Source organism: Kitasatospora terrestris (genome assembly GCF_039542905.1).
Classification (GTDB): domain Bacteria; phylum Actinomycetota; class Actinomycetes; order Streptomycetales; family Streptomycetaceae; genus Kitasatospora; species Kitasatospora terrestris.
This window is the reverse complement of sequence record NZ_BAABIS010000001.1, coordinates 5,762,275-5,988,290: the sequence shown is the minus strand read 5'-3', so window position 1 is coordinate 5,988,290 and position 226,016 is coordinate 5,762,275. Positions and strand designations below refer to the sequence as shown.

Below are 226,016 nucleotides of genomic sequence, written 5' to 3'. Positions count from 1 at the left end.
GGCCGGGCCGGTCGTCAGCGCTTCCCGTACGCCACCAGCTCGGGCACCAGCTCGGCCGGCGAGGGCAGCGCGGCGATCTCCGCCCGGACACCCGCCGCGGCCTTGCGCAGGCCCTCGTCGGTGAGCAGCCGCTCCAGCAGCGCGCTGTCCACCTCCTCGGAGCTCGACCGCAGCCCGATGCCCTGGTCGGCGACCACACCGGCGTTGACGAACTGGTTGGCGCCCTGCGGCAGCACCAGCTGCGGCAGCCCGGCCGCCGCCGACGTCCACGTCGACCCGTCCCCGCCGTGGTGCACGATCGCGTCGACCCCGCCCACCAGCACCGACAGCGGCACCCACGGCAGCGGACGGACGTTGGCCGGCAGCTCGCCCAGCATCGCCAGGTCCGCCTCGCCGACCGCCAGCAGGAAGTCCGCGTCCACCGCGGCCGCCTGCCGCACCAACCCGGTGATCGCCCGGACGCCGTCCCACTCGGTCAGCACGGTGCCCAGCGTCACCACCACCTTCGGACGCCCGCCCGCTCCGCCGAGCTGCTCGACCGGCACCACCCCGCCGCCGTTGTACGGCACGTACCGGCTGCGCCAGCCCGTCCCGTCACCGCCCAGCGAGGCGGGCAGCACGTCCAGCACCCGGCCCACCGCCGGACCGGACACGCCGTGCTCCCGGTACTCGTCGGCGAACTGCTCGGCCAGCATCCCCACCATGGCCGCCGTCGGCATCGCACCGAAGTTGTGCACCACCGTCGGGATCCCGAGCTTCGCCGCGACCAGCGGCGCGGCCGCCTGGAACGGCGCGTGCACCAGCACGTCCGGCTGCCACGCCTCGGCCACCCGCAGCAGCGCCGGCACCGTCACCCGGGCGTGCAGGGCGAAGCCGATCGCCGCGAGCCGGAAGGTCTCCTCGTCCGACCGGCCGTTGGAAACGAACTCCACGCCCTCCTCGCGCATCCGCGCGAAGTGGTCGCCCAGCGTGCCGCCGTCACCGACGTCCACCACCGGGATGCCGGTGTTGCGCAGGAAGTCCAGCGGCGCCGAGCCCGCGAACAGGACCTCGTGCCCCGCCGCCAGCAGCGCGTGCGCCGTCGGCACCATCGGGAACAGGTGACCGGCCGCGGCCGGACCGGTGAAAAGGAAACGCATCGGTGTCAGTCCTCATTCGACGGAGGGAAACGCCAGCGCCCCCTCCAACGACACTGACGCTCCGTCAAGTTCCGTCCGAAGCACCCGGGTTCCGGAACCCGGCCGCCCACTTCAGTGGGTGTCCGTGCGCCCCCGCCAACCGGTCACCGGCAGCGCGAACTTCGCCACCAACCGGTCCGTGAACGGCGCCCGGTGCAGCCGCGCGAGCCGCACCGGCGTCTTCCCCCGGCGCACCTCCACCCGCGCCCCGGCCGGCAGCTCCACCGACCGGCGGCCGTCGCACCACAGCACCCCGTGCGGCGTCTTCGGCTGCACCTCCACCGCCAGCACCGAGTCCGGCGAGGTCACCAGCGGCCGCGCGAACAGCGCGTGCGCACTGATCGGCACCATCAGCAGCGCCTCCACCTCCGGCCACACCACCGGCCCGCCGCCCGAGAACGCGTACGCCGTCGACCCGGTCGGCGTGGACAGCACCACCCCGTCGCAGCCGAAGTTCGACACCGGACGGCCGTCCACCTCGGTGACCACCTCCAGCATCCGCTCCCGCGACGCCTTCTCGATCGACGCCTCGTTCAGCGCCCAGTCCTCGTGCACCACATCGCCGTTGGTGCGCACCAGGACGTCGACCGTCATCCGCTCCTCGACCTCGTAGTCGGCGTCCACCACCCGCTCGACCACCACCGCCAGGTCGTCCCGCTCCGCCTCCGCGAGGAACCCCACCCGGCCCAGGTTGATGCCCAGCATCGGCAGCCCCGACTCCCGGGCCAGCTCCGCACCGCGCAGCAGCGTCCCGTCCCCGCCCGCGACCAGGATCAGCTCGCAGCCGTCCGCCGCGCCGTGCCCGCCACCGACCAGCTCGACGCCCTCCGGCAGATCCAGCCCCACCGCCTCGGCGGCCAACAGCCGGATCCTGATCCCGGCCTTCAGCAGGCCGTGCACCAGGCCCTCGACGCTGCGCAGCGCCGCCTCCCGCCCCGTGTGCGCGATCAGAAAGACCGTACGAACGTCACTCATCAGCCCGCTGCCCTCTCCCTACGCCTGCCGGTCCCGCCACACGGCGACCCGGTCGAGCCGCCAGTCAGTCTGCGCGGCGGTCGGACGCCTGCCAAGTAGCCTAAGTCCTCCGCCGCGGCCGACCGCTACTGCGGGCCCTGTGCCACCGCCCGGTCCGCGTCCGCCGGATCCAGCCGCTCCGCACCCCGGCGCAGCCACAGGAAGTACTCCACGTTCCCCGACGGGCCCGGCAGCGGGCTCGCCGTCACCGCCACCACCCCCAGACCCAGCGCCCACGCCTGGTCCGCCACCTGCCGGACGGTCTCCGCCCGCAGCTCCGGGCTGCGCACCACACCGCCGCTGCCCAGACGCTCCTTGCCGATCTCGAACTGCGGCTTGACCATCATCACCAGGTCCGCGTCCGGCGCGCAGCAGCCCACCAGCGCCGGCAGCACCAGGCCCAGCGAGATGAACGACAGGTCGCCCACCACCAGGTCCACCGGCCCGCCGGTCTGCTCCGGCGTGAGCTCCCGGACGTTGGTGCGGTCCATCACGGTCACCCGCTCGTCGCTCTGCAGCGACCACGCCAGCTGCCCGTAGCCGACGTCCACCGCCAGCACGTGCGCCGCGCCCGCGCGCAGCAGCACGTCGGTGAACCCGCCGGTCGACGCACCCGCGTCCAGCGCCCGGCGCCCCTCCACCAGCAGCCCCTGCGGCACGAACGCCGCGAACGCCCCCGCCAGCTTGTGGCCGCCCCGCGACACGTACTCCGGGTCGCTGTCGTCCTTCGCCACCACCACCGCCGCCGACGTCTCCACCTGGGTCGCCGGCTTGGTCGCCGTGGTACCGCCGACCGTCACCCGGCCCGCCGCGATCAACTCGCTCGCGTGCTCGCGCGACCGGGCCAACTTGCGACGGACCAGCTCCGCGTCGAGACGGCGTCGTGCCACTGCCACTGGGGAACTCAGCTCCTACGAAGAATCACTCGCTGTCGAGGGCGGCCAGGGACTCGGACAGCCGCCGGTGAACATCTTCGTACACCTCGACCCGCGCCTGCGTGTCCACCCCGTCCAGCTCCTCCAGCCGGGCCAGCGCGTCGTCCACCCCCGGATGGCCGGTCGGCTCCAGCTCAGCCATCGGAACCGCTCCCCTTCGCACTGCTGCTGCGCCGCACCACGGTGGTCTTCTTCGCCGACGTCTTCCGCGCGGTGCCCGCCGCCGCGGTCTTCTTCACCGCGACCTTCCTGGCCGCCGCCTTCTTCGCCGTACCCGCGGACGCGGACGCCGTCTTCTTCGCCGTGGTCTTCTTCGCCGTGGTCTTCTTCGCCGCACCCGCGGACGCGGACGCGGTCTTCTTCGCCGCCGCCTTCTTCGCCGTACCCGCGGACGCCGTCTTCTTCGCCGTGCTCTTCTTCGCCGTGGCCTTCTCGGCCGCCCCGCCCGTCGCCGGAGTGCTCCCCTTCGCGGCCGCCTTCCTCGGCGCGGCCCTCTCCGGCGCCACCGGTGCCGCCGACGGCACGTCCTCCGGCTCCGGCTCGGCCCACTCCTCCGCGTCCCAGCCGTTGCCCGGCTCGGACTCGTAGGCCGGTGCCTCCGCCTCCCAGCCCGCCTGGAACAGCCCGCCCGCCCGGCTCTCCGGCTTCGCCGGCGCCGGCTCTTCCTCCTCGACCTCCCGCAGCTTCGACTCCAGGAAGCTGAGCACCACGCCCACCTTCACCACCTGGTCGCCGACCTTCTCGAAGACCCGCTCCACCTCGCTGCGCGCCACCCCGGTCACCAGGTCGATCCCGGCCCGGCCCGCGGTCACCGCCTCCCCGGCGAGCGTCCGCAGCTCCTCCGGCGACGTCGGGAACGGCCCGCCCAGCCGCCGCTCCAGCTCCGCCACGTCCACCCCGCCGCGCGCCAGCAGCCCCTCCGCCGCCCCCAGCGCCCGCCGCCCCGCCTCCTCGGCGAGCTCCGCGGCGACCACCACCACGCCCCGCACCGCATCCCGCAGCATCCCTGTGCCTCCTCGCTCGCGCCGTGCACCGGACTTCCCGACACCCGACGCTACCCCCAACCCCCGCCCGCCCGCCGCAGCTCGGCCCTCCGACTCCGCCAACCGCTGCGCTAGCGTGGACCGGACGAGTACCCGCCCGCACCAGGAGCCCCACCGCCATGGCCACCATCGAGGAGTGCCGCACGGCACTGGAGCAGCTCAGCCACAACCTCGCCGGCTCCACCGGCGACGTCCGCAAGGCGGCCGACCTCGACCGCTCGCTGACCTGTCACCTCACCGACCTCGACCTGACGTTCACCGGCCGCCTGCGCGACGGCCGGATCACCGACGTCACCGAGGCCCCCGGCAGGCCCGCCACCAAGGCCGACATCCGGCTCACCATGAGCGGCGACGACCTGGTCGCCCTGGTCGGCGGCAGGCTCAACTTCGCCTCCGCCTGGGCCGCCGGACGGGTCCGCCTCGAAGCCGGCTTCCGCGACCTGCTCCGCCTGCGGACCCTCCTCTAGCCCCGGGGCTTACGGCCCCGGCGCGTACGGCCCGGGCCTACAGCGCCAGCTCGGCCAGCGCCTTCCGCCCGTCCGGCGCCGCCCCCGTCACGTCCAGCGCCGACCAGGCGGCGCCGCACAGCGCCCGCAGACCGTCCCAGCGCTCCCCCGCGCCCTCCAGCCGCAGCGCACCGTCCACCACCGACGCCGACCAGCCGCCGCAGCCGAACGCCCCACCGCCCAGCGCCACCACCTCCGGCTGCGCCTCCAACAACCCGCGCAGGTCCTCCGCCAGGTACGTCGGCCGGTGCTCCACCGGCGCCGACAGCAGCATCGCCGGGGTCGTCACCCCCGTGAACACCAGCAGGCTGTCCACCCCGCCGTTGAACGCGCCCTCGATGTCCGTGTCCAACCGGTCACCGACCACCAGCGGCCGCCGCGCACCCGTACGGATCACCGTCTCCCGGTGCATCGGCGGCAGCGGCTTGCCCGCCACCTCCGGCTCCGCCCCGGTCGCCGCCCGCACCGCCGCCACCAGCGTCCCGTTGCCCGGCGCGATGCCCCGCGCCGTCGGAATCGACATGTCGGTGTTGGACGCCACCCACGGCAGCCCCCGGCCCACCGCGTACGAGGCCTCCGCCAGGTCCGCCCAGCCGATCGTCGGGTCGTAGCCCTGCACCACCGCCGCCGGGTCCTCGTCCAGCGAACGCACCGGCACCAGACCGCGCTCGACCAGCGCCTCCTCCAGCCCCGCGCCGCCGACCACCAGCACCTTCGACCCGGCCGGCACCCGCTCCGACACCAGCCGCGCCGCCGCCTGCGCCGAGTTGATCACGTCCTCCGGCTCGGCCGGCACACCCAGCTCCGACAGGTGCGCCGCCACCACCCGCGGCGGCCGCGAGGCGTTGTTGGTGACGTACGCCAGCCGCATCCCCGCGGCCCGCGCCACCGCCAACGACTCCACCGCGTGCTCGATCGCGGCCGGGCCGGCGTACACCACCCCGTCCAGATCCAACAGCGCGGTGTCGTACGCCCCGGTCAGCGGACGGTCGCAACCGCCCGGCGCGACCCGGGACCCTCCGGCGGCGCCCTGCGTCATCCCTCTTCCACCTCTGCCATCTCGTCGGTCGGCTACACGCCCTGCTCGGGGTCCTGCGGCGGCGCCACGTACCCGGGGGCACCCGGCAGCAGCGGCCCGTAGGCACCCGCCCGGGCCGCCAGCGTCGCCCGCGTCTGCCGCAGCGCCGCCCGGTAGTGCGCGTTCTCCGGGCTCATCGCCACCGCCAACGACAGGTGCTTCGCCGACGCCTCGAAATCACCCAGGCGCGCCGCCGCCACTCCCCAACCGAACTGAGCGTAGTCGTCCGTCGGATCCGCCTGCGCCACCGTCCGGAAGTTCTCCAGTGCCTCCGCGTACGACCCCGCGTCGTACTGCGCCCGGGCCAGCGCCTCCCGGATCGATCTCGACCCCGGCTCCGCCTCCGCCGCCCGCGCCAGCAACTGCACCGCCGCGGCCGGGTGCCGCTGCTCCAGCAGCAGCACCCCTCGCCGGAACCAGTCGTAGACGCCGCCCTCCGGCAGCCCCGCGCCGTCCTCCCCCGCCCCGCCGCCGGGAATGCCCGCCCCACCGTCCGCGCTGTTGCCGTTCAGGTACCCGTGCCCACCCACCATGCCGTACCCCGCTTCCGGTCCCACCGCCCGCGGCCGCCGCGGCCGCGCACATAGTGATCTCTCAACAAGGACTACCCGACTAACATGCCCAAGATGAGCTCACACCGTGCCGAAAGCGGCGCAGAGCCCTCGGCGGGCGGCCCCGGAGACCCCGGCCACGTCGCCACCGCAGGACTGTCCCTGTCCCCGTTCCGGGGCCTGCGCTACGTCCCCGACCGGGTCGGCACGCTGGCCGCCGTCACCTCACCCCCGTACGACGTCGTCGACCCCGACCGCCGCCTCGACCTCGAGACCGCCGACCCGCACAACATCGTGCGCCTCATCCTGCCCCGCCCCGAACCCGAGGACGCCGGCGACCGCCCCGACCGCGACACCCGCTACCGGCACGCCGCCCGCCTCCTCGCCCAGTGGCGCCAGCAGGGCGTCCTCACCGCCGACCCCGTCCCCGCGCTCTACGTCTACGAGCAGCGCCTGCACGGCGACGGCCCCGACACCCTGCAGCGCGGCCTGATCGGCGCCCTCGCCGTCAGCGGACGCGAAGCCGGCGTCGTCCTCCCCCACGAGGACGTCATGCCCCGCCCCGTCGCCGACCGCGTCGGCCTGATGCGCACCACCCGCGCCAACCTCGAACCGCTGCTGCTCACCTACCGCGGCAACGGCGGCGCCGCCGACGTCATCGAGCGCACCGTCCGGCACGAGCCCCTGCTCGCCACCACCACCAGCGACGGCACCGACCACCGGCTGTGGGCCGTCACCGACCCCGCCGACCTCGCCCGGGTCACCCGCGACCTCGCCACCTGCCGCGCCCTCATCGCCGACGGACACCACCGCTGGGAGATGTACCTGCGGCTCCAGCGCGAGCACCGCCACCTCCCCCGCAGCCCCTGGGACCGCGGCCTGGTCCTGCTCGTCGACACCGCCCGCTACCCGCTGGCCGTCCGCGCCATCCACCGCGTCCTCTACCGCCTCCCCCTCGACCGCGCGCTCGCCGCCCTCGGCGACCACTGGCAGGTCAAGGACGTCCCCGGCCCGCTCGACGCCGCCCTGCACGCCCTCGCCGACGCCAAGCGCTCGGACGCCAACGCCTTCCTGCTCACCGCGGGCGACGGCAGCTACCGGCTGCTCAGCGACCCCGACCCGGCCCTCCTCGCCGACACCGTCCGCACCGACCGCCCCGAGGAGTGGCGCCGGCTCGACGCCACCGTGCTCCACGAGACCCTGCTCGACCACACCTGGCGCGTCCCCGACGGCCCCGACGACATCGGCTACCTGCACTCCGCCGAAGCCGCCGAGGCCGAGGCCGCCCGCACCGGCGGCACCGCCGTGCTGCTCCACCCCGTCGAGGAGCGGGTGGTCCGCCGTCTGGCCGAACAGGGCGTCACCATGCCGCGCAAGTCCACCTCCTTCGGCCCCAAGCCCGCCACCGGGCTGGTCCTGCGCTCGCTCGACCTGGGCTGAGGAACGCGAAGAGCCCCGGTACGCGGATGCGTACCGGGGCTCTTCGATCAGTCGCGGATCAGTCGCGGTCGGTGCGCTTCGGCGCCTCGTCCTCGTAGTCCTCGTCGATCTCGACGTCGTCCTCGTCGTAGAACTCCTCGACGTCCTCCTCGTCCTCGAAGATCATCCGGTCGTCGCCGATCTCGTCCTTGGCGATGTGCCGGGCCGGCTTCGCCTCGGTCTCCGCCGCCTCGACGTCGTCGTCCTCGGCGTCCTCGTCGAGCGCGTCCACGAACTCGATGCCGTCGATCTCCGCCAGCCGCTCCGACGCGTTGGTCGAACCGTCGGTGTCCGCCTCCGCCGCCTTCGCGAACCAGTCGCGCGCCTCGTCACCGCGGCCCGCCGCGATCAGCGCCTCCGCGTACGCGTACCGCAGCCGCGCCGTCCACGGGTGCACCGCGCTCGACGCCAGCTCCGGGCTCTGCAGCGTCACCACGGCGGCCTCGAACTGCTCCATGTCGCCGCGGGCACCCGCCGCGACCAGACGCATCTCGACCTGGCCGGCCTTGTCCAGCTGCTTCACCTCGGGCTCACCGGCCATCGCCAGCGCCCGCTCCGGACGGCCCAGACCGCGCTCGCAGTCCGCCATCACCGGCCACAGGTCCACCCGACCCGTCATCCGACGGGCCGCGCGGAACTCCGTCAGCGCCTCCGAGTACCGCTGCGTCACGTACGACGCGAAACCCGCCGCCTCGCGGACGCTCGCGACCCGGGACGCCAGCCGCAGCGCGACGCGCGAGTAGTTGTACGCCTCCTCCGGCTCGGTGTCGAGCAGCCGGGCCACCATCACCAGGTTGCGCGCCACGTCGTCCGCGAGGGTCTTCGGCAGGCTCTTCAGGTCCTGACGGACATCGGCGTCGATCTCGAAGCCGGTCACGTCGTCCGGGATCGGCAGCCGGTGCACCGGCTCGTGACGACGCTCGTCCTGCTGGTCCCGGCGGAACCCGCCACGCTCACCACCGCGGTCGTCCCGGCGGAACCCGCCGCGGTCGCCACCACGGTCGCCACCGTACGAACGTCCACCGCGGTCGCCGCCGCGGTCGTCACGGCGGAACCCGCCACGGTCACCACCGCGGTCATCGCGGCGGAAGCCGCCGCGGTCGCCGCCACGGTCGTCACGGTCACGGCCGTAGCCACCCGACGGACGGTCGTCCCGGCGGAACCCACCGCCCTGCGGACGGTCGCCGTAGGAACGGCCCCCGCGGTCGCCGCCACGGTCATCACGGTCGTCGCGCCGGTACCCGCCCTGCGGACGGTCGTCACGGTTGAAACCGCCCGACGGACGGTCATCGCGGCGGAAGCCGCCGCGGTCGCCGCCACGGTCGTCACGGTCACGGCCGTAACCACCCGACGGACGGTCGTCCCGGCGGAAGCCACCGCCCTGCGGACGGTCGCCGTAGGAACGGCCCCCGCGGTCGCCGCCACGGTCATCACGGTCGTCGCGCCGGTACCCGCCCTGCGGACGGTCGTCACGGTTGAAACCGCCCGACGGACGGTCGTCCCGACGGAACCCACCGCCCTGCGGACGGTCGCCGTAGGAACGGCCACCGCGGTCGTCACGGTCACGGCCGTAACCACCCGACGGACGGTCGTCCCGACGGAAGCCGCCACCCTGCGGACGGTCGTCCCGACGCGGGCGGTCGTCACGGTTGAAACCGCCGCCCTGCGGGCGGTCACCGTAGGAGCGCCCGCCGCGGTCGTCACGGTCGTCGCGGCGGAAGCCGCCACCCTGCGGACGGTCACCGTAGGAACGGCCCCCACGGTCGCCGCCACGGTCGTCACGGTTGAAACCGCCCGACGGACGGTCGTCCCGACGGAAGCCGCCACCCTGCGGACGATCCCCACCGCGGTAGCCACCACCCTGCGGACGGTCGCCGTAGGAACGGCCGCCGCGGTCGTCACGGTCGTCGCGGCGGAAGCCGCCACCCTGCGGACGGTCACCGTAGGAACGGCCCCCACGGTCGCCGCCACGGTCGTCACGGTTGAAACCGCCCGACGGACGGTCGTCCCGACGGAAACCGCCACCCTGCGGACGATCCCCACCGCGGTAGCCACCACCCTGCGGACGGTCACCGTAGGAACGGCCCCCACGGTCGCCCCCGCGGTCGTCACGGTCGCGGCCGTAGCCGCCCGAGGGGCGGTCGTCCCGACGGAAGCCACCGCCCTGCGGACGGTCACCCCCACGGTCGTCGCGACGGAAGCCACCACGCTCTCCGCCGCGGTCGTCGCGACGGAAACCGCCCTCGCCCCGGTCGTCCCGGCGCGGGCCGCGATCGTTGGGCCCGCCCCCACGACGGGGCTCGTAACCGCGGCCCCCGTCCGATCGACGCTCGGGACGGTCCTGGGACGGGTTAGACATGCTGGTGACTCCTGTCTGCTGCTACAAGCTGTGGCGCCAGCGACCGTCGGTCGGTCCCAGCGCGTCCGGGCCGCCGGCCCCATGGCCGCGCGCCCACCTCATCCATTGTCCGGCATCCGCTGTGGTCCGGCCCCTGCAAGCAGAGGCCGGCACCGCCTCGGAGCGGTGGTACTACCAACAAAAAAGACCGAGGCCCCCAGCGAAATCGCTGGGGGCCTCGGTCTTTGAATGATTGTTCGGCGGCGTCCTACTCTCCCACAGGGTCCCCCCTGCAGTACCATCGGCGCTGTGAGGCTTAGCTTCCGGGTTCGGAATGTAACCGGGCGTTTCCCTCACGCTATGACCACCGAAACCCTATCGGGTATTCAGCGAACACACTTTTCAGTTGATAAGTGATGTTACTTGTTCGCCGGATATAGCTGTTCGCTACCCGGGAACCACACAGTGAACGCGAGCGTCTGAGGACAAGCCCTCGGCCTATTAGTACCGGTCAACTCCACCCCTTGCGGGGCTTCCATATCCGGCCTATCAACCCAGTCGTCTACTGGGAGCCTTACCCTCTCAAGGAGGTGGGAGTGCTCATCTCGAAGCAGGCTTCCCGCTTAGATGCTTTCAGCGGTTATCCCTCCCGAACGTAGCCAACCAGCCATGCCCTTGGCAGGACAACTGGCACACCAGAGGTTCGTCCGTCCCGGTCCTCTCGTACTAGGGACAGCCCTTCTCAACACTCCTACGCGCACAGCGGATAGGGACCGAACTGTCTCACGACGTTCTAAACCCAGCTCGCGTACCGCTTTAATGGGCGAACAGCCCAACCCTTGGGACCTACTCCAGCCCCAGGATGCGACGAGCCGACATCGAGGTGCCAAACCATCCCGTCGATATGGACTCTTGGGGAAGATCAGCCTGTTATCCCCGGGGTACCTTTTATCCGTTGAGCGACGGCGCTTCCACAAGCCACCGCCGGATCACTAGTCCCTACTTTCGTACCTGCTCGACCCGTCGGTCTCACAGTCAAGCTCCCTTGTGCACTTACACTCAACACCTGATTGCCAACCAGGCTGAGGGAACCTTTGGGCGCCTCCGTTACCCTTTAGGAGGCAACCGCCCCAGTTAAACTACCCACCAGACACTGTCCCTGATCCGGATCACGGACCCAGGTTAGACATCCAGCACGACCAGAGTGGTATTTCAACGACGACTCCACCATGACTGGCGTCACGGATTCACAGTCTCCCACCTATCCTACACAAGCCGAACCGAACACCAATATCAAGCTATAGTAAAGGTCCCGGGGTCTTTCCGTCCTGCTGCGCGAAACGAGCATCTTTACTCGTAATGCAATTTCACCGGGCCTGTGGTTGAGACAGTCGAGAAGTCGTTACGCCATTCGTGCAGGTCGGAACTTACCCGACAAGGAATTTCGCTACCTTAGGATGGTTATAGTTACCACCGCCGTTTACTGGCGCTTAAGTTCTCAGCTTCGCCCGACCGAAATCGGACTAACCGGTCCCCTTAACGTTCCAGCACCGGGCAGGCGTCAGTCCGTATACATCGCCTTACGGCTTCGCACGGACCTGTGTTTTTAGTAAACAGTCGCTTCTCGCTGGTCTCTGCGGCCACCACCAGCTCAGGGAGCACGTCCCCTCACCAGCCGTGGCCCCCCTTCTCCCGAAGTTACGGGGGCATTTTGCCGAGTTCCTTAACCACAGTTCACCCGAACGCCTCGGTATTCTCTACCTGACCACCTGAGTCGGTTTGGGGTACGGGCCGCCATGAAACTCGCTAGAGGCTTTTCTCGACAGCATAGGATCATCCACTTCACCACAATCGGCTCGGCATCAGGTCTCAGGCTCATGTTGTGCGGATTTGCCTACACAACGCCCTACACCCTTACCCCGGGACTACCACCGCCCGGGCTGGACTACCTTCCTGCGTCACCCCATCGCTCACCTACTACAGACTTGGACCGGCGGCTCCACCACGTCCCATCGTCCGAAGACTCCGGGCCGGCTTCACGGCCTTAGCATCACCTGGTTCGACGTTGGCGCTTCAAAGCGGGTACGGGAATATCAACCCGTTGTCCATCGACTACGCCTGTCGGCCTCGCCTTAGGTCCCGACTTACCCTGGGCAGATCAGCTTGACCCAGGAACCCTTGGTCAATCGGCGCAAGAGTTTCCCACTCTTGTATCGCTACTCATGCCTGCATTCTCACTCGTGAACCGTCCACAACTGGATTCCTCCGCTGCTTCACCCGGCACACGACGCTCCCCTACCCATCACAGCAGGCGTTGGCCCTCTTGCTGCAATGACACGACTTCGGTGGTGTACTTGAGCCCCGCTACATTGTCGGCGCGGAATCACTTGACCAGTGAGCTATTACGCACTCTTTCAAGGGTGGCTGCTTCTAAGCCAACCTCCTGGTTGTCTCTGCGACTCCACATCCTTTCCCACTTAGCACACGCTTAGGGACCTTAGTCGGTGTTCTGGGCTGTTTCCCTCTCGACCATGGAGCTTATCCCCCACAGTCTCACTGCCGCGCTCTCACTTACCGGCATTCGGAGTTTGGCTAAGGTCAGTAACCCGGTGAGGCCCATCGCCTATCCAGTGCTCTACCTCCGGCAAGAAACACGCGACGCTGCACCTAAATGCATTTCGGGGAGAACCAGCTATCACGGAGTTTGATTGGCCTTTCACCCCTAACCACAGGTCATCCCCCAGGTTTTCAACCCTGGTGGGTTCGGTCCTCCACGCGGTCTTACCCGCGCTTCAACCTGCCCATGGCTAGATCACTCCGCTTCGGGTCTTGGGCATGCAACTGTATCGCCCTGTTCGGACTCGCTTTCGCTACGGCTACCCCACACGGGTTAACCTCGCTACACACCGCAAACTCGCAGGCTCATTCTTCAAAAGGCACGCAGTCACAGCCCGAAGGCTGCCCCCACGGCTTGTAGGCACACGGTTTCAGGTACTATTTCACTCCGCTCCCGCGGTACTTTTCACCATTCCCTCACGGTACTATCCGCTATCGGTCACCAGGGAATATTTAGGCTTAGCGGGTGGTCCCGCCAGATTCACACGGGATTTCTCGGGCCCCGTGCTACTTGGGTGTTCTTCAAGCGAGCCGTACAGATTTCGCCTACGGGGGTCTTACCCTCTACGCCGGACCTTTCGCATGTCCTTCGACTATCCATACGGTTTCTGACTCGCCGACCGGCCGGCAGACCGATCAAGAAAAAACCCACGACCCCGTCACGGCAACCCCTGCCGGGTCTCACACCATGACGGTTTAGCCTCATCCGGTTTCGCTCGCCACTACTCCCGGAATCACGGTTGTTTTCTCTTCCTGCGGGTACTGAGATGTTTCACTTCCCCGCGTTCCCTCCACATACCCTATGTGTTCAGGTATGGGTGACAGCCCATGACGACTGCCGGGTTTCCCCATTCGGACACCCCCGGATCAAAGCTCGGTTGACAGCTCCCCGGGGCCTATCGCGGCCTCCCACGTCCTTCATCGGTTCCTGGTGCCAAGGCATCCACCGTGCGCCCTTAAAAACTTGGCCACAGATGCTCGCGTCCACTGTGCAGTTCTCAAACAACGACCAGACACCCACCCTCGAATGCCCTGAAGCACCCTCAAGTGAGACCGGCACTGAGACAACGTTTCCGTTCCCTCAGGACCCAACAACGTGCCCGACACACCAAGCGGTGATCCACGTTCCACGCCGAAGCAGTACTAGTGATCCCTACCGTGTGTGCCGAATAGTCAACGTTCCACCCATGAGCAACCGTGCGAGACATTCGCTCGCAACCGGCCATGTGCTCCTTAGAAAGGAGGTGATCCAGCCGCACCTTCCGGTACGGCTACCTTGTTACGACTTCGTCCCAATCGCTGGTCCCACCTTCGACGGCTCCCTCCCAAGGGTTAGGCCACCGGCTTCGGGTGTTACCGACTTTCGTGACGTGACGGGCGGTGTGTACAAGGCCCGGGAACGTATTCACCGCAGCATGCTGATCTGCGATTACTAGCAACTCCAACTTCATGGGGTCGAGTTGCAGACCCCAATCCGAACTGAGGCCGGCTTTTTGGGATTCGCTCCGCCTCGCGGCATCGCAGCCCTTTGTACCGACCATTGTAGCACGTGTGCAGCCCAAGACATAAGGGGCATGATGATTTGACGTCGTCCCCACCTTCCTCCGAGTTGACCCCGGCAGTCTCCTGTGAGTCCCCATCACCCCGAAAGGCATGCTGGCAACACAGAACAAGGGTTGCGCTCGTTGCGGGACTTAACCCAACATCTCACGACACGAGCTGACGACAACCATGCACCACCTGTACACCGACCACAAGGGGGCGCCCATCTCTGGACGTTTCCGGCGTATGTCAAGCCTTGGTAAGGTTCTTCGCGTTGCGTCGAATTAAGCCACATGCTCCGCTGCTTGTGCGGGCCCCCGTCAATTCCTTTGAGTTTTAGCCTTGCGGCCGTACTCCCCAGGCGGGGAACTTAATGCGTTAGCTGCGGCACCGACGACGTGGAATGTCGCCAACACCTAGTTCCCAACGTTTACGGCGTGGACTACCAGGGTATCTAATCCTGTTCGCTCCCCACGCTTTCGCTCCTCAGCGTCAGTAATGGGCCAGAGATCCGCCTTCGCCACCGGTGTTCCTCCTGATATCTGCGCATTTCACCGCTACACCAGGAATTCCGATCTCCCCTACCACACTCTAGCCTGCCCGTATCGAATGCAGACCCGGGGTTAAGCCCCGGGCTTTCACATCCGACGCGACAGGCCGCCTACGAGCTCTTTACGCCCAATAATTCCGGACAACGCTCGCACCCTACGTATTACCGCGGCTGCTGGCACGTAGTTAGCCGGTGCTTCTTCTGCAGGTACCGTCACTTGCGCTTCTTCCCTGCTGAAAGAGGTTTACAACCCGAAGGCCGTCATCCCTCACGCGGCGTCGCTGCATCAGGCTTTCGCCCATTGTGCAATATTCCCCACTGCTGCCTCCCGTAGGAGTCTGGGCCGTGTCTCAGTCCCAGTGTGGCCGGTCGCCCTCTCAGGCCGGCTACCCGTCGTCGCCTTGGTAGGCCATTACCCCACCAACAAGCTGATAGGCCGCGGGATCATCCTGCACCGCCGGAGCTTTCCACCAACCCCCATGCAGAGGAAGGTCATATCCGGTATTAGACCTCGTTTCCAAGGCTTGTCCCGGAGTGCAGGGCAGATTTCCCACGTGTTACTCACCCGTTCGCCACTGATCCACCCCGAAGGGCTTCACCGTTCGACTTGCATGTGTTAAGCACGCCGCCAGCGTTCGTCCTGAGCCAGGATCAAACTCTCCGTGAATGCTTTCACGAAAGAGCGGCACGGCAACCACCGGAATAAGGCGGCCCCGCGCACTGCGTCCTCGCTAGTGTTACTTCAAAAGGAATCTCCAACCCCAGAAGAATCCGGGGCCGGGGATGTCAACATATCTGGCGTTGACTTTTGGCACGCTGTTGAGTTCTCAAGGAACGGACACTTCCTTCGGACCGCCTTCCAGCGGGCCCTCCGGGCGCTTCGTTCTTTCGTGTTTCCAGCTTATCAGATGCTTTCCGCTCCGTTTTCCGGAGTTTCGATCCGATTTGCTTTTGCCTTTCGGCGCTCCCGAACTCTAGCAGAGTTTTCCGGTCGCATTTCCCGCTCGAATTTTCGAATGGGGGCGCGACGAATCGATCGTCAGGGTTTGGGGGGTTCCGCCTTCCGGCCTCAGCCGGTTCAGGCGACTCGGACTACGTTAGGTCACCGTCACGGTCGAGTCAAACGCGACAGGCCGGATCTGGCTGGATCCGGCCTGTCGTTCGTGGTGCGGCACGTCAACTGGGGTGTGTTTTCGGCCGACTGACATGCCGTCCGTCGTCGAAAACCGGTTGCGGCGTCAGCCTGCGGTCACCTCGACCGCGGCGAGGTTGCGCTTGCCGCGGCGCAGGACCAGCCACCGACCGTGCAGGAGGTCGTCCGCGGTGGGGGCGGCCTCCTCGTCGGTGACCTTGGTGTTGTTGAGGTAGGCGCCGCCTTCCTTGATGGTGCGGCGGGCGCCGGAGCGGCTGGGGGCGAGACCGCTCTCGACCAGGAGGTCGACGATCGGGAGCAGTTCGGCGACGGTGGCCTTGGGGACCTCGGCGAGGGCGGCGGCCAGGGTGGCCGGCTCCAGGTCGGCGAGGTCGCCCTGGCCGAAGAGTGCCTTGGAGGCGGCGACGGCGCGCTCGTACTGCTCGGCACCGTGGACGAGGGTGGTGAGCTCCTCGGCGAGGGCTCGCTGGGCGAGGCGGGCGGCGGGGCGCTCGGCGGTCTCGCGCTCCAGCTCCTCGATCTCCTCGCGGGACTTGAAGGAGAAGATCCGCAGGAAGTTGGAGACGTCGCGGTCGTCCGCGTTCAGCCAGAACTGGTAGAAGGCGTACGGGGTGGTCAGCTCGGGGTCGAGCCAGACCGTGCCGGACTCGGTCTTGCCGAACTTGGTGCCGTCCGCCTTGACGATCAGCGGGGTGGCGAGCGCGTGCACGGACTTGCCGTCGGCCTTGCGGATCAGGTCGGTGCCGGCGGTGAGGTTGCCCCACTGGTCGCTGCCGCCGGTCTGCAGGGTGCAGTTGTAGCGGCGGTTCAGCTCCAGGAAGTCCATGCCCTGGAGGATCTGGTAGCTGAACTCGGTGTAGCTGATGCCGGCGTCGGAGTTGAGCCGTCGGGCGACGGCCTCCTTGGCGATCATGTTGTTGACCCGGAAGTACTTGCCGACGTCGCGCAGCAGGCTGATCGCCGACATGCCGGACGTCCAGTCCAGGTTGTTGACCATGCGGGCCGCGTGGTCGCCCTCGAAGTCGAGGAAGCGGGAGATCTGGCCGCGCAGGCGGTCGACCCAGGCCGCGACGGTCTCGGGGTCGTTGAGGACGCGCTCGGCGGTGGGCTTGGGGTCGCCGATCAGGCCGGTGGCCCCGCCGACCAGGCCGAGCGGGAGGTTCCCGGCCTGCTGGAGACGGCGCATGGTGAGGATCTGCACCAGGTTGCCGAGGTGCAGGCTGGGGGCGGTCGGGTCGAAGCCGCAATAGAACGTGACCGGGCCGTCCGCGAACGCCTTGCGCAGTGCGTCCTCGTCGGTGGACAGGGCGATCAGCCCGCGCCACCGCAGCTCGTCGACGATGTCGGTCACGGTCCCGCGTCTCCTTCGGTCGGGGTGTCCGGTGGCGTGGTCGGCCCGGTCCTTCGGGCCCGCCGCCTGGACGAGTCCAGCGGGGTAGAGCCTACGCGCTCCGGGCCAGCGGGTTTTCGTGCAGCCCGGTGGCCGGACGGAAATTCCGTTGTTCAGCCTCGCCCGCGCGTTCACAGTGGTCCCACCGCCGTGCGGCGGGGAGGTGTGGTCTGGAGGTGGCCCGGAATGCGCAACACGCTGGTACTGAACGCGAGCTACGAACCGCTGACGACGGTGTCGCTGAAGCGTGCCGTGGTCCTGGTGCTCCAGGACAAGGCCGTGGTCGAGCACGCCCATCCGCTGAGCGTGGTGCGCGGTACGGGGGTTTCGCTTCCGGTGCCCCGGGTGATCAGGCTGAACCGGTACGTGCGGGTGCCGTTCCGACAACACGCGCCGTGGTCGCGGCGCGGGGTGCTGGTCAGGGACCAGCACCGTTGTGCGTACTGCGGGCGGCGGGCGACCACCGTCGACCACCTGCAGCCGAGGTCGCGGGGTGGTTCGGACAGCTGGCTGAACACCGTGGCCGCGTGCGCGGAGGACAACCAGCGCAAGGCGGACCGGACACCGGAGCAGGCGGGGATGAAGCTGCTCAGCCGCCCGTTCGAGCCGACTCCGGAGGCCACGCTGATGATGGCGCTGGGACTGAAGGAGAAGGACCTCGGCGAGCTGGCGGCCTGGCTGCCGGCCACCGCCTGAGGACCGTACCCAGGCCAGTGGGCCCGACCTGCACAGGGGACAGGTCGGGCCCACTTCGTGTCCGGCCGGGCTCAGCCCTTGCTGGAGAAGGCGGTGGCGGTGCCGAAGTTGGTCGAGTGCTCGGGCACCGAGACCACCTTGCCGCCGCCGCTGAGCAGCCGGCCCGCCGAGAGCTGGGAGCCGGTGCCGCGCTGGAACGCGCCGCCCTGGGTCTCCTGGCCGCCGGTGAGGGCGAAGCGGCTGATGTGCGCGGGTTGGTCGACCCGCTCGTCGACGGCGAGCAGCAGTCCGCCGCCGTCGAGGCCGACCGGGCGGGCCTTGCCCTTCTCGGCGACCGGGGTCTTCCACAGCGGCTTGCCGGTCGTCAGGTCGTACGCGGCGACGGCGCCGGTGGTGCCCTCGGGCGAGGTGATGGCGGCCAGCAGGGTGTGCTCGTGGAAGTAGACCCCGGGGATCGCGTCGAAGCTGCCGCGGGCCGCGTCGAGCCGGCCGCCGTCGACGGCGACGGGGATCTCGGCCGCGGGGTCGCCGTCGGTGCCCCAGGCGAAGATCCGGTCGTCGCCGGGCTGGGCGCCGGTGGTGAGGACGGCGGCCGGCTCGGCGGAGAGCACGGTGACGGTCTTGGGCTGGTTGTTCAGCCCGCGCCACCACCTGACCTTGCCGTCGGCCGCGTTGAGGGCGACCGCCTGGTCGACCGGCGAGGAGTCGGCGCAGCTGCTGTGCAGCAGGACGGTCTTGCCGCTCGCGTTCCCGGCGAGCGTGCAGTACTTGCCCTGGCCGGCGTACTGCCAGAGGTCCTTGCCGTCGGCTGCGGCCCAGGCGGCGGCCTTGTCGTCGCCGACGGCGAACACCGCCTCGTCGGTGACGGCGACGTGGGCGCCGTAGTTCTCCTTGATGTCGGAGAGGGTCTTGGTCCAGGTGGTCTTGCCGGCCTTGGTGTCGACGGCGGCGACGACCGTGCAGGGGCTCTTGGGGTCGGCGGCCGGACGGAAGACGGCCGCGCCGAGGCCGGCCGCGTTGACGGTCGGCGAGAGTCCGCAGGGGACGGCGCCGGCGGCGGGCGGGGCGAGCGTCCAGGTGGGCTTGCCGTCGGCGAGGCTGTAGGCGCGGACGCCGGTGGCGTCGGCGCGGACGACGGCGTCGGCCAGCAGCCAGCTGCCGGTGAGGGTGTCGTCGGTGCCGGCGGCGGGTGCCTCGGCGGGGGTGGCGGTCCAGGCCTTGTCGTGGGCGACCGCGATGTTCTGGGTGACGGGGCCGGTGTCGCCGGTGGCGGCGGGCTTCTCGTCGTCGCCGGTGGCGAGGACGCCCGCGGTGACCAGGACGGCGAGGGCGGCGACGCCGGCCCCGGCCCGGATCGCGAAGGCGCGGCGGCTGGGGGCTCCGTCGCCGGAGACCACGGCCCCGGCCGCGGCCTTGGCGCGCCCGAGCAGCGAGTCGGCCCGGCCGGCGGGGCGCTCGTCCGGTGCGTCGTCCGGTCCGTCCTCGCCGCGGGGCGTGACGGTGTAGGGGGAGAGCGTGGCCTGCTGCTCGGCGGCGAGCGGCTCGGCGGGGGCCTCCGGCTGCTGCGGGAGGTACGCGGTGTGGGCCTGCTGTTCGGTGTCGGGTGCGGTGTGGGCCTGCTGCTCGGTGTACGCGTACTGCTCGGTGCCGGGCTGGGCGTAGAGCTGCTGGTCGCTGCCGGGCTGGGCGTAGAGCTGCTGCTGGTCGTACCCGGCGGCGTAGCCCTCGGGGTAACCGGTGGCGGGGTATCCGGTGGCGGCGGGCTGCTGGTAGCCGTACGCGTCCTGCTGGTACTGCGGGTCGGGCTGTTGCTGGTAGGCGCCGTTCCAGGTCTCGGCGGGCGGCTCCGGCGGCTGCTGGGGGTACCAGGGCTGCTGGTAGTCGTACCCCTGCTGCGGGTACCCCTGGCCGGAGGTCGAGGAGGGTTCCTGAGCCATGCGTTCCGTCCGTCCGACTGCTTCTGGCAAGCTGCCAGCATCTCATGGCGTCGTGGTGGCCAGGGTCCGGTCGATGAAGCCGGCGAGCTGGAGGTCGAGCGGCGTGAGGCCGCCCGCGCTGTGGGTGGAGAGGACGAACCGCAGGGTGCGCCAGCGGATGTCGATGTCCGGGTGGTGGTCGAGCCGTTCGGCTTCGGCGGCGACGGCGTCGACCACCCGGATCGCGGTGGGGAAGCTCGCGGTCTCGGCGGTGCGGGCGATCGAGTCGCCCTCGCGCTGCCAGTCGGGCAGGTCGGCCAGCCCGGCGGTGATCTGGTCCTCGGTCAGTCGGTCGCGACTCATGCTGGTCTCCCGGTCGGGTGGCGGCGGTGCGTCCGTCCGAAGCATAGGAACGCGGCGGGGTCCGGGCGACGCGACACCTCGCGGGTGGGCTGATCCGGGGTCAGAACGGGTCAGAAGAAGAGCAGGCGGGTGACGGCGGCGAGGCCGACGACCACGATGACCGCGCGCAGCACGGTCGGCGGGAGCCGCCGGCCGAGCCGGGCGCCGATGACGCCGCCGGCGGCGGAGCCGAGGGCGATCAGGACGACCGCGGTCCAGTCGATGGTGGAGGTGAAGAGGAAGAAGATCGCGGCGACGCCGTTGGCGATCAGTGCGAGGACGTTCTTGGTGGCATTGATCCGCTGCAGGTCGTCGGCGAGCAGCATGCCCATGATGGCGAGCAGCAGGACGCCCTGGGCGGCGCCGAAGTAGCCGCCGTACACGCCGGTCAGGCCGACCGCGGCGATCAGCAGCGGGCCGCCGTCGGCAGACCCGGTGGAGCGGCCGGCGGCGCGGCGGGCGGCCATCGCGCGGGCGACGCGCGGCTGGATGACGACCAGGACCAGGGCGATCACGATCAGCACCGGGACGATGGCGGCGAAGGCCTTGCCGGGCAGGGCGATCAGCAGGACGGCGCCGATCAGCGCGCCGATCATCGAGGCGGTGCCGAGGCGGAGCAGGCGGCGGCGCTGGCCGACCAGTTCGGCGCGGTAGCCGAGGGCGCCGAAGAGCGAGCCGGGGACCAGGCCGAAGGTGTTGGAGACGTTGGCGGTGACCGGGGGAAGGCCGACGGCCAGCAGTACGGGGAAGGTGATCAGGGTGCCGGAGCCGACGATGGTGTTGATGGTGCCTGCGGCGACGCCGGCCAGCAGGACGGCGATCCCCTCCCAGAGCGTCATGCGTGAATACCTCCATCGGTCCTGTCGCGCCACGTGGATCATGCCGGAAGGCGGGCCCCGTGGGCCAGTGGCATCCAGGATCCGGAACGCCGGGCACGGCCGAGGGCCCGCCACCCCGGTCGGGGTGACGGGCCCTCGGGACGCGGAGGCCTACTCGGGGTCGATCTTCGGGTACTCGCGGGTCGGCTCGACGCGCGGGCGGGCGGCCTGCTTGTCGGTGTCGACCGGGCGCGGGCCGGCCGCCGGGTCGACCGGGACGCGGGAGGCGGCGGGAGCCGCGCCGTTGCCGCCGCCGGTCACGCCCTGGAAGGCACCGCCGAGGCCCTTGAGCGCGTCGCCGACCTCGCTGGGGATGATCCACAGCTTGTTGGCGTCGCCCTTGGCCAGCTCGGGCAGGGTCTGCAGGTACTGGTAGGCGAGCAGCTTCTGGTCGGCGTCGCCCTCGTGGATGGCCTCGAACACGGTCCGGATCGCGGCGGCCTCACCGTCGGCCTTGAGCACGGCGGCCTGCGCCTCGCCCTCGGCCTGCAGGACGGCGGCCTGCTTCTCGCCCTCGGCGCGCAGGATCTGGGCCTGCCGGGCGCCCTCGGCGGTGAGGATCGCGGCGCGCTTGTCGCGGTCGGCGCGCATCTGCTTCTCCATCGAGTCCTGGATGGAGGTCGGCGGCTCGATCGCCTTCAGCTCGACCCGGTTGACCCGGATGCCCCAGCGGCCGGTGGCCTCGTCCAGCACGCCGCGCAGACCGGCGTTGATCACCTCGCGCGAGGTGAGGGTGGACTCCAGGTCCATCGAGCCGATGATGTTGCGCAGCGTGGTGACGGTCAGCTGCTCGATCGCCTGGATGTAGCTGGCGACCTCGTAGGTGGCCGCCCGCGGGTCGGTGACCTGGTAGTAGATGACGGTGTCGATGTTGACGACGAGGTTGTCCGAAGTGATCACCGGCTGCGGCGGGAACGGGACGACCTGCTCACGGAGGTCGATCCGGTTCCGGATGGTGTCGATGAACGGCACCACGATGTTGAGGCCGGCGCTGAGCGTGCGGGTGTAGCGGCCGAAGCGCTCCACGATCGCGGCGCTGGCCTGCGGGATCACCTGGATCGTCTTGATCAGCGCGATGAAGGCCACCACGACCAGGACGACCAGCACGATGAGGACGGGTTCCAACGCTTCTCCCCTAGACGACCAGGGCGGTGGCGCCCTGGATTGCGACGACGTCGACCTGCTGCCCCGGCTCGTACTCGATGCCCGGGTTGAGCGCGCGGGCCGACCAGATCTCGCCGTTCAGCTTGATCCGCCCGCCCTCCCCGTCGACTTTCTCCTGTACCACTGCGGTGGCGCCCACGAGCGCCTCGATCCCGGTCCGGATCTCCGGTGCCTGCTTGAGCTGGCGGTAGGCGATCGGCCGGATGAACACCAACTGCGCCACCGACACCGCGACGAACACCAGGAACTGCAGCACGACCCCGCCGCCGAGCCCGGCGGTGAGGGCGGCCGCACCGGCGCCTATCGCGAACATCGCGAATTCGGGCATCGCGGTGAGCACCAGCGGGATGCCCAGGCCGACGGCGGCGAGGAGCCACCAGATCCAGCTGTCCACGGGGTCCATCCTAGGGAGGGGAACGGTCTCGCCGTGTGGCTTCCCGCAGGTGGAGCGACGGAAACCGGCCGCTTGTACGACCGGTCCCGGGTTCAGGGCAGTTCAGTTGTTCAGTGGGCCGTGGTCCGGCGTTCAGCCGAGCGGCAGACCCTGGGCGGACCAGCGGTCGCCGTGGCGCTCCAGGGTGAGCGGCAGGCCGAAGCAGAGCGAGAGGTTGCGGGCCGTCAGCTCGGTGTCGATCGGGCCGGCCGCCATCACCTTGCCCCGACGGATCATCAGCACGTGGGTGAAGCCCGGTGCGATCTCCTCGACGTGGTGGGTGACCATCACCATGGACGGCGCGTACTCGTCCTGGGCGAGGGCGCCGAGGCGGCGGACCAGGTCCTCGCGGCCGCCGAGGTCCAGGCCGGCGGCGGGCTCGTCCAGCAGCAGCAGCTCGGGGTCGGTCATCAGGGCGCGGGCGATCAGGGTGCGCTTGCGCTCGCCCTCGGAGAGGGTGCCGAACTTCCGCTCGGTGAACTTCGCCATGCCGAGCCGGTCGAGCAGCGCGAGCGCGCGGGCCTCGTCGGTCATGTCGTAGGTCTCCTGCCAGTGCACGGTCATCCCGTACGCGGCGGTGAGGACGGTCTGCAGCACGGTCTGGTCGGCGGGGAGCTTGTCGAACATCGCGGCGCTGGCCAGGCCGATCCGGGCGCGCAGCTCGAAGACGTCGACGCCGCCGAGCTTCTCGCCGAGCAGCGCGGCGCTGCCGGAGGTGGGGAAGAGGAAGCTGGAGGCGACCTGGAGCAGCGTGGTCTTGCCGGCACCGTTCGGGCCGAGGACGACCCAGCGCTCGCCCTCCTTGACGGACCAGGAGACGTGGTCGATGAGCGGGTACCCATCCCGCACAACGGATACGTCCACCAGCTCCAGCACGTCACTCATGCCCAATGCCTTCCCCAACGCAGAAATGTCGAGCCAAACCTACGCCACACGGTTGGGCGGGTTGTCCGTAGGCTGGCGGGATGCTGGGTTCTGCTGCCGACAATCCGTACCACGAGACACGTTCCGGGCGTCTGACGGCTTGGGGCAACGCGTTGCTGGGCGGGTTCGCGCCGCCCGACGACGCCGCGACCGCCGTGGCCGGGACCGACGACGCGCACCGGGTGACCGGTCTGCCCGGGGACGCGCCGGGCGAGGTGCACGGCCTCACCTGGGCGCTCGGCCGGCTGCGGGTGCAGGGGGTGAAGGGGCTGCGGCTGGCCCTGCCGGTGGCCGGCCACCCGCTGGGGCTGACCGGCCCGGCCTCGTTCAACTCGGCCGCGATGGGCGCCGGGGAGGCGGTGCTGGCGGTCGGGGTGCCGCTGGCCCTGGTGCCGGAGGTCGAGCGGTACGGGCCGGAGGGCGACCGCGGCGTGCGGGTGCTGTGGCAGTGCCACGTCGTCAACGACGCGCTGCCGGCCGACGTGCCGTCGCTGGACGAGGCCGAGCGGGAGCTGGCGGACGGCCTGCGGGAGGCCACCCGGCTGCTGGTGCGGCTCGACGTGGCGGGCGCCGGACCGGAGGCGCTGAAGGCGCTGGAGGCGTACCGGCGGCGCGGGCACAGCCAGGTGCTCGCCCCGGGGTACGGGCAGCGGGCGGTGCGCGTCCTGGAGTCGGCCCGGCAGGTCTCCGCGCTGCTGGGGATCGCCGCGGGCGGGCACGGCGCCGCGGTCAGCGCGACCGAGATGGCCGCGCGGCGGGAGGCGCTGGCCCCGCTGGAGCGCACCGCCCGGCGGGCGCAGGTCGCCGCCTACAACTCCTTCGTCGACGAGCCCCGCTGACCGTCAGGCCGGTCCGGCGGCGGACTGGTGGCGGACCGCCCACAGCGCCGCCTGGGTGCGGTCCGCCAGGTCCAGCTTCATCAGGATGTTGGAGACGTGCGTCTTCACCGTCTTCTCCGACAGGTGCAGGGCGCGGGCGATCTCCCGGTTGGAGCGGCCGTCCGCGATGTGGCCGAGGACCTCGCGCTCCCGGTCGGTGAGCGTGCCGCCGCGGCCCTGCGGGGCGCGCGGGCCGTCGTCGGAGAGCAGCGCCTCGGCGAGCTCCGGCTGGAGCAGGACGTGGCCGGCGTGCACCGAGCGGATCGCCCCCGCCAGCGCCTCCGGGTCGACGTCCTTGTACACGTACCCGGCGGCGCCGGCCCGCAGCGCGGGCACCATGGTGCGGTGCTCGGTGAAGCTGGTGACGATCAGCACCCGGGCGGCGGCCCCCTGCTCCTTGAGCAGTTTGAGCGCCTCGATGCCGTCCACGCCCGGCATCTTGAGGTCCATCAGGACCACGTCGGGCCGCAGGGCGGTGGTCCGCTCGACCGCCTCGGCGCCGTCCGCCGCCTCGCCGACCACCTCGATGTCGTCCTGCACCTCCAGGAAGGTCCGCAGGCCGCGGCGGACCACCTGGTGGTCGTCGACCAGCAGCACGCGGATCGGTGGCACGGAGTCAGGCACCGGGGACCTCCATCTCGACGACCGTCCCCGCACCGGGGGCGGAATCCAGGGTGAGCCTGCCGCCGACGCCCTCCGCGCGGTCCCGCATCGACACCAGGCCCAGGTGCCGGCCCGCCCGGCGGACCGACTCCGGGTCGAAGCCGCGGCCGTCGTCGGCGATCCGCAGCCGGGCGCCGCGCCGGTCGGTGCCGGTCAGGCGGACGGTGACGGCCCCGGCGCCGGCGTGGCGCAGCGCGTTGTGCAGCGCCTCCTGGGCGACCCGCAGCAGGGCCGACTCCTGCGCGGCGGGCAGGGCGCGGACGCCGTCCGCGGTGAAGGTGACGGTGGCGCTGTGCGCGCGGTCCAGCACCTGGACCTGGCTGGCGAGCGTCGCCACCAGGCCGTCCTCCTCCAGCGCGGCCGGGCGCAGTTCGATCACCACGGCGCGCAGTTCGTCCGCCGCCTCGGCGGCGAGCTTGGCGACCTCGGCGAGCTCGGCGCGGGCCCGCGCCGGGTCGCGGTCGACCAGGGTGGCGGCGGCCTTGGCGGTCAGCCGCAGCGAGAACAGCTTCTGCGAGACCGCGTCGTGCAGGTCGTGGGCGATCCGGGAGCGCTCGCCGGCCAGGGTGAGCTCGCGGCTGCGCTCGTACAGGCGGGCGTTGGCCAGGGCGAGGGCGGCGTGCGCGACCAGGATGCGCAGCAGCTCCTCGTCGTGGTCGGTGAAGCCGCCGTCCTTGTTGGCCAGGAAGAGGGCGCCGACGATCTCGCCGTCGTCCACGATCGGCATGCCCAGGAAGTCGGTCATCTCCGGGTGCGCCTGGGGCCAGCCCCCGAAGGCGGCCGCCGTGCGGACGTCGGTGAGGCGGGTCGGCGTCAGCTCGTGCAGCATCGTCGCCAGCACCCCGTGCTGGCGCGGCAGCGGCCCGATCGCCCGCCACTGCTCGTCGCTGACCCCGTCCACCACGAACTGGGCGAACCCGCCGTGGTCGTCCGGCACGCCCAGCGCGGCGTACTGCGCGCCCAGCAGCTCACGCGCCGACGCGGTGATCCGCCGCAGCACCTCCCGCACCTCCAGGTGCCGGCTCATCGCCAGCACCGCGGCGCTCACCGCCTCGATCCCCGCCAGCGACGGATCGCACCCGGACTCCTCCTCGCACCCCATCCCCTCACGCTACCGCCGCCCCGCTCGGTGCCGCGTCGGCCACGAGAAGGGGGCGGCCCCGGGTCCGAAGACCTAGGTCCGCCCCCTCGTCGGGTCGGGTCGCGACGTCAGCCCTTCTGCATGACCTCGGGCTCGTGGCGCTTCTGGAGGCGCTGGATGAGGAAGGCCAGGGCGGTGGAGATCAGGACCAGGACGAGGCAGTCGAGGAACCAGATGCCGGCCGAGTGGTCCCAGAGGGTGTCGATCGGGGGTTCCTTCTGCTGGACGACCGGCGCGATGTGGGCGAGGTCAAGGGTGGTGCCGATGGCGGCGACGCCCCAGCGGCCGGGCATCAGCCAGGCGAGCTGCTCCAGGCCGGGCTTGTCGAAGACCTGGAAGATCGCGCCGGTGAAGACCAGCTGGACGATGGCGAACATGACCAGCAGCGGCATGGTCTTCTCGGCGGTCTTGACCAGCGAGGAGATGACCAGGCCGACCATCATCGAGGTGAAGCTGAGCAGGACGACGCCGACGCCCATCTCGATGGCGGGGGCGTGGGTGAGGACCAGGCCCTCGGTGGGCAGCTTGCGGAACCCGAAGGCGATCCCGGCGATGATCGCGCCCTGCAGGAAGCTGATCGCGCCGAGCACGATGATCTTCGACATCACGTACGCCGACCGGGAGAGCCCGGTGGCGCGTTCGCGTTCGTAGATCGCCCGTTCCTTGATCAGCTCACGGACCGAGTTGGCCGCGCCGGACAGGCAGGCGCCGAACGCGACGACCAGCAGGATCATCGCGGCGATGGTGTTGCGGCCGAGCGGCCCGTCGCCGGCCGCCAGGCCGTGCTTGGCCGGGATCACGGTGGAGACCGCGCCGAGGACCAGCGGCAGCAGCACCGACAGGGCGATGAAGCCCTTGTCGGACGCGATCACCGACAGGTAGCGGCGGATCAGCGTCCACAGCTGGGAGCCCCAGCTCTGCGGCTTGGGCGGCAGCATCCGGGTCATCACGTTGGGCTGCGCCTGGACGGCGACCGCGTCCGCGTTGGCGGAGTACTGCTGGTAGTGGACGGAGTTGCGGTAGCGGCCGGCCCAGTCGTGGTCCGGGTAGTTCTCGAAGGCCTGGAAGACGTCGGCCCAGGTCTCGTACCCGAAGAAGTGCAGGGCCTCGGCCGGCGGGCCGAAGTACGCCACCGAGCCGCCGGGGGCCATCACCAGCAGGCGGTCGCAGAGCGCCAGCTCGGCGACCGAGTGGGTGACGACGAGGACGGTGCGGCCGTCGTCGGCGAGGCCGCGCAGGGTCTGCATGACCTCGCGGTCCATGCCCGGGTCGAGGCCGGAGGTGGGCTCGTCGAGGAAGATCAGCGACGGCTTGGTGAGCAGTTCGAGGGCGACCGAGACGCGCTTCTGCTGGCCGCCGGAGAGGGCGGTGATGCGGTTGTCGGCGCGCTTGTCGAGGCGCAGCTCGTACAGCACCTCGTCGATCCGGCGCTCGCGCTCGGCGGCCTCGGTGTCGCCGGGGAAGCGCAGCCGGGCGGCGTACTTGAGGGCGGTGCGGACGGTGAGTTCCTTGTGCAGGATCTCGGACTGCGGGACCAGGCCGATGCGCGAGCGGAGCTCGGCGAACTGCCGGTACAGGTTGCGGCCGTCGTACAGCACGTCGCCGCGGTCGGCGGGCCGGTAGCCGGTGAGGGCGCGCAGCAGGGTGGACTTGCCGGAGCCGGACGGGCCGATCACGGCGATCAGGGACTTCTCCGGGACGGAGAAGGAGACGTCGTTGAGCAGGACCTTCTTGCCGCCCTTGTGCTCGACCTCGACGGTCAGGTGCTGGGCGGAGAAGGTGACGGCGCCGGTGTCGACGAACTCCTGCAGCTGGTCGCCGACCAGCACGAAGGAGGAGTGGCCGACGGTGAGCCGGTCCTGCGGCCCCATCAGCTGCCGGGTGACCGGCTGGCCGTTGAGGAAGATCCCGTTGTGGCTGCCGAGGTCGACGATCTCCCAGCGGCCGTCCGGGAGTTGGCGCAGTTCGGCGTGGTGGCGGGAGACCTGGAGGTCGGAGACGACGATGTCGTTGTCCAGGGCACGGCCGATCCGGATGGTGCGCATGCCCGCGGTGAGGCTGCGCACCATGGTCGGGTTGCCGAGGCCGGCCACGGGCTGCGGCTGGGCCGGGACGCCCTGCTGCTGCGGGAAGCCGGGCCGCGGGGTGGGCGCGTCCCACTGCTGGCGGACCGGCGGGTGGGCCGGCGGCTGGTTCGGCGGCGGCGCCTGGACGGCGGCCTCCCAGGCCTGCGGCTGCGGCTGCGCGGGCGCGGGCGCGTTGGCCCGGCTGGTGACCGCCTCGTGGATGCCGAGCTGGTGCGCGGCGGCCGGGGCGAGGAACGCCAGCCGGGGGCCGTTCTGCCCGTTGCCGAGGTGGATCACCGTGCCGGGGTACACCGGCAGCTGCTGCGTCCGGACCCCCTCGGCGAACGTCCCGTTCGTGGAACCATGGTCCGTGTACTGCCAGTTGGCCCCGTCGAAGGTGACGCTGGCGTGCCGCCAGGAGACCCTGGCGTCGTCGAACGGGAAATCCGCGTTCGGATCCCGCCCGATGGTGTAGGCGCGGCCGGGTTCGAGCACCCGCTGCCGTCCGTCGATCTCAAGTACGAGTTGCGGCACTGTCCGCCCGCCCCGCTCTCCGGTCCCCCGGGTGTTCCTTCATCTGACGCTCGGAATCATTCCAGTCGCGACGGCGCGGGTGAAAGTCCGGCCCGCCGACTGTGACCGGGTGGCAACAGAGCACCCCACCTGGGGGGACGGGACGGGGACGGGACGGGGACGGGATGTCCCAGGGGGCGGACGGGTGGCGTGGCCCGGGCGGGCGGCCCGGTAGCGTGGGGGGCACCATGAATGCGACTGATCCGGCCGCTGAGGCCCTCCCCGCCCCGCAGCCGCCGCGGACCGACGAGCGCACCCTGCTGGTGAAGGTGTTCGGCAAGGACCGTCCGGGCATCACCGCGGGTCTGTTCGCCGCGCTCGGCGCGTTCGGTGTCGAGGTGATCGACATCGAGCAGATGGTCACCCGTGGCCGGATAACGCTGTGCGCGCTGGTCATCCCGCCGCCCGGCCCGGGTGCCGAGGGCGCCCTGCGGGTGACCGTGCACCGCTGGGCCGAGGAGTTCAAGCTCCAGGCCGAGATCATCTCCGGCCTCGGCGACAACCTGCCGCGCCGCGAGGGCCGCTCGCACGTCACGGTGCTGGGCCACCCGCTGACCGCCGCCGCGGTGGCCGCGCTGACCGGCCGGATCTCCGGGGCTGGCGGCAACATCGACCGCGTCTTCCGGCTCGCCAAGTACCCGGTGACCGCCGTGGAGCTGGCCGTCTCCGGTGTCGCCACCGAGGAGCTGCGCGCCCTGCTGGCCACCGAGGCGGCCGCCCAGCGGGTGGACATCGCGGTGGTGCAGGCCGGTCTGCACCGCCGGGCCAAGCGCCTGGTGGTGATGGACGTGGACTCCACGCTGATCCAGGACGAGGTGATCGAGCTCTTCGCCGCGCACGCCGGCTGCGAGGAGAAGGTGGCCGAGGTGACCGCCGCGGCGATGCGCGGCGAGCTGGACTTCGCCGAGTCGCTGCGCGCCCGGGTGGCGCTGCTGGCCGGCCTGGACGCCTCGGTGACCGAGAAGGTCCGCGCCGAGGTCCGGCTGACCCCGGGCGCCCGGACGCTGATCCGCACCCTGCAGCGCCTGGGCTACCAGGTGGCCATCGTCTCCGGCGGCTTCACCCAGGTCACCGACCACCTGGTGGAACTGCTCGGGCTGGACTTCGCGGCCGCCAACACCCTGGAGATCGAGGACGGGAAGTTCACCGGCCGGGTCACCGGCGAGATCGTGGACCGCGCGGGCAAGGCCCGCTGGCTGGCCAGGTTCGCCGAGCAGGCGAAGGTGCCGCTGGAGCAGACGGTGGCGATCGGCGACGGCGCCAACGACCTGGACATGCTGAACGCGGCCGGCCTGGGCGTGGCCTTCAACGCCAAGCCGGTGGTCCGGGAGGCCGCGGACACCGCGGTCAACGTACCGTTCCTGGACACCGTGCTCTACCTGCTGGGGATCACCCGCGAGGAGGTCGAGGCGGCCGACGCGCTGGACGGCACCCCGACCGAGTGACGCGGTGCCGGAGGGCCGGGGTCCGCGCGGACCCCGGCCCTCCGGCACCGCCGGGACGCCGCTACTCGGTGGGCGGCGTGTGGTACGAGTCGAGCCGGGCCACGCCGGGCTCCACCAGCTTCCACGGCCCCCGGAAGCTGAGCACCACCACCGCGGACGGCGGGAAGCCGCCGAGCCGCAGCCGGTTGAGCGCGTCCGGGTCGCCGTCGTCGCCGGCCAGGATCTGGGTCAGGCCGAGCACCCCCGGGTTGTGGCCGACCAGCAGCAGGTCGGCGTGGTCCTCCGGGGTCTCCTGCAGGACCTCGATGATCTGGCCCGGCTGGGCCTCGTACACCCGGTCCTCGTAGACCGTCTTGCGGGGGCGCTTGGGCAGCTCGTGGGCGACCAGCTTCCACGTCTCGCGGGTGCGCAGGGCGGTGGAGCAGAGCACGTAGTCGGGGTTGATGCCGGAGTCGACGAGCCAGCGGCCGGCCTCGGTGGCCTGGGTGCGGCCGCGGTCGGCCAGCGGCCGCTCGTGGTCGGCCACCTGGTTCGGCCAGTCGGCCCGGGCGTGACGGAGAACGATGATCCTACGAGGGGGCGTATCGGCGTCCATACCCCCAGAGCTTCGCAGAAAATCCGCGCCCGGGCGCGGGCTCCGGCGAGCTGCCACCCCCACGGGTGGGGGTCGGCGTTCAACCGTCGTTCAGCCCATGTTCTGCGCGACGACCGCGATGATCGAGATGACCACCGCGATGGCGGCGATCAGGCCGAGCATCTGCAGCAGCTTCTTCCGGCCGTCGGTGGGGTTCGGGTCGAGGACTGGCATGGCGCCGAGCCTAACCGACGGCCTCGTCCTCGATGAACCGGGCCCGGGCCGCCCGGGAGCCGACCAGGATCTGCGGCACCAGCAGCAGCGCCAGCAGGCCCAGCGGCAGGTACCACCGGCCGGTGTGCTGGTACAGCGCGCCGATCAGGATCGGGCCGGGGATGGAGATCAGGTACCCCAGGCTCTGCGCGAACGCCGAGAGCTGCGCCACCCCGCCCGCCGTCCGGGCCCGCAGCCCGAGCATGGTCAGCGCCAGCGGGAAGGCGCACATCGACAGGCCCACCAGCACCGCCCACAGCCAGGACGCCGTGCCCGCGGCCAGCATCAGGCCGAGGAAGCCGGTGATCCCGCACAGGCCCAGCACCAGCACGAAAAGCCGCTGGTCACCGCGCCGGGCGGCTAGGTTCGGCAGCACGAACGACGCCGGGACGCTCACCGCCATGACCACCGCCAGCAGCACCCCGGACGCCCCGGCCGAGACCCCGGCGTCCTGGTAGATCTTCGGCAGCCAGCCCATGGTGGCGTACGCGCTGGTGGACTGCAGGCCGAAGAAGAGCGCCAGCGCCCACGCGGTGCGGCTGCGGACGATCGGCAGCTTGGCGGCCTGCCGCGTCGCCGCCCGCTCGCCGCGCTCGCGGTGGACCAGTGCCACCACCAGCCAGACCGCCAGCGCCACGGCGGCCACGGCGCCCCAGACCCCGAGGCCGAGCCGCCAGTCGCCGCCGAGCGCGTCGGTCAGCGGGACGGTGGTGGCGGCGGCCAGCGAGGTGCCGACCGACAGCGCCATCGAGTACATGCCGATCATCGGGCCGACCCGGTCCGGGAAGTACCGCTTGATGATCACCGGCAGCAGCACGTTGGCGACCGCCACGCCGGCCAGCGCGACCGCGGTCAGCAGCAGGAAGAGCGCCGTGGAGCCGGTGAAGGAGCGGGCCACCACGCCCAGCGTGATCGCGCCCGTGCCGGCCGCGACCACCACGATCGGGCCGACCCGGCGGGCCAGCGCGGGCGCGGCGACGCCGAACACCGCGAAGCAGAGCGAGGGCACGGCGGCCAGCAGGCCGGCCACCGTCGCGCTCATCCCGAGGTCCGCCTGGACCTGCTTGAGCAGCGGGCCGAGGCTGGTGACCACGGGGCGCAGGTTGAGCGCGGCGAGCGCGATGGCGGCGATCAGCAGCCACGCGGCGGACTTAGGGCGGGTGGGGAGCGCCGAGCGCTCGGTGCGCGTCTGGTGGGCGGTAGCCGCTGGGGTAGGCATGCGCCCCATCATAGAATGATGGGATGAATTCAGGCACACCGGTATTCTGGTGGCCCTGACCACATCACGAGGAGAGTCCGTTGGCGCTGTCGACGACCCGCCGCACCCCGCTGTCCGACCAGGTGATCGCCCAGCTGCGGGCGCAGATCACCTCGGGCGAGTGGCCGGTCGGCTCCCGGATCCCCACCGAGGCGGAGCTGGTCGAGCAGCTGGGCGTCGCCCGCAACACCGTGCGCGAGGCGGTCCGGGCGCTGGCCCACAACGGGCTGCTGGACATCCGGCAGGGCTCGGGCACCTACGTGCTCGCCACCAGCGAGCTCGCCGGGGTGATGCACCGGCGCTTCGCCGACGCCGACCAGGCGCAGGTCGCGGAGCTGCGGGCCACCCTGGAGACCTCGGCGGCCGGGCTGGCCGCCGTCCGGCGCACCGAGCGGGACCTGGAGCTGCTGGCCGCCGCGCTGGGGCGGCGCGAGGACGCCTGGCACTCCGGCGACGCGGAGGACTTCGTCCAGGCGGACGCGGCGTTCCACCAGGCGGTGGTGGCGGCGGCGCACAACGACGTGCTGGCGGCGGTGTACGCGGATCTCGGCGAGGTCATGCGGGCGCACCTGCGGTACGACGTCGGCCCGGAGCTGGTCGCGGACCGCTACGTGTCCCACGACGGGATCCTGGACGCGGTCCGCGCGCGCGACGCGTCCCGCGCGTCGGTCGAGGCCGGCCGCGCCATCGGCGCCTGCCGGGAGTAGCGCGACGGGCCCGGTCCGCCGCGGCGGACCGGGCCCGGGCCCGTCATGGGGAGGCGATCAGGCGCCGATCGCGTGCAGGCCGCCGTCGACGTGGACGATCTCGCCCGTGGTCTTCGGGAACCAGTCGCTCAGCAGGGCGACGACGCCGCGGGCGGTCGGCTCCGGGTCGGTCAGGTCCCACTTGAGCGGGGAGCGGACGTCCCAGGTGGCGGCCAGGTCGCCGAAGCCCGGGATGGACTTGGCGGCCATCGAGCCGAGCGGGCCGGCCGAGATCAGGTTGCAGCGGATGTCCCGCTCGCCCAGGTAGCGCGCCAGGTAGCGGTTGGTGGCCTCCAGCGCGGCCTTGGCCGGGCCCATCCAGTCGTACTGCGGCCAGGCGAACTGCGCGTCGAAGGTGAGGCCGACGACCGAGCCGCCGTCCTGCATCAGCGGGAGCAGCGCCGTGGTGAGCGACTTCAGCGAGTACGCGGAGACGTGCATGGCGGTGGCCACGGACTCCCACGGCGTGTTCATGAAGTTGCCGCCGAGCGCGTCCTGCGGGGCGAAGCCGATGGAGTGGACGACGCCGTCCAGGGTCGGCAGGGTCTCGCGGACCTTGTCGGCGAGGCCCTCCAGGTGCTCCGCGTTGGAGACGTCCAGCTCCAGCACCTGCACGGGCTTGGGGAGCTTCTTGGCGACGCGCTCGGTCAGGCTGGGGCGGGGCCACGCGGTGAGGATGATCTCGGCGCCCTGCTCCTGGGCCAGCCGCGCGGTGTGGAAGGCGATGGAGGACTCCATCAGCACACCCGTGATGAGGATGCGCTTGCCCTCGAGGATTCCACTCATGTTCAGTGACCCATGCCCAATCCGCCGTCGACGGGAATGACGGCTCCGGTGATGTACGCGGCCTCGTCCGAGGACAGGAACCGCACGGCCGAGGCGATCTCGGCGGGGGCGGCGTAGCGGCCGAGCGGCACGCCCGCCACGATCTCCTTGCGGCGCTCCTCGGTGAGCACCGCGGTCATGTCGGTGTCCACGAAGCCGGGGGCGACCACGTTGACCGTGATGTTGCGCGAGCCGAGCTCACGCGCCAGCGAACGGGCGAAGCCGACCAGGCCGGCCTTCGAGGCGGCGTAGTTGGCCTGGCCCGGGGAGCCGGTGAGGCCGACGACCGAGGAGATCAGCACGATGCGGCCCTTGCGGGCGCGCAGCATCTTCGCCGACGCCCGCTTGACCACGCGGAAGGTGCCGGTCAGGTTGGTGTCGAGGACGGACGTGAAGTCCTCCTCGGACATCCGGAGCAGCAGCGTGTCCTTGGTGATGCCCGCGTTGGCCACCAGGACCTCGACCGGGCCGTGCGCGGCCTCGATCTCGGTGAAGGCCGCCTCGACCGCCGCGGCGTCGGTGATGTCCGCGCGGACGGCGATCACCTCGTACTTGGCCAGTTCGGCCGGGACCTCGCCCGAACGGCTGGTGATCGCGACCTTGTCACCGTTCTCGGCGAAGGCCTGGGCAATCGCGAGGCCGATGCCCCGGTTGCCTCCGGTGACGAGAACCGAGCGGCTCAACGGTCCACCTCTCTCCTGTTTGCACGCGTCTTCACCGCGACGCTATCGGTCGCGCCCAACGACCGGCGCAGTGGCCTCCGACAGGCCGTCCGCCCGAGATCTGTGGCATCCCGACAATGCGTGCACCCACCGCCCGGACGCCGGTCGTCGGGAACACCCGGCGCCGCACAGGCGTTGGGTCGAGGGCTCCCGGAACCAGCCGGCGGCCCCCTGGAGACGTCCAGGACGACGCGAACGTGGAGTTTCCCGGATGAGCGACCGACACCCTGGCCGACGGTCCCGACTTCTCGCCCTGACCGCGGCGGCGGCCGCCGCCGGGGCGGTGGCGTGGTCGCTGCGCGACCTGCCGGCCGCGTTCGGGCGCAGGCCCGACCCGCTGGACCCGCGGGTGCGCAACTCGCCGCAGTTCCGGGACGGGGTGTTCCACAACGCGCCGTCCGAGCTGGCCCGCAAGGGCGCCGAGCGGCCGGACTCCGACGCGGTACGCCGGATGCTGTTCGAGCGGGCCGGCCGGGTGCCGAGCGGTCCGGTGCCGATGGCCCGGCCGGAGCCGGTGGAGCAGGCGGCCGCCGGTGTCGAGGTGGTCTGGTACGGCCACGCGTCGGCGCTGGTGGAGGTGGAGGGCAGCCGGGTGCTGCTGGACCCGATCTGGTCCGACCGCTGCTCCCCCGCCGCGCAGGTCGGTCCGAAGCGGCTGCACCCGATGCCGGTGGAGCTGACGGAGCTCCCGCCGGTGGACGCGGTGCTGATCTCGCACGACCACTACGACCACCTGGACATGGCGACGGTCAAGCGGCTGGTCGACCTGCAGTCCGCGCCGTTCGCGGTGCCGCTGGGCATCGGCGGCCACCTGCGCCGCTGGGGCGTGCCGGAGCACCGGATCATCGAGCTGGACTGGGACGAGACCTGCACGCTCGGCGAGCTCACCCTGACGCTGACCTCCGCGCACCACTTCTCCGGCCGCGGCCTGACCCGGAACACCACGCTGTGGGGCTCCTGGGTGATCGCCGGGCCGTCCCGGAAGGTGTTCTACACCGGTGACTCCGGCTACTTCGAGGGCTACGCCCGGATCGGCGAGCAGCACGGCCCGTTCGACGCGGCGCTGGTGCAGGTCGGCGCGTACGACGAGGCGTGGGCGGACATCCACATGACGCCGGAGGACGCGGTGCGGGCGCACCAGGACCTGCGCGCGGAGCTGATGATCCCGGTCCACTGGTGCACCTTCAACCTGGGCATCCACCCGTGGGCGGAGCCGATCGAGCGGCTGCTCGCGGAGGCGAAGCAGCAGGCGGTGCCGCTCGCCGTCCCGCGCCCGGGCCAGCGGGTGGACGTGGACAGCCCGCCGGAGCTCGACGGCTGGTGGGAGACCGTTTCCTGACGCGGCCGCGGACGGGCGGGCGGCCCGGGGCCGCCCGCCCGTCCGGCAGCTCCTACTGGAATCCGCGCCCGCCGGTCGCCCCGTCGCCGAGCGCGCCGCCGGCCGCCCCGCCACCGGCCGCACCGCCGCTGCCGCCGCCCTGGGCGCCGACCCGGTCGACCGCGGCCGCGGCCAGGGTCTGCAGCTTCTTCGCGGCGTCGGCGTCGACGTCCGTGGCGGTGCGCAGGATGTCGGCCATCCGCCGGCTGATCTCCTCGGCCTGCTGCTGGAGCACGATCGCCTGCTGCGGGTCGTCCTGCGGCTCGTCCGGACGACGGCTCAGGCTGCCGTCCTCGCCGACCAGCCAGCCGGCGGCCTCGGCCCGGGAGACCAGGTCGTCCATCTGTTCCTTGGCGCGCTCCAGGTCGACGCCGGCGTGGTCGAGCGTCTCGGCGGTGTCCCGCAGCAGCCCCTCCCCGTTGGCGAGCCGCAGCTGGGTGTCGTAGAGCGGTGCCTCGGCCTGCTGGGCGGCGTTGCCGGTCCAGCCCTCGGCCGCCGGCCGCACCACCCGGTCCCGCCACTGCGGCTCGTACTGGACGAACCGCTCGGCCTCGCCGCGGTAGGCCTGGGCCGCGGCCCGCAGCCGGCCGGGCTGTGATGCTCGTAGCGTCGCGAAGTCCATCGTTCCCCCGTCAGCCTGCGGCACCGGCACCGTGCAGGTGGTGGATGCTCTCCTGGTCCGCCCTCCGGTAGCGGTCGGCCGTCTCGATCAGTTTGTTGCCCTGCTGGTCCATGTCCACCGACAGCCGGTCGAGTGCCACCTGCCAGCTGTCGGTGAGCACCCCGAGCGAGTCCTCGGTGGCGAAGCCGTTGATCCCGGACCCGGCCTCCTCACCGGCTCTGGCCAGGCCGCCCCGCCCCTGGGGCACCTGATGGGACAGGTCCTGGGCCGAGCGGCCCGCCCGGTCGAGCACGGGCGGGTCGACGCTGAAGCCCGCTGACGGGCTCTCTTCACCGGGTCGCATCGTCGAAATCCCCCTCCGTCGGCGCCTGAAGATCATTCAACCACTGCGTGCACCGGCGGCGGTCCCCGGCCTCCCGCTCCGGCTGACACGCCGTGGGGAAATTCCCTGGCTCGATTCCCCCTGGACGGGAATGATGCGATCGGAGATTCCTGCCCGACACCGACCCAGGGAGCCCGATGCCGCCCTCCGCCGTCGACCCACAGTTCCTCGCCTATCCGCTGCACGCGCTGGCCGACGCCGCCCTCACCCGGGCGCGCGAACTCGGCGCCGCGCACGCGGACTTCCGCCTGGAGCGGGTCCGCTCCGCGTCCTGGCGGCTGCGCGACGCCCGGCCCTCCGGCTCCTCGGACTCGGTGCAGCTCGGCTTCGCCGTCCGGGTGCTGCTGGACGGCGCCTGGGGCTTCGCCGCCGGCGTCGACCTGACCGCGGCCGCCGCGGCGAAGGTCGCCGAGCAGGCCGTGGCGGTGGCCCGGCTGTCCGGCGGGATCAGCCGCGCGGCGGGTTCGGCCGATCCGGTCGAGCTGGCGCCCGAGCCGGTGTACGCCGACGCCACCTGGGTGTCGGCGTACGAGGTCAACCCGTTCGAGGTGCCGGACGCGGAGAAGACCGGTCTGCTCGCCGAGTGGAGCGGCCGGCTGCTGGCGCACGACGCCGTCTCGCACGTCGCCGCCGCGCTGCTGACCGTGCAGGAGAACAAGTTCTACGCGGACACCGCGGGCACCGTCACCACCCAGCAGCGGATCCGGCTGCACCCGTGGCTGGAGGCGACCGCCGTCGACGAGAAGTCCGGCGCCTTCGACTCGATGCGCACCATCGCCCCGCCGGCCGGCCGCGGCTTCGAGTACCTGCGGGGCACCGGCTGGGACTGGAACGCCGAACTCGCCGAGCTGCCCGAGCTGCTGGCCGAGAAGATGAAGGCCCCCTCGGTCACCGCCGGCCCGCTGGACCTGGTGATCGACCCGTCCAACCTGTGGCTGACCATCCACGAGTCGATCGGCCACGCCACCGAGCTCGACCGGGCCCTCGGCTACGAGGCCGCCTACGCGGGCACCTCGTTCGCCACCTTCGACAGGCTCGGCTCGCTCAAGTACGGCTCCGAGCTGATGCACGTCACCGGTGACCGCACCGCCGAGCACGGCCTGGCCACCATCGGCTACGACGACGAGGGCGTGGCCACCCAGTCCTGGGACCTGGTCAAGGACGGCGTCCTGGTCGGTTACCAGCTGGACCGCCGGATGGCGCAGCTGAAGGGCCTCGGCCGCTCCAACGGCTGCGCCTTCGCCGACTCCCCCGCGCACGTCCCGGTGCAGCGGATGGCCAACGTCTCGCTCCAGCCGGTGGCCGGCGGCCCCGACACCGCCGGGCTCATCTCACAGGTGGAGGACGGCCTGTACATCGTGGGCGACCGCTCCTGGTCGATCGACATGCAGCGGTACAACTTCCAGTTCACCGGCCAGCGGGCGTACGCGATCCGCGGCGGCGAACTGGCGGGCCAGGTCAAGGACTTCGCGTACCAGGCCACCACCACCGACTTCTGGGGCTCGATGAGCGCCGTCGGCGGCCCGCAGACCTACGTCCTGGGCGGCGCCTTCAACTGCGGCAAGGCCCAGCCGGGCCAGGTCGCCGCGGTCAGCCACGGCTGCCCGTCCGCGCTGTTCCGGAACGTCAACGTGCTCAACACCCAGCAGGAGGCGGGTCACTGATGTCCACCACGCACCCCCACGAGCTGGTCGAGCGAGCGCTGGAGCTGTCCCAGGCGGACGGCTGCGTGGTGATCGCCGACGAGGAGTCCACCGCCAACCTGCGCTGGGCGGGCAACGCGCTCACCACCAACGGCGTCACCCGCAGCCGCCGGCTCACCGTGATCGCCACCGTCGACCGGGTCGAGGGCACCGCCACCGGCGTGGTCTCCCGCGAGGCGGTGACCCTGGACGAGGTGGAGTCGCTGGTCCGGGCGGCCGAGCAGGCCGCGCTCGGCGCCGAGCCCGCCGAGGACGCCCAGCCGCTGATCGAGGGCCGACCCGCCGACCCGCGGTTCACCGAGCCGCCGGCCGAGACCTCCATCGAGGTGTTCGCCGCCTTCGCGCCCGCCCTCGGCGAGGCCTTCGCCCGCGCCCGCGCCGCCGGCGAGCTGCTGTACGGCTTCGCCCGGCACGAGGTCACCTCCAGCTACCTCGGCACCTCCACCGGCCTGCGGCTGCGCCACGACCAGCCGACCGGCACGGTCGAGCTCAACGCCAAGACCGCCGACCTGACCGGCTCCGCCTGGGCCGGCGCCGCCACCCGGGACTTCACCGACGTGGACGTCGCGGACCTGCACGCCCAGCTCACCCAGCGGCTCGGCTGGGGCCAGAAGCGGATCGACCTGCCGGCCGGCCGGTACGAGGCGCTGCTGCCCCCGTCCGCCGTCGCCGACCTGCTGGTCTACCTCAGCTGGTCGTCCGGCGCCCGGGACGCCGCGGAGGGCCGGTCGGTCTTCTCCAAGGCCGGCGGAGGCACCCGGGTCGGCGAGCGGCTCAGCCCGCTGCCGCTCACGCTGCGCTCCGACCCGGCCGAGCCCGGCCTGGAGGCCGCGCCGTTCGTCATCACCCACTCCTCGGGCGAGAACGACTCGGTGTTCGACAACGGGCACCCGCTCACCCCGACCGACTGGATCCGCGAGGGCGAGCTCGCCAACCTGCTCACCACCCGGCACTCCGCGACCATCGCCGGGCTGCCGCTCACCCCGCCGGTGGACAACCTGGTGCTGGAGACCACCGCGCCCGACGCCCCGACGCTGGCGGAGATGATCGCGCGGACCGAGCGCGGGCTGCTGCTCACCTGCCTCTGGTACATCCGCGAGGTCGACCCGGCGACGCTGCTGCTCACCGGTCTCACCCGGGACGGCGTGTACCTGGTCGAGAACGGCGAGGTGGTCGGCGCGGTCAACAACTTCCGGTTCAACGAGTCGCCGGTCGACCTGCTCGGTCGGATCACCGAGGTGGGCCGCACCGAGCGCTGCCTCCCGCGCGAGTGGGGCGACTGGTTCACCCGTGCGGCGATGCCGCCGGTCCGCGTCCCGGACTTCAACATGAGCTCGGTGAGCCAGGCTTCGTAGCGCGGTAAATGGGGCGCGGGGACCTCCCCCGCGCCCCTATCGTGGCTCGGCGTGGATGAGAAACGCACCGTCCGTGCCTCCAAGAACCTCTCCCGCATCCTGCGGCACGACCCCGGTTCCGTCGGCCTGGCCCTGGACGCCGCCGGGTGGGTCGGGGTCCAGGAGCTGCTCGCGGCGCTCGCGCGACAGGGACGCCCGCTGACCCGGGCCGAGCTGGACCACGTGGTGGCCACCAACAACAAGCGCCGGTTCGCGTTCTCCGAGGACGGCCGGTCGATCCGGGCCAGCCAGGGCCACACCGTCGAGGTGGACCTCGGGCTGCCGGCCACCGCCCCGCCCGCCGTGCTGTACCACGGCACCACCACCCGCTACCTGGACGCGATCCTGCACGAGGGCCTGCGCCCGATGAGCCGGCAGGACGTGCACCTCTCCGCCGACACGGAGACCGCCGTCCGGGTGGGCTCGCGGCACGGCCGCCCGGTGGTGCTGATCGTGGACGCGGCCGCGATGGCCGCCGCCGGCCACGAGTTCCGGGTGAGCGCCAACGGCGTGTGGCTGACCGACGCCGTCCCTCCGGAGTACCTGCGCCCCACCCCTGCTTCCGGGCGGGTGTGAGGCGGCGTACCGTGAAGAGGCCGTATCCCGCGGACGGGTGCGGACACGGACGAGGGCGGTAGGACATGGGCAAGCGCACCGGCAACGCTGAGGTGCACCGGATCACGGGGGCTCGCAGCAGCCTGACCGAGGACGTCCGGGGGCGCCAGCGGCGCTACGTGATCTCGATGCTGATCCGCACCGTGTGCGTGATCCTGGCCGTGGTGCTGTGGGACGTCCAGCGCTACCTGGCGGTGGCCGCGCTGATCGGCGGCGCACTGCTGCCGTACTTCGCGGTGCTGATCGCCAACGCGGGCCGGGAGAGGGCGCCGGGCCTGCCGAGCACCTTCGCGATCTCCCCGGAGACCCCGCTGATGCTGGGTCCGGGCGGCACCGGGGGGCGCGGGGCGGCGCCCGAGAACTCGACCTCGGACTGAGCAACCCTCAAGAGCACTGCCCGGCATGTCCGGTTATGCAGGCATATGGCAAGCGGAAACCTCAAACCTAGCTCAAATTAATCATGAAAGCGGCGCCCGCTCGGCCCTCGCGGCGTGCCATACTTCCTTAGCGCTCCGCATCCCCCGTCGGAGCGACAGACCGACGCCGGGCAGCTCCCCCCGTGGCTGCCCGGCGTCGTCATGCCCGGAATATGATCACTCGCATGGACATCCCCTCGCTCCCCCTCTTCGGCCCGGCGGACGGCCCGGACGGCCCCCCGGTCTGCTCGGCGAAGGGCTGCCGGCAGCCCGCGCAGTGGGTCCTGGTCTGGAACAACCCGAAGCTGCACACCCCGGACCGGCGCAAGACCTGGCTCGCCTGCGAGGAGCACCGCGAGAGCCTCGGCCAGTTCCTCGGCGTGCGCGGCTTCCTCAAGGAGACCGTCCCGCTCGACGGCTTCGAGGGCTAGACCCCCTGGCCCTCGGCTCAGAAAGTGTTGGGTAATCGGATGATTACTCGTTCTTGAGGTCGTCGGCGAGGCGGCGGGCCGCTTCGGTCTCGATGGGACCGTGCGGTTCGATCTCCTCGCCGGCGAGGCGGGCGGCCATGAGCCGGATCATCGCGACCTTGATCATCGCTTCGGCGTGCGCGGTCTTGCGCTCGTAGTCCCGTGCCAACCGTCTGCACCGTCCCAGCCAGGAGAATGTCCGCTCGACCACCCACCTGCGGGGCAGTACCTGGAACCCTTTCACATCGGCGTTGCGCGGCACCGCAACGATCTCCAGCCCTTCGTGCTCGGCCGCCCAGCCGACCAGTCCCGCGTCGACCACGTTCACGTATCCGCCGTCCACCCAGACCAGCCCGACCTGCGGAAACGAGCTCCGGATCCCGGCGAGAACCAACTTCGCGCCCGCCCGGTCCTGCACCGAGGCCGAGTGCACCACCGCCCGCAGCACCAGTCCGCAGGTGTCCACCAGCAGGTGCCGCTTGCGGCCCCGCACCCGTTTGCCGGCGTCGTAGCCGACCGCCTGCCCGCCCTGGTGGCTGCGGGCGGACTGCGAGTCCAGCACCGCCGCCGAGGGCTGCGGATCCCGCCCGTCCGCCACCCGCACCCGCTCGCGCAGCGTGTCGTGGACCCGGTTCCAGGTGCCGTCCGCAGTCCAGGCCCGGAACCACCGGTAGGCCGCGTCCCACGGGGCCAGATCGTGCGGCACCAACCGCCAGGCGCAACCGCTGACCAGCACATACAGCACCGTGTCCACGACCAGCCGGCGCGGGAACTTCAGCGGCCGACCCGCCCTGCGCGGATCCCGCACCGGCAGCAGCGGCTCGATCACCGCCCACTGGGCATCCGTCAACGACGAGGAATAGGAAGGCTTGCACGCACAGACACACATGGCGGTGATCTTCACGGACACCGTGGCCGCAAAGATCACCGCCAGGGCATCACACCAAGCAGTTGATCAATTACCCAACACTTTCTCAGCCGCCGATCGCGGACATCGGCCGGTCCGGCTGGTGGAACTCGGGGTTGTCGATCCCGGCGCCCGCCTTCTTGCCCCACATAGCCTTGCGCCACAGCTCGCCGACCTCGGCGTCGCTCGCGCCGTCCCGCAGCGGGCCGCGCAGGTCGGTCTCGGTGGTGGCGAACAGGCAGTCGCGGACCTGGCCGTCGGCGGTGAGCCTGGTCCGGTCGCAGGCCCGGCAGAACGGCCGGGTGACCGAGGCGATCACGCCGACCCGGCCCGGGCCGCCGTCGACCAGCCAGCGCTCGGCCGGTGCCGCGCCCCGCGCCGCCGTGGCCTCGGGCGTCAGCGCGAACCGCTCGCCGAGCAGAGCGAGGATCTCCTCGGCGGTGACCATGCTGGAGCGGTCCCACCCGTGCTGGGCGTCCAGCGGCATCTGCTCGATGAAGCGCAGCTCGTACCCGTGCTCCAGGCACCACTCCAGCAGGTCGGCGGCCTCGTGCTCGTTGACCCCGCGCATCAGCACCGCGTTGAGCTTCACCGGGGTGAGCCCGGCGGCCTCGGCGGCGGCCAGGCCGGCCAGCACGTCCTCGTGGCGGCGGCGGCGGGTGAGGGTGAAGAAGGTCTCCGCGTCCAGGGTGTCCAGCGAGACGTTGACCCGGTCGAGCCCGGCGGCCCTCAGGGCGGCGGCGGTCTTCGAGAGCCCGATGCCGTTGCTGGTCAGCGAGAGCTCGGGGCGGGGCTCCAGCCGGGCGCAGGCGTCGACGATGCCGACCAGTCCGGGCCGCAGCAGCGGCTCGCCGCCGGTGAAGCGGACCTCCCGCACGCCCAGGTCGCGGACGGCGATCGAGACCAGCCGGACGATCTCCTCGTCGGTGAGCAGGTCGGGCTTGGCCAGCCACTGCAGGCCCTCCTCGGGCATGCAGTAGGTGCACCGGAGGTTGCAGCGGTCGGTGAGGGAGACCCGCAGGTCGACGGCGCGCCGGCCGAAGGTGTCCAACAGCATCCGGCGCTCCCTGCTCCCGACGACAGACTGGCCCGGCCGCGCGGATCGCGGGCCGGGCCAGCTTAGCGGGGCGGTACGACAGCCCCCGCGCTCCGTCCGTTCAGTGGGCGCCCAGCCCGGTCAGCGAGCGGACCTCCAGTTCAGCGTACTTCGCCGGGTCGGCCTTCTCCTTGGACAGCAGGGTGCCGATCCAGCCGGCCAGGAAGCCGACCGGGATGGAGACCAGGCCGGGGTTCTCCAGCGGGAACCAGTGGAAGTCGCTGTGCGGGAAGAGCGAGGTGGCCTTGCCGGACACCACCGTGGAGAAGAACACCAGGGCGACCGAGGTGATCAGGCCCGCGTAGACCGAGCTGACCGCGCCGGTGGTGTTGAAGCGCTTCCAGAACAGCGAGTACAGCAGGGTCGGCAGGTTGGCCGAGGCGGCGACCGCGAAGGCCAGCGCGACCAGGGCCGCGGCGTTCAGCTTGTCGGCGAAGAGCGACAGCACGATGGCGATCGCGCCGATCCCGACCGCGGCCAGCTTGGCGCTGGCCACCTCCTCCTTCTCGGTGGCCTTGCCGCGCCGGATCACGTTGGCGTAGAGGTCGTGGGCGAAGGAGGCGGAGGACGCCAGGGTGAGTCCGGCGACCACGGCGAGGATGGTGGCGAAGGCGACCGCGGAGATCACCGCGAGCAGCACCGCGCCGCCGGTGGAGCCCGCGCCGCCGCCGAGCTGCTCGGCGAGCAGCGGGGCCGCGGTGTTGCCGGCCGCGTTGGACGCCTTGATGGTCTTCGGGCCGACCAGGGCGGCGGCGCCGAAGCCGAGCGCCAGGGTCATCAGGTAGAAGCCGCCGATGATGCCGATCGCCCAGAGCACCGACTTCCGGGCCGCCTTGGCGGTGGGCACGGTGTAGAACCGGACCAGGATGTGCGGCAGGCCGGCGGTGCCGAGCACCAGGGCGACGGCGAGGCTGATGAAGTCCAGCTTGGTGGTGCCGGTGACGCCGTACTTGAGGCCGGGTTCCAGGAAGGCGGAGCCCTTGCCGCTGGCGTCGGCGGCGGCGCCGAGCAGGCTGGAGATGTTGAAGTCGTACTTGGCGAGCACCAGGACGGTCATCAGCGCGGTGCCGGCGATCAGCAGCACCGCCTTGACGATCTGCACCCAGGTGGTGCCCTTCATGCCGCCGACGGCCACGTAGATGACCATCAGCGCGCCGACCGCGACGATGGTCCAGCGCTTGGCGCCCTCGCCGCTGACGCCCAGCAGCAGGGCGACCAGCGAGCCGGCGCCGACCATCTGGGCCAGCAGGTAGAAGATCGACACCACGATGGTGGAGACGCCGGCGGCGGTGCGGACCGGGCGCTGGCGCATCCGGAAGGCCAGCACGTCGGCCATGGTGTAGCGGCCGGAGTTGCGCAGCGGCTCGGCGATCAGCAGCAGCGCGACCAGCCAGGCGACCAGGAAGCCGATCGAGTACAGGAAGCCGTCGTAGCCGAACAGCGCGATGGCGCCGGCGATGCCGAGGAAGGACGCGGCGGACATGTAGTCGCCGGAGATCGCCAGGCCGTTCTGGAAGCCGGTGAAGCCGCGGCCGCCGGCGTAGAAGTCGGCGGCGTCCTTGGTCTGCCGGCCGGCCCAGACCGTGATGCCGAGGGTGGCGAGCACGAACACGCCGAACAGCGTGAGGGTCAGCCCGCGGTGGTCGCTCGCCGAGGTGGCGAGCAGCGTGGTGGCGGTCATTCGGCGGCCTCCCGGGGGCTGACGACGGTCTCGCCGGAGAAGCGCTCGCGGATGTCGGCGGCCGGCGGGTCGAGCCGGCGGTCCGCGAAGCGCGCGTACCAGGCGGCGATGGCGAAGGTGGAGGCGAACTGCAGCAGGCCGAGCACCAGCGCCACGTTGATGTGGCCGAAGACCTTGGTCGCCATGAAGCCGGGCGCGTAGCTGGAGAGCAGCACGTACAGCAGGTACCAGAGCAGGAACCCTGCGGTGACCGGGAAGGCGAAGCCCCGGAAGGAGCTGCGCAGCTGCTGGAACTCGGGCGTCTCCTCGATGCGTTGGATCGGTACGGAGTCGGTCTCGGACGGGCTGTCCACGCGGTGTCTCCTGACGTCTTCGGTGCTACGGGTGGAACGAGCGGACGTGAGGGGCGTCACAGTCAGTTGCGGCTGCATGCTAGATCCACAAAGTCGCCGCGGAAAGGGTCCGCGCACGATCCGGCCGAAAATCCGTCAGAACATGCCAACGGGCGGCACCGCCGGAGCGGTGCCGCCCGTGTGACCGGTCGTCAGAAGGTGATCCGCACCTTCAGCGCGGAGCGGTTGTCCATCGCCCGGTAGCCCTCGGGCACCCCGTCGAGCGGGACCGTGCGGTCGAACACCAGGCCGGGGTCGATGGCGCCGGAGAGCACGTCGGCGAGCAGCTCCGGGATGTACGCGCGGGCCGGGGCGACGCCGCCGCGCAGCTGGACGTTGCGGCCGAACATCTGGCCGATGTCCACGCCGGCGCTGCCGCCGTGCGGGACGCCCACGTAGCCGACCGCGCCGCCGTCACGGGTGATCGAGATCGCGGTGCGCATCGACTCCTCGGTGCCGACCGCCTCCAGCACGGCGTGCGCGCCCTGACCGCCGGTCAGCTCCTTGACCTTCAGAATCGCCTCCTCGCCGCGCTCGGCGACCACGTCGGTGGCGCCGAACTTGCGGGCGATGTCGGTGCGGACCTCGTGCCGGCCGAGCGCGATGATCCGGCCGGCGCCGAGCCGGTGCGCGGCGAGCACGCCGCACAGGCCGACCGCGCCGTCGCCGACCACGGCGACGGTGGCACCGGGGGCCACGCCGGCCGAGACGGCGGCGTGGTGCCCGGTGGCCATCACGTCGGAGAGCGCCAGCAGGCCGGGCAGCAGCTTCTCGTCGCCCTGCGCGTCCTTGGGCAGCTGCACCAGCGTGCCGTCCGCGAACGGCACCCGGACCGCCTCGCCCTGGCCGCCGTCGGAGCCGACCTGGCCCCAGAAGCCGCCGTGCGGACAGGAGGTCTGCAGGCCCTCGCGGCAGAAGTCGCAGGTGCCGTCCGACCAGACGAAGGGCGCCACCACGAAGTCGCCGGCCTTGAAGCCGCGCACCTCGGAGCCGACCTGCTCGACCACCCCGAGGAACTCGTGCCCGATCCGCTGGCCGGCCTCGCGGGAGGCCACGCCCCGGTACGCCCACAGGTCGCTGCCGCAGATGCAGGCGTTGACCACCCGCACCACCGCGTCGGTCGGGTACTGGATCCGCGGGTCGGGCACCTCCTCGATCCTGATGTCCTGGGGGCCGTGGATCACGGTGGCGCGCATGGTGACGTCCTCTGTGTGGTTCGGTGCCGTCGGGGGTGGTGACGGGCGTTCGAAGGGGGCCGACTTCACGTCGCCCAGGTGTACGACCACTCCGCTGCCCACTCTATTCCGGGGTGTGGCGCACGCCACCGCGGCGGGATCCGGAGCAGCTGCTGTCGTTGATCGCCCTTAGAGTGGTTGGCCATGCACCCGTTCCAGTCCACGCCGTTCCCGGCGCAGCGCTCCGCCGACGACGGCCCGGACGGTCAGGGCTTCGCCGTGGTCGACGTCGAGACCACCGGTCTCGGCCGGTCGGACCGCGTCATCTCGGCCGGTGTCTACCAGCTGGACGCCGACGGCGAGGTCACCGACCACTGGTACACCCTGGTCAACCCGGAGCGCGACCCGGGCCCGGTCTGGATCCACGGCCTGACCAGCGAGGCCCTGGAGGGCGCGCCCACCTTCCCCGAGGTCGCCGACCAGCTGGCCGAGCGGCTGCGCGGCCGGGTGATGGTCGCCCACAACGCGCTCTTCGACTGGAACATGATCTCCCGCGAGTTCTCCCGGGCCGGCCTGCGCGCCCCGGTCGAGCAGCGGCTGTGCACCATGGTGCTGGCCCGCGACCTCGGGCTGCCGCTGCCCAACGGCAAGCTCTCCTCGCTCGCCGCGTACTTCGGCGTCCACCAGCGGCAGGCGCACAACGCGCTGGACGACGCCCGGGTGCTGGCCGAAATCTTCCGCCCGAGCCTGCACCTGGCCCGCGGCAGCGGCATCCCGCTGCCGCTGACCACCTGCGTGGCCGTCACCGACCTCGGCGAGGAGCCGTCGGCGGCCCCGGCGCGCGGCGGCTCCTGGTCGTCCTCGTACCGGCCCAGCCGCAAGCGGCCCGCCTGCCCGTTCCCGAACCCCGGACGCTGGCGGGACGGCAACCCGCTGGTGCAGGGCATGCGGGTGGCGATCACCGGCGACACCGCGACCGATCGCGAGCTGCTGGAGGACCGGGCGATCGAGGCCGGGCTGCACATCGCGAGTTCGGTCTCCCGGCTGACCAGCCTGCTGGTCACCAACGAGCCGGGCAGCTGGAGCGGCAAGGCCCGCAAGGCCCGCGAGTACGGCACGCCGGTGGTGGGCGAGGACGCCTTCCTGCAGCTGCTGCGCGAGGTCGCGCCCCACCCCGGTGCGTAGATCGTCGGTAAGGGCGGCTAGCGTGCCGGGTGTGTACCGATTTCTGCTGTCCGCGCGCTGGGCGGTCATCGCGCTCGTCGCGCTGCTGCTGATCCCGACCATGGTCCGGCTGGGCTTCTGGCAGTACCACCGGCACGAGTCCCGGGTGGCGCGCAACGAGCTGATCGGCCGGAACCTGGGCAGCGCGCCGGTCGCCTTCGACACCCTCTCCACCCCCGGCTGGTCGGTCCCCACCGGGCAGACCTGGCGGACGGTGACGGCGACCGGCACCTACGACACCGGGCACGAGTTCGTGGTCCGCGGGCGCACCGAGCCGGGCGGCAGCTCGATCGGCTACTTCGTGGTCACCCCGCTGCGGCTGGCCGACGGCAAGGGGTCGGTGCTGGTCAACCGCGGCTGGGTGGAGTCGGCGGCGGACGCCGCCAGCTACCCGGCGGTGCCCGCGCCGCCGGGCGGCGAGGTGACCGTCACCGGGCGTCTGCGGGCCGACGAGACCACCGCCAACAGCGGGATCCGCGACCGCGGCGGCCTGCCGGAGCGGCAGTTCAAGCTGATCAACACCGCGCAGCAGGCGGAGGCGAGCGGCGCGACGGTCCTCGGCGGCTACCTGGAGCTGGCCGGTTCGGGCGGCACCCCCGTGCCGCTCGGCGAGCCCAACCACTCCGACATCGGCCCGCACATGGCGTACGCGATCCAGTGGTGGCTGTTCGCCGCGCTGCTCCCGGTCGGCCTGGTGGTGATGGCCCGCCGCGAGGCCCGCGGCGACGCCCCGCAGGGGCAGGCGGCCCAGGGGCAGCAGCAGCCGGCGGTGGCCTGAGGCCGGTCCGGCCTCCGCGGCTACTGCTCGGCCCAGATGGTCTTGCCGGTGCGGGTGTAGCGGCTGCCCCAGCGGTTGGTGAGCTGGGCGACCAGGTAGAGGCCGCGGCCGCCCTCGTCGGTCAGCCGGGCCCGGCGCATCCGCGGCTGGGTGGCGCTGGGGTCGGAGACCTCGCAGGTCAGCGTCCCCGCCAGGATCAGGCGGACCTCGACCGGGCCGCCCGCGTAGCGGATGGCGTTGGTGACCAGCTCGCTCAGCACCAGCTCGGTGGTGAACACCAGCTCGTCCAGCCCCCACTCCCCCAGCGTCCGGCTGGCCGCCTCGCGGACGCCGGAGACCGCAGCCGGGTCGGCCTCGATGGTCCAGCTGGCCACCGCCTCCGGGGGCACCTCGCGGACCCGGGCGAGCAGCAGGGTGACGTCGTCCGCCAGCCGCTCGGTGGGCAGCCCGTCGACGACGGCGCGCCCGGCGGCCCGCAGGCCGCCGGTGAAGTCCGTCCCGGCCAGCCGTTCCAGCAGCCCGGCCATCCCCTCGTCCAGGTCCGCGCCGGCGCCCTCGATCAGCCCGTCGGTGTAGAGCGCCAGCACGCTCCCGGACGGGACGTCGACCTCCACCGCCTCGAACGGCAGCCCGCCGACGCCGAGCGGCGGACCGGGGCTGATCCGCAGGTACTCCGCCCGCCCGTCGGGGTGGACCAGCGCGGGCGGCGGGTGGCCGGCGCTGGCCGCCGCGCACCGCCCGGTCACCGGGTCGTACACCGCGTAGACGCAGGTCGCCCCGACCACCGGGTCGGAGCTGCGGTCGCCGTCGTCGTCGAGCTCGCCGTCGTCCACCACCAGCTGGGAGACCAGGTCGTCGAGGTGGACCAGCAGCTCGTCCGGCTCCAGGTCGAGGTCGGCGAGGGTGCGGACGGCGGTGCGCAGCCGGCCCATGGTGGCGCTGGCCTGCAGGCCGTGGCCGACCACGTCGCCGGCCACCAGGGCCACCCTGGCCGAGGAGAGCGGGATGACGTCGAACCAGTCGCCGCCGACGCCGCTGGCGGTGTCGGTGGGCAGGTAGACGCTGGCGGTGGTGGCGGCCGCGGTGTCGGTCTCGGCGGGCGGCAGCAGGCTGCGCTGCAGGCCCACCGCGGCGCGGTGCTCGCGGGTGTAGCGGCGGGCGTTGTCGAGGGCGAGCGCGGTGCGTCCGGCGATCTGCCGGAGCACGTCGAGGTCGGCCTCCTCGTACGGGCCGGCCGCGGGGTCGCGGTGCAGGGTCACCCGGCCGAGCAGGATGCCGCGGGCACGCAGCGGAGCGGTCATCGACGGCGGGTCCTCGCCGGTGCCGGCCGGCAGCTCGGCGTCGACCACCACGTCGGCGGCGGTCGGGGGCGCCTGCCCGGCGGCCGCGGTGCGCCGCAGGGTGAGCAGGCCGTCCTCGCCGGGCACCGGCTCCTCACCGGTGAAGACCGCCTCGGCGATGTCCACCGCCGCGTGGTCGCCGAGCGCGGGGACCAGGACGGCGGCCAGGTCCTGGGCGGTGCCGTCGACCGAGAGGGTGCCGCCGACGGCGGCGGTGGCGCGGTGCAGCAGGCCGAGCCGCTCGCGCGACCGGTACACCTCGGTGACGTCGCTGAACAGGGCGGTCACGCCGATCACCCGTCCGCTGACGTCGGTCAGCCGGAAGGCCTCGATGGCCATCACCACGCCGCCGCGCGGGTCGTCCAGGGTGCGCACCAGCACCTCGGCCCGGACCGCGGGCCGGCCGGTCCGGAGCACCTCGCGCAGCAGTTCCTCCAGCGCGGCGGCGTCGGGGGCCTGGATGAACTCGTCGAGTCGGTGTCCGCGCAGGTCGGGGGGCAGGCCGGTGTACGGCAGCAGGTGGGTGTTGGTGCGGACCAGGCGCAGGTGCTGGTCGAAGACGGCCAGGCCGATCCGGTCCTGGAGGAAGAGCTCGCGGGTGAAGGCGTGGTCCTGGCGCCACTGGGCGACCCGTTCGGCGGGGGCGCCGAGCACGAGGTGGCGGGGGCCGTCGGCGTCGGCCATGAGCGGCAGGACGCGGTAGGAGACGGCGAGCGGGTAGCCGCCGCCGGTACGCAGCAGGGTGTCGCCGGTCCAGCCGTCGTGGGTGCGCTGCGGCTTGTGGCCGGGCTCGGCGAGCAGGGCCCGGACGGGCTGTCCGGTGACCTGGTCGGCGGGCAGGCCGAGCAGGCGTTCGGCGGCCGGGGTCCAGCCCACCACCCGCCCGGCGCCGTCGACCAGGGCGGCGGCCATGTTGTCGATGTACGGCAACCGCCGGTTCTCCATGCTGTGCACCTCGAAGGGGGGTCCGCTCCCCCCATCTTCGGCCGCATCGGGGCCGCGCGCCTTCCGTCGGGTGCCCCACGAGCACCCGTTTCGCCCGGACCACCCTAATAGTCCCTTTTCAGATGATCTGCCCGACGGTCCAATGTCGGAGGGACCGCCCGCCACCGGGCCGGGCCCCGCCGACCGAACGGAGACCCTCATGACCGACCCCGCGGCCCCCGTCCGCGTGACCGTGCACCTGACCGGATCCGACGGACCGCAGGACGCGCCGCTCGCCCACGGCTTCCTGGTCGACGCCCGGGCCGTCCTGGTGCCGGACCCTCCCGAGACCGCCGCCGACCCCTTCCAGCGCTACACCGTCCGGATCGTCCGGGACGGCGAGGAGGGGGCCGAGCGCCTGCCGGTGGCGGGCCTGCGACTGGCCGCGCTCAGCCGAGACGCCATCCGCACCTCCGCCGCGGTCCTGACCCTCGCCGAGGACAGCCGGTACGGCGGCTCCGTCGCGAGGAGCACCCCCGCCGCGCTCACCGAGAGCCTGCTGCACCACCACGGCGACCTGTGGGCCGCGTACGCCGCCCTCGGCTACCCGGTCGCCCACCCGCCCGGCCACGCCACCATGGTGGGCGCGGCCGAGGAGCACTGGTGGCTGGAGTCCGCCGTGGAGGAGGCGGGGCGGTTCGCCGAGCTGATCTGCTGCCCGGCGACCTCCTGCTGCCACGACGGGCCCCCGCCGTCCGGTGGGGCGTAGGCACCGCCGCGGCACCGCCACCGAGGGCGCGTCGCCGTCGGCGCCGCGGCCTCAGTGGCGGGTGTTGTGGAAGCCGATCAGGACCGAGCCCCACCAGCCGAGCTGGGAGAGGGCGGCCGACCCCGCCGCACGGGCCATCAGGTGCGCCGGGGGCCGGAGCGTGCCGTACGACTCCAGGCGCGGGTGCAGGGCGGTGGCGTGCACCCCGTTCAGCGCGATCAGCAGGACCAGCACCAGCTTGAGCCGGGTCAGGCCGGAGTCCAGGTCCGGCTCCAGCAGGATGCCGCTGAAGGTCAGGCCGGCCAGGCCCGCCCAGACCGGCACGTGCAGCGGGGCGGTCAGGTCGAGGACGCCGCGCAGGGTGCGCCTGCCGAGCAGCCAGAGCAGCCCGACGTAGTCGATCGCCAGCACCGCGCCGAACCCCACCACCAGCGCGGCCAGGTGCACGAAGAGCGCCACCGTGTGCAGCGCCGGATCGGCGTGCAGGTGCCCGGCCGCCCAGGCGCAGCCCGCCCACAGCCCGCTCAGCCCGAGCGAGACCGCGACGCACCGGGCGGCGGTGCCCGCCAGCGGGGCGGCGAGGGGTTCGGAAAGGGCCATGGTGGTGCTCCGGAAGATGAGGGGACGCCTGAAAGCAAGGTTAGGTTTCCCTAAGTCTTCGACGGCGTCAACTGCGGGCCCCGACCGTGCCGCGCAGTGAGACGCGCTCCACTCCACGCCTCCGACCAGGCAGGATGTCCCCATGGACCTCGGACTTCAGCAGAAGGTGTACGTACTGACCGGCGCCACCAGGGGCCTCGGCTTCGCCACCGCCCGGCAGCTGGTCGCCGACGGCGCCCGGGTGGTGCTCGGCGGCCGCTCCCGGGAGAACCTGGACGCCGCCGTCGAGCAGCTCGGCGGCACCGGCCACGCCCGCGGCGTGGTCGCCGACAACAGCGACCCGGACGCCGCCGACCGGCTGCTCGCCGCCGCGAAGGAGCACTTCGGCCGCCTCGACGGCGTGCTGATCAGCGTCGGCGGCCCGCCCGCCGGCCCCGTCCTGCGCACCGAGGACGACACCTGGCGCGGCGCCTTCGAGAGCGTCTTCCTCGGCGCCCTGCGGATCGCCCGCACCGCCGCCGCCGAGCTCGGCGAGGGCGGCGTGATCGGCTTCGTGCTCTCCGGCTCCGTCCGCGAACCGATCTCCGGCCTCGGCGTCTCCAACGGCCTGCGGCCCGGCCTCGCGATGGCCGCCAAGTCGCTCGCCGACGAGCTCGGCCCGCGCGGCATCCGCGTCGTCGGCCTGCTGCCCGCCCGGATCGACACCGACCGGGTCCGCGAGCTCGACGCGCTCAGCGGCGACGCCGCGGCCGCCCGGGCCCGCGCCAGCGCCGCCATCCCGCTCGGCCGCTACGGCACCCCCGAGGAGTTCGGCAAGGTCGGCGCCTTCCTGCTCTCCCCGGCCGCCTCCTACCTCACCGGCGTGATGGTCCCGGTCGACGGCGGCGCGCTGCGCGGGCTCTGACCCCGCGTCACGTGACGCCCGGTCCGCCGGCGCCGGGTCAGTGGACCCGGACGTGGTGGCCCCGGCCGGCGGACGTCCGCCGGCCGGTCACCCGCAGCCGGAACTCCGACGGCAGCGCGGCCAGCCCCAGACTGGTCCGGGCCCCCTCCAGCGGACCGGTGTAGTAGCGCGACAGCAGATCCGCCGCACCGCCACCCGACTCCATCCGGACCTCCGCCCGCAGGTACGGCCGGTGCGGCCGGCCCGCCACCCGGACCCGCACCCGCGCCACGTCCGGCAGCTCCACGGTCGCCCGCTCCACCGCGTCCTCGATCGCCCGGCTGCGCACGTGCAGCGCGAAATGCCCGCGCGGACCCGCCGGCGACGGCAGGTCGATCCCCGCCGGGCCGCTGCGCCGCGCCTGCGCGAACAGCCACCACAGGCAGCCCGCCACCACCACCGCCGGCACCGCGATCGCCACCGGCCACCACCACGCCTCGTCCGTCCACCGGGTGCGCGACGCCCCGCTCAGCACCGGCTGGTCCGGCGACGTCCACGGCCACCGGTCGGGCATGGTCACCCCCAGCCGCCCGTACACGTCCAGCCCGCCCAGCAGCACCAGGACGCCCGCGGCCAGCAGGACCAGGCCCGCGACGGCGAGGACGGTGCGATTGACCGCGGTACGGCTCACGGGGTGGGCTCCTGTTCCAGGCCACGCCGGTGGCCGTGGTGCGGATGGAACGGCCGGGTCCGGACGTCCAGGCGGTGCGGGGCCGCGAGCGGGATCCGGGACAGCTCCACCCGGAGCTCCCGCTCCACCGCCGCCGGGTCGTGGGCGCCCGTCACCGTCACCTTCGTGCCGCGCCGCGACACCTTCACCCGCGCGTCGTGGACGTCCTGCAGCTCCGCGGCGCGCTCGGCGACCAGCGCCGCGACACCCGCCCGGTGGATCGCCGACCCCGGCCGCGACAACGCCAACCAGCGCCGCAGCCCCGGCGCGAACGCCAGCCAGAGCAGCACCGCCCCCACCGCCACCGCGACGCCGGCCGCGCCCAGCACCCACGGGTCGTCCAGGTGGCGGGTGGCCAGCTCCCGCGAGAGGTCCTCCCGCCACGGCCGCGCCCGGTGCCCGGTCCGCACCGCGACGACGTCGTACAACAGCGTCCCCGCCATCACCAGCACCCCGGTCACCACCACCCCCGCCGCGGCTCCCCGCCCCGCCCGCAACCGCACCCGCCGCCCCCCGGAGCCGGACTGCTTCGTGGCATCACCGGCCCCGCCGGAGGCGGCCGGGGTCGGGTGGGCGGGGTCTTCGGGGGTGTCGGTCATCGGCGGGGTCCGGCGGGGTGGAGGCGGTCGACGGTGACGTTGAGGTCGGAGACCGGGGTGCCGGTGAGGGCGGTGACTTCGGTGGTGACGGCGTTGCGGGCGGTGGTGGCGAGGGCGGCGACGTCGGCGGGGAAGGGCAGTTCCAGGCGGAGGGTGAGGCGGACCGCGTTGCGGGTGGCGAGCACGGTGACCTTCGGGAGGGGTCCGCGTCGGCCGTGCGGTGCCCACGCCGGGGCAAGTGCCTCCTGCGCGGCCCGCGCCGCGATCGCCGCGTACACCCGGTCCGCGATCCGCACCCGTCCGCGGCTGCCGGCGGCCACCACCGCTCCGCTCATCAGCGCCGCCGGTCCCGGCCGCGGAGCAGGTCGCCGATGTCGCCGAGTTCGATGTCGCCCTCGAGCACGCGGCCGGCCACGAAGCCGACCACGCCGAGCACCGCGACCAGCAGGAACGCCGCGAAGCCGCCGAAGTAGCCGGCGAAGCCGAGGGCCATGCCGGCGATCAGGCCGACCAGGGCCAGGTTCATGGGGCCTTCCTCACTGGACGCGGGTCCGCCGTCCGGAGGAGGGTTCCTGCTCCTCTTCCTCCTCCGGTTCGTTGGGCAGGTGGACGTCGTTGACGGAGATGTTGACCTCGACGACTTCGAGTCCGGTCATCCGCTCGACGGCTTCGACGATGTTCTCCCGCACCTCGGTGGCGAGCCGCGGGATGACCACCCCGTACTCGACGACCAGGGCGATGTCGATGGCGGTCTGCTTCTCGCCGACCTCGGCCTTGATGCCGCGGCCGACGCTGGACTTGCCTCCGGGGACGCGGTCGCGCATGGCGCCGAAGGTCCGGGAGAAGCCGGAGCCGAGGGCGTGGATGCCGGAGACCTCGCGGGCGGCCATGCCGGCGATCTTCTCGACCACGCCGACGGCGAGCGCGGTGCGTCCGCGGTCGGCCGGATCGGTGACGGGGTCGGCGCCGGTGTCCGGGGCGTGGGTCAGGGTCTTCTGGAGGTCGGCGGGGGTCGGGGTCTGCGTCATCGCGGGGCTCCCTGGAGGTGTGCTGTCCAGCTATATCGCAAATCAGCCCAACTCTGGCATTCCGCCACGGCCCCCGCGAGGGGAGTTACTGCGGACGCCCGGGGACGCCGAAGGGCGCGCGGGATCGGATCCCGCGCGCCCTCGGGCCCGGACGGCGGCTACTCGCCGATGCCGGCGAGCTCGCGCAGCCGGCGGGCCTGCGCGGCGCGCTCGGCGGCGCGCTGGGTGTCGTAGTCGCGGCCGCCGGCGCCCTGGAGCAGGGCCTTGGTCTCGATGACCGCGCCGCGCGGGGCGGCGAGCAGGGCGGCGGCGAGGTCGCGGGCGGCGCCGTCCAGCTCGGCGGCGGGGACGGCGGTGTTGGCCAGGCCGATCGCCACGGCCTCCTCGGCGCCGACCCGGCGGCCGGTCGCGCAGATCTCCAGGGCGCGGGCGTAGCCGACGAGTTCGGTGAGCGGCTTGGTGCCGGCCAGGTCGGGGACGAGGCCGAGCGAGGTCTCCTTCATGGCGAACTGGACGTCGTCGGCGACCACCCGCAGGTCGCAGCCGAGGGCGAGCTGGAAGCCGGCGCCGACGGCGTGGCCCTGGACGGCGGCGATGGTGACCACGTCGGCGCGACGCCACCAGGTGAAGGCCTCCTGGTAGCCGGCGATGGCATCGTCGAGCTCCCGGTCGGGCGAGGCGGCGAGTTCGAGGAAGGTGCGCTCGCCGGCGATGCCCTCGGGGGTGAACATGGCCCGGTCGAGGCCGGCGGAGAAGGAGAGGCCCTCGGCTCGCAGCAGCGCCACCCGGACGGTGCCCGGCAGGCTGCGGCCCACGGCGGCGAGCGCGCGCCACATCGCGGGGGTCTGCGCGTTGCGCCGTTCGGGGTGACAGAGCGTGACCGTGGCGAGCTCGCCGTCCAGCTCGAGGCGGACGCCGGCCTCTTCCCACTGCTTCTGCTCGGCGTCGGTGACGGGCGCGGTCATGGGTGGTACCTCCAGCGGGGAGCAACAGGGCTACTGGAGAGTAACAAAACCTTCCACCCGGGCACAGCCCCCGGAAAACGACGATCGGCGGCCCGGGTGACCCGGCCGCCGACTCGTCTGGAGCTTCGGAACGACTGCGAGGAGCTGAGCTGACGGACCGTCAGGATCCGGCGGCAGCAGTGGCCTTGCCCTTGCCGCGGGTGGCACCGCCGCGACCGCGGAGATTCACCCCGGACTCGCTGAGCATGCGGTGCACGAAACCGTAGGATCGGCCCGTCTCCTCCGCCAGCGCGCGGATGCTCGCCCCGGAGTCGTACTTCTTCTTGAGGTCAGCCGCGAGCTTCTCACGCGCGGCACCTGTCACCCGGCTGCCCTTTTTCAGAGTCTCAGCCACCCGTGCCTCCTCGTAGAGGTGATCGGTCAGAATCCCATGATCACCCATTGCCAGGCTCATGGCCACCCATTCGACAAGGTCTGTCCCGGGAAAGCGCAGTCCGCCGGTGGTGCTCGCTCCGCACAAGGGCGCTCACCCTGGGTGCACGCGCCCCCTCGCGCTTCCGGACTCCGAGGCGAATTCGCTGATCAGCCGGGGCCTTGGACGCCGAACGAGCGAAGGGCCCCGGACAAACGGAATCCGGGACCCTTGCATTCCCGACATCGCCGGGGTAGGAGATTTTCTGCGCCGAAAAGCTGATTCGGCGTCTACTCGGGCTTCACGCCAGGGAGACCAGGTCGTGGTAGGCGGGGCTCCACAGGTCCTCGACGCCGTCGGGCAGCAGGATGATCCGCTCCGGCTGGAGCGCGTCGACCGCGCCCTCGTCGTGGGTCACCAGCACCACCGCACCGGTGAAGGAGCGCAGCGCACCGAGGATCTCCTCGCGGCTGGCCGGGTCCAGGTTGTTGGTCGGCTCGTCGAGCAGCAGCACGTTGGCGCTGGAGACCACCAGGGTGGCCAGGGCCAGACGGGTCTTCTCGCCGCCGGAGAGCACGCCGGCCGGCTTGTCCACGTCGTCGCCGGAGAAGAGGAAGGAGCCGAGGATCTTCCGGATCTGCACCAGGTCGGTGTCGGGCGCGGCGGAGCGCATGTTCTCCAGCACCGTGCGGTCCGGGTCGAGGGTCTCGTGCTCCTGCGCGTAGTAGCCGATCTTCAGGCCGTGGCCGGGGATCACCTCGCCGGTGTCCGGCTTCTCGACCCCGGCGAGCATCCGCAGCAGGGTGGTCTTGCCCGCGCCGTTCAGGCCGAGCACGACCACCTTGGAGCCGCGGTCGATCGCCAGGTCGACGTCGGTGAAGATCTCCAGCGAGCCGTAGGACTTCGACAGGCCGGCGGCGGTCATCGGGGTCTTGCCGCAGGGCGCCGGGTCCGGGAAGCGCAGCTTGGCGACCTTGTCGGAGACGCGCGCCTGCTCCAGCCCGGACAGCAGCTTCTCGGCGCGGCGGGCCATGTTCTGCGCGGCGACCGTCTTGGTGGCCTTGGCGCGCATCTTGTCGGCCTGCGCGTTGAGGGTGGCGGCCTTCTTCTCGGCGTTGGCGCGCTCGCGCTTGCGGCGCTTCTCGTCGTCCTCGCGCTGCTGCTGGTACTGCTTCCAGCCCATGTTGTAGATGTCGATCTGGGCGCGGTTGGCGTCCAGGTAGAACACCTTGTTGACGACGGTCTCGACCAGGTCGACGTCGTGCGAGATGACGATGAAGCCGCCCTTGTAGGTCTTCAGGAACTCCCGGAGCCAGACGATGGAGTCGGCGTCCAGGTGGTTGGTCGGCTCGTCGAGCAGCAGGATGTCGGCGTCCGAGAAGAGGATCCGGGCGAGCTCGACGCGGCGGCGCTGACCACCGGAGAGGGTGTGCAGCGGCTGGTTGAGGATCCGGTCCGGCAGGCCCAGGGCGGCGGCGATGGTGGCCGCCTCGGCCTCGGCCGCGTAGCCGCCCTTGGTGAGGAACTCGGTCTCCAGGTTGGCGTACTTCTTCATCGCCCGCTCGCGGGTCGCGCCCTGGCCGTTGGCCATCCGGTCCTCGTTCTCGCGCATCTTGCGCAGCACGGTGTCGAGGCCGCGGGCGGAGAGGATGCGGTCCTTGGCGAGGACGTCGAGGTCACCGGTGCGGGGGTCCTGCGGCAGGTAGCCGACCTCGCCGGAGGTGGTCACGGTGCCGCCGGCCGGGAGGCCCTCGCCGGCCAGCACCTTGGTGAGCGTCGTCTTGCCGGCGCCGTTGCGGCCGACCAGCCCGATCCGGTCGCCGGGGGCGATCCGGAAGGAGGCGGACTCGATCAGGACGCGGGCACCGGCGCGCAGCTCCAGGGCGTTCGCGGAAATCATGGCTGAGGTCACTCCTAGCGATGGACATGGCACACAGCCATCCGGACCAGTCTACGTGACCGCGGCAAAACGATTTTCGGAGCGCCGGCGGGCGCCCGCGAGGCCGCCCGCGCCCGCCGTTACTTCGTGGCGCAGGCCGCCGAGAGCGCGGCGAAGGGCTGCGGGGCGGCGCCGCAGGTGGTCTCCGGGACGCCCTGGTCGGTGTCGAAGACGTGGCTGCCGAGGATCGGGCCGTCGTCGACGGCCACCCGGTGGGCGTCGATCCGGCGCAGCTGCACGTCCGGGCCGGCGCTGAGCTGCCAGCCGTGGCCGCTGAGCCGGAAGACGCTGATCCCGCCCGGCAGCTGGTGGACGCCGTTGACGGTGGTGGCGCAGGTGCGGGGCACCAGCATCGCGTTGTCGGTGTGCACCGCGCGCAGCGGGTCGTACACGCAGCCGGCGGCCGGGCGGGAGTTGAACCGCAGGTCGCCGTCGCGCTCGCGGAAGCCCATGGTGAGGGTCGGGGTGACCACCGCCACCCAGGGCTCCTCCTCGGTGGCGGGCTGCAGGGCGGCGGCGGCCCGCTTGCCCGCGGTGTCCCGCTTCTCCGCCTCGGTGCGGTCGGCGGCGCCGGGCTCGCCCTCGGCGTGCAACCAGTCGGCCAGGCCGGGGACGGAGCGGTGCCAGCGCACCGAGTGGTCGGCCGGGTGGACCGAGGTGACCATGCCGTCGTCCCAGACCACCACGGCGTTCTCGCCGACCATGGCGAGGTGCAGCGCGGTGGCGCCCTCGCGGCGGTAGGACCACAGGTGCTGGCCGCCGTCCCGGGCGTAGGCCTCCAGGCCGGGGCCGACCTTCAGGTCGAGGCCGCCGGTGCCCGAGGACTGCGCGCCCACCGGGCTGGCGTCCGCGCCGTCCGCACCGACCACCTTGTCGCCGAACGGCTCGGGCCGGTTGGCGTGCGCGGCGGCACCCGCCCCGAGGACGAGCAGCACGGCCAGCGCGGGGAGTGCGGATCGAGGGGAGAGGCTTCGCAGCGGGTTGGAGGGCACGGGCGTACGGTACCGCCCGATCGGGTAGCAGGGCAGCTTGACGCGACACCCCCGCCACCGGCCCGGGCGCTTATCCGGAGCTGACGGCGCCCGCGTTCACCTGCGGTGGTCGGCGGGCGGGGGGCCGCTGCCGCGGCTAGGGTGCGACTGCCGCGGCTGGACGGACTGTTACAGAGGTGATACAGGATGCAATTCGACGACGACGCGCGGCTGGACACCTCTCAGGTGGAGGACCGGCGCGGTCTTCCGGGCGGCCGGGCGGCGGTGGGCGGCGGGCTGGTCGGCATCCTCGCGGTGCTGGTGGCGGTGGTCTTCGGAGTGGACCCGGCGCTGTTCGGGGTGTCCGACGACCCGGTGGCGCCGCCGGTCGGACAGGCCACCAGCTCGGCCCAGCTGCAGTCCGCGTGCCGGACCGGGGCGGACGCCGGCCGGCGGCAGGACTGCCGGATCCTGGCCACCGTCAACAGCGTGCAGGACTACTGGAAGAGCGAGTTCGCCCGCCGTCAGGGCCAGTACGCGCCCGCCGCCACCGTGCTGTTCACCGACCGGGTGGCGACCGCCTGCGGGACGGCCAGTTCGGCGGTCGGCCCCTTCTACTGCCCGTCCGACCGCAAGGCCTACCTCGACCTCGGCTTCTTCGACCAGATGACGACCCGGCTGGGCGCCCGGGGCGGGCCGTTCGCCGAGGCGTACGTGGTGGCCCACGAGTACGGGCACCACGTGCAGAACCTGACCGGCACCACGGCGAAGGTCGGCGGCGACCGGCAGGGCGCGGACAGCGCCTCGGTCAAGCTGGAGCTGCAGGCGGACTGCTACGCGGGCGTCTGGGCGCACCACGCCACCACCACCCCGCAGGCCTCCACCGGACGACCGCTGATCACGGACCTGACGGACCAGGACATCGCGCAGGCGCTGGACGCGGCGCAGGCGGTCGGCGACGACCGGATCCAGCAGCGCGCCACCGGGCGGACCAACCCGGAGAGCTGGACGCACGGCTCCTCGGCGCAGCGGAAGCAGTGGTTCACCACCGGCTACCGGACCGGTGACATGGCGCAGTGCAACACCTTCGACTGAGCCGCGCGCGGCGGACTGTCCGTTCGACAGTACGACCTGCCACTTTTGGGTGACATGTGGCATTTGTGACGGCTTGTGGGCTTACTGTCGGCACAGCTCGACCCCGAACCCGTCCTCCTGATCCCCCATCGGAGAGCCCATGCGTTTCGGCCGCCTGACCCTGGCCGCCGCCGCACTGCTGCTGATCACCACGGCGAGCGTCCCCTCCGGCACCCCGTTGAGCCAGACCGAGCGCCACGACGCGGTGCTCTCCTCGGACGCCATCCAGCCGCGCGGCGCGGCGCCCCGGCCGGTGGTGCAGCGGGCCAAGCACGAGGTGCCGTTCGGCGCCTTCGTCGGCTCCTGGGACAACTACATCCCCAACATCGCCCGGATGGCCACGTGGCTGGGCAACGCCAACATGCAGGTCGGCCACACCTACCTGGCCGGCAACGGATGGCAGGACATCGAGGGCGAGAACGTGGTGCTGGGCCTGTGGTCGCAGTGGCGGCAGGGCGACCCCTCGCGCAAGCTCGTGCTCGGCGTGCCGATGCTGGTGCCCAACGAGGGCAACGTGCCGGACGCCGAGGTCGCCCGGCTGCTGGCCCGCGGCAACAAGGGCGAGTTCGACCAGCACTTCCTGAAGCTGGCCCGCAAGCTGGTCGCGCTCGGCGGCGGGGACACCGTGGTCACCCTCGGGTGGGAGATGAACGGCGTCACCTACACCTCCCGCTGCAAGCCCGACCCGACCGCGTGGAAGGCGTACTGGCGGCGGATCGTCGGCGTGATGCGCTCGGTGCCCGGCCAGCACTTCCAGTTCGACTTCGCCCCCAACCGGGGCCTGGACGCCGTCCCGTGGACACGCTGCTACCCGGGCGACGACGTGGTCGACATCATCGGCATGGACAGCTACGACCAGCCGGCCGGCGGCACCTTCGACGAGTACGTCTCCGAGCCCTACGGGCTGCAGGACCAGGTGGAGTTCGCCGCCAAGCGCGGCAAGCCGGTGTCGTACCCGGAGTGGGGGCTGTTCCGCAACGGCGACAACCCGGAGTTCGTCCGGCGGATGGTGGAGTGGATGCGCACCCACGACACCGCCTACCAGACGCTCACCGACTACTGTCCGCACGGCTTCTGGCAGTGCGACCGCAACCCCCGCTCCAGCTCGGTCTTCAAGCAGCTGATGGCCGGCTCGCCCGGCGCCGCGGCCGGCACCGGCTCAGCCCAGGCGGCGGGCCGCTAGCGCCTCCTTCACCCGGGGCAGCCGGGTGCGCAGCAGGTGCACCGCCGCACCGCGCAGCCGCACCAGGGCCGCCCGGGCCGCGGCGAACGGCGCCAGCCGGCCGGGACCGAGCACCAGCCGCTGGTTGGACAGCTGGTCCGGGCGCCAGCGCTGCTTGTAGGGCTCCTGGCCGCGCAGCAGCGACAGCACCGGGACGCCGGCCTCCCGGACCTCGTCCAGCGCGACGCCGAACAGCAGGCCCGCGATGTCCAGCCGCTCGCGCAGCCGCGGGTGCGCGCCGTACATGTACAGGCCGCCGAAGGACGGGCAGAGCACCAGCAGGTTGACCGCGACCAACTCGCCGTCCAGCCAGTAGCGGTGCATCGCCGCCCGGCGGGTGGCCACCAGCGCGGTGGTCGACTCGGTGAGGTGCGCGGCGAAGCGCGGCGTGCGGTGCTCGGGGGTGACGCCGCGGTCCTGCCACTGCTCGAAGTGCAGCCGCAGCAGCCCGCGGACCGCCTCCGCGACCTCCTCCGGCGCGGTCGCCCGGACCTCCACCCCGGACTCCGCGATCTTGCGCTGCTTGACCCGGCTGCGCTGCGCGGTCTTGCCCGGCAGCCGCTTCAGCAGCTCCTCCATCGGGACGGCCGGCAGGTACTGGCAGAGCGAGTCGGCGAACCGGTGCCGACGGCCCGGCCACGCCGCGAACACCTTCTGCACCGCCGCCTCCGGGTGGACCTCGCGCAGCTCCAGGCTGTGCCAGGGGCGGCGCAGCGGCAGCGCGGCGGCCAGCTCGGCGGCCGCCCGGTCGGCACAGTCCCCGTCCAGCAGCACGTCGGTGAAGTCGACCAGGCCGGCCCCCAGATTGGTCAGGCCGCCGAACGGGCCGCGGCGGCGCAGCGCGGCCGCGCCGACCAGCAGCCCGTCCCGGCGGACCAGCACCACGACCAGCGCCCCGGGGGTGCCGTAGTGCCGCCACCAGGAGCACAGCCAGCCGGCGGCCTGGAAGGGCGTGGCCGTCCGGCAGCGGCCGAACAGGTCGTCCCACTCCTCGGCGACCCGGTCCAGGGCGTCGTCGGCGCGCAGCACCTCGGAGGTCCAGGAGCCGCCCTGCGGGGCGGGCACCCGGGCCGCGGCCCGCTCGCCCGCGCGGATGCCGGCCTTCACCGGGCGCTCCGGGCGGGCTGTTCCTCCGGCTGCTTCGCGGCGGTGTCCGCGCGCGGGCGGGGCGGGGCGGCCGGCTCGACGGCGTCGGCGACCTCGGCGGCGGGCTCGTCGCGGCGGCGGCGGGTGAGCATCACCAGGGTGCCGAGCAGCACCCCGGCGGCGCCGCCGACCGCGACGTCCAACCGGGCGGACGGCGTGGCCGGCCGGTCCGGCTCGGCGGCCTGGGCGAGCGAGACCAGTCGGACACCGGTCTCCTTGCTGCTCGCGTTGCCGAAGGCGATCAGCGACTTGGCGACCGCGTCGGCCGTCTTCACCGCCTCCGCCGGGCGGGCACCGGTGCCGGTGATCTCGATCATCGGGGCGTCCGGCGAGGTGGCGCCCCGGACCAGGCCGGACAGCGTGGCCACGCTGTGCCCGGACTCGGCGGCGGCCGCCGCCAGCACCTGCGGCTGGCCGGCCAGCCGACCGTACGCCTGCGCGAAGTTGGTCGCGGTGGCGGCCTCGCCCTGGTTCTGCGGCACCACGATCACGTAGGCGTGGGCGGCGTACGAGGGGTGCGAGACCAGCGCGTAGCCGGCCCCGGCCGCCGCGCCGAGCGGGACGGCGGCGGCCAGCGGCCACCAGCGGCGGGCGAGCGCGCGGACGTTCCGGCGCGGCTTGGACATGGAGGACTCCGAAAGGTCGGGGACGGATGGTGGTTCGCAAGGGCCCGGAGCGGGGCGGACGCGTCGGCGGCGCCCCGCGGCCCCGGGCCTCAGGGCCCGCCGGGCGGGCCGGACCGGGCCGGCGACGGCTGCGGGACGGTCGCGGGCGAGCGCCGGGCGGGCGGGACGGGCCGGCCCGTGCGGTCGAAGCGGTCGTACAGGGCGGCGAGTTCGGCCGCGATGCGGGTGATGTCGTAGTGGGCGACGGCCGGGGGCCGGGGCAGGGGGGTGGGGCGGCGGCCCATCAGGTCGGCGAGCGCGGCGGTGTACGCGGCGGCGGCGGAGGGCAGCGCGCGGGCCTGCGGGGCGGCGTCGGCGGGGAGGTCGTCCAGCGCCGGGCAGGCGGAGTGCAGGACCGGCAGGCCCGCGGCCAGGCCCTCCAGGGCGGCCAGGCCGAAGGTCTCCTCGGCCGACGGGGAGGCCAGCACGTCCATCGTGGTGAGCAGCTCCGGGACGTCGTCCCGCTCGCCGGGCAGCACCAGGCGGTCCCGGACGCCGAGCCGCTCGGCCTGCCGCTCCAGCGCGGCGAGCTCGGGCCCGGCGCCGACCAGCAGCAGCCAGGGCTCGCCCGGAGCCGGGTGCGGGGCGGCCGCCGCGCGCAGCCCGGCGAGCGCCTCCAGCAGCACCCCGAAGCGCTTGCCGGGGACCAGCCGGCCGACCGCGCCGACCACGAACGCCTCCTGCGGCAGCCCGAGTCCGGTCCGCAGGCTCTGCCGGACGGCGGCCCTGGAGTCGGCCGGCAGGGCGTACCGCGCCGCCTCGATGCCGTTCGGCAGCAGCACCACCCGGCGGGCCGGCACGCCCCAGTCGCCGAGCACCCCGGCGACCTGCCCGGAGACGGCGACGGTGACCGAGCCGAGCCGTTCGGCGGCCAGGTACAGGGCGCGCACGCCCCGGGTCGTGGGGCGGCCCTCGATCACCCCGGCCTGCAGCGAGTGCTCGGTGGCGACCACCGCGCGCACCCCCGCGAGGCGGGCGGCCAGCCGGCCGTACAGTCCGGCGCGGTAGAGGTGGGTGTGCACCAGGTCGTAGCCGCCGGCCCGGACCAGCCGGGTCAGCCGGGGCAGCACGCCGAGGTCGCGGTTGCCGCGCATCGCCAGGTCGTGGACGGTGAAGCCCTCGGCGCGCAGCGCCGTGGCGACCGTGCCGGGGTTGGTCAGGGTGGCGACCTCGCACCGGTGCCGCTCGGGCAGGTGGCGCAGCACCAGCAGGAGCTGGCGCTCGGCGCCGCCGGCGGCGAGTCCGGTGACGATGTGCAGGACCTTCACCGCAGGCCTCCGCGCCGGCCGATCACTCCGCTGTGGCGCAGCCCGGTGAGCGCGTCCCGCCAGCGGTGCCGGCCGTGCTTGGCGCGCAGCCGCCAGGCGCCGTCCCGGTCGCCGACGTAGCAGCGCGGCAGGGCGAACCGGCCGGTCAGCTCGGAGTGCTGGATCGCGCAGGCGTACTCGTACCCGGCGTCGCGCACCGCCAGGGTGGCGGGCAGGTCGATCGCGCCGTACGGGTAGCAGAAGCCGGTCACCGGACCGCCGACCAGCTCCTCCAGGGCGCGGCGGCTCTCCCGGGTCTGCCGGGCCAGCACCTCGGCGGGCAGCCCGGGCAGCGCCTGGTGGCCGAGCCCGTGCGAGCCGATCTCCCAGCCGGAGGAGGCGAGTTGGGTGACCTGGTCGACGGTGAGCAGCTGCTTGCGCGGGCCCTCGACGTCCCAGCCGTTCTCGGTGCCGAGCAGGTCGGGCACCACGTACGCGGTGGCGGTGAAGCCGTACTCGCGCAGCACCGGGACGGCGTGCCGGGCGAAGTCGGCGTAGCCGTCGTCGAAGGTCAGGCCGACCAGCCGGGCGTCCTCGCCGGCCGCCCGGGCCGCGAGCAGCTCCCGGACGCTCACCCCGCGCCGGCCGGTGCGGTGCAGCCAGGCCATCTGCGCGGCGAAGCGTTCGGGGCTGACGGTGAGGAGGTACGGGTCCTCCTCCTCGTCGGCGACCGAGTGGTACATCAGGATCCAGGGCGCCGCCCTGGGCCCTGCGGCCTGGGCCGGCAGGCTGGCGAGGTCAGCGTCCATGTGACGAGATCCCTTCGGCGGCTCGGGTGGCGCGCGGGCTGAGCGCCCGGGCCAGGGCGAGGACGGGGCCGCGTACCTCGGCGGCGCCGAACGCGGCGCCGAGGGCGGCGAAGGCGAGCACCACGGTGACGCCGCCGCTCAGGGTGGAGAGCAGCGGGTTCGCGGTGAGCGCGGCGGCGACCGCGCCGAGCGCGGCCGCGCCGAGGGCGGCGGCCAGCAGCCGGGCCTGGCCGCCGAGCACCGCGGGCAGCCGCAGCGCGATGCCGCGCAGCAGCAGTCCGCGCAGCAGCAGCGCGGCGGCGGCGGTGATGCCGGCGGCGTTGCCGGCGGCCAGCGCGAGCGCGCCGAAGCGCGGGGCGGCGGCCAGGCCGACCGCGACGGTGACCAGCAGGCCGAGGGCCATCGCGGCGACCGGGTACCAGTCGAGGAGGCGGCGGCCGCCGTCCTCGGTGTCCGGGTCGTCGGCGCGGCGGACGACCGGGCGGACCGAGAAGTAGGGGCGGACCATCACGCCGATCAGCGCCTGCGCGGGCAGTCCGAAGCTGTACACCCGGATCACCGCGGCGGTGGCGGCGGTGTCGTGCGCGCCGAAGGCCCCGCGCTGGAAGAGCAGCGCCACCACCGAGGGCGCGCAGGCCATCAGGAAGGCGGTGCCCATCAGCACCAGCGCGGAGGCCTGGCCGAGGTCCTTCTCCACCCGGTCCCGGGCGGCCGTCGGGTCGCCCGCGGCGAGTGCCCGGGCCACCACCGGGAAGGTCACGGTGACGACCAGGATGGCCGAGGTCATGGCGAGCTGGGAGACCTTGGTGGCGTAGTTGAGGTGCGAGATGGTGCCCGGCGGCAGCCCGGAGCCCAGGTAGCGCTCGATGAACACCTGGGCCTGCCGGGTCAGGGTGAAAGCGGCCACCGGCAGCATCGCCAGCGGCATCAGCACCAGCCGGCGGTCGACCGGGCCGCGCCGGTGCGCCTTGCGCCGCTTGCCCGAGTGCAGCCGGCCCAGGAACGGGACGATCAGCACCCCGGCCATCAGCAGGCTGCCGAGGGCCACCCCGAGCGCCGCCGACTTGACGCCCCACAGCTGGTGGCAGGTCAGCAGCAGCGCCAGGATGCCCAGGTTGTAGGCGACGTAGATGGTGGCCGGCGCGGTGAAGCCGTGGTGGGCGCGCAGCGCGGAGGCCAGGTACCCGGCCACGCCGAACGGCAGCACCGTGAAGGCGGTGATCCGGGTGCAGGTGACGGCCAGCTCCGGGTCGGCCAGCCCCGGGGCGAGGAGCTCGACCAGCTGCGGGGCGCCGAGCGCGGCCCCGGCCGACAGGGTGCTCAGCGCGAGCAGCATCCAGGGCAGCGTGGCCTTCACCAACTGCCGGACCGGGTCCGGTCCTTCGGGCTGCTCCTCGCGCAGCACCAGGGCCAGGCTGAAGGCCGGGACCATCAGGAACGCCATCGCGTCCTCGATCAGCAGCGGCGCCGCGGTCTCCGGGACGGTCCAGGCGACCAGGAAGGCGTCGGTGCCCTGGTTGGCGCCGAAGTAGCGGGCCAGCAGCAGGTCGCGGAGCAGGCCGAGGGCCGATCCGGCCGCGCTGAGCAGCGCGGTGACGCCGAAGGCCTTGGCCAGGAACCCGCGGCGGGCGGCCGGCGGCCCACCACCGTCGCCGGTCGGCTGCTGCGGCAGGTGCGGGGTCAACGGTGGTGCGGCGAGCGGCTGTTCGGTGGTCATGCGGCTCGTCCTTCGTCGGAGCCGGGCAGCGCCGTGCGGGCGGCCAGGCCGAGCACCAGGGAGGTCAGTACCGTGGTGGTGCCGCCGATGTCGGCGTACAGGAAGTCGACCAGCACCCAGCCGAGCAGGGCGAGGGCCGCCAGTCCGGCGCCGGCCGCGCGGCGCAGGCAGCCGATCAGCAGCGCGAGGAAGAGCGCCAGGTAGGCGACCACCCCGACCAGGCCCTGCTCGCTCAGCACCAGGAAGTACATGTTGTGCGGGGAGAGCAGCGGCTCCCGGGTGAAGCCGATGGTGGAGTCCGCGGCGTCGCTGCCGGAGGAGAGCCGCAGCGGCGCGTGGCTGTCGCGCAGCTGCTGGAAGGCCTTGGGGCCGGCGCCGGTGACCGGGTGGTCCTGCCAGATCCGGCCGGCGGTGGCCCACAGGTCGTAGCGGTCGGAGACCGACTGGTCGGGCGCGGCGGAGACCGAGCCGATCGAGCTGAGCCGGGCGGTGACGCCGTCCCCGCCGAGGCCGAGGCCGCCGACCAGGACCACCGCGGCGGCGGCCGCGATCACCGCGGAGCGGACCGCCAGCCGGGCGTCGGCGCGCAGCAGCAGCAGGGTCGCGGCGGCCGCGCAGGCGATCCAGCTGCCGCGGCTGAAGGAGACCGCGAGCGGGAAGGTCAGGAAGGCGGCCGCCGCGAACATCCCGCGCCGCAGCCAGGCGCTGCCGCCGGGCCCGCGCTCGGCCAGGGCCAGGGCGAGGGCGGCGAGCAGCCCGTACGAGACGACGGTGGACATCGCCATGACGTCCAGGGCGCCGAAGGTGCCGACCGCGCGGATCGGTTGGCCGGTGTACGAGGCGCCGGTGCGGGTCAGGTACTGGTCGGCGCCGACCACGCCCTGGACCAGCGCGGCGGCGACGAAGGAGCCGAGCACGATCCGCTGGTCGAGCCGGTCCCGCAGCGAGCACAGCACGGCCGCCGGGACCAGCACGAACACCTGGGTCAGCCGGACGAAGCCGGTGGCGCTGGCGGTCGGGTCGATCGAGCCGAGGGTGGCCGCGGCGGCGGCCAGCACGATGCCGCCGAACAGCAGGCAGACGGCGGCGGGCAGCCGCGGGGTGCGGCCGCGCAGCAGGTCCAGGGCGGTCAGCCCGACCAGGGCGAGCGAGGCGATGTCCGCCGCGGTGACGTGGACCGCGGCCGTGACGTCCTTCTCGCCGGTGGGCACGCAGACCAGGAGCACCGTGGCGGCCGCCAGCAGGCTCGGCCGGGCCGCGACTATGGCGGCGGCGCGGCGCGGGACGCTCGGCGCGTACGGCCGGGTGAGGGTCAGGGCCACCGGTTCAGCTCCCGTCCGGGTGGAGCATCAGGGCTGCGGTGCGCAGCAGGATCTTGGCGTCCTGCCACAGGCTCCAGCTCTCGATGTAGCGGTTGTCGAAGCGGGCCCGGTCCTCGATCGAGGTGTCCCCGCGCAGGCCGTTCACCTGGGCCAGGCCGGTCAGCCCGACCGGGACGCGGTGCCGGTCGGCGTACTCGGGGTACGCCTGGCCGAACCGCATCACGAAGTACGGGCGCTCCGGCCGGGGGCCGACCAGGCTCATGTCGCCGCGCAGCACGTTCCACAGCTGCGGCAGCTCGTCCAGCGAGGTCTTGCGCAGGAAGTGGCCGACCGCGCCCATCCGGTGGTCGTGCGAGATGTTCCAGCGGGTCGCCGACTCGTGCTCGTCGCTCGGGCGCAGGGTGCGGAACTTGAGGACGGTGAAGACCTTGCCGTCCAGGCCGGTGCGCTGCTGGCGGAAGAGCACCCCGGGGCCGGTGTCGAAGCGGACCGCCAGCGCGCACGCGGCCAGCACCGGGGAGATCAGCAGCAGGCCGAGCCCGGCGGCGGTGACGTCCAGCGCCCGCTTGACCAGCCAGGTCGGGCGGCGCAGCGCCGGCCGGTCCAGCCGCAGGCAGGGGAAGCCGTAGAGGTGGTCGACCGGGAAGCGGCTGACCGAGCCGTACTCGCGCAGCGCCGGGACCAGCCACACCTGGCAGCCGAGCCTGGCGGCCAGCCGCAGCGAGGCGGCGGTCTCCGCCTCGTCGGTGGCGCCCTCGGTGGCCACCACGTGGTGGATCCGGTGCCGGCGGACCACCTTGTGCAGCGCCTCCCGGCCGCCCAGCACCGGCAGTTGACTGCCCGGCGGGAGCAGCACCGGATCCGGGTCGAGGAAGCCGACCGGGCGCATGCCGTACTCGGCGCGCTCGCTGAGCACCGCGGCGATCCGCTGGCCGAGCTGCCCCGCGCCGAGCACCAGCACCGGGCTCGGGCGGCGGCGCCGGGCCCGGCGGGCGAGGCGGTAGGTGAACCCGCGGCCGAGCAGGGCGAACAGCAGCACGCCGGCCAGCAGCGCGGCCAGGCGCAGCGCGCCGCGCGGACCGCTCGGGTCGAGCGCGGGCCAGCCGCCGTCCAGACAGGCGCCGACGGTGACCACGACCGCGGTCGCCACCACCGCGCGGGCGGCGAGGGCCGGGAACTCGTCCAGCGCGGAGAGGGTGAGTCGGCTGCGGTACAGGCCGCCGGCCAGGTTGAGCGGCACCAGGACGGGCAGCAGGAGGGCGGCGGCGGCCAGCGGGTGGGCGGCGGCGGGCGCGGTCAGCGCGGCCGCGCCGGCGGCGGCCGCCACGTCCGCGACGACCAGGCCGCCGGGCAGCGCGACCCGGGAGTGCAGCCGCCTGCGGTGGCGGCCGGGGGCGGCGGCGGGCCGGGCGGGCGCGGACCCCGTCGGCCGGTCCAGTGTCGCCGTCCGGGGCGGGCTCGACAGGGGTCTGCCCGGCCTCGGCACACTCTCGTGGTCAATGGTCATCAGCGCACGAACTCCCCTGCTGTGTACCCGCCGGGGCGGGACAGCCGGAGCCGGACAGGTGGTACCGGCGCGGCGACCCCGGCCCGGTGGACGCGGTCCAGGTAAGCACCTGCTGCCGTGGTGGCGATCCGCCATTTGTCTTTCAAAATGGGAATGGAGCAGGCAAAATCAGACAGTACCGAACACTGCCGCCATTGCCGGAAGTCGACTTGCCATTTCATTCCACCCGCCCATTAATCAGACTTTCGGAAACATGGCCGCACCGTCACGGGGCGAGCATCCTCTGCCTGACAAACGATCAGAACCGCTGCGGGACACGGCTCCCGCGGCTCGCCGGGACCTCCACCCGGCGCGCGAGGGCCCGGTAGAGCCCGTCCACCTGGGTGATCACGCCGCGAATATCATGATGTTCCGACACGTGTTCCCGTGCCGCCGCGCCGAGTCGTTCGCACTCGATCCGGTCGCCCAGGATCCCGGACATCCGTTCGGCCAGCGCCACCGGGTCACCGGGCGCGACCAGGGCCACCGGGCGGTGTGCCGGCGGCAGGCACTCACGGGCCCCCGGCACGTCGGTGAGGAGCACCGGGCGGGCCGCCGCCATCGCCTCCAGCGGGGCCAGCGCCATCCCCTCCCAGCGGGACGGCAGCACCACCAGGTCCGCCGCCGCCAGCCACGGCCGGGGATCCGGCACGTCCCCGGCCAGCCGCACCCGGGACGGCTCCGGCAGCGCCCGGACCCGCTCCGCCACCGCCGCCGCGTCCGGCCCGCCGCCGACCAGCGCCAGCCGGGCACCCGGGATCCGCCCGACCACCCGCGGCCACGCGTCCAGCAGGACGTCCTGGCCCTTCTGCCGGCACAGCCGGCCCACGCAGACCGCGAGCGGCGCGGCCTGGTCCAGGCCCAGCACCATCCGCGCGTGGCGGCGCGCGGCGGAGTCCGCGGGCGCGAAGTGGCGGAGGTCCACCCCGTTCGGCACCACCTGCCAGCGGGCCTCCAGGCCCGCCGCCACGCCGTCCGCGCGCTCCTGCTCGCTCACGCACAGCACGCGGTCCGCCCAGCGGGTCGCGAACCGCTCCCAGCGCAGCGAGGCCTCGGCGAGCCGGCCCTCCACGGCGGCGAAGGACCAGGCGTGCGGCTGGAAGACGGTCGGGACCGAACCGCGGGCCGCCAGCCGGCCCGCCAGGCCCGCCTTCGCACTGTGCAGGTGCAGCACGTCGGGCGCGGCGCCGCGGACGATCCGGCGCAGCCGCAGCGACTCGGCGGCGGTGGACGGCCCCGGCGAGCGCTCCGCCGGCCACTCCAGCACCCGGGCGCCGGCCGCCAGCGCCTCCGCCGTCAGCCGTCCGCCCGGCGGGCACGCCACCAGCACCCGGCACCCCGCCTCGCGCTGGCCCTTGACCAGGTCCACCACCACGCGGGCGACACCGCCGTCGACGGGCTGGGAGACGTGAAGGATCGTCATCTGCACCCGGCGGAGCCTAGATCCGCGTCAGTGCCGCAGGTCCCCGCGTTCACCCGTCCCGGGGAACGGGTGCACTCGCACGAGCGACAGCGGGGGCGTGGGACGCCCCCGCGCCGCCGATCCGGGCTAGAAGTCTGATGAAGATGTTGGGTTCTGGCCTCGTCGCGTGTGCGGTGGGGCCAGACTCGTTTCGTGGCGATGGGGGAATGGGCTGGGGAGTTGGTCGGGCCGGATGTGTGGGAGACCTGCCGGGAGTTGATCCCGGCCGGGAGTGTGTTCGCGTTCCTGGCCGAGCACCGGGAGGCCCTGTTCCCGGGCTCGATGTTCGCGGACATGTATCCGTCGAGGAACGGGCGGCCGAGTATGCCGCCGCAGGTCCTGGCGGCGGCCGTGGTCCTGCAGAGCCTGCACGGCCTGTCGGACGTCGACACGGTCCAGCAGTTGCGGTGCGACCTGCGGTGGAAGGCCGCGTGCGGGCTCGGCCTGCACGACACCGCGTTCGACCCGTCGCTGCTGGCCTACTTCCGGCGCCGGCTGCAGCGCTCACCGGATCCGAACCGGTTGTTCGCCCGGGTCAAGGAGGTGGTGGCGGCCACCGGCGTGCTCAGGGGCAGGCAGCGGCGGGCGCTGGACTCCACCGTGCTGGACGACGCGGTGGCCACCCAGGACACCGTCACCCAGCTGATCGCCGCGATCCGCCGGGTGATCCGGGACGTCCCCGACGCGGAGCGGACCGCCGCCGCGTGGTGCACCGCCCACGACTACACCGACCCGGGCAAGCCCCGCATCGCCTGGAGTGACGAGGCCGCCCGCACCGCACTGGTGGACGCCCTGGTCACCGACGCGCTGAACCTGCTGGGCCGCCTGCCCGAACGGCCACTGGACGAGAAGGCCGCGGACGCCGTCGGACTGCTGGCCCTGGTCGCCGGTCAGGACGTCGAGGTCGCCGACGGCTCCGACGGACGCGACGGCCGATGGCGGATCGCCCGCGGCACCGCCCGCGACCGCATCGTGTCCACGGTGGACCCCGAGGCCCGGCACATCCACAAGAACCGCACCCGCCACCAGGAGGGCTTCCGCGCCCACGCCGCGTTCGAGCCCGAGACCGGTCTGCTGACCGAGGTCGCCCTCACCGCCGGCACCGGAGCGGACAACCACGAGGCCGCCGTCGCCCAGGACCTGCTCGCCGACGAGACCGGGACCCTGACCGTCCTCGGCGACACCGCCTACGGCACCGGCGACCTGCGCGAAGCCCTCGAGGACGACGGCCACACCCTGATCATCAAGCCCCCGCCACTGCGGCAGGCCGTCCCCGGCGGCTTCACCGGCGACGACTTCCACGTCGACACCCACGCCGGCACCGTCACCTGCCCCGCCGGCCACACCAAACCCCTCGGCCGCCCGGATGCCAAGGGCGCCCGGGCAGCCCAGTTCAAGAAGCTCTGCACCGACTGTCCCCTGCGCGATCGGTGCACCCGCTCCAAGACCGGCCGAGCATTCCAGGTCCACGCCCACTACGACCGCCTGAAAGCCGCCCGCGACCAGGCAGCCGACCCCGACTGGCAGGCCGAATACCGCCGCTGGCGGCCACCGGTCGAACGCGCCATTGCCTGGCTCACCGCACAGGCCAACCGCCGCGTCCCCTACCGAGGCGTCCTGAGGAACGACACCTGGCTCCACAACCGCGCCGCCGCACTCAACCTCCGCCGACTGATCAACCTCGGACTCACCCGCACCCGCCACACCTGGACCATCACCCCCACCACCACATAGCGCAGAAGGGCCGCCCCAACCGGGACAGCCCTCCCAATGCCAAGATCTTCATCAGACTTCTAGAGCTGGTCGGCCAGGTTGGCGAGCACCTGGTCGTGGATGCGGTTGAGGCCCTTCGGCGCGAAGGTGCGCTCGAAGAAGCCGCCGATGCCGCCCGCGCCGGTCCAGCTCGCCTCGACGGTGACCCTGGCCTGCGCCTCACCGACCGCCGACACCGTCCAGGTGATCACCATCGAGGAGTTGGCGTCGGTCTCCACCAGCTTCTCCGGGCTGGGCGCGGAGACGGTGAACAGGCAGTCCCGCACCCGCTTCTCGGTCGCCTGGAGCTTCCAGTGCACCTGCGTCCCCGCGCCGGTGCCGCCGGCCCGCACCTCGTACTCGCTGTACTGCGCGGGCAGGATCTTCGGCCGGGTCCCCGTGTAGTCGGCCAGCGCCTCGTACACCCGCGTCGGCGCGGCCTGGTAGACCCGCTCGGTGGTCGCGTACACCTTGCCCATCAGTGGACTCTCCTCGCTCGTTCCTTCGGTGCCCCGTCTCGGGTCCAAGCCAACCACCGCGCCCGGACGCCGCCAAACCGGGGGCCCGGGTCGCCCGGGCCGCTCGGGCTAGAGTGGCCGGATGCTCGAAAAGGTGACCGCCGTCCGGTACGTCGACCCGCTGCGGGCGGGCGGATCGGTGCCCGGCGTGGTGGAGACCGACGACCTGGGCACCTACGTGGTGAAGTTCACCGGCGCCGCGCAGGGCCTGAAGGCGCTGATCGCCGAGGTGATCGTCGGTGAACTGGCCCGCCGGCTCGGGCTGCGGGTGCCGCCGCTGGTGCTGGTCGACTTCGACCCGGCGGTGGCCGCCGCCGAGCCGGACCAGGAGATCCAGGACCTGCTGCGGGCCAGCCGCGGCGTCAACCTGGGCATGGACCTGCTGCCCGGCGCCCGCGACTTCCGCCCCGGCATGATCGAGGTCGCGCCGTCGGAGGCCGGCCGGATCGTCTGGCTGGACGCCCTCACCGGCAACGTCGACCGCACCGTCCACAACCCCAACCTGATGGTCTGGCACGGCCGGCTCTGGCTGATCGACAACGGCGCCGGGCTGATCTTCCACCACCGCTGGTCCGGCGCCCGCGCCTCGCTGCTCAAGGCGTACGACCTCAGCGGGCACGCGCTCGGCGCGCACGGGCCGGACGTGGCCGCCGCCGACCGCGAGCTCGCACCCCGGGTGACGGCCGAACTGCTGCGCGAGGTGGTCGCGCTGGTCCCGGACGCGTGGCTGGCCGACGAACCGGGTTTCGGCTCCCCGGACGAGGTCCGGGAGGCGTACGTGGGCCACCTCGCGGCCCGCGCCGCCGGGTCCGCGCACTGGCTGCCGACCTGCTTCGCCACCCCCGAGGAGTTGCGGGCCGCCGAGGAGCGGAAGGCCGCCGCCACCCTGGCCGGCCGGCCGGCGTGGCTGAAGCAGGTGCCCAACCGGGCCGGCCTCGCCTCCGTCGAGCAGGACTGGAGCCGACACGTCGGGGATTGACCCCGGGGCGGGTCCGCCCCCGATACTCGTTCAGGTTTTCGGACGATCCGAGGGGAACGAATGCGCGGGGGCAGGGTGGCCGTGGTCGGCGGCAGCATCGCGGGGTGTGCGGCGGCACTCGCCGCCTGGCGGGCGGGCGCCACCGAGGTGGTGGTGTTCGAGCGGAGCGCCGAGCGGCTCCAGGACCGGGGCGTCGGCCTGGTCCTGCACAACGACCGGTACGCGGAGCTGGAGGCGGCCGGGCACCTGGACGCCGGCATGCCGTGGCTGCCGATGGAACGCCGCCCGTGGATCGTCCGGGACGGCGAGGACCGGGCCGGACGCACGGTCGGCGCCCTGGAGTTCCCGTTCCGCGCGTACGGCTGGAGCTCGCTCTGGAGCGGCCTGCGCGACCGGCTGCCGGACGCCGTGGACCACCGGACCGGCACCGCCGTCACGGAGGTGCTGCCCGAGCCGGACGGCGCGCGGGTGCGGCTGGCCGACGGCACCGAGGAGCGCTTCGACCTGGTGGTCGGCGCGGACGGCTACCGCTCGACGGTCCGCAGCGCCATGTACCCCGGGCTGGAGGCCGAGTACGGCGGCTACGTCGCCTGGCGCGGCACCCTGCCCGCCGCCGACCTGCCCGGGCCGGCCGGGGCCTTCCCCGAACGGGACGCGCCGACCATCGTGTACCCCGGCGGGCACATGATCATCTACCGGATCCCCGGAGCGACCGGGGTGGACGTCAACTGGGTCCTCTACGCCACGCCGCCGGGCGCGGCCGACACCCCGCCCGGACGCGAGCTCACCGACGAACTGCGGGAATTCCAGCAGGATCTGATGGACCGGCACTTCCCGCCGTTCTGGCGCGAGACGGTGCGGCGGACGCCCGCCGAGGCCGCGTTCGTCCAGCCGATCTACGACCTCGCGGTCGAGCACGTCGCGCGGGGCCGGCTGGTGCTGCTGGGGGACGCCGCGGCGATAGCCCGGCCGCACACCGGCAGCGGCGCGATCAAGGCGCTGCAGGACGCCGCCGTGCTGGAGGAGGCGCTGCGCCCGGACGGCGGCCTGGACGCGGCGCTGGCGGCGTACGACGCGAAGCGGGCGCCGGTCGGGAAGGCGATCCTCGGCCTCGGCCGGAGCCTCGGGCGCGCGCTGGTCCAGCAGACCCCGGACTGGGCCGCCCTGGACCAGGCGGCGCTGGACGCGTGGTGGAGCACCACGGGCGGGCAGACGGGCGGGGTGGCGCTGCTCTCGCCGGGCCGGCGCTAGACGCGACGAAGGGCGCGGGGACCGCGGCTCGCAGCCGGGCCCACGGGAGTGGGCGGCTGGTCGCGCGGGTCCCCGCGCCCCCGGTGACCAGGGTCAGCGGACGGCCTTGGCGGCGTTGATGATGCCCGCGCCGTAGAAACCGTTGTAGGCGGTGACGCCCTCGCAGGTGGCCTTGTAGGCGCCGTCGCCGGTCGGGTCGAAGCTCGCCGGGCAGGCGTGGGCGTCAGCCTGGGCCATCAGCAGCGCGCGCAGCGCGTCCGGGCCGGCCCACGGGTGGGTGGAGGCGAGCAGCGCGGCGACGCCCGCGGCGTGCGGGGAGGCCATCGAGGTGCCCTGCATGTAGGCGTAGCCGCCGCGCACGGTGGAGAGGATCCGGCCGTTCTGGTCCGGGGTGTCCGGGATCTGGAAGCGGCGGTCGCCGCCGGGGGCGGCCACGGTCGCCTTGCCCAGCCCGTAGCTGGAGTAGTAGGACTTGTCGCCCTTCACGCCCACCGAGGTGGTGACCACGACGCCCGGCAGCTCGGTCGGCAGCGACAGGCAGTCGTTGTCGATCTGCCGCTCGACCGGGGTGGTGTCGTCGGGGCTGGAGGTGTCGGTGGTCTTGTGGGCGAGGTCGTAGTTCTCGTTGCCCGCCGCGGCGACGTTGAGCACGCCGCCCTGCCGGGAGAACTCCACCGCGCGCCGGACGCCGGTCATCACGGCGGCCTGGTCGGGGTCGCCGGCGCAGTTGAACAGCCACGGGTCGATGTAGTAGCTGTTGTTGGTCACGTTGAAGTGGTGCTGACCGGCCCAGACGAAGCCGCATATCGCGTACTCGGGGTAGATGAAGCCGCCGTCGTCGACGACCTTCACCGCGGCGATCCGCACGTTCGGCGCGATGCCCTCGATGCCCTTGCCGTTCTTGGCGGCGGCGATCGTCCCGGCGACGTGCGTGCCGTGGTCGCTGGTGGTGGGCTGCCAGGCGGCCCAGGTCTGGTCCGCCTTGCCGCTGAGGCAGGAGGCGGAGAGCGAGGGGTCCACGTTGGCCGCGAGCTCCTCGTGGGTGGCGTCGACGCCCGAGTCGAGCACGCCGACCACGACGTTGCGGCTGCCGAGGGAGGTCTGGTGGGCGCGGTCGACGCCGATCTGGCGCATGTCCCACTGGTTGGCCCAGAGCGGTTCGCTGCCGTCGGACGGCGCGGCGGCGGGAGTGGCGACCCGTTCGACCGCGGAGTCCATCTCGGTGGCGAGGATGCCCTTGGTCCGGCTGGCGCCGACCGACTGCACCGCGTTGGACTTGCGCAGGGCCGCGGCGAAGCCGGGGTCGTCCGAGCGGGCGATCACGACGCCGATCTGCTCGTACGAGGCGACGACGGTGCCGCCCGCGGCGGCGATCTCGCGCTCGGTCTTCTGGACCTGACCGTGGTTGGCCTTGGTGTTGACCACGTAGCTGAGCAGTGGCCCGGCCGCCTGGGCGCCCTGGGGGGCCGCCGCGGCGGTGCCGGCCGGCAGGGCGATGGCGCCGGCGGTGGCGAGCGCGAGGCAGGCCGCCGCGATCCGGGTCCGGCGTATCCGAGGAACACTCATAGGGGTTGACCCTCCCGAGTCTCGTCGTGCGTCCCGGTGTGGTGACAGGGACACGTGAGTTGATCGGACGCTAGTGAACGCTCGTTATCCGCCGCAAGGGTCGTGCACACGTTTTCGACACATGGACGGGTGCCCGGTCCGCTGTCAGGCCGGACCGGGCACCCGGGTCTATCTGGTGGGGCGTCAGCCCCCGAAGAGCTCACCGTAGGTCGCCATCGCGGTGGCGATGTCGGCCTGCGCCCAGAAGCGGTGGTAGGTGAAGACCGGCGCCGCGCCGCCGTCCAGGTAGGCCTGGACCTTGGCGAAGGCGGGGTCGTTCTTGTACCAGGAGCGGATGGACAGGAAGGTGGACGCGGAGCTGATCGGGTCGCCGTTCGGCATGGTCCCGGTCCAGCCGGACGGCACGGACAACGAGTCCTTGAACCGGCTGTAGTCCGTGCGGGTCTCCGGGACGGAGATGCCCAGCGCGTCCTGGTTGTTGCCCCACATGCCGTCGAGCAGCTTCTGCGCGGCGGTCTTCGCCGCGGTGTTGCCGGACTTTGCGGCGTAGTAGGACAGCAGCTTGGCGTAGGAGCCGGCCACGCCGACGTCCTGGGTGTAGTCGACCACCGACACGTGCAGGCCGGTGTTGGCGCCCGGCGCGGTGGCGTTCCAGGTGTCCGGCTTGCCGCTCCAGGCGAGCGTGGACGGGATCCGGTAGCTGCCGTCGGCGTTGAAGGTGGTGTTGGCCAGCGCCCAGGTCACCCACTTGTCCAGGACGGCCTTGGCCCGGGTGTCGCCGCTGGCGTAGTAGTACTCGGCGACCCGCTCCAGGCCCCAGGCCTGGAAGCCGAACCACTGGTTGGACGGCGGGTCGTGGTAGACCGGCGCCTCGTCGTAGTACATGCCGTAGAAGGTCGGGGTGCCGGCCGGCGGGGTGGCGTAGCTGCCGTCCCAGCTGTTGGTGGCACCGCCCGCGATCGCGCCCTCGCTGGACTGCAGCCACTGCACGAACTCGACCTGGCGGCCCAGGCTGGTGGTCCAGTCGGCCTTGCCGGTGGCCGACTTGGGCGCCATCGCGGCGTCGTTGACCAGGGCGTAGGCGGCCATCGGGTTCTGGTAGCCGCCGTGCGCGGCCCCGTCGCCGATCCGCCAGGCCCAGCCGGCGTTGGTGTCGGTGGCACCGCCCCAGGCGTAGTACCAGGACAGCAGGTAGTGCGAGGAGTCCTTGCCGGTGCCGGCGGCGCAGGTGGAGGGGCCGACGCAGTTGCCGATCTTCTTGAAGTACTTGTCGAAGAACGAGTACCGCAGGTAGTCGCCCATCTTGCCCGCCTTGGCGACGGTGGTGGCGACCTGCGAGCCGTTGCCCTGGGCCTTGGCCCAGGTGTCGGCCCAGTACGCGGCCTGGATGGCGCGCGCGTCGGCGTCCGGCGCGTCGGTGAACTTCCACTGCTTGGCGTAGGAGCTGTCCTTGACGAACAGGTCCAGGTAGCCGTTCTTGCCGCCGTAGACCATCTTGTCGCAGGTGGGCTGCGGGATGGTCTCCCACACCGACTCCTGCGCGCCGCGCTGGTAGGTGTTGATGTAGGACGGGCCGGTGTCGGCCGGTCCGGCCTCGCACTTGCCGGGCGAGTTGCCGTAGCCGTAGACGTTGTCGACGTCCTGCAGCCAGTGCATGCCGTAGATGTCGTCGGTGCCGTACGCGCTCTTCAGCTCGCCGGCGATCGGGTCCTGGCCGGCGGTGACCGAGGTGTCCAGGGCGGCCGGGTAGTCGCTGGGCAGCGGCCGCTCGGGCGCGTAGGTGGCCGGCTTGGAGGCGTTGTAGAAGGAGTTGGTCGGCTGGTCGGCGTGGGTGGGGATCATGTACGTCTCCATGAGCGTCCACGCCGCGTTGAACTTCGACCAGTCCTTGGTCACGCGTCCGTACTGCGCCTCCAGCCACAGCAGGTAGCTGTACGCCTCGGAGGTGGTCTCGTGGCCCTGGTCGGGGGCCTCGACCAGCAGGGTCTCCACCGAGTGGTAGGGGATGCCCTCCGGCGAGAAGTAGCCGTTCGCCGGGTCCTTGATCTTGTTGTAGAGCTGCAGGAAGCGGTCGTTGTACACGCCGGTGCCCGCGGCCAGCTCGGTCACCGACACGCTGGAGGCGGTGTAGCCGGTGGCGGAGGAGGTGAAGGTCGCCGAGCCGGTCGAACTCGCGTCCGCGGTGAGCGTGACGGTCTGCGGGGTCGACCAGTTCGCCGGGGTGAAGGTCAGCGTCGCGCCGCCGGTGACGCTCAGGCCGGTGTTGCCGGCCGAACGGGCGGTGGTGACGGTCACGTTGGCGGCGGGCTGGGACGACAGCTTCAGGGTGAAGGTGCCGGTCTTGCCCTGGGTGACCGACAGGCTCACCGGGGTCGCGGTGATCTGCGGCCCGGCGGCGACCGTGATGCCCGCGGGGGTGGACTCGCTGGAGGCGCCGAGGCTGTCGTACGCCTTGGCGTAGATCGAGTGGCTGCCGGAGGCGGCACCGGTCCAACTGAAGCTGTACGGCGCGCTGGTGGCGGTGCCGATCAGGGTGGTGTTGTCGTAGAACTCGACCTTGGAGACGGTCGCGCCGTCGCTGGTGGTCGCCGTGGCGGTCAGCGGGATGGCCGCCCCGGCCGCGTAACTCGCCCCGGCGGAGGGGCTGGTGAGCACGGTGACCGGCGCCGCGTGGGCACCGGTGCAGGCGGTGCCGTTGACCGAGAACGCGGTCGGCTTGGCATTGGTGCCGCTGTACGCGAAGTTGGCCCCGGCGGAGACCGAGCCGCCGGCCGCGATCGTCCCGTTGTACGCGGCGTTGGTGACCGAGACGTTCTTGCCGGACTGCGACCAGGTGCCGTTCCAGCCGGTACCGGACAGCGTCTGGTTGCCGGTGTAGGCGTACGCGAGCGTCCAACCGTTGATCGCGGCGGTGCCCTTGTTGTTGATCGCGACGTTGGCGGTGAAGCCGCTGCCCCAGTCGTTGACCGAGTAGTCGACGGTGCACTGCAGGGCGGCGGCGGAGGCCGGAACGGCGATCGCGGTGGTGAGTCCGCCGGCCAGGAGGGCCAGCGCGGCGGTCAGCGCGGAGACGCGCGGTGGGGACATGACGGCTCCAGTCGGGTGGGGTGTGGGGGAACCAGAACTGTGGGAGCGCTCCCAAATATCGGGAGGCGGTCAGCGGCTGTCAAGAGATTGCGCAGGACTTGGTGTTGGCAACTCCCTTGACCGTGGCTATGGTTCGGGGCGGGCCTGTGGGAGCGCGCCCATTTTTGCCACTTCGAGGAGTGGGACATGTCCCTCCGCACCACCGCCCTGGCGACCGGAGCGGCACTCGCCGTCGCCGCCGCGGCCACCCTGTCGTTCTCCGGGGCCGGCGCCGCCTCGGCCGCCACCACCGCCTGTACCGTCGACTACGCGGTCAACGACTGGGGCAGCGGCTTCACCGCCAACGTCAAGATCAACAACCTCGGCACCGCCGCGATCAACGGCTGGACGCTGACCTACGGCTACACCGGCAACCAGACCCTCTCCGGCACCGGCTGGAACGGCACCTGGTCGCAGTCCGGCAAGAACGTCACCGTGGTCAACGCCGCCTACAACGGGACGATCGCGGCCGGCGGCTCGGTCTCCGCCGGCGCCAACTTCGCCTACAGCGGCAGCAACGCGGCCCCGACCGCCTTCGCGGTCAACGGCGCCGCCTGCACCGGCGCGCCGGTCTCGCCGACGCCCTCCCCCTCCGGGTCCGTGTCGACCTCGCCGTCCCCCAGCGCGTCGGCCTCGCCGTCCCCGTCGCCCTCGGGCTCGGCCACCACCCCGCCGCCGAGCGGCGCCGCGCCCGCACTGCACGTGGCGGGCAACTCCCTGGTGAACGACGCCGGTTCGCAGGTGGTGCTGCACGGCATCAACCGCTCGGGCACCGAGTTCATGTGCGTCCAGGGCTACGGCTTCTTCGACGGCCCGACCGACGCGGCGGCGATCGCCGCGATCAAGAGCTGGAAGGGCGTCAACGCCGTCCGCATCCCGCTCAACGAGGACTGCTGGATCGGCACCTCCAACGTCAAGCCCGAGTACGCGGGCGCCAACTACCGTGCGGCGATCAAGACCTGGGTGGACGCGGTGCGCACCGCCGGGCTCACACCGATCGTCGAGATGCACTGGAGCCGCGGACAGTACACCGGCAACTCCTCGGGCTGCGCGGACACCAACGCGACCTGCCAGAAGCCGATGCCGGGCGCCGACGCGGTGCCGTTCTGGAGCTCCGTCGCGGACACCTTCAAGGGCGACGACGCGGTGGTGTTCGACCTGTTCAACGAGCCCTACCCGGACCGTGCCGAGTCCTCGCTCACCCAGGCCTGGCTGTGCTGGCGCGACGGCAGCTGCCCGGGCATCCCGTACCAGGTCAGCGGCATGCAGAAGCTGGTCGACACGGTGCGGGCCACCGGCGCGAAGAACGTGATCCTGCTCGGCGGCCTGGCGTACTCCAACGACCTCGGCCAGTGGGCGGCCCACAAGCCGACCGACCCGACCGGCAACCTGGGTGCGGCCTTCCACGTGTACAACTTCAACACCTGCTCCAGCGTGTCCTGCTTCGACTCCACGCTCTCCCCGGTGGCCGCGCAGGTGCCGCTGGTGCTCGGCGAGATCGGCGAGAACGACTGCGCCCACGGCTTCATCGACCAGGTGATGGCCTGGGCCGACGCGAAGAAGCTCTCCTACCTGGGCTGGACGTGGAACACCTGGAACTGCGGCTCCGGCCCGTCGCTGATCAGCTCGTACGACGGCACGCCGACCTCGTTCGGCGCCGGCCTGAAGGACCACCTGGCGGCGATCGGCTGACCCGGCCGGCCGAAGTGGCCGAAGTGGCCGGTTGTGGTCACAACCGGTAGAGGCGGCGGGCGTTGGCCCCGGACGTCCGGCGGGTGATCCGGCCGGCGTCCGCCGCCGTGCACGCGCCGTCCCGCTGCCACCCGGCCAGCAGGACGGCCAGCGCGTGCCGGAACTGCGCCGCGCCGGCCAGGTACAGCTCGGGCAGGCCGTACGCGTCGGTGGAGAACAGCACCTGGTCGAACGGGGCCACCTCCAGCACCTCGCCGAGCACGGCGGCCGCCCGGGCGCCGGTGTGCGACAGGGTCAGCCCGACGTCCACGGACACGTGCGGGAAGCAGTGCGCCAGCCACGCCGCCGTGCGGTGGTACGGGTAGCAGTGCAGCAGCACCACCGGCACGCCGCGCGGCCCGGCGGTGCGCAGGAAGTCGGCCAGCAGCGCCGGGTCGCCGTCGGCCGGGCGCAGGTCCGGATCGCCGAGGCCGGTGTGGAACTGGATCGGCAGCCCGCAGTCCAGCGCCGTCCACAGCAGGTGCCGGCCGAGCACCGGGTCGGCGAGGCGGGTGCGCGGGCCGCGCAGCCACTGCCCCGCCGCGCGCAGCACCTCGGCGGCGGAGGGCGGCTCGGGCGGGACGGCGAGGCCCGAGCGGTACGCCAGCACCGACTTGAACGCGACCGCGCCGCCCGCGGCCGCGCCGTGCAGCGCCTCGGCGGTGGCCGCCAGCCAGCCGGCGGGGCCGGCGGCGTCCCGCGCGGTGCGTTCGGCCACCGACTCCAGGCGGACCACCTCCCGGACCCGCGCGCCCGCCGCGGCGCCGAGTTCGGCGAGGGGGAGCAGCGGCCGCCCGGCCGCCGCGGTCAGTCCGGTGTCGACCAGCAGTGCGTCCAGCCCCGCGGCGCGCAGCAAGGTGCCCGCCGGGTCCGGGAGTTCGCGGCGGCGGGCCAGGTAGTCGGCCGGCTCGGCGAGCGCGGGCAGCCCGAGCGCCGGTGCGCACCAGCGGCGGACGGCCAGGCCGATCGAGCTCTCCCAGCGGGAGGTCCCGGGCGCGGGCGGGAGGTCCGACTCGGTGAGCAGGGCGGCGAACGCCGCGTCGTCGAGGTCGCCGGCGAGCACGCTGTGGCAGTGCTGGTCGATCATCGCCGGGCCGCGCCGGTCAGTAGCGCCAGCGGGTGGCGTCGATGATCTCCTCGGGGGTGCGGCCCTCGAAGAGCTCGCTCTCCGCCTCCCGGACGGCGAGCACCGCCGCGTGGAGCTGGGGGCCCATGGCCTCCCGCAGCACCTCGGAGTCGCGCAGCGCGGCAGTCGCCTCGGCGAGCGAGGCGGGCAGCCGCTCGACCCCGTCGGCTGCCGCGGGGTCGCCGGGCACCTCGGGCGGCAGCCGCAGCGCCCGGTCCAGCCCGGACAGCCCGGCGGCCAGCACCCCGCCGACCGCCAGGTACGGGTTGGCGGCCGCGTCGAAGCACTTGACCTCGGCGTTCGCCTGCTCGCCCGTCGAGCCGGTGATCAGCCGCAGCGCCGCCTCCCGGTTCTCCAGCCCCCAGCACCGGTACGGCCCGGACCAGCGGGCGGGGACCAGCCGCAGGTAGCTGGCCGCGGACGGCGCGCCGAGCGCCAGCAGCGCGGGCAGCTCGGCGAGGACGCCCGCCAGGAACGCCTCCGCCTCCCGGGTCAGCCCGTACGGGCCGAGGCCGCCGTGGCCGAGGTTGCGGCCGTCGCGCCACAGGCTGAGGTGCAGGTGCCCGCCGTTGCCGACGCCGGACGGGGTGACCGCCGGGGCGAAGGCCGCCCGCAGGCCGTGGCGTGCGGAGACGGCGAGGACGGTGTGCCGGACCAGCAGCGCCAGATCGGCGGCCTCCACCGGGCCGGCGGCGGCGACCGACACCTCGAACTGGCCGGTGGCGTACTCGGGGTGGATCTGCAGCACGCGCGTGTGCTGCTCCTGCAGGGCGCGCACCACGTCGCGCAGGTAGTCGGAGGCGCCGATCAGCCGCCGCATCCCGTACGCGGGCCCGGCGCCCGCCCCGGTGCCGTCCTCGACGCACACCACCCACTCCACCTCGAAGCCGGCCCGCACGGCGAGCCCCCGGCCCTCCAGCCCCTCCGCCGTGCGGGCGGCGAACAGCCGCTGGCAGCCGGGGTGGGGAGTGCCGTCCTGCGCGTACCGGTCCACCGGCACCCAGGCCCAGCCGGGCTGCGCGGCCAGCCGGGTCAGCCGGTCGAGGTCCGGCACCAGCCGCAGGTCGCCGACCGGGCCGCCGCCGGGCGCCATCGCGTCGTCGACCAGGAAGTGGTCGAAGCACGGTGACGCGCCGACCCCCCACTGGGCCGCGTGCTCCAACTGCCGGACCGGCACCGCCTTCACCCGCCCCACGCCGGCGTTGTCCACCCACCCGAGCGCGACCGCGTCGACGCCCTCCGCCTCGATCCGGGTCGCCGCCACGCGCGCCCGCGAGGCCCGCTCCGCGCGGTCCCGACTGCTCGTCATGCCGCCCATCCTCCCGCCGCCGCGGGCCGTCGTCCGTACCCGGTCGACCAGGTTCACCCGATCAGGGGCGGCCCGCCCACCGCCGGCTACCGCCGCTCCACCGGGATCCACAGCTCGGCCGTCATCTCGCCCTCCACCGGCGCGGGCCGGACGGTGAGCAGCTCCGGGCCGGGGCGGCTCGCGTACGGGTTGGACGGGAACCACTGGGTGAAGACGTCCCGCCACAGGTACTGCAGGGCCTGCGGGTACGGCCCGGTGTTCTCGAACACCGCCCAGGTGCCCGCGCCGACGGCCAGCGCGTCCAGGCCCTCGGGGGCCGGGGCGGAGGTCACCGCGGCGTGGTAGTAGTCGAGTTCGACCCCCTCCTCCCGGCTGTCGGCGAGGTGCACGACCGCCGAGAGGACGCCGGCGGGCTGCTGGTCGCTGAGCCCGGCGATCCGCCGCAGGGTCTCGGGGTCGATGCTGCGGATCAGCGCGGCGATGTGCGGGTTCTCCCCCAGGTGGACCAGCGGGACGCGGGCCCGCCGTCCGACCACCCGGAACTCCTGCTTCTCCACGATCCGGTACCGCATGGTGGTGCTCCCTTCGACGGTGAGGCGGAAGGAGAGCCGGGGCTGCGCGGTGAGCGCGGCGCCGGTCCGGCGGGCCTCCCCCGGCCCGACGCCGTGCACGCTGCGGAACGCCCGCCCGAACGCCTCGGCCGAGCCGTAGCCGTACCGCACCGCGATGTCGAGCAGGGTCCGCTCCCCCGCGAGCACCTCCGCCCCGGCGACGGTCATCCGGCGCCGGCGCAGGTACTCCGACAGCGGCATCCCGGCCAGCGCCGAGAACAGCCGTCGCAGGTGGTACTCGGAGGTCAGCGCGATCCGCGCGAGCTCGGCCGGGTCGACGTGCCCGTCCAGGCGCGAGTCGATGTGCTCCATCACCTGGTTCAGCCGGTCGAGCACCCCGGGCTCCTTCCTTCGTTCTGTGGTCACCACCGTAGGAACGGGCGACGCCCGCCGACCCGATCTTCCCTGCCCGCTGCGATCGGGTGTCCACCAGTGCGCCGACCGACTTGGCGGAGTGTGGCGCAGGTCACGTCCGCCGGAGAAATTCCGGGGACAGACTCCCCGTTTACCCGTATGTTCTTAGAAGCGGGGAGACATTCCCCGGAAGCCTGGAAGGGAGGCCCGCCGTGAGCGTCACTGCCAGCACCACGCCGGCGCCCAAGCAGCGTGCGGACGCCACCCGCAACCGGGCCCGGATCATCACCGCGGCGCGCGAGGCGTTCGTCGAGTACGGCGCGCTGGCGCCGCTGGACGAGATCGCCCGCCGCGCCGGAGTCGGCAACGCGACGCTCTACCGGAACTTCGCGGACCGGACCACGCTGATCCACCAGGTCGCCCTCTCGGTCATCGCCCGGGTCGTCGACCACGCCGAAGCGGCGGTCGCCGAGGAGCCGGACTCCTTCGCCGCGCTCAGCCGCTTCGTGCACGCCGCCGCCGACGAGCGGATCGGCGCGCTGTGCCCCCTGCTCTCCGGTGCCGTCCACCACGACGACCCCGAACTGGAGGCCTCCCGGGTCCGCCTGGAGCGCACCACCAACGACCTGATCGCCCACGCCCACGCCGACGGCCTGCTCCGCGGCGACGTCGGCGCCGGGGACGTGGTCATCGCGATCACCCAGCTCACCCGTCCGCTTCCCGGCACCGACTGCCACGGCCTGGACCAGTTCGTCCACCGCCACCTGCAGCTGTTCCTGGACGGGCTGCGGAACCCCGCGCCGTCCGTGCTGCCCGGCCGTGCCGCCACCCTGGAGGACCTCAAGCAGCGCGCCTGACCGGCTCCTCCGCCCCACACTTCCCGATCTTCGTACGCTCTCGCACAGACAACGGGGTACCCCCATGCCTGAAACCGCCCTCCAGCCCGATCCGAACCGCTGGAAAGCGCTGATCTTCATCGGCCTCGCCCAGCTGATGGTCGTCCTCGACGCGACCGTCGTGAACATCGCCCTCCCCCGGGCCCAGGCCGACCTCGGCATCTCCGACGGCAACCGCCAGTGGGTGATCACCGCGTACGCCCTGGCCTTCGGCGGTCTGCTGCTGTTCGGTGGCCGGATCGCGGACCTGTGGGGCCGCCGCCGGACCTTCCTGGTCGGCCTCGGCGGCTTCGCCCTGGCCTCCGCGCTCGGCGGCGCCGCCGCCAACACCTCGATGCTGCTCGGCGCCCGCGCCCTGCAGGGCGTCTTCGGCGCGCTGCTCGCCCCGGCCGCCCTCTCGCTGCTCGCGGTGATGTTCACCGACGGCAAGGAGCGCGCCAAGGCGTTCGGCATCTACGGTGCCATCGCCGGCGGTGGCGGCGCGATCGGCCTGATCCTCGGCGGCCTGCTCACCGAGTACCTGAACTGGCGCTGGACCTTCTACGTCAACATCCCGTTCGCCGTCGTCGCCATCGCCGGCGCGATCCTGGTGATCCGCGAGCCCGCCGTCGGCCGCAACCGCAGCAAGCTCGACATCCCCGGCGTGCTGCTGGTCACCTCCGGCCTGGTCTCGCTGGTGTACGCCTTCACCCGCGCCGAGTCGCACGGCTGGACCTCCGGCGGCACCCTCGGCCTGTTCGTCGCCGCCGCCGTGCTGCTCGTCGCGTTCGTCTTCGTCGAGAGCCGGGTCAAGGCGCCGCTGCTGCCGCTGCGCGTCGTCCTCAACCGCAACCGCGGCGGCGTCTACCTGTCGCTCGGCCTCGCCGTGATCGGCATGTTCGGCCTCTTCCTCTTCCTGACCTACTACCTGCAGGTCGTCCTCCAGTACTCGCCGGTCACCACCGGCCTGGCCTTCCTGCCGATGGTCGCCGGCATGATCACCGGCTCCACCCAGATCGGCGCCCGGCTGATGACCCGGATGCCCGCGCGCTACCTGATGGCGCCCGGCTTCCTGGTCGCCTCGCTCGGCATGCTGGTCCTCACCCAGATCGACATCGACACCTCGTACTGGGCGATCCTCCCGGGCCTGGTCCTGATGGGCCTCGGCATGGGCACCGCGTTCATGCCCGCCATGAGCCTGGCCACCTACGGCGTCGAGCCGAAGGACGCCGGCGTCGCCTCCGCGATGGTCAACACCTCGCAGCAGGTCGGCGGCGCGATCGGCACCGCCCTGCTCAACACCATCGCCACCAGCGCCATGGCCGCCTATCTCAAGGACCACCACGACGGCCCCAAGCAGCTGGTCCAGGCGCAGGCCATGGTGCACAGCTACTCCACCGCGATCTGGTGGTCCTTCGGGATCCTGATCCTGGCGGGCCTGGTCGCCTTCACCTTCGTCAACGCCGGCCGCCCCCAGCCGCACACCGTCGCCGAGGGCAACGTCGAGGACGCCGTCCCCGTCATGGCCCACTGACACCGTCCGGCACACGACGGCCCCCGCCCGCACCCCGCGGCCGGGGGCCGTCGCCGTCCCCGAGCACCGGCAGCTCCTCGCCGGCCGGCGGCTCCCGGCCCTCGACCAGCCAGAACAGGTAGCCGCGCAGGTAGGCCGCCAGCCCGTCCTCCAGGTGCGCGGCGTACTCGTCCGCCTCGCCGTCCTGCCCGGCGATCCACTCCCGGACCCGCCGGTCAGCGTCTGAGCGCAGTACACCGGCCCCGGCACGTTCAACCAGTGCCGCCCGCTCCAGTCCCCGGCACCGCGTCCGCCGGAATCGTCCGGCGGGCCGCGTCCCGGCGGTTCAACGGGCGTACCGCTTGAGCGCCTCGGTGTCGAGCGTGACGTTCACCGGCTGCGGCAGGACGACCTCGTGCCCGTACGAGAGCGTCACAACGGACTGGTAGCGCCCGTCCTCGGGTTCGCTGTGCACCGTCACCGCGCCGGCGTCACGGTCGATCAGCAGGTAGACCGGGATACCCGCCTCGGCGTACGCGACCGGCTTCTCCACCCGGTCGCGCTGGTGGGTGTCGGCATCGTACGAGGTGACCTCGACGGCCATCAGCACGGCATCGGGATCCGCCCACTCGCCCTGCCCGGCAAATGCCTCGTCCGCTGCCAGCGCACCGTCGACGCGCGCGTGCCCGCCTCGGTACCGCTCGACCCGCAGGCCCTGTTCGGCGTACAGCCAGAGGTCGGGCCGGTGCTGCATGCAGCGCTTCGAAACCCAGCGGATGATTTCGCCGTGGTCGCCGTCGGGCACCGGCTTGACTCCGATCCTGCCGTTGATGAACTCGAGCGTGACGTCTTCTCGCTCAGCGGTTGTGGCAATGGCTTCGAAGGCTTCGAGCGTCATCTGGGGCCGGTCGGTGGTCATGACTGCCATGGTGTCCTCCTTGCGGTGCTGAAGCCACCGTACGAGCTAGGCCCGGCGCTCGTGGCGGGATCGGGCGCGTTCGTGGGCGGCGCGCAGGAGCTCGCGGACGGCGTCCGAGGTGCGCGGGCCCGGGTTGGTGACGGCGAGCCAGCCGCCGTAGACGGGGTGGGCGAGGACGGTGTCGTCCGGTCCCTCGGTCGGGTGGCGGCGGACGGCGTCCTTGCCGGCGGCGGCGTTGACGCGGAAGGCGCCTTCGCGGTCGAGGCGGGAGCCGGTGTCGTCGGGGTAGTCCTTGGTGACGACGGTGGCGAAGGGCTGGCCGCCCGGGAGGACGCCGTCGGGGGCGTAGTAGAAGAAGACGTCGCCCCAGGCGATCTCGGGCGAGCCGTCGCCGGGGGCGGGGCGGAGGGTGAGCACGCCGTCGAGTCCGGCGGTGAAGGCGATGATGTCGTCCAGGGTCATGTGTTCCAGCGTTCCATTGAAGTGCTCGTGGGGACTTTCGCGCGGCGGACCGGGGAGAACAGGGTGTCGGGTCTCAAGACGGTGGATGTGGCGCGGCGCGCGGGCTGCTCGGTGCAGCAGGTGCGCAACCTGGAGCGGGACGGGGTGCTGCCGCCGGTCGCGCGGACGGCGAGCGGGTACCGGGTGTACGCCGAGGTGCACGTGGCGGCGGCGCTGGCGTACCGGCTGCTGGCGGCGGGCTCCGGGCCGGCGGAGGGGCGGGCGATCGTCCGGGCGGCGCACGGCGACGTCCACCGGGCCCCGGCCCTGCTGGACGCGGCGCACGCCCGGTTGCACGCCGAGCGCACCGGCCTGGCGCGGGCGGTGGAGGCGGCGCGGGCGATCTCGGGCGAGCCGATCGCGGAGGTCCGGGCCTCGGACGCGCTGACGGTGTCGGAGCTGGCGGCGGCCCTGGGCGTGCGGGCGTCGACGCTGCGGCACTGGGAGGGCGAGGGGCTGGTCACCGCGGACCGTGCCGGGCCGCGCCGGGCCCGCCGCTACTCCCCGGCCCAGGTGCGGGACGCCCGGGTGGTCCACCAGCTGCGGCTGGCCGGGTACCGGATCGGGCCGCTGCGCGCGCTGGTGCCGGAGCTGCGCCGCTCGCCCGGGGAGCTGGCCGCGGTGCTGGCGGCCCGGGAGGCGGTGCTCGCCGCGCGGTCCCGTGCGCTGCTGGACGGCGCGGCCGCGCTCTCGGCCGTGCTGGCGGCGGGCGGGGACGGGACGGCGGGGCGGGCGACCGGGCGTGACGAGGCGTAAGGAAGAAGGTGTCGGGTCTGACACCGCGCACCCTTCCTACCCGCCGGTAACTCGGCTACAGTGACCGCACGCACCACCGCCGGGCCTCGGGAGCCGCACCGGCGGGTTGCGCGGCCGCGCCATCCGTCGGCCGCCCCGGTGCTTCTCTCCCTTCACGCGCAACGTCAGCGTCAGCGCTTCCTCGTTCCTGAGTGTCCGAGCGCCTGAGCACCACGGCACACCCGCAGCACGGCCGGAGCGGACCGGCTCCTGCGGGCTTGCCGCGCACCGTCACCACTTCATGTCCGCGCCGTCGGACCCTCCCTCCGTACCCGCATGCCCGGTACGGGGGCGCGCGCGGGCCCATGACCTCAAGGAGTCTGGACAATGGAGCGTCCCTTCCCCACCGTCGCCGTCGTCGGCCTCGGCACCATGGGTGCCGGGATCGCGGTCGCCGTGGCCCGCAGCGGCCGCCGGGTGATCGGCATCGAGGCCGGCCCGGACCAGGCGGCCCGCGCGCTGGCCCGGATCGAGGAGGCGACCGCCCGCGCCGTGGAGCGCGAGCGGCTGACCGCGGAGATGCGCACCGCGCTGCTGGCGCTGATCCAGGTCGGGCACGACCTGGGCCGGGCGGCCGAGGCCGACCTGGTGATCGAGGAGGTCCCGGAGCAGCTGGAGCTGAAGCGGGAGGTCTTCGCCGAGCTGGACCGGATCTGCCCGCCGGAGACGGTGCTGGCGACCGGTACCACCGCGCTCAGCGTGACCCGGATCGCCGCCGCGACGGCCCGCCCGGAGCGGGTGCTGGGCGTGCACTTCTTCAACCCGGTGCACAGCATGAAGCTGGTCGAGGTGGTCCGGACCGTCCTGACGTCGCCGCAGGCGGCCGAGGACGTCGCGGAGTTCGCGCGCAGCCTGGGCAAGGAGCCGGTGGCCGCGGGCGACCGGCCGGGCTTCATCGTCAACGGCCTGCTGTTCGCGTACCTGAACCAGGCGGCGGCGATGTTCGAGTCGCGGTACGCGACCCGGGAGGACATCGACGCGGCGATGCGGCTGGGCTGCGGCCTGCCGATGGGCCCGCTGGCGCTGCTGGACCTGATCGGCATCGACACCGCGCGCACCGTGCTGGAGGCGATGTACGAGCAGTCGAAGGACCGCCTGCACGCCCCGGCGCCGATCCTGGGCCAGCTGGTGGCGGCGGGCCTGCTGGGCCGCAAGTCCGGCCGGGGCTTCTACACGTACGAGGCGCCGGGCTCCTCCAAGGTGGTCGCCGAGGCGGCGGACGGCGGGCGGCAGCGGCCGGCCGGGCGCGAGGTGCGCACGGTGGGCGTCTGCGGCAGCGGCACGATGGCGACCGGCATCGTCGAGGTCTTCGCGAAGGCCGGGTACACGGTGTTCCTGGCGGCCCGCAGCCAGGAGAAGGCGGACGCCGCCAAGGCGCAGCTGGCGAAGTCGCTGGAGCGCTCGGTGGCCAAGGGCCGCCTGAGCGCCGAGGCCCGGGACGCGGCGCTGGCGCTGGTCACCCCGACCGGCAGCTACACCGACCTGGCCGAGGTCGACCTGGTGGTCGAGGCGGTGGCGGAGGACCTGGGCGTCAAGCGCGAGCTGTTCGCCGCCCTCGACAAGATCGTCCGTCCGGGCGCGGTGCTGGCCACCACGACGTCCAGCCTGCCGGTGATCAGCTGCGCGACCGCGACCTCGCGGCCGCAGGACGTGATCGGCATGCACTTCTTCAACCCGGCCCCGGCGATGAAGCTGGTGGAAGTGGTCTCCACGGTGCTGACCGCCGAGGACGTCACCTCGACCGTGCTGGAGCTGTGCGCCAAGGTGAGGAAGCACCCGGTGGAGTGCGGCGACCGGGCCGGCTTCATCGTCAACTCGCTGCTCTTCCCTTACCTGAACGACGCGGTGCGGATGCTGCAGGAGCACTACGCGACGGTGGACGACATCGACACCGCGATGAAGCTCGGCTGCGGCTACCCGATGGGCCCGTTCGAGCTGCTGGACGTGGTCGGCCTGGACGTGTCGCTGACCATCGAGCAGGTGCTGCACCAGGAGTTCCGCGAGCCGGGCCTGGCCGCCGCCCCGCTGCTGGAGCACCTGGTGGCGGCCGGCTGCCTGGGCCGCAAGAGCGGTCGCGGTTTCCGCGACCACGCACGGCGATGACCGGGCGCCCCGTGAACTCCCCGTCGGGCCCCACCCCGACGGGGGCCGCAGCCGCGGCCGGCGCGGCCAGGGGGCCGTGGGGCAGCGGCCCGGTGTCGGCCCGCTGGCCGCGTCCGGCGGCGGTGCCGCCGTCCGCTCCCGTCCGCAGGGCGGCCAGGCCTGCGGCGACCGCGCCGGGTGCGTGTAGCGTTCCGAACATGGATCGCCAGACGTCACCCTCCGCGCAGCAGCCGGCCACCTCCCGCCCGGACCAGGGCCGGACGGCGGAGGCCGGAGCCGGCAGCCGGCGGGCCGCGGCGCAGCGGCAGCAGATGCGCCAGGACCTCGCGGCGGCGGCGATGGAGCTGTTCGCCACCCAGGGGTACGAGGAGACGACGGTCGATCAGATCGCGGCCGCCGCCGGGGTGGCCCGGCGGACCTTCTTCCGGTACTTCCGCTCGAAGGAGGAGGCGATCTTCCCGGACCACGACGACACCCTGGTCCGGGTGGCCGACCTGCTGGCCAGCGCCGAGCCGGAGGAGCACCCGCTGGACGTGGTGTGCCGGGGCATCAAGGAGGTGCTGCGGATGTACGCCGAGACGCCGGGCGTCTCGGTGGCCCGCTACCAGCTGATCCGCCAGGTGCCGGCGCTGCGCGAGCGGGAGATCGCGGTGGTGGCCCGCTACGAGCGGCTGTTCACCCGGTACCTGCTGGGCCGGTTCGACGCGGCGGAGGAGACCCCGCCGGGCTGGCAGCGCGGCGGGGACGACGACTCGATGCTGGCCGAGGTGTCGGCGGCGGCGGTGGTCGCGGCCCACAACCACGTGCTGCGGCGCTGGCTGCGGGCGGGCGGGCACGGGGACGTGGAGGCGCAGCTGGACCACTCCTTCGACGTGATCCGCGGGACCTTCTGGCCGACCCCGCCGAGCGGTGCGCGACGCCGCGGCACTCCTGTGGCACCCGGTGCCATTGGTGACGCTGTGTCGTCGGAGGAGGTCGCGGCGGTGAGCGCACTGAGTGCCAGCCCGAGTGGTGAGGTACTCATCACAGTCGCCCGGACGGACGCACCGCTGGAGCTGGTCGTGGACTCGATCAAGGCGGCGCTGAGCGGCTCACAGGCCTAGCGACGAAGGGTATTTCCGCACTTCACAGCGGATTCGAAGGCCCGTCCCCGGGTTTCGGGGACGGGCCTTCGGCATGTCCGGACCACTGTGGTCCACGGCACTCGAATCGCTGACACCCGGTGTCTTTACGAGTGGCACAGGGTGCCACTACCTTGTTGCTCACCGGTCGCGGCGCCGCGGCTCCCCACCTCGGCGCGCCGTGTCCGGCGTCCCCACACCTCGGGGGCGATCGAGCTTTTCAGCAGTCGGCGACACACCAGCAGTCGCCACCGCACACCCCACCCAGACCCTCAGCGAAGCCGGTGTCCGCTCCCGGCTCCCCCAGACGCCCTGTGACCCTCGCACAGGTACGCCTTCGGAGGCAGCCATGCAGGAAATTCTCGACGCGATCATCAGCAACGACGCCACGTCGGCTGACTTCGCCAACATCGCGCTGCCCGAGTCCTACCGGGCCGTGACGCTCCACAAGGACGAGGAGCAGATGTTCGCCGGCCTCGACAGCCGCGACAAGGACCCCCGCAAGTCGCTCCACCTGGACGAGGTGGCGCTGCCGGAGCTCGGCCCGGGCGAGGCCCTGGTCGCCGTGATGGCGAGCTCGGTCAACTACAACACCGTGTGGAGCTCGATCTTCGAGCCGGTCTCCACCTTCGGCTTCCTGGAGCGCTACGGCCGCCTGTCGCCGCTGACCAAGCGTCACGACCTGCCGTACCACGTCCTCGGCTCGGACCTCGCGGGCGTCGTCCTGCGCACCGGCGCCGGCGTCAACGCCTGGAAGCCGGGCGACGAGGTCGTCGCGCACTGCCTCTCGGTCGAGCTGGAGTCCCCGGACGGCCACAACGACACGATGATGGACCCGGAGCAGCGCATCTGGGGCTTCGAGACCAACTTCGGCGGCCTGGCCCAGATCGCCCTGGTGAAGACCAACCAGCTGCTGCCCAAGCCCAAGCACCTCACCTGGGAGGAGGCCGCCTCCCCGGGCCTGGTCAACTCCACCGCGTACCGCCAGCTGGTGTCGCAGAACGGCGCCGGCATGAAGCAGGGCGACAACGTGCTGATCTGGGGCGCCAGCGGCGGCCTCGGCTCGTACGCCACCCAGTACGCGCTGGCCGGCGGCGCCACCCCGATCTGCGTGGTCTCCAGCGAGTCCAAGGCCGAGATCTGCCGCGCCATGGGCGCCGAGGCGATCATCGACCGCTCCGCCGAGGGCTACAAGTTCTGGAAGGACGAGAACAACCAGGACCCGCGCGAGTGGAAGCGCCTGGGCTCCAAGATCCGCGAGTTCACCGGCGGCGAGGACGTGGACATCGTCTTCGAGCACCCGGGCCGCGAGACCTTCGGCGCCTCGGTGTACGTCACCCGCAAGGGCGGCACCATCGTCACCTGCGCCTCCACCTCCGGCTACATGCACCAGTACGACAACCGCTACCTGTGGATGTCGCTGAAGCGCATCGTCGGCTCGCACTTCGCCAACTACCGCGAGGCGTTCGAGGCCAACCGCCTGGTCGCCAAGGGCAAGATCCACCCGACCCTGTCCAAGGTCTACTCCCTGGAGGAGACCGGCCAGGCCGCCCTCGACGTGCACCACAACAAGCACCAGGGCAAGGTCGGCGTGCTCTGCCTGGCGCCCGAGGAGGGCATGGGCGTGCGCGACCACGAGCTGCGCGCCAAGCACCTGCCGGCGATCAACCTCTTCCGCGAGGTCAGCGAGCGGAGCGACAAGCAGGGTCGGGACATCTGATGGCCGACCGGGACCGCCCCTGGCTGATGCGCACGTACGCCGGGCACTCCACCGCGAGCGACTCCAACGCGCTCTACCGGCGGAACCTGGCGAAGGGTCAGACCGGCCTGTCGGTCGCCTTCGACCTGCCCACCCAGACCGGCTACGACTCGGACCACGTGCTGGCCCGGGGCGAGGTCGGCCGGGTCGGCGTCCCGGTCGGGCACGTCGGCGACATGCGCACCCTGTTCGACGGCATCCCGCTCGAACAGACCAACACCTCCATGACGATCAACGCCACCGCGATGTGGCTGCTGGCGCTCTACCAGGTGGTCGCCGAGGAGCAGGGCGCGGACATCGCCAAGCTCACCGGCACCACCCAGAACGACATCGTCAAGGAGTACCTCTCCCGCGGCACGCACGTCTTCCCGCCGGGGCCGTCCGTCCGGCTGATCACCGACATGATCGCCTACACGGTCGGCAACATCCCGAAGTGGAACCCGATCAACATCTGCAGCTACCACCTGCAGGAGGCCGGGGCCACCCCGGTCCAGGAGATCGCGTACTCGATGTGCACCGCGATCGCCGTCCTCGACGCCGTCCGCGACTCCGGCCAGGTGCCGGCCGAGCGGATGGGCGAGGTGGTCGCCCGCATCTCCTTCTTCGTGAACGCGGGCGTCCGCTTCGTCGAGGAGATGTGCAAGATGCGCGCCTTCAACCTGCTCTGGGAGAAGGTCACCCGCGAGCGGTACGGCATCGAGGACGCCAAGCAGCGGCGCTTCCGCTACGGCGTGCAGGTCAACTCGCTCGGCCTGACCGAGGCGCAGCCGGAGAACAACGTCCAGCGGATCGTGCTGGAGATGCTCGCCGTCACGCTGTCCAAGGACGCCCGCGCCCGCGCCGTCCAGCTGCCCGCGTGGAACGAGGCCCTCGGCCTGCCGCGCCCGTGGGACCAGCAGTGGTCGCTGCGCATCCAGCAGGTGCTGGCCTACGAGTCGGACCTGCTGGAGTACGGCGACATCTTCAACGGCTCGCACGTGGTCGAGGCCAAGACCCGGGAGCTGCTGGAGGGCGCCGAGGCGGAGATCGCCAAGGTGCTGGAGATGGGCGGGGTCATCCCGGCCGTCGAGTCCGGCTACCTCAAGTCCAACCTGGTCGCCTCGCACGCCGAGCGCCGGGCCCGGATCGAGGCCGGCCAGGACAAGATCGTCGGCGTCAACTGCTTCGACACCACCGAGGAGAGCCCGCTCACGGCCAACCTCGACGACGCGATCATGGTCGTCGACCCGGCCTCCGAGCGCTCGGTGCTCGCCTCGCTGGAGAAGTGGCGCGGCGAGCGCGACGAGGCCGCCGCCCAGCAGGCGCTGGAGGACCTCAAGCGGGTCGCCGCGACCGACGAGAACCTGATGGCCGCCACCCTGGCCTGTGCCCGGGCCGGCGTGACCACCGGCGAGTGGTCCTTCGCGCTGCGCGCGGTGTTCGGCGAGTACCGCGCCCCCACCGGGGTCGGCGGCGCGCCGGTCGCGGTGGCGTCCGAGCCGGGCGGCGAGCTGGCCCAGGTCCGCGAGGCGGTCGCCGCGACCGCCGCCGAGCTCGGGTGCGGCAAGCTGCGCCTGCTGGTCGGCAAGCCGGGCCTGGACGGCCACTCCAACGGCGCCGAGCAGATCGCCGTACGGGCCCGCGACGCCGGGTTCGAGGTGGTCTACCAGGGCATCAGGCTGACCCCCGAGCAGATCGTGTCCGCCGCCGTCGCGGAGGACGTGCACTGCGTGGGCCTGTCGATCCTCTCCGGCGCCCATCCGGAGCTTGTGCCGGACGTCATACAGCGCCTGCGCCGTGCCGGGGTGGAGGATGTGCCAGTGATCGTCGGAGGCATCATCCCCGCCGCGGACGCCGAGGCCCTCAAGGCCGGCGGGGTCGCCGCGGTCTTCACCCCGAAGGACTTCGGCATCACCACCATCATCGGCCGGATCGTGGACGAGATCCGGCTCGCCAACAGGCTCCAGCCTTGGGCCGCGACCACGACCAGCGCGACCAGCTGACCCGGAAGGAACCCCACCGCACATGACCGTCAACCGCCTGCGGCCCCGCCGTTCCTGCCTCGCCGTACCGGGCAGCAACCCCCGCTTCCTGGAGAAGGCCCAGGGCCTGCCCGCCGACCAGGTCTTCCTCGACCTGGAGGACGCCTGCGCCCCGCTGGTCAAGGAGAGCGCCCGCCACAACATCGTGGACGCGCTGAACAACGGCGACTGGGGCGGCAAGACCCGCGTCGTCCGGGTCAACGACTGGACCACCCACTGGACCTACCGCGACGTGATCACCGTCGTCGAGGGCGCCGGCCCGAACCTCGACTGCATCATGCTGCCGAAGGTCCAGGACGCCCAGCAGGTCAAGGCGCTGGACCTGCTGCTCACCCAGATCGAGAAGACCATGGGCTTCGAGGTCGGCAAGATCGGCATCGAGGCGCAGATCGAGAACGCCAAGGGCCTGATCAACGTCGACGCGATCGCCGAGGCCTCGCCCCGGCTGGAGACCATCATCTTCGGCCCGGCCGACTTCATGGCCTCGATCAACATGAAGTCCCTGGTGGTCGGCGAGCAGCCGCCCGGCTACGACGCCGACGCCTACCACTACATCCTGATGCGCATCCTGATGGCCGCCCGCGCCAACGACCTGCAGGCGATCGACGGCCCGTACCTGCAGATCCGCAACGCCGAGGGCTACAAGGCGGTCGCCCGCCGCGCCGCCGCGCTCGGCTTCGACGGCAAGTGGGTGCTGCACCCGGACCAGGTCGCCGCCGCGAACGAGATCTTCTCGCCCTCGCAGGAGGACTACGACCACGCCGAGCTGATCCTCGACGCGTACGACTACTGCACCTCCGAGGCGGGCGGCGCCAAGGGCTCCGCGATGCTCGGCGACGAGATGATCGACGAGGCCAGCCGCAAGATGGCCCTGGTCGTCGCCGGCAAGGGCCGGGCCGCCGGCATGGAGCGCACCAGCAAGTTCGAGATCCCGGAGGCGTGACCATGCAGTTCGGACGCACCTACGAGGAGTTCGAGGTCGGGGCCGTCTACAAGCACTGGCCCGGGAAGACGGTCACCGAGTACGACGACCACCTCTTCTGCCTGCTCACCATGAACCACCACCCGCTGCACATGGACGCCAACTACGCGACCACCACCGTGCAGGGCCGGAACGTCGTGGTCGGCAACTACATCTACTCGCTGCTGCTCGGCATGTCCGTCGAGGACGTGTCCGGCAAGGCGCTCGCCAACCTGGAGATCGAGTCGCTGCGCCACATCGCGCCGACCTTCCACGGCGACACCCTCTACGGCGAGACCACGGTCCTCGACAAGAACATGACCTCGAAGCCGGACCGCGGCATCGTCTACGTCGAGACCAAGGGCTACAAGCAGGACGGCACGGTCGTCTGCATCTTCCGCCGCAAGGTGATGGTGCCGACCGAGCAGTACCTCGAGGAGCGCGGCGGCGACCAGCCCGGTCGCCCCGAGCCCCTCGCGTAACACCCCTCAAGACCCCGGACGGGCAGGCCGCCGTCATCGGCCGACCCCGAACCCGGCCCACGGGGGCTCCACGGAAGTCACGCTCCGTGGAGCCCCCGCCACTCCTCCACCCTCACGCCTTTAGACAAGGGAGCCGCGCGATGGGACGCCTCGCACAGACCGACGGCCTGACCGAGATCCAGCGGGACATCCTCGCCACCGTGCGGGACTTCGTCGACAAGGAGATCATCCCGGTCGCGACCGAGCTGGAGCACAAGGACGAGTACCCGACCGCCATCGTCGAGGGCATGAAGCAGCTCGGCCTGTTCGGTCTGACCATTCCCGAGGAGTTCGGCGGCCTGGGCGAGTCCCTGCTGACCTACGCCCTGGTGGTCGAGGAGATCGCCCGCGGCTGGATGTCGGTCTCCGGCATCGTCAACACCCACTTCATCGTGGCGCACATGATCAACGCGCACGGCACCCAGGAGCAGAAGGACTACTTCCTGCCGAAGATGGCCGCCGGCGAGCTGCGCGGCGCCTTCTCGATGTCCGAGCCGGCCCTCGGCTCCGACGTCTCGGCGATCTCCACCAAGGGCGTCAAGGACGGCGACTTCTACGTCCTCAACGGCCAGAAGATGTGGCTGACCAACGGCGGCACCTCCAGCGTGGTCGCGGTGCTCTGCAAGACCGACGAGGGCGGCAACTCCCCGTACAAGAACATGACCACCTTCCTGATCGAGAAGACCCCGGGCTTCGGGCCGAACGAGACCGTTCCCGGCCTGACCGTGCCCGGCAAGATCGAGAAGATGGGCTACAAGGGCGTCGACACCACCGAGCTGGTGCTGCAGGACGTCCGCGTCCCGGCCGACCGCATCCTCGGCGGCGTCCCGGGCAAGGGCTTCTACCAGATGATGGACGGCGTCGAGGTCGGCCGCGTCAACGTCGCGGCCCGAGGCTGCGGCGTCGCCCGCCGCGCCTTCGAGCTGGGCATCGCCTACGCCCAGCAGCGCACCACCTTCGGCAAGAAGATCGCCGAGCACCAGGCGATCCAGTTCAAGCTCGCCGAGATGGCCACCAAGGTCGAGGCCGCCCACCAGATGATGGTGATGGCCGCCCGCAAGAAGGACGGCGGCGAGCGCAACGACCTCGAGGCCGGCATGGCCAAGTACCTCGCCTCCGAGTACTGCAAGGAGGTCGTCGAGGACTCCTTCCGGATCCACGGCGGCTACGGCTTCTCCAAGGAGTACGAGATCGAGCGCCTCTACCGCGAGGCCCCGATGCTGCTGATCGGTGAAGGTACGGCGGAGATCCAGAAGATGATCGTCGGACGCCGCCTGCTCGAGGAGTACAGGCTCGCCGAGTAAGTGACTCTCCGTAACGACTCGGTGGGGCGTGCGGGCCGCGCCGGGTCGCCGCCGGAGCCGCAGCGGCCTGGTCAGCCGCGGGGGGTCGATTCCGGTGGTGAGGAAGCGGCCGCAGGGCGCATTTGAGCAGGTGAGCGCCCTGCGGCCGCTTCCGCGCGCCCTCGCGCGACCCCCGTGCGCCTGAGACGTGGGTCACCCGGGCCCTTCGACCTCTTGGGGAACCGCACCGACCCCGGTTACGGTCGTACACATAGCAGAGGCACACCGGCACAGCCAGGCACAGTTCCACAAGCAGGCGGCTTGCCCACCTACCGCCTGGTCCCGATAGCATCCACCGGGACAGCACAGCCGTCCCCATATCACTCGATCCCCGCGGTGGCCTCCGTCCAGTGGCCGATGAACACCCGCGACTAAAGGTCCTCGATGCCCCTCAGCCCGTCCCCTCACACCTCCGCCCAGGGTCTCGGCCCCGACGGTCGGCGACCCCGCGTCACCATCGCGCGCGGCGCCACCCCGTGGTTCGTGCCCACGCTGGCCACCGCCGCCGTGACGACCGCCCTCACCCGGCGTTCCGGCAAGTGGGCGCTGGCGGCCGTTCCCGCCTGCGCGCTGAGCGCGGGCATGCTGTGGTTCTTCCGCGACCCGGAGCGTGAGATCGGCACCGGCACGGTGATCTCGCCGGCCGACGGTGTGGTCCAGTCCATCGACGAGTGGCCGGACGGCCGCACCCGCGTCGCCATCTTCATGAGCCCGCTCAACGTCCACGTCAACCGCGCGCCGCTGGCCGGCACCGTGACGTCCGTCGAGCACGTCGCCGGCGGCTTCGTCCCGGCGTTCAACAAGGACAGCGACCAGAACGAGCGGGTCGTCTGGCACTTCGACACCGAGCTCGGCGACATCGAGATGGTGCAGATCGCGGGGGCCGTGGCCCGTCGCATCGTGCCGTACGTGGACGCCGGTACCAAGGTCGAGCAGGGCGAGCGGGTCGGCCTGATCCGCTTCGGCTCGCGCGTCGACATCTACCTGCCGGCCGGCGTCGAGGTTGCCGTCCAGGTCGGCCAGAAGACCACAGCCGGGGTGACGCGCCTTGACCGTGACTGATCCTGAGACCCTCGTCGGCCTGGGGGACGAGGAGGAGACCGACCTCCGCCGCCGCCGCTGGGCGCGCGACCGCGAGCTCCGTGCTCCCCGCTCGCCGCAGCACCTGTCCACCGCCGACTTCCTGACCCTGGGCAACGCCGTCTGCGGCTTCCTGGCGATCTACTCGATCACCACCGGGATCCTGATGCCGCACCTCACCGGCGAGTCCGCCGCCCCGGTCAAGCACAGCGCCGCCACCGCGGTGACGCTGCTGCTGATCGGCGCGATGTGCGACCTCTTCGACGGGCTGGTGGCGCGCAAGCTGCGCTCCTCCGCGCTCGGCGCCGAACTGGACAACCTCGCCGACCTGATCAGCTTCGGCATCGCGCCGGCGTACTTCGTCGCGGTCTGGGGCATCGTCTCCCCCGGCTCCGACCAGCGCCTGTCCGCGCTGATCGCGCTGACCGTGCTGCTCGCGGTGGTGCTGCGACTGGCCCGCTTCTCGGCGGTCAAGATGCGGCCGGGGATCTTCCAGGGCATGCCCTGCCCGATGGGCGCGATGACCGTGATCGCGATCGTGCTGCTCGACCCGCCGTTCGTGCCGGGTCTGCTGATGATCTTCGGCGTAGCGTACCTGATGGTCAGCCGCATCGAGTACCCGAAGCCGCAGGGCCTGCTGGCCACCGCCACGCTGGCCTGGATCGTCGTCTCGATCGGCTGCCTCGCCTCCTGGGCGGCGGGCCTGCCGGGCGGCGACACGCTGATGCACATCGGCGCCGTCGCGCAGATCACCCTGGCGGCCATGGCGCCGCTGCTGGTGATCCGCCGCAAGGTCGGCCAGAAGGTCGGCGACGTGCGGGCGAAGCGCGCCGCTTCGAAGTAAGCCGGAAGACGCCGAGGGGCGCGAGGCATGGCCTCGCGCCCCTCGGCGTTTTCGGTGGCTACTTGACGACGCTGAACGCGGAGCGACGGGCCGCGCGGGCCACCGCCGGGTCGGGGTGGACACCGGCGACGGCGGTCAGGACGGACGCGGCGCGGGGGTGGCCGGACTGGCGGGCCCGGTTGAAGAGCCGGACCGGCTCGCCCGCCGAGGCGCCCTCGACGTGGCCGACCAGCAGCGCGGTGTCCCCGTGGTCCAGGACGGCGGCGGCGGTGTCCACCCAGAGCCAGGCGGCGTCCTCCGCGCCCAGCACGTCGGCGGGGGACACTCCCCCCTCGTCCAGCTGTTCGGCGAGCCACAGCAGGGCGTAGGGCCGCAGCACGGCCTCCTCCACGGCGCCGCGGACGGCCTGCTCGGCCGTCCCGCCGGCGACCCGCAGCGCCTCGAAGGCCAGGCCGCGCACCAGCGCGTCCTCGCCGCGGGCCGCGTCCAGCAGCTCGGCGACCGCCCGGTCGACCGGCCGGGCCGCCACCCAGGCGCGGAACTCGGCGCGGGCCGGGCCCGGCGAGTACGCGGCGCAGGCCTCCAGCAGCTCGGGCGCGCTCTGCTCGATGTGCCCGGCCGCGGTCTGCGCGACGGTGCAGATCTCCTCCAGCTTGGCGCGCACCGCCCAGTGGCCGAGCGGGGAGAGCTCGGCGGCCTCGTCGGCCCGGCCGAGGGCGCCGACGGCGGCGAGGCCGTCCAGCATCCAGTCCAGCACCGCGGCGACGTCGGAGGGGACGTACGGGACGTCGATCTGCGGCTCGCGGCAGGTGCCGCGGACCGCGGAGACCGCCGAGGCGGCGTGCGGGACGGGCGACAGCAGGGAGGCCCCGGAGCCGTGCCGGCGCTCGTCCAGGCCGCGGCGCAGCATCTCCAGCAGCTCGCTGTCGGCGACCGGGCCGTCGACCAGGTGCAGGAAGGAGAGCAGCTGCGGGGCGAGGTCCACGGCCTGCCCGGCGAGCTGGGCGAAGACGCCGCGCAGCGCGGCGGGCGGGACGGGCGCGAGCAGGGTCCAGGCGTCGAACAGCGCCGACCAGCCGCGGATCACCGCCTCGTCGTCGTGCTCCCAGGCGTGCAGGCGCCAGCCGGGGCCGGCGCCGCCGTCGCGGAGCTCGACCAGGCCGACCAGCAGGGCCTGTCCCCAGGCCTTGGCGGCGGCGCCGACCGTCATCGCGAGGGCGCGGCCGGCCGCGCGGGCGTCGTCGGGGAGGAGCTCGCCGCGCTTGTCGACGTGCTCCAGCTCACCGGCCCAGCGGGCGACGCGCACGGCGTCGACCAGCATCCGGCGGGCGAGCGGGGCGAGTTCGGCGGGGGCGGGGAAGCCGTCCGGCACCGGCACCCGGCCGCGGCCGGGCTTGGCGGGGACGCGGCGGCGGACGGCACCGGCACCCGGGGCGCCCGGGGCGGCGCCGTCGGCCCGGTTGGCCGTGCCAGGCAGACGGGTCACCGTCGCACCGCTGCTGAGCGGCTGGTGCGAGGCATCACGGTCGCGCGGGTTCCGAGACGTCACGCCGTGCAGTCTTCCCCGTGTACCGGCCTTCTGTCACATCGGATGCCGCACCGTCTCGGGCCGCCGGGCGACGGGCGGCCCGCAGACCGGGCAGAGCAGGGCGAACCGGGCCGGTGCGCACACTGACCTGGCATGTCCGGATCAGCTCAGAGCAGCGGGGTGAGGAAGCGCCGGAGCGCCTCGGTGTACCGCTCCGGGTCGGCGTTCCACAGCGCCGAGTGCTCCCCGTCCGGGACGGGCTGCAGGCTCACCAGGTCCTCGCGCCGCGCGGCCAGCCGCCGGGCGGCGGCGAACGGCGCGATCGAGTCGGAGGGGCTGTGCAGCAGCAGGGTCGGCGCGTGCAGGTCGCCGCCGGCGGCGAGCCGGGCGAAGCCCGCCAGGTCCACGCCGGTGCGGCCCCGGGCGGCCAGCGCGCCGAGCTCGGCCAGCGCGGCCGGGATGCCCGCCCGGACGGCCTCCCGGCGGACCGAGGCGTCCCAGTCGAGCACCGGGGAGTCCAGCACCAGCCCGCCGATCCGGTCCGCCCAGGCCGAGCGGGCCGCCGTCTGCAGCGCCATGGTCGCGCCCAGCGACCAGCCGTACAGCACCACCCGCCCGGCGCCCCGGTCCAGTGCGTACCGCACCGCCGACTCCACGTCGCGCCACTCGCTCTCGCCGAAGTGGCTCATGCCGTCGGGCGAGGGCGGCGCGCCCGCGTCGCCGCGGTGGGTCACGGTGAGGGTCGGCAGGCGCAGGCCGTGCAGCAGCGGGAGCACCGGCAGCGCCTGGCTCCGGTCGGCGCCCGGGCCGTGCACCAGGACCACCCAGGTGCCGCGGATGCCCGCGGTGTGCCAGGCCGGCATCGGGCCGAGCTCGCCGGTCACGGCGGTGTCGGTGAAGTCCAGGCCGAGCGCGGTGCGCGGGTCGCCGAGGTGGACCCGGGGGGTGAGGTGGACCTCGGTGCCGACCGCGAGGGTGCCGCGGTCCGCGCGCTCCAGGCGGCGGGAGACGCTCTGCGCGTCGGTGGAGAGGATCTCGCCGACCACCGCGTGGCCGCCGTCGGCCCACTCCAGGGCGTAGTGGCCGGGGCGGACCGACTCCGGGCTGCGGGTGATGGTGACCCGGCCCGCGCCGAGGTCGTGGACGCGCAGCACCGCGGGCCCGGTCGGTCCGGCGGGGGCGGGCCTGACGACCCGGTCGGAGACCTTGCGTCCGAGCAGCAGGACCGCCGCTCCCGTTCCGACGGCAGCGGCGGCCACGACGGCGGCGGTACCCCAACGCATAGCGCTCCCCGGTGGGACGGAGGTGGACTGAGTACGGTCACCAGTCCACCCCGTTCGGCGGTGCGCTGCCAGCGGAAGCGGCCGTTGGGGCGTCAGCGGCCCTCCAGCAGCTCCCAGAAACGGGTCGCCGGCGGCACCTTCGGCGAGGGCGGCGCGGTGGCGCCCCAGTGGGTGGGGACGAGGTACTCGCTCTGCAGGGCCGCCAGCGCGGCCTCCAGCCGGCCGGGCCCGGCCGGGACGATCCGGGCGATCGCGGACAGCTGGGCCTGCCAGCGGCCGTCCACCGCCTTCTTGAGGAGCTGCTCCAGCTCGGCGGTCCGGCCGGTGACCCGGACCAGCTCGCGCAGGGTCAGCCGCAGGGCCTGGGCCAGCGCCCAGGTCTGGTCCTCGTCGCCGTTCCAGACCCCGGTGGCCTCGGCCTTCCGGTAGGCGGCCAGGGAGATGCCGATCCGCCGGGCGGTCTGCTCCTGCCCGAGCTCCCGGGCCACCCGGTGGTCCCGCAGCGTGGCGGGCGGCATGCCCATCAGACTGGCGGGCGGGCACCACAGGGCCCGCGCGAGGGCGACGAACTCCTCCTCGGTGGGCCGGATCTGTCCGCTCTCCCAGCCGAGCACGTGGCCGGGCAGCAGGCGGACGCCGTGGGCCGCCATGCCCTCGGCGACCTGGTCCGGGGTCAGGCCGAGGCCGGCGCGGTGCGCACGGGCGGCGGCCGGGGAGAACGGCACCGGGGCGGGGGCGGGCGGCTGTCGACGTCGCATGGCCCGAACGTACGGGCGCCACCGTCGGACCACCCAGCCGCTGAAGACACGAAGCGCAGGTCACCACCCCTGCCGGGAACTGGACGATCGTACGGACGCGGGGGGTGCGAACCGGCCGCCTACTCGGAGGTAGTGACGGCGGGTCGGTGTGACCGACCCCTCCGCGGGCTTGGTTGACTGCCGGTCCGACAGCGTGATGGGATCCTTGGGCCATTACGGAGGCATGCAGAGGAAGCCGGTGCGAGTCCGGCGCGGTCCCGCCACTGTCACCGGGGCGCGATGCGCGACCCCGGGAGCCACGACACTCTCGCCTCCGCTCTCGTCGATCCAGGGCGCGGACCCTGAGTGAGGACACGCACGCATGCGGGCTGCCCCGTACGTGCTGGGCGCCGTCGCGGGCTATCTCGCGGACGCGCGGCTCGGCGATCCCCGGCGCGGCCATCCGGTCGCCCTGTTCGGCAGTGCCGCGTCCCGCCTGGAGCGGGCGCTGTGGCGTGACCACCGGGGAGCCGGCGCGCTCTACACCGCCGCCTGCGTGGGGACGGTCGCGGCCGGCGCGCTGGCCGCCGAGCGGGCCCTGCGGCACCGGCCGGTCGGCCGGGCGGCCCTGGCGGCGGGGGCGGCGTTCACGGTGCTCGGCGGGACCTCGCTGACCCGGGAGGCGCGGACCGTCGGCCGGGCCCTGGAGTCGGGTGACCTCGCGGCGGCCCGGGAGCGGCTGCCGCACCTGTGCGGACGGGACCCGAGCGCGCTGGACGGGCAGCAGATCGCCCGCGCGGTGGTCGAGTCGGTGGCCGAGAACACCGCGGACGCGGTGGTCAACGCCCTGGTGTGGGGCGCGGTCGCGGGCGCGCCGGGCCTGCTGGCGTTCCGGGCGGTCAACACGCTGGACGCGATGGTCGGTCACAAGTCGCCGCGGCACCGCCGGTTCGGCTGGGCCTCCGCCCGCCTGGACGACGTCGCGGGCTGGCCGGGCGCCCGGCTGACCGCGCTGCTGACGGTCGCGGCCGCGCCGTCCCCGGCCGGCGCGTGGCGGGTCTGGCGGCGCGACGGCTCCTCGCACCCGAGCCCGAACGCGGGCCAGGCGGAGTCGGCGTTCGCGGGCGGGCTGGGCGTGCGGCTCGGCGGCACCCTCGCGTACGGCACCCGGGTCGAGCACCGGCCGGTGCTCGGCGGGGAGTTGCGGCCGGTGGCGGTCGCGGACATCGAACGGGCCTGCCGGCTGTCCCGGCGGGTCGGCGCCCTGGCGCTGGCGGTCACGGTCGGCGCACGGGCGCTGCTGAAGGGAGGCGGGCGTGGGTAACGCCCTGCTGGTCGCGGGAACGACCTCGGACGCGGGCAAGAGCGTGGTCACGGCGGGCATCTGCCGCTGGCTGGCCCGGCAGGGCGTGCGGGTGGCGCCGTTCAAGGCGCAGAACATGTCGCTGAACTCCTTCGTCACCGCCGACGGCGCGGAGATCGGCCGGGCGCAGGCCATGCAGGCGCAGGCCGCCCGGGTCGAGCCGGAGGCGGCGATGAACCCGGTGCTGCTCAAGCCCGGCGCGGACGCCCGCAGCCAGGTGGTGCTGCTCGGCAAGCCGGTCGCCGAGGTCGGCGCGCTGGACTACCGGGAGCGCAAGCCGTACCTGCTGGAGCGCTCGCTGGAGTGCCTGGCCGACCTGCGCGGCCGGTACGAGGTGGTGATCTGCGAGGGCGCCGGTTCGCCCGCCGAGATCAACCTGCGGGACCGGGACATCGCCAACATGGGCCTGGCCACGGCGGCGAAGCTGCCGGTGGTGGTGGTCGGCGACATCGACCGCGGCGGCGTCTTCGCCGCGATGTACGGGACGCTGGCGCTGCTGTCCGCACAGGACCAGGCGCTGGTGGCGGGCTGGTTCGTCAACAAGTTCCGCGGCGACGCGCGGCTGCTGGCGCCCGGCCTGGAGATGCTGCGCGAGCTGACCGGCCGTCCGGTGCTGGGCACGCTGCCGATGCTGAGCGGCCTGTGGCTGGACGCCGAGGACTCGCTGGACCTCACCACCGTGGTGGAGTCCGGCGCGAGCGCCGGACCGGTCGGCGCGGACGTGCTGCGGGTGGCCGTGGTGCGCTTCCCGCGGCTGTCGAACTTCACCGACCTGGACGCGCTGGCGCAGGAGCCGGGCGTGCTGGTCCGCTGGGCGACCCGCCCGGAGGAGCTGGCCGACGCCGACCTGGTGGTGCTGCCCGGCACCCGGGCCACCGTCGCGGACCTGGCGTGGCTGCGCGAGCGCGGCATGGAGGCGCCGCTCAAGGCACGGGCGGCGGCCGGACGGCCGGTGCTCGGCGTGTGCGGCGGCTACCAGATGCTCGGCCGGGAGATCGTCGACGAGGTGGAGTCCAGGACCGGCGGCGCCGAGGGACTCGGCCTGCTGCCGACCCGGGTGGTGTTCGGCCGGGAGAAGGTGCTGGCCCGCCCGGTCGGCGAGGCGTACGGGGAGCGGGTCGAGGGGTACGAGATCCACCACGGCGTGGTGACGGTCGACGACTCGGCGGAGGAGGCGTTCCTGGACGGGTGCCGGGTGGGCGCGGTGTGGGGCACGACCTGGCACGGCGCGCTGGAGAACGACGGCTTCCGCCGGGCGTTCCTGCGCGAGGTGGCGGCCGTCTCCGGCCGGGCGTTCGTGCCCGCGCCGGACGTCTCCTTCGCCGCCGCCCGCGAGGAGCGCCTCGACCGCCTCGGCGACCTGATCGAGGAGCACGCGGACACCGACGCGCTGTGGAAGCTGATCGAGGGCGGAGCGCCGGCCGGAATGCCGTTCGTGCCGCCAGGAGCCATTGGGGAGTCCGGCAAGTGACCGACGTCCGTTACCCGTTCACCGCGATCGTCGGAATGTCCGACCTGCGGCTGGGCCTGCTGCTCAACGCCGTCTCCCCCGCCGTCGGCGGCGTGCTGGTGCGCGGCGAGAAGGGCACCGCGAAGTCCACCATGGTGCGCGCGCTGGCCGGCCTGCTGCCGGAGATCGCCACCGTGCCCGGCTGCCGCTTCGCCTGCGACCCCGCCGCGCCCGACCCGCAGTGCCCCGACGGCCCGCACGACGCGGCCGCCGCCGACCTGCGGCCCGCCCAGCTGGTCGAACTGCCGGTCGGCGTCTCCGAGGACCGCGTGGTCGGCTCCCTCGACCTGGAGCGCGCGCTCGCCGAGGGCGTCAAGGCGTACGAGCCCGGCCTGCTGGCCAAGGCGCACCGCGGCGTGCTGTACATCGACGAGGTCAACCTGCTCCAGGACCACCTGGTCGACCTGCTGCTGGACGCGGCCGCGATGGGCCGCTCGTACGTCGAGCGCGAGGGCGTCTCGGTGCGGCACGCGGCCCGCTTCCTGCTGGTCGGCACGATGAACCCGGAGGAGGGCGAGCTGCGGCCGCAGCTGCTCGACCGCTTCGGCCTCACCGTGGAGATCGCCGCCACCCGGGACGCCGCCGAGCGCGCCGAGGTGGTCCGCCGCCGGCTCGCCTACGACGCCGACCCGGCCGGCTTCGCCGCGCGGTTCGCGGTGGAGGAGCGGGAGCTGGCGGAGCGGATCACCGCGGCCCGCGCGCTGCTGCCCTCGGTCGAGCTGACCGACGGCGCGCTGCGGCAGATCACCGCGGTGTGCGCCGCGTTCGAGGTGGACGGGCTGCGTGCGGACATCGTGATGGCCCGCACCGCCGTCGCGCTGGCCGCCTGGGCGGGCCGCACCGAGGTGCTGGAGGAGGACGTCCGCAAGGCCGCGCAGCTGGCGCTGCCGCACCGGCGGCGGCGCAACCCCTTCGACGCGCCCGGCCTGGACGAGGAGCAGCTCGACCGGACGCTCGCCGAGCACGCCCCCGAGCCGGAGGCCCCGGACAAGGACCCCGACGAGGGCCCCGAGGACGACGGGCCCGGCGACGGCGGCCCCGGCCCGGACGGCGGCGGCCCGGACGGCGGCGCGCCCGAGCCCGCGGACGCCCCGGACGGCTCCGCCGCGCCCGACCCGACCGCACCCGCCGACCCGACCGCGCCCGCCGAGCCCACCGCGCCCGGGGACGCCGTGCCGCCGCAGGGCCCCGGCCCCGGGCCGAAGGAGACCGCCCCGGTCGGCGCCGGCGACCCGTACCGGACCCGGCTGTTCAAGGTCGACGGCACCGGACGCGGCGCGCAGGGCCGCCGCTCCCCCGCCGAGACGGACGCCGGGCACACCATCCGCGCCCGCCGCCCGCAGGGCCGGCTCGCCCGGCTGCACCTGGCCGCCACCCTGCAGGCCGCCGCCCCGCACCAGGTGGCGCGCGGACGCGACGCCCGGGCCCTGGTGCTGCACAAGGACGACTTCCGCGAGCAGGTGCGGCGGGGCCGGGAGTCCAACCTGGTGCTGTTCGTGGTGGACGCCTCCGGCTCGATGGCGGCCCGGCAGCGGATGACCGCCGTCAAGGGCGCCGTGCTCTCCCTGCTGATGGACGCCTACCAGCGCCGCGACAAGATCGGCATGGTGACCTTCCGCGGCACCGGCGCCGACCTGGCGCTCCCGCCCACCTCCTCGGTGGAGGTCGGCGCCGCCCGCCTGGAACAGCTGCCCACCGGCGGGCGCACCCCGCTCGCCGCCGGGCTGCTGCGCGCCCACGAGGTGCTGCGGATCGAGCGGATGCGCGACCCGAACCGCCGCCCGCTGCTGGTCGTCGTCACCGACGGCCGGGCCACCGGCGGCCGCGACGCCCTCGCGCAGTCCCAGCGGGCGGCCGGGCTGCTCGCCGCCCAGGGCATCGCCTCCGTGGTGCTGGACTGCGAGTCCGGCCCGGTCCGGCTCGGCCTCGCCCGCACCCTGGCCGGCCACCTCGGCGCCACCGCCGTCACCCTGGACGAGCTGCGCGCCGAGGGCGTCGCCTCGCTCGTCCGCGACTCCCGCTCCGCCTCCTCCCACTCCTCCGCTCCGCGAAAGGCGGCCTGATCCGCTATGCCCAAGGGTGTTGCCGAGAACGTCCCCGACGACGGCCTGACGACCCGCCAGCGCCGCACGCTGCCGATCACCGCCGTGCACACCGGCCCCGGCAAGGGCAAGTCCACCGCCGCCTTCGGGATGGCGCTGCGGGCCTGGAACCAGGGCTGGCCGGTCGGGGTGTTCCAGTTCGTCAAGTCCGCCAAGTGGAAGGTCGGCGAGGAGAACGCGCTGCGCGTGCTCGGCGCCTCCGGCGAGGGCGGCACCGTCGACTGGCACAAGATGGGCTCCGGCTGGTCCTGGATCCAGCGCACCAGCGAGGCCGAGATGTCCAGCGAGGAAGCCGCCAAGGAGGGCTGGGAGCAGGTCAAGCGCGACCTCGCCGCCGAGACCTACCGCTTCTACGTGCTCGACGAGTTCACCTACCCGATGCACTGGGGGTGGATCGACGCCGACGAGGTGGTCGCCGTCCTCAAGGACCGCCCCGGCAGCCAGCACGTGGTGATCACCGGCCGGTACGCGCCCGAGGCGCTCACCGACTACGCCGACCTGGTCACCGAGATGACCAAGGTCAAGCACCCCATGGACGCCGGCCGCAAGGGCCAGCGCGGTATCGAGTGGTAGTTCGTTGAACCCGTTGAGCAGCATCCCCCGCCTCGTGATCGCCGCGCCCTCCTCCGGCGCGGGCAAGACCACCGTCGCCACCGGCCTGATGGCGGCCCTCCGTTCGCGCGGACTGGAGGTCTCGCCGCACAAGGTCGGCCCGGACTACATCGACCCCGGCTACCACGCGCTGGCCGCCGGCCGGCCCGGCCGCAACCTCGACGCCTACATGTGCGGGACCGAGCGGATCGCCCCGCTCTTCCTGCACGGCGCCGCGGGCGCCGACGTCGCCGTGGTCGAAGGGGTCATGGGCCTGTACGACGGAGCCGCCGGACAGGGCGAGTTGGCGTCCACCGCACAGGTCGCCAAGCTGCTCAGGGCCCCCGTGGTGCTGGTCGTCGACGCCTCCTCGCAGTCCCGCTCGGTCGCCGCCCTCGTCCACGGCTTCGCCTCCTGGGACCCGGAGGTGCGGATCGCCGGCGTCATCCTCAACCGGGTCGCCTCCGACCGGCACGAACACCTGCTGCGCGAAGCCCTGGAAGAAGGCTCCGGAGTCCCCGTGCTCGGCGCCGTCCGCCGCGCCGAACAGGTCGCCACCCCCTCCCGCCACCTCGGCCTGATCCCCGCCGTCGAACGCTCCGCCGAAGCCCTCCGCGCCGTTTCCGACATGGGCGAACTCATCGCCGCCTCCGTCGACCTGGACGCCGTCCTCGCCCTCGCCCGCACCGCGCCACCACTGGCCGCCCAGCCATGGGACCCGGCCGCCGAGGTCGAACCGCCCACCGGCCCCCGGCCCCGGATCGCCCTCGCCGGCGGCGCGGCGTTCTCCTTCTCCTACGCCGAGAACGCCGAACTGCTCACCGCCGCCGGCGCCGACGTCGTCACCTTCGACCCGCTGCGCGACACCGAACTGCCCGCCGAAACCGCGGCGTTGGTGATCGGCGGCGGCTTCCCCGAGCTCTACGTCGGTGAACTCAGCGAGAACGCGCCCCTGCGCGCCGCCATCGCCGAACTCGCCCGCTCCGGCGCGCCGGTGGTCGCCGAATGCGCCGGACTCCTCTACCTGGGACAGGAGTTGGACGGAAAGCCGATGTGCGGCGTGCTCGACACCACGGCCCGGATGAGCGGCCGGCTCACCCTCGGCTACCGCGAGGCCGTCGCCCTCGCCGACAGCCCGCTCGCCGCCACCGGCACCCGGGTGCGCGGCCACGAGTTCCACCGCACCGTCACCGACCCCGGCGCCGGCGACCACCCCGCCTGGGGCTGGCGCACCCCCACCGGCCCCGTCACCGAGGGCTTCACCCAGGGCGCCGTCCACGCCTCCTACCTCCACCTCCACTGGGCCGGCACCCCCCACACCGCCACCCGCCTCGTCCGAGCAGCGGCGGGAGGCTATGAGGGCTCGCCGTAGAGGACTGGCTTGATCGGACACTTCAGGCCGCCCGGCGTGTTGATGCCCGCGTACCCGGCGCCGGTGACCGTGCGCCAGCCCTGGGAGTCGCAGTTGACGGGCGACAGGTGGACGTACTGGTACCCGGACACGTCCGGCAGCCGGGCGGTCAGTTCGAACGGCTTGCCGCCCGGTCGGCTGATCACCGTCTCCGCTGTGCCGCCGTTGACCTGGTAGTGGACGCGGTAGCGCCACTGGCAGTACGAACGGCTCGCGGTGGCCGTGATCAGGAACGCCACGCTCTCGTTGCGGTCGAGCGTGATGACCTTGGCCTCGGCACCCGTGAAGAACGGCTGCGCCGGCTTCCCGTCGGCGCCCGGAGCGCTCACGGTCAGCTTGGGTGCCGGGGAATCGATCACCGTGTCCAGCGTGATCACATCCTCGCCACCCTGCGGGTGCGCAACGATCAGGCTGCCGGGCAGCGGCGCCGTACAGCCCTCGGCCTCGAACTCAGGAACGATGTCCGTGATCCGCACCTGCTGGCTGGCCCGGCCCCTGAGCGTGATCATCCATTCCGAGCGCCCCACGTCGACCACATCGGCCGAGCGCTGCACGGCGCCGGTTCTGAATGACGCCGCCAGTTGCCCGTCCGGGTCGTGGCGAGACAGGAACTCACCGAGGTCTCGGACGTTCCTGACCTCGACGACCTGGATCGCGTTCTGCGGCGAGATCCGGTCGGGCAGGCTGTCGAGCGACAGGACGGTCTTCGCGGTGTCGACCAGCGTGTCCTGGAAGGTCACCGCCGCCGCGGCGAGGACGACGCCGGCGACCCAGCTCACCGGGCTCCTGGCGGCCCGCATCCAACGGCCCGCCCCGGCGTGCTCGGAGGGCTCGGCCGCCTCCGTCTCGGCGGGGGCCCCGACGGCCGCCGCGCTCTCCTCCGGAGCGGGTGCCGAGGCGCTCCCGCTCTCCTCCACCGGCTCGCCGCCAGACGTGCTCCGCCGCCTCGACGCGCGCTCCCCGAGCCTGCGCAACCGTTCCGCCCCCATGTCCCCGTCCTCCGTGTCGTCCTCCGGCTACGTACCGTACCGGCGGCGCCGGAGCACCGCCGTCATGCCCGCGAGGGCCAGGCCGGGAGCCCATCCCCAGACCGTGCCGAACCGCAGCGCCCGGCTGCCCGCCACCTCGAAGGCTGAGAGCTCGTGCGACCAGACGATCGGAGTGAGCGGACCGAACACCCAGACTTCCGCGGCCGCGGCGGCGAGGGACGCCAGGACGGTCACGCCCCAGCACTCCAGGATCAGCCGCGCGAGTGTCAGCCCGTCCACCCGGGCGGCGATCAGGCCCAATCCGACGGCGAGCAGCAGGAGCAGGACCGCGAAGACGCCGAGGGTGGCGAGCCACCCGGCGGTGGTCTCGGTGCGCAGCGGCCGCAGGCGCAGCGCCGGGTAGAGGACCCCGGCCAGCCGCCCGATCCACGGCGGAGGGAGGTACGGTCTCCACAGGTCGGGGTCGAAGGTGACCGACGTGTGGTCCATCCGCCGTACCTCGCCGTGCTGCAGGAGGCGGCCGCCCAGCAGGCCCAGCAGCAGGACGGGCAGCAGCGCGGCACTGACCGCGTCGCGGCGGTCGCGCCAGGACGCAGCGGGCACCCGTGGCGCGTCGTCCACCCGCTGCCCCAGGGACGCCAGCACCTCACGGACCGTCCGGTGACGGCTCATCAGCCACACCAGGAGGTACGAAGGCACCGCGAGCCAGCAGGTGACCAGCGCGAAGGCCAGCGGCGCCGCCGGTACCCGGCCCAGGTCGAGGCCCATCCTCTCGAACCGCTCCGCCGGCGACGACGTCACGCTCGGTTCCAGCGCGACCCGCAGCAGGTCGGCCGCCCCGGCGGCGAGCAGGACCGCCGCCGTCAGTGCGAGGACCGTGCGCAGTCGTGGCCGCAGGTCCGGTGCGGCGCGCAGGGCCGCGTAGCCGAGCACGGCGGACAGCGCGAGGAACAGCGCCTGCGGCAGCCACCCGGCCGGGCGGCCGGTGTCCAAGCTGTCGAAGCCACCCAGCTTCATTCCGAGGAGCGCGGCCTGCCCACCCGGATCGGTGAGCGGCCGCCCGGTCTTGAACTCGACCAGCGGGCGCAGCGCCAGCAGGCCCACCGCCTGGGCGAGGACGGTTCCACCGATGATCACGGCGGCCGGTAGTCGGTTCACGTCACCACTCCCCCGTGTGACAGTCCGTCGGTCCGGTCAGGCGGGCTTGGGGGCCTCGCCGGTGGTGGGGTGGGCGGTCTCCGAGTCGTAGAGGTCGGTGGTGGCGAGGCCGAGGGCGGCGCGGGCGGCCTTGGCCTTGGCGCCGCCGACGTGGCGGGCGGCCTCGACCAGTTCGTCCTCGATGGTGGCGGCGTCCTTGGCCGTGCGGGCGGCCTCCAGGTGCTTCTTCATCTCGCGGCACTCGGCGACCAGGTCGGCCACCGGCTGCTTCGCGGAGGCGCTCCAGCTGACCCCCTCGAGCTTGGCGATCTCGATGGTGACCGCGTCGGAGACATTGTCGGCCCAGCGGCGGTAGCCGTCGGGGTCGTCGGCGACCTCCTCCTCGTCGGGGCCGTTGGCCCAGACCCGGTTGAACGGGTTGACCGCCGAGAGGTAGCCGACCTGCTCGGAGTTGAGGTTCAGCCGGTCGTTGCGCAGCGAGCCGGTGGTCGGGCCCTTGTCGTCGACGAAGAAGCAGACCGCACGGTTGCCGCTGGTGCGCTTCCAACTGCGCTTGTCGGGGTAGAAGTAGTGGACGGCGACGGTGGAGGGGACGGCCCAGCTGTCCATGGCGTAGTCGTCCTGCTTGCGGTCGCACTCCAGGTCGGCGTCGGAGGTCACCCAGCTGTCACCCGGGTAGTCGGCCGGGCCGTTGAGGGTGTAGGTCCAGTACACCTCGCCGTAGTGCCGCTGGCTGCACGGGACGACGTCCACCGAGACGCCGTTGGTGCCGGTGCGGTCGAAGCACTCGCCGGTGTCCAGGTCGAAGGCGCTCTGCGGGCCCGCCGACCGGGCCGAGGACCCGAATGGGTCCGGGTCGCGGCCGTCCTCGATGATCGCGATGCCGAGGCCGACGGCGATCAGGAGCGCCCAGATCGAGGACAGCACGAGGCCCGCGACCGCCAGGCCCTTGCCGCGCTGGCCGGTGCGCTTGATCGCGCCGAGCGCGGCGATGCCGAAGCCGATGCCGCCGAGGAAGAGCAGGCAGGCGAAGCCGAAGACGCCCATCACGAAGGAGGTGATCGCGAAGCCGCTCCAGCCCGGGTCGAGGGGCTGCTGCCAACCGCCCGGGTAGCCGGGGTAGCCCGGGTACGGCTGCGGCTGGCCGCCCGCCCACGGGTTCAGCGGCGGGGGCGGGGTGCCGGGGCCGCCAACCTGGTAGGGCGGGTACGCCTGGGCGCCGCCGGGGTGGGCCGGGGCGGGCGCCTGCGGGTAGGCGTCGTACGGGGAGGCGTCGTACGGGGAGGGCGGGGTCGTGCCGAACGGCGACGGGGCCGGCTCGGGGAACGACGGCGCCGGCGCGGCCCAGTCGGCCGCGGGGGGCGTCGGGTCGGCCGGAGGGGCCGGGTCCGGGGTCGGGTCCGCCGACGGGACCGGGGTCGGGTCCGGGGTCGGGTCCGCAGGTGGGGCGGGGGACGGCTCCGCGGGCGGGGTCGGCTCCGGGTCGGGCAGCATGGCGGTTCCCCCTGGTACGGAACGGTTCGTCGGCTGCGCGAATATAGCCGGTCCTCCTCCGGGTCAACCAATGGATAGTGGAGTGTTTATTGCATGCAATGCATGCGGTGCATACGATGGCGCCCATGCGGACCGAGACGGCGCACGCCCGCCTGCGCGAGCTGATCCTGGACGGCGGGTACCCGCCGGGTGCCCGGCTGACCGAGCTGGAGGTCGCGGCCGCGCTGGAGATGAGCCGCACCCCGGTCCGGGAGGCGTTCCGGGCGCTCGCCGCCGACGGGCTGGTGGAGGCCGCCGGGCGGGGTGTCCGGGTGGTCGCCCTGGACGCGGAGGCACTGGGGCACGGCTACCGGGTCCGGGCCGCGCTGGAGGGGCTGGCCGCCGAGCTCGCGGCCGAGCGGCAGCGCGCCGGCCGGCTCGCCCCCGCCGACCTGGACGACCTGGACGCGCTCGCCGACCGCACCCACCGGGCCACCGCCGAGGGCCGGCTCACCGAGGCGGTCCGGCTCAACCGCCGCTTCCACCGGCGGATCGCCGAGCTGGCCGCCAACCCGATCGCCCTGCACACCCTGGACCGGCTGTGGGACCGGCTGCAGGTCTCCACCCGCACCTCGCTGACCCCGCCGGGCCGCACCGGACTGGTCGACGACCAGCACCGCGAGCTGCTCGCCGCGATCCGGGCCGGCGATCCGGCCGGCGCCCACGCGGCGGCCCGCCGGCACGTCCTGGACACCGGCACCGCCCACCGCGCCACAGCTGCCCCCACCGCCGCCGCCGACGACGACGACACGGAGTGACCGCCATGCCCAAGCCGCACCACTACGACGTCCGCGTCACCTGGACCGGCAACACCGGTACCGGGACCGACAGTTACCGCAGTTACGAGCGGGCGCACGACATCACCGCGGCGGGCGTCCCGCCGATCCTCGGCAGCGCCGACCCGACCTTCCGCGGCGACCCCGCCCGGTGGAACCCGGAGCAGTTGCTGCTCGCGGCGCTCTCCCAGTGCCACATGATGTCGTACCTGCACCAGTGCGCCGTCAACGGCGTGGTGGTCACCTCGTACGTGGACGACGCCGCCGCGACGATGGTGGTCGCGGGCGGCGGCGGGCACTTCACCGAGGCGGTGCTGCGGCCGCGCATCGAGATCGCCGAGGAGTCGATGCGCGAGCGCGCGCTCGCCCTGCACGGCCCGGCCCGGGACGCCTGCTTCATCGCCGCCTCGGTCAACTTCCCGGTGCACCACGAGCCTTCGATCACCGTGGCGGGCACCGCCTGACCCTGGCCGGGCCCGGTGGCGACCGGGCCCGGCCGGGTCAGCCCAGGTCGCGGCGGGCCAGTCCGGCCAGGCCGGCGGCGGCCAGGGCGGCGGCGAGCGCGGTCAGCCAGAGCAGCGGCGTCGCGCTCAGCGCGCCGCCGGGCAGGTGCGGGGTGTGGGTGAACGGCGAGAGGTCGAGCACCCGGGCGTCCAGGCGCAGGACGGGGCCGAGCCAGGCGATCAGGACGAAGCCGCCCAGCACGCCCCAGCCCGCCGCGGTCCACTGCGGCAGCAGGCCGTACAGGGCCAGCGCCGCGGCCGCGGTCAGCCACACCGCCGGGAGTTGGGCCAGCGCCGCGCCCAGCAGCCGCAGCGGCTCACCGCCGTCCACGGAGCCGCCGACGGCGGCCCGGACGGCCAGCCCGGCGGACAGCCCGGCGACCGCCAGCAGCACGGCCGTGCCGAGCAGCGGGAAGAGCAGGTGACCGGCGGCCCAGCGCAGCCGGGAGACCGCACCGGCCAGCACCGGTTCGGCCCGGCCCCCGACCTCCTCGGCGCGCAGCCGCAGCACCGCCTGGACGGCGTAACCCGCCGCGACCAGGCCGAACAGGTTGACGATCGAGGCGAGGTAGGCGTCCAGCACCTCCTGGCGTCCACCCAGCCTGGCCATCAGGTCGGCGAGTCGGTCGTTCCCGGCGACCAGGTCGACCACGCCCTTCGCCACCCCGCCGAACACCGCGCCGGCCAGTGCGAAGCCCGCGCACCAGCCCAGCAGCGCCCCGCGCTGCAGCCTGCGGGCCAGCGCGGCCTGGCCGTCCAGGCCCGGCGCCGCGGCCGCCGGTCCGGGGCGCTGCGGGAGCAGCCCGGCGCCGAGGTCGCGGCGGCCGGCGAGGGCGTACGCGGCGGCGGTCAGCGCCGCGGTCAGCGCGAGCGGGAGGGCCAGCACCCACCAGCGGTCGCCGCCGTACGGGCGCAGCTGCTCGGCCCAGCCGATCGGTGACAGCCAACTCGCCCAGGAGGTGGCGGAGTCGGCGTCCCCGATCGCGCGCAGGGCGAAGGCGGCGCCGAGTGCGGCGCCGGTGAGGCCGTTGGCGGCCCGCCCGGTCGCGGTGAGCTGGGCGGCGAGCGCGGCGACGGCCCCGAAGACCAGTCCGGTCGCGGCCAGTGCGAGGCCGAACGCGACGGCGCCGGTAAGGCGTTGGCCGGCCGCGAGCAGTCCGAGGGCGACCAGGGCGGCCACCGCGAGGTCGGCGATCAGCGCCGCCAGCAGGGCGGCGGTCAGCGGGGCCCGGCGGCCGACCGCGCCGGCGCCGATCAGCTCCAGCCGGCCGTCCTCCTCCTCGGCCCGGGTGTGCCGGACCACCAGCAGCGCCGACATCAGACCGGCGAGCACCGCACCGAAGACGCCCATCCGCCAGGCGGTCAGCCCGCCGACGCTGCCCGCGTCGAACACCGGCCCGTACAGGGCGCGCAGCGAGCCGTTGGCGGTGATGCCCGCGGCGAAGGTGCGGCGGGCCTGCTCGGTGCCGTACAGCGAGCGGAAGGAGAAGGCGGTGGAGACCGCCATCGCGGCGAGGGCGTAGACCCAGAGCGGCAGCGCGATCCGGTCCCGGCGCAGCGCGAGGCGGAGCAGGACGCCGGTGCCCGCCGTGGCGTTCACCGGGCCACCGCCGCGGGGGCGGCGGGCTCGTAGTGGCGCAGGAACAGCTCCTCCAGGGTGGGCGGGCGGCTGGTCAGGCTGCGCACCCCGGCGGCGGTCAGCGCCCGCAGCAGCTCGTCGAGCCGGTCGGCGTCGACCTGGCAGCTGAGCCGGGCCCCGTCGGCCAGGGCCTCGGTGCGGACGTCGTGGGCGTACGGCAACGGCGGCGGGGCGGTGGCGAGTTCGGCGACGACGGCGGTCCGGGTGAGGTGCCGCAGCTCGGCCAGGGTGCCGGTCTCGACGGTGCGACCCGCCCGGACGATGGACACCCGGTCGCACAGTGCCTCGACCTCGGTCAGCAGGTGGCTGGAGAGCAGGACGGTGGCGCCGCGCTCCCGGGCCTCGCGGACGCAGTCGCGGAACACCTCCTCCATCAGCGGGTCCAGGCCGGAGGTCGGCTCGTCCAGGACCAGCAGCTCCGCTTCGCCCGCGAACGCCGCGACCAGCGCGACCTTCTGCCGGTTGCCCTTGGAGTAGGCGCGGCCCTTCTTGGTGGGGTCGAGCTCGAAGCGGTCGAGCAGTTCGGCGCGGCGGGCCGGGGACGGCTCCCGCACCCCGCGCAGGCGCAGCAGCAGGTCGACCGCCTCGCCGCCGGTCAGGTTGCGCCACAGGGTGACGTCGCCCGGCACGTACGCCAGGCGCCGGTGCAGGGCGACCGCGTCGCGCCAGGGGTCGCCGCCGAGCAGGGAGGCGCGGCCGGCATCGACGCGCAGCAGGCCGAGCAGGGCGCGGATGGTGGTGGACTTGCCCGCGCCGTTCGGCCCGAGGAAGCCGTGGACCTCGCCCCGGGCGACGGTCAGGTCGAGCCCGTCGAGCGCACGCGTCCGGCCGAAGGTCTTCACCAGGCCGGTCACCGAGATGGCGGTCGTCATGGAACGACCGTACTCTCGATTCACAGATCCGTGAAGATACTGAAATCCGCGGATCTTCCGGAGCTGTCGATAGGGTGCCGGGGACGGCGGGAGCAGGAGGAACTGCAGTGGGAGAGGCGGCCATGGGCGGCGCGGCGCGGCGGGACGAGGCGGCGGTGGACGGGTTCATCGAGCGCTTCGCGGGCGTCCTCGCCGACGCCGGCTTCCCCCGGATGCCCGCCCGGATCTTCACCGCCCTGCTCGCCAGCGACACCGGGCGTCTCACCGCCGCCGAACTCGCCGACCGCCTCCGGGTCAGCCCCGCCGCCGTCTCCGGTGCGGTCCGCTACCTCACCCAGGTCAACCTGGTCAGCCGCGAACGCGAAGCCGGCTCCCGGCGGGACCGCTACCGGGTGCACGAGAACGCCTGGTACGAGGCGGCCGTCAGCCGCGACCAGGCGCTCACCCGGTGGGAGGGCAGCCTGCGCGAGGGCATCGAGGCGCTCGGCCCCGGGACGCCCGCCGGCGCCCGGCTCGCCGAGTCGCTGGCCTTCTTCGCCTTCCTGCGCGAGGAGTTGCCGCAGCTGCTGGAGCGCTGGCGCGAGCGCCGCGAGGAGCTGCTCGGCGGCGCCTGAGACCCGCCGGGGCCTGCCGGTTCCGGCTGCCGGGCGGCCCGGGGACCGGCGTGCGGCCGGCGGGGCGGGGCGGGCGGCGGGACGGTGCGGTCCACGCGCCGGGCGGCCGCGAGGAGGTCGGCCACCCACCGGGTCGACCACCCACCGGGGGCGGTCACGCGCCGGGCGGTCGCGCGGTCAGGCGAGGAGGGCGTCCAGGTAGCGGGCGGCGTCGGCGCGGAGGGCGGCCGGGGCGGGGGGATCCGCGTGGCCGGCGCCGGCGGCGGTGTGGAAGACCACGCCCTCGCACCAGCGGAGCAGCCGGCGGGCGTCGCCGGCCGGATCGGCCGAGCCGAGGCCGGCCAGGAGCCCGGCGGCGGTGGCGGCGAAGCCCGCGCCGAGGCGGTCGTAGACGGCGCGCAGCTCCGGGCGGCGGGTGGCTTCGAGCGCGAGCTCGTACCGGGCCAGGGTGAGCGGGAGTCCGGTGGTGAGCGCCAGGTGGATGCCGCCCGCGAGGGCGTCGAGGAGCTGGTCGCGGGGGGCGCCCGGGGGCGGGGTGTAATCGGCCGCTTCGAGGTCGGCGATCCGGGTGAGGGCGGCTTCGAGGAGCGCGGCGCGGGTGCGGGCCAGGTTGGAGGTGGAGCCGGCGGGCAGGCCCGCGGCCTCGTCGACGGCGCGGTGGGTGAGCCCGCGCAGGCCGCGCTCGGCGATCAGGGCGATGGCGGTGTCGGCGACCAGGACCGCGCGCGGGGTGCTCATGGGCACCATCCTGCCCTGTCTAGCCGGCAACTACAGATGTAGTATCGAACCCGTAACTACAGGCGTAGTGGAGGTGTGCGGTGGAACGACGGGCCGTCGTCATCGGAGCGGGCGTGGGCGGACTGGCCTCGGCCCTGGCGCTGCACCGGCGGGGCTGGGAGGTCACCGTGCACGAGCGGGCCGCCTCGCTCGACCCGGTCGGCTCCGGCATCGGCATCGCGCCCAACGCGCTGCGGGCGCTCGACGTCCTGGGCGTCGGCGACGCCGTCCGGCGGCGGGCCGCGATCCAGGGCCTCGCCGGGCTGTACCGGCCGGACGGCCGGCGGCTCGCGGTCACCGACACCGAGCGGATCCACCGCGCGTACGGCGACCCGCTGGTGGTCCTGCACCGGGCCGAACTGGTCGGGATCCTGGCCGGCGCCCTGCCGGACGGCACGGTCCGGACCGGCACCGAGGTCCGCGTGGTCGACCCCGGCGGCGACGGCCCGGACGGCGCCCCGGCCCGGCTGTTCGGGCCGGACGGGGAGTCCGCGGCCGCGCTGGTCGTCGCCGCGGACGGGATCCGCTCGGGCGCACGGGAGTTGCTGTTCCCCGACCACCCGGGCCCGGTGTACTCGGGGTTCACCAGCTGGCGCACGGTGGTCGCGGCGCCGGGCGAGCCGCGCCGGGTCGGCGAGACCTGGGGGCGCGGGGCGCTCACCGGTGTCATCCCGCTGGCCGACGGGCGGGTGTACCTGTACGCGGCGGCCCTCGCCGCGCCCGGCGGACGGGCCGCCGACGGTGACGAACGGGCCGAGCTGGCACGCCGGTTCGGCAGCTGGTGCGAGCCGGTGCCGGAGCTGATCGGGGCGGCGGAGGCCGGGCGGGTGCTGCGGCACGACGTCTGGGACCTGGTCCGCCCGCTGCCCGCGTTCCACGGCGGGCGGGTGGCGCTGGTCGGCGACGCCGCGCACGCGATGACGCCCTTCCAGGGGCAGGGGGCGTGCCAGGCGATCGAGGACGCGGTGGTGCTGGCCTGGGAGTCGGAGCGCGGCGACGGGCTCGCCGGGTACTCGGCCGCCCGGGTCCGGCGCACGACGGAGGTCGCGCGGCGGTCCCGCCGGGTGGGGCGGGCGGTGGCGATGCGGCGGTCCGGCCTCCGGGACGCGCTGCTGCGGGCGGCCGGACGGTTGCCGGAGGCGGCGCTGGTCCGGGGCGCGGCACCGATGGTGGACTGGCGGCCCCCGGCGGGTTGACGGCCGGGCCCGCGGTTCCCCGGGCCCTGACGGCGGCCGCCCGCCGTCAGCGCAGGTAGGCGGGGGCCACGGCGGAGACCGTGAGGGTGGCGGGGGCTCCGGTGCCGTCGGCCGGAACGGTCCAGAGGTCGGAGCCGTACTCGCCGGGCAGGGAGTAGACCAGCGTCGCACCGTCGGCCCACAGGGCCTGGTCGTCGATGTTGCGCTGCTCGGCGGTGGCGGTCTCGGTCATGGTGGCGAGGTCGAGGACGTACAGCCGCCAGGGCGCGTCCGGGGAGGCGCCGGCGATGCGCTTCTTGTAGGCGATGCGGGTGCCGTCCGGCGAGAGCGAGGGGCACTCCACGTTCTGGTGCAGCGTGGTGAGGGTGCGCGCGGCGAGGTCGCCCCGGACGAGGTGGGTCTGCCCGCCGGTGGCGACGGTGGCGTAGAACCGGTTGTCGTCGGCGAAGGTGACGCCCCAGACGTTGATGTCGGAGGCCCGGTACGGGTGGCCGTCCTTGACCACGGCGAAGGTCTCCAGGTTGTCCTCGAGGTGCCAGTCCCGGGTGTCGACGATCGCGGTGCGGGTGGAGAAGTCGGTGCCCGCGTAGGAGTCGCCGCTGACGAAGACGGTCCAGGCGGCGAGGTGGCCGGAGGGCGAGACCCGGGCGCGGGTCGGGATGCCGGCGGCGGGGAAGGCGTGCCTCTCCCGCAGGTGGTCGTCGACGACGACGGCGCGGTAGGTGTCCTCCAGGGCGCCGTGCTCGGCCTGCAGGCAGATGCCGGTGCCCGCGGCGGCGTGGAAGCGCAGGCACGTGAGGCCGGAGGCGGTGCGCGGCGCGTCCGGGCGGTCGGCGGGGACGGTGGTGATCTCGTCGCGGTGCGGGCCCCAGGCCAGGTTGCGGAAGACCAGCTGCCCGTGGCCCGGGGCGAGGTCGACGGCACCGGGGTGGACCGGCGGCCCGCCGGCCTGCTCCTGGTCCTTCTTGCCGCTGCGCTCCGCGGCGTGCAGGACGGCTCCGGTAGCGACGCCGCCGAGCAGGACGACGGCGAGCAGCAGGGTGAGCAGGCGGGCGGTGCGCGTCATGCGGTGGACACCTCGTCGTCGGTGCGGAGGAAACGGGTGGCGACCAGGGCGCTGACGGTCAGGGCGCCGGCGGCGGTCGCGAGGGCGGTGCTGCCGCCCAGGGAGGCCCACAGGGCGCCGAAGGCGAGCGAGCAGGCGAACCGGGCGAGCGCCTGGCCGGTGCCGACCAGGGCCTGTCCGGCGCCCTGGTGCTCGGCGGGGACGGTGCCGGCGGTGGCGGCGGCGAGGACGCCGTCGGTGGCCGCGTAGAAGGCGCCGTGCAGCAGCAGGATCACCGGGATCAGCCCGGTCCCGGGCGCGGCGAGCACCAGCGCGTAGCCGCCCAGCAGGGCGCCGTGGCCGGCCAGGAAGAGCACCCGGCGGCCGATCCGGTCGGCGAGCAGGCCCATCGGCACGGCGAGCAGCAGGAAGACCGCGGCGGTGCCCAGCGGCAGCAGCGGGAACAGGTGCGAGGACAGCCCGAGCCGGCGCTGGACCAGCAGGTAGAGGAAGGCGTCGCTGACGGTGGTCAGACCGAGCAGTACGGCGCACAGGGTGAGCCGGCGCAGCGCGGGCAGCCGCAGCAGGACCAGCGAGTCGCGCAGGCCCGGCCGGACGACGGGTGCGTCCTCGCGGGCCCGGCCGGGCACGAAGAGGACCAGCAGCAGCACGCCGAGCAGCGCGATGCAGCCGCTGACGGCGAAGACGGCGTCGTAGCCGTCCACGGTGGCGCGCAGGATCGCGAAGGCGACCAGCGGGCCGATCAGGGCGCCGGTGGTGTCCATGGCGCGGTGCACGCCGAAGGCGCGGCCGCGGTGCTCGGGGGCGGTGGCGAGGGAGATCAGCGCGTCGCGGGGTGCGGTGCGCAGGCCCTTGCCGGTGCGGTCGACGGCCAGCACGGCGCCGATCAGCGGGAGGGTGTGGGCCAGCAGGAGGAGCGGCTTGCAGACGGCGGACAGGCCGTAGCCGAAGCCGGCGACCAGCTTGTGGCCGCGCCCGCCGCGGTCGGCGAGGTGCCCGCCGAGCAGCCGGACCAGGGCGGCGGCGCCGTTGTTGATGCCGTCCAGCAGACCGAAGCCGAGCGGGGAGAGGCCGAGACCGGCGACCACGTACAGCGGCAGCACCGCGCTGACCATCTCCGAGGAGACGTCGGTGACCAGGCTGACCGCGCCGAGGGCGACGACGGTGCCGGGGACCGCGGCGGCGCGCCGCCCCGGACGGGTGTCTGGGGCGGCGGCCGTGGTGCTGCGGCGCTTGGAATCACGAGCGTCCGCGAGGTACATCCGGCGTCAGTTCCAGATGCCGGTGATGTCGGAGGCGGTGGCGGCGTTGCCCGCGTGGGCGGACAGGCCCGCCAGGTCCTCCAGGGTGCGCAGCACGTTGTAGTGGTTGTAGGTGGTGGCGGTGGAGCTGCCGGGGGTCACGTGCTGACCGTAGAAGATCGTCGGGATGCGGTTGCCGGACAGCTTGTTGTCCTCGTCGAAGGTGACGACCAGCATCGAGTTGTGGGTCTGCGCCCAGGTGGCGTACGCGCCCAGCTTGTTCTGGATCCAGGTGTCGCCGGTGCCGACCGAGCAGTCGTGCATGTCGTTGCACAGGTCGGGCACCACGAAGGAGACCTTCGGCAAGGTGGTGAAGTCGGTCGGGAACTGCGTCATGGTCTTGGCGGTGCTGGTCGGCACGTTGCTGAAGCCGAACCACGGGTTGTGCTTCTGCGCGTACTTGCCGCTGGAGCAGGTGGTCGAGCCCTGCGACGGCAGGCCCTCGTTGTAGCTGCCCCAGGTCTTGCCGGCGGCGATCAGCTCGGAGCCGAGGTTCGGCGCGGAGATCGAGCCGACGGAGACGCAGCTGTCGTCGGTGCGGCCCTGGTTGGAGCCGGAGAACAGCATGTAGTAGTTCGGCTCCGACGGGTGGGTCAGGCCGTACGACTGGGTGAGGTTGGCGCCACCCGCCTTGAGGGTGTTGTTGATGTAGGGGGCGCTGGAGCTGCCGATCACCTGGGTGTAGGCGTGGTTCTCCATCACCACGACCACGATGTGGTCGGGGGTCGGCAGGGTCGCGGCGTGGGCGGCGGTGCCGGTGGCGGCCCAGATGCCGAGCGAGCCGGCGGCGAGCGCGACCGAGCTCGCGATCGCGGTGAGGGTGCGCTTGGCGCGCTTGGGGGCCTGAACGGCGGTCATTGCTGTCCTCCTGGCGAGGGAAGGTGACAGTGCGTGGTGGAGCGCCGTAACCCTAGGGGCGGGCCGGTGGACGCGTCCCGACCGGAAGGGTGAAGAGCGGGCGAACGGTCGTGGCACTCCGGTTACGGGCGGGTGACCGGCGGTAACACAGGTCACAGGCGCCCCGATTGACCTGCTCAGTACGCCCGTGGTGGGATCGACGGGCCCTCGGGGCGCGGTGCGGAAGGAAGATCGGGTGGAGCTGCGGGTGGCCGTCGGCGTCGGCGCGCGCCGGGGCACGGACGGCGCGGAGGTGCTCCGGCTGATCGACACCGTGCTCAGCTCGGCGGGCCTCCGACGCGACGCGGTCGCACTGCTCGCCACCCTGGACGCCAAGACCGCCGAACCCGGACTGCTCGCCGCCGCCCGCGCGTTGGGCGTCCCGCTGACCGGCTTCCCGGCCGAGCGGCTGGCCGCCGTCCCCGTCCCCGGACGCTCCCCCGCCGCGCTCGCCGCCGTCGGCACCCCGAGCGTCGCCGAGGCCGCCGCGCTCGCCGCCGCGCCCGGCGGCCGCCTGCTGGCCGGAAAGCGCACCTCGGCGAACGCCACCGCCGCCCTCGCCGGCCCCCTCGTGACAGGAGAGCCCACGTGACCGCCGAACCCGACCTGCGCCACCACGGCGACGCCGAGGTCCGCACCCCCGGCCTGGTCGACCTCGCGGTGAACGTCCGCACCGGCACCCCGCCCGAGTGGCTGCGCGACCGGCTCGCCGCCACCCTCGGCGACCTCGCCGCCTACCCCGACCCGTCCGCCGCCCGCGCCGCCGTCGCCGCCCGGCACCGCCGGCCCGTCGACGAGGTGCTGCTCACCTCCGGTGCGGCCGAGGCGTTCGTCCTGCTCGCCCGGGTGCTGCGACCGCGCCGCGCGACCGTGGTGCACCCGCAGTTCACCGAACCGGAAGCGGCCCTGCGGGACGCCGGGCACACCGTCCACCGGGCCGTCCTCGACGCCGCCGACGGCTTCCGGCTCACCCCCGGCGCGGTGCCCGACGAAGCCGACCTGGTGGTGATCGGCAACCCCACCAACCCCACCTCGGTGCTCCACCCCGCCGAGGCCGTCGCCGCGCTGGCCCGGACCGGCCGGACCCTGGTCGTCGACGAGGCGTTCATGGACGCCGTCCCCGGCGAACCCGCCTCCCTCGCCGGGACCCGCGACCTGCCCGGGCAGGTCGTCGTGCTGCGCAGCCTCACCAAGACCTGGGGCCTCGCCGGACTCCGGATCGGCTACGTCCTCGGCCCGGCCGCGCTGATCGCCGAACTCGCCGCCGCCCAACCGCTCTGGCCCGTCTCCACCCCCGCGCTGGCCGCCGCCGAGGCCTGCAGCACCCCCGCGGCGCTCGCCGAGGCCGAGGACGCCGCCCGGCTCACCGCCGCCCACCGCGAACACCTGCTCAAGGGCCTCACCGACGTCCCCGGCGCCCGGGTGCACGGCGAACCGGCCGCCTCCTTCGTCCTGCTCCGGCTCCCCGGCGCCGCCGAGGTCCGCCTCCGGCTGCGCGAGGCCGGCTACGCCGTCCGCCGCGGCGACACCTTCCCCGGCCTCGGCCCCGACTGGCTCCGGATCGCCGTCCGCGACGAACGGACCACCGACCGCTTCCTGACCGCCCTCGCCGCGGCCGTCAGCCCGGCGTGACCGGCTCTCCCGGGCCCGGGGCGGCGTCCCCCGCGAGTTCGGCGGCCCAGGTGGTGAGGGTGGCGAAGTCGGCGGGGCGCAGGCCGTGGCGGTGGTCGACGACCAGGACCCGGGCGGGGGCCGGGTGGTGGGCGGCCAGCCAGGCGGCGTCGTGCGGCTCGGCCTCGTCGTCGACCCAGACCAGCGGGCGCGCCCGCCCACGCGGACAGCTGGCGGGTCTTCCAGTGCAGGCCGTCCGGGTCGCCGTGGAACATCGACTCCCATTCGATCGCCGGGAGTTCGGGCAGGCCGATGAACGGGCCGACGCCGGTGTTCGCCTCGCCGCGCCACGCGGTGCACCAGACCAGGTCGTAGGGGAGGGCGAGCAGGGCCGGCCCGTGCGAGGGGTTCAGCCACATCTGCTCCGGCTCCGACGGGTCACCGCGCATCCACGAGGCCCGCGGCACCTGGTGCGAGCGGTAACCCCGCGGCCGGAACAACGGCCGTGACGTGAACGGCCGCAGCGGCCCGTCCACGTCGAGCAGCAGCAGCGGTCGCCCGTCCGGCATCTCCGACTCCCCCTCTACCGGCCCTGCTCGGCGGCCCAGTCGGCCAGCAGGGCGAAGTCCCGGTCCCGCAGCCCGGTGCCCGGGTCGATCGTCAGCAGCAGCGCCGGTCCCTCGTGGTGCCGCTCCACCCAGGCGCCGTCGGCCGCGGTGATCTGGTCGTCGACCCAGGCGAACGGGCGGCCCGCCGCCCACTCGGTGATCGCCGGGGTCTTCCAGAAGACGCCGCCGTCCGGCTCGGGCCGCGGCTCCGGCCAGCCGATCACCGGCAGCTCGGGCAGACCCAGCACCGGGCCGATGAACTCGTTCGCCTCGTGCTGCCAGGTGGTCGCCCAGACCAGGTCGAAGGGCAGCGCCCGCAGCGCCCGGCCGTGGTCCGCGTTGAGCCACACCCGCAGCGGCTTGACCCGCTTGTGGGGCATCCCGTTGGCGCTCATCCAGTACCGCATCTCGGCGGCCCAGGTCGGCGGCGACATCCGGTACGTGGTGTACCCGTCCGGGCGCCTGGTGCGCTTCGCCCCGTACGGGTTGAGCGGCCCGTCCACGTCGAGCAGCAGCAGCGGTCGCACGGCACGGCCTCCCCCCGGTCGGTGTCCTCCGCACGGTACCGGGCGGGTGGCGGGCGGGGGTGGGAATTACCCGTGGGCGGGCCGCCAGGCGCGGGCGGCGGCGATGCGCTGGACGGCGCTCGGGTGGGTGGCGAAGAGCAGCTGGAGCGGGCGCGGCGGGTCGACGTCGGAGACGTTGGCGACCGCGAGGCGGCGTTGCATGGCGATGAACTGCCCCGGGTCACCGGTGAGTTCCAGGGCGTGGCGGTCGGCGCGGGCCTCGATCCGACGGCTCACCGCGGCCTGCGCCGGGCCGGAGGCGGCGCCGATCAGGGCCGCGCAGGCGGCCAGCAGGGGCAGCGAGCGCGGGTCGGCCGCGTCGGTGGCACCGGCGGCGTCCAGCAGCGGCTGCCAGGCCGTGAGCAGGCCGAGCACGACGACCGCGACGGCCGCGCCCAGCGCGCCGAGGACGGTGCCGGTGAGCACGTCCCGGTGCTTCACGTGGCCGAGTTCGTGCGCGACGACCAGCTCCACCTCGCGCGGCTCGGCGGTGGACAGCAGGGTGTCGTAGGCGACGATCCGCCGGGTCGCGCCGAAGCCGGAGACGTACGCGTTGAGCGCGGTGGTGCGGCGGGAGGCGTCGGCGACCAGCACGGTGCGCACCCGGATCGCGTCGCGGTCCGCCAACTCCAGCAGGGCGGTCCGCAGGTCGCCGTCCGGCATCGGGGTGAAGCGGTTGAAGACCGGTTCGATGAGCAGCGGGTGGAGGAAGGACAGCGCCACCGCCAGCAGCGCCGCCAGCCCGGCGGCCGGCCACCACCAGCCGTCCGGGGACCGGTCGGTGAGCGCGTACAGGCCGAACACCACCGGCAGCGCCAGCAGCAGGGTCAGCAGCAGCCCGCGCAGCGCGTCCACCGCCCAGCCCGACCAGCCCTGGGTGACCAGCCCGAACTCCCGCCGGACCACCCGCACCCGGGCGTTGAACGGCAGCACCAGCAGCTGCCCGAGCAGCACCAGCGCCGCCGTGCCGGCCAGCACCTGCGCGGTCCGCGAGCCACCGAACAGCCCGCCCGCCCAGGTGACCAGCCCCGCCCCGGCGGGCGTCAGGCCCAGCACCAGCGTCAGCCCCAGGCCCGCCACCCGCCCGGCCAGCGCCCACGGCACCTGCCGGCGCCGCAGCGCACGCCCCCGGGCGATCTCCTCCGACGTGAAGTCCTCGCGCACGCCCCAACCCTACGCGCGGCACCCCCGCGGGCGAACGGTGGCGGCACCGCGAAATCCGGAGGCGGACCACGGCGGCCGGTTCGTACGATGGCGGGATGTCCGATGCGCAGCAGCTCGCCGAGGCCGTCAGCACCTTCCGCCGTGACTTCGCCCGTCGGCAGGCCGCCCGGGTGGTCGAGGCGGACGGCGCTTTCGCCGTCCTGGACGAGGAGTTCAGCGGCTCGTACGAGCACAACCAGCTGTACGTCGAGCGGGCGGACGACCCCGTGGCCCTCGCCGGGCTCGCCGACGAGCTGCTCGGCGGCCTGCGGCACCGCCGGATCGCCGTCCGCGACGGCGCGCTGGCCGAGGCCGCCGCGCCCGCGCTGCTCGCCGCGGGTTACACGCACGACGTCGAGCTGCTGATGGTGCACCGCGGGCCGCTGCCCGCCGGGGACGGAGCCGGCCGGGTGGCCGAGGTCGGCATCGCCGAACTGCGGCCCGCCGAGCTGGAGCAGTGGCGGCGCTGGCTGCCCGACAGCACGGACGCCGTCCTGGAGCAGCTGGTCGGCCGGCGGAAGCGGCGCCTCGACGGGGCGGACTCGGTGCGGACCCTCGCGGCGCGGGACGAGGACGGCGAGATCGGCGCCTGGGCCGACCTGTACGTCGACCGCGCGAGCGGCCTGGCGCAGATCGAGGACCTCGCCACCGCGGAGCCCCGGCGCGGCCGGGGCCTCGGCGACGCGGTCCTCGCCGCCGCGCTGCACCGGGCGGCGGCAGCGCCGGGCCATCGGCTGACCTTCCTGGTCGCGGACGCCGCGGACTGGCCCCAGCACTGGTACGCCCGCCGCGGCTTCACCCCGATCGGCCGCACCCACGCCTTCACCCGCAGCTGACCCCGGCCGGGCGCCGCTCGGAGCCGCCGCTCGGGGCCCGGCGGGGCGCCTTGCGTGCGGGCGGAGTGGAGGGCGGCCGGGAACGCGGAGACGTCCGCCGCCTCCGGGGAGGCGACGGACGTCTCGCGATTGCTCGGGGTCGAGCCGGATCAGACCTGGCCGGCCTTCTCCAGGGCCTCGCAGCAGGTGTTGACGAGGAGGCGGGTCACGACGTACGGGTCGACGTTCGCGTTCGGGCGACGGTCCTCGATGTAGCCCTTCTGCTCCACCTCGACCTGCCACGGGATGCGGACCGAGGCGCCGCGGTTGGACACGCCGTAGGAGTAGACGTTCCACGGGGCGGTCTCGTGCTTGCCGGTCAGGCGGGACTGGATGTCGTCACCGTACTGGTTGACGTGCTCCAGGACCTTCTCCTGGGAGGCGCCGAGCGACTCGCAGGCGGTGATGATGGCGTCGTAGCCCTCGCGCATCGCCTTGGTGGAGAAGTTGGTGTGGGCACCCGCACCGTTCCAGTCGCCACGGGCCGGCTTGGCGTCCAGGGTGGCGTCGATGCCGAACTCCTCGGCGGTGCGGTAGAGCAGGTAGCGGGCGATCCACAGGTCGTCCGAGACGGTCAGCGCGTCGACCGGGCCGATCTGGAACTCCCACTGGCCGGGCATGACCTCGGCGTTGATGCCGCAGATCGCGAGGCCCGCGTCGATGCAGCGGTCGAGGTGCAGCTCGACGATCTCGCGGCCGAAGACCTCCTCGGCGCCGACGCCGCAGTAGTAGCCGCCCTGCGGGGCCGGGTAGCCGCCCTCGGGGAAGCCGAGCGGGCGGGAGCCCTTGAAGAAGGTGTACTCCTGCTCGATGCCGAAGATGGCCTCGTGGGCGGCGTACTTCTCCGCGACCTCGCGCAGCGCGGCGCGGGTGTTGGTCTCGTGCGGGACACCGTTCGTCTCCAGGACCTCGCAGAGGACCAGGATGTTGTCACCACCGCGGATCGGGTCCTTGACGACCTTCACCGGCTCGAGCACACGGTCCGAGGCGTGACCCTCGGCCTGGTTGGTCGAAGAACCGTCGAAGCCCCAGGTGGGGATCTTGTCCGCGTTCGGCAGCACCCGAGTCTTGGAACGGAGCTTGGCGGTCGGCTTGGTGCCGTCGATCCAGATGTACTCGGCCTTGATTGCCATTGCGGTGAACCTCACTGCTTGGGTGGTGGGTGCCCGCGTAGCGTTGCAAGCCGCCGTTTCCCGGTTGTTCCTCCTATGTAACGCCCATGTGAACCGACTCTCCGCAGCGGCACGTTCACCGTCGGAGAGTGCCAGTCCCGCCATGCGGACACGTCCGTGAGACGGGCCCGCCGGGCGGGTGGCCGGTCCGGGCGCGGATCAGCGCCGTCGGGCGTGCGCGGCCCGGCGGCGGCGCGTCATCCACAGCGCCGCGCCCCCGGTCACCAGGAGCGTCGCGCCACCGGCGAGCAGCGGGACGGTGCCGCTCGCCCCGGTGGACGCCAGCTCCCCTCCCCCGCCCTGCGCGGGGACCGCCCGGGCCGCCGCCGTGCCGTCGGAGGCCGGGCTGGGCGCGGCGGAGGACGGGGCGCTCGCCGGGACCGGCTTCTCGCAGCTCACCGAGGCGACGGTGATCCGGCCGTCCACCTTGGCGACGTTCAGGTTGAGCGGGTTCAGCCTCACCTGGACCTCCAGCGCGGAGGCGGCGGCCGTGCTGGTGGTGGTCGACTTCTTGGAGAACTCCACCTCCACCGAGCCGATGGCGGGCAGGTCCACCCGGGTCGGCGAGTTCAGCCCGACCGCGACCGGCCGGCCCAGCACCGTCACCTCGGCCGGGGCGACCACCTTGGCGGTCGGCGGGCCGTCCACCGGGCAGGACGCCTCCGCGCTGAGCGCCTCCAGGCCGAGCAGCGTGGTCAGCGGCATGCCCGGGGCGTGCAGGTCGGCGCCGACCAGCTTCACCGAGGCGGTGGCGCCCTTGTCGTCCGCCCTGGTCACGGACTGGCCGACCTGCGCCTTCACCAGGGTCACCGGGCGGTTCTGGTCCACCCCCTCGACCTTGGCGGTGAGCATCGCGTCGTCGCGCCGCGCGGGCGTCTGCACCTTGTTGAGCGCGACGTTCACCGGGACGTCGACGGTGTTGAGCAGCGTGACGTCCAGGTCCAGCTCCGCGGTGACGGCGGACGCCCTGCCGGGCTTGCCGGGCGCGCCGGACCCGCCGGTCGCGTACGCGGCGGGCAGCGGCAGGGCGACGGTCAGCACGGCGGCGGCCAGCGACGCGGCCGCGACGGTCCGGGCGGCGGAAGAAGACATGGCGGTACCCCCCACAGGTGGCGATTGGCAGAACGCGCCTCGTCCTCACCCGGCGTGCTCACGACACGGGGAGGGGGCTTGCGCTCTCGACTGCCGACAGTCTTCTCGAACAATCCGTCACACAGGCAACACAGAGCGTCAGTTCACCCTTACGGGTGAGTAGCTCCGCGCCCCGCCGCTACGGCAGCCGCCAGTCGACGGGCTCGGCGCCCTGCCGGGCCAGCAGGTCGTTCGCCCTGCTGAACGGCCGTGACCCGAAGAAGCCGCGGTCCGCCGACATCGGGCTCGGGTGCGCCGACTCGATGGCCGGCACCTGCCCCAGCAAGGGGCGCAGGTTGCGGGCGTCACGCCCCCAGAGGATCGCCACCAGCGGGCCGCCGCGCTCCACCAGTGCCCGGATCGCCTGCTCGGTGACCTCCTCCCAGCCCTTGCCCCGGTGCGCGGCCGGCTTCCCCGGCGCGGTGGTCAGCGCCCGGTTGAGCAGCAGCACGCCCTGCCGCGTCCACGGCGTGAGGTCGCCGTTGGACGGCGGCGGGAAGCCGAGGTCCCGGCCGTACTCCTGGAAGATGTTGATCAGGCTGCCCGGCAGCGGCCGCACCTGGGGCGCCACCGAGAAGCTCAGGCCCACCGCGTGACCCGGCGTCGGGTACGGGTCCTGACCGACGATCAGCACCCGCACCTGGTCGAACGGCTGCTGGAACGCCCGCAGCACCTGCGGGCCCGGCGGCACGTACGTCCGCCCCGCCGCGAGCTCCGCCCTCAGGAAGTCGCCCATGGCGGCGACCCGTCCGGCCACCGGCTCGAGGGCCTTCGCCCAGCCGGGCTCTACGATCTCGTGAAGGGGACGCGCTGCCATGGGCCTCACCCTATCGGCCGGCGGCGTCAGGGCGTGACCGGTCGGCCGCGCAGCACCACGGCCCGCGGGGCGGCCAGCACCCGGACGTCCGCGCGCGGGTCCGCCTCGTACACCACCAGGTCCGCCGGGGCCCCCTCGGTCAGGCCCTCGCGACCCAGCCAGGCGCGGGCCGACCAGCTGGCCGCGCCGACCGCCTCGACCGGGGTCAGGCCCGCCCTCACCAGTTCGGCGACCTCGTCGGCGACCAGGCCGTGGGCGAGCGAGCCGCCCGCGTCGGTGCCCACGTACACCGGGATGCCGGCGTCGTGGGCGGCGCCGACCGTGTCGTAGCGGCGCTCGTGCAGCCGCCGCATGTGCGCCGACCAGGCGGGGAACTTCTCCTCGCCGCCCGCCGCCAGCTTCGGGAAGGTCGCGATGTTCACCAGGGTCGGGACGATCGCCACCCCGCGCTCGGCGAACTGCGGGATCAACTCCTCGGTCAGACCGGTCGCGTGCTCCACGCAGTCGATGCCGGCGGCCAGCAGGTCAGGCAGCGACTCGGCGGCGAAGCAGTGCGCGGTGACCCGCGCGCCCTCGGCGTGCGCGGCGGCGATCGCCTCGCGCAGCGCGTCGCCCGGCCAGCAGGCCGCGAGGTCGCCGCGCTCGCGGTCGATCCAGTCGCCGACCAGCTTCACCCAGCCGTCGCCGCGCCGGGCCTCGGCGGTGACGTACGCGGCCAGGTCGCCGGGCTCGATCTCGTGCGCGTAGTTGCGGATGTAGCGGCGGGTGCGGGCGATGTGCCGGCCGGCCCGGATGATCCGGGGCAGGTCCTCGCGGTCGTCGATCCAGCGGGTGTCGGCGGCGGACCCGGCGTCGCGGATCAGCAGCGTCCCGGCGTCGCGGTCGGTCAGCGCCTGCTTCTCGCTGGTCGCCTCGTCCACCGCGCCGTGGGCGTCCAGCCCGACGTGGCAGTGCGCGTCCACCAGCCCGGGCAGCACCCACCCGTCGACCGTCCGCACGTCACCCGCCCCGGCCGGCCGGTCGTACGTCACCCGCCCGCCGACCACCCACAGCTCGTCCCGGACCTCCTCCGGCCCGACCAGCACCCGACCCCTGACATGCAGCACCGCACCGTCTGTCATGCCCGCACTCTACCCACGGCCCGGCGGGCGGTGAGCGGGAGGATCGCGGCGGTGGCGAGGGCGTAGCAGGTGAGGACGGCGGTGAAGGGGAGCAGCGGGTCGCGGGTGTGGAGGAGGGCGGCGAGCCAGCCGCAGGGGACGGCGGCGAGGGCGGCGGCGCTCTGGACGGCGGAGGAGAGGGTGGCCCGGTCGGCGGGCGGGACGGCGGTGACCACCAGGGCGTCGCGGTAGGACTCCAGCAGGAACGGGCCGGCCGCGGTGAGGACGGTGGCGAGCAGCAGGGCCGGGGTCCCCGCGCCGGGAACGGCGAGGAAGGCGGCCCAGCCGGCGACGCCCAGCAGCAGGCCGTGCAGGACGTTGCCGCTCATCGGGCGGTGCCGGCGGCGCGGCATCACCCACCGGTAGCAGGCGAACGCCGCGAACGCCCCGAGCGGGGGCTGGAGGGCGATCAGCCCGGTGGCGGGGTGGAGCTCGTCGGCGAGGTAGACCACCTGGAAGAGGGTGAACTGCACGGCCAGGTCGGTGAGCAGGACGACGGCGACGACCGGCCACAACTCCCGGGCGGAGAAGAGGAGTCGCAGGCCCCGACCGAGTCCGGCGGGGGCCTCGGCGGCCTGTCGTCCGGCTGCGGTCTCGGTGGTGAGGCGGTGGCGGACCAGGAACAGCGCGGTCATCGAGATCCCGCCGAACAGGTAGACGGCGCGCAGCGCGGGCAGGGTGCCCCAGTGCGCCATGGCGGCACCGGCCAGCGGGGTGAGCAGGCCGGCGGCCATCACCACGAGTTTGATCGCGGCGAAGATCCGGGGCCGCTGGTGCTCGTCGGCGTCCTCGGTGACCAGCAGGAAGAAGGAGAGGTTGACCACCCGGCCGAGGGCGGAGCACAGGCCGGCCGACAGGAAGGTCCAGAACCCGTCCGCGAAGGCCCAGAGGAACATCGGCAGCGACCAGGAGAGCAGGTCGAAGAGCAGGGTGGTGCGCCGCCGGCCGAGCCGGTCGGTGACGGCGCCGGCGGCGAGCTGGGCGAGGAAGCCGAGCCAGAGCGAGGCGGAGGCGATGGCTCCGATCTGCCAGGTGGTGAGGCCGGCCTCCTTCTGGAAGAGCGTGGCGTAGTAGAGCGTGACGGTGCCGGGGACGGCCCAGAGCGGTTCCAGCAGGACCGAGTTGCGGGCGTTGCGCGGCAGGTCGGCGAGGAGTCGGGGGGCGCACGCTTCCTCCGGTGGGGGGGGGGTGACGGCGGGGGCGCGCCCGCCCGCGTCGCAGGGGCGGGCGGACGCGCCGGTCGGGGTCAGCGGTGGTTCAGCCAGGCCATCGCGCCGGTCGGCTTGTTGGTGTAGTCGAAGAGCGCCTGGTTCTCCCAGGCGTCGGCCGAGGTGGCGTCGGTGGGGTCCCAGCCGTTGCCGGCCACGGCGGTCCAGGTCGGTTCCCAGTAGAAGACGCCCAGGCCCTTGCCGTTCGGGACGGCCTCGACCACGTTCATCACGTCGCGCAGGTTGGCGGCCTGCCCGGCCTGGGTGGCCGGGTACCCGGCGACCAGCTGGCTGCTGTACGCGACGTTGTTCTCCAGGGAGTCGTTGTTGGCCAGGGTGAACGCGTACGCGGTCTCGGCGACGAACACCTGCTTGCCGTACCGGGACGCCATGTCGTCCAGGGTGGTCTGCAGGTCGCTGAGCGCGCCGTGCCAGTAGCCGTAGTAGGAGAGGCCGATCAGGTCGAACGGGACCCCGCGCGCGACGGCGTTGTCGTAGAAGGTGCGGGCGCCGGCGTCGTCGCCGCCGTTGGCCAGGTGCAGGGCGACCTTGGTGGAGCCGCTGACCGCCTTGGCGGCGTTGGCGCCCTGGGTGAGCAGCGCGGCGAGGTTGCCCCAGTTGGAGGTGGAGCCCTCGGACCACAGGATGCCGGCGTTGATCTCGTTGCCGATCTGCACCATGTCGGCGGTGGTGCCCTGGGCCTTCAGGGCGTTGAGCACGTCGTAGGTGTGGTTGTAGACCGCCGACTTGAGCTGGTCGAGGGTGTAGCCGGACCAGGCGGCGGGCTTGTTCTGCTTGCCCGGGTCGGCCCAGCTGTCGGAGTAGTGGAAGTCGATCAGCAGGCCCATGCCGAGGGCCTTGGCGCGCTGCGCCATGGTCAGCACCCGGGCCTTGTCGTTGTAGCCGTCGGCGGGGTTCACCCACACCTTGAGGCGGACGTAGTTGGCGCCGTTCGCCTTGAGGATGCTCAGGGCGTCGCCGGTGGTGCCGTTGGCGTACTTGTAGGTGCCGCCGCGGTCCTCGCTCTTCTTCAGCGTGGAGACGTCCACGCCGCGGGCGGTGACGCCGGTGGTGCCGGAGGTGAAGGTGAGGTCGTCGACGTTGAGCCAGTTCCCGGCGTTGGCGTCGGAGTTGATGCTGACGGTGCACTGGGCTCCGGTGACCTTGACGGAGGTGACCAGGTGGATCCAGGCGCCGTTGGGGGTGGGGGGCAGGTCGGTGCGCTGCTCGGTGGAGCCGCAGTTGCGCAGCGCCAGGTAGGCGGAGTTCTGGCCGCCGCTGGAGCGGACCCAGGCGCTGAGGGTGTACGTGCCGTTGGTCAGGCCGGAGAGGTACTGGTAGGTCTCCACCTTGTAGGCGGTGGACGCCCAGTGGGTGAGCCGGTAGGAGCCGCTGCGGCCGCCGGCCTCGGTGTAGGAGGCGCTGTTCTGGCCGGCGGCGGAGTAGGTGGACCAGCCGGTGGGGGTGGCGGTCGCGGCGCCGCCGGTCTCGAAGCCGGCGTTGGTGAGCGTGCTCGCCGCGTTCGCCGTGGTGGGCAGGGCGGCGGCGGTGGTGGTGAGCAGGAGCGTGGCGGCGGCGCCGACGAGGGCGCGCTTGATTCCCTGGTGCATCGTCGTCCTTGGCGATGGGTCCGGGCACGTCGGGTTGCTGCTGGGGGGGGCGTGCCCGAACGGTGGGGGTGGTGGGGTGGGGCCACGAGGGTGGGGGGCGGTGGGGGTGCCTCGGGGGCAGGTTGGGGCACCCCCACCGGGACCGGCGGGCGGGTCGGCCCGCCGGTCGGTGCCTGTCGGGAGCCGACCCTCAACGACTCCTGACAGGGGTTCGGAGGTGGACGACCCGGGTGCTGTTGCCGGGGACGTCCAGGTGGCCGCTCACCGGGGTGCCGGTGAGGAGTTCGGTGCCGCTGCCGGGCAGCGGGACGCGGGCGGAGGCGGCGGTGTGGTTGATCGCGAAGAGGTACCGGCCGTGCTCGCCGATCCGCTCCACCACCTCGACGTCGCGCGGCAGTTCGGGGGTGGTCAGGCCGGCGTCGGCGATCGCCCGGCCGAGCACGGCGTCGAGGTGGGCGCCGTGCAGGCGGCTGGAGACGTACCAGGCGTGGCCGCCGCCGAGGGCGTGCCGGGTGACGGCGGGGTGTCCGGCGGCGGGGCCGTCGGCGTACGTCCACACCGGGTCGGCGCCGCGCGGCACCACGAACTCGGACCAGCCGTCCGCGGTCAACTCCCCTTCCGAGCCCGCCAGTCGGACCTGCTGGTCGGCGCGCAGCGGGGCGAACTCCTCGACCGTGAGGCCGAGGACGTCGCGCAGCGCGCCGGGGTGCGGTCCGGCGTGCACGGCATCGTGCTCGTCGACGATGCCGGAGAAGTAGGAGACCGCGAGGGTGCCGCCCTCGCGGACGTACTCGGTGAGGTTGATCCCGGCGGCCTCGGTGGTGAGGTAGAGGGCGGGGACCAGGACCAGCGGGTAGCGGCTGAGGTCGGACTCGGGGTGGGCGAAGTCCACGGTGAGGTGGCGGTCGTACGCGGCGGCGTACCAGGCGTCGGCGCGTTCGCGGGCGTCCAGCTCGACGCTGGGGCGCCACTCCAGCTTCTGCGCCCACCAGGACTGCCAGTCCCACAGGATCGCCGCGCCGGCCTCGACCCGGCTGCCGCGGACCGCGCCGAGGGAGCCCAACGAGGCTCCCAGGGCGACGACTTCGCGCCAGATCCGGCTGTCGGTGCCGGCGTGCGGCAGCATCGCGGAGTGGAACTTCTCCGCGCCGTACCGGGAGGCCCGCCACTGGAAGAACATCGCGCCGTCGGAGCCGCGCGCCACGTGGGCGAGGCTGTTGCGGGCCATCTCGCCGGGCTGCTTGACCAGGTTGCGCGGCTGCCAGTTCACCGCGCCGGTGGAGTGCTCCAGCAGCAGCCAGGGCCTGCCGCCGGCCACCGAGCGGGTGAGGTCGGCGGACATCGCGAGGTTGACGTGGTTGCGCTCCGCCTCGGCGACCAGGTAGTGGTCGTTGGTGACCAGGTCGACCTCGCGGCCCCAGGCCCAGTAGTCCAGGGACTCGCACTGGGAGAGCGCGGTCATGAAGTTGGTGGTGACCGGGATGCCGGGGGCGAGGCGGTGCAGGACGTCCCGCTCGCGCTTGAAGTTCTCCAGGATGGTGTCGCTGGTGAACCGGGCGAAGTCCAGCTGCTGGGCCGGGTTGCAGGCGGTGGGGGTGAGCCGGGGCGGCCGGATGTCGTCCCAGCGGTTGTAGTGCTGGCCCCAGAAGGCCGTCCCCCAGGCCTCGTTGAGCTCCTCGAGGGTGGTGTACCGGGCGGCCAGCCACTGCCGGAAGTCCTCCGCGGAGGCCTCGCAGTAGCAGGCGCTGACCGGCACGCCGTACTCGTTGTGGACGTGCCAGAGCGCGAGCGCCGGGTGGCTGCCGTAGCGCCGCCCGAGCTGTTCGGTGATCGAGGCCGCCGCCTGCCGGTACGCCGGTGAGCTGTGGCAGATCGCGCCGCGGCCGCCGAACTCGTAGCGGACGCCCTCGCGGTCGACCGGGAGCGCCTCGGGGTGCTCGCGGTAGAACCAGGCGGGCGGGACGACGGTGGGGGTGCCGAGGTCGACCCGGATGCCGTTCTCGTGCAGCAGGTCGAGCAGGCGGTCGAGCCAGCCGAAGTCGTACACGCCGCGTTCGGTCTCCAGCAGCGCCCAGGAGAAGATCCCGACGCTGACCATGGTGACGCCGGCCTCGCGCATCAGGCGGACGTCCTCCTGCCAGACGTGCTCCGGCCACTGCTCGGGGTTGTAGTCCCCGCCGTAGGCGAGCTGGTCCAGCCCGACCGGCCAGTGGTGTGCCATGGATGCTCCAGGATCAAAGCGACAATCAACCGCTTGGTGTGAACGTGCACAGCAGCTGACCGCTGTGTTGCGCCTAGATAACCGTAAGGCTGCGGGGATTGACAAGTGTCATCCGGATTTCCGTACTGTGAACGTGCACAGCCGCTGGTCCAGGGGGCGACCAGCGGCTCACCCTCACCCCCACCTGCCTCTGCCGTGATCCTCGGGAGGATCCATGCACCGCCGCATCGTCGTCGCCGCCGCTGCCGCACTCACCGGAGTGCTCGCCCTTTCCGCCTGCTCCGGCAGCGACTCCGGCTCGGACGCCAAGGCCGCCTCCGGCCCGGTGACCCTGAACTTCTGGTCCTGGGCGCCGAACATGGACAAGGTCGCCGCGGCCTGGAACGCGTCGCACCCGGACATCCAGGTCAACGTCCTCAAGCAGGCCGGCGGCGACGACCTGGTCACCAAGGTGATCACCGCCGCGAAGGCCGGCAACGCACCCGACCTGATCCAGACCGAGTACCAGGCGCTGCCCACCCTGGTCTCCAACGACGTGCTGGCCGACGTGGCGAAGCAGGCCGGATCCGTCAAGGACAGGTTCGCCGACGGCGTCTGGAAGCAGGTCACCCTCGGCACCGACGCGGTCTACGCGATCCCGCAGGACTCCGCGCCGCTCGCCTTCTACTACCGCCAGGACCTCTTCCAGCAGTACGGCCTGAAGGTGCCCACCACCTGGGCCGAGTTCGCCGACGCCGCGCACCAGCTGAAGGCCAAGGACCCGGCCAAGTCGCTGACCACCTTCTCCTCCAACGACTCCGGCCTGTTCGCGGGCCTGGCCCAGCAGGCCGGCGCGAAGTGGTGGACCAGCTCCGGCGACACCTGGAAGGTGGCCATCGACGACACCGCCACCAAGAAGGTCGCCGACTTCTGGGGCGGCCTGGTCAAGGACGGCTCGGTCGACAACCAGCCGATGTACACCCCGGCCTGGAGCAAGGCGCTGAACGAGGGCACCCAGATCGCCTGGGTCTCCGCCGTCTGGGCGCCCGGCGTGCTGGAGAGCTCCGCCCCCGACACCAAGGGCAAGTGGGCGATGGCCCCGCTGCCGCAGTGGAACGCCGGCGAGAACGCGACCGGCAGCTGGGGCGGTTCGAGCACCGGCATCACCACCGGCGCGGTCAAGGCCGGCCACGCCGACGCCGCCGCGAAGTTCGCCACCTGGCTGAACACCGACCCGCAGGCCGTCGCCGCCCTGGTCAAGGAGGTCAACATCTACCCGGCGGCCACCGCCGCGCAGGCCACCCTGACCACCGGCCCGGCCTTCTTCCCGAACCAGCCGGACTTCTACGCCAAGGCCGCCGAGATCGCCAAGGGCACCGCACCGGCCGCCTGGGGCCCCAACGTGAACGTCGCCTACTCCGCCTTCAAGGACGCCTTCGGCCAGGCCTCCCAGGCCAAGGGCGACTTCGCCCCGGCCCTGACCGCCATGCAGACCGCCACCGTCGACGACATGAAGAAGAACGGCTTCAAGCTCGCCGGCTGACGCCGACCCCCACCCGGGGCCGCCGCCGCGGCCCCGGGCCCTTCCCCGTCCCGACCATCAAGGACTGCCATGGCCTCCCCCTCCACCAGGCCTCCGCGGCGGCTCGCGCCCTACGGCTTCCTCGCCCCGGCCACCCTGCTCTTCGCCCTGTTCTTCGCCCTGCCCATCGGCTACGCCGTCTACCTCTCCTTCCGCGCCGTCCGGGTCAAGGGCCTCGGCCTCGGCTCGCACGCCCGCCAGGAGGTGTGGGCCGGCCTCTCCAACTACAGCTCCGCGCTCGCCGACTCCGAGCTGCTGGCAGGCTCCGGCCGGGTCCTGCTGTACGGCGCGCTGTTGGTGCCCACCATGCTGGGCCTCGCCCTGTTCTTCGCCCTGCTGCTGGACGTCCCCCGGGTGCGCTTCTCCGCCTTCTCCCGGCTGGTGATCTTCCTGCCGTACGCGGTTCCCGGCATCGTCGCCTCGCTGCTCTGGGGCTTCCTCTACCTGCCGACCGTCAGCCCCGGCTACTTCCTGCTCACCCAGGCCGGGATGAGCGGCCCCGACCTGCTGCACGGCAACGGCCTCTACCTGGCGATGGCCAACATCGCGGTCTGGGGCGGCACCGGCTTCAACATGATCGTCATCTACACCTCGCTGCGCGCCCTGCCCGCCGAGGTCTACGAGGCCGCCCGGCTGGACGGCTGCTCCGAGCTGCAGATCGCCCTGCGGATCAAGATCCCGATGGTGGCGCCCTCGCTGGTGCTCACCTTCTTCTTCTCGATGATCGCCACGCTCCAGGTCTTCGCCGAGCCGATGACCCTCAAGCCGCTGACCAACTCGATGACCTCCACCTGGTCGCCGCTGATGAAGGTGTACCGCGACGCCTTCGTCAACGGGAACGTCTTCTCCGCCGCGGCCACCTCCGTGGTGATCGCCCTGGCCACCCTGGTCCTGTCCTTCGGCTTCCTCAAGCTGGTCAACAAGCGCGCCGACGGAGGCAGCTGAGATGAGCACCACCACCCTCGGCACCCGCCGAACCGCACCCGCCCCCGGCACCACCCCCGGCAACCCGACCGCGCCGCCGCGCCGCCGCGCCGCCTGGGTGCCCACCCTGCTCCTGCTGCTCGGCGCGCTCTACTGCCTGGTCCCGATCGTCTGGGTGGTCACCGCCGCGACCAAGAGCCGCGCCGAGCTGTTCACCACCTTCACCTACGCCCCCGGCACCGGCTTCCTCGACAACCTCGCCGAGCTGTCGGGCTACCGCGGCGGCGTCTACTGGCAGTGGATGGCCAACTCCGCGCTCTACGCGGGCGTCGGCGCCCTGCTCTCCGCCGCCGTCTCCGGCCTCACCGGCTACGCGCTCGCCAAGTACCGCTTCCGCGGCCGCGACACCGTCTTCAACGTGCTGCTGGCGGGCGTGCTGATGCCGCCGATCACGCTGGCCGTGCCGCAGTACCTGCTGATGGCCAAGGCCGGCCTCGCCGACACCCACTGGTCGGTGCTGCTGCCCAGCATCCTCAGCCCGTACGGCATCTACCTGGCCCGGATCTACGCCGAGGCCGCCGTCCCCGACGAGGTGGTCGAGGCCGCCCGGGTCGACGGCGCCAAGGACCTCCGGCTGTTCCGCTCGGTCGCGCTGCCGATGATGGTGCCCGGCCTGGTCACCGTCTTCCTCTTCCAGTTCGTCGCGATCTGGAACAACTTCCTGCTGCCGTACATCATGCTCGGCGACGACCACAAGTTCCCGGTCACCGTCGGCCTGTACTCGCTGCTCGCCCAGGGCGCCAACGAGCCCGCCCTCTACACCCTGGTCATCACCGGCGCGCTGCTCTCGGTGGTACCGCTGATCGCGCTGTTCCTGGGACTCCAGCGGTACTGGCGTGTCGATCTGCTCTCCGGGGCCGTAAAGTCCTGACTGTCCACCAGCACAATCTGTTGAGGATCCACCCATGACGGAACCCGCTCCCCGGCGCACCAACCGGACCAAGCGGCCGCCGACGATCCACGACGTCGCCGCCGAGGCGGGCGTCTCCCGAGGCACCGTCTCCCGCGTCCTCCAGGGCGGCCACAACGTCTCGCCCGCCGCCCTGGAGTCCGTGAACGCCGCCATCCGCAAGCTCGGCTACGTGGTCAACCGGGCCGCCCGCAGCCTGGTCACCCAGCGCTCCGGCTCGGTCGCCTTCCTGCTCACCGAGCCGCAGGAGCGCTTCTTCGAGGACCCCAACTTCACCACCCTGCTGCGGGGCTGCACCACCGCGCTCGCCGAGCACGACATCCCGCTGATCCTGATGACCGCCGGCAACGAGCCGGAGCGCCGCCGGGTCACCCGCTACCTGGCCGCCGGCCACGTGGACGGCGTCCTGCTGGTCTCCTCGCACAGCGGCAACCCCATGCTGGAACACCTGCGCGAGGCCGAACTCCCGGTCGTCTTCTGCGGCAAGCCGCTCGGCCAGCGCGGCCGGATCCCGTACGTCGCGGCCGACGACCGCGAGGGCGCCAAGGACATGGTCCGCCACCTGCTGGACACCGGCCGCCGCCGGGTCGCCACCATCGCCGGCCCGCAGGACACCCCCGGCGGCGTCGAACGCCTCTACGGCTACCGCGAGGTCCTGCAGGAGTACGGCATCCCCGTCGACGAAGGCCTGATCGCCGTCGGGGACTACAGCCGGGCCGGCGGCGAGGCCGCGATGGTCGAACTCCTGCAGCGCGTCCCCGACCTGGACGCCGTCTTCGTCGCCTCCGACCTGATGGCCACCGGCGCCCTCGCCGCCCTCGACCGGGCCGGGCGCAGCGTCCCCGGCGACGTCGCCGTCGGCGGCTTCGACGACTCCCCCGCCGCCCTCGCCGCCCGCCCGCCGCTGACGACCATACGGCAGCCCTGGGACCGGATCAGCGAGCAGATGGTCCGCCTGCTGCTGGCCCGGATCGCCGGCGAGGAACCGGCGACCGTCATCCTCCCCACCGAGCTGATCGTCCGCGACTCCGCCTGACGGAGGACCCGCGGGGCGTGCCCGCCCCGGCCGCTTCCTTCGTGCACGGCGCCGCGGTCCGCGGGGACCCCCGAATTCGACGGCGGCCGACCGGGCTGCTGCGGCACGCCGTTGCGGTGTTCGGCACCCGCCGACCTGATCGTCGCCCGCGCACCGACCGGTGTTCACCTGGGTGCCGCCCGCCGGACGGGCGGCGCGGCTTGGCTGGCCCCTTCGGGAGAAGTTGGCTGGACAACTCAGGGAGTGATGCGTCGATGGGGCCGTCTCCGTACTGGCTGCGCGACAACTGTCCGTGCGCCGAGTGCCGCGACCCGCACAGCGGGCAGAAGCTGTTCCGGGTCGGCGACCTGCCGGACGGGTTGGCCGTCGTGGAGTCGACCGAGGACGCGGACGGGCTGCGGGTGGTCTGGTCGGACGGGCACCGCTCGGTGTACCCGGCGGACTTCCTCGGCGCCGAGGGCGTCGAGGACGGGCGGACCGAGCAGGGCAAGCGGCTGTGGGTCGCCGCCGACTTCGCCCGCGGACTGCCGGAGGCCGAGTGGTCCGCCTACCTGGCCTCCGCCGAGGAGCGGATCGCGGTGCTGGCCGCGATCCGGCGGTCCGGGTTCGCGCTGCTGCGCGGCGTACCCGCGGTCGAGGGCCGGGTGCTCGACGTCGCCCGCAGCTTCGGGTACGTCCGGGAGACCAACTACGGCGAGCTCTTCGACGTCCGGGTCGAACCCGACCCCACCAACCTCGCCTTCACCTCGACCGCGATCGCCCCGCACACCGACAACCCGTACCGCGACCCGGTGCCGACCGTGCAACTGCTGCACTGCCTGCGCAGCGAGGCCGTCGGCGGCGACTCCGGGCTGGTGGACGGCTTCCGGGCGGCGGCGCTGCTCCGCGAGGAGTCGCCGGAGGACTTCGCCGTGCTGACCCGCACCCCCGTGCCGTTCGTCTACCGCGACCGACGGACCGAACTGCGCGCCGAGCGGCCGCTGATCGACGTGGACGGGCGCGGCCGGATCCGCGAGGTGCGGTTCAACGACCGCTCGATCGCCACCCTGCGCGGGCTCACCGACGGCGAGCTGGACGCCTTCTACGCCGCGTACCGGCGGTTCGCCGCGATCACCCTGCGCCCCGAGCTGCAGCTCACCTTCCGGCTCGCCCCCGGCGACTGCCTGGTCCTCGACAACACCCGGCTGCTGCACGCCCGCACCGCCTTCGAGCAGGAGGGCCGCCGGCACCTCCAGGGCTGCTACGCCGACCTGGACTCGCTCGCCTCGCAGCTCGCCGTGCTGGAGCGGCGGACCGCCGCGCTGGACGCCCTTGAGCGGCTGTTCGAGGGCGAGGGCGCCGGCGAGTACCTCGGCGAGGCCGTCACCCTGGCGCAGCACATGCTCCAGGCGGGCGCCCTGGCCCGGGCCGCGGGCGCGCCCGACCACCTGGTCGCCGCCGCGCTGCTGCACGACGTCGGGCACTTCCACGGGTCCGGCCTGAAGCTGATGCGGGGCGAGGACAACCGGCACGGCCGCACCGGCGCCGACTGGCTCGCCCGGTGGTTCGGCCCCGACGTCACCGAGCCGGTCCGGCTGCACGTCGCCGCCAAGCGCTACCTCTGCGCGACGGAGCCCGGCTACCGCGAACGCCTCTCCGAGGCCTCCGAGTTCACCCTCCAGGTGCAGGGCGGCCCGATGACCGGCGCCGAGGCGGAGCGGTTCGCCGCCCTCCCCGGCGTGCAGGACGCCGTCGCCGTCCGCCGCTGGGACGAACAGGCGAAGGACCCCGCGCTGCCCACGCCGTCCTTCGCCGGCTTCCGCCCGCTCCTGGCCCGGCTGATGGGGTGAACAGACAGGGGCGCTCCGGTCAGTCGTTGTCCCTCGCGTGGCGCGAGAGCGCCGAGGACGCCAGCGAGTTGTGGATGGAGAACGCCACCGTGCCGGGCAGGTAGCGGTCCTGCGACCATTCCACCGGGGTGCCGGTCGGGTCCGTCGTGCGACGCTTCTCACGGAGCAGCGGGCTCCCCCGCCGGCACCCGAGCAGGCGGGCGTCGTCCGCGTTGGCGGCGACCACGTCGATGGTGTGGTCGGCGTCGGTGAACAGGATCCCGTGCTCGCGCAGCGGCTCGGTGTGCGAGACGACGTCCGGCGGCAGTTCGGCGACGACCTCGCCGACCCGCGGCGGGTAGACGGTCCGCTCGACCATCACGGGCGTGCCGGAGAGGGTGCGCAGGCGCAGCGTCACGTACACCTCGGTGCCGGGCTCCAGCCGGAGCTGCTCGCGCTCCGCCGCGTCGGCGGGGCGCTTGATCAGTGATTCGAGCCGGCCGCCGGGCTCCTCGCCCATCGAGCGGGCCCAGTGGGTGAAGCTGAGCAGTTCGGAGAAGCTCTGGACGCGGGCGGTGCCGAGCACGACGCGCCGGGTGCCGCGCCGGGAGGTGACCAGGCCGTCGGCGCGCAGCATCGCGAGGGCCTGCCGGACGGTGCCCCGGGAGACGCCGTACTGCTCGGCCAGGGCGCCCTCGGCGGGCAGCCGTCCGGCGTCGCCGAACGTGCCGGAGGTGATCGCTTCGCGCAGGTCGGCGGCCACCTTGCGGTAGAGCGAGCCGGCGGCGCGGTCCTGGTCGAGTGCCACGTGCGTCAAGTTCCCTCTCCTGGGGCGGAGTCCGTGCGGGGCGATCGCGCGGACACGACCGACTCTAGTCCCTGCGGCCGAAGCGGAACGGTACCGGATGCCACCGTTCCCGCAGCCGCCCCCTGTCCTGGGCCATCCGTTCACCTTCCCGTCACCGGGCTCGGGCGTACTTACCCCCGGCAGCCAAGTTGGCTGGCCAACTTGGCTCAGCCGAGCAGCTGACCCGCACCTTCGCGAACCCCTTCTGCTCCACTTCTTCCAGGAGACCCTCCCGTGACCGTGCACCACCCCCGCGCCGCGGCCATCGCGGCCGTGCTGACCGTCGCCGCGCTGTCCCTCTCCGCCTGTGGCTCCGCCGGCTCGACCAAGTCCGGCGACGCCGCCCAGGGCGGTGCCAAGGACGCGAGGACCGCCACCTCGGCTGCCGACTTCGGTGGTATGGACAAGCTGGTCGAGGCCGCCAAGAAGGAGGGGAAGCTGCACGTCATCACGCTCCCCCGGGACTGGGCCAACTACGGCAGGATCATGGACTCGTTCAAGGCCAAGTACGGCATCGAGATCGAGGACGAGAACCCGGACGGCTCCTCGCAGGACGAGATCAACGCGATCAAGTCCCGCCAGGGCCAGGACCGCGCGCCGGACGTCGTCGACCTGGGCTCCGCCTTCGCCCTGTCGGCCGCCAAGGAGGGCCTGCTGGCCCCCTACAAGGTCGCCACCTTCGCCGGCATCGCCGACACCATGAAGGACCCGAACGGCCTGCGCGTGAACGACTACGGCGGCTACATCTCGATCGGCTGCGACGCCAGGAAGGTCGCCAACTGCCCGAAGACCTTCGCCGACCTGCTGAAGCCGGAGTACAAGGGCCAGGTCGCGCTGAACGGCAACCCGACCAAGTCGGGCTCGGCCTTCGGCGGCGTCTACGCGGCGGCGCTGGCCAACGGCGGCAGCCTGGACGACGTCCAGCCCGGCATCGACTTCTTCGCCAAGCTCAAGCAGTCCGGCAACTTCAACCCGGTCGAGTCGACCCCGGCCACCGTCGAGAAGGGCGAGACCCCGATCTCGATCGACTGGTCGTACCTGAACGCCGGCTACACCGACGAGTTCAAGGCCAAGGGCATCGACTGGAAGGTCTCCGTCCCCTCGGACGGCTCCTACGCCCAGTTCTACAACCAGGGCATCAACAAGGACGCCCCGCACCCGGCGGCCGCCCGCCTGTGGCAGGAGTACCTGTTCAGCGCCGAGGGCCAGAACCTGTTCCTGGGCGGCTACGCCACCCCGGCGCTGTTCGACGCCATGAAGAAGGACGGCACCCTGGACGCGGCCGCCGCGGCCAAGCTGCCGGTCGTGGAGAAGCCCTTCACCACCTTCCCCACCTCGGAGCAGATCGACGCGGCGAAGAAGGTCGTCACCTCGAACTGGCCCAAGGCGATCGCGGGCTGATCACAGACATGACCACGGCTCCCACCCCGGTGCCGACCCCGGCCGCCACTGACCCCGGTGGCGGCCCGGGGGCCTCCCGCACCGCTTCCTCCCCCACCCCGGCCGGGCGCGTCCCGGCCGCCCGCCGCGGCCTGCGCGGCGGGACCTGGCTGGCCACCGTGCCGCTGCTGGCGTTCTTCGCGATCGGCTTCGGCCTCCCGGCGGTCGCCATCCTGACCGGCGCGTTCACCGTCTCCAGCGACGCGGAGACCGGCGGCGGCGACTTCACCACCGCGAACCTCACCGAGTCGGTGCAGGGCGCGTACTGGACGGCGCTGCTGTCCAGCCTGAAGCTCTCCGCGCTGACCGCGCTGATCGGCACCGCCGTCGGCGTCCCGATCGCCCAGGCGGTGGTGACCTCCCGCTTCCGGATGCTGCGCGAGGCGGTGCTGACCGCCTCCGGCGTGCTCGCCAACTTCGGCGGCCTGCCGCTCGCCTTCGCGTTCGTCGCCACCCTCGGCAACGCCGGCGAGCTGACCGAGCTGTTCCACCTCACCGACCACGGCTGGTCGCTGTACAGCTTCACCGGCCTGACCGTCGCGTACCTGTACTTCCTGGTGCCGCTGATGGTGCTCACCATCACCCCGGCCCTGGACGGCCTGCGGGTGCAGTGGCGCGAGGCGGCGCAGAACAACCGGGCCACCACCCTGCAGTACTGGCGGCACGTCGCGCTGCCGATCCTCTTCCCCTCGCTGCTCGGCGGGTACGTGCTGCTGTTCGGCAGCGCCTTCGCCGCGTACGCCACCGCCGCGGCGATGGTCGGCGCCACCGTGCCGCTGATCAGCCGGCAGATCGCCGACGCGCTCTCCGGCAACGTGCTGGTCGGTCAGGGCAACCTGGCGCTGGCGCTCAGCCTCGACATGATCATCGTGGCGATCCTGGTGATGGCCGTGTACCTGCCCCTCCAGCGCCGGAGTGCCCGATGGCTCAGCTGATCTCACGTCTGCGCGTGTGGCGCGGCGCCGTCCTGCTGCTGGCCGGGGTCTACTTCCTGGTCCCGATGGCGGCCTCGGTCTGGTTCTCGGTCAACGACGTCAACGGCATCGACTTCGACGCCTACACCGGCCTGCTGAGCGCTCCCGGCTTCACCGAGAGCCTGGTGCTGACCCTGGAGCTGGCCGCCGTCACCGTGGTGGTGCTGCTCCTGCTGCTGGTCCCCGCGATGATCGCGGTCCGGCTCGGCTCGCCGAGGCTGCGCCCGGTCCTCGAAGTAGTGTGCGCCCTGCCGCTAGTCGTCCCGCCGGTCGCGCTGACCGCCGGTCTGATCGGCGTGCTGCGCTGGGGCCCTGACCACCTGATGGACACGCCGTTCTTCCAGACGATGGTCTTCGTCCAGCAGCCGGAGTTCCCGCTGGTGCTGGTGATCGCGTACGTGCTGATGTCGCTGCCGCTCGCCCACCGCGCGCTGGACGCAGGTCTGCGCGCGGTGGACGTCCGCACCCTGGTCGAGGCGGCCCGCAACTGCGGTGCGAGCTGGCCGCGCGCGGTGTTCTCGGTGATCCTGCCGAACCTGCGCGGCGCCCTGCTGAACGCCTCCTTCCTCACCCTGGCCCTGGTGCTCGGCGAGTTCACCGCCGCCTCCATCCTCGGCTACCAGCCCTTCTCGGTCTGGATCTACTCGGTCGGCAACAGCCAGGGCCAGATGTCCGTCGCGGTGTCCGTGCTCAGCCTGCTGATCACCTGGGTGCTGCTGCTCCTGCTGGCCGCCGCCGGGCGCGAGCGCCGCACCACCGCCGCTTCCTGAGACCACGACCGGAGACACCGACCCCCATGAGCACCGCCACCCTCGCGAAGACCGCGACCAGCGCCACCGTCGAGTTCCGCGCCCTGCGCCGCGCCTTCGGCGCCACCACCGCGCTGGACGGCCTGGACCTGACCGTCAACCCGGGCGAACTGCTCGCCCTGCTCGGCCCGTCCGGCTGCGGCAAGACCACCGCGCTGCGGATCCTGGCCGGCTTCGAGTCGCACGACTCCGGCCAGGTCCTGGTCGACGGCGAGGACGTCACGAAGACCCCCGCGCACAAGCGCGACGCCGGCATGGTCTTCCAGTCCTACAGCCTCTTCCCGCACCTCACCGCGATCGACAACGTCGCGTTCGGCCTGCGGATGCGCGGCACCGGCAAGGCCGAGCGCCGCCGGCGCGCCCAGGAGCTGCTGGAGCTGGTCGGCCTGCCGCAGCGCGCCGAGCACTACCCGCACCAGATGTCCGGCGGCCAGCAGCAGCGCATCGCGCTCGCCCGGGCGCTCGCCCTGCAGCCGCGGGTGCTGCTGCTGGACGAGCCGCTGTCCGCGCTGGACGCCAAGGTCCGGCTCAACCTGCGCGAGGAGATCCGGCGGCTCCAGCAGGAGTTGGGGATCACCACCCTGTTCGTGACGCACGACCAGGAGGAGGCGCTGTCGATGGCCGACCGGGTCGCCGTGCTCCGCGCCGGCCGACTGGAGCAGTGCGCCTCGCCGAACGAGCTGTACGCCCGGCCCGCCACCGCGTTCGTGGCCGAGTTCGTCGGCACCATGAGCCGGATCCCGTGCGAGCGCGCCGACGGCCACGCGGTCACCGTCCTCGGCCGCCGCCACCCGGTCGAGGGCGCGCTGCCCGCCGACGGCGAGCTGCACGTCCTGGTCCGCCCCGAGAACGTGCTCCTCACGCCCTCGGCGCACGGCCCGGCGCAGGTGGTCGCCGCGTCCTTCCTCGGCGCGGTCACCCGGCTCACCGTCCGGCTCGCCGACGGCACCGGGATCAAGGCCGACCTGCCCACCGAGGCCGCCGGCGCCCTCCCGCTCGGCTCCACCGCCGAGCTCGTCCTGCCCGACCGGCCGGTCCTGGTCGACCGGCGCTAGCCGCCCGGGGGCCCGGAGCTCCGTCACCAGCAGCTCCGGGCCCCTCTCCGTTCACCTTCTCTTCGCTCGTAAGGTACCGCCATGCCTGAAACCACCCCCGCCGCCGTCCTGTTCGACATGGACGGCACCCTCGTCGACACCGAGCACCTCTGGTGGCAGGCGGCCGCCGAGCTCGCCGCCGAGCTCGACCTCACCCTGACCGACGCCGACCTCCCCGAGGTCCTGGGCCGGGCCGTCGAGCACACCGCCGCCCACCTGCACCGCACCAGCAACACCAGCCGCCCCGAGGCCGAACTGGTCGACCGCCTGAACGACTCCTTCACCGCCAAGGTCGCCGCCGACGTCGTCCCGCGCCCCGGCGCCCTCGCCCTGCTCACCGAGCTGCACGACGCCGCCGTGCCCACCGCCCTGGTCTCCGCGTCCCCGCGCCGGGTGGTCGACCTGGTCCTGGACACCCTCGGCACCCACTGGTTCACCACCACACTCGCCGCCGAGGACACCCCGGCCACCAAGCCCGACCCGGCCCCGTACCTCGCCGCCGCCGCCCGCCTCGGCCTCGACCCCGCCGCCTGCGTCGCCGTCGAGGACACCCCGACCGGCGTCGCCTCCGCGCACGCCGCCGGCTGCGCCGTGCTCGCCGTCCCGTCGACCGTGCCCATCCCGGCGACCGACCGCGTCACCCTGCTCGACAGCCTCGAACACGCCGACCTGCCGCTGCTCGCCCGGCTCGTCGCCTGATGCCCTACGTCCTGCTCGCCCTCGCCATCGCCGCCGAGGTCTGCGCCACCAGCATGCTCAAGCTCACCGACGGCTTCTCCCGCCTGTGGCCCAGCCTCGGCGTGGCCCTCGGCTACATGCTCTCCTTCCTGCTGCTCGGCCGCGCCCTCAAGCACATCCCCGTGTCGGTCGCGTACGCCGTCTGGTCGGGGGTCGGCACCGCCGCCGTCGCCGCGATCGGCGCCACCCTCTTCGGCGAGACGCTCGGCCGCCTCCAGTGGCTCGGCATCGCCGTCGTCATCGTCGGCGTCGTGCTGATCAACCTGCGCTCCACCCACTGAGGCACCGGCCGGCGCGGCCGGTCAGCCCAGCCCGGCCCGCAGCGCGTCGACCCGGCCCACCGCCGCCTCGAACTGCGCCCGTTCCAGGGTGCCGTCGCGCAGGCCGGCGGCCAGCGCGGCGGCGGCCTCGTCGCCCTGCTGCACGCTCCTCGCCGAGCAGAGCAGCAGGTCCACGCCCGCCCCCGCCGCACCGGCCGCCCGGGCGCCGGTGGTGCCGTACGCGTTCAGCGCCTGCGCCTCCAGCGCGTCGCTGACGGTCACCCCGGCGTACCCGACCCGCCCGCGCAGCTCGCCCTGGACGACCGTCGGCGACATCCCGGCCGGCCGGCTGCCGTCCAGCGCGGGGTAGACGGCCCAGGAGAGCATCACCAGCTTCACCCCGGCCGCGATCGCCGCCCGGTACGGCACCTCGTCGACGCCGCGCAGCCGGGCCGTCCCGGCGGTCAGCACCACCGGCCCCTCGTCGGTGTTCGCCCCGGCGGGCGCCGTCCCGAGCCCGGGGAAGTGCTTGGCGGTCGCGGCCACGCCCACCCCCTGCTGGGCCTTGATGAACGCCGACCCCAGCCGCCCGACCACCGTGGGGTTGCTGCTGTAGGAGCGTCCGAGCGCGTCGGAGAAGTCTCCGGCCTGCGTGTAGACATCGAGCACGGGCGCCAGGTTGACGTTCAGCCCGTACGAGGCGAGGTTCCGGCCGGCCGCCTCGCCGGTCGCCGCCGCCTCCGCGGTCGGGTGCGCCGAACCCGCCACCTGCTTGGCCGACTCCTCGGGCGCGCCGGGCAGCCTCCGGACCTTCCCGCCCTCCTGATCGGTCATCAGCAGCAGCGGCCGCTGCACCGGGCTCTCCCGCTGCGCCTGCCGCAGCCGCTCCACCGCCGCCCGGAAGGCGTCCGGGTCGCCGACGTTCTCGGTGAAGAAGATGACGCCGGCGACCCGGCCCTGCCGGATCCGAGCGAGCAGCGCGTCCGGCGGCACCGTCCCGGGGTACGAGTACACCACCCGCCGCCCGGCAAGCTCCTCGGCCGCGACCGTCGGGCTCGGGGTGGGCGAGGGCGTCGGTGAGGGCTCCTGCGTCGGAGTCGGGATCGGTGTCGGTGTCGGTGTCGGGGAGGGCGTCGGCGACGCCGCCCCGGGGGTCGACGGCGTGCCCGACCCTCCGGGGCCCGACGAGCAGCCCACCAGCAGCAACGGGACCAGACAGGCCACCACCCACCGCGAGGACACCGATTCCCCTTCCGCCGTGCCGACCCCGACCCCAGCGTAGGTCGCACACCTGCCTCCGGGAACGGCACGACCCGCCCGCGCGCCCGAGTGGGCGCGGGCGGGTCGGCCCGTCGGACGCGGCGTCAGCCGAGCAGCAGCCCGGGCAGCTCGGCGATCGAGCCGAGCACGTGGGTGGCGCCGTCGGCCCGCAGCCGCTCCTCGCGGTGCGCGCCGGTGAGCACGCCGGCCACCACCGCGGCGCCCGCCCGGGTGCCGGTGAGCATGTCGTAGCCGGTGTCGCCGACGACGGCCATCTCGTGGACGGAGTCGGTGCCGGTGCGCAGCAGCGCGGTGAGGGCCAGGTCGGGGTAGGGGCGGCCGCGGCCGGCCTCGGCGGGGCAGAGGGTGAGGTCGGCGATGCCGTGCCAGCCGAGGGCGGTGAGGATGCGGTCCTGGGTGGAGCGGGAGAACCCGGTGGTCAGGACGGTCCTGCGGCCGGCGGTGCGCAGCCGCTCGATGGCCTCGGCGGCGCCCGGCAGGGCGACGCACAGGCCGCCGTCGACCAGCTCGTGGTAGGCGGCCTCGAAGGCGAGGTTGGCCCGCTGGGCCTTCTCCTCCTCGCCGAAGAGGTGCCGGAAGACGGAGATCTTGGACTCGCCCATGGTGGCGCGGACGTGCTCGGCCATGCGGGCGTGCTCGGGGGTGCCGGGCTCGACGCCGAGGGCGCCGGCGGCCGCGTCGAAGGCGCGCTCGACCAGTCCGTCGTCGGCGACCGTTGTCCCGGCCATGTCCAGGACGACCAGCTTCACATCAACAGGGTTCATGCGGACAGCCTCCGGCCGCCAGGTGTCCGCAGGTCGTCCAACCAGCGGCCGCGACATGAATCACCCGCAAAGTTGTACAGCCAACATGGCCACCCTGGCGGTCATCTCAGCACCCGGGCCCGCAGGTAGTTGCGCCGCCCGAACTGCGGCTCGTCCACCGCCGTGAGCTCCTCCACCTGGAAGCGGTACAGCGCGGCCGCGCCGCCTCCGGCCAGGAACTGCCCGCGGACCTCCGGGTCCTGCGCGAAGCCCGGGTACCGGCTCCGGTAGGCCTCCAGCGCCGCCTCCGCCTGCCGTCCCCACGCCTCGCCCGCGCCGCCGGTCAGCTGGATGCCGCGCAGCTGCTCGCCGAAGACCGGCGGCGGCAGGAAGACGGTCGCGGCGGCCCGCGCCTCCTCGGCCAGGTTGAGGCTGTGCCGGGTGGAGCGCTCGCTGACGAAGTAGAGCACCAGGTCGGTGTCGTACGCGAAGAAGGCCAGGTTGGCGTGCGGGCCGCGCTCGGGTCCTGCGGTGGCGAGGGTCAGCACCATGCTCTCCGACAGGATGCCCTCGACCCCCTTCGCGAGCTCCTCCGCGGGCCAGTCGCCCTGGGTGACGTCGAGGCGGTACGGCATGGGGCTTCCTTCCGCAGGGCACGTGCGTGGCGGCCAGGCTCACATGCTCTCCCCCGCCGCCGACGCGCACAAGAGGCCCCGGGGCGCACGCCGCACCAGGTCACCGGGCGAACGCGGTTGACCAGCGCAAAACCGTCCAGTGTGCCTCGGATCCGCACCCCGGTTCGACTTCTTTCCGTCCCGCACCGCGCCCGCGGCAACTGGCCGTACCCTGTCAGCCAGCGGCGGCGGAACGCTCGGACGGAGGGGTGGAATTGCAGCGGGGCTCACGGCCGGCGCCGAGGCGGCTGCGCCCGCTCTCCGGCAACGCCCTGGCCAGGGTGCACGAACGCGCGATGGGCGGCGACACCGCCCCGGACGACCTGCGTCCCGAGATCGGCGACTCCTGGGAACGGCTGCGCCGGATCGGCCTCGACCCCGAACTCGGCCGCAACGTCCGCCGGGTGGGGCCCGCCGAACTGGAGCACATGCGCCGCGAGAACGGCCTGGACGAGGTCCTGCCGATGCTCCGCTCCACCCTGCTGGCCGGCGACGGCACCCCGCTGGTGCTGGCCATCGCCGGTCCGCGCGGCCACGTGCTATGGCTGGACGGCGACCGGCCGCTGCTGCGCGACGCCGACCAGATCGGGTTCGAGGAGGGCGCCCGCTGGGTCGAGGACGAGGTCGGCACCAACGGCATCGGGATGGCGGTGCGCACCGCCCGCCCGGCCCGGGTCCACTCGGCCGAGCACTACCTGCGCAGCCACCACTCCTGGACGTGCATCGCCGCCCCGATCCGCGACCCGCGCACCGGCCGGCTGGCCGGCGTGGTCAACCTCAGCGGCCCCGCCCACAACGGCGCCCCGTACCTGCGCCAGCTGACCCTGGCCGCCGGCCGGCTGGCCGAGGCCGAACTGCGCGCCCGGCACCTGGAGTCGCTGCACCGGCTGCGGACCGTCGCCGGTCCGCTGCTGGCCCGCTTCGACGGGCCCGCGCTGGTGGTCGACGGCGCGGGCTGGACCGCCGCGGCGGTCGGCCTGCCCACCGTCCCCCGGCTCGCCCTGCCGACCGGGCCGCCGGCGATCGGCCCCGGCGGCACCCGGTGGCTGCCCGAGATCGGCGAGTGCGTGATCGAACCGCTCGCCGACGGCTGGCTGATCCGGCCAACCGGCGGCCCCGCCGCGGAGGTCGCCGAGCAGACCGAGGGCGCCCGGATCCGACTCGACCTCAGCCGCCCGGACCGGTCGGAGCTGCACGTCACCGGCGCCGCCGGCGACTGGTCGTACCTGCCGAGCCCGCGCCACGCGGAGCTGCTGCTGCTGCTCGCCGTGCACCGCGACGGCCTCTCCGCCGCCCGGCTCGCCGAGGCGCTGTTCGCCGACCCGGCGCGCACCGTCACCGTGCGCGCCGAGCTCTCCCGGCTGCGCCGCCGGCTGGGCGGGCTGCTCGACCACCGGCCCTACCGGTTCGCGGCCGCCGCCGAGGTCACCGTGGCCGGGCCCGCCGAACCCTTCGACCTGCTGCCCGGCTCCACCGCGCCCGCGATCCGCGACCTGCGCACCGCCCTGGCAGCCGGCACCCACCGCCTGCCCGGCGACCGGTAGCCACCGCCTGCCCGGCGACCGGGAGTCGCCCCCTGCCCCGCGGCCGGGAGCCGAGGGCTCAGGCGCCGTCGAGCAGCGCCGCGAGCTCGGCGTCGGTCGGCAGCAGGGCGGACTCCTCGTCCTCCGAGACGCACGCGTAGGTCTGCTCCAGCCACGCCCGCACCTGCGGCTTCGACACCTCCAGCAGCGCGCTGCCGTGCGGCGACTCCAGCGCGATGTGCAGCGTGGAACCGTGGCAGGGGCAGTACGCGGGCCACAGCTTGATGTCGCCCTGGCCGCTCAGCGAGTCCAGCCCGTCCCGCAGCAGTTCACGCGAGAAGACCCAGTCCGCCTCGTCGGGACGGCCCAGGTGGAAGGTAAGTCGCACCTCGTACGGACGGCAGGCGTCGTACCGGAAGCGGGTGCGCACCTCTCCCACCAGGTCCTGCTCCAGTGCGATCCGCAGCGTCAGGACCTCCTCGACCACCGCCGGGGGTGCGGTGCGCCGGCCCTGTTCGCCGCCCGTGGGGGTGGCGGCGAGAGGCTGGTCTGGCGAGGCGGACAACGGGTCGCACGGCATGACGATCTCTCCGAAGCGGCTGGGTACCGGATCAGCGTGCGCCACCGTTCGGAAAGCGGCAAGGGTTGCAGGGGGTTGCAACCCCCCGGACGGCCGGACATCTCCTCAACTTCCGTACCGCTCACCGCACTCGAATTCACACACCCGTTTCGTCCCGGGTCTGGCGGTCCGTCCGCACGCCGCTGGTAGTCTCCTTCGAACACTGTCAGGAAGGGGAGCCGGGTGGCGCTCCGCGAGCACTCCGCGGCGGTCCACGGCGCCGCACGGAACGGACGGAACGGACGGCACGGCCGCCCCAAGCCGTTCGGCGGCCGGTTGCGGCTGCCGACCCTGCGCTTCTCCGGCGCGGCCATGGCGATGTCCACCGTGGTCGGGATCAGCCTGGTGACCACCTGGCTGCTCAACGAGCAGCAGCAGGTCGGCCGGCGGCCCGGCGTCTCGGTCGGCGCCAGCCCGCCGGTGCCCAGCGCGGACGCCGAGACCACCGCCGCCCCGGCCGCCCCCGCCGAGCCGGACCGCTCCGCCGTCTCCGGCGGCGGCAGCGCCGCGCCCTCGCTCCGGCCGACCGCCACGCCCACGCCCACGCCGTCCCACCCGGCCGTCCACCCGGTGCGGGCCTCCGGCACGCCGCTCGCGGCCGGCGGCGGCGTTCCGCCGACCCTGGCCGCGCCGTCCACCAGCCCGACCGGCGCGCCGCCGTCGGCGTCCGTGCCGCCGTCGCCGCCGGCCGTCCCGCGGCCGATCGCCTCCGGGTCCGCAGCCCCGGCCATGTCCGGCTGCGCCGGCCTGGAGTTCCTGGGCCGCTCCGGCACCCGGCACACCCTGCGGCTGACCGTCAACGAGCCGCTGGCCGCCCTGCAGGTCGAGTTCCGGCTCCGCCGCCCGGACGCCCTGCCCGGCACCACCCCGGCCACCGACCTGCCCGGCGCGGTGGTCACGGTCGCCCTCGACCGCGACACCCTGGTCTACCGCTTCACCGTCCCCCCGGACACCGCGCTGCCGGCCGGCACCCACACCTTCTCGATCACCGGCGCCGTCCCGGCCCCGGACCCGACCGCCCCGGCCGAGAACTGGACGGCCTCCGCCTTCGCCCTCACCACCCCGCACGCGGTCACCGCGCGGGGGGCGTTCCTCTAGGCTCCCTGGCCGGCCGGGGGGGGCGACCCCCGGCCGGCCCGGAGGCCCCGGTCAGGCCTCCCTGATCCGCTGCGCGCGCCGCAGGTCGTCCAGTTCGTCGCCGACCACCCGGCGCAGCGCCGGCGTCAGCCCGTCGGCCCGCAGGCACTCCTCGGCCAGCCGCACCGTCTCCGCGGTCGCGTACCCGCGGGGGAACAGGAAGTGCCCGAGCATCCGCACCACCGCGTCGCCGCGCCGGGCCGCACCGAGCAGCTCGGCGAAGTACCGCCGGACGTACTCCTGCTGCTGCTCCTCCGCGCCCGAGCGCCAGAAGCCCTCGGCGGTCGCCCGGAGCAGGTGGTTGGACAGCTCCCCGTCGGTGAACATCGCCTGCCAGGCCCGTGCCTTCGCGTCCGGCTCCGGCCGGGCGGCCCGGGCCCTCGCCGCCCCGACCTCCGCCTCCGTGCCGGGGTCGCGGGCCAGCTCCGCGCTGAACTCCGGCTCGCCGGCCCGGCCCCGCGCGGCCAGCCGGGCCAGCGCCACCCAGCGCAGCTCGGGGCTCAGCGAGACCCCTCCCGGCAGCCCGTCCCCGGCCAACCAGGCCTGCAGTTCGTCGAGTTGTGCCTCGCCGACCGAGCTCTCCAGGGCCCCGCGCAGCGCGGCCTGGCGCAGGTTGGGCGCGACGTCCGAGCCGAACAGCAGCGACCGGGCCGCCCCCGCCACCACCGCCAGCCCGGCGGCCCGCCGCTCCGGCGCCAGGTAGCGGCCCGCCACGTCGTTCACCGCGAAGGCGAGCACCGCCTCCACGGTCGACACGACGGTCTCCCCGCCCAGGTGGCGCTCCACCAGGCGCAGGTACTCGGCGGGGGCGAGCTCGCCGTCCCGGACCAGGTCCCGCGCGTGGTCCCAGAGCAGGGCGCGGGTCAGCCCGTCCTCCACCTGGGCCAGCGACTCGGTGACGACCTGCCACGAGGCCTCGTCCAGCCGGATCTTCGCCCAGGTCAGGTCGCCGTGGTTGGGGACGACCAGCTCCGGCTGGTCCTCGACCAGCTCGGGGACGAGCACCCGTCCGCCGGCGGGCACCTCCACGGCCGGTGCGCCGGGCCAGGCCCGCAGGTACGGCTCGACCATGGCGTACCCGCCGACCCCGACCAGGTGCGGCCGGCTGCCCTCGTTCACCACCGCGACCGACCGGACCTTCCCGCCGTCCCGCTCGACCTCGACCCGCAGGGTGTCGACGCCGCTGGTGCGCAGCCACTGCTCCGCCCACCCGTGGACGTCCTTGCCGCTGGCCTCGCCGAGCGCCGCGAGGAAGTCGGCCAGCTCGGCGTTCCCGTACCGGTGCCAGGCGAAGTACGCGTTGATGCCGGCGAAGAACGCCTCGTCTCCCAGCCAGGCCACCAGCTGCCGCAGCACCGAGGCGCCCTTGGCGTACGAGATCCCGTCGAAGTTGACGACCGCCTCGGCGACGCTGCGGGTGCCGTTGCCGGCCACCGGGTGGGTGGAGCCGCGCTGGTCGGCGTCGTACCCCCAGGCCTTGCGGCGGGCCGCGAAGCCGATCCACGCGAGGGTGAACCGGGTCGACTCGGCGGCCACCCGGTAGCCGAGCATCTCGGCGAACGACTCGTTCAGCCACAGGTCGTCCCACCACTTCATGGTGACCAGGTCGCCGAACCACATGTGCGCCATCTCGTGGCAGACCACCATCGCGCGCGACTCGCGGTCGGCGTCCGTCGGCGTCGACCGGAAGAGCATCTCGTCGCGGAAGACCACGCAGCCGGGGTTCTCCATCGCGCCCCAGTTGAACTCGGGCATGAAGGCCTGGTGGTACTCGCCGAACGGGTAGCGCTGCTCGAACAGCTCGTGCAGCCGGTCGAAGGACGCCCGGGTCACCTCGAAGAGCTCGTCGGCCTCCCGCTCCAGCTCGGCCGCGAGCGAACGCCGCGCGTGCAGGCCCAGCGGAATGCCGTCGTGCTCGCCGGCCACCGAGTGCAGCGGGCCCGCGACGACGGTGAAGAGGTACGTGGAGATCGGCTTCGTCTCGGCGAACTCCCGCCGGCCCTCCTCCCCGGGCCCGGCCGGGGCGCCGTTGGCGAACGCCTTCCAGCCCGGCGGGAGCGTCACGCCCAGTCGGATCGGCGCCTTCAGGTCCGGCTGGTCGAAGCAGGCGAACACCTTGGGCGCCAGGTCCGGCGCGCAGCTCGCGTAGAGGTAGACCTCGCCGTCCGCCGGGTCGGTGTAGCGGTGCAGGCCCTCGGCGGTGCGCGAGTAGCGCATGTCCGCCTCGACCAGCAGCTCGTTCTCCGCCGCCAGGCCGGGCAGGGCGAGCCGGTTGCCGTCCAGGTCGGCGGGGTCCAGCGGCCGGCCGTTGAGCACGGCCCGGCGCAGCTCGACCGGCTCCAGGTCGACGAAGCTGTCGCTGCCCGGCTCGGCGCAGCCGAACCGGATCACGGTGGTGGAGCCGAACACGTCGGGACCCCGGGTGACGTCCAGGTCGATCGTGTAGGAGCGGACGTCGAGCAGGCTGGCACGAAGGATCGCTTCGGTACGTTGCAGAGCTGGCATGCCTGCATGCTCACCCGGCCCCCCGGCAGTGGCAAGGTCTTTCCGCTCGCGGCGTACCGTCAGGTCACATGCCGTCAGGGCACCCGGCGGGCTAGTGTGCAACCAGGGGCGCGCCGGGCGCGTCCGACAGCGTGTACCGGTGGAGGAGGAGCACGTGACGACGGTCCTGACCCAGGGCGGCAACGCGCCGCTTTCGGCGTCCCGGGTGACGGTCGAGGTGACCGCGCCCAAGCAGCTGGACGTCTCCGGGCTGCTGCTGACGGAGGCGGGCAAGGTCCGTTCGGACGCCGACTTCGTCTTCTTCAACGAGCCCACCGGCCCGGGCGTCACCCACCGTCCCGGCGGCGGCGCGACGCCCGACGCGATCACCGTGGACACCACCGCGGTGCCCGCCGAGATCAGCAAGATCGTGGTGACGGCGAGCCTGGACGACGCCGGCGCGACCTTCGCCGGCACCGAGCCCACCGCCACCGTCCGCGACGCGGACAGCGGCCAGGTGCTGATCACCTTCACCCCGCCGCGGCTCTCCCGGGAGACCGCCCTGGTGGTCGTCGAGGTGTACCGGCGCGGCAGCGAGTGGAAGGTCCGCGCGGTGGGCCAGGGCTACGCCGACGGCCTGGCCGGCATCGCCACCGACTTCGGCGTCAACGTCGAGGACTCACCGGCGCCCGCCGCCCCGGCCGCCCCCGTCGCGGCCCCGGTCACCGGCGCCCCGACCCCGCCGCCGCCCACCACCCCGCCGCCGATGCCGTCCGCGGCGCCGTCCAGCGGCAAGATCACCCTGGACAAGGGCCGGGTCAGCCTGGTCAAGGGCGGCTCGGTCTCGCTGGAGAAGGCCGGCAAGCCGTTCCTCGCCGCGGTCCGGATGGGCCTCGGCTGGGAGCCGGCCGCGCGCGGCCGCAACGTCGACCTGGACGCCTCGGTGATCGCCTTCGACGCCCAGCGCAAGAAGGTCGACACCGCCTGGTTCATGAAGCTGTCCATCTTCAACGGCGCGATCGCCCACTCCGGCGACAACCTGACCGGCGCCGGAGTGGGCGACGACGAGTCGATCACCGTCCACCTGGACGGCATCCCGCCCGAGGTCTGCGGCCTGGTCTTCGTCGTCAACTCCTTCTCCGGGCAGAAGTTCACCGACGTCGCCAACGCCTACTGCCGCCTGCTCGACGCCTCCACCGGCGACGAGCTGGTCCGCTTCGACCTCACCCACGCCGAGCCGCGCACCGGTGTCGCGATGTGCAAGCTGGTCCGCCAGTTCTCCGGCGAGTGGGTGATGACCGCCCTCGGCGAGTACGTCGACGCCAAGACCGCCCGCGCCATGGTCAAGCCCGCCGCCGCCATGCTCTGACGATGGTCGGAAAGTCTTCCTAAGACCTCGCACCCCCCGAAGTCGCGCCGGACTACCGTGCCGTCCGCGACACGTCATTCGGGGGAAGGCGAGGTGCGCCACGGCGATCGAGCTGCCTGGCGAGGTAGTGGAGTTCATGTCGATCATCGGCATCAACTGGCCGACGGTGAACGAGGACAAGGTCCGTGAGTTCGCCTCCCACGTGCGGGAGTTCGGGCAGGCCGTGGAGGCGGCGCACCAGAAGTCGACGTCCATGGTCGAACAGCTCGGCCAGGCGTACGAGGGCGCCTCCTACGAGGCGCTGCTCGCCAAGTGGGCGTCCGTCTCCGACCAGCACTTCAACCAGCTGGTCCAGGCCTGCCACGTGGTGGCCGACGCACTCGACATCGCCGCCGACGTGATCGTCGCGATGAAGGTCGAGACGATCGCCGAACTCGTCGCGCTGGCCGCCGCGTTCATCGCCGACCAGGCCGCCGAGGCCGCACTCGGCGTCGACGGCGGCGCCCCCGCCGGCACCGGCTTCCGGATCGATCCGGACGGGCTGGAGCGGCACGCCCAGCTGATGCACGACCAAGCGGAGACCGTCGCCGGTCACGCGCAGGTGTTCCAGTCCAAGATCGCGGGGGTGAGCTTCGAATGAGCAACCAGATCGTCAAGGCGCTGGAGGACGCGGCGCAGAAGCTCGGCAGGACCCTCGCCGAGGACGCCGGCAAGGCGCTGTAGTCCTTCTACCGCAAGGCCGGCGACAACATGAAGAAGGTCGCCCACAACACCCGCGAGATCGAGGCCGAGCACGCCGGGGACCTGGAGAAGATCCTCAAGGGACACGACACCAAGGTCCCCCACCCGCGCGGTGGCCACGGCCCGGGCGGCAGCCGCGGCGGGTCGCACCCCAAGCGGCGCGGCCGCAACCAGGTCAAGAGCCCCCGCACCGAAGGTCGCCCGCTCGACACGCGCGAGTGCCCCGGCGAACCGGTCGACATCGCCACCGGCCGGATGTTCATCGACCAGACCGACGCGTGGCTGCCCGGTTCGCTTCCGCTCGCGTTCACCCGCAACTTCGAATCGGGACTGGTGACCGGCCGCTGGATGGGCCCGAAGTGGATCTGCACCTTCGACGAACGCCTGGAGATCGACGAGGACGGCGTCGTCCACATCCGCCCCGACCGAATCACCCAGGCCTACCCCCACCCCGAGCCCGGCGACCCCGTCCACGCCTCTGCCGGTTCCCGCCACGAACTCGACCACGTCGAAGGGCTCTACACCGTCACCGACCCCGCCACCGGCCTGGTCAAGGAGTTCACTCCCACTCCCGACGGCGACGAGGCCCTGCTCACCGTCGTCCGCGACCGCCTCGGCCGCCACTACACCCTCGCCTACGACCAGGACGGAGTCCCGCTCTCCATCACCCACTCCGGCGGCTACCAGCTCCTGGTCACCGTGGACGCCGACCGCATCACCGCCCTGCGCCTGGCGAAGGCGGGCGACACCGGTGGCGACGCCCTGCTGACGCGCTACAGCTACACGGACGGCCACCTCACCGCCGTCTACAACTCCTCCGGCAGGCCCATGCGCTTCACCAACGACGCGCACGGCCGCCTCACCTCCTGGACCGACCGCAACAACTCCCAGTACCGGTACACCTACGACCATCTGGGCCGGGTCACCGATGAGGGCGGCACCGACGGCTTCCTCCGCTTCACCTTCAGCTACGGCGACCGCGACCCGGACACCGGCCTGCGCACCCACACCGAGACCAACGCCCTCGGCCACACCACCACCTACATGATCAACGACCACGCCCAGGTCATCGCCGTCACCGACCCCCTCGGCCGCACGACTCGATACGAGTACGACGGTGCCGGCGACCTCATCGCCATCACCCGACCCGACGGAGCTCGCTCCACGTCCACCTACACCGACCGCCTCGGCCTCCCGGCGATCGTGACCGGTGCGGGCGGCGCGACCTGGCAGCACACCTACGACTCCGCCGGCCTTCAGCTGACACTCACCGACCCGATCGGTGCGGTCACCCGGTTCTCGTACGATGAGCGCGGCCACAGGGCCTCGGTCACCGATGCGTCGGGCAGTACGACCCGCTTCACCTGCAATGCCGCGGGGATGCCGATCGAGGTCACCCACCCCGGCGGTACGGCGCCGACGCCTCGCACATCCCTGGCCGGTGCCCTGGTCCTACCCGCCGGGCTACGGCAACCTCCCACCGGGCTACACGCCCTGACCCTCCACCCGGCCCAACCACGAAAGAGGCGAATCAGCGATGTCGGTCAGCGACCAGCAGCTCATCGGTCTGGTGCAACGGCTCACCGCAGCAGACGTCCGGATCCGAAGCGGCGCCTGTGACACCATCACCGACTGGATCAGCGCCTTCGACCGCTTCCAAGCCCGCATGTTGGCGATGACCCTGGCCACCGCGGCGGCTGTCGAGACCGACCGGGACTGCCGGGAGAACACCCTGCACGCACTCGGCGAACTGGCCGACACCGGCCTCTTCGGGACCGAGTTCTTCGAGCCCATCAGGCATCTCGACCCGAACACCCTGGACGTGAACGAGCGGGAGTACGTCGACGCCCTGCTGGAGCTCGACCGCTGAGCCGACGCGCGAAGGCCGCCGGCGGTCTTGTGGACCGCCAGCGGCCTCGGTGCACCCCTGCCAGGGTGGGCTCCAGGGCGGACTCAGCCGCGGGTGGCCATCGCGCGCAGGAAGAAGGCGAGGTTCGCGGGGCGCTCGGCGAGGCGGCGCATGAAGTAGCCGTACCACTCCTGCCCGTACGGCAGGTAGACCCGCATGGTGTTGCCGGCCTCCGCCAGGCGCAGCTGCTCCTCGGGCCGGATGCCGTAGAGCATCTGGTACTCGAAGGAGTCGGTGTCGCGCTTGTTCCACTCGGCCAGCTGGCCGGCGATCTTGATCATGTTGGGGTCGTGCGAGGCGACCATCGGGTAGCCCTGGCCGGCCATCAGCACCTTGAGGGCCCGCACGTACGCCAGGTCGACGTCCTTCTTGCCCTGGAAGGCGACCGACTCGGGCTCCTTGTAGGCGCCCTTGCAGATCCGCACCCGCGAGCCCTCGTACGCGAAGTCCTTGCAGTCGGCCTCGGTGCGGCGCAGGTAGGCCTGCAGCACGATGCCGAGCCACGGGTAGTCGGCGCGCAGCTCGCGGGCGATCGACAGGGTGGAGTCGGTGGTGGTGTGGTCCTCCATGTCGAGGGTGACCGTGGTGCCGGCGTCCGCGGCGGCGGCGCAGATCCGGCGGGCGTTCTCCAGGGCGATCTTCTCGCCGTCCACCGGCAGGAACTGGCCGACGGCCGAGAGCTTGACCGAGACCTCGGCGCCGGCGGCGAGGCCGGTGTCCTTGAGGGCGGCGAGCAGGTGCTCGTAGGCCAGGGCGGTGCCGGCGGCCTGGTCGGCGTCCTTGGTGTCCTCGCCGAGGTGGTCCAGGGTGACCTTGCGGCCGGTGGCGACGAGCTCGTCGGTGGCGGCGACGGCCTGCTCGAGGCGCTCGCCGGCGACGAACCGGTCGACTATGGCGTGGGTCGGCGGGAACTTCTCGATCACGGTGCGCGCCTTGGGGGAGCGCGACGCGGCGAGGAGGGCGGAACGGAGCATCTTGACTCCTGGAGATGGTTCAGCAGGGGGAGAAGACGGGCGGCGGCGCGGGGGTGGCGCGCCGCCGCCCGGTGAGGAGGCGTCAGCCCATGTGCGGGTAGCGGTAGTCCGTCGGCGGGACGAACGTCTCCTTGATGGAGCGGGTGGAGGTCCAGCGCATCAGGTTCTGCTTGGCGCCGGCCTTGTCGTTGGTGCCGGAGGCACGGCCGCCGCCGAAGGGCTGCTGGCCGACGACGGCGCCGGTCGGCTTGTCGTTGATGTAGAAGTTGCCGGCGGCGTTGCGCAGCACGTGCATGGCGTGCTGCACGGCCTCGCGGTCCTGGGCGATGATCGAGCCGGTCAGGCCGTAGGAGGAGACCGACTCCATCTGCGCCAGCATCTCGTCGTACTTGTCGTCCTGGTAGACGTGCACGGCGAGGATCGGGCCGAAGTACTCGTCGCGGAAGTACTCGCTCGCCGGGTCCTCGCAGACCAGCACGGTCGGGCGGACGAACCAGCCGACCGAGTCGTCGTAGCTGCCGCCGGCCAGGATCTCGACCTTCGGGTCGGCCTTGGCGCGGTCGATCGCGGCCTTGTTCTTGGCGAAGGACCGCTCGTCGATGACGGCGCCCATGAAGTTGGCCAGGTCGCTGACGTCGCCCATGGTGAGCCACTCGACCTCGTCGCGGAAGTCGTCCTTGAGCTCGGCCCAGAGCGAGGCCGGGACGTAGGCGCGGGAGAGCGCCGAGCACTTCTGGCCCTGGAACTCGAAGGCGCCGCGGGTCATCGCGGTCTTCAGCACGGCCTTGTCGGCGGACGGGTGGGCGACCAGGAAGTCCTTGCCGCCGGTCTCGCCGACGATCCGCGGGTAGGTGCGGTAGCCGGCGATGTTCTCGCCGACGGTGCGCCACAGGTGCTGGAAGGTGGCGGTGGAGCCGGTGAAGTGGATGCCGGCCAGCGCGGGGTGCTTGAGGGCGACCTCGGAGACGGCCAGGCCGTCGCCGGTCACCATGTTGATGACGCCCTTGGGCAGGCCGGCGGCCTCCAGCAGCTGCATCAGCAGGTGCGCGGAGTACTGCTGGGTGGGGGACGGCTTCCAGATCACCACGTTGCCCATCAGCGCGGGCGCGGTGGGCAGGTTGCCCGCGATGGCGGTGAAGTTGAACGGGGTGATCGCGTAGACGAAGCCCTCCAGCGGGCGGTGGTCGCTGCGGTTCCACACGCCGTCGGAGGAGATCGGCTGCTCGGCGATGATCTGCCGGGCGAAGTGCACGTTGAAGCGCAGGAAGTCGACCAGCTCGCAGGGGGTGTCGATCTCGGCCTGCTGGGCGGTCTTGGACTGGCCGAGCATGGTGGCGGCGGCCAGGGTCTCGCGCCAGGGGCCGGCCAGCAGGTCGGCGGCGCGCAGGAAGATCGCGGCGCGGGAGTCGAAGGAGAGCGCCTGCCAGGCCGGGGCGGCGGCCAGGGCAGCGTCGATGGCGTCGCGCGCGTCGTCCTGGGTGGCGTTGCGCAGCGTGCCGAGCCGAGCCGCGTGGTTGTGCGGCTGGACGACGTGGATCTCGGAGCCGCCGCCCATCCGGCGCTCTCCGTTGATCGTCATGGTCAGCTGGATCGGCTCCTGGCCGCCCAGCTCCTTCAGCTTCGCCTCCAGCCGGGCCCGTTCCGGGCTGCCGGGGGCGTAGCTGTGGACCGGCTCGTTCACCGGCGCGGGGACCTGGGTCACAGCATCCATGGCGCACGCTCTCCTTCTCGTCATGGGGGTCGGCGAGGGTCGCACGCCGGCCATGGAGAAACGCTATTCCCCAAGGCCCGGCCGCCTTGTTGGCCGCGCCGCCAAAGTCCCCCGAATACCGTTGTCGGTCCGGACGAAGGGATCACGGGTCGGTCACGGCGGCGGGTGCTGTCCGCACGGCTAAACTCGGCCCCACGGGCTTGTCCGCCCGGATGAAGCCGCCCGGACGGAGGTGACCCGGCCGATGCGCGCCGCCCCGACCGCCACCGGCATCCCGCTGCGCCAGCTGCTGATGTCGCTCGGCGAGCCCCTGGTGGAGCTGCAGGCGGCCCCCGCCGGGCTGGACGTGCCGGTCCGGGACGTGGCGATCCTCGACCCGGAGGACCCGCCGGCCGCCGCCCCCGGCGAGCTGGTCCTCGCGATCGGCGCCCGCGGCCGCGCCGCGCTCCCCGCCCTGCGGGCCGCCGGCCGGGCCCGCGCCGCCGCCGTCGCCGTGAAGCTCGACTCCCCCGGCCAGGCGGACGCGCTGCGCGAGGCCGCCACCGAGGCGGGGGTGGCGCTGCTCTCGGTCCGCCGGGAGACCCGCTGGGAGCACCTCGACCTGCTGGCCCGCACCATCATCGCCGGGCCGGACACCCCGGACGCCCCGGACTTCAACGCGGGCGACCTCTTCTCGCTGACCCAGACCGTCGCCGTGCTCACCGGCGGCATCGTCTCCATCGAGGACGCCTCCAGCCGGGTCCTCGCCTACTCCCGCTCCTCCGGCTCCGACGAGGTGGACGAGCTGCGCCGGCAGTCCATCCTCGGCTGGCAGGGCCCGGAGCCGTACCTGGCCAAGCTCCGCGAGTGGGGCGTCTTCCAGCACCTGCGCAGCTCGGACGGCGTGATCGAGATCGACGCCCACCCCGAGCTGGGGATCCGCCGCCGGCTGGCGATCGGCATCCGGGCCGGCGCCCAGCCGCTCGGTGCGATCTGGGTGCAGGAGGGCTCGCAGCCGTTCGCCCCGCTCGCCGAGCAGGCCCTGGTCGGCGCCGCCCGGGTGGCCGCGGCGCAGCTGATCCGCCGCCGCCGCGAGCTGTCCGCGGACGTCCGGCTGACCCGGACGCTGCTCACCGGCCTGCTGGAGGGCTCCACCGGCCCGCAGTCGCTGGCCACCCACCTCGGCCTGGACCTGCGCCGGCCCGCCACCGTCCTGGCGTACACCACCGGCGCCGGCGAGGCGGGCTCCGACCTCGAACTGACCCGCGCCGAGGTGACCGGCCTGATCTCGGTGCACACCGCCGCCCGGCACCGCGGCGCGCTGCTCGCCCCGATCGAGAACCGGGTGTACGTGCTGCTGCCCGAGCTGCCGCCCGGCCTGCCGGTCGCCACCCTGCGCAGCTGGGCGCAGGAGGTGGTGGAGGCGGCCCGCGAGCACCTGGGCGTGCCGCTGCGGGCGGCGATCGGCTCGACCGTCGAGGGCCTGGCCGAGGTCCGGTCCTCCCGGGCGCAGGCCGACCGGATCCTCGACGCGATGGGCCGCGGCGGGGTGGTGCCGGACGTCGCCGCGCTGATCGACGTGCAGGCCGAGGTCCTGGTCAGCGAGGTGCTGGCGCTGCTCCAGGAGCGGTCGGAGCTGCGCGACCCGCGGCTGTCGGCGCTCGCCGAGTACGACCGGCGGCACGGCACCCGGCTCGCCGAGTCGGTGCTGGCCTGGCTCGACGCGCTCGGCGAGGTCCGGGTGGCCGCGGACGCCCTCCACATCCACCCGAACACCCTGCGCTACCGGGTCCGCCGCGCCGAGCAGCTCACCGGCATCGACCTGGCGCAGCCGCAGCAACGGCTCCTGGCCATGCTGCAGCTGCGCCTGGCCGAGTAGCGGGCCGTCAGCGGCCGCAGCGGTGCCAGGGGCCGGTGATCGCCAGCATGATGCCCGGGTCCTGGATGTTGGCGAACAGGGTGTGCCCGTCGTGCGAGAAGGTCACGCCGGTGAACTCGCTGAACTCCGGCGTGTCCGCGGTGCCCAGGTTGAGCTCGTTGCGGGCCAGCGCGTAGGTCCGGCCGTCCTCGGTGGTGCCGAACAGGTGCTGCTGGCCCTCGCCGTCCTCGGCGATGATCAGGCCGCCGTGCGGGGAGACGGTGATGTTGTCCGGGCCGTCGAAGTTGCCGCGGTCGGCCCACACGTCGGGGTTGACGCCGAGGATCACCTTGAGCGTCAGGGTGCGCCGCGCCGGGCTGTAGAACCACACCTGCCCGTCGTGCTGCAGCGGCGACTCCTCGCGGGCGTAGGAGGAGACGAAGTACACGCCCTCGTCGCCCCACCACATGCCCTCCAGCTTGCGGGCCCGGGTGATCTCGCCGTCCTTGAACTGCTTGCGGACCGGGGTGGTGCGGGCGTCGCGGTCGGGCACCTTGACCCAGTCCACGCCGTAGACGGTGCCCGGCCGGGTGGCCCGGGAGAGGTCGTCGACGAGCTTGCCCTGCTTGTCGAAGACCTTGAAGGCCTCCAGCACGCCGGCGTCGTCGGCGAGGGTGCGCAGCTTGCCCTTGCCGTGCTCGAAGCCGGCCGGCGGGGTCCAGCGGAACAGCAGGCCGTTGGGCTTGGACGCGTCCTCGGTGAGGTAGACGTGGCCGCGGCGCTCGTCGACCACGACGGCCTCGTGGGCGTACCGGCCGAAGGCCTTGATCGGCTTCGGGTCGCGGTTGGCCTCCCGGTCGTACGGGTCGACCTCGAAGACGTAGCCGTGGTCCTTGGTCATGCCGTTCTGGCCGGCCTTGTCCTCGGTCTCCTCGCCGGACAGCCAGGTGCCCCACGGGGTGGCGCCGCCGGCGCAGTTGGTGGAGGTGCCGGCGATGCCGACCCACTCGGTGACCTGCTTGCCGCCCTTGCGGACCTCGACGACGGTGCAGCCGCCGGCCGCGGCCGGGTCGTAGACGTGGCCCTCCAGCAGCGGCACCGGGTACTTCCAGTTGGCCCGCGGGCCCTTGAGCTCGTGGTTGTTGACCAGCACGGTGCCGCCGTGGCGGCCCTTGAACGCGGCGGTGCCGTCGTGGTTGCTGGGGGTGGACTCGCCGGTGTCCAGGGTGGTGCGGCCGGAGTAGGTGACGATCTCGTACCGGAAGCCCTCGGGCAGCGCCAGGATGCCGTCCGGGTCGGGGACCAGCGGGCCGTAGCCGAGCGCGGTGGGCGCGCCCTGGGCCGCCGCGGCCTCGCCGCCCGCCGGGGCGGCGATCGCGCCCGGCGCGGTGGCCAGCACCTCGGCGCTGCCGGCGATCAGCACGCCGGCGCCGAGCAGGGTCGAGCGGTTGACGAAGTCCCGGCGGGACAGCTCCATGACGGGTCGCTCCTGGGAAGAGGGGATGCAGGTGGCGGCCAGACTCCGCGTGCCGGGTGAACCGCGCGTGAAGCCGACACGTCGTCAGCGTGCCGATTGCCCGACCGTATTGCCCCGGCCGTTCCCGCCCGTGGCGAGCCCTTCGCCTGCCCGCTCAGTGCTGGGTGCGCTCGATCCGCCACTGCTCCCAGGCCGTCAGCCAGGCGTCCTCGCCGCCGCCGGACAGCTGGTCGCCGCCGGACCACATCCGCTCCCAGGCGCGCTGCGCCGGCAGGCTCGGCACCTCGCTGGCGAACACGGTGTAGCGCACGACCTCCTCCACGGCCGCCAGCCCCTCGGGCGTGCCGATCAGCCACTCGGTGTGCTGGGCCAGCCGGGTCAGGTGGTTGACCATGGCGGCGACCGCCTCGGTCGCCTCGTCGCGGTCCTCCGAGGCCAGCCGCATCTGCTGGCGCACCGCCGCCTCCCAGCGCAGCGCCTTCGCCTCCCCGCGCAGCCGCCGCGGCAGCCGCTGCGCCCGGCCGACCCGCAGCTGGGTCTCCATCGCCACCGCCTCGGCCACGCTGTGCTCGACCACCTCGCGGTGCGCCTCCAGGCCGGTGACCGGCGGCAGCACCCGCTCCTCGATCGGGACGTTCCGGGAGCGCTGGCGCAGCGAGAGCTGGCGCAGCAGCGCGGTGCGGCCGGTGATGTAGCGCTCGAAGTCGTCGACCCGGCGCAGCTCGACCCCGCCGGGGTCGACGCCCCGGCCGGTCACCGTCACCGTGATGCCGTCCACCCGCAGCCGCCCGGCCCACACCGCGCCGGCCGGGCCGTCCGCCCGCCGGTCCTCGTGGATCTGCACCGCCCGCGGCTCGCCGTCCACCGTGATCCACTCGCGCAGCGCGCGCACCCGGCCGGGGCCGTCGCCCTCGTCGATGTCGAGCTGCTCGTAGACCCGGTCGCGCTCGTCCTCGACCACTTCCTCCAGCTCGGGCAGCGGGCCGCCGCGCTCGGCGCCGGGCCGGTAGGTGCGCACCGTCACGTACGGGCCGTCGACCGAGCTCCAGTCGCCCGAGCGGACCTCCACCCAGCCGAGCTCGCCGTTGAACACCTCGTACTCGGCGAGCGCGTCCACCGGCTCCACACCGATCGGTGCGCTCCAGCCGTCGTGCGCCCCCACCGCGTGGCCCACGCCCCCGGGGGCGCCCGGCACGCCGGCGTCGACCGCGAACACCGGGAAGCCCGCGTCCGCCAACACCTCGCGGTGGTGCGCCTCGTGGTCGGCGTAGTAGTCCTCGGGGTCCTGGGGCCTGCTCGTGCGCTGCCTCGTCATTCCTCGCCGCACCCCCGGGTACTCGCCTCGCTGTGGTCCTCCCGGCCCGGCTGGCCGGCCCCTCCGCCACCACCACCCGCACCGCGTCCGCCCCACGATACGGCCCCGGCACCTGCTGGGCCATCAGCTTCCCCCGTACGGTTGCCGGATCCCGCCCGCCGCCGTGCCACCGCGCGGCTGTCACCGCCCTTGCCTACGCTGGCCGGCATGACCGAGACCGCGGGCTTCCCCGCACGCATCAGCATCGTCACCCTCGGGGTGGCCGACCTCGCGCGCAGCTCCGCCTTCTACGAGGCGCTCGGCTGGCAGCGCTCCTCCGCCTCCAGCCCGGAGATCGTCTGGTTCCGCACCGCGGACTCCGTGCTCGGCCTCTTCCCCACCGAGGAGCTGGCGGCCGACGCCGGTGTCCCCGCCGACGAGGGCGAGCCGACCTTCCGGGGCGTCACCCTCGCCGTCAACCTGGAGTCCCCGGCGGCCGTCGACACCGCCCTCGGCGTCGCCGTCGACGCCGGCGCCACCGTGGTCAAGCCGCCCAAGCCCACCAGCTGGGGCGGCTACTCCGGCTACTTCGAGGACCCGGACGGCCACCTGTGGGAGCTGGCCCACAACCCGTTCTTCCCTTTCACCGCCTCGGGCCAGCTCGACCTGCCCTGACGGGCGCCCGCGGGGGGCGCTCCGCTCCTACTGGTCCGTCCCCTGCCGGCTCCTGGCCTTGAAGGCGGCCTTCCGGGCCTCCTTCGCCACCGTCCGGTCGATGTGCAGCTCGCCGACCGTCTCCAGCACGTCCGCCGTGTACGGGTGCGGCACCCGCCACAGCTCGCCGAAGTAGCTGGCCGGGTTGTCCGTCACCGGCAGCTCCGCCACCAGCCGGCGCAGGCGCGCCGCGTCGCCGCCGCCGCCGCCGGCCAGCATCACCGCCGCGAACGAGTCGACCATCCGCCACAGCGCCACCGGCCGCTCCGGCGCGTCGACCTCGACGCCGTGCTCGCGCAGCCACTCCCGGGCCAGGCCGCCGAGCTCCGGGTCGTCCACCACCTCGCGGGCGGCGTCCACCGCCGGGTCGCCGATGTCCGTCAGCACGCTCGCCACCAGGTAGCGCCGGACCGGGCCGCCCGCGTCCCGCCCCCGGGCGGCGGCCAGCAGCTCGCGCACGCCGGCGGTCGGCTCCCGCCGGGCCAGCCAGAGCTGCACCTCCCGCTCCGGCATCGTGTTCGGGCTGTCCAGCAGGCCCTGCAGCAGCGCCGCGCCGTCGCCCTCGGCCAGGTCGCCGATCAGCGGCGCGTCGTAGCCCTCCTCCAGCAGCCACTGACGGATCGCGTACTGCCCGAGCGGGGTCAGCCGCGCCGTGCCGAACCGGGCGGCGTCCTCGTCGGTCAGCGGCTCGTCCCGCTCCTCCTCCTCGGCGGGCGCGCCCCCGTCCTGCGCGTCCTCCTCCTCGAACAGGTCCGGGTCGATCGGCCGGTGCTCCAGCAGCCCCAGCTCGGCCAGGTCGCCGAGCATCGGGTCGAGCGCCACCATCACGTCCGTGATGTCGCCGAGCATCCCCTCGTCCGGCTCCTCGCCGTCGGGGACGACCAGCAGCGCCGCCAGCACCCCGAGCGGCACCGTCTCGGCGCCCGGCTCGGCGAACGCCGTGGTCTCGTACAGCACCTGCAGGGCCTCGTCGAGCAGCTCCGCCGCGGAGTCCCGGGCGTCCTCGACGTCGGCGAGGCCGTCCTCGTCGGCGTCCTCCCGGCCGGCGTCGCCGTCCGGGTCGACCGAGTCGGCCTCCGCGGCCAGCTCGCGGACCAGGCTCGCGGCCTCCAGCCACAGCTCCAGCACCGTCTCCGGGTCGCGCTGCTCGACCGCTTCCAGGTCGGGGCCGGGGATGGCGACGTGCGTGCCCTCCGCCGTCGTCCCGGTCTCCACCAGGTCCAGGTCGCAGGCGAGCGCCCACGCCCGCAGCGCCTCCACCACCGCGTCCCCGTCGACCGGCCCCTCCTCGGGCGCCAGGCCGAGCAGCCGGGCCGCCGCCTCCCGGTCGTCGCCGGTCAGGTCGCCGTGCTCGTCCACCGAGCGGTGCGGGGCCGTCCAGCGGGCCAGCCGGACGACCCGGTCGATCAGCGGCACGGCCAGCGCGGCGGCGACCAGCTCCTCCTCCGGCGGCAGGGAGATCGGCGGGACCAGGACCGCGACGTCGTCCAGCTCCTCGTCGCCGCCGTTCTGCGCGCCGTACAGGTCGGCCAGGTCGAAGTCGGCGGGCAGCAGGCCCTCGCGCGGCTCGCCGCCGTCCTCGGAGGACGGGTGGTCAGGAGTGAAACGGCTGCGTCCGGGCATCGTTGCGAGCTCTCCCGTGGTCGCTGTGGGCACCTGGTGGGCGCCGCGTGGGTCCGGCCGGCGGACCGGGTGGGCGACCGGTCCGGGACCGAGGCGTAATCGGTCCATCGACCCAGCGTATCGGCCGCGGGCCGCCCACGCCCGACCTGAGGGGTGCGCGTCACACCCCGCGCGCGCCGGTCCGGCCCCGCGGACCACGTATCCTTCGGTAGGCACCTGCGCACACCCCGCGCCCGCCACCCCCGGGGCAACGAGGCCCCGGACCCCTTCCGTACGCACATCCCCGCCCCACCCGGGCGCTGTCGCCGTGCCGCCACCCCAGGCCCCGGCCTGCCCCGGTGGTGCCCGGCCACAGGAGACCCCTGCCATGGCGGACCTCTCCCCCGCCGGCTCCGGACTGACCACGGTTCAGTACGCCGGACGCCGACTGTCGGAGGCCCTGCTCCCGCTGGAACTGGCACCGCGCCAGCAGCTCCAGCTCTCCGCGATCAGCCGCTGGAACGCGCTGCGCGGCATCCGCGTCGGCCTGGTCGCCGGCGCCCTCCTGCTCCTGCTGATCGGCGCCAACCTGGCCACCCCGATCTACCCGGTCCTCCAGCAGCGGCTCGGCCTGACCGCGCTGGACACCACCGTCCTGTTCACGGTGTACGTGTTCGCGCTGGTGCCGGTGCTCGCCGCGGTCGGGCACTGGTCCGACCACCTCGGCCGCCGCGCGATGATCCTGCCCGCCGTGGCGCTGGCCGCCGCCGGCGACGCGGTCTTCGCCACCGCCGGCAGCTTCTGGCAGCTCGCCGCCGGACGCGCCGTCCAGGGCGTCGCGGTCGGCCTCTCCACCGGCGCCGCCGGCGCCGCCCTCGGCGACCTGCTGCCCGACCGCCCCACCCTGGCCGCCAAGCTCACCCTGGCCTGCTCGGCCGGCGGCGTGGCCCTCGGCCCGATCGCCGGCGCCGCCCTCTCCGGCGGCGAACACCCGCTGCTCACCCCGTTCCTGGCGCACGCGGTCGCCCTGCTGGTGCTCTGCGTGCCGCTGGCGCTCGTCCACCCCCGGATGCCCGGCTCGCTCCGCCCGCCGGCCTCCCCGCCGCGCATCACCACCCCCGCGCACCTGCGCCCGCAGCGGCTGCGGCTGCCCCGCACCGGCCGCCGCGAGTTCCTGCTCGCCGCCGGCGCCGGCTTCGTCTCGTACGGCGTCTTCGGCGTCTACCTGGCGCTCGCCCCGGCGTTCTCCTCCTCGCTGCTGCACACCACCTCGCACCTGACCGGCGCCGTGGTCGCGGCCCTGCTGCTGGGCTCCTCGGCCGCCGCCCAGCTGGTCGTCCCGCCGACCGCCGACCGCCTGGTCGTCGCCCTCGGCATGACCGGCCTCGCGGCCGGCCTCGGCCTGGTGGTCGCCGCCCAGTACACCGGGACGCCCGCGCTGCTCTTCATCGGCAGCGTCCTCGGCGGCGTCTGCCAGGGCGTCGCCTTCCGCTCGCTGTTCACCACCGCCGTCGCCGCGCTGGACCCGGCTCGCCGCGGCAGCGAGCTCTCCACCCTCTGGGTGGTCGTCTACCTCGGCTCCTCCGCCCCCATCATCGCCGTCGGCGCGCTCACCCAGCGCTACGGCCTGCTCCCCGCCGTCGGCGGCTTCGCCTCCGTCGCCGCCCTCGCCTGCCTCGCCCTGGCCGCCGCCGTCCTCACCACCCGCCGACGCGGCCCGCAGCCGGCCTGACGGCCCGTCCGACGGCTCCTGCCGGATCGACGCGCTCCTGCCGGAGCCGTCGGACGGGCCTCAGAACTTCCAGGCCATCGTCGGGTTGGCGGAGCAGGTCCACTGCTGGACGGTGGCGCCGTCGGTCTTCTGGGAGTTCTCGACCTCCAGGCACTTGCCGCTGTTGCGGTTGACCAGCTGGCGGTTGCCGGTGCCGCGGACCTCCCAGTGCTGGGCGGCGGAGCCGTCGCAGGTCCACTGCTGGGCGTGCACGCCGTCGGCGGTGCCCCCGCCGGTCGGCTGGAGGCACTTGCCGCTGTTGACGTTGCGGATCTCCCAGCTGTCGCCGACCCAGTGCAGGACCCACTGCATGGTGGGGTTGGCGGAGTAGGTCCACTGCTGGGCCCGGCCGCCGTCGGCGGTGACGGAGTTCTCGATCTCCAGCGCCTTGCCGCTGTTGGCGTTGAGGATGCCGCCGCGGATGTCGGCGGGCGGCGGGGCGGTGGTGGTCACCGGGGCGGTCGGTCGCGCGCCGGTGGCGGAGGGCTTCGCCCCGGCGGTGGCGGACGCGCTGCGCGAGGCGCTCGCGGAGGCGGACGCCGAGGCGGTGGCGGAGGCCGCGACGGAGTCCGGGGCGGAGCCCGTCCCGGACGGGGAGGGCTGGTCCGGGGCCGGCCGGGCGGGTCCGGCGGTGCCGGACGGGCCCGCCCCCGCGGCGGTGCCGGACGCCGGGCCGCCACCGGAGAGGCCCACCGCGACGGCCGAGACCGCACCGACGGCGAGCACCGCGCCGCCCACCGCGGCCCCGACCCGCAGGCGCCTGCGCCGTACCGTCTCGCGTTCGTGCTGCTCGGCCAGCGCCGCCCAGTCCGGCTCGCCGTTCCCCGCCCCGTAGATCATGGACCGGGATTGTAGTACCGGGCCGGAAAGCGCCGAGGGGCGCGGGACGACCCGCGCCCCTCGGCGATGAACGGCAGCTGCCTCAGACGTTGAAGCCCAGCGCGCGCAGCTGGTCGCGGCCCTCGTCGGTGATCTTGTCGGGGCCCCACGGCGGCATCCAGACCCAGTTCAGCCGCAGGTCCTTGACCAGGCCGTCGGTGGCGGTGCGGGCCTGGTCCTCGATGACGTCGGTGAGCGGGCAGGCCGCCGAGGTGAGCGTCATGTCGACGGTGGCGACGTCGCCCTCGTCGATGTGGATGCCGTAGATCAGGCCGAGGTTGACCACGTCGATGCCCAGCTCGGGGTCGACGACGTCCATCAGGGCCTCGCGGAGGTCCTCGACGGACACGGTGCCCACGCTGGTGAAGCCGACCGCGGACTCCTCCGCCGCTTCGGCCCCGGTCTCCGGGGTGTCACTCATCAGTTCAGTCCGTTTCAGTCGTTGATGGCGGGCTGCTGGCCGAGCGCCTTGGCGGTGGCGTCCTTCCAGGCCATCCAGCTCAGCAGGGCGCACTTGACCCGGGCCGGGTACTTGGAGACGCCGGCGAACGCGACGGCGTCCTCCAGCACCTCCTCGTCGCCCTCCAGCTGGCCCTTGCTCTGCATGAGCTCCAGGAAGGCCTCCTGGACGGCCTGCGCGTCCCCGACGGTCTTGCCGACCACGAGGTCGTTCAGCACCGAGGCGCTGGCCTGGCTGATCGAGCAGCCCTGCGACTCGTAGGAGACGTCGGCGACCACCGCGCCGTCGAGCCGGACCCGCAGGGTGATCTCGTCGCCGCAGGTCGGGTTGACGTGGTGGACCTCGGCGTCGCCGTCCCGCAGCCCCTTGCCGTGGGGGTTGCGGTAGTGGTCCAGGATGATCTCCTGGTACATCGAGTCGAGCTTCATGCCGTCACCTCAGCCGAAGAAGTTGCGGACGTGGTGCAGGCCGTCGATGAGCGCGTCCACCTCGGCCGGCGTCGAGTACAGGTAGAACGACGCCCGGGTGGTCGCCGGAATTCCGTACCGCAGGCAGACCGGCCGCGCGCAGTGGTGGCCGACGCGCACGGCGATGCCCTGCTCGTCGAGGACCTGGCCCACGTCGTGCGGGTGGATGTCGCCGAGCGTGAAGGAGATCGCCGCACCGCGGTCGACCGCGCTGCGCGGGCCGATGATCCGCAGGTCCGGGACCTCGGCCAGGCGCTCGATCGCGTACTCGGTGATCGCGTGCTCGTGGGCCGCGATGCGGTCCATGCCGATCGCCGACAGGTAGTCGACGGCCGCGCCGATGCCGACCGCCTGGGCGATCGGCGGGGTGCCGGCCTCGAACTTGTGCGGCGCCGGGGCGTAGGTGGACGAGCCCATGGTGACGGTCTCGATCATCTCGCCGCCGCCGAGGAACGGCGGGAGGTCCTCCAGCAGCTCCTGGCGGCCCCAGAGCACGCCGATGCCGGTCGGGGCCAGCATCTTGTGCCCGGTGAAGGCGACGAAGTCGGCCTCCAGCGCCTGGACGTCCAGCACCATGTGCGGGGCGGCCTGCGAGGCGTCGATGCAGACCAGCGCGCCGACCGCCTGGGCCCGGCGGACGATGGCCTCCACCGGGTTGACGGTGCCGAGCAGGTTGGAGACCAGGGTGAAGGAGACCACCTTGGTCTTCTCGGTGATCAGCTCGTCGATGTTGGACAGGTCGAGCCGGCCCTCGTCGGTGAGCCCGAACCACTTCAGCTTGGCGCCGGTGCGCTGCGCGAGCAGCTGCCACGGCACGATGTTGGAGTGGTGCTCCATCTCGGTGATGACGATCTCCGCGTCCGCGTCCACGCGGTACGGCTCGTCGGCCCAGCCGAGCATGTTGGCGACCAGGTTGAGCGACTCCGAGGCGTTCTTGGTGAAGATCACCTCGTCCCGGCTGGGCGCGTTGACGAACGCCGCGACCTTGTCCCGGGCGCCCTCGTACAGCGCGGTGGCCTCCTCGGCGAGCACGTGCACGCCGCGGTGGACGTTGGCGTTGTGCCGCTCGTAGTAGGCGTTGAGGGCTTCGAGCACCTGGCGGGGCTTCTGCGAGGTGGCCGCGTTGTCCAGGTAGACCAGCGGCTTGTCGTCGTGCAGCAGCCGCTGGAGGACCGGGAAGTCCTTGCGGATCGCGTCGGTGTCGAGCAGGCCGGGGAGGCCGGCCGTCAGGTTCGTCACTCGGAAGCGCCGCCCTTCACGTAGCTCTCGTAGCCCTCTTCCTCCAGCTTGTCGGCGAGCTCGGCACCGCCGGACTCGACGATCTTGCCGCCCGCGAAGACGTGCACGTGGTCGGGCTTGATGTAGCGCAGGATGCGGGTGTAGTGGGTGACCAGCAGGGTGCCGACCTCGCCGCTCTCGCGGACCCGGTTGATGCCCTCGGAGACGATCCGCAGCGCGTCGACGTCGAGGCCGGAGTCGGTCTCGTCGAGGATCGCGATCTTCGGCTTGAGGAGCTCCAGCTGGAGGATCTCGTGGCGCTTCTTCTCACCGCCGGAGAAGCCCTCGTTGACGTTGCGCTCGGCGAACGCCGGGTCCATGTGCAGGGCGGCCATCGCCTCCTTGACCTCCTTGACCCACAGCCGCAGCTTGGGGGCCTCGCCGCGGACGGCGGTGGCGGCGGTGCGCAGGAAGTTGGAGACCGAGACGCCCGGAACCTCGACCGGGTACTGCATGGCCAGGAAGACGCCGGCGCGGGCGCGCTCGTCGACCGACATCTCCAGCACGTCCTCGCCGTCGAGCAGGACCGAGCCGCCGGTGACGGTGTACTTCGGGTGACCGGCCAGCGAGTAGGCGAGGGTCGACTTGCCGGAGCCGTTGGGGCCCATGATGGCGTGGGTCTCGCCCTGCTTCACGGTCAGGTCGACGCCCTTCAGGATCTCCCGGGGGCCGTTCTCGGCCTCGACGGAGACGTGCAGGTCGCGGATTTCAAGGGTGGCCATGTGTACTCAGGACTCCTGGTTGACGGAGACGAGCACATCGTCCCCTTCGATCTTTACGGGGTAGACAGCGACCGGCTTGGTGGCGGGCAGCCCGGACGGCTTGCCGGTGCGGAGGTCGAAGCTGGAGCCGTGCAGCCAGCACTCGATCATGCAGTCCTCGACCTCGCCCTCGGAGAGGGAGACGTTGGCGTGCGAGCAGATGTCGTTGACGGCGAAGACGCCCTCGTCGGTCCGCACGATCGCCACCGGGACGCCGTTGAGCTCGACGCGCTTCGGGACGTCCTCCTGGAGCACGCTCAGCGAGCAGGCGCGGAGGTACGTCATGCGACGGTCTCCTCCAGCTCGGCCTCGATCTTCTCCATCAGGCGGTCCTGGATCTCGGCGACGCCGATCTGCTGGACCAGCTCGGCGAAGAAGCCGCGCACCACCAGGCGGCGGGCCTCGTCGGCCGGGATGCCGCGGGCCTGCAGGTAGAACAGCTGCTCGTCGTCGAAGCGGCCGGTCGCCGAGGCGTGGCCGGCGCCGACGATCTCGCCGGTCTCGATCTCCAGGTTGGGGATCGAGTCGACCCGGGCGCCGTCGGTGAGCACCAGGTTCCGGTTGAGCTCGTAGGTGTCGGTGCCGAGCGCGGCGGCGCGGATCAGCACGTCGCCGACCCAGACGGCGTGCGCGTCCTGGCCCTGCAGGGCGCCCTTGTACGCGACGTTCGAGCGGCAGTGCGGGGTGTCGTGGTCGATCACCAGGCGGTGCTCGAGGTGCTGGCCGGCGTCGGCGAAGTACAGGCCGAACAGCTCGGCCTCGCCACCGGGGGCCGCGTAGTTGACCCGCGGGTGCAGACGCACCAGGTCGCCGCCGAAGGTCACCACGACCGACTTGAAGGAGGCGTCCCGGCCGACCAGCGCGTTGTGCTGGGCGACGTGGACGGCCTCGCGCTCCCAGTCCTGCACCGACACGAAGGTCAGCTTCGCGCCGTCGCCGACCAGCAGCTCGACGTTGGCGGCGCGGGTGCCGGCGCCGGTGTGGTTCAGCACCACGACCGCCTCGGCGAACGGCTTGACGTCGACCACCAGGTGGGCGAAGTTGACGCCGCCCTCGCCGTGCACGTCGATCCGGACCGGATCGGTCAGCACCGCGTCCTTGGGGACGGTGACCACCAGCGCCTGCTCGAAGGCGGAGAACGCCTGCGCGGCGACCCGGTCCACCGGGGTGCCGGCCTTGCCCAGGCGGGCGTCGTCGCGGCCGACGGTCTCGGCGGTGACGCCCTCCGGCAGCCCCAGCTCGATCTTGTCCTCACCGCGGGCGGACTCCGCCGCGGAGCCGTCGTGCAGCCCGCCGAGGCGGTGCAGCGGGGTGAACCGCCAGTCCTCCTCGCGGCCGGTCGGCACCGGGAAGTCGGTCACGTCGTACGACGGCTTGACCGCGACGCGGGCGTCGATCGGCTGCTGCACGGTGGCCCGACCGGTGCCCGGACCGGCCAGCTGCGCGCCGGCACCGGCCGTGCCGACCTCGATCGAACCGGCAGTGGTGGCGCCGGTGGTGTTCTGAACCTCAGCCATGGCTGTTCGTGTTGCTCTCTTCCTCGGAAATCAGTGGACGGCGGGTGGCGGGCGGGGCGTCAGCCGACCGCACCCTCCATCTGCAGCTCGATCAGCCGGTTGAGCTCCAGCGCGTACTCCATCGGCAGCTCGCGCGCGATCGGCTCGACGAAGCCGCGCACGATCATCGCCATCGCCTCGGTCTCGGTCAGGCCGCGGCTCATCAGGTAGAAGAGCTGGTCCTCGGAGACCTTGGAGACGGTCGCCTCGTGGCCCATGGACACGTCGTCCTCACGGACGTCCACGTACGGGTAGGTGTCCGAGCGGGAGACGGTGTCGACCAGCAGCGCGTCGCACAGCACGTTGGACTTGGCGCCGTGCGAGCCCTCGCCGATCTCGATCAGACCGCGGTACGAGGTGCGGCCGCCGCCGCGCGCCACCGACTTGGAGACGATGTGCGAGGAGGTGTTCGGCGCCATGTGGACCATCTTGGCGCCGGCGTCCTGGTGCTGGCCCTCGCCCGCGAAGGCGATCGACAGGGTCTCGCCCTTGGCGTGCTCGCCCATCAGGTAGACGGCCGGGTACTTCATGGTGACCTTGGAACCGATGTTGCCGTCGATCCACTCCATGGTCGCGCCCTCGTACGCCACGGCGCGCTTGGTGACCAGGTTGTAGACGTTGTTCGACCAGTTCTGGATGGTCGTGTAGCGGCAGCGGCCGCCCTTCTTGACGATGATCTCCACGACCGCGGAGTGCAGCGAGTCCGAGGAGTAGATCGGCGCGGTGCAGCCCTCGACGTAGTGGACGTAGGCGTCCTCGTCGACGATGATCAGCGTCCGCTCGAACTGGCCCATGTTCTCGGTGTTGATCCGGAAGTAAGCCTGCAGCGGGATGTCCACGTGCACGCCCTTCGGCACGTAGATGAACGAGCCGCCGGACCACACCGCGGTGTTCAGCGCGGCGAACTTGTTGTCGCCGGCCGGGATGACGGTGCCGAAGTACTCCTTGAAGAGCTCCGGGTGCTCCTTGAGCGCGGTGTCGGTGTCCAGGAAGATGACGCCCTGCTCCTCCAGGTCCTCGCGGATCTGGTGGTAGACGACCTCGGACTCGTACTGCGCGGCGACACCGGCGACCAGGCGCTGCTTTTCCGCCTCCGGGATGCCGAGCTTGTCGTAGGTCGCCTTGATGTCGGCGGGCAGGTCCTCCCAGGACTCGGCCTGCTTCTCGGTCGAGCGCACGAAGTACTTGATGTTGTCGAAGTCGATGCCCGACAGGTCGGAGCCCCAGGTCGGCATGGGCTTCTTGCCGAAGAGCTTCAGGCCCTTGAGCCGCAGGTTGAGCATCCACTCGGACTCGGACTTCTTCGCCGAGATGTCGCGGACCACGTCCTCGCTCAGGCCGCGCTTGGCGGCGGAGCCCGCCACGTCCGAGTCGGCCCAGCCGTACTCGTAGTTGCCCAGGCCTTCGAGCTCGGGGTGTGCGATGTCAGTCATGCGAGGTTCCTCCGCGCGGACGAGCCGTTTTCATTGGGGGACGTACCGGCAGTCGGCACTGCACCGGGCCCCTTGGCGGGGGACGGTGCGGCACCGGATGCCGGCACATACGTGGTGCAGACCCCGTCGCCGTGGGCGATGGTGGCCAGCCGTTGCACATGGGTGCCCAGGAGCTGGGAGAAGACCTCGGTCTCCGCCTCGCAGAGCTGCGGGAACTGCTCGGCGATGTGCGCGACCGGGCAGTGGTGCTGGCAGAGCTGGGCGCCCGCCAGGGCCGTCGTGGCGGCCGCGGACGGTACCCGCCGCACCGTGGCAGCGTACCCGTCGGCGCTCAGCGCCTCGGCGAGCGCCTCGGCGCGCCGGTCCGCACCGGCCTGCTCGACGGTGGTCAGGTACTTCTGGCCCTGCTTCGCGAAGCGGGCCCGGGCGAAGGCGGCGACCGCCTCCTCGCCCGCCGTGCCGCCGCCCACCGACTCCGAGATCCAGCGCAGCGCGTCGGCCGCGAGCTGGTCGTAAGCCTGGTAGAAGGCGTCCCGGCCGGACTCGGTCAGGGCGAACACCTTGGCCGGACGGCCGCGGCCCCGGCTGCCGTAGACCCGCTGCTCGCGGGACTCGACCAGGCCTGCGGCGGCCAGCGAGTCCAGGTGGCGGCGGACCGCGGCGGCGGTCAGGCCCAGGCGGCTGGCCAGGTCGGCGGCCGAGGACGGCCCGTGGTCCAGGATCGAGCGGGCGACCCGGTCACGCGTCGCCCGGTGACCCTCCAGCAGGACCTCCGCCGCCGTCGCGGGCACGGCACAGCCGGGGCCCGACTCGGGCGCCCCGTTCCGTGCGGTGTGCTCGCGCATGTTTTTCACAACACGATTGTTGCGTAATTGCTTCCGCGGAGACAAGCCGTGACCCATGCCTCACCGGTGGCCTCCATCACGCAGGCAAGCCTTACCTGGGGGGCGCCGTGAGCTGCTCCTACACTCGCCGGTATGCATGCAGACCCCGCCGTCGAGGTGACCGGACTGGTCAAGCGGTACGGCTCCAAGGCGGCCGTGGACGGCCTCGACCTCACCATCGCGCGGGGCAGCGTCACCGCCGTCCTCGGGCCCAACGGCGCAGGCAAGACCACCACGATCGAGACCTGCGAGGGCTACCGCCGCCCCGACGCGGGCACCGTCCGCGTGCTCGGCCTCGACCCGGTCGCGGACGCCGCGGCGCTCAAGCCCCGGATCGGCGTGATGCTCCAGTCCGGAGGCGTGTACGCGGGAGCGCGCGCCGTCGAGATGCTCCGCCACACCGCCAGGCTCTACGCCGACCCGCTGGACGTCCCTTCGCTGGTCGAACGCCTGGGCCTGGGATCCTGCGGCCGCACCACCTACCGCCGGCTCTCCGGCGGCCAGCAGCAGCGCCTCGCACTCGCCATGGCCGTGGTCGGCCGCCCCGAACTCGTCTTCCTCGACGAACCCACCGCCGGCCTCGACCCGCAGGCCCGCCGCGCCACCTGGGACCTGATCGCCGACCTTCGCCGCGACGGCGTCACCGTGGTCCTCACCACGCACCACATGGACGAGGCCGAACACCTCGCCGACGACGTCGCCGTCGTCGACCGCGGCCGGGTCATCGCCCACGGCAGCGTCGACGCCCTCCGCGGCACCGACTCCGCCCTGCGCTTCGACGGCCCCGCCGGCCTCGACCTCGACACCCTCCGGGGGCTCCTCCCCGACGGCGCCACCGCCCGGGAGACCGCCCCCGGCTCCTACCGCGTGGACACCGCGATGGACCCCCGGCTGCTCGCCACCGTCACCACCTGGTGCGCCGACGCCGGCGTGATGCCCGACCGGCTCACCGTCCAGCGCCGCAGCCTCGAAGACGTCTTCCTCGACCTGACCGGACGGGAACTCCGATGACCGACTTCGCCCCGCGGCCCGGCGCCGCCCCCGTCCCCCGGATGCTGCTCGCGCAGACCGCCCTGGAGACCAGGATGCTGCTGCGCAACGGCGAGCAGCTGCTGCTCACCGTGGTCATCCCCACCGTGCTGCTGGTGCTCTTCTCCACCGTCGACGTGGTCGCCGTGGACGGCCCCGGCAAGCGCGTCGACTTCCTCGCACCCGGGCTGCTCGCCCTCGCCGTGATGTCCACCGCCTTCACCGGCCAGGCCATCGCCACCGGCTTCGAACGCCGCTACGGCGTGCTCAAGCGGCTCGGCGCCACACCGCTCCCCCGCTGGGCGCTGCTCACCGCCAAGACCGGCTGCGTGCTGGTGACCGAGGCGCTGCAGGTCGCCCTGCTCACCGCCATCGCCCTCGCGCTCGGCTGGGCCCCGCACGGCAACCCCTTCGCGGTGATCGCCCTGCTGGTCCTCGGCACCGCCGCCTTCTCCGGCCTCGGCCTGCTGATGGCCGGCACCCTCCGCGCCGAGGCCACCCTCGCGGCGGCCAACCTGGTCTTCGTCCTCCTGCTGCTGGCCGGCGGCGTGGTGATCCCGCTCGGCAAGTTCCCCTCGGCGGTGCAGCCGGTGCTCGAACTCCTCCCGATCGCCGCCCTCTCCGACGGCCTCCGCTCGGTCCTCCAGCTCGGCACCGGCATCCCCTGGTCCGACCTGGGCGTCCTGGCGGTCTGGTCCGTCCTGGGCCTGGCAGCCGCCGCCAGGTTCTTCCGCTGGGAGTAGGAGCAGACCCAGGGGCTCGTGGGGGCACCTCCCGGCCGAAGGCTGGGGGAGGACCCCGAGCCCCTGATCACTTCACGCGCGCTTGCGTCGCGCCGCGAAGACGATCCCGTTCGCGCCGGTGAACGCCGGGCCCCCGCCCGTCGTCGTGGTCGTGGTCGTGGTGCCCGGCGGGGGCGAGCACGCTGAGTTGCGCAGCGGGCAGGACGAAGCTGTCCAGCGCGGCGTCGGTGCCGGTGAGGGTCAGCCGGGTGCCGGTGACCTTGAGCTGGACGCCGGCGGTCTGGGCCCTGGCCAGTTCGGCGGAGGCAGCCCGCAGCTCGGTGAACTCGGCGGCGAAGTCGATCGGTCGCCCTCGACGAGCGCGCCGAGGGCCGGCGAACCGCCGAGCGCCAGGGCGGCGGCGGATACGGATATGCGCATGTGCAGGGACTCCGCCGTGGGTGCTTCGTCCCGCGCGGTGGCGGGGCGGCAGCACCGGGCCCGCCCCAAGATCGGCTGTAAGCCCACCTACGATGGTGCGGTGCGTACCCCGTTCTCCCTCCTCGCCGACCGCTGGCACCCGAGCGCCACCCACCTCCGGCGGGCCGCGTTCGCCGCGCTGGTGATGGCCGTGGTGATCGTGCTGACCGGCGGCGCCGTCCGGCTGACCGCCTCCGGCCTCGGCTGCACCACCTGGCCCCGCTGCACCGGCGAGAGCCTGACGCCGACGCCCGAGATGGGCATCCACGGCGTCATCGAGTTCACCAACCGGATGCTGACGTACGTGCTGTGCGCGGCGATCGGCTGGGCGATCCTGGCCGCCCGCGCGCGCAAGCCGTGGCGGCGGTCGCTGACCCGGCTCGGCTGGGCGCAGTTCTGGCTGGTGATGAGCAACGCCGTGATCGGCGGCATCACCGTGCTGACCGGCCTCAACCCGTACGTCGTGGCACTGCACATGGTGGCGGCGATGGCGCTGGTGTGGGTCGCGGTGCTGATGTGGGAGCGGGCGAAGGAGGACGACTCGCCGCCGCGGCTGCTGGTCGACGCGCCGATCGACCGGCTGGCCCGCGTGCTGGTCGCCACCATCGGCCTGCTGGTCGTCGCGGGCACGCTGGTGACCGGCGCGGGGCACCACCCGGGCGCGCCGGGCAAGGACGGCAAGCCGGTGTGGCGCATCCCGCTGGACTACGACCGGCTGGCGCAGGCCCACGCGGACCTGGTGTTCCTCTCGGTCGGCCTGACCCTGGCCGCGCTGCTGGTCTTCGCGGCGGTCAAGGCGCCGGCCCCGGCGCGGGCCCGGGTGCGCGAGCTGTTCGTGCTGCTGCTCGCCCAGGGCGTGCTCGGCTTCGTCCAGTACTTCACCGACGCGCCGGAGCTGATGGTCGGTCTGCACATGCTGGGCGCGGCACTGATCTGGGCGGCGGCGCTGCGCGTCCCGCTGGCGCTGCGCGAGCGCCGGGCCGAGGTCGCCGCCGTGCCGGCCCCGGCGGAGCCGGTCACCCACTGATCGCCGCGACGGCAGGGCCCCCGTCACCGTCGGTGGCGGGGGCCCTGTCGTCGTGCGGGTCAGATCTGGATGCCGGCCATGCGCTTCCACTCGTACGGGCCGGTCTTCACCTTGAGGCCGAGCTCGCCCTCGAAGGAGTCGTGGACGGTGAGGCCGGCGAGCTGGGCGGCGCGCTGCCCGATCTCGTAGGTCGGGGCGACCTGGTCGCCCCAGGCGCCGTCGGCGCCGACCAGGACGATCCGGGTGGCGGTGCGGCCGACGTACTCGACGACGCCCTCGGCGCTGCCGCCGTGCTGGGCGGCGAAGCTGGTGATGTTCTTGGCGATGCGCTTGGCCCGGCGCTCGACGCGGGCGTTGGGCGCGGCGGTGGTGGTCTCTGCGCTGGTCATGTCCCGCATGCTACCGATCAGTAGAGCGGCTGGCGACGGCAGCGCCGTGTGCCCGCCGCCACACCGGGCTCAGCTCTCCGCCAGCACCAGCCGCACGCCCGGCGCGGACACCAGCTGGACGCCCTCCCGGCCGGGCACCCGGACGTTCAGGTAGCCGCCCTCGACGGCGAACTCCACGTCCTCCAGCCGCCGGACGGGCACCCCGGCGCCGTCCAGCAGGACGTACCCGTCGACCAGCTCGACCGATCCCTTGCGCCATTCGCGGTTCATGCCGTGACCTCCGGGAAGTCCAGCTCGGGCTGGGCCAGGTGGTTGAAGTAGTTGGAGAGGGTGTTGAGCGCGACGTGCGCCACGACCTCGGCCAGCTCGGCGTCGCTGACGCCGGCCGCCCGGGCCCGGGCGAGCTCCGCGTCGCCGACCCGGCCGCGCCGGCGGACCACCTCGCGGGCGATCAGCAGCACCGCCTCGGCGTGCGGGTCGGCGTCGGCGGCGTCCCGGGTGAGCAGCAGCTCCTTCTCGCCGAGACCCATCTTCGAGCCGCGCAGGGTGTGGGCGCTGACGCAGTAGGTGCAGTCGTTCTCCTGGGCGATCAGCAGGGCCAGCTGTTCGCGCAGCCGGGGGCCGAGCACGCCCTCGGCCAGCCGGTCGCGCATCGCGAGGTAGCCGCCGAGCGCGGCCGGGCCGTTGGCCAGCGCGGCGTACAGGTTGGGCACCCGGCCGAGCCGGCGGCGGGTCTCGTCGAGCAGTCCGGAGTCGTCCTCGGTGAGTTGCGGCAGTCGCGGCACGGCAGGTACCCCCTCCTCGCGAGAAACGGTACCGATCGGTACCGTTCTGACAGGACAAGACGGTACCGATCGGTTCCGTTGCGGTCAAGGGCTGCCGTACGATGCGGACATGCCGACCCACGCCCGCGAGCGGCTGCTCGCCACCGCCGAGGAGCTCTTCTACGCCGAGGGCATCCGCGCCGTCGGCCTGGACCGGATCCTCACCGAGTCCGGCGTCGGCCGGGCCTCCTTCTACCGGCACTTCCCGAGCAAGGACGACCTGGTGGTGGCCGTCCTGACCGACCGGGACGTGCGCTGGCGCGGCTGGCTGGCCGAGCGGGTGACCGCCCTGGGCGGCGGGCCGCTGAACGTCTTCGACGCCCTCGCCGAGCGCTTCGAGCGGGCCGACTTCCGGGGCTGCGCCTTCATCAACACCATCGTGGAGACCGCCGACCCGGGCTCCCCGGCCCACCACGTCGCGGCCGCGCACAAGCGGGCCGTCACCGCGTACGTCGCCGGGCTGCTGGCCGAGGACGGCTGCCCCGACCCCGCGGGCACCGCCCGCTCGCTGGTGCTGCTGATGGACGGCGCGATCGTCACCGCGCTGCGCGAGGGGTCCGCCGAACCCGCCGCACTGGCCCGCGCCGCCGCCGGGGCCCTGCTGCCGGGGGGCGGGCGCGTAGGCTGAGGCCGTGACCTTCCAAGGCTGGCCGGTCGAGGCGCTCGAGTTCTACGAGCACCTGGAGGCCGACAACTCGAAGACCTTCTGGGCCGAGCACAAGGCGGTCTACGAGGACGTGGTGCGCGCCCCGATGGAGGCGCTGCTGGAGGAGCTGGAGCCGGAGTTCGGCCCGGCCAAGATCTTCCGCCCCAACCGGGACGTGCGGTTCAGCGCCGACAAGTCGCCGTACAAGACGCACCTCGGCGGGTTCTTCGAGGCGGGCGGCTACGTCCAGCTCTCGGCGGACGGCCTGGCCTGCGGCAGCGGGATGTACCGCCTGGCCAGTGACCAGCTGGCCCGGTACCGGGCCGCGGTGGCCGAGGAGGTGACCGGCGCCGAGCTGGAGCGGGTGATCGCGGAGGTGCGGAAGGCCGGCCCCGAGGTGGTCGGCCGGGACGCCCTGAAGAGCGCCCCGCGCGGCTACGCCAAGGACCACCCGCGGATCGGACTGCTCCGCTACAAGGGCCTGATCGCCTGGCAGGAGTGGGAGCCCGCCGCCTGGCTGGGCACCCGCGGGGCGAAGAGCAGGATCACCCGGTTCCTGACCGCGTCCCGGCCCCTGAAGGACTGGCTGGACGGGCACGTCGGCCCGTCCGAGCTCCCCGAGCGGCGTTAGGTCCCGCGGGTCAGACGAACGGGTCGACCGCGATGACCACGAACAGCAGGGTCAGGTAGGTGATCGACCAGTGGAACAGCCGCATCTCCCTGAGCTTGGCGCCCACCAGCCCGGCCTTGGCGCGGGCCTGCAGGCCGTGCGCCTCCTTCAGCCAGAACGCGCCGAGCAGCACCGCGGAGACCGGGTACAGCCAGCTGGTGTTCCCCAGCGGCCAGAGCAGCAGCGAGACGCCGACCATCACCCAGGAGTAGACGACGATCTGCTTGGCCACCGCGACGTTGCCCTTGAGCACCGGCAGCATCGGCACGCCGGCCTTGGCGTAGTCGTCGCGGACCTTCATGGACAGCGGCCAGTAGTGCGGCGGCGTCCAGAAGAAGATCACCAGGAACAGCACCAGGGCCGACCAGGAGAGCTCGTTCGTCACCGCGGCCCAGCCGACGAAGACCGGCATGCAGCCGGCGATGCCGCCCCAGACGATGTTCTGCGCGGTGCGGCGCTTGAGGCCCAGCGTGTAGACGAAGACGTAGAACAGCAGCGCGGCCAGCGCCAGCGCCGCGGAGAGCGGGTTGACCAGGGCCCACAGCCAGACCGTGGAGCCGATCGCCAGCGCGATGCCGAAGACCAGGGCCTCGCGCGGCGACACCATGCCGGTGACGATCGGGCGGCGCTCGGTGCGGGACATCACGGCGTCGATGTCGCGGTCGATGTACATGTTGAGCGCGTTGGCGCCACCGGCCGACAGGTAGCCGCCGACGACGACCTCCAGCACCAGCAGCAGGTTCGGCACGCCGCGCTGGGCCAGGAACATCACCGGCACCGTGGTGATCAGCAGCAGCTCGATGATCCGCGGCTTGGTCAGTGCGACGAAGGCCCCGACGCGGGCCCCGATCGGCCGGTGCGCCGGAGTCGCCCCGGCCGCCCCGGCGGGGCGGGATTCGACGGCGGTCACGGACACCCCAACATTCGACGGACTTCCACAGGCGACCCCCGGACCGCAAGGGTGCCCGTGTCCGCTCTGCGCGTACCACGCCACCTTAGACGCTCCATATTCCCCGACCGGCCCCGGGGTGCCCCGGCGAGCCGAGAACTCGCCCGTCTTGCCCCTCGGACGGGCAAACCCTCCCCTGGCGGGTGAAGGTAGGACAGGAAAGTTGACACAGTGCGCCGGGAATGCCGCCCAGGTGTCCCCGGTTGTCCCGCCACGCAGGGTGAGGTGCCCCGTGGGCGGTAGGCTCGCACAGAGAAGCGGGATCAACCCTCCGTGACCGGAACCGTCTCCAAGTCGAGCCACAGCGGCGTGGCACGGCTCGGTCCCCTTCACGGGGTCACTCTTCACAAATTCGGAAGGAGCCCTGAGTCAGGGTGAGCACGACGCCGAACGTATTCGAGTGGAGCGAGCTGGACCAGAGGGCCGTCGACACGGCCCGAGTCCTGGCCATGGACGCCGTGCAGAAGGTGGGCAACGGTCACCCGGGCACCGCGATGTCCCTGGCCCCCGCCGCCTACCTGATCTTCCAGCGCTTCCTGCGCCACGACCCCACGGACCCGACCTGGGTGGGTCGAGACCGCTTCGTGCTCTCGCCGGGGCACACCTCGCTGACGCTCTACACCCAGCTGTTCCTGTCCGGTTACGGCCTGTCGCTGGACGACCTCAAGGCCTTCCGGGTCGCCGGCAGCCGGACCCCGGGCCACCCGGAGCACGGCCACACCGCGGGCGTGGAGACCACCACCGGCCCGCTCGGCCAGGGCATCGCCAACGCCGTGGGCATGGCGATGGCCGCCCGCTACGAGCGCGGCCTCTTCGACCCGGAGGCCCCGGCCGGCGAGTCGCCGTTCGACCACACCATCTGGGCGATCGTCTCCGACGGCGACCTGGAGGAGGGCGTTTCCGCCGAGGCCTCCTCGCTGGCCGGCCACCAGAAGCTGGGCAACCTGGTCGCGCTGTACGACGACAACCACATCTCGATCGAGGGCGACACCGAGACCGCCTTCTCCGAGGACGTGCTGGCCCGCTACGAGGCGTACGGCTGGCACGTGCAGCGGGTCACCCCGAAGGCCGACGGCGACATCGACGTGCACGCCCTGGCCACCGCGCTGGCCGAGGCCAAGGCGGAGACCTCCCGCCCGTCGATCATCGCGATGCGCACCATCATCGCCTGGCCGGCGCCGAACGCCCAGGACACCGCCAAGGCGCACGGCTCGGCCCTCGGCGACGCCGAGATCGCCGCCACCAAGAAGGTGCTGGGCTTCGACCCGACCAAGACCTTCGAGGTCACCGACACGGTGATCGAGCACGCCCGCGAGGTCGTGGCCCGCAACAAGGCCGTCCGCGAGAGCTGGGAGAAGTCCTTCCACGCGTGGCGCGGTGCCAACGCGGCGCGCGCGGCGGAGTTCGACCGGATCCAGATCGGCGAGCTGCCCGACGGCTGGGAGAAGGCCATCCCGGTCTTCCCCGCCGGCAAGGACGTCGCGACCCGCAAGGCCTCCGGCGACACCCTGAAGGCGATCGGCGCGCTCATCCCCGAGCTGTGGGGCGGTTCGGCCGACCTGGCCGAGTCCAACCTGACCACCATCGACGAGGAGTCCTCCTTCCTTCCGGAGGGCAACACGCTGAAGTCGGCCTCGCCGTACGGCCGCACCATCCACTACGGCATCCGCGAGCACGCCATGGGCTCCGTGATGAACGGCATCGCGCTGCACGGCCGCACCCGCATCTACGGCGGCACCTTCCTGGTGTTCTCCGACTACATGCGCCCGGCGGTCCGCCTGGCCGCGCTGATGAAGCTGCCGGTCACCTACGTCTGGACGCACGACTCGATCGGCCTCGGCGAGGACGGCCCGACCCACCAGCCGGTGGAGCACCTGGCCGCGCTGCGCGCCATCCCCGGCCTCGCGGTGGTCCGCCCCGGCGACGCCAACGAGACCGCCGTGGTCTGGCGGACCGTCATCGAGCGGCAGACCAGCCACCCCGGCCCGGTCGGCCTGGCGCTGACCCGCCAGGGCGTGCCCACCTGGGACCGCGAGGTGTTCGCCTCCGCCGAGGGCGCGGCCAAGGGCGGCTACGTGCTGGCCGAGGCCGAGGGCGCCTCGCCCAAGGTGATCCTGATCGGCACCGGCTCCGAGGTGCAGCTGGCCGTCCAGGCCCGCGAGGCGCTGGAGGCCGAGGGCATCCCGACCCGGGTGGTCTCGATGCCGTCGATCGAGTGGTTCAACGAGCAGGACCAGGCGTACCGCGACAGCGTGCTGCCGCCGAACGTCCGGGCCCGGGTCTCGGTCGAGGCGGGCATCGCCCAGGGCTGGCGCGAGCTGGTCGGCGACGCCGGTCGGATCATCAGCCTGGAGCACTTCGGCGCCTCCGCCGACTACAAGGTGCTGTACACGGAGTTCGGCATCACCGCCGAGGCCGTCGCCAACGCCGCCCGCGCCTCGCTCCGCACGGTCGAGGCCGTCTCCCGCTAAGCGCGTCACGGGCCGGGCAGCCGACCGCACATCGGCAGCCCGGCCCGTTCCACGGACCCCACCCGGACTTCTGAATACACGAGGGATGAAGCACCATGACTGACGCTCTGAAGCGCCTCAGCGACGAGGGCGTGGCGATCTGGCTGGACGACCTGAGCCGCGAGCGACTGAACTCCGGCAACCTGGCCGAGCTGGTGCAGGAGAAGCACGTGGTCGGCGTGACCACCAACCCGACCATCTTCCAGAAGGCGATCGGCGGCAACGGCGCCTACGCCGGCCAGCTGGAGGACCTCGCGGTCCGCAAGCTGACCACCGACGAGGCCGTCCGCATGATCACCACCTCGGACGTGCGCGACGCCGCCGACGTGCTGCGCCCGGTCTACGACGCCTCCAACGGCCGCGACGGCCGGGTCTCCATCGAGGTCGACCCGCGCCTGGCCCACAGCACCGCGGCGACGGTGGCCGAGGCCAAGCAGCTGTGGTGGCTGGTCGACCGCCCGAACGTGTTCATCAAGATCCCGGCCACCAAGGCCGGCCTGCCCGCCATCACCGCCGTGCTGGCCAAGGGCATCAGCGTCAACGTCACGCTGATCTTCTCGCTGGAGCGCTACCGCGAGGTGATGGACGCCTACCTGACCGGCCTGGAGCAGGCCAAGGCCACCGGCCTCGACCTCTCCTCGATCGAGTCGGTCGCGTCCTTCTTCGTCTCCCGCGTGGACACCGAGATCGACAAGCGCCTCGACAAGGTCGGCGGCGCCGCCAAGGAGCTCAAGGGCAAGGCCGCCCTGGCCAACGCCCGCCTCGCCTACCAGGCCTACGAAGAGGTGTTCTCCTCCGACCGCTGGAAGGCGCTGGAGGCCGCCGGCGCCAAGCCGCAGCGTCCGCTGTGGGCCTCCACCGGCGTCAAGGACCCGAACCTCCCGGACACCCTGTACGTGACCGAGCTGGTCGCCCCCGGCACCGTCAACACCATGCCCGAGGCCACCCTGGACGCCACCGACGACCACGGCGTGGTCACCGGTGACACCATCCGCCCGAACTACGCGGACGCCAAGGCCGTCCTGGAGGCCGTCGCGGCCGCCGGCGTCGACTACGACGACGTCGTCCAGGTGCTCGAGGACGAGGGCGTGGAGAAGTTCGAGACCTCCTGGAACGAGCTGCTCGCCACCGTCACCGCCACCCTCGCCGCCCACGGCGACCAGGCCTGATCCCTGCTCACGACTCGACGCAACGGAATTCGGAGCACACCACCAGTGAGCGACTCCTATCCCGAGGTGGAGCAGGGCGACCCCCCGGCTCCGCCCGCCAACCCGCTGCGCGATCCGGCCGACCGCCGACTGCCGAGGATCGCCGGGCCGTCCGGCCTGGTGATCTTCGGCGTCACCGGCGACCTGTCGCGCAAGAAGCTGATGCCCGCCATCTACGACCTGGCCAACCGCGGCCTGCTGCCGCCGGGCTTCTCGCTCGTCGGCTTCGCGCGCCGCGAGTGGGAGGACGAGGACTTCGCCAAGGAGGTCCACGACGCGGTCAAGCTGCACGCCCGGACGCCCTTCCGCGAGGAGGTCTGGCAGCAGCTCGCCAAGGGCATGCGCTTCATCCAGGGCACCTTCGACGACGACGACGCCTTCGACAAGCTCCGCTCCACCATCGAGGAGCTCGACAAGGCCCAGGGCACCGGCGGCAACTTCGCCTTCTACCTCTCGGTGCCGCCGAAGTTCTTCCCCACCGTGGTCCAGCAGCTGAAGAAGCACGGTCTGACCGACCCGCCGAAGGGCTCCTGGCGCCGCGCGGTGATCGAGAAGCCGTTCGGCCACGACCTGGAGTCCGCCCAGGAGCTGAACCGGATCGTCCACGAGGTCTTCCCCCGCGACGAGGTCTTCCGGATCGACCACTACCTGGGCAAGGAGACGGTCCAGAACATCCTGGCGCTGCGCTTCGCCAACCAGATGTTCGAGCCGATCTGGAACCGGTCGTACGTCGACCACGTGCAGATCACCATGGCCGAGGACATCGGCATCGGCGGCCGCGCCGGCTACTACGACGGCATCGGCTCGGCCCGTGACGTCATCCAGAACCACCTGCTCCAGCTGATGGCGCTCACCGCCATCGAGGAGCCGGCCTCGTTCCACCCCAAGGCCCTGGTCGCCGAGAAGCTCAAGGTGCTCAGCGCCGTCAAGCTCCCCGCCGACCTCGGCAAGCACACCGTGCGCGGCCAGTACGCGGCCGGCTGGCAGGGCGGCGAGGAGGTGGTCGGCTACCTGGACGAGGACGGCATCAACCCCGAGTCCAAGACCGACACCTACGCCGCCATCAAGCTGGAGATCAACAACCGCCGCTGGGCGGGCGTCCCGTTCTACCTGCGCACCGGCAAGCGGCTCGGCCGCCGGGTCACCGAGATCGCGGTGGTCTTCCAGCGCGCCCCGTACCTGCCGTTCGACTCCTACGCCACCGAGGAGCTGGGGCAGAACGCCCTGGTCATCCGGGTGCAGCCGGACGAGGGCGTCACCGTGCGGTTCGGCTCCAAGGTGCCGGGCACCGCGCTGGAGGTCCGGGACGTCACGATGGACTTCGCCTACGGCGAGTCCTTCACCGAGTCCAGCCCCGAGGCGTACGAGCGGCTCATCCTGGACGTGCTGCTGGGCGACGCCAACCTCTTCCCGCGCCACCAGGAGGTCGAGCTCTCCTGGCAGATCCTCGACCCGATCGAGAAGTACTGGGACACCCACGGCAAGCCCGCCCAGTACGCGGCCGGCACCTGGGGCCCGGTCGAGGCGGACGAGATGCTCGCACGAGACGGCAGGAGCTGGCGCCGGCCATGAAGATCGACCTGACGGACACCACCTCCAGCAAGATCAACAACGCGCTGATGGACGCGCGCCGGGCCAGCGGCTCCACCGCCGCCGGCATGGTGCTCACCCTGGTGATCGTGACCGACGAGGGCATGGCGTACGACGCCCTCAAGGCCGCCAACGACGCCTCCCGCGAGCACCCCTCGCGCACCCTCGCGGTGATCCGCCGCGAAGGCCGCTCGCCGCGCGCCCGGGCCGAGACCCGCCTCGACGCCGAGATCCTGGTCGGCTCCGACGCCGGCTCCGGCGAAACGGTCATCCTGCGGATGCACGGCGAACTCGCCTCGCACGCCCAGTCGGTCGTCCTGCCGCTGCTGCTGCCGGACGCCCCGGTCGTGGTCTGGTGGCCCGACAACGCGCCGCTGCACCCCGCGCACGACCCGCTGGGCGCCATCGCCCAGCGCCGGATCACCGACGCGGTCACCGCCGAGTCCCCGGTCGGCCAGCTCGCCCAGCGGGCCGCCAGCTACACCCCCGGCGACACCGACCTGGCCTGGACCCGGATCACCGGCTGGCGCTCCATGCTGGCCGCCGCGCTCGACCAGAAGCCCGTCAAGGTCACCGGCGCGGTGGTCGAGGGCGAGTCGTACAACCCCAGCGTCGAGCTGCTCGGCCTGTGGCTGCACAACCGCCTGCGGGTGCCGGTCGAGCGGCTGGTCACCAACGGCCCCGGCATCACCGCCGTCCGCCTCAGGACCAAGGACGGCGAGATCGTCCTGGACCGTCCCGACGGCCTGCTGGGCACCCTCTCGATGCCCGGCGCGCCGGACCGGATGGTCGCCCTCAAGCGGCGCGACACCGCTGAGCTGATCTCCGAGGAGATGCGCCGGCTCGACCCGGACGACATCTACGCCACCGCCGTCCGCACCCCGGTCGACCGGCTCAAGGAACCCGCCGGCACGGCCGCTCCGGCCCCCGCCGCCGTCTCCGAGGCCGCGGTCGCCGCCCCGCCGGTCCGGGTCACCGCCAAGGTGCCCGCCGCGGAGCAGGACCCGGCACCGGCGAAGAAGGCCGCCGCCCGCAAGGCGCCGGCCAAGAAGACTGCGGTCGGCACCAAGAAGGCCGCCGCGCCGCGCAAGCGGAGCGGCGCATGAGCGGGCCGAGCGAGCAGTCGGGCACGACCGCCGCGCCGTGGACGCGGACCACCGGGCGAAGCGGGGCGGGAGCATGACCGCGGCCACCCCGCAGCTGGTCGTCCACCGCGACAAGGAGCTGATGGCCCAGGCCGCCGCCGCGCGCCTCATCACCCGGATCGTGGACGCCCAGGCCGCCCGCGGCACCGCCTCCGTGGTGCTCACCGGCGGACGCAACGGAAACGCCCTGCTGGCCGCGATCGCCGCCTCCCCGGCGCGCGACGCGGTCGACTGGGCCCGCCTCGACCTGTGGTGGGGCGACGAGCGGTACGTGCCCTCCGCCGACCCGGAGCGCAACGCCGTCCAGGCCCGGGACGAGCTGCTCGCCCGGGTGCCGCTCGACCCGGCCCGGGTGCACGAGATGCCCGCCTCCGACGGCCCCGACGGCTCCGACGTGGAGGCCGCCGCGGCCCGCTACGCCGAGGAGCTCGCCAAGGCCGCCGAGCCGGGCTCCCGGCTCGGGGTGCCCGCCTTCGACGTGCTGCTGCTCGGCGTCGGCCCGGACACCCACGTCGCCTCGCTCTTCCCCGGCCACCCCGGTGTCCGGGAGGGCGAGCGGACCGTCGTCGGCGTGCGCGGGGCCCCCAAGCCCCCGCCCACCCGGGTCTCGCTGACCCTCCCGGCGATCCGGGCGGCCCGCGAGGTCTGGCTGCTCGCCGCCGGCGAGGACAAGGCAGACGCGGTCGCCCTGGCCCTCACCGGCCCCGGCGAGATCCAGGCGCCCGCCTCCGGCGCGTACGGCACGGCCCGCACCCTGTGGCTCCTCGACCGCACCGCCGCGGCGAAGATCCCGCCCCAGCTCTACCCGCCGGCCTCGGCCTGACGGCCCTTCGGTACGGCACGGTCCGGTCCCGGCTCCTCGGGACCGGGCCGTCGTGCGTCCGGCGCCGGACGCGCCGAAGGGCGCCGCCGACCGGTGGTCGGGGCGCCCTTCGGAGGGGTGCTCAGATCTCGCCGCGGAGCTTGGCGAGGGCCTCGGCGAGGATGGCCTCGCCGTCGGCGTCGGTGCGGCGCTCGCGGACGTACGCGAGGTGCGTCTTGTAGGGCTCGTTGCGGGCCGGGGCCGGGGGGTTGTCCTGGTCCTGGCCGGCCGGGAAGCCGCAGCGCGGGCAGTCCCAGGTGTCCGGGATGGCCGCTTCGGCGGCGAAGCTGGGGCGCGTCTCGTGCTTGTTCGCGCACCAGAAGGAGATCCGATTGCGGGGGGCGGACTCGCCGCGCTCCGCCTCGCCCATCGGGCCTGCGCCGACTCTGCTGCCTCGGATGGCGTTGCCACTTGCCACGGTCTGACTCCCTGCGTGCTGGTGCCGTCCGGCCGCGGCGTGCTCCGGGCGGCGGCGAAGTCCACCTAGTGTAAGCGGGAGTTAAGAATCTGCCACCACCGCCTCCACGGGCGGCCGGCTCCCCCGCCGGTCGGGCCGAACGTCAGCCCTGGCCCTTGTACTTGAGCAGCAGGCCGAGCACCACGATGCAGGCGAACCAGGCCAGGCCCACCACGACGGTGATGCGGTCGAGGTTGCGCTCGGCCACCGCCGAGCCGCCGCCGGTCGACATCGCACCGCCACCGAACATGTCGGACAGGCCGCCGCCCTTCCCCTTGTGCAGCAGCACCAGGAGGATCATCAGCATGCTCAGGATGATCAGGGCAATCGAGAATCCCATAACCACGGCGGGACCAACTCTCTCGTTCATTCGGCGAAGGGGCCGGCACCGCTGTGTCGCGGTCCGGCCCCAAAGCCTACGTTGCTGCGGCGGCGTTAGCCTACTGCCTGCTCACGGTAGCGCACGATCTTGACGAACTCGTCGGCGTCCAGGGAGGCACCGCCGATCAGTGCGCCGTCCACGTCGGGCTTGGCCATCAGGCCGGCCGCGCTGGAGGACTTCACCGAACCGCCGTAGAGGACGCGGACCTTCTCGGCCAGCTCGGCGTCGTACAGCTCGGCCAGGCGGCCGCGGATGGCACCGCAGACCTCCTGGGCGTCCTCGGGGGTCGCCACCTCGCCGGTGCCGATCGCCCAGACCGGCTCGTACGCGACGACGATCGACTCGGCGTCGGAGGCCGGGACGTCGGCGAGCGCGCCGTCGAGCTGGGCCAGGGTGTACGCGACGTGGGTGCCGGCCTTGCGGATCTCCAGCGGCTCGCCGATGCACAGGATCGGGGTGATCCCGTTCCGGTAGGCGGCCTTGACCTTGGCGTTGACGATCTCCTCGTTCTCGCCGTGGTACTGGCGGCGCTCGGAGTGGCCGATCACCGCGTAGGCGCACTTGAGCTTGGAGAGCATCGGGCCGGAGATCTCGCCGGTGTAGGCACCGGAGTCGTGCTGCGAGACGTCCTGCGAGCCGTACTTGATCTTCAGCTTGTCGCCGTCGACCAGGGTCTGCACCGAGCGCAGGTCGGTGAAGGGGACCATCACCGCGACCTCGACGGCCTCGTAGTCCTTGTCGGCCAGCGCGAAGGCCAGCTTCTGGGTGTGCTGGATGGCCTCGAGGTGGTTGAGGTTCATCTTCCAGTTGCCCGCCATCAGCGGGAGACGCTCAGTCATCGTGCCCTCAGTCTTCCAGGGCGGTGAGACCGGGGAGCTGCTTGCCCTCCAGGTACTCCAGGCTCGCGCCACCGCCGGTCGAGATGTGTCCGAACTTCGCCTCGTCGAAGCCCAGGATGCGGACGGCCGCGGCGGAGTCGCCGCCACCGACCACGGTGAACGCGTCGCCGTCCACCAGCGCCTGGGCGACCGCCCGGGTGCCGTCGGCGAACGCCGGGTGCTCGAAGACGCCCATCGGGCCGTTCCAGAACACGGTGGCCGCGTCGGCGATCTTCTCGGCGAACAGCGCCGCGGTGCGCGGGCCGATGTCCAGGCCGAGCGCGCCGTCCGGGATGGCCTCCACGTCGACCACCGCGAAGTCCTCGACCGGGGCGCCGCCCTTGACGTCGGGGAAGCTGCCGGAGACCGCGGTGTCGACCGGGATCACGAACTCGACGCCCTGCTCGGCGCCGCGCTTCAGGTAGTCCTGGACGACCGGGATCTGGTCCTCCTGCAGCAGCGAGGCGCCGACGCCGTGGCCCTGGGCCGCGATGAAGGTGTACATCATGCCGCCGCCGATGAGGATCCGGTCGGCCTTGCCGAGCAGGTTCTCGATCACGCCGACCTTGTCGGAGACCTTGGAGCCGCCGAGCACCACCACGTACGGGCGGGCCACCTCGTCGGTCAGGCGCTTGAGCACGCCGACCTCGGTGGCGATCAGGTCGCCGACGGCGTGCGGCAGGCGGGCCGGCAGGTCGAACACCGAGGCGTGCTTGCGGTGCACCGCGCCGAAGCCGTCGCCGACGTAGAGGTCGGCGAGGGCGGCCAGCTCGTCCGCGAAGGCGCCGCGCTCGGCGTCGTCCTTGCTGGTCTCGCCGGCGTTGAAGCGCAGGTTCTCGAGCAGCGTGACCTCGCCGTCGCCGAGGGCGGCGACGGTGGCCTTCGCGCTGTCGCCCACGGTGTCGGTCGCGAACGTGACCGGCTTGCCGAGGATCTCCCCGAGCCGGACGGCGACCGGGGCGAGCGAGAACTGCGGGTCGGGCTCGCCCTTGGGGCGGCCGAGGTGCGAGGCGACGACCACGCGGGCGCCGCGCTCCAGCAGCTTGGCGATGGTCGGCGCGACGGCGCGGATCCGGCCGTCGTCGGTGATCGTGCCGCCGGACAGCGGCACATTGAGGTCGGCGCGGACGAACACCCGCCGGCCTGCAACGTCGAGGTCTTCGATCGTCTTCACGGTCTGGTTGTCTCCTGGGGAGAAAGTGGCTGACGGCTCGGCGACGAGCCGTCGGAGAGAGTGAGGGTACGTGTGCAGAGGAAGGGCCCGGGAGGCCGTCGTGCGCCTTCCGGGCCCTGCCCCTTACATCACGTCAGCTCCCGCTGCGGTCAGAGCTGGCCACCGACGAGGGTGGTCAGGTTCACCAGGCGGTTAGAGTAGCCCCACTCGTTGTCGTACCAGCCGAGCACCTTGACCTGGTTGCCCTGGACCATGGTCAGCTGGGCGTCGAAGATGCAGGAGTGCGGGTCGTTGACGATGTCCGAGGAGACGATCGGGTCCTCGGTGTAGGCCAGGATGCCCTTGAGCGCACCCTCCTGGGCGGCCTTCTGGAACGCGGCGTTGACCTCGTCCTTGGTGACCTCGCGCTCCAGGGTGACGACCAGGTCCGTGATCGAGCCGGTCGGGACCGGGACGCGCAGCGAGGTGCCGTCCAGCTTGCCCTTCAGCTCCGGCAGGACCAGGGCGGTCGCCTTGGCGGCACCGGTCGAGGTCGGGATGATGTTCTGCGAGGCCGCGCGGGCGCGACGCAGGTCCTTGTGCGGGAAGTCCAGCGTGACCTGGTCGTTGGTGAACGCGTGCACCGTGGTCATCAGGCCCTTGACGATGCCGAAGTTCTCGTTCAGCACCTTCGCCATCGGCGCCACGCAGTTGGTGGTGCAGGAGGCGTTGGAGATGATCTCGTGCGCCGCCGCGTCGTACTTGTCGTCGTTGACACCGAGGACGATGGTGATGTCCTCATCGGTGGCGGGCGCGGAGATCAGGACCTTCTTCGCACCGGCGGTGATGTGCTTCTTCGCAGCATCGGCCTTGGTGAAGATGCCGGTGGACTCGACGACGATGTCGGCGCCCAGGGCGGCCCAGGGGAGGTTGGCGGGGTCGCGCTCGGCGGTCACCTTGAAGGTGTGGCCGTCGACGGTGATGCTGTCCTCGGTGTGCGAGACCTCGCCGGGGAAGGTACCAAGGGTGGTGTCGTACTTGAGCAGGTGAGCCAGGGTCTTGGTGTCGGTCAGGTCATTGACACCGACGATCTCGATGTCAGCGCCCTGGGACTTGACCGCGCGGAAGAAGTTGCGGCCGATACGGCCGAAGCCGTTGATTCCTACCCGGATCGTCACGAACCGATCTCCTCATTGGTACGCCGGCCGAAGCCGACGAGATGGAAATTGGGTTGTCCCCGACCACCACTGACCCTACCTCCCCGGGCCGCGCCGAGGCACATCGCCTCTCCGGAAACAACAGCCGAGGGACGCGAGCAACATCACTTCTGGATGTCGCCCGCGTCCCTCGTCCAACTCGTCGGCAGCGCCCGGACCGTCCGGCCACGTCAGCTCAGTGCCATCTCCTCGGTCAGGTTCGCCTCGGTGTTCGGCAGGCCGAGCTCGGCGGCCCGCTTGTCGGCCATCGCCAGCAGGCGGCGGATCCGGCCGGCCACCGCGTCCTTGGTCAGCGGGGGGTCGGCGAGCGCGCCCAGCTCCTCCAGCGAGGCCTGCTTGTGCTGCATCCGCAGCTGGCCGGCGGCCGCCAGGTGCTCCGGCACCTCCTCGCCGAGGATCTCCAGCGCCCGCTGCACCCGCGCGCCGGCCGCGACCGCGGCCCGGGCCGAGCGGCGCAGGTTGGCGTCGTCGAAGTTGGCCAGCCGGTTGGCGGTGGCCCGCACCTCGCGGCGCATCCGCCGCTCCTCCCAGGCCAGCACCGACTCGTGCGCGCCCAGCCGGGTCAGCAGCGCGCCGATCGCGTCGCCGTCCCGGATCACCACCCGGTCCACCCCGCGGACCTCGCGGGCCTTCGCCGGGATCCCGAGCCGCCGGGCCGCGCCGACCAGGGCCAGTGCCGCCTCCGAGCCGGGGCAGGTGATCTCCAGGGAGGAGGACCTGCCGGGCTCGGTCAGCGAGCCGTGCGCCAGGAACGCGCCGCGCCACGCCGCCTCGGCGTCGCAGGTCGCGCCCGAGACCACCGCCGGGGGGAGCCCCCGGATCGGCCGTCCCCGCCCGTCCACCAGCCCGGTCTGCCGGGCCAGCAGCTCGCCGTCCTTCACCACCCGCACCACGTACCGGCTGCCGCGACGCAGGCCGCCGGGGGCCATCACCACCAGATCCGAGGAGTGTCCGAAGATCTCCAGGAGGTCCTTGCGCAGCCGCCGTGCCGCAATGCCGGTGTCCAGCTCCGCCTCGATCACGATGCGGCCGCTCACAATGTGCAGTCCGCCCGCGAAACGCAGGATCGCCGAGACCTCCGCCTTGCGGCAGCAGGCACGGGTGACGGGAAGCCGGGAGATCTCATCCTTCACCGCTGCCGTCATCGCCATGGGCCGATCCTTCCATGAGTCCGGAAAATCCGGTCGTACGCGGCTGCCAAGAGCTCCGGGTCGTGTCGCGGCGTGCCGTCCGCGCGGGCCACCCGGCCGAGCACCAGGGAGGCTCCCATCCGCTCGGCGGCCTTCTCCAGCCCCGCGAGGTCCGACACGCCGAAGGCGCCGCCGGTGACGGCCCGCTCGTCCACCAGGATCGCATCCACCGCGAGGTCCGGGGCGTGGTCGAAGATCACGTCCAGGTGGCGCTGCGGGGTGAAGCCCTCGGTCTCGCCCGGCTGCGGGGCCAGGTTGAGGGTGAGCAGCCGGCGGGCGCGGGTCTCGGTGAGCGCCCGGGCCAGTTCGGGGACCAGCAGGTGGGGCAGCACGCTGGTGAACCAGGAGCCCGGGCCGAGCACCACCCAGTCCGCCTCCAGGACCGCCTGGACGGCCTCCGGGACGGCCGGCGGCTCGTCCGGCAGCAGCCGGACCGACTCCACCGTGCCCGGCGTGACCGCCACGCTGGCCTGGCCGCGGACCGCGGTCACCTCGGTCGGCCGGGCCGGGTCGTGGCCGCGCACCTGCGCCTCGATGTCCAGCGGGACGGCCGACATCGGCAGCACCCGGCCCTGGACGTTGAGCAGCCGGCCCACCCAGTTCAGCGCCTCCACCGGGTCGCCGAGCTTCTCCCACAGCGCGACGATCAGCAGGTTGCCGACGGCGTGGCCGCCCAGCTCCCCGGTGCCGGTGAAGCGCTGCTGGATCACCTCGGACCAGGTGCGGCCCCAGTCGTCGTCCCCGCACAGCGCGGCCAGCGCCTTGCGCAGGTCACCCGGCGGCAGCACGCCCAGCTCGGCGCGCAGCCGGCCGCTGGAGCCGCCGTCGTCGGCGACGGTGACCACGGCGGTCAGCTCGGTGGTCAGCCGGCGCAGCGCCGACAGCGAGGCGGACAGCCCCTGGCCGCCGCCCAGCGCGGCGATCCGGGGCGCGCCGGGGCGGTGCTGCTGCTTCTGCGCGGGCCGGCCCTGCTGCTGGGCGGCGCGGCTGGAGTGTTGGGACGCTCGCTCGGCGGGCCGGTACTGCTGCTGCCGTGCTGGCGAGTATCCCGTCACGCCGACCCCACGTTCCTGTCTCATGCTCCTTCGAGCGACCGGCGGGGCGCCGCCGTCACTCCCGGGGCGTCACTCCCTGCCCATGTCGCGGTGGACCAGCACCGTCTCCACGCCGTCCGCGATCAGACGCTTCGTCAACCGCTCGGACATCGCGACGCTGCGGTGCTTGCCACCGGTGCAGCCTACGGCAAGAGTCATGTAGCGCTTGCCCTCGCGCCGGTAACCCTCCGTGACGATGCGCAGCAACTCGGTGTACCCGTCCAGGAACTCCTGGGCGCCGGGCTGCTGGAACACGTACTCTGCCACGTCCGCGTCGGTTCCGGTACGGGCGCGCAGCTCGGGCACCCAGTGCGGGTTCGGCAGGAAGCGGCAGTCCACCACCAGGTCGGCGTCGACCGGCAGGCCGTACTTGAAGCCGAAGGACATCACGGTGGCCCGCAGCTCCGGCTCGTCGTTGCCGCTGAACTGGGCGTCGAACTTGGCGCGCAGCTGGTGCACGTTGAGGTTGGAGGTGTCGATCACCAGGTCGGCCTCGCCGCGCAGCTCGCGCAGCAGGTCGCGCTCGCGCTCGATGCCGTCGACGATCCGGCCGTCGCCCTGCAGCGGGTGCGGGCGGCGGACGTTCTCGAAGCGGCGCACCAGCGCCTCGTCGGAGGACTCCAGGAAGACCACCCGCAGCCGGACGCCGCGCTTCTCCAGCTCGTCGAGCGAGGTCAGCAGCTCGTCGAAGAAGCTGCGGCTGCGCACGTCGACCACCACGCCGATGCGCGGCACCGCGCCCTGCGAGCGGGCCCCCAGGTCGACCATGGTCGGGATCAGGGCCGGCGGCAGGTTGTCGACCACGAACCAGCCGAGGTCCTCCAGGCACTTCGCGGCGGTGGACCGGCCGGCCCCGGACATGCCGGAGATGATCACCAGCTCGGGGACGCTCTCTCCCCCGTTGGACACTGTCACGTCGGTTCCCCGCTCTCGGTGGTACTGCTCAGGTCGCGACCGGCCGGCCCGGCGGCCCCGTCGCCGCCGTGGTCACGGTCGTCGCTGTCGTCAATGATCTCGCCCGTGGCGGTGTTCACCGCGAATGCGGCGGGTGTACGGGAGGCCAAGGCTGCGGCAACAGTCTCCGCAGTCCGGCGACCGACCCCCGGCACCTCGCACAGCTCGTCCACGGTGGCCGCGCGCAGCTTCTTCAGCGAACCGAAGTGCTTCAGCAGGGCCTGGCGGCGAGTCTCTCCGAGGCCGGGGACGGAGTCCAGTTCCCCCGCCGTGAGCCGCTTGGAGCGCTTGGCGCGCTGGTAGCCGATGGCGAACCGGTGCGCCTCGTCGCGCACCCGCTGCAGCAGGTACAGGCCCTCGCTGCTGCGCGGCAGCACCACCGGGTCGTCCTGGCCGGGCAGCCAGACCTCCTCCAGCCGCTTGGCCAGGCCGCACAGCGCCACGTCGTCGATGCCGAGCTCGTCCAGCGCCCGCTGGGCCGCCGCCACCTGCGGCTGCCCGCCGTCCACCACCAGCAGCTGCGGCGGGTAGGCGAAGCGGCGGGGGCGGCCGTCCTCGGTGCGGGTCGGGTCCTCCGCGGTGCCCGTCACGTCCGCGGTGTCCGCGGCCTCGGCGGTGTCGGCGGTGTCCACGGTGTCCTCGCCCGCCTCGGGGACCGCCCACTCGCCGGTCTGCTCGCGCTCCTGCAGGTAGCGGCGGAAGCGGCGGCCGATCACCTCGTGCATCGAGCGGACGTCGTCCTGCCCGGCGAAGCCCTTGATCTGGAAGCGCCGGTACTCGCTCTTGCGGGCCAGGCCGTCCTCGAAGACCACCATCGAGGCGACCACGTCCTCGCCCTGCAGGTGCGAGATGTCGAAGCACTCGATCCGCAGCGGGACGGAGTCGAGCTCCAGCGCGTCGGCGATCTCCTGCAGCGCCCGGCTGCGGGTGGTCAGGTCGGAGGCGCGCTTGGTCTTGTGCAGCGCCAGCGCCTGCTGGGCGTTGCGCCGGACCGTCTCCATCAGGTCCTTCTTGTCACCGCGGTGCGGCACCCGCAGGTCGACCTGGGCGCCGCGCAGGCCGGACAGCCACTCGCGCACCGCGTCGTCCGGCACCGCCGGCACCAGCACCTCGCGCGGCACCGGCTCGGTGCCCGCGCCGTACAGCTGCTGCAGCGCGTGCTCCACCAGCGCGACCGTGTCCACGTCCTCGACCTTGTCGGTCACCCAGCCGCGCTGGCCGCGCACCCGGCCGCCGCGCACGTGGAAGATCTGCACCGCCGCCTCCAGCTCGTCCTCCGCGAGGGCCAGCAGGTCGGCGTCGGTGCCGTCCGCGAGGACGACCGCGTTCTTCTCCATCGCCCGCTTCAGCGCGCCGAGGTCGTCACGCAGCCGGGCGGCCTTCTCGTACTCCATCTCGGCGGCCGCGTCCTGCATCTGCTGCTCCAGGCGGCGCAGGTAGTTGCCGGTGCGGCCGGCCATGAAGTCGCAGAACTCCTCGGCCAGGCCGCGGTGCTCGGCCGCCGACACCTTGCCCACGCACGGCGCCGCGCACTTGCCGATGTACCCCAGCAGGCACGGCCGCCCGACCTGCTGCGCCCGCTTGAAGACGCCGTTGGAGCACGTCCGCACCGGGAAGACCCGCAGCAGCAGGTCCACCGTCTCGCGGATCGCCCACGCGTGCCCGTACGGTCCGAAGTAGCGCACGCCCTTCTTGTGCGCGCCGCGCATCACCTGGACCCGGGGGAACTCCTCGTTCAGCGTGACGGCCAGCTCCGGGTAGCTCTTGTCGTCCCGGTACTTCACGTTGAACCGCGGGTCGAACTCCTTGATCCAGGAGTACTCCAGCTGGAGCGCCTCGACCTCGGTGCCGACCACCGTCCACTCCACCGACGCGGCGGTGGTGACCATCGTCGCCGTGCGCGGGTGGAGGTTGGACAGGTCCTGGAAGTACGAGGAGAGCCGCGGCCGCAGGCTCTTCGCCTTGCCGACGTAGATGACCCGCCCGTGGGCGTCGCGGAACTTGTACACCCCGGGCGAGACCGGAATCGCCCCCGGGGCCGGACGGTAGGTGGACGGGTCAGCCATAACCCCTACCGTACCGATTGCCGGTGACACCACGTGGCCGCATCCGCAGGCCGGACGGCGCCGCCGCCGCCGTCCTTGAGTCTCCCGCGGGGGAGACGGGAGAGCGGCGGGCGTGGACGGCGACGCGCTCCTCACCACCGGCGGCCTGGCCCGGCGGACCGGGCCCACGGTCAAGACCATCCGGTTCCACGCGGACAGCGGGATCGTGCCGCCGACGGACCGCAGCCCGGCCGGACGAGCGGGGACCGGGCCGTGCCGCTCCGGGGCTGCGCGGCGAGCACGGCCCCGCCCGTGGACCTGGACCGCCACCGGCTGACGGATGGTCAGCCCACCGCGTGGGCGCGGGAGAGGAGGTCGGCGCCGAGCGGGGTGATGGTGTGGAGGACGGCCCCGCCGCGGCGGCGGGTGGTGATGAGGTTGGCGTTGCGCAGGACGGTGGCGTGCTGGCTGGCGGCGGCCGCGGAGACGTTGAGGCGGCGGGCGAGCTCGGTGGTGGAGCAGCTCTCGGTGACGATGTCGAGGGCGGCGGCACGGGTGCGGCCGAGCAGGGCCGCGAGCGAGGCGTCGCCGGCCTCCCGGTCGGCGTCCCAGAGCGCGGCCGCGGCGAGCGGGTCGCGGAGCGTGGGCACGGTGAGGATCGGTGCGGCGCCCTCGTCGCCGACGTCGAAGAACAGTTGGGGGTGCCCGGTCATGAAGACCATCGGGGCGACGACCAGGCCCCGGCCCTCCAGGTGGACGTCGACCTCGGGGCCGCGGCCGATCTCCAGCACGGGGGCGCTCCAGCGGGTGTGCGGCGGGCAGAGGGACTCCAGCAGCCGCTCGATGCCGCCGTCCATCACGGTGCGGGCGCAGTCGGCGCGGTAGGAGTCGAGGTGGCCGCGCATCCGGGACCAGTGCGGGAGGACCAGGGCGCGGTGGGTGGCGTCGAGGGAGTCGGCGAGCACCCGGCGGGCCGGGAGGTCGCCGCTGATCAGGGCGGCGAGCCAGCCGCGGTCCGCACCGGGCAGCCGGGCGATCTCCAGCTCGACGCGCATGGTGTGGTCGGCGACGCCGAGCAGGGTGTCCAGGCCGGCCTCGACGGACGGGTCCATGCCGGCCAGGGCGATCAGGTCGAGCCCCGAACCCGGGGCGGGCAGCAGGGAGCGGAGCGGCCGGCTGCCCTCGCCGAGCGGGCCGGCGAGGCTCCGGCGCCAGGCCCGAAAGGGCAGGCTGTTGCGGCAGCGGGAGAGGATCTGGAGGCTCTGGAAGGTCTCGGCGAGCGGGCCCGCCGTCGGGGCGACCCTGGCCCTGGCCAGGTCGGTGGCGGTGAAGTGGATCCGCAGCACTGCCCGTCCTCCCCCGAGGCCCGTCCGGTCACCGGCTTCCGGCGCGACCATTTTAGGCACGGCTTAAAGCCGTGGTGCTCCGGGACGGAGGCGTCCGACCATGGGGAACACGCACGGACGCCTCCCGCCCGTCACGGGGGTGCGGGCAGGAGGCGTCCGGGAGTTGACGAGGGGTCAGGCCTTGGTGACCTGGATCTTGCCGTCCTGGACGGCGACCTTGTACTCGGGCAGCGAGGAGGGCGCCGGGCCGGCCGACACCGAGCCGTCGGCAACGGCGAACTTGCTGCCGTGGCACGGGCAGGAGATCTGGCCGGAGGTCACCTGGTCGACCACGCAGCCCGCGTGGGTGCACTTGGCGCTGAACGCCTTGTACTGCCCGGCGGTGGGCTGGGTGACGACGATCTTCTGGTCGCGGTACACCTTGCCGCCGCCGACCGGCACCTCGCTCGCCGCGCCCAGGTCGACCGCGCCGGCGGCGCCGCCCCCGGAGGAGGAGGCGGCGCCGCCCGTGCCGGACGAGGAGGAGTCGGAGTCCGAGGAGCAGCCGGTGACCGCGACGGCGCTGCCGCCCGCGAGCACCGCGGCGGCGCAGCAGAGCAGGGTACGGCGGGAGGTGGCGGGGCTCTCGACGGCCTCGGTCATGGCGGTCTCCTCAGGGACGGAAGCGAAGTCGACGGGGAAGTCTATGCGCTGGGGATGAGAGCGGAAGGGGGCGCGAGGCTCGGCCTCGCGCCCCCTCGGGGTCGTCACCCGGCACGGACCGCCGGGTCAGCCCTTCTTCCGGGCCCGGACCGGCGTCGCGTCGGAGACGCCGGGCAGGATGTCGCGGAGGAACTTGCCGGTGTGGCTGGCCGTGGAGGCGGCCACCTCCTCCGGGGTGCCCTCGACGGTGACGGTGCCGCCGCCGCTGCCGCCCTCGGGGCCCATGTCGACGATCCAGTCGGCGGTCTTGATCACATCGAGGTTGTGCTCGATGACGATCACCGTGTTGCCCTTGTCGACCAGGCCCTCCAGGACCTTGATCAGCTTGCTGATGTCCTCGAAGTGCAGGCCGGTGGTGGGCTCGTCGAGCACGTACACCGTCCGCCCGGTGGAGCGCTTCTGCAGCTCGGAGGAGAGCTTGACGCGCTGCGCCTCGCCGCCGGAGAGCGTGGTGGCGGGCTGGCCGAGCCGGACGTACCCGAGGCCGACCTCCTTGAGGGTGCGCAGGTGGCGGGCGATCGCGGGGACGGCCTCGAAGAAGTCGAGCGCCTCCTCGATCGGCATGTCCAGCACCTCGGCGATGGACTTGCCCTTGTAGTGCACCTCCAGCGTCTCCCGGTTGTACCGGGCGCCGTGGCAGACCTCGCACGGCACGTAGACGTCCGGCAGGAAGTTCATCTCGATCTTGATGGTGCCGTCGCCGGAGCAGTTCTCGCAGCGGCCGCCCTTGACGTTGAAGGAGAACCGGCCGGGCAGGTAGCCCCGGACCTTGGCCTCCTGGGTCTCCGCGAAGAGCTTGCGGACGTGGTCGAAGACGCCGGTGTACGTCGCCGGGTTGGAGCGCGGGGTGCGGCCGATCGGCGACTGGTCGACGTGCACCACCTTGTCGACCAGGTCGGTGCCGGTGATCCGGGTGTGCCGGCCGGGGACGGAGCGCGCGCCGTTCAGCTCGCGGGCGAGGTGGGTGTAGAGGATGTCGTTGACCAGGGTCGACTTGCCGGAGCCGGAGACGCCGGTGACCGCGGTGAAGGTGCCGAGCGGGAAGCCGACGGTGACGTCCCTCAGGTTGTGCTCGCGCGCGCCGTGCACGGTGATCTGGCGCTTCTTGTCGCGCGGGCGGCGGGCCGCCGGGACCGGGATGCTCTTCTTGCCCGAGAGGTACTGGCCGGTCAGCGACTCGGGGTTCTTCAGCAGCTCCTTCAGCGAGCCGGAGTGCACCACCTTGCCGCCGTGCTCGCCGGCGCCGGGGCCGATGTCGACCACCCAGTCGGCGGTCTTGATGGTGTCCTCGTCGTGCTCGACGACGATCAGGGTGTTGCCGATGTCGCGCAGCCGGACCAGGGTCTCGATCAACCGGTGGTTGTCGCGCTGGTGCAGGCCGATGGACGGCTCGTCCAGCACGTAGAGCACGCCGACCAGGCCGGAGCCGATCTGGGTGGCGAGCCGGATGCGCTGGGCCTCGCCGCCGGAGAGGGTGCCGGCCGCGCGGTTGAGCGAGAGGTAGTCCAGGCCGACGTCGACCAGGAAGCGCAGCCGCTCGTTGACCTCCTTCAGCACCCGCTCGGCGATCTTCTTGTCGCGCGCGGTGAGCTTCATCGCGCCGAGGAAGTCGGCGCAGTCGCTGATCGACATCGCGGAGACGTCGGCGATCGACCTGCCCTGGACGGTGACCGCCAGGACCACCGGCTTCAGCCGGGTGCCCCGGCAGGTCGGGCAGGGCACCTCGCGCATGTACCCCTCGAAGCGCTCCCGGCTGGCGTCGCTCTCGGACTCCGAGTGCCGCCGGGTGACGAACGGGACGGCGCCCTCGAAGGCCGTGGTGTACGAGCGGTCGCGGCCGTAGCGGTTGCGGTACCTCACCTCGACCTGGGTCTTGTGCCCGTACAGCAGCGCCTTCTTGGCGCGCGCGGGCAGACCGGCCCAGGGGATGTCGGTGCGGAAGCCCAGCTCGCCGGAGAGCGCGTCGACCAGGCGCTGGAAGTACTCCTTGGTGTGGCCCTGCGACCACGGGTGGATGGCGCCCTCGTCGAGCGACTTCTCCTCGTCGGGGACGATCAGCTCCGGGTCGACCTCCATCCGGTTGCCCAGGCCCGAGCACTCGGGGCAGGCGCCGAACGGGGAGTTGAAGGAGAAGGACCGCGGCTCCAGCTCCTCGAACGACACGTCGTCGTACGGGCAGTAGAGGTGCTCGGAGTACATCCGCTCGCGCTCGGGGTCGTCCTCCGCGAGGTCGACGAAGTCGAGCACGACCATGCCGCCGGAGAGCTTGAGGGCGGTCTCCACCGAGTCGGTGAGCCGGCGCTTGGCGCTGCTCTTGACGGTGAGGCGGTCGATCACCACCTCGATGGTGTGCTTCTCCTGCTTCTTGAGCGTCGGCGGCTCGGTCAGCTGGACGGTGGCGCCGTCGACCCGGGCCCGGGCGTAGCCCTTGGACTGCAGGTCGGCGAAGAGGTCGACGAACTCGCCCTTGCGCTCGCGCACCACCGGGCTGAGCACCTGGAAGCGGGTGCCCTCAGCCAGCTCCAGCACGCGGTCGACGATCGCCTGCGGCGACTGCCGGGCGATCGGGCGGGAGCAGTGCGGGCAGTGCGGCTTGCCGATCCGGGCGAACAGCAGGCGCAGGTAGTCGTACACCTCGGTGATGGTGCCGACGGTGGAGCGCGGGTTGCGGCTGGTGGACTTCTGGTCGATCGAGACGGCCGGGGAGAGGCCCTCGATGAAGTCGACGTCGGGCTTGTCCATCTGCCCCAGGAACTGGCGGGCGTAGGAGGACAGCGACTCGACGTAGCGGCGCTGCCCCTCGGCGAAGATCGTGTCGAAGGCCAGCGAGGACTTGCCGGACCCGGAGAGGCCCGTGAAGACGATGAGGGAGTCGCGGGGCAGGTCGAGCGAGACGTTCTTGAGGTTGTGCTCGCGAGCACCACGGACGACGAGGCGGTCGGCCACTGCTTCTGGCGCCTTTCTCCGGGGCGAGATGAGTGTGTACTTCTTCCAGGATGCGGCAGCCAGCCTATAGCTCAGGCGTTCGAATATCGAGCTTGTCCAGCCGAGTCCACCCGAATGAGTGAACAGGTCCGCCGGGCGCGATAGCGTCAACGACGCAGGACCCGCCCGGGCAACGCCCGGAAGCGTGATCACCCGGAGGCCACCGCATGACCGACGCCCGGACCGACGCCGCCAGAGCGGCCGAAGCGCTGCGCGCGACCGTCGAATCCACCGAGCTGCTGCTGCACACCGTCGCCGGGCTGAAGCCGGCCGCGGTCGCCGGGCCCTCCGCCCTGCCGGGCTGGACCCGCGGCCACGTGCTGACCCACCTGGCCCGCAACGCCGACTCCCTGGTCAACCTCCTGGACAGCGCCCGCACCGGCCGCGACATTCCCCAGTACGCCAGCGCCGAGGCCCGGGACCGGGACATCGAGGCCGGCGCCGGCCGGCCGCTCGACGAGCACCTCGCCGACCTGCGCGACAGCCACCGGCGCTTCCTGGACGCCGCCGCCCTGCTGCCCGACGCGGCGTGGAGCGCCCCGGTCCGGCACCGCGCCGGGTACACCTTCCCGGTCCACGAGCTGCCCGGGAAGCGGCTGGCCGAGGTCGAGTACCACCACGTCGACCTGGACGCCGGGCACACTCCCGCGCACTGGCCGGAGGCCTTCGCCCGCCGCGAGTTCGCCCGGCTCGGCGCGCAGTTCGCCGGGGTCGACGGGCTGGACGCGGTGCTGCTGATCGCCGAGGACACCGGGCAGCGGGTGCAGCTCGGCACCGCCGCCGGCGCCGGCGCGCCCGAACTGACCGCCGAGGGCCCGGTCCGGGCGCTCACCGCCTGGCTGTCCGGCCGGGCCGACGGCGACGGCCTCCAGGTGCACCGGGGCGGCGAGCAGCTGGCCGACGCCCGCACCGCCCTGCCGAAGCTGCCCCCGATGGGCTGAGCGCGGGATGATGATCGAGACACCCCGGAACGAGACACCCCGGAACGGGACCACCCCGAAGCGGCGGCAGCGAGGAGCGGCACGATGACGTACCACGGCTCGGTCAAGGTCGGCGGCCCGCCGGACGTACGGGAGCTCGCCCACCTGATCATCACCAAGATCGCGGTCGGCCCGTACGAGAACAACGCCTACCTGCTCCGCTGCCGGGCCACCGACGAGCAGCTGCTGATCGACGCGGCCGCCGAGGCGCCGGTGCTGCTGGAGACCGTCGGCGACCGGCTGGCCACCGTGGTCACCACCCACCGGCACCACGACCACTGGAGCGCGCTGGCCGAGGTGGCCGCCGCCACCGGCGCCCGCACCGCCGCCGGCCGGATCGACGCCGAGGGCATCGACGTCCGCACCGACCTGCTGCTGGACGACGGCGACGTGCTGCGGGTCGGCCAGGTCGGGCTGACCGTGCGGCACCTGGTCGGGCACACCCCCGGCGCGATCGTGCTGGTCTACGACGACCCGCAGGGCCACCCGCACGTGTTCACCGGCGACTGCCTCTTCCCCGGCGGCGTCGGCAACACCTGGAAGGATCCGCAGGCCTTCGCCAGCCTGTTCCGGGACGTCAACGAGAAGATCTTCGACGTGCTCCCGGACGAGGCCTGGGTCTACCCCGGCCACGGCAACGACACCACGCTCGGCGCCGAGCGCCCGCACCTCGACGAGTGGCGCGAGCGCGGCTGGTGAGCGCGGACGGAGGGGGCCGCCCGGCAGCTGCCGGGTGGCCCCCTCCGTCGTCGCGGGTGTCGGGCGCGGGGGTCAGGCGTCGATCTTCTCCGCCTCGCGCTCCCGCCGCTCCGCCCGGCGGGAGGAGACCAGGCTGGCGACCGTGGTGACGCCCAGCACCACCACGATGAAGCCCAGCGAGAGCGGGATGCCGATCTCCGGCACGTGCACGCCGCTCTCGTGCAGCGCGTGCAGCACCAGCTTCACGCCGATGAAGCCGAGGATCACCGACAGGCCGTACGACAGGTAGACCAGCTTCTTCAGCAGGCCGCCGATCAGGAAGTACAGCTGGCGCAGGCCCATCAGGGCGAAGGCGTTGGCGGTGAAGACGATGTACGGGTCCTGGGTCAGGCCGAAGATCGCGGGGATCGAGTCCAGTGCGAACAGGACGTCGGTGGTGCCGATCGCCAGCATGACGATCAGCATCGGCGTCATCAGCCGGCGGCCGTTCTCCACCACGAAGAGCTTGGTGCCGTGGTACTTGTCGGTGGAGGGGAAGCGCCGCTCGATGGCCTTGAGGAGGCGGTTCTCCTCGAACTCCTCTTCCTCCTCGCCGGCCCGGGCTTCCTTGATCAGCTTCCACGCCGTCCAGATCAGGAAGGCGCCGAAGATGTAGAAGACCCAGGAGAAGGTGCTCACCATCGCCGCGCCGCCGGCGATGAAGACCGCCCGGAGCACCAGCGCGATGATCACGCCGAACATCAGCACCCGCTGCTGGTACATCCGCGGAACGGCGAACTTGCCCATGATCAGAATGAACACGAACAGGTTGTCGACGCTCAACGACTTCTCGGTGATGTAGCCCGCGAAGAACTCACCGGCCGGCTGCGAACCGCCGTACCACCAGAGGAATCCGCCGAACAGCACGGCGAGCACCACCCAGACGACCGTCCAGGTGCCGGCCTCCTTGATGGAGACCTCGTGCGGCTTTCGGCCGCCGATGAAGAAATCGGCCACGATCAGGGCGACCAGGACGCCGATCGTCCCGACCCACAGGCCAACGGAAACGTCCACGACTGCTTGCTCCTCCGGCAATAGGCGAAATGGACATCGTCACTGCCGGAGGTCTCTTCCACCGGTCGGCGCGCCGACCCGGCCGGTGCCCCGGGGCGCCCGTGGAACGGGCGCCCGTGATGACGGGAACACCGCGGGGGAATACTCCCCTCCGCTCCCGTCGAGGCTAACAGATCCACCAAGAGAAGGTAAAGAAGGTAAAGAGCAATGCCCTTTCGGGGCTCCTCGGGGGTCAGCGGCCGCGGGCGATCCGGTCGAGCAGGGCGGGCAGCGCGGGGTCGCCGGGCGCGGGCACGGCCGGGGTGAAGGTCCACAGGTGCTCCACCCACGGGTCCGCCAGGTAGTCCTGGGCGACCGGGGCGAGCCGGGTCATCGAGCGGAAGAACGAGTCCAGCAGCGGGCCGTACTCCCGGCCGTCCGCCCGGTCCGCCACCACCAGCAGGTGGACGCCGACCGACGGCCCCTCCTCCGCGAGGTAGCGCAGCTTGGCCAGCGTCCGGTCGTCGAACCCGTACGGGAAGTCGTGCACCAGCAGCAGCCGGTCCGCCGGGTCGATGTGCGGCGGCAGCGCCACCGGGGCGCCGGCCCGGCGCGCCATCTGCACCAGGTCGACCCGCTCCACCAGGATCTCCAGGAGCGCCGTGACCAGGGACGCGTCGGTCGCGGGCGGCCCGGACAGCAGCCCGGCCCGGGCGAACGGCGCGACCGCGCCGGCCGCGTCGCCACCGGGCGTGACCGCGTGCAGCAACAGGCCGCCCGGTCGGTAGCAGGCCAGCATCCGGGCCGCGGCGGCGTTGGCCACCCCGGCGGCGAACGCCTTCCGGTCGGCGGAGCCCAGCGGCACGCTGCCCGGGCCGTCCGACTCCGCGCCGCTGCCGGTGTCCACCCACAGGCCCCGGGTCGAGGGGAAGCGGACCAGCATCGGCACCCGGAGGTCCGGGTTCTCGGGCAGGTGGAGGTCGCCCAGGCGCAGGGCGAACGGCGGCTCCTCGGGAGGCTGCCAGGCCGACCAGGCCGGGCTGTCCCAGCGGGCCATCGGGGCGGGCATCGCCGCCTCGACCACCCGCAGCTCCTCCAGCAGCTGGGCGGAGTCGCGGTCCCGCACCTCGCGGGCCCGGCCCTCCAGCTCGTCGCGGCGGGCCCGGGCCCGGGCCCGGCCGGACTCCGCCTCCGTGCCGAAGCGCGCCCGGGGGTCGGAGAGCAGCGCCTCGACCTCCTGGGCCTCGCGCTGGTCGGCGAAGTCCACCGCCGAGCGGTAGGCCGCGGCGGAGCGGGCGGCGTCCTCGAAGACGCCCCAGACCTGGTTGTAGAGCCGCTCGTCCATGGTGAACCCGGCGGCGTCACCGGCGACCGGCGGCGGGGTGCCGGGCGGCACGGCGGCGGCCGGCGAGGGCATGCCGACGGTCGGCGGGCCGCTCGGCATCGGCGGCGCCGTCGGCCGGCCGGGGTGGCTGGTGTCGATCCCCGGCGGGAACGGGACGGCGTCCGTCGGGGTCGCGTCGGACGGCGACGGGGTCTCCGGGCGGCGGCGCGGGTGGACGGTGTCGATCCCGGGCGGGAACGGGACGGCGTCGGCCGGGACGGCGTCCGTCGGGGCCGTACCGGTCGGCACGGCGTCCGTCGGGGCCGTACCGGTCGGCACGGCGTCCGTCGGACGGCGGCGGGGGTGCACGGTGTCGATCCCCGCCGGGCCCGGGACGGCGTCCGTGACCACGTCCCCCGGGGACGTGGCCGCGCGCCCGGGGTGGGCGGTGTCGATGCCGGTCGGCACGGTGCCCGCGGGACGCCCGGCCCCGGCCGCGGCCGGGGCGGGCGTCAGGTCCGGGGCGAGGGCGGCCGGTCCGTGGTGGTCGGCCAGCAGGGCGGCGGCGCCGCCCTGGTAGCCCTGGCCCACGGCGCGGACCTTCCAGGCCGGCCCGCGCGCGTACAGCTCGACGGCGACGACCGCCGTCTCGCCGCCGAGCCCGGCGAGGGTGAACGCGGCGACGGCGTGCCCGCCGTCCGCGACGACCTCGGCGCGCGGCTCGCCCTGTGCCCCGAACCCGGTGGAGCCGGCGGGCAGGACCAGCGCCAGCAGCACCCGGCGGACCCCGTCCGGCAGCGCGTCGAGGTCGGCCTCGACGGTGCCGTCGGCGGTCAGCCGGACGCCGGGCAGTTCTCGGGCCCGCTCGTGCAGCAGGTACCCGGGGTCGCCGAGCAGGCGACCGTTGTCGTCGGTGAGCAGAACGGCGGCGGCCGCCGTCCCGGCCGCCGAGACCCGGACGGAGATCCGGGTACCCGGCAGCGGGTGGTTCTGCCCGCGCACCAGTTCGGCGGCGGCCATGCGGTGACGTTCCTCCCCTGTGGCGTTCTCTTCCCGGTGACCGGGGGTCAGAGGAACGGCTCGATGTCCGGCAGCATGTCCTGGAAGGTGCGGGCGCGGGCGGGGGTGCCGATCGCGGTCATCTTCCAGCCGCTGCCGTCGCGGGAGACCTTGGCCATGATCTGGCCGGTGTGCGCGCCGCCGCCGGTGAGCTCGTAGCGGGCCAGCTCCTGGCCGGTGAGCTCGTCGATCAGCCGGCAGTGCGCGTTCTCGACCTCCTGGAAGGTCTGGCCGGTGTACGAGCTGACGGTGAAGATGATCTGGGTGATGTGCACCGGCACCCGGGCCAGGTCGACCAGGATCGACTCGTCGTCGCCGCCCGAACCGACGCCGCCGACCAGGTTGTCGCCGGTGTGCCGGACCGAGCCGTCGTTGCTGACCAGGTGCTGGAAGAAGACCACGTCGGTGGGGGTCTTCTCGGCGTAGAGCAGGGCGGAGGCGTCGAGGTCGATCTCGCGGGTGCGCCGGCCGAAGAGGCCGCGCCGGGCGGCGGCCTTCCAGCCGAGGCCCATCCGCACGACGCTCAGCGACTCGCCGGTGGACTTCTGCAGGTTGACGCTCTGGCCCTTCGCCAGGTTCACCGACACGGTGCTGTCCTCTCTTCCCGGAGCATGTCCGGTGCGTTCCGGAGGTGTCTCAGGACGTCCCCGGGCGTCCCCCGGTTCCACCCGAACGGCGGCACGGCGGCCCCCCGCCCCATACCCTAGGGCCTACCCCCGGGGGTCACGCCATCCCCGCCTCCCGCATCTGCCGGAGCTCCTTCTTCAGCTCCTTCACCTCGTCCCGCAGGCGGGCGGCGACCTCGAACTGCAGCTCCGCGGCGGCGGCGTGCATCCGGTCCGTCATGTCCTGGATGAGCTGGGCCAGTTCGGCGGCCGGCAGGCTCTTGGCGGGCTTGCGGTCGGCACCCAGCGCGGGCACCGGGGCCTTGCCCTTGCCCTGGCCGCGGTACCCGGTGGAGAGCAGCTGCTCGGTGTCCACGTCCTCCCGGCTCAGGGTGTCCAGGATGTCGCCGATCTTCTTCCGGAGCGGCTGCGGGTCGATCCCGTGCTCCTCGTTGTACGCCTGCTGGACGGCCCGGCGGCGGTTGGTCTCCTCGATGGCCAGCTCCATCGCCGGGGTGATCCGGTCGGCGTACATGTGCACCTGGCCCGAGACGTTGCGGGCGGCGCGGCCGATGGTCTGGATCAGCGAGGTGCCGGAGCGCAGGAAGCCCTCCTTGTCCGCGTCGAGGATCGCGACCAGCGAGACCTCGGGCAGGTCGAGGCCCTCGCGCAGCAGGTTGATGCCGACCAGCACGTCGTACTCGCCCGCGCGCAGCTCGCGCAGCAGCTCGACCCGGCGCAGCGTGTCGATGTCGCTGTGCAGGTACCGGACCCGGATGTCGAGGCCGATCAGGTAGTCGGTGAGGTCCTCCGACATCTTCTTGGTCAGCGTGGTGACCAGGACGCGCTCGTCCTTCTCGACCCGCTGCCGGATCTCGTGCACCAGGTCGTCGATCTGGCCCTCGGTCGGCTTGACGATCACCTCGGGGTCGATCAGGCCGGTCGGGCGGATGATCTGCTCCACCGGCTCCTCGCAGCGGGAGAGCTCGTACTTGCCCGGGGTCGCCGAGAGGTAGACGGTCTGGCCGATCCGCTCCAGGAACTCCTCCCACTTCAGCGGGCGGTTGTCCATCGCGGAGGGGAGGCGGAAGCCGTGCTCGACCAGGGTGCGCTTGCGGGACGCGTCGCCCTCGTACATCGCGCCGATCTGCGGGACCGTCACGTGCGACTCGTCGATGACCAGGAGGAAGTCCTCCGGGAAGTAGTCGAGCAGCGTGTTCGGCGGGGAGCCGGGCTCGCGGCCGTCGAAGTGCATCGAGTAGTTCTCCACGCCGGAGCAGGTGCCGATCTGGCGGAGCATCTCGATGTCGTACGTGGTGCGCATCCGCAGGCGCTGGGCCTCCAGGAGCTTGCCCTGCTTCTCCATCCGGGCGAGGGACCCCTCCAGCTCCTTCTCGATGTCGTTGACCGCGCGCTCCATGCGCTCGGGGCCGGCGACGTAGTGCGAGGCGGGGAAGACGTAGACCGAGTCGTCCTGGCTGATCACCTCGCCGGTGAGCGGGTGCAGGGTGTAGAGCGCCTCGATCTCGTCGCCGAAGAACTCGATCCGGACGGCCAGCTCCTCGTACACCGGGAAGATCTCGACGGTGTCGCCGCGGACCCGGAAGGTGCCGCGGCTGAAGGCCAGGTCGTTGCGGGTGTACTGGATGTCGACGAAGCGGCGGAGCAGGGCGTCCCGGTCGATCTCCTCGCCGACCTTGAGCGGGACCATCCGGTCCACGTACTCCTGCGGGGTGCCGAGGCCGTAGATGCAGGAGACGGAGGCGACCACCACCACGTCGCGGCGGGTGAGCAGCGAGTTGGTGGCGGAGTGGCGCAGCCGCTCGACCTCCTCGTTGATCGAGGAGTCCTTCTCGATGTAGGTGTCCGTCTGCGGGACGTACGCCTCGGGCTGGTAGTAGTCGTAGTACGAGACGAAGTACTCGACCGCGTTGTTCGGCAGCAGCTCGCGGAACTCGTTGGCCAGCTGGGCGGCCAGCGTCTTGTTCGGCGCCATCACCAGGGTGGGGCGCTGGAGCTTCTCGATCATCCAGGCCGTGGTCGCCGACTTGCCGGTACCGGTGGCACCGAGCAGGACGACGTCCTTCTCGCCGGCACGGATGCGGCGGTCCAGCTCGGCGATGGCCGCCGGCTGGTCGCCGTTGGGCTGGTAGGGGCTGACGACCTCGAAGGGCGCCACGGACCGCTCAATGCTCGTGATGGGACGCACGACTCCACCGTACGTCCCGTCACTGACAACGATCAGGGCTTCGCGCTGTCCCGGGCCAGGGCGACCAGCCGGGAGACCGCCCGCAGGTACTTCTTGCGGTAGCCGCCGCGCAGCATCTCCTCGGTGAAGACCTGGTCGAACGGGACGCCGGAGGCGGTGATCGGCAGCTCGCGGTCGTACATGCGGTCGGCGAGGACCACCAGGCGCAGCGCGGTGGACTGGTCGTCGACCTGGCGGACGCCGCGCAGGAAGACCGCCTGGACGTCGTCGAGCAGCGCGCCGTAGCGGCTCGGGTGGACGGACTTCAGGTGCTCCAGCAGGCCGTCGAAGTCGTCCAGCGAGGCGCCGGCGGTCCGGCCCGCGCGGGCGTCGACGTCGGCGTCGGCGTACGGCGGCGGGGCGGCGGGCAGGCCGCGGTGCCGGTAGTCCTGGCCGTCGATCCGGACCGGCCGGAAGTGCCCGGACAGGCCCTGGATCTCGCGGAGGAAGTCGGCGGCGGCGAACCGGCCCTCGCCGAGCTTCTCGGGCAGCGTGTTGGAGGTGGCGCAGAGCTTGACGCCGTTCTCGACCAGCCGGCCGAGCAGGGTGGAGACCAGGACGGTGTCGCCCGGGTCGTCGAGCTCGAACTCGTCGATGCACAGCAGGCGGTGCGAGGAGAGGGTGTCGACCGCGCCCTTGAAGGTGAGGGCGCCGACCAGGTTGGTCAGCTCGACGAAGGTGCCGAAGGCCTTGGGGCCGGGGGTGGCGTGCCAGAGCGAGGCGAGCAGGTGGGTCTTGCCGACGCCGTAGCCGCCGTCCAGGTAGATCCCGGCCGGGCCGGTCGGGGCGGGGGCGGAGCGGCGGAACCAGCCGCGCTTGGCGGTGCCGGCGGAGCTCCCGTTGAGGCCGGCCGCGAACTCCTCCAGGATCCGGACCGCGTCGGCCTGGCTCGGCTGGGTGGGGTCCGGGAGGTAGCTGCCGAAGCTGACGCCCGCGAAGCGGGGCGGCGGCACCATCTCGGCCACCAGCCGGTCCGCGGTCACCGAGGGGTGGCGCTGGGTCAGGGCTATCGCGGTCATGGCGTCGGAGGAGGAGGCAGCAGGCACGCAGTAGAGGGTACGCCGCCGGGCGGGGCCCCCGGGCCGCCGTGAGACCAGGAGCACACCGCGCGCGCGTGGAAGACTCGGTTCCATGCAGCTCTTGATCAACCCCTTGGACGTGCCGGTGAACGACCCGTGGGCGCTGGAGTCGCTGGCGCGGCTGTACGCGTACCCGGACGAGGTCCGGGAGGGCCGGTCCTGGCTGCGGGCCAACATGGTGTCCGGTCTGGACGGCGCGGCCAACCTGGCGGGCCTGTCCGAGGGCCTGTCCGGCGCGGCGGACAAGCGGATCTTCGGTGTGCTGCGGGCGCTGGCGGACGTGGTGCTGGTGGGCGCGGAGACGGTCCGGGCCGAGGGGTACCGGCCGGGCCGGGCGCGGGCCGAGTTCGCCGAGGCCCGCCGGGCGGCGGGGCAGCCCCCGGCGCCCGTGATCGCGGTGGTCACCCGCAGCCTCGCGCTGGACCTGGACTCCGCGCTGTTCACCGAGCCGCTGGTGCGGACGGTGGTGATCACCACCGAGGACGCCCCGGCGGAGCGGCTGGCGGCGGTCGCCCGGACGGCGGACGTGATCACCGCGGGTGAGGGGTCGGTCGACCTGCCGCGGGCGGTGGCGGAGCTGGCCGGCCGGGGCTGGAACCGGCAGCTGACCGAGGGCGGCCCGCGGCTGCTCGGGCAGGTCGCGGCGGACGGGCTGCTGGACGAGCTGTGCCTGTCGCTGGCCCCGCTGGTCACCGGCGGTGATTCACCACGGATCGTGAAAGGTCCGCAAATGCCGGACACGCACCGTATGCGGCTGGTCTCATTGATCGAGCAGAAAGGTTTCCTCTTCACCCGCTACCTGCGCCCGGCCCACCCGGCGCCCGTCTCCGAGTGACCCTGCCCCCGCGTGGCCCGTGTGGCGCGTGTGCAGCGTGAGGAAAGCTTCCTCCGGGCACTATGAGTACGGGAAGGGACACCGGACCCGGGGGCCTGCACCAGCGAAGGGACTCACGTGTTCAAGACCGTACTGATGATCGAAAAGGCGCTCTCCGACGCCGACGTGGAGCTGGTCACCACGCTCCACGGCGAGGAGAAGGTCTCCTTCGTCGTCCTGATGCAACCGCGCGGGAAGCAGGACGAGCTGCTGCGCGCCCTCGACGACGTGGCCCTCGGCCATCTGGACAAGGCGGTGCACGAGCACGAGGACCAGGGCGATCCGGCCGCCGTCGCGACCGAGTCCCTGGAACACAGCCTGCGCCACCTGCGGCAGGCCGGCGCCGAGGCGACCGGCGAGGTCGTCCAGGACGGCCCGCTGGACCGCCTCAAGGAGATCGTGGAGACCAGCCGGGCCGACGAGGTGCTGGTGCTCACCTCCCCGCACTTCGTCGAGGAGTTCTTCCACCGGGACTGGGCCTCCAAGGCCCGGCACAAGGTCGGCGTCCCGGTGCTGAAGCTGTTCGCCAGCGACTCGTAGCCCGGCCCGGCGGGGCCGGTAGGGCAGAATTCGTAGTGCCGTGCCACACGGATCCTGCCCTGCCCGCCCCCGCACCGACGGAGCCCCGCCTTGAACGACGCCGCGCACGACCTGCACGCCCCGCACTTCATCGGCATCGGTGGCGCCGGCATGTCCGGCCTGGCGAAGATCCTCGCGGTGCGCGGCGCCAAGGTGTCCGGCAGCGACGCCAAGGAGTCGGAGACCGTCCTCGCGCTGCGCGCCCTCGGCGCCGAGGTGCACGTCGGCCACGCGGCCGAGAACGTCCCCGCCGGCACCAGCAGCGTGGTCGTCTCCAGCGCGATCCGCGCCGACAACCCCGAGCTGACCGCCGCCCGCGAGCGCGGCATCCCGGTGGTCCACCGCTCCGACGCGCTCGCCGCCCTGATGGGCGGCCGCCGGGCCCTGGCCGTCGCCGGCACCCACGGCAAGACCACCACCACCTCGATGCTGGCCGTCTCGCTCGGCGAGCTCGGCCTGGAGCCCTCGTACGCGATCGGCGGCGACCTCGACGCCCCCGGCTCCAACGCCCACCACGGCACCGGCGAGATCTTCGTCGCCGAGGCCGACGAGAGCGACCGCAGCTTCCACAAGTACGCGCCCGAGGTGGCGATCGTGCTCAACGTGGAGCTCGACCACCACGCCAACTACGCGTCGATGGACGAGATCTACGAGTCCTTCGAGACCTTCGTCGGGCGGATCGTCCCCGGCGGCACCCTGGTCGTCTCCGCCGACCACGAGGGCGCCCGCGAGCTGACCCGGCGGGTGGCCGGCCGCGAGGGGCTGGACATCGTCACCGTCGGCGCCGCCGACGACGCCGACGTGCGGGTGCTCTCCGTGGTGCCGCGCGGCATGACCAGCGAGGTCACGGTCGCGATCGGCGGCTCGGAGCTCACCTTCACCGTCTCGGTGCCCGGCCGGCACTACGCCCACAACGCGGTCGCCGCGCTGGCCGCCGGCGTCGCGCTCGGCGTGCCCGCCGACGGCCTGGCCAAGGCGCTCGGCTCCTACACCGGCGTCCGGCGGCGGCTGCAGCTCAAGGGCGAGGCGGCCGGCGTCCAGGTGATCGACTCCTACGCCCACCACCCGACCGAGATGGCCGCCGACCTGGAGGCGATCCGCGAGGCGGTCGGCGACGACGGCCGGGTCCTGGTGGTCTTCCAGCCCCACCTGTTCAGCCGCACCCAGCAGCTCGCCGAGGAGATGGGCCGGGCCCTCGCGATGGCCGACGCCTCCGTCGTGCTCGACATCTACCCGGCCCGCGAGGACCCGATCCCCGGCGTCACCAGCGAGCTGATCATCGACGCCGCCCGCCGGGCCGGCGCCGACGTCCGGGCCGAGCACTCCTTCGCCGCCGCCCCCGCGGTGCTCGCGGGAATGGCCAAGCCCGGCGATCTGCTGCTCACCATGGGCGCCGGCGACGTCACCAACCTGGGGCCGGCCATCCTGGACGAACTGAGCTGACGGGAGCGGTGTCGTGACCTACGAGATCGAGAAGACGGACGCCGAGTGGCGGTCCGAGCTGTCGCCGGAGGAGTACCACGTCCTGCGCGAGGCGGGGACGGAGCGGCCCTTCGTCGGCGAGTACACCGACACCAAGACGGTCGGGGTGTACAGCTGCCGGGCGTGCGGGGCCGAGCTGTTCAGCAGCGAGACCAAGTTCGACAGCCACTGCGGGTGGCCGTCGTACTACGCCCCGCTGGCGGAGGACCGGGTGGAGTACATCCAGGACACCTCGCTGGGCA

202 protein-coding genes, 3 rRNA genes, 3 pseudogenes and 1 riboswitch (1 of these 209 running past the window's edge) are annotated in these 226,016 nt (G+C 73.1%); of the genes and pseudogenes, 83 read left to right on the top strand and 125 right to left on the bottom strand.

Annotation, left to right across the window (positions count from 1 at the left end):
• Positions 1-14: 14 nt before the first annotated feature.
• The 5 genes from ABEB06_RS27490 to ABEB06_RS27470 all read right to left on the bottom strand — a co-directional run bounded on the left by ABEB06_RS27490 (position 15) and on the right by ABEB06_RS27470 (position 4,131).
• A complete protein-coding gene (locus ABEB06_RS27490; RefSeq protein WP_345699574.1) occupies positions 15-1,139 on the bottom strand; it encodes a glycosyltransferase in 1,125 nt (374 codons plus the stop codon).
• Between the two features lie 111 nt (positions 1,140-1,250).
• A complete protein-coding gene (locus tag ABEB06_RS27485) occupies positions 1,251-2,153 on the bottom strand; it encodes an NAD kinase (RefSeq protein ID WP_345699573.1) in 903 nt (300 codons plus the stop codon).
• Positions 2,154-2,278: 125 nt separating this feature from the next.
• Positions 2,279-3,082 (bottom strand): TlyA family RNA methyltransferase, encoded by an 804-nt coding sequence (locus ABEB06_RS27480; protein ID WP_345699572.1) that lies wholly within the window; start codon positions 3,080-3,082, stop codon positions 2,279-2,281.
• Positions 3,083-3,113: 31 nt separating this feature from the next.
• The gene (locus tag ABEB06_RS27475) at positions 3,114-3,269 is read right to left on the bottom strand and encodes a hypothetical protein (protein WP_345699571.1); all 156 of its coding nucleotides are present in this window, start codon (positions 3,267-3,269) and stop codon (positions 3,114-3,116) included.
• Positions 3,262-4,131, bottom strand: coding sequence for a hypothetical protein (locus tag ABEB06_RS27470; RefSeq protein WP_345699570.1), 870 nt, complete (start codon positions 4,129-4,131; stop codon positions 3,262-3,264). Before ABEB06_RS27470 ends, ABEB06_RS27475 begins: the two co-directional genes overlap by 8 nt.
• A 158-nt stretch (positions 4,132-4,289) precedes the next feature.
• On the opposite strand from ABEB06_RS27470, the gene ABEB06_RS27465 reads away from it, so the two are divergent.
• Positions 4,290-4,637, top strand: a complete 348-nt coding sequence (locus ABEB06_RS27465) for an alkyl sulfatase C-terminal domain-containing protein (RefSeq protein ID WP_345699569.1) — start codon at positions 4,290-4,292, stop codon at positions 4,635-4,637.
• Positions 4,638-4,674: 37 nt separating this feature from the next.
• Here ABEB06_RS27465 and ABEB06_RS27460 read toward each other — a convergent pair whose 3' ends face one another.
• Both ABEB06_RS27460 and ABEB06_RS27455 read right to left on the bottom strand, forming a co-directional pair.
• Positions 4,675-5,715, bottom strand: a complete 1,041-nt coding sequence (locus ABEB06_RS27460) for an HAD-IIA family hydrolase (RefSeq protein ID WP_345699568.1) — start codon at positions 5,713-5,715, stop codon at positions 4,675-4,677.
• Between the two features lie 32 nt (positions 5,716-5,747).
• Complete coding sequence (locus tag ABEB06_RS27455; RefSeq protein ID WP_345699567.1) at positions 5,748-6,287, bottom strand: tetratricopeptide repeat protein; 540 nt, start codon at positions 6,285-6,287, stop codon at positions 5,748-5,750.
• Between the two features lie 93 nt (positions 6,288-6,380).
• Between ABEB06_RS27455 and ABEB06_RS27450 the strand changes: the two genes are divergently transcribed.
• Positions 6,381-7,745, top strand: a complete 1,365-nt coding sequence (locus tag ABEB06_RS27450) for a DUF1015 family protein (protein ID WP_345699566.1) — start codon at positions 6,381-6,383, stop codon at positions 7,743-7,745.
• A gap of 58 nt (positions 7,746-7,803) precedes the next feature.
• Here ABEB06_RS27450 and ABEB06_RS27445 read toward each other — a convergent pair whose 3' ends face one another.
• From ABEB06_RS27445 to tyrS, 6 genes and pseudogenes are all read right to left on the bottom strand, one after another.
• Positions 7,804-8,688, bottom strand: coding sequence for a tetratricopeptide repeat protein (locus ABEB06_RS27445; RefSeq protein WP_345702005.1), 885 nt, complete (start codon positions 8,686-8,688; stop codon positions 7,804-7,806).
• A gap of 15 nt (positions 8,689-8,703) precedes the next feature.
• Positions 8,704-9,609 (bottom strand): annotated as a pseudogene (locus tag ABEB06_RS39415) (hypothetical protein); the annotation flags it as partial.
• 768 nt (positions 9,610-10,377) lie between these two features.
• Positions 10,378-10,494, bottom strand: a 5S ribosomal RNA gene (gene rrf / locus ABEB06_RS27435).
• 109 nt (positions 10,495-10,603) lie between these two features.
• Positions 10,604-13,708 (bottom strand): 23S ribosomal RNA (locus ABEB06_RS27430).
• Positions 13,709-13,975: 267 nt separating this feature from the next.
• Positions 13,976-15,497, bottom strand: a 16S ribosomal RNA gene (locus tag ABEB06_RS27425).
• The 16S, 23S and 5S rRNA genes sit together here, the layout of an rRNA operon.
• A 571-nt stretch (positions 15,498-16,068) precedes the next feature.
• Positions 16,069-17,334, bottom strand: a complete 1,266-nt coding sequence (gene tyrS, locus ABEB06_RS27420; RefSeq protein WP_345699565.1) for a tyrosine--tRNA ligase — start codon at positions 17,332-17,334, stop codon at positions 16,069-16,071.
• Between the two features lie 225 nt (positions 17,335-17,559).
• Between tyrS and ABEB06_RS27415 the strand changes: the two genes are divergently transcribed.
• Positions 17,560-18,069 carry an HNH endonuclease gene (locus ABEB06_RS27415; protein WP_345699564.1) on the top strand — a complete coding sequence of 170 codons (510 nt, stop codon included), beginning with the start codon at positions 17,560-17,562 and terminating at the stop codon, positions 18,067-18,069.
• A gap of 71 nt (positions 18,070-18,140) precedes the next feature.
• Here ABEB06_RS27415 and ABEB06_RS27410 read toward each other — a convergent pair whose 3' ends face one another.
• The 6 genes from ABEB06_RS27410 to ABEB06_RS27385 form a co-directional block, all read right to left on the bottom strand.
• Positions 18,141-20,006 (bottom strand): outer membrane protein assembly factor BamB family protein, encoded by a 1,866-nt coding sequence (locus tag ABEB06_RS27410; RefSeq protein WP_345699563.1) that lies wholly within the window; start codon positions 20,004-20,006, stop codon positions 18,141-18,143.
• Between the two features lie 42 nt (positions 20,007-20,048).
• The gene (locus ABEB06_RS27405; protein ID WP_345699562.1) at positions 20,049-20,348 is read right to left on the bottom strand and encodes a 4a-hydroxytetrahydrobiopterin dehydratase; all 300 of its coding nucleotides are present in this window, start codon (positions 20,346-20,348) and stop codon (positions 20,049-20,051) included.
• A gap of 110 nt (positions 20,349-20,458) precedes the next feature.
• Positions 20,459-21,226, bottom strand: coding sequence for a sulfite exporter TauE/SafE family protein (locus tag ABEB06_RS27400; RefSeq protein WP_345699561.1), 768 nt, complete (start codon positions 21,224-21,226; stop codon positions 20,459-20,461).
• Positions 21,227-21,376: 150 nt separating this feature from the next.
• Positions 21,377-22,390, bottom strand: coding sequence for an SPFH domain-containing protein (locus ABEB06_RS27395; RefSeq protein ID WP_345699560.1), 1,014 nt, complete (start codon positions 22,388-22,390; stop codon positions 21,377-21,379).
• 10 nt (positions 22,391-22,400) lie between these two features.
• A complete protein-coding gene (locus ABEB06_RS27390; RefSeq protein WP_345699559.1) occupies positions 22,401-22,832 on the bottom strand; it encodes an NfeD family protein in 432 nt (143 codons plus the stop codon).
• Between the two features lie 123 nt (positions 22,833-22,955).
• Entirely contained in the window at positions 22,956-23,747 is a 792-nt protein-coding gene (locus ABEB06_RS27385) for an ABC transporter ATP-binding protein (protein ID WP_345699558.1), read from the bottom strand.
• 80 nt (positions 23,748-23,827) lie between these two features.
• Here ABEB06_RS27385 and ABEB06_RS27380 point away from each other — a divergent pair, with 80 nt between their 5' ends.
• Entirely contained in the window at positions 23,828-24,625 is a 798-nt protein-coding gene (locus ABEB06_RS27380; protein ID WP_345699557.1) for a hypothetical protein, read from the top strand.
• A 3-nt stretch (positions 24,626-24,628) separates the two neighbouring features.
• Here the strand turns inward: ABEB06_RS27380 and ABEB06_RS27375 are convergent, their stop codons facing one another.
• The 3 genes from ABEB06_RS27375 to ABEB06_RS27365 all read right to left on the bottom strand — a co-directional run bounded on the left by ABEB06_RS27375 (position 24,629) and on the right by ABEB06_RS27365 (position 29,068).
• Complete coding sequence (locus ABEB06_RS27375) at positions 24,629-25,288, bottom strand: response regulator (RefSeq protein WP_345699556.1); 660 nt, start codon at positions 25,286-25,288, stop codon at positions 24,629-24,631.
• Positions 25,281-26,429 carry a GAF domain-containing sensor histidine kinase gene (locus ABEB06_RS27370; RefSeq protein ID WP_345699555.1) on the bottom strand — a complete coding sequence of 383 codons (1,149 nt, stop codon included), beginning with the start codon at positions 26,427-26,429 and terminating at the stop codon, positions 25,281-25,283. The genes ABEB06_RS27375 and ABEB06_RS27370 overlap by 8 nt, the downstream gene beginning before the upstream one ends.
• Positions 26,430-26,536: 107 nt before the next feature.
• Positions 26,537-29,068: an FHA domain-containing protein gene (locus ABEB06_RS27365; RefSeq protein WP_345699554.1), complete on the bottom strand. Its 2,532-nt coding sequence runs from the start codon at positions 29,066-29,068 to the stop codon at positions 26,537-26,539.
• Between the two features lie 227 nt (positions 29,069-29,295).
• On the opposite strand from ABEB06_RS27365, the gene serB reads away from it, so the two are divergent.
• Entirely contained in the window at positions 29,296-30,552 is a 1,257-nt protein-coding gene (gene serB, locus ABEB06_RS27360) for a phosphoserine phosphatase SerB (protein ID WP_345699553.1), read from the top strand.
• 61 nt (positions 30,553-30,613) lie between these two features.
• Here serB and ABEB06_RS27355 read toward each other — a convergent pair whose 3' ends face one another.
• The 3 genes from ABEB06_RS27355 to ABEB06_RS27345 all read right to left on the bottom strand — a co-directional run bounded on the left by ABEB06_RS27355 (position 30,614) and on the right by ABEB06_RS27345 (position 32,627).
• The gene (locus ABEB06_RS27355) at positions 30,614-31,147 is read right to left on the bottom strand and encodes a SixA phosphatase family protein (protein WP_345699552.1); all 534 of its coding nucleotides are present in this window, start codon (positions 31,145-31,147) and stop codon (positions 30,614-30,616) included.
• Between the two features lie 90 nt (positions 31,148-31,237).
• On the bottom strand, positions 31,238-31,360 hold the full coding sequence (locus ABEB06_RS27350; protein ID WP_345699551.1) for an SGM_5486 family transporter-associated protein: 123 nt from the start codon (positions 31,358-31,360) through the stop codon (positions 31,238-31,240).
• Positions 31,361-31,370: 10 nt separating this feature from the next.
• Positions 31,371-32,627 (bottom strand): MFS transporter, encoded by a 1,257-nt coding sequence (locus ABEB06_RS27345; protein ID WP_425559705.1) that lies wholly within the window; start codon positions 32,625-32,627, stop codon positions 31,371-31,373.
• A 71-nt stretch (positions 32,628-32,698) separates the two neighbouring features.
• Between ABEB06_RS27345 and ABEB06_RS27340 the strand changes: the two genes are divergently transcribed.
• Positions 32,699-33,364: a FadR/GntR family transcriptional regulator gene (locus ABEB06_RS27340; protein WP_345699549.1), complete on the top strand. Its 666-nt coding sequence runs from the start codon at positions 32,699-32,701 to the stop codon at positions 33,362-33,364.
• Positions 33,365-33,421: 57 nt separating this feature from the next.
• Here ABEB06_RS27340 and fabI read toward each other — a convergent pair whose 3' ends face one another.
• Positions 33,422-34,189, bottom strand: coding sequence for an enoyl-ACP reductase FabI (fabI, locus tag ABEB06_RS27335; RefSeq protein WP_345699548.1), 768 nt, complete (start codon positions 34,187-34,189; stop codon positions 33,422-33,424).
• Between the two features lie 2 nt (positions 34,190-34,191).
• Entirely contained in the window at positions 34,192-34,911 is a 720-nt protein-coding gene (gene fabG / locus ABEB06_RS27330; RefSeq protein WP_345699547.1) for a 3-oxoacyl-[acyl-carrier-protein] reductase, read from the bottom strand.
• A 250-nt stretch (positions 34,912-35,161) separates the two neighbouring features.
• On the opposite strand from fabG, the gene ABEB06_RS27325 reads away from it, so the two are divergent.
• The gene (locus ABEB06_RS27325) at positions 35,162-36,289 is read left to right on the top strand and encodes an MBL fold metallo-hydrolase (RefSeq protein WP_345699546.1); all 1,128 of its coding nucleotides are present in this window, start codon (positions 35,162-35,164) and stop codon (positions 36,287-36,289) included.
• A 52-nt stretch (positions 36,290-36,341) separates the two neighbouring features.
• On the opposite strand, the gene ABEB06_RS27320 is transcribed toward ABEB06_RS27325, so the two are convergent.
• Positions 36,342-36,950, bottom strand: a complete 609-nt coding sequence (locus tag ABEB06_RS27320; RefSeq protein ID WP_345699545.1) for a hypothetical protein — start codon at positions 36,948-36,950, stop codon at positions 36,342-36,344.
• 10 nt (positions 36,951-36,960) lie between these two features.
• Positions 36,961-37,293 (bottom strand): hypothetical protein, encoded by a 333-nt coding sequence (locus ABEB06_RS27315; RefSeq protein WP_345699544.1) that lies wholly within the window; start codon positions 37,291-37,293, stop codon positions 36,961-36,963.
• Between the two features lie 176 nt (positions 37,294-37,469).
• Between ABEB06_RS27315 and ABEB06_RS27310 the strand changes: the two genes are divergently transcribed.
• The 5 genes from ABEB06_RS27310 (at position 37,470) to ABEB06_RS27290 (ending at position 41,891) form a co-directional block, all read left to right on the top strand.
• Positions 37,470-38,996: a TldD/PmbA family protein gene (locus ABEB06_RS27310; protein ID WP_345699543.1), complete on the top strand. Its 1,527-nt coding sequence runs from the start codon at positions 37,470-37,472 to the stop codon at positions 38,994-38,996.
• On the top strand, positions 38,996-40,390 hold the full coding sequence (locus tag ABEB06_RS27305; protein ID WP_345699542.1) for a metallopeptidase TldD-related protein: 1,395 nt from the start codon (positions 38,996-38,998) through the stop codon (positions 40,388-40,390). The genes ABEB06_RS27310 and ABEB06_RS27305 overlap by 1 nt, the downstream gene beginning before the upstream one ends.
• 51 nt (positions 40,391-40,441) lie before the next feature.
• Positions 40,442-41,005, top strand: a complete 564-nt coding sequence (locus tag ABEB06_RS27300) for an RNA 2'-phosphotransferase (protein ID WP_345699541.1) — start codon at positions 40,442-40,444, stop codon at positions 41,003-41,005.
• 65 nt (positions 41,006-41,070) lie between these two features.
• On the top strand, positions 41,071-41,421 hold the full coding sequence (locus ABEB06_RS27295) for a DUF3099 domain-containing protein (RefSeq protein ID WP_345699540.1): 351 nt from the start codon (positions 41,071-41,073) through the stop codon (positions 41,419-41,421).
• A 224-nt stretch (positions 41,422-41,645) separates the two neighbouring features.
• Complete coding sequence (locus tag ABEB06_RS27290) at positions 41,646-41,891, top strand: hypothetical protein (RefSeq protein WP_345699539.1); 246 nt, start codon at positions 41,646-41,648, stop codon at positions 41,889-41,891.
• A 43-nt stretch (positions 41,892-41,934) separates the two neighbouring features.
• On the opposite strand, the gene ABEB06_RS27285 is transcribed toward ABEB06_RS27290, so the two are convergent.
• The 5 genes from ABEB06_RS27285 to ABEB06_RS27265 form a co-directional block, all read right to left on the bottom strand.
• Positions 41,935-42,819, bottom strand: coding sequence for an IS5 family transposase (locus tag ABEB06_RS27285; protein ID WP_345696298.1), 885 nt, complete (start codon positions 42,817-42,819; stop codon positions 41,935-41,937).
• Positions 42,820-42,904: 85 nt separating this feature from the next.
• On the bottom strand, positions 42,905-43,894 hold the full coding sequence (gene moaA, locus ABEB06_RS27280; protein ID WP_345699538.1) for a GTP 3',8-cyclase MoaA: 990 nt from the start codon (positions 43,892-43,894) through the stop codon (positions 42,905-42,907).
• Positions 43,895-43,994: 100 nt separating this feature from the next.
• Positions 43,995-45,614 carry a solute symporter family protein gene (locus ABEB06_RS27275; protein WP_345699537.1) on the bottom strand — a complete coding sequence of 540 codons (1,620 nt, stop codon included), beginning with the start codon at positions 45,612-45,614 and terminating at the stop codon, positions 43,995-43,997.
• A complete protein-coding gene (locus ABEB06_RS27270) occupies positions 45,611-45,967 on the bottom strand; it encodes a DUF485 domain-containing protein (protein WP_345699536.1) in 357 nt (118 codons plus the stop codon). The genes ABEB06_RS27275 and ABEB06_RS27270 overlap by 4 nt, the downstream gene beginning before the upstream one ends.
• Before the next feature lie 191 nt (positions 45,968-46,158).
• Positions 46,159-47,202 (bottom strand): zinc-dependent alcohol dehydrogenase family protein, encoded by a 1,044-nt coding sequence (locus tag ABEB06_RS27265; RefSeq protein ID WP_345699535.1) that lies wholly within the window; start codon positions 47,200-47,202, stop codon positions 46,159-46,161.
• A 183-nt stretch (positions 47,203-47,385) separates the two neighbouring features.
• On the opposite strand from ABEB06_RS27265, the gene ABEB06_RS27260 reads away from it, so the two are divergent.
• Both ABEB06_RS27260 and ABEB06_RS27255 read left to right on the top strand, forming a co-directional pair.
• Positions 47,386-48,366: a DEDDh family exonuclease gene (locus ABEB06_RS27260; protein WP_345699534.1), complete on the top strand. Its 981-nt coding sequence runs from the start codon at positions 47,386-47,388 to the stop codon at positions 48,364-48,366.
• A gap of 31 nt (positions 48,367-48,397) precedes the next feature.
• On the top strand, positions 48,398-49,183 hold the full coding sequence (locus ABEB06_RS27255) for an SURF1 family cytochrome oxidase biogenesis protein (RefSeq protein WP_345699533.1): 786 nt from the start codon (positions 48,398-48,400) through the stop codon (positions 49,181-49,183).
• A gap of 20 nt (positions 49,184-49,203) precedes the next feature.
• On the opposite strand, the gene ABEB06_RS27250 is transcribed toward ABEB06_RS27255, so the two are convergent.
• On the bottom strand, positions 49,204-51,468 hold the full coding sequence (locus ABEB06_RS27250) for a SpoIIE family protein phosphatase (RefSeq protein WP_345699532.1): 2,265 nt from the start codon (positions 51,466-51,468) through the stop codon (positions 49,204-49,206).
• Between the two features lie 199 nt (positions 51,469-51,667).
• On the opposite strand from ABEB06_RS27250, the gene ABEB06_RS27245 reads away from it, so the two are divergent.
• Entirely contained in the window at positions 51,668-52,216 is a 549-nt protein-coding gene (locus ABEB06_RS27245; RefSeq protein ID WP_345699531.1) for a hypothetical protein, read from the top strand.
• A gap of 51 nt (positions 52,217-52,267) precedes the next feature.
• On the opposite strand, the gene ABEB06_RS27240 is transcribed toward ABEB06_RS27245, so the two are convergent.
• On the bottom strand, positions 52,268-52,816 hold the full coding sequence (locus tag ABEB06_RS27240) for a hypothetical protein (protein WP_345699530.1): 549 nt from the start codon (positions 52,814-52,816) through the stop codon (positions 52,268-52,270).
• A 142-nt stretch (positions 52,817-52,958) separates the two neighbouring features.
• On the opposite strand from ABEB06_RS27240, the gene ABEB06_RS27235 reads away from it, so the two are divergent.
• A complete protein-coding gene (locus tag ABEB06_RS27235; protein WP_345699529.1) occupies positions 52,959-53,720 on the top strand; it encodes an SDR family oxidoreductase in 762 nt (253 codons plus the stop codon).
• 37 nt (positions 53,721-53,757) lie between these two features.
• Here ABEB06_RS27235 and ABEB06_RS27230 read toward each other — a convergent pair whose 3' ends face one another.
• From ABEB06_RS27230 to ABEB06_RS27190, 9 genes are all read right to left on the bottom strand, one after another.
• The gene (locus ABEB06_RS27230) at positions 53,758-54,390 is read right to left on the bottom strand and encodes an alkaline shock response membrane anchor protein AmaP (protein WP_345699528.1); all 633 of its coding nucleotides are present in this window, start codon (positions 54,388-54,390) and stop codon (positions 53,758-53,760) included.
• The gene (locus ABEB06_RS27225) at positions 54,387-55,028 is read right to left on the bottom strand and encodes a DUF6286 domain-containing protein (protein ID WP_345699527.1); all 642 of its coding nucleotides are present in this window, start codon (positions 55,026-55,028) and stop codon (positions 54,387-54,389) included. Before ABEB06_RS27225 ends, ABEB06_RS27230 begins: the two co-directional genes overlap by 4 nt.
• Entirely contained in the window at positions 55,025-55,363 is a 339-nt protein-coding gene (locus ABEB06_RS27220) for an Asp23/Gls24 family envelope stress response protein (protein WP_345699526.1), read from the bottom strand. The genes ABEB06_RS27225 and ABEB06_RS27220 overlap by 4 nt, the downstream gene beginning before the upstream one ends.
• Complete coding sequence (locus tag ABEB06_RS27215; RefSeq protein ID WP_345699525.1) at positions 55,363-55,554, bottom strand: hypothetical protein; 192 nt, start codon at positions 55,552-55,554, stop codon at positions 55,363-55,365. The genes ABEB06_RS27220 and ABEB06_RS27215 overlap by 1 nt, the downstream gene beginning before the upstream one ends.
• A 10-nt stretch (positions 55,555-55,564) precedes the next feature.
• Positions 55,565-56,056, bottom strand: coding sequence for an Asp23/Gls24 family envelope stress response protein (locus ABEB06_RS27210; RefSeq protein ID WP_345699524.1), 492 nt, complete (start codon positions 56,054-56,056; stop codon positions 55,565-55,567).
• Between the two features lie 158 nt (positions 56,057-56,214).
• Complete coding sequence (locus ABEB06_RS27205; RefSeq protein WP_345699523.1) at positions 56,215-57,021, bottom strand: enoyl-CoA hydratase/isomerase family protein; 807 nt, start codon at positions 57,019-57,021, stop codon at positions 56,215-56,217.
• Positions 57,022-57,181: 160 nt separating this feature from the next.
• On the bottom strand, positions 57,182-57,415 hold the full coding sequence (locus tag ABEB06_RS27200) for a helix-turn-helix domain-containing protein (RefSeq protein WP_030461122.1): 234 nt from the start codon (positions 57,413-57,415) through the stop codon (positions 57,182-57,184).
• Positions 57,416-57,734: 319 nt separating this feature from the next.
• The gene (gene abc-f / locus ABEB06_RS27195) at positions 57,735-59,333 is read right to left on the bottom strand and encodes a ribosomal protection-like ABC-F family protein (RefSeq protein ID WP_345699522.1); all 1,599 of its coding nucleotides are present in this window, start codon (positions 59,331-59,333) and stop codon (positions 57,735-57,737) included.
• Between the two features lie 119 nt (positions 59,334-59,452).
• Positions 59,453-60,364, bottom strand: a complete 912-nt coding sequence (locus ABEB06_RS27190) for a hypothetical protein (RefSeq protein ID WP_345699521.1) — start codon at positions 60,362-60,364, stop codon at positions 59,453-59,455.
• 186 nt (positions 60,365-60,550) lie between these two features.
• Between ABEB06_RS27190 and ypfJ the strand changes: the two genes are divergently transcribed.
• Both ypfJ and ABEB06_RS27180 read left to right on the top strand, forming a co-directional pair.
• Entirely contained in the window at positions 60,551-61,438 is an 888-nt protein-coding gene (gene ypfJ / locus ABEB06_RS27185; protein WP_345699520.1) for a KPN_02809 family neutral zinc metallopeptidase, read from the top strand.
• Between the two features lie 139 nt (positions 61,439-61,577).
• The gene (locus ABEB06_RS27180) at positions 61,578-62,660 is read left to right on the top strand and encodes a glycoside hydrolase family 26 protein (RefSeq protein ID WP_345699519.1); all 1,083 of its coding nucleotides are present in this window, start codon (positions 61,578-61,580) and stop codon (positions 62,658-62,660) included.
• Here the strand turns inward: ABEB06_RS27180 and ABEB06_RS27175 are convergent.
• The 8 genes from ABEB06_RS27175 to ABEB06_RS27140 all read right to left on the bottom strand — a co-directional run bounded on the left by ABEB06_RS27175 (position 62,637) and on the right by ABEB06_RS27140 (position 72,574).
• Positions 62,637-63,806, bottom strand: coding sequence for a GNAT family N-acetyltransferase (locus tag ABEB06_RS27175; RefSeq protein ID WP_345699518.1), 1,170 nt, complete (start codon positions 63,804-63,806; stop codon positions 62,637-62,639). The genes ABEB06_RS27180 and ABEB06_RS27175 overlap by 24 nt on opposite strands.
• Positions 63,803-64,471, bottom strand: coding sequence for a Wzz/FepE/Etk N-terminal domain-containing protein (locus ABEB06_RS27170; RefSeq protein ID WP_345699517.1), 669 nt, complete (start codon positions 64,469-64,471; stop codon positions 63,803-63,805). Before ABEB06_RS27170 ends, ABEB06_RS27175 begins: the two co-directional genes overlap by 4 nt.
• A gap of 89 nt (positions 64,472-64,560) precedes the next feature.
• A complete protein-coding gene (locus ABEB06_RS27165) occupies positions 64,561-65,778 on the bottom strand; it encodes a glycosyltransferase (RefSeq protein ID WP_345699516.1) in 1,218 nt (405 codons plus the stop codon).
• Positions 65,775-66,566, bottom strand: a complete 792-nt coding sequence (locus ABEB06_RS27160; protein ID WP_345699515.1) for a polysaccharide deacetylase family protein — start codon at positions 66,564-66,566, stop codon at positions 65,775-65,777. The genes ABEB06_RS27165 and ABEB06_RS27160 overlap by 4 nt, the downstream gene beginning before the upstream one ends.
• The gene (locus tag ABEB06_RS27155; RefSeq protein ID WP_345699514.1) at positions 66,556-68,283 is read right to left on the bottom strand and encodes a lipid II flippase MurJ; all 1,728 of its coding nucleotides are present in this window, start codon (positions 68,281-68,283) and stop codon (positions 66,556-66,558) included. Before ABEB06_RS27155 ends, ABEB06_RS27160 begins: the two co-directional genes overlap by 11 nt.
• The gene (locus ABEB06_RS27150) at positions 68,280-69,605 is read right to left on the bottom strand and encodes an O-antigen ligase family protein (RefSeq protein WP_345699513.1); all 1,326 of its coding nucleotides are present in this window, start codon (positions 69,603-69,605) and stop codon (positions 68,280-68,282) included. The genes ABEB06_RS27155 and ABEB06_RS27150 overlap by 4 nt, the downstream gene beginning before the upstream one ends.
• A gap of 4 nt (positions 69,606-69,609) precedes the next feature.
• Positions 69,610-71,112 carry a sugar transferase gene (locus ABEB06_RS27145; protein WP_345699512.1) on the bottom strand — a complete coding sequence of 501 codons (1,503 nt, stop codon included), beginning with the start codon at positions 71,110-71,112 and terminating at the stop codon, positions 69,610-69,612.
• Positions 71,113-71,410: 298 nt separating this feature from the next.
• Complete coding sequence (locus ABEB06_RS27140; protein WP_345699511.1) at positions 71,411-72,574, bottom strand: glycosyltransferase; 1,164 nt, start codon at positions 72,572-72,574, stop codon at positions 71,411-71,413.
• A 198-nt stretch (positions 72,575-72,772) separates the two neighbouring features.
• On the opposite strand from ABEB06_RS27140, the gene ABEB06_RS27135 reads away from it, so the two are divergent.
• On the top strand, positions 72,773-74,347 hold the full coding sequence (locus ABEB06_RS27135) for an IS1182 family transposase (RefSeq protein WP_345701881.1): 1,575 nt from the start codon (positions 72,773-72,775) through the stop codon (positions 74,345-74,347).
• A 59-nt stretch (positions 74,348-74,406) separates the two neighbouring features.
• On the opposite strand, the gene ABEB06_RS27130 is transcribed toward ABEB06_RS27135, so the two are convergent.
• Positions 74,407-74,844, bottom strand: a complete 438-nt coding sequence (locus tag ABEB06_RS27130; RefSeq protein WP_345699510.1) for an SRPBCC family protein — start codon at positions 74,842-74,844, stop codon at positions 74,407-74,409.
• 121 nt (positions 74,845-74,965) lie between these two features.
• On the opposite strand from ABEB06_RS27130, the gene ABEB06_RS27125 reads away from it, so the two are divergent.
• Positions 74,966-75,862, top strand: a complete 897-nt coding sequence (locus tag ABEB06_RS27125) for a HipA family kinase (protein WP_345699509.1) — start codon at positions 74,966-74,968, stop codon at positions 75,860-75,862.
• A 60-nt stretch (positions 75,863-75,922) separates the two neighbouring features.
• Complete coding sequence (locus tag ABEB06_RS27120) at positions 75,923-77,113, top strand: FAD-dependent monooxygenase (RefSeq protein ID WP_345699508.1); 1,191 nt, start codon at positions 75,923-75,925, stop codon at positions 77,111-77,113.
• 93 nt (positions 77,114-77,206) lie between these two features.
• On the opposite strand, the gene ABEB06_RS27115 is transcribed toward ABEB06_RS27120, so the two are convergent.
• Positions 77,207-78,679: a S8 family peptidase gene (locus ABEB06_RS27115; RefSeq protein WP_345699507.1), complete on the bottom strand. Its 1,473-nt coding sequence runs from the start codon at positions 78,677-78,679 to the stop codon at positions 77,207-77,209.
• A gap of 183 nt (positions 78,680-78,862) precedes the next feature.
• On the bottom strand, positions 78,863-81,766 hold the full coding sequence (locus ABEB06_RS27110) for a glycoside hydrolase family 48 protein (protein WP_345699506.1): 2,904 nt from the start codon (positions 81,764-81,766) through the stop codon (positions 78,863-78,865).
• Between the two features lie 186 nt (positions 81,767-81,952).
• On the opposite strand from ABEB06_RS27110, the gene ABEB06_RS27105 reads away from it, so the two are divergent.
• Positions 81,953-83,497, top strand: a complete 1,545-nt coding sequence (locus tag ABEB06_RS27105) for a cellulase family glycosylhydrolase (protein ID WP_345699505.1) — start codon at positions 81,953-81,955, stop codon at positions 83,495-83,497.
• Between the two features lie 37 nt (positions 83,498-83,534).
• Here ABEB06_RS27105 and ABEB06_RS27100 read toward each other — a convergent pair whose 3' ends face one another.
• The 3 genes from ABEB06_RS27100 to ABEB06_RS27090 all read right to left on the bottom strand — a co-directional run bounded on the left by ABEB06_RS27100 (position 83,535) and on the right by ABEB06_RS27090 (position 86,918).
• Entirely contained in the window at positions 83,535-84,623 is a 1,089-nt protein-coding gene (locus ABEB06_RS27100; RefSeq protein WP_345699504.1) for an amidohydrolase family protein, read from the bottom strand.
• 16 nt (positions 84,624-84,639) lie between these two features.
• Positions 84,640-85,971, bottom strand: a complete 1,332-nt coding sequence (locus ABEB06_RS27095) for a type I glutamate--ammonia ligase (RefSeq protein ID WP_345699503.1) — start codon at positions 85,969-85,971, stop codon at positions 84,640-84,642.
• Between the two features lie 86 nt (positions 85,972-86,057).
• Positions 86,058-86,918: an AraC family transcriptional regulator gene (locus tag ABEB06_RS27090; RefSeq protein WP_345699502.1), complete on the bottom strand. Its 861-nt coding sequence runs from the start codon at positions 86,916-86,918 to the stop codon at positions 86,058-86,060.
• 230 nt (positions 86,919-87,148) lie between these two features.
• Between ABEB06_RS27090 and ABEB06_RS27085 the strand changes: the two genes are divergently transcribed.
• The gene (locus ABEB06_RS27085) at positions 87,149-87,793 is read left to right on the top strand and encodes a TetR/AcrR family transcriptional regulator (protein ID WP_345699501.1); all 645 of its coding nucleotides are present in this window, start codon (positions 87,149-87,151) and stop codon (positions 87,791-87,793) included.
• A gap of 64 nt (positions 87,794-87,857) precedes the next feature.
• Positions 87,858-89,345 carry an MFS transporter gene (locus ABEB06_RS27080; protein ID WP_345699500.1) on the top strand — a complete coding sequence of 496 codons (1,488 nt, stop codon included), beginning with the start codon at positions 87,858-87,860 and terminating at the stop codon, positions 89,343-89,345.
• A gap of 325 nt (positions 89,346-89,670) precedes the next feature.
• On the opposite strand, the gene ABEB06_RS27075 is transcribed toward ABEB06_RS27080, so the two are convergent.
• Both ABEB06_RS27075 and ABEB06_RS27070 read right to left on the bottom strand, forming a co-directional pair.
• A complete protein-coding gene (locus ABEB06_RS27075) occupies positions 89,671-90,252 on the bottom strand; it encodes a Uma2 family endonuclease (protein ID WP_345699499.1) in 582 nt (193 codons plus the stop codon).
• A gap of 36 nt (positions 90,253-90,288) precedes the next feature.
• Positions 90,289-90,705, bottom strand: a complete 417-nt coding sequence (locus ABEB06_RS27070) for a DUF6194 family protein (protein WP_345699498.1) — start codon at positions 90,703-90,705, stop codon at positions 90,289-90,291.
• Between the two features lie 63 nt (positions 90,706-90,768).
• Here ABEB06_RS27070 and ABEB06_RS27065 point away from each other — a divergent pair, with 63 nt between their 5' ends.
• The 10 genes from ABEB06_RS27065 to ABEB06_RS27020 all read left to right on the top strand — a co-directional run bounded on the left by ABEB06_RS27065 (position 90,769) and on the right by ABEB06_RS27020 (position 103,292).
• Positions 90,769-91,500: a MerR family transcriptional regulator gene (locus ABEB06_RS27065; RefSeq protein ID WP_345699497.1), complete on the top strand. Its 732-nt coding sequence runs from the start codon at positions 90,769-90,771 to the stop codon at positions 91,498-91,500.
• A 366-nt stretch (positions 91,501-91,866) separates the two neighbouring features.
• Positions 91,867-93,642 carry a 3-hydroxyacyl-CoA dehydrogenase family protein gene (locus ABEB06_RS27060; protein ID WP_345699496.1) on the top strand — a complete coding sequence of 592 codons (1,776 nt, stop codon included), beginning with the start codon at positions 91,867-91,869 and terminating at the stop codon, positions 93,640-93,642.
• A 197-nt stretch (positions 93,643-93,839) separates the two neighbouring features.
• Positions 93,840-94,745, top strand: a complete 906-nt coding sequence (locus ABEB06_RS27055) for a TetR family transcriptional regulator (RefSeq protein ID WP_345699495.1) — start codon at positions 93,840-93,842, stop codon at positions 94,743-94,745.
• A 367-nt stretch (positions 94,746-95,112) separates the two neighbouring features.
• A complete protein-coding gene (gene ccrA, locus ABEB06_RS27050) occupies positions 95,113-96,483 on the top strand; it encodes a crotonyl-CoA carboxylase/reductase (protein ID WP_345699494.1) in 1,371 nt (456 codons plus the stop codon).
• Positions 96,483-98,504 carry a protein meaA gene (locus ABEB06_RS27045; RefSeq protein WP_345699493.1) on the top strand — a complete coding sequence of 674 codons (2,022 nt, stop codon included), beginning with the start codon at positions 96,483-96,485 and terminating at the stop codon, positions 98,502-98,504. Before ccrA ends, ABEB06_RS27045 begins: the two co-directional genes overlap by 1 nt.
• Before the next feature lie 22 nt (positions 98,505-98,526).
• Positions 98,527-99,486 (top strand): HpcH/HpaI aldolase/citrate lyase family protein, encoded by a 960-nt coding sequence (locus ABEB06_RS27040; RefSeq protein ID WP_345699492.1) that lies wholly within the window; start codon positions 98,527-98,529, stop codon positions 99,484-99,486.
• 2 nt (positions 99,487-99,488) lie between these two features.
• Positions 99,489-99,986 (top strand): MaoC family dehydratase, encoded by a 498-nt coding sequence (locus ABEB06_RS27035; RefSeq protein WP_345699491.1) that lies wholly within the window; start codon positions 99,489-99,491, stop codon positions 99,984-99,986.
• Positions 99,987-100,126: 140 nt separating this feature from the next.
• A complete protein-coding gene (locus tag ABEB06_RS27030) occupies positions 100,127-101,329 on the top strand; it encodes an acyl-CoA dehydrogenase family protein (RefSeq protein WP_345699490.1) in 1,203 nt (400 codons plus the stop codon).
• Positions 101,330-101,752: 423 nt separating this feature from the next.
• A complete protein-coding gene (locus tag ABEB06_RS27025; protein ID WP_345699489.1) occupies positions 101,753-102,430 on the top strand; it encodes a phosphatidylserine decarboxylase in 678 nt (225 codons plus the stop codon).
• Complete coding sequence (locus tag ABEB06_RS27020; RefSeq protein ID WP_345699488.1) at positions 102,417-103,292, top strand: CDP-alcohol phosphatidyltransferase family protein; 876 nt, start codon at positions 102,417-102,419, stop codon at positions 103,290-103,292. Before ABEB06_RS27025 ends, ABEB06_RS27020 begins: the two co-directional genes overlap by 14 nt.
• A gap of 58 nt (positions 103,293-103,350) precedes the next feature.
• Here ABEB06_RS27020 and ABEB06_RS27015 read toward each other — a convergent pair whose 3' ends face one another.
• The 3 genes from ABEB06_RS27015 to ABEB06_RS27005 all read right to left on the bottom strand — a co-directional run bounded on the left by ABEB06_RS27015 (position 103,351) and on the right by ABEB06_RS27005 (position 106,861).
• Entirely contained in the window at positions 103,351-104,778 is a 1,428-nt protein-coding gene (locus tag ABEB06_RS27015) for a hypothetical protein (protein ID WP_345699487.1), read from the bottom strand.
• A gap of 209 nt (positions 104,779-104,987) precedes the next feature.
• Positions 104,988-106,103 (bottom strand): alpha/beta hydrolase, encoded by a 1,116-nt coding sequence (locus ABEB06_RS27010; protein ID WP_345699486.1) that lies wholly within the window; start codon positions 106,101-106,103, stop codon positions 104,988-104,990.
• Between the two features lie 92 nt (positions 106,104-106,195).
• Positions 106,196-106,861: a helix-turn-helix domain-containing protein gene (locus tag ABEB06_RS27005; protein WP_345699485.1), complete on the bottom strand. Its 666-nt coding sequence runs from the start codon at positions 106,859-106,861 to the stop codon at positions 106,196-106,198.
• Between the two features lie 202 nt (positions 106,862-107,063).
• Positions 107,064-107,190: riboswitch (cobalamin riboswitch) on the top strand.
• Positions 107,191-107,222: 32 nt separating this feature from the next.
• On the opposite strand from ABEB06_RS27005, the gene ABEB06_RS27000 reads away from it, so the two are divergent.
• From ABEB06_RS27000 to ABEB06_RS26980, 5 genes are read left to right on the top strand one after another with little or no spacing between them, the layout of a single operon-like run.
• Positions 107,223-108,164, top strand: a complete 942-nt coding sequence (locus ABEB06_RS27000; RefSeq protein ID WP_345699484.1) for a cobalamin biosynthesis protein — start codon at positions 107,223-107,225, stop codon at positions 108,162-108,164.
• Entirely contained in the window at positions 108,157-109,674 is a 1,518-nt protein-coding gene (locus ABEB06_RS26995; RefSeq protein ID WP_345699483.1) for a cobyric acid synthase, read from the top strand. Before ABEB06_RS27000 ends, ABEB06_RS26995 begins: the two co-directional genes overlap by 8 nt.
• A gap of 35 nt (positions 109,675-109,709) precedes the next feature.
• Positions 109,710-111,776: a putative cobaltochelatase gene (locus ABEB06_RS26990; RefSeq protein WP_345702004.1), complete on the top strand. Its 2,067-nt coding sequence runs from the start codon at positions 109,710-109,712 to the stop codon at positions 111,774-111,776.
• 6 nt (positions 111,777-111,782) lie between these two features.
• Positions 111,783-112,388: a cob(I)yrinic acid a,c-diamide adenosyltransferase gene (cobO, locus tag ABEB06_RS26985; protein WP_345699482.1), complete on the top strand. Its 606-nt coding sequence runs from the start codon at positions 111,783-111,785 to the stop codon at positions 112,386-112,388.
• A 13-nt stretch (positions 112,389-112,401) separates the two neighbouring features.
• On the top strand, positions 112,402-113,778 hold the full coding sequence (locus ABEB06_RS26980; protein WP_345699481.1) for a cobyrinic acid a,c-diamide synthase CobB: 1,377 nt from the start codon (positions 112,402-112,404) through the stop codon (positions 113,776-113,778).
• On the opposite strand, the gene ABEB06_RS26975 is transcribed toward ABEB06_RS26980, so the two are convergent.
• The 3 genes from ABEB06_RS26975 to ABEB06_RS26965 all read right to left on the bottom strand — a co-directional run bounded on the left by ABEB06_RS26975 (position 113,760) and on the right by ABEB06_RS26965 (position 117,458).
• Complete coding sequence (locus ABEB06_RS26975; RefSeq protein WP_345699480.1) at positions 113,760-114,596, bottom strand: hypothetical protein; 837 nt, start codon at positions 114,594-114,596, stop codon at positions 113,760-113,762. The genes ABEB06_RS26980 and ABEB06_RS26975 overlap by 19 nt on opposite strands.
• 237 nt (positions 114,597-114,833) lie before the next feature.
• Complete coding sequence (locus ABEB06_RS26970) at positions 114,834-115,964, bottom strand: hypothetical protein (protein WP_345699479.1); 1,131 nt, start codon at positions 115,962-115,964, stop codon at positions 114,834-114,836.
• A 36-nt stretch (positions 115,965-116,000) separates the two neighbouring features.
• Positions 116,001-117,458 (bottom strand): DUF4190 domain-containing protein, encoded by a 1,458-nt coding sequence (locus tag ABEB06_RS26965; RefSeq protein ID WP_345699478.1) that lies wholly within the window; start codon positions 117,456-117,458, stop codon positions 116,001-116,003.
• Positions 117,459-117,583: 125 nt separating this feature from the next.
• Between ABEB06_RS26965 and ABEB06_RS26960 the strand changes: the two genes are divergently transcribed.
• Together ABEB06_RS26960 and ABEB06_RS26955 are read left to right on the top strand one after the other, a co-directional pair.
• Positions 117,584-118,255 carry a GntR family transcriptional regulator gene (locus ABEB06_RS26960; protein WP_345699477.1) on the top strand — a complete coding sequence of 224 codons (672 nt, stop codon included), beginning with the start codon at positions 117,584-117,586 and terminating at the stop codon, positions 118,253-118,255.
• 5 nt (positions 118,256-118,260) lie between these two features.
• On the top strand, positions 118,261-118,737 hold the full coding sequence (locus ABEB06_RS26955) for an OsmC family protein (RefSeq protein ID WP_345699476.1): 477 nt from the start codon (positions 118,261-118,263) through the stop codon (positions 118,735-118,737).
• 37 nt (positions 118,738-118,774) lie between these two features.
• Here ABEB06_RS26955 and ABEB06_RS26950 read toward each other — a convergent pair whose 3' ends face one another.
• Positions 118,775-120,376 (bottom strand): ABC transporter permease, encoded by a 1,602-nt coding sequence (locus tag ABEB06_RS26950; protein WP_345699475.1) that lies wholly within the window; start codon positions 120,374-120,376, stop codon positions 118,775-118,777.
• Entirely contained in the window at positions 120,373-121,287 is a 915-nt protein-coding gene (locus ABEB06_RS26945) for an ABC transporter ATP-binding protein (protein WP_345699474.1), read from the bottom strand. Before ABEB06_RS26945 ends, ABEB06_RS26950 begins: the two co-directional genes overlap by 4 nt.
• 122 nt (positions 121,288-121,409) lie before the next feature.
• Between ABEB06_RS26945 and ABEB06_RS26940 the strand changes: the two genes are divergently transcribed.
• On the top strand, positions 121,410-121,901 hold the full coding sequence (locus ABEB06_RS26940) for a GbsR/MarR family transcriptional regulator (RefSeq protein WP_345702003.1): 492 nt from the start codon (positions 121,410-121,412) through the stop codon (positions 121,899-121,901).
• Between the two features lie 177 nt (positions 121,902-122,078).
• Here the strand turns inward: ABEB06_RS26940 and ABEB06_RS26935 are convergent, their stop codons facing one another.
• Positions 122,079-122,639 (bottom strand): TetR/AcrR family transcriptional regulator, encoded by a 561-nt coding sequence (locus tag ABEB06_RS26935; protein ID WP_345699473.1) that lies wholly within the window; start codon positions 122,637-122,639, stop codon positions 122,079-122,081.
• Between the two features lie 80 nt (positions 122,640-122,719).
• Between ABEB06_RS26935 and ABEB06_RS26930 the strand changes: the two genes are divergently transcribed.
• A complete protein-coding gene (locus ABEB06_RS26930) occupies positions 122,720-123,874 on the top strand; it encodes an FAD-dependent monooxygenase (protein ID WP_345699472.1) in 1,155 nt (384 codons plus the stop codon).
• A gap of 46 nt (positions 123,875-123,920) precedes the next feature.
• Here the strand turns inward: ABEB06_RS26930 and ABEB06_RS26925 are convergent, their stop codons facing one another.
• Genes ABEB06_RS26925 through ABEB06_RS26915 form a run of 3 tightly spaced genes read right to left on the bottom strand, consistent with a single transcriptional unit; the run spans position 123,921 to position 127,099 of the window.
• Complete coding sequence (locus ABEB06_RS26925) at positions 123,921-124,940, bottom strand: TolB family protein (RefSeq protein WP_345699471.1); 1,020 nt, start codon at positions 124,938-124,940, stop codon at positions 123,921-123,923.
• Positions 124,937-126,202 (bottom strand): MFS transporter, encoded by a 1,266-nt coding sequence (locus ABEB06_RS26920; protein WP_345699470.1) that lies wholly within the window; start codon positions 126,200-126,202, stop codon positions 124,937-124,939. Before ABEB06_RS26920 ends, ABEB06_RS26925 begins: the two co-directional genes overlap by 4 nt.
• A 6-nt stretch (positions 126,203-126,208) precedes the next feature.
• Positions 126,209-127,099: an alkaline phosphatase family protein gene (locus tag ABEB06_RS26915; protein WP_345699469.1), complete on the bottom strand. Its 891-nt coding sequence runs from the start codon at positions 127,097-127,099 to the stop codon at positions 126,209-126,211.
• Positions 127,100-127,334: 235 nt separating this feature from the next.
• Between ABEB06_RS26915 and ABEB06_RS26910 the strand changes: the two genes are divergently transcribed.
• Entirely contained in the window at positions 127,335-127,730 is a 396-nt protein-coding gene (locus ABEB06_RS26910) for a cobalamin biosynthesis protein (RefSeq protein WP_345699468.1), read from the top strand.
• Complete coding sequence (gene cobC, locus ABEB06_RS26905) at positions 127,727-128,770, top strand: Rv2231c family histidinol phosphate aminotransferase CobC (protein WP_345699467.1); 1,044 nt, start codon at positions 127,727-127,729, stop codon at positions 128,768-128,770. The genes ABEB06_RS26910 and cobC overlap by 4 nt, the downstream gene beginning before the upstream one ends.
• Here cobC and ABEB06_RS26900 read toward each other — a convergent pair.
• From ABEB06_RS26900 to ABEB06_RS26890, 3 genes and pseudogenes are all read right to left on the bottom strand, one after another.
• Positions 128,757-129,318 (bottom strand): annotated as a pseudogene (locus ABEB06_RS26900) (hypothetical protein). The gene cobC and the pseudogene ABEB06_RS26900 overlap by 14 nt on opposite strands.
• Positions 129,319-129,332: 14 nt before the next feature.
• A complete protein-coding gene (locus tag ABEB06_RS26895; protein ID WP_345699466.1) occupies positions 129,333-129,884 on the bottom strand; it encodes an HAD domain-containing protein in 552 nt (183 codons plus the stop codon).
• A gap of 66 nt (positions 129,885-129,950) precedes the next feature.
• Entirely contained in the window at positions 129,951-131,087 is a 1,137-nt protein-coding gene (locus ABEB06_RS26890) for a M48 family metalloprotease (RefSeq protein WP_345699465.1), read from the bottom strand.
• Between the two features lie 95 nt (positions 131,088-131,182).
• On the opposite strand from ABEB06_RS26890, the gene ABEB06_RS26885 reads away from it, so the two are divergent.
• Positions 131,183-131,962 carry a GNAT family N-acetyltransferase gene (locus ABEB06_RS26885; protein ID WP_345699464.1) on the top strand — a complete coding sequence of 260 codons (780 nt, stop codon included), beginning with the start codon at positions 131,183-131,185 and terminating at the stop codon, positions 131,960-131,962.
• Positions 131,963-132,111: 149 nt separating this feature from the next.
• On the opposite strand, the gene glnII is transcribed toward ABEB06_RS26885, so the two are convergent.
• The 7 genes from glnII to ABEB06_RS26850 form a co-directional block, all read right to left on the bottom strand.
• Positions 132,112-133,134, bottom strand: a complete 1,023-nt coding sequence (gene glnII / locus ABEB06_RS26880; RefSeq protein WP_345699463.1) for a glutamine synthetase GlnII — start codon at positions 133,132-133,134, stop codon at positions 132,112-132,114.
• Between the two features lie 198 nt (positions 133,135-133,332).
• Entirely contained in the window at positions 133,333-134,265 is a 933-nt protein-coding gene (locus ABEB06_RS26875; protein ID WP_345699462.1) for an SCO1860 family LAETG-anchored protein, read from the bottom strand.
• Between the two features lie 178 nt (positions 134,266-134,443).
• The gene (locus ABEB06_RS26870; protein WP_345699461.1) at positions 134,444-135,121 is read right to left on the bottom strand and encodes a uracil-DNA glycosylase; all 678 of its coding nucleotides are present in this window, start codon (positions 135,119-135,121) and stop codon (positions 134,444-134,446) included.
• A 26-nt stretch (positions 135,122-135,147) separates the two neighbouring features.
• A complete protein-coding gene (locus ABEB06_RS26865) occupies positions 135,148-136,242 on the bottom strand; it encodes an amidohydrolase family protein (RefSeq protein ID WP_345699460.1) in 1,095 nt (364 codons plus the stop codon).
• Complete coding sequence (locus tag ABEB06_RS26860) at positions 136,239-137,393, bottom strand: MFS transporter (protein WP_345702002.1); 1,155 nt, start codon at positions 137,391-137,393, stop codon at positions 136,239-136,241. Before ABEB06_RS26860 ends, ABEB06_RS26865 begins: the two co-directional genes overlap by 4 nt.
• A gap of 134 nt (positions 137,394-137,527) precedes the next feature.
• Positions 137,528-139,099 carry a glycoside hydrolase family 53 protein gene (locus ABEB06_RS26855; RefSeq protein WP_345699459.1) on the bottom strand — a complete coding sequence of 524 codons (1,572 nt, stop codon included), beginning with the start codon at positions 139,097-139,099 and terminating at the stop codon, positions 137,528-137,530.
• A 190-nt stretch (positions 139,100-139,289) separates the two neighbouring features.
• Complete coding sequence (locus tag ABEB06_RS26850; RefSeq protein WP_345699458.1) at positions 139,290-141,320, bottom strand: beta-galactosidase; 2,031 nt, start codon at positions 141,318-141,320, stop codon at positions 139,290-139,292.
• A gap of 214 nt (positions 141,321-141,534) precedes the next feature.
• Between ABEB06_RS26850 and ABEB06_RS26845 the strand changes: the two genes are divergently transcribed.
• The 5 genes from ABEB06_RS26845 to tmpA all read left to right on the top strand — a co-directional run bounded on the left by ABEB06_RS26845 (position 141,535) and on the right by tmpA (position 147,640).
• Positions 141,535-142,842, top strand: coding sequence for an ABC transporter substrate-binding protein (locus ABEB06_RS26845; RefSeq protein ID WP_345699457.1), 1,308 nt, complete (start codon positions 141,535-141,537; stop codon positions 142,840-142,842).
• Positions 142,843-142,911: 69 nt separating this feature from the next.
• Positions 142,912-143,826, top strand: a complete 915-nt coding sequence (locus ABEB06_RS26840) for a carbohydrate ABC transporter permease (RefSeq protein WP_345699456.1) — start codon at positions 142,912-142,914, stop codon at positions 143,824-143,826.
• Between the two features lies 1 nt (position 143,827).
• A complete protein-coding gene (locus tag ABEB06_RS26835; RefSeq protein WP_345699455.1) occupies positions 143,828-144,736 on the top strand; it encodes a carbohydrate ABC transporter permease in 909 nt (302 codons plus the stop codon).
• A gap of 34 nt (positions 144,737-144,770) precedes the next feature.
• Complete coding sequence (locus ABEB06_RS26830) at positions 144,771-145,811, top strand: LacI family DNA-binding transcriptional regulator (RefSeq protein WP_345699454.1); 1,041 nt, start codon at positions 144,771-144,773, stop codon at positions 145,809-145,811.
• A 254-nt stretch (positions 145,812-146,065) separates the two neighbouring features.
• A complete protein-coding gene (gene tmpA, locus ABEB06_RS26825; RefSeq protein WP_345699453.1) occupies positions 146,066-147,640 on the top strand; it encodes a 2-trimethylaminoethylphosphonate dioxygenase in 1,575 nt (524 codons plus the stop codon).
• A 19-nt stretch (positions 147,641-147,659) separates the two neighbouring features.
• On the opposite strand, the gene ABEB06_RS26820 is transcribed toward tmpA, so the two are convergent.
• On the bottom strand, positions 147,660-148,427 hold the full coding sequence (locus ABEB06_RS26820) for a GntR family transcriptional regulator (RefSeq protein WP_345702001.1): 768 nt from the start codon (positions 148,425-148,427) through the stop codon (positions 147,660-147,662).
• 273 nt (positions 148,428-148,700) lie between these two features.
• On the opposite strand from ABEB06_RS26820, the gene ABEB06_RS26815 reads away from it, so the two are divergent.
• The 6 genes from ABEB06_RS26815 (at position 148,701) to ABEB06_RS26790 (ending at position 153,802) form a co-directional block, all read left to right on the top strand.
• Positions 148,701-149,867 (top strand): ABC transporter substrate-binding protein, encoded by a 1,167-nt coding sequence (locus ABEB06_RS26815; protein WP_345699452.1) that lies wholly within the window; start codon positions 148,701-148,703, stop codon positions 149,865-149,867.
• Between the two features lie 8 nt (positions 149,868-149,875).
• Positions 149,876-150,841 carry an ABC transporter permease gene (locus ABEB06_RS26810; protein ID WP_345699451.1) on the top strand — a complete coding sequence of 322 codons (966 nt, stop codon included), beginning with the start codon at positions 149,876-149,878 and terminating at the stop codon, positions 150,839-150,841.
• Complete coding sequence (locus ABEB06_RS26805) at positions 150,829-151,650, top strand: ABC transporter permease (RefSeq protein ID WP_345699450.1); 822 nt, start codon at positions 150,829-150,831, stop codon at positions 151,648-151,650. The genes ABEB06_RS26810 and ABEB06_RS26805 overlap by 13 nt, the downstream gene beginning before the upstream one ends.
• 26 nt (positions 151,651-151,676) lie before the next feature.
• A complete protein-coding gene (locus ABEB06_RS26800; RefSeq protein WP_345699449.1) occupies positions 151,677-152,744 on the top strand; it encodes an ABC transporter ATP-binding protein in 1,068 nt (355 codons plus the stop codon).
• Positions 152,745-152,825: 81 nt separating this feature from the next.
• Positions 152,826-153,482, top strand: coding sequence for an HAD family hydrolase (locus ABEB06_RS26795; RefSeq protein ID WP_345699448.1), 657 nt, complete (start codon positions 152,826-152,828; stop codon positions 153,480-153,482).
• The gene (locus ABEB06_RS26790; RefSeq protein WP_345699447.1) at positions 153,482-153,802 is read left to right on the top strand and encodes a DMT family transporter; all 321 of its coding nucleotides are present in this window, start codon (positions 153,482-153,484) and stop codon (positions 153,800-153,802) included. Before ABEB06_RS26795 ends, ABEB06_RS26790 begins: the two co-directional genes overlap by 1 nt.
• Before the next feature lie 21 nt (positions 153,803-153,823).
• Here ABEB06_RS26790 and ABEB06_RS26785 read toward each other — a convergent pair whose 3' ends face one another.
• The 3 genes from ABEB06_RS26785 to ABEB06_RS26775 form a co-directional block, all read right to left on the bottom strand.
• The gene (locus ABEB06_RS26785; protein ID WP_345699446.1) at positions 153,824-154,795 is read right to left on the bottom strand and encodes a glycoside hydrolase family 3 N-terminal domain-containing protein; all 972 of its coding nucleotides are present in this window, start codon (positions 154,793-154,795) and stop codon (positions 153,824-153,826) included.
• Between the two features lie 350 nt (positions 154,796-155,145).
• Entirely contained in the window at positions 155,146-155,826 is a 681-nt protein-coding gene (locus ABEB06_RS26780; RefSeq protein WP_345699445.1) for a phosphonatase-like hydrolase, read from the bottom strand.
• A gap of 101 nt (positions 155,827-155,927) precedes the next feature.
• Positions 155,928-156,440, bottom strand: coding sequence for a pyridoxamine 5'-phosphate oxidase family protein (locus tag ABEB06_RS26775; protein ID WP_345699444.1), 513 nt, complete (start codon positions 156,438-156,440; stop codon positions 155,928-155,930).
• A 248-nt stretch (positions 156,441-156,688) separates the two neighbouring features.
• Here ABEB06_RS26775 and ABEB06_RS26770 point away from each other — a divergent pair, with 248 nt between their 5' ends.
• Entirely contained in the window at positions 156,689-158,023 is a 1,335-nt protein-coding gene (locus ABEB06_RS26770; RefSeq protein ID WP_345699443.1) for a GAF domain-containing protein, read from the top strand.
• 58 nt (positions 158,024-158,081) lie between these two features.
• On the opposite strand, the gene ABEB06_RS26765 is transcribed toward ABEB06_RS26770, so the two are convergent.
• Entirely contained in the window at positions 158,082-158,567 is a 486-nt protein-coding gene (locus ABEB06_RS26765) for an SsgA family sporulation/cell division regulator (RefSeq protein ID WP_345699442.1), read from the bottom strand.
• A gap of 237 nt (positions 158,568-158,804) precedes the next feature.
• Here ABEB06_RS26765 and ABEB06_RS26760 point away from each other — a divergent pair, with 237 nt between their 5' ends.
• Entirely contained in the window at positions 158,805-159,719 is a 915-nt protein-coding gene (locus tag ABEB06_RS26760; RefSeq protein ID WP_345699441.1) for a hypothetical protein, read from the top strand.
• A gap of 51 nt (positions 159,720-159,770) precedes the next feature.
• Here the strand turns inward: ABEB06_RS26760 and pepN are convergent, their stop codons facing one another.
• Positions 159,771-162,263, bottom strand: a complete 2,493-nt coding sequence (gene pepN, locus ABEB06_RS26755) for an aminopeptidase N (RefSeq protein ID WP_345699440.1) — start codon at positions 162,261-162,263, stop codon at positions 159,771-159,773.
• A gap of 166 nt (positions 162,264-162,429) precedes the next feature.
• On the opposite strand from pepN, the gene ABEB06_RS26750 reads away from it, so the two are divergent.
• From ABEB06_RS26750 to ABEB06_RS26735, 4 genes are all read left to right on the top strand, one after another.
• The gene (locus ABEB06_RS26750; protein ID WP_345702000.1) at positions 162,430-163,611 is read left to right on the top strand and encodes a TerD family protein; all 1,182 of its coding nucleotides are present in this window, start codon (positions 162,430-162,432) and stop codon (positions 163,609-163,611) included.
• Between the two features lie 76 nt (positions 163,612-163,687).
• On the top strand, positions 163,688-164,251 hold the full coding sequence (locus ABEB06_RS26745; RefSeq protein ID WP_486334169.1) for a WXG100 family type VII secretion target: 564 nt from the start codon (positions 163,688-163,690) through the stop codon (positions 164,249-164,251).
• A gap of 110 nt (positions 164,252-164,361) precedes the next feature.
• Complete coding sequence (locus ABEB06_RS26740) at positions 164,362-165,972, top strand: DUF6531 domain-containing protein (protein WP_345699438.1); 1,611 nt, start codon at positions 164,362-164,364, stop codon at positions 165,970-165,972.
• 55 nt (positions 165,973-166,027) lie between these two features.
• Positions 166,028-166,222 carry a hypothetical protein gene (locus ABEB06_RS26735; RefSeq protein WP_345699437.1) on the top strand — a complete coding sequence of 65 codons (195 nt, stop codon included), beginning with the start codon at positions 166,028-166,030 and terminating at the stop codon, positions 166,220-166,222.
• An 83-nt stretch (positions 166,223-166,305) separates the two neighbouring features.
• On the opposite strand, the gene ABEB06_RS26730 is transcribed toward ABEB06_RS26735, so the two are convergent.
• Together ABEB06_RS26730 and pruA are read right to left on the bottom strand one after the other, a co-directional pair.
• The gene (locus ABEB06_RS26730; protein WP_345699436.1) at positions 166,306-167,235 is read right to left on the bottom strand and encodes a proline dehydrogenase family protein; all 930 of its coding nucleotides are present in this window, start codon (positions 167,233-167,235) and stop codon (positions 166,306-166,308) included.
• Between the two features lie 82 nt (positions 167,236-167,317).
• Positions 167,318-168,946 carry an L-glutamate gamma-semialdehyde dehydrogenase gene (pruA, locus tag ABEB06_RS26725; protein ID WP_345699435.1) on the bottom strand — a complete coding sequence of 543 codons (1,629 nt, stop codon included), beginning with the start codon at positions 168,944-168,946 and terminating at the stop codon, positions 167,318-167,320.
• 244 nt (positions 168,947-169,190) lie between these two features.
• Here pruA and ABEB06_RS26720 point away from each other — a divergent pair, with 244 nt between their 5' ends.
• Positions 169,191-170,804 carry a PucR family transcriptional regulator gene (locus ABEB06_RS26720; RefSeq protein WP_345699434.1) on the top strand — a complete coding sequence of 538 codons (1,614 nt, stop codon included), beginning with the start codon at positions 169,191-169,193 and terminating at the stop codon, positions 170,802-170,804.
• Between the two features lie 7 nt (positions 170,805-170,811).
• Here the strand turns inward: ABEB06_RS26720 and ABEB06_RS26715 are convergent, their stop codons facing one another.
• Together ABEB06_RS26715 and ABEB06_RS26710 are read right to left on the bottom strand one after the other, a co-directional pair.
• Positions 170,812-172,260, bottom strand: a complete 1,449-nt coding sequence (locus ABEB06_RS26715) for an alkaline phosphatase PhoX (protein ID WP_345699433.1) — start codon at positions 172,258-172,260, stop codon at positions 170,812-170,814.
• Between the two features lie 154 nt (positions 172,261-172,414).
• On the bottom strand, positions 172,415-173,575 hold the full coding sequence (locus ABEB06_RS26710) for a hypothetical protein (protein WP_345699432.1): 1,161 nt from the start codon (positions 173,573-173,575) through the stop codon (positions 172,415-172,417).
• A 207-nt stretch (positions 173,576-173,782) separates the two neighbouring features.
• Between ABEB06_RS26710 and ABEB06_RS26705 the strand changes: the two genes are divergently transcribed.
• Positions 173,783-174,229 carry a VOC family protein gene (locus ABEB06_RS26705; RefSeq protein ID WP_345699431.1) on the top strand — a complete coding sequence of 149 codons (447 nt, stop codon included), beginning with the start codon at positions 173,783-173,785 and terminating at the stop codon, positions 174,227-174,229.
• 27 nt (positions 174,230-174,256) lie between these two features.
• Here the strand turns inward: ABEB06_RS26705 and ABEB06_RS26700 are convergent, their stop codons facing one another.
• On the bottom strand, positions 174,257-175,891 hold the full coding sequence (locus tag ABEB06_RS26700) for a hypothetical protein (RefSeq protein WP_345699430.1): 1,635 nt from the start codon (positions 175,889-175,891) through the stop codon (positions 174,257-174,259).
• Between the two features lie 367 nt (positions 175,892-176,258).
• On the opposite strand from ABEB06_RS26700, the gene ABEB06_RS26695 reads away from it, so the two are divergent.
• Positions 176,259-177,602 carry an MFS transporter gene (locus ABEB06_RS26695; RefSeq protein WP_345699429.1) on the top strand — a complete coding sequence of 448 codons (1,344 nt, stop codon included), beginning with the start codon at positions 176,259-176,261 and terminating at the stop codon, positions 177,600-177,602.
• A 60-nt stretch (positions 177,603-177,662) separates the two neighbouring features.
• Here the strand turns inward: ABEB06_RS26695 and ABEB06_RS26690 are convergent, their stop codons facing one another.
• The 9 genes from ABEB06_RS26690 to ABEB06_RS26650 form a co-directional block, all read right to left on the bottom strand.
• On the bottom strand, positions 177,663-178,481 hold the full coding sequence (locus ABEB06_RS26690) for an RICIN domain-containing protein (protein WP_345699428.1): 819 nt from the start codon (positions 178,479-178,481) through the stop codon (positions 177,663-177,665).
• An 82-nt stretch (positions 178,482-178,563) separates the two neighbouring features.
• The gene (locus ABEB06_RS26685) at positions 178,564-178,941 is read right to left on the bottom strand and encodes a metal-sulfur cluster assembly factor (RefSeq protein ID WP_345699427.1); all 378 of its coding nucleotides are present in this window, start codon (positions 178,939-178,941) and stop codon (positions 178,564-178,566) included.
• 14 nt (positions 178,942-178,955) lie between these two features.
• Positions 178,956-179,408: a Fe-S cluster assembly sulfur transfer protein SufU gene (gene sufU / locus ABEB06_RS26680; RefSeq protein ID WP_345699426.1), complete on the bottom strand. Its 453-nt coding sequence runs from the start codon at positions 179,406-179,408 to the stop codon at positions 178,956-178,958.
• A gap of 9 nt (positions 179,409-179,417) precedes the next feature.
• Positions 179,418-180,677, bottom strand: coding sequence for a cysteine desulfurase (locus tag ABEB06_RS26675; RefSeq protein ID WP_425559804.1), 1,260 nt, complete (start codon positions 180,675-180,677; stop codon positions 179,418-179,420).
• A 5-nt stretch (positions 180,678-180,682) separates the two neighbouring features.
• Positions 180,683-181,447, bottom strand: coding sequence for a Fe-S cluster assembly ATPase SufC (gene sufC, locus ABEB06_RS26670; RefSeq protein WP_345699424.1), 765 nt, complete (start codon positions 181,445-181,447; stop codon positions 180,683-180,685).
• Between the two features lie 6 nt (positions 181,448-181,453).
• Entirely contained in the window at positions 181,454-181,771 is a 318-nt protein-coding gene (locus ABEB06_RS26665; RefSeq protein ID WP_345699423.1) for a non-heme iron oxygenase ferredoxin subunit, read from the bottom strand.
• Positions 181,768-183,003, bottom strand: a complete 1,236-nt coding sequence (gene sufD / locus ABEB06_RS26660) for a Fe-S cluster assembly protein SufD (RefSeq protein WP_345699422.1) — start codon at positions 183,001-183,003, stop codon at positions 181,768-181,770. The genes ABEB06_RS26665 and sufD overlap by 4 nt, the downstream gene beginning before the upstream one ends.
• A 59-nt stretch (positions 183,004-183,062) precedes the next feature.
• A complete protein-coding gene (gene sufB / locus ABEB06_RS26655; protein WP_345699421.1) occupies positions 183,063-184,475 on the bottom strand; it encodes a Fe-S cluster assembly protein SufB in 1,413 nt (470 codons plus the stop codon).
• Entirely contained in the window at positions 184,472-185,320 is an 849-nt protein-coding gene (locus ABEB06_RS26650; RefSeq protein WP_345699420.1) for a helix-turn-helix transcriptional regulator, read from the bottom strand. Before ABEB06_RS26650 ends, sufB begins: the two co-directional genes overlap by 4 nt.
• Positions 185,321-185,452: 132 nt before the next feature.
• On the opposite strand from ABEB06_RS26650, the gene ABEB06_RS26645 reads away from it, so the two are divergent.
• Positions 185,453-186,370 carry an ABC transporter ATP-binding protein gene (locus ABEB06_RS26645; protein WP_345699419.1) on the top strand — a complete coding sequence of 306 codons (918 nt, stop codon included), beginning with the start codon at positions 185,453-185,455 and terminating at the stop codon, positions 186,368-186,370.
• Positions 186,367-187,131, top strand: coding sequence for an ABC transporter permease (locus ABEB06_RS26640; protein WP_345699418.1), 765 nt, complete (start codon positions 186,367-186,369; stop codon positions 187,129-187,131). Before ABEB06_RS26645 ends, ABEB06_RS26640 begins: the two co-directional genes overlap by 4 nt.
• Positions 187,132-187,198: 67 nt before the next feature.
• Here ABEB06_RS26640 and ABEB06_RS26635 read toward each other — a convergent pair whose 3' ends face one another.
• Entirely contained in the window at positions 187,199-187,606 is a 408-nt protein-coding gene (locus tag ABEB06_RS26635) for a collagen-binding domain-containing protein (protein WP_345699417.1), read from the bottom strand.
• A 45-nt stretch (positions 187,607-187,651) separates the two neighbouring features.
• On the opposite strand from ABEB06_RS26635, the gene ABEB06_RS26630 reads away from it, so the two are divergent.
• Positions 187,652-188,617: a COX15/CtaA family protein gene (locus tag ABEB06_RS26630; RefSeq protein WP_345699416.1), complete on the top strand. Its 966-nt coding sequence runs from the start codon at positions 187,652-187,654 to the stop codon at positions 188,615-188,617.
• A gap of 59 nt (positions 188,618-188,676) precedes the next feature.
• Here the strand turns inward: ABEB06_RS26630 and ABEB06_RS26625 are convergent, their stop codons facing one another.
• The 3 genes from ABEB06_RS26625 to ABEB06_RS26615 form a co-directional block, all read right to left on the bottom strand.
• A complete protein-coding gene (locus ABEB06_RS26625; protein WP_345699415.1) occupies positions 188,677-189,006 on the bottom strand; it encodes a hypothetical protein in 330 nt (109 codons plus the stop codon).
• Positions 189,007-189,075: 69 nt separating this feature from the next.
• Entirely contained in the window at positions 189,076-189,276 is a 201-nt protein-coding gene (locus tag ABEB06_RS26620) for a hypothetical protein (RefSeq protein ID WP_345699414.1), read from the bottom strand.
• Positions 189,273-189,791, bottom strand: a complete 519-nt coding sequence (locus tag ABEB06_RS26615) for a carboxymuconolactone decarboxylase family protein (protein WP_345699413.1) — start codon at positions 189,789-189,791, stop codon at positions 189,273-189,275. Before ABEB06_RS26615 ends, ABEB06_RS26620 begins: the two co-directional genes overlap by 4 nt.
• Before the next feature lie 109 nt (positions 189,792-189,900).
• Here ABEB06_RS26615 and ABEB06_RS26610 point away from each other — a divergent pair, with 109 nt between their 5' ends.
• Together ABEB06_RS26610 and ABEB06_RS26605 are read left to right on the top strand one after the other, a co-directional pair.
• Entirely contained in the window at positions 189,901-190,458 is a 558-nt protein-coding gene (locus tag ABEB06_RS26610; protein ID WP_345699412.1) for a TetR/AcrR family transcriptional regulator, read from the top strand.
• Positions 190,459-190,462: 4 nt separating this feature from the next.
• Positions 190,463-191,107: a DUF2461 domain-containing protein gene (locus tag ABEB06_RS26605; RefSeq protein WP_345699411.1), complete on the top strand. Its 645-nt coding sequence runs from the start codon at positions 190,463-190,465 to the stop codon at positions 191,105-191,107.
• A gap of 10 nt (positions 191,108-191,117) precedes the next feature.
• On the opposite strand, the gene ABEB06_RS26600 is transcribed toward ABEB06_RS26605, so the two are convergent.
• Positions 191,118-192,056, bottom strand: a complete 939-nt coding sequence (locus ABEB06_RS26600; RefSeq protein WP_345701999.1) for a heme o synthase — start codon at positions 192,054-192,056, stop codon at positions 191,118-191,120.
• A 413-nt stretch (positions 192,057-192,469) separates the two neighbouring features.
• On the opposite strand from ABEB06_RS26600, the gene tkt reads away from it, so the two are divergent.
• The 5 genes from tkt (at position 192,470) to pgl (ending at position 199,371) form a co-directional block, all read left to right on the top strand.
• Complete coding sequence (gene tkt / locus ABEB06_RS26595; protein ID WP_345699410.1) at positions 192,470-194,566, top strand: transketolase; 2,097 nt, start codon at positions 192,470-192,472, stop codon at positions 194,564-194,566.
• A gap of 95 nt (positions 194,567-194,661) precedes the next feature.
• The gene (tal, locus tag ABEB06_RS26590; protein WP_345699409.1) at positions 194,662-195,774 is read left to right on the top strand and encodes a transaldolase; all 1,113 of its coding nucleotides are present in this window, start codon (positions 194,662-194,664) and stop codon (positions 195,772-195,774) included.
• A gap of 66 nt (positions 195,775-195,840) precedes the next feature.
• Positions 195,841-197,385 (top strand): glucose-6-phosphate dehydrogenase, encoded by a 1,545-nt coding sequence (zwf, locus tag ABEB06_RS26585; protein ID WP_345701998.1) that lies wholly within the window; start codon positions 195,841-195,843, stop codon positions 197,383-197,385.
• A complete protein-coding gene (opcA, locus tag ABEB06_RS26580) occupies positions 197,382-198,509 on the top strand; it encodes a glucose-6-phosphate dehydrogenase assembly protein OpcA (protein WP_345699408.1) in 1,128 nt (375 codons plus the stop codon). Before zwf ends, opcA begins: the two co-directional genes overlap by 4 nt.
• Positions 198,510-198,582: 73 nt before the next feature.
• On the top strand, positions 198,583-199,371 hold the full coding sequence (gene pgl / locus ABEB06_RS26575; RefSeq protein ID WP_345699407.1) for a 6-phosphogluconolactonase: 789 nt from the start codon (positions 198,583-198,585) through the stop codon (positions 199,369-199,371).
• A 121-nt stretch (positions 199,372-199,492) separates the two neighbouring features.
• Here the strand turns inward: pgl and ABEB06_RS26570 are convergent, their stop codons facing one another.
• The 9 genes from ABEB06_RS26570 to uvrC all read right to left on the bottom strand — a co-directional run bounded on the left by ABEB06_RS26570 (position 199,493) and on the right by uvrC (position 208,801).
• Complete coding sequence (locus ABEB06_RS26570; protein ID WP_393077731.1) at positions 199,493-199,780, bottom strand: RNA polymerase-binding protein RbpA; 288 nt, start codon at positions 199,778-199,780, stop codon at positions 199,493-199,495.
• 190 nt (positions 199,781-199,970) lie between these two features.
• On the bottom strand, positions 199,971-200,213 hold the full coding sequence (gene secG / locus ABEB06_RS26565) for a preprotein translocase subunit SecG (protein WP_345699405.1): 243 nt from the start codon (positions 200,211-200,213) through the stop codon (positions 199,971-199,973).
• An 89-nt stretch (positions 200,214-200,302) separates the two neighbouring features.
• The gene (gene tpiA, locus ABEB06_RS26560) at positions 200,303-201,088 is read right to left on the bottom strand and encodes a triose-phosphate isomerase (protein ID WP_345699404.1); all 786 of its coding nucleotides are present in this window, start codon (positions 201,086-201,088) and stop codon (positions 200,303-200,305) included.
• A gap of 7 nt (positions 201,089-201,095) precedes the next feature.
• A complete protein-coding gene (locus ABEB06_RS26555; protein ID WP_345699403.1) occupies positions 201,096-202,301 on the bottom strand; it encodes a phosphoglycerate kinase in 1,206 nt (401 codons plus the stop codon).
• Between the two features lie 149 nt (positions 202,302-202,450).
• Positions 202,451-203,458: a type I glyceraldehyde-3-phosphate dehydrogenase gene (gene gap, locus ABEB06_RS26550; protein WP_345699402.1), complete on the bottom strand. Its 1,008-nt coding sequence runs from the start codon at positions 203,456-203,458 to the stop codon at positions 202,451-202,453.
• A gap of 209 nt (positions 203,459-203,667) precedes the next feature.
• On the bottom strand, positions 203,668-204,648 hold the full coding sequence (whiA, locus tag ABEB06_RS26545; RefSeq protein WP_253794268.1) for a DNA-binding protein WhiA: 981 nt from the start codon (positions 204,646-204,648) through the stop codon (positions 203,668-203,670).
• Positions 204,639-205,742, bottom strand: coding sequence for a gluconeogenesis factor YvcK family protein (locus tag ABEB06_RS26540; RefSeq protein ID WP_425559803.1), 1,104 nt, complete (start codon positions 205,740-205,742; stop codon positions 204,639-204,641). Before ABEB06_RS26540 ends, whiA begins: the two co-directional genes overlap by 10 nt.
• A 69-nt stretch (positions 205,743-205,811) precedes the next feature.
• Positions 205,812-206,690: an RNase adapter RapZ gene (rapZ, locus tag ABEB06_RS26535; RefSeq protein WP_345701997.1), complete on the bottom strand. Its 879-nt coding sequence runs from the start codon at positions 206,688-206,690 to the stop codon at positions 205,812-205,814.
• A gap of 2 nt (positions 206,691-206,692) precedes the next feature.
• On the bottom strand, positions 206,693-208,801 hold the full coding sequence (gene uvrC, locus ABEB06_RS26530; RefSeq protein ID WP_345699400.1) for an excinuclease ABC subunit UvrC: 2,109 nt from the start codon (positions 208,799-208,801) through the stop codon (positions 206,693-206,695).
• Positions 208,802-208,913: 112 nt separating this feature from the next.
• Here uvrC and ABEB06_RS26525 point away from each other — a divergent pair.
• Positions 208,914-209,036, top strand: a pseudogene (locus tag ABEB06_RS26525) (MerR family transcriptional regulator); the annotation flags it as partial.
• Positions 209,037-209,124: 88 nt separating this feature from the next.
• Here the strand turns inward: ABEB06_RS26525 and ABEB06_RS26520 are convergent.
• The 3 genes from ABEB06_RS26520 to uvrA form a co-directional block, all read right to left on the bottom strand.
• Complete coding sequence (locus ABEB06_RS26520) at positions 209,125-210,126, bottom strand: winged helix-turn-helix domain-containing protein (RefSeq protein ID WP_345699399.1); 1,002 nt, start codon at positions 210,124-210,126, stop codon at positions 209,125-209,127.
• A 174-nt stretch (positions 210,127-210,300) separates the two neighbouring features.
• Positions 210,301-210,768 carry a Rieske (2Fe-2S) protein gene (locus ABEB06_RS26515; protein ID WP_345699398.1) on the bottom strand — a complete coding sequence of 156 codons (468 nt, stop codon included), beginning with the start codon at positions 210,766-210,768 and terminating at the stop codon, positions 210,301-210,303.
• 126 nt (positions 210,769-210,894) lie between these two features.
• Positions 210,895-213,774 (bottom strand): excinuclease ABC subunit UvrA, encoded by a 2,880-nt coding sequence (gene uvrA, locus ABEB06_RS26510; RefSeq protein WP_345699397.1) that lies wholly within the window; start codon positions 213,772-213,774, stop codon positions 210,895-210,897.
• Positions 213,775-213,980: 206 nt separating this feature from the next.
• Between uvrA and ABEB06_RS26505 the strand changes: the two genes are divergently transcribed.
• Together ABEB06_RS26505 and ABEB06_RS26500 are read left to right on the top strand one after the other, a co-directional pair.
• Positions 213,981-214,754 (top strand): maleylpyruvate isomerase family mycothiol-dependent enzyme, encoded by a 774-nt coding sequence (locus ABEB06_RS26505; RefSeq protein ID WP_345699396.1) that lies wholly within the window; start codon positions 213,981-213,983, stop codon positions 214,752-214,754.
• Between the two features lie 84 nt (positions 214,755-214,838).
• Positions 214,839-215,492, top strand: coding sequence for an MBL fold metallo-hydrolase (locus ABEB06_RS26500; RefSeq protein ID WP_345699395.1), 654 nt, complete (start codon positions 214,839-214,841; stop codon positions 215,490-215,492).
• Positions 215,493-215,564: 72 nt separating this feature from the next.
• Here the strand turns inward: ABEB06_RS26500 and ABEB06_RS26495 are convergent, their stop codons facing one another.
• The 5 genes from ABEB06_RS26495 to zapE form a co-directional block, all read right to left on the bottom strand.
• Positions 215,565-216,545, bottom strand: coding sequence for a TerC family protein (locus ABEB06_RS26495; protein ID WP_345699394.1), 981 nt, complete (start codon positions 216,543-216,545; stop codon positions 215,565-215,567).
• 232 nt (positions 216,546-216,777) lie between these two features.
• Complete coding sequence (locus tag ABEB06_RS26490; protein WP_345699393.1) at positions 216,778-218,868, bottom strand: TerD family protein; 2,091 nt, start codon at positions 218,866-218,868, stop codon at positions 216,778-216,780.
• Positions 218,869-218,915: 47 nt separating this feature from the next.
• Positions 218,916-219,494 (bottom strand): TerD family protein, encoded by a 579-nt coding sequence (locus tag ABEB06_RS26485; protein WP_345699392.1) that lies wholly within the window; start codon positions 219,492-219,494, stop codon positions 218,916-218,918.
• 136 nt (positions 219,495-219,630) lie between these two features.
• Positions 219,631-221,721, bottom strand: a complete 2,091-nt coding sequence (gene uvrB, locus ABEB06_RS26480) for an excinuclease ABC subunit UvrB (RefSeq protein ID WP_345699391.1) — start codon at positions 221,719-221,721, stop codon at positions 219,631-219,633.
• A gap of 32 nt (positions 221,722-221,753) precedes the next feature.
• Positions 221,754-222,779, bottom strand: coding sequence for a cell division protein ZapE (gene zapE, locus ABEB06_RS26475; protein ID WP_345701996.1), 1,026 nt, complete (start codon positions 222,777-222,779; stop codon positions 221,754-221,756).
• 112 nt (positions 222,780-222,891) lie between these two features.
• Here zapE and ABEB06_RS26470 point away from each other — a divergent pair, with 112 nt between their 5' ends.
• From ABEB06_RS26470 to msrB, 4 genes are all read left to right on the top strand, one after another.
• Complete coding sequence (locus tag ABEB06_RS26470) at positions 222,892-223,674, top strand: pyrimidine reductase family protein (protein WP_345699390.1); 783 nt, start codon at positions 222,892-222,894, stop codon at positions 223,672-223,674.
• Positions 223,675-223,791: 117 nt separating this feature from the next.
• Positions 223,792-224,253, top strand: a complete 462-nt coding sequence (locus ABEB06_RS26465; protein ID WP_345699389.1) for an indole-3-glycerol phosphate synthase — start codon at positions 223,792-223,794, stop codon at positions 224,251-224,253.
• A gap of 90 nt (positions 224,254-224,343) precedes the next feature.
• Positions 224,344-225,735 carry a UDP-N-acetylmuramate--L-alanine ligase gene (murC, locus tag ABEB06_RS26460; RefSeq protein WP_345699388.1) on the top strand — a complete coding sequence of 464 codons (1,392 nt, stop codon included), beginning with the start codon at positions 224,344-224,346 and terminating at the stop codon, positions 225,733-225,735.
• A gap of 13 nt (positions 225,736-225,748) precedes the next feature.
• Positions 225,749-226,016, top strand: partial view of a peptide-methionine (R)-S-oxide reductase MsrB gene (msrB, locus tag ABEB06_RS26455; protein WP_345699387.1) — the 5' portion only. 137 nt of this gene lie beyond the right edge of the window; 268 of the gene's 405 nt are visible here — the first part of the coding sequence; it begins with the start codon at positions 225,749-225,751; its stop codon lies off the right edge, out of view.

Coding starts and splice junctions, on each gene's coding strand:
- ABEB06_RS27055 (WP_345699495.1), top strand. CDS start 93,840: ATGGATCGCCAGACGTCACCCTCCGCGCAGCAGCCGGCCACCTCCCGC.
- ABEB06_RS26935 (WP_345699473.1), bottom strand. CDS start 122,639: ATGAGCACCCCGCGCGCGGTCCTGGTCGCCGACACCGCCATCGCCCTG.
- ABEB06_RS27490 (WP_345699574.1), bottom strand. CDS start 1,139: ATGCGTTTCCTTTTCACCGGTCCGGCCGCGGCCGGTCACCTGTTCCCG.
- ABEB06_RS27070 (WP_345699498.1), bottom strand. CDS start 90,705: ATGACCCTGGACGACATCATCGCCTTCACCGCCGGACTCGACGGCGTG.
- ABEB06_RS27295 (WP_345699540.1), top strand. CDS start 41,071: ATGGGCAAGCGCACCGGCAACGCTGAGGTGCACCGGATCACGGGGGCT.
- ABEB06_RS27460 (WP_345699568.1), bottom strand. CDS start 5,715: ATGACGCAGGGCGCCGCCGGAGGGTCCCGGGTCGCGCCGGGCGGTTGC.
- ABEB06_RS27060 (WP_345699496.1), top strand. CDS start 91,867: ATGGAGCGTCCCTTCCCCACCGTCGCCGTCGTCGGCCTCGGCACCATG.
- ABEB06_RS27105 (WP_345699505.1), top strand. CDS start 81,953: ATGTCCCTCCGCACCACCGCCCTGGCGACCGGAGCGGCACTCGCCGTC.
- ABEB06_RS27225 (WP_345699527.1), bottom strand. CDS start 55,028: ATGACCGACACCCCCGAAGACCCCGCCCACCCGACCCCGGCCGCCTCC.
- ABEB06_RS26835 (WP_345699455.1), top strand. CDS start 143,828: ATGAGCACCACCACCCTCGGCACCCGCCGAACCGCACCCGCCCCCGGC.
- ABEB06_RS26610 (WP_345699412.1), top strand. CDS start 189,901: ATGCCGACCCACGCCCGCGAGCGGCTGCTCGCCACCGCCGAGGAGCTC.
- ABEB06_RS26940 (WP_345702003.1), top strand. CDS start 121,410: ATGGGCGGCGCGGCGCGGCGGGACGAGGCGGCGGTGGACGGGTTCATC.
- ABEB06_RS26620 (WP_345699414.1), bottom strand. CDS start 189,276: ATGAACCGCGAATGGCGCAAGGGATCGGTCGAGCTGGTCGACGGGTAC.
- ABEB06_RS27040 (WP_345699492.1), top strand. CDS start 98,527: ATGACCGTCAACCGCCTGCGGCCCCGCCGTTCCTGCCTCGCCGTACCG.
- ABEB06_RS26990 (WP_345702004.1), top strand. CDS start 109,710: ATGTCCGACCTGCGGCTGGGCCTGCTGCTCAACGCCGTCTCCCCCGCC.
- ABEB06_RS27080 (WP_345699500.1), top strand. CDS start 87,858: ATGCCTGAAACCGCCCTCCAGCCCGATCCGAACCGCTGGAAAGCGCTG.
- ABEB06_RS26865 (WP_345699460.1), bottom strand. CDS start 136,242: ATGACAGACGGTGCGGTGCTGCATGTCAGGGGTCGGGTGCTGGTCGGG.
- ABEB06_RS27120 (WP_345699508.1), top strand. CDS start 75,923: ATGCGCGGGGGCAGGGTGGCCGTGGTCGGCGGCAGCATCGCGGGGTGT.
- fabI (WP_345699548.1), bottom strand. CDS start 34,189: ATGAGTGGAATCCTCGAGGGCAAGCGCATCCTCATCACGGGTGTGCTG.
- ABEB06_RS26945 (WP_345699474.1), bottom strand. CDS start 121,287: ATGACGACCGCCATCTCGGTGACCGGCCTGGTGAAGACCTTCGGCCGG.
- sufD (WP_345699422.1), bottom strand. CDS start 183,003: ATGGCTGAGGTTCAGAACACCACCGGCGCCACCACTGCCGGTTCGATC.
- tal (WP_345699409.1), top strand. CDS start 194,662: ATGACTGACGCTCTGAAGCGCCTCAGCGACGAGGGCGTGGCGATCTGG.
- ABEB06_RS27450 (WP_345699566.1), top strand. CDS start 6,381: ATGAGCTCACACCGTGCCGAAAGCGGCGCAGAGCCCTCGGCGGGCGGC.
- ABEB06_RS27145 (WP_345699512.1), bottom strand. CDS start 71,112: ATGACCATTGACCACGAGAGTGTGCCGAGGCCGGGCAGACCCCTGTCG.
- ABEB06_RS27400 (WP_345699561.1), bottom strand. CDS start 21,226: ATGACGCTCTGGGAGGGGATCGCCGTCCTGCTGGCCGGCGTCGCCGCA.
- ABEB06_RS27210 (WP_345699524.1), bottom strand. CDS start 56,056: ATGACGCAGACCCCGACCCCCGCCGACCTCCAGAAGACCCTGACCCAC.
- ABEB06_RS27345 (WP_425559705.1), bottom strand. CDS start 32,627: ATGGGGCGCATGCCTACCCCAGCGGCTACCGCCCACCAGACGCGCACC.
- ABEB06_RS27100 (WP_345699504.1), bottom strand. CDS start 84,623: ATGATCGACCAGCACTGCCACAGCGTGCTCGCCGGCGACCTCGACGAC.
- ABEB06_RS27370 (WP_345699555.1), bottom strand. CDS start 26,429: ATGGGGTGCGAGGAGGAGTCCGGGTGCGATCCGTCGCTGGCGGGGATC.
- ABEB06_RS26650 (WP_345699420.1), bottom strand. CDS start 185,320: ATGCGCGAGCACACCGCACGGAACGGGGCGCCCGAGTCGGGCCCCGGC.
- ABEB06_RS26715 (WP_345699433.1), bottom strand. CDS start 172,260: ATGGAGCTGTCCCGCCGGGACTTCGTCAACCGCTCGACCCTGCTCGGC.
- opcA (WP_345699408.1), top strand. CDS start 197,382: ATGAAGATCGACCTGACGGACACCACCTCCAGCAAGATCAACAACGCG.
- ABEB06_RS26775 (WP_345699444.1), bottom strand. CDS start 156,440: ATGCCGTACCGCCTCGACGTCACCCAGGGCGACTGGCCCGCGGAGGAG.
- ABEB06_RS27315 (WP_345699544.1), bottom strand. CDS start 37,293: ATGCGACCCGGTGAAGAGAGCCCGTCAGCGGGCTTCAGCGTCGACCCG.
- pgl (WP_345699407.1), top strand. CDS start 198,583: ATGACCGCGGCCACCCCGCAGCTGGTCGTCCACCGCGACAAGGAGCTG.
- ABEB06_RS27355 (WP_345699552.1), bottom strand. CDS start 31,147: ATGGACGCCGATACGCCCCCTCGTAGGATCATCGTTCTCCGTCACGCC.
- cobO (WP_345699482.1), top strand. CDS start 111,783: ATGCCCAAGGGTGTTGCCGAGAACGTCCCCGACGACGGCCTGACGACC.
- abc-f (WP_345699522.1), bottom strand. CDS start 59,333: ATGATTTCCGCGAACGCCCTGGAGCTGCGCGCCGGTGCCCGCGTCCTG.
- pepN (WP_345699440.1), bottom strand. CDS start 162,263: ATGCCAGCTCTGCAACGTACCGAAGCGATCCTTCGTGCCAGCCTGCTC.
- tmpA (WP_345699453.1), top strand. CDS start 146,066: ATGGGGCCGTCTCCGTACTGGCTGCGCGACAACTGTCCGTGCGCCGAG.
- ABEB06_RS27135 (WP_345701881.1), top strand. CDS start 72,773: ATGGGGGAATGGGCTGGGGAGTTGGTCGGGCCGGATGTGTGGGAGACC.
- ABEB06_RS26515 (WP_345699398.1), bottom strand. CDS start 210,768: ATGACCGAGGCCGTCGAGAGCCCCGCCACCTCCCGCCGTACCCTGCTC.
- ABEB06_RS27385 (WP_345699558.1), bottom strand. CDS start 23,747: ATGAGTGACGTGCTGGAGCTGGTGGACGTATCCGTTGTGCGGGATGGG.
- ABEB06_RS27260 (WP_345699534.1), top strand. CDS start 47,386: ATGCACCCGTTCCAGTCCACGCCGTTCCCGGCGCAGCGCTCCGCCGAC.
- ABEB06_RS26690 (WP_345699428.1), bottom strand. CDS start 178,481: ATGATCTACGGGGCGGGGAACGGCGAGCCGGACTGGGCGGCGCTGGCC.
- ccrA (WP_345699494.1), top strand. CDS start 95,113: ATGCAGGAAATTCTCGACGCGATCATCAGCAACGACGCCACGTCGGCT.
- ABEB06_RS27220 (WP_345699526.1), bottom strand. CDS start 55,363: ATGAGCGGAGCGGTGGTGGCCGCCGGCAGCCGCGGACGGGTGCGGATC.
- ABEB06_RS27485 (WP_345699573.1), bottom strand. CDS start 2,153: ATGAGTGACGTTCGTACGGTCTTTCTGATCGCGCACACGGGGCGGGAG.
- ABEB06_RS26955 (WP_345699476.1), top strand. CDS start 118,261: ATGCCCAAGCCGCACCACTACGACGTCCGCGTCACCTGGACCGGCAAC.
- ABEB06_RS26920 (WP_345699470.1), bottom strand. CDS start 126,202: ATGTACCTCGCGGACGCTCGTGATTCCAAGCGCCGCAGCACCACGGCC.
- ABEB06_RS26720 (WP_345699434.1), top strand. CDS start 169,191: ATGCGCGCCGCCCCGACCGCCACCGGCATCCCGCTGCGCCAGCTGCTG.
- ABEB06_RS27215 (WP_345699525.1), bottom strand. CDS start 55,554: ATGAACCTGGCCCTGGTCGGCCTGATCGCCGGCATGGCCCTCGGCTTC.
- ABEB06_RS27475 (WP_345699571.1), bottom strand. CDS start 3,269: ATGGCTGAGCTGGAGCCGACCGGCCATCCGGGGGTGGACGACGCGCTG.
- ypfJ (WP_345699520.1), top strand. CDS start 60,551: ATGCAATTCGACGACGACGCGCGGCTGGACACCTCTCAGGTGGAGGAC.
- ABEB06_RS27465 (WP_345699569.1), top strand. CDS start 4,290: ATGGCCACCATCGAGGAGTGCCGCACGGCACTGGAGCAGCTCAGCCAC.
- ABEB06_RS27265 (WP_345699535.1), bottom strand. CDS start 47,202: ATGCGCGCCACCGTGATCCACGGCCCCCAGGACATCAGGATCGAGGAG.
- ABEB06_RS26735 (WP_345699437.1), top strand. CDS start 166,028: ATGACCCTGGCCACCGCGGCGGCTGTCGAGACCGACCGGGACTGCCGG.
- ABEB06_RS26870 (WP_345699461.1), bottom strand. CDS start 135,121: ATGGCAGCGCGTCCCCTTCACGAGATCGTAGAGCCCGGCTGGGCGAAG.
- sufC (WP_345699424.1), bottom strand. CDS start 181,447: ATGGCCACCCTTGAAATCCGCGACCTGCACGTCTCCGTCGAGGCCGAG.
- ABEB06_RS27160 (WP_345699515.1), bottom strand. CDS start 66,566: ATGGACGCTGACCTCGCCAGCCTGCCGGCCCAGGCCGCAGGGCCCAGG.
- ABEB06_RS27115 (WP_345699507.1), bottom strand. CDS start 78,679: ATGAGTGTTCCTCGGATACGCCGGACCCGGATCGCGGCGGCCTGCCTC.
- ABEB06_RS27205 (WP_345699523.1), bottom strand. CDS start 57,021: ATGACCGCGCCCGTCACCGACGCCGAGCAGAAGCAGTGGGAAGAGGCC.
- ABEB06_RS27155 (WP_345699514.1), bottom strand. CDS start 68,283: ATGACCACCGAACAGCCGCTCGCCGCACCACCGTTGACCCCGCACCTG.
- ABEB06_RS26780 (WP_345699445.1), bottom strand. CDS start 155,826: ATGAACCCTGTTGATGTGAAGCTGGTCGTCCTGGACATGGCCGGGACA.
- ABEB06_RS26640 (WP_345699418.1), top strand. CDS start 186,367: ATGACCGACTTCGCCCCGCGGCCCGGCGCCGCCCCCGTCCCCCGGATG.
- ABEB06_RS26730 (WP_345699436.1), bottom strand. CDS start 167,235: ATGCTCCGTTCCGCCCTCCTCGCCGCGTCGCGCTCCCCCAAGGCGCGC.
- ABEB06_RS27095 (WP_345699503.1), bottom strand. CDS start 85,971: ATGACGAGCAGTCGGGACCGCGCGGAGCGGGCCTCGCGGGCGCGCGTG.
- moaA (WP_345699538.1), bottom strand. CDS start 43,894: ATGCTGTTGGACACCTTCGGCCGGCGCGCCGTCGACCTGCGGGTCTCC.
- ABEB06_RS27045 (WP_345699493.1), top strand. CDS start 96,483: ATGGCCGACCGGGACCGCCCCTGGCTGATGCGCACGTACGCCGGGCAC.
- ABEB06_RS27405 (WP_345699562.1), bottom strand. CDS start 20,348: ATGAGTCGCGACCGACTGACCGAGGACCAGATCACCGCCGGGCTGGCC.
- ABEB06_RS26965 (WP_345699478.1), bottom strand. CDS start 117,458: ATGCTGCCCGACCCGGAGCCGACCCCGCCCGCGGAGCCGTCCCCCGCC.
- ABEB06_RS26710 (WP_345699432.1), bottom strand. CDS start 173,575: ATGACGAGGCAGCGCACGAGCAGGCCCCAGGACCCCGAGGACTACTAC.
- ABEB06_RS26470 (WP_345699390.1), top strand. CDS start 222,892: ATGCAGCTCTTGATCAACCCCTTGGACGTGCCGGTGAACGACCCGTGG.
- ABEB06_RS27390 (WP_345699559.1), bottom strand. CDS start 22,832: ATGGACCCCGTGGACAGCTGGATCTGGTGGCTCCTCGCCGCCGTCGGC.
- ABEB06_RS27305 (WP_345699542.1), top strand. CDS start 38,996: ATGTCCACCACGCACCCCCACGAGCTGGTCGAGCGAGCGCTGGAGCTG.
- ABEB06_RS26695 (WP_345699429.1), top strand. CDS start 176,259: ATGGCGGACCTCTCCCCCGCCGGCTCCGGACTGACCACGGTTCAGTAC.
- ABEB06_RS27010 (WP_345699486.1), bottom strand. CDS start 106,103: ATGCGTTGGGGTACCGCCGCCGTCGTGGCCGCCGCTGCCGTCGGAACG.
- ABEB06_RS26840 (WP_345699456.1), top strand. CDS start 142,912: ATGGCCTCCCCCTCCACCAGGCCTCCGCGGCGGCTCGCGCCCTACGGC.
- tpiA (WP_345699404.1), bottom strand. CDS start 201,088: ATGACTGAGCGTCTCCCGCTGATGGCGGGCAACTGGAAGATGAACCTC.
- ABEB06_RS27180 (WP_345699519.1), top strand. CDS start 61,578: ATGCGTTTCGGCCGCCTGACCCTGGCCGCCGCCGCACTGCTGCTGATC.
- ABEB06_RS26645 (WP_345699419.1), top strand. CDS start 185,453: ATGCATGCAGACCCCGCCGTCGAGGTGACCGGACTGGTCAAGCGGTAC.
- ABEB06_RS27035 (WP_345699491.1), top strand. CDS start 99,489: ATGCAGTTCGGACGCACCTACGAGGAGTTCGAGGTCGGGGCCGTCTAC.
- pruA (WP_345699435.1), bottom strand. CDS start 168,946: ATGGATGCTGTGACCCAGGTCCCCGCGCCGGTGAACGAGCCGGTCCAC.
- ABEB06_RS26915 (WP_345699469.1), bottom strand. CDS start 127,099: ATGACCGCCGTTCAGGCCCCCAAGCGCGCCAAGCGCACCCTCACCGCG.
- ABEB06_RS26700 (WP_345699430.1), bottom strand. CDS start 175,891: ATGCCCGGACGCAGCCGTTTCACTCCTGACCACCCGTCCTCCGAGGAC.
- ABEB06_RS26885 (WP_345699464.1), top strand. CDS start 131,183: ATGTCCGATGCGCAGCAGCTCGCCGAGGCCGTCAGCACCTTCCGCCGT.
- ABEB06_RS27075 (WP_345699499.1), bottom strand. CDS start 90,252: ATGGCAGTCATGACCACCGACCGGCCCCAGATGACGCTCGAAGCCTTC.
- ABEB06_RS26810 (WP_345699451.1), top strand. CDS start 149,876: ATGACCACGGCTCCCACCCCGGTGCCGACCCCGGCCGCCACTGACCCC.
- ABEB06_RS26505 (WP_345699396.1), top strand. CDS start 213,981: ATGACCGACGCCCGGACCGACGCCGCCAGAGCGGCCGAAGCGCTGCGC.
- ABEB06_RS26685 (WP_345699427.1), bottom strand. CDS start 178,941: ATGAGTGACACCCCGGAGACCGGGGCCGAAGCGGCGGAGGAGTCCGCG.
- ABEB06_RS26490 (WP_345699393.1), bottom strand. CDS start 218,868: ATGGCCGCCGCCGAACTGGTGCGCGGGCAGAACCACCCGCTGCCGGGT.
- ABEB06_RS26795 (WP_345699448.1), top strand. CDS start 152,826: ATGCCTGAAACCACCCCCGCCGCCGTCCTGTTCGACATGGACGGCACC.
- ABEB06_RS27235 (WP_345699529.1), top strand. CDS start 52,959: ATGGACCTCGGACTTCAGCAGAAGGTGTACGTACTGACCGGCGCCACC.
- ABEB06_RS26740 (WP_345699438.1), top strand. CDS start 164,362: ATGAAGAAGGTCGCCCACAACACCCGCGAGATCGAGGCCGAGCACGCC.
- ABEB06_RS27125 (WP_345699509.1), top strand. CDS start 74,966: ATGCTCGAAAAGGTGACCGCCGTCCGGTACGTCGACCCGCTGCGGGCG.
- ABEB06_RS26850 (WP_345699458.1), bottom strand. CDS start 141,320: ATGGCACACCACTGGCCGGTCGGGCTGGACCAGCTCGCCTACGGCGGG.
- ABEB06_RS26625 (WP_345699415.1), bottom strand. CDS start 189,006: ATGACCAGCGCAGAGACCACCACCGCCGCGCCCAACGCCCGCGTCGAG.
- uvrC (WP_345699400.1), bottom strand. CDS start 208,801: ATGGCTGACCCGTCCACCTACCGTCCGGCCCCGGGGGCGATTCCGGTC.
- ABEB06_RS27250 (WP_345699532.1), bottom strand. CDS start 51,468: ATGGAGAACCGGCGGTTGCCGTACATCGACAACATGGCCGCCGCCCTG.
- ABEB06_RS26960 (WP_345699477.1), top strand. CDS start 117,584: ATGCGGACCGAGACGGCGCACGCCCGCCTGCGCGAGCTGATCCTGGAC.
- glnII (WP_345699463.1), bottom strand. CDS start 133,134: ATGGCAATCAAGGCCGAGTACATCTGGATCGACGGCACCAAGCCGACC.
- ABEB06_RS27140 (WP_345699511.1), bottom strand. CDS start 72,574: ATGACGATCCTTCACGTCTCCCAGCCCGTCGACGGCGGTGTCGCCCGC.
- ABEB06_RS27470 (WP_345699570.1), bottom strand. CDS start 4,131: ATGCTGCGGGATGCGGTGCGGGGCGTGGTGGTGGTCGCCGCGGAGCTC.
- ABEB06_RS27110 (WP_345699506.1), bottom strand. CDS start 81,766: ATGTCCCCACCGCGCGTCTCCGCGCTGACCGCCGCGCTGGCCCTCCTG.
- sufU (WP_345699426.1), bottom strand. CDS start 179,408: ATGAAGCTCGACTCGATGTACCAGGAGATCATCCTGGACCACTACCGC.
- whiA (WP_253794268.1), bottom strand. CDS start 204,648: ATGGCGATGACGGCAGCGGTGAAGGATGAGATCTCCCGGCTTCCCGTC.
- ABEB06_RS27130 (WP_345699510.1), bottom strand. CDS start 74,844: ATGGGCAAGGTGTACGCGACCACCGAGCGGGTCTACCAGGCCGCGCCG.
- sufB (WP_345699421.1), bottom strand. CDS start 184,475: ATGACTGACATCGCACACCCCGAGCTCGAAGGCCTGGGCAACTACGAG.
- ABEB06_RS26570 (WP_393077731.1), bottom strand. CDS start 199,780: ATGGGCGAGGCGGAGCGCGGCGAGTCCGCCCCCCGCAATCGGATCTCC.
- ABEB06_RS26805 (WP_345699450.1), top strand. CDS start 150,829: ATGGCTCAGCTGATCTCACGTCTGCGCGTGTGGCGCGGCGCCGTCCTG.
- ABEB06_RS26925 (WP_345699471.1), bottom strand. CDS start 124,940: ATGACGCGCACCGCCCGCCTGCTCACCCTGCTGCTCGCCGTCGTCCTG.
- ABEB06_RS26500 (WP_345699395.1), top strand. CDS start 214,839: ATGACGTACCACGGCTCGGTCAAGGTCGGCGGCCCGCCGGACGTACGG.
- ABEB06_RS27030 (WP_345699490.1), top strand. CDS start 100,127: ATGGGACGCCTCGCACAGACCGACGGCCTGACCGAGATCCAGCGGGAC.
- ABEB06_RS27000 (WP_345699484.1), top strand. CDS start 107,223: ATGCGGGCTGCCCCGTACGTGCTGGGCGCCGTCGCGGGCTATCTCGCG.
- ABEB06_RS26790 (WP_345699447.1), top strand. CDS start 153,482: ATGCCCTACGTCCTGCTCGCCCTCGCCATCGCCGCCGAGGTCTGCGCC.
- ABEB06_RS26665 (WP_345699423.1), bottom strand. CDS start 181,771: ATGACGTACCTCCGCGCCTGCTCGCTGAGCGTGCTCCAGGAGGACGTC.
- ABEB06_RS26845 (WP_345699457.1), top strand. CDS start 141,535: ATGCACCGCCGCATCGTCGTCGCCGCCGCTGCCGCACTCACCGGAGTG.
- ABEB06_RS26800 (WP_345699449.1), top strand. CDS start 151,677: ATGAGCACCGCCACCCTCGCGAAGACCGCGACCAGCGCCACCGTCGAG.
- ABEB06_RS27415 (WP_345699564.1), top strand. CDS start 17,560: ATGCGCAACACGCTGGTACTGAACGCGAGCTACGAACCGCTGACGACG.
- ABEB06_RS27005 (WP_345699485.1), bottom strand. CDS start 106,861: ATGCGACGTCGACAGCCGCCCGCCCCCGCCCCGGTGCCGTTCTCCCCG.
- zapE (WP_345701996.1), bottom strand. CDS start 222,779: ATGACCGCGATAGCCCTGACCCAGCGCCACCCCTCGGTGACCGCGGAC.
- ABEB06_RS27320 (WP_345699545.1), bottom strand. CDS start 36,950: ATGGACTTCGCGACGCTACGAGCATCACAGCCCGGCCGGCTGCGGGCC.
- ABEB06_RS27285 (WP_345696298.1), bottom strand. CDS start 42,819: ATGTGTGTCTGTGCGTGCAAGCCTTCCTATTCCTCGTCGTTGACGGAT.
- serB (WP_345699553.1), top strand. CDS start 29,296: ATGAATGCGACTGATCCGGCCGCTGAGGCCCTCCCCGCCCCGCAGCCG.
- ABEB06_RS26855 (WP_345699459.1), bottom strand. CDS start 139,099: ATGCACCAGGGAATCAAGCGCGCCCTCGTCGGCGCCGCCGCCACGCTC.
- ABEB06_RS27380 (WP_345699557.1), top strand. CDS start 23,828: ATGCTGGGTTCTGCTGCCGACAATCCGTACCACGAGACACGTTCCGGG.
- ABEB06_RS26705 (WP_345699431.1), top strand. CDS start 173,783: ATGACCGAGACCGCGGGCTTCCCCGCACGCATCAGCATCGTCACCCTC.
- ABEB06_RS27290 (WP_345699539.1), top strand. CDS start 41,646: ATGGACATCCCCTCGCTCCCCCTCTTCGGCCCGGCGGACGGCCCGGAC.
- ABEB06_RS27310 (WP_345699543.1), top strand. CDS start 37,470: ATGCCGCCCTCCGCCGTCGACCCACAGTTCCTCGCCTATCCGCTGCAC.
- ABEB06_RS27325 (WP_345699546.1), top strand. CDS start 35,162: ATGAGCGACCGACACCCTGGCCGACGGTCCCGACTTCTCGCCCTGACC.
- ABEB06_RS26875 (WP_345699462.1), bottom strand. CDS start 134,265: ATGTCTTCTTCCGCCGCCCGGACCGTCGCGGCCGCGTCGCTGGCCGCC.
- ABEB06_RS27455 (WP_345699567.1), bottom strand. CDS start 6,287: ATGGTGGGTGGGCACGGGTACCTGAACGGCAACAGCGCGGACGGTGGG.
- ABEB06_RS27410 (WP_345699563.1), bottom strand. CDS start 20,006: ATGGCTCAGGAACCCTCCTCGACCTCCGGCCAGGGGTACCCGCAGCAG.
- ABEB06_RS26830 (WP_345699454.1), top strand. CDS start 144,771: ATGACGGAACCCGCTCCCCGGCGCACCAACCGGACCAAGCGGCCGCCG.
- ABEB06_RS27170 (WP_345699517.1), bottom strand. CDS start 64,471: ATGTCCAAGCCGCGCCGGAACGTCCGCGCGCTCGCCCGCCGCTGGTGG.
- ABEB06_RS27245 (WP_345699531.1), top strand. CDS start 51,668: ATGACCGACCCCGCGGCCCCCGTCCGCGTGACCGTGCACCTGACCGGA.
- ABEB06_RS27275 (WP_345699537.1), bottom strand. CDS start 45,614: ATGACCGCCACCACGCTGCTCGCCACCTCGGCGAGCGACCACCGCGGG.
- ABEB06_RS27025 (WP_345699489.1), top strand. CDS start 101,753: ATGCCCCTCAGCCCGTCCCCTCACACCTCCGCCCAGGGTCTCGGCCCC.
- ABEB06_RS27350 (WP_345699551.1), bottom strand. CDS start 31,360: ATGCCAGTCCTCGACCCGAACCCCACCGACGGCCGGAAGAAGCTGCTG.
- ABEB06_RS27240 (WP_345699530.1), bottom strand. CDS start 52,816: ATGGCCCTTTCCGAACCCCTCGCCGCCCCGCTGGCGGGCACCGCCGCC.